General features: G+C 72.4%; 173 protein-coding genes, 4 pseudogenes and 1 riboswitch (1 of these 178 cut by a window edge). Of the genes and pseudogenes, 85 read left to right on the top strand and 92 right to left on the bottom strand.

What is annotated here, in order from left to right; all coding sequences use genetic code 11:
- Positions 1 to 943 precede the first annotated feature (943 nt).
- The 8 genes from NF681_21580 to NF681_21545 all read right to left on the bottom strand — a co-directional run bounded on the left by NF681_21580 (position 944) and on the right by NF681_21545 (position 9,601).
- The gene (locus NF681_21580) at positions 944 to 1,459 is read right to left on the bottom strand and encodes a MarR family transcriptional regulator (GenBank protein UST56195.1); all 516 of its coding nucleotides are present in this window, start codon (positions 1,457 to 1,459) and stop codon (positions 944 to 946) included.
- A 38-nt stretch (positions 1,460 to 1,497) separates the two neighbouring features.
- Positions 1,498 to 2,625, bottom strand: coding sequence for a Gfo/Idh/MocA family oxidoreductase (locus NF681_21575; protein ID UST56393.1), 1,128 nt, complete (start codon positions 2,623 to 2,625; stop codon positions 1,498 to 1,500).
- Between the two features lie 68 nt (positions 2,626 to 2,693).
- Positions 2,694 to 3,665, bottom strand: a complete 972-nt coding sequence (locus tag NF681_21570; protein ID UST56194.1) for a PDR/VanB family oxidoreductase — start codon at positions 3,663 to 3,665, stop codon at positions 2,694 to 2,696.
- Positions 3,666 to 3,675: 10 nt separating this feature from the next.
- The gene (locus NF681_21565; GenBank protein UST56193.1) at positions 3,676 to 4,653 is read right to left on the bottom strand and encodes a tripartite tricarboxylate transporter substrate-binding protein; all 978 of its coding nucleotides are present in this window, start codon (positions 4,651 to 4,653) and stop codon (positions 3,676 to 3,678) included.
- Positions 4,654 to 4,688: 35 nt separating this feature from the next.
- Positions 4,689 to 5,678: an ABC transporter substrate-binding protein gene (locus NF681_21560; protein UST56192.1), complete on the bottom strand. Its 990-nt coding sequence runs from the start codon at positions 5,676 to 5,678 to the stop codon at positions 4,689 to 4,691.
- A gap of 4 nt (positions 5,679 to 5,682) precedes the next feature.
- The gene (locus NF681_21555) at positions 5,683 to 7,002 is read right to left on the bottom strand and encodes a Rieske 2Fe-2S domain-containing protein (GenBank protein ID UST56191.1); all 1,320 of its coding nucleotides are present in this window, start codon (positions 7,000 to 7,002) and stop codon (positions 5,683 to 5,685) included.
- A gap of 36 nt (positions 7,003 to 7,038) precedes the next feature.
- Entirely contained in the window at positions 7,039 to 7,515 is a 477-nt protein-coding gene (locus NF681_21550; GenBank protein ID UST56190.1) for a hemerythrin domain-containing protein, read from the bottom strand.
- A gap of 691 nt (positions 7,516 to 8,206) precedes the next feature.
- Positions 8,207 to 9,601: a replication initiation protein gene (locus tag NF681_21545; protein UST56189.1), complete on the bottom strand. Its 1,395-nt coding sequence runs from the start codon at positions 9,599 to 9,601 to the stop codon at positions 8,207 to 8,209.
- 597 nt (positions 9,602 to 10,198) lie between these two features.
- Between NF681_21545 and NF681_21540 the strand changes: the two genes are divergently transcribed.
- The 6 genes and pseudogenes from NF681_21540 (at position 10,199) to NF681_21515 (ending at position 18,126) form a co-directional block, all read left to right on the top strand.
- A complete protein-coding gene (locus tag NF681_21540) occupies positions 10,199 to 11,416 on the top strand; it encodes an AAA family ATPase (GenBank protein UST56188.1) in 1,218 nt (405 codons plus the stop codon).
- A complete protein-coding gene (locus NF681_21535; protein ID UST56187.1) occupies positions 11,416 to 12,477 on the top strand; it encodes a ParB/RepB/Spo0J family partition protein in 1,062 nt (353 codons plus the stop codon). The genes NF681_21540 and NF681_21535 overlap by 1 nt, the downstream gene beginning before the upstream one ends.
- An 844-nt stretch (positions 12,478 to 13,321) precedes the next feature.
- Positions 13,322 to 14,680, top strand: coding sequence for a hypothetical protein (locus tag NF681_21530; protein ID UST56186.1), 1,359 nt, complete (start codon positions 13,322 to 13,324; stop codon positions 14,678 to 14,680).
- 32 nt (positions 14,681 to 14,712) lie between these two features.
- Positions 14,713 to 15,129, top strand: coding sequence for a hypothetical protein (locus NF681_21525; GenBank protein ID UST56185.1), 417 nt, complete (start codon positions 14,713 to 14,715; stop codon positions 15,127 to 15,129).
- Between the two features lie 719 nt (positions 15,130 to 15,848).
- Positions 15,849 to 17,039 (top strand): annotated as a pseudogene (locus NF681_21520) (diguanylate cyclase).
- 292 nt (positions 17,040 to 17,331) lie between these two features.
- A complete protein-coding gene (locus NF681_21515; GenBank protein UST56392.1) occupies positions 17,332 to 18,126 on the top strand; it encodes an EAL domain-containing protein in 795 nt (264 codons plus the stop codon).
- A 19-nt stretch (positions 18,127 to 18,145) separates the two neighbouring features.
- Here the strand turns inward: NF681_21515 and NF681_21510 are convergent, their stop codons facing one another.
- A complete protein-coding gene (locus tag NF681_21510; protein UST56184.1) occupies positions 18,146 to 18,790 on the bottom strand; it encodes a hypothetical protein in 645 nt (214 codons plus the stop codon).
- Positions 18,791 to 19,074: 284 nt separating this feature from the next.
- Here NF681_21510 and NF681_21505 point away from each other — a divergent pair, with 284 nt between their 5' ends.
- The 3 genes from NF681_21505 (at position 19,075) to NF681_21495 (ending at position 21,663) form a co-directional block, all read left to right on the top strand.
- A complete protein-coding gene (locus NF681_21505) occupies positions 19,075 to 20,301 on the top strand; it encodes a CoA transferase (protein UST56183.1) in 1,227 nt (408 codons plus the stop codon).
- A 44-nt stretch (positions 20,302 to 20,345) separates the two neighbouring features.
- The gene (locus tag NF681_21500) at positions 20,346 to 21,353 is read left to right on the top strand and encodes a tripartite tricarboxylate transporter substrate binding protein (GenBank protein ID UST56391.1); all 1,008 of its coding nucleotides are present in this window, start codon (positions 20,346 to 20,348) and stop codon (positions 21,351 to 21,353) included.
- Between the two features lie 100 nt (positions 21,354 to 21,453).
- On the top strand, positions 21,454 to 21,663 hold the full coding sequence (locus NF681_21495) for a hypothetical protein (GenBank protein UST56182.1): 210 nt from the start codon (positions 21,454 to 21,456) through the stop codon (positions 21,661 to 21,663).
- A gap of 17 nt (positions 21,664 to 21,680) precedes the next feature.
- On the opposite strand, the gene NF681_21490 is transcribed toward NF681_21495, so the two are convergent.
- The 14 genes from NF681_21490 to NF681_21425 form a co-directional block, all read right to left on the bottom strand.
- The gene (locus tag NF681_21490; protein ID UST56181.1) at positions 21,681 to 22,595 is read right to left on the bottom strand and encodes an acyltransferase domain-containing protein; all 915 of its coding nucleotides are present in this window, start codon (positions 22,593 to 22,595) and stop codon (positions 21,681 to 21,683) included.
- A 22-nt stretch (positions 22,596 to 22,617) separates the two neighbouring features.
- A complete protein-coding gene (gene mdcB, locus NF681_21485; GenBank protein ID UST56180.1) occupies positions 22,618 to 23,481 on the bottom strand; it encodes a triphosphoribosyl-dephospho-CoA synthase MdcB in 864 nt (287 codons plus the stop codon).
- Entirely contained in the window at positions 23,478 to 24,191 is a 714-nt protein-coding gene (mdcG, locus tag NF681_21480; GenBank protein UST56179.1) for a malonate decarboxylase holo-[acyl-carrier-protein] synthase, read from the bottom strand. Before mdcG ends, mdcB begins: the two co-directional genes overlap by 4 nt.
- Before the next feature lie 8 nt (positions 24,192 to 24,199).
- On the bottom strand, positions 24,200 to 24,901 hold the full coding sequence (locus NF681_21475; GenBank protein UST56178.1) for a biotin-independent malonate decarboxylase subunit gamma: 702 nt from the start codon (positions 24,899 to 24,901) through the stop codon (positions 24,200 to 24,202).
- A 17-nt stretch (positions 24,902 to 24,918) separates the two neighbouring features.
- On the bottom strand, positions 24,919 to 25,821 hold the full coding sequence (locus NF681_21470; GenBank protein UST56177.1) for a biotin-independent malonate decarboxylase subunit beta: 903 nt from the start codon (positions 25,819 to 25,821) through the stop codon (positions 24,919 to 24,921).
- The gene (mdcC, locus tag NF681_21465) at positions 25,818 to 26,183 is read right to left on the bottom strand and encodes a malonate decarboxylase acyl carrier protein (protein ID UST56176.1); all 366 of its coding nucleotides are present in this window, start codon (positions 26,181 to 26,183) and stop codon (positions 25,818 to 25,820) included. Before mdcC ends, NF681_21470 begins: the two co-directional genes overlap by 4 nt.
- A gap of 23 nt (positions 26,184 to 26,206) precedes the next feature.
- Positions 26,207 to 27,889 (bottom strand): malonate decarboxylase subunit alpha, encoded by a 1,683-nt coding sequence (gene mdcA / locus NF681_21460; GenBank protein UST56175.1) that lies wholly within the window; start codon positions 27,887 to 27,889, stop codon positions 26,207 to 26,209.
- Positions 27,890 to 27,972: 83 nt separating this feature from the next.
- A complete protein-coding gene (locus NF681_21455; protein ID UST56174.1) occupies positions 27,973 to 29,355 on the bottom strand; it encodes an SLC13 family permease in 1,383 nt (460 codons plus the stop codon).
- Positions 29,356 to 29,464: 109 nt separating this feature from the next.
- Entirely contained in the window at positions 29,465 to 30,421 is a 957-nt protein-coding gene (locus NF681_21450; protein UST56173.1) for a LysR family transcriptional regulator, read from the bottom strand.
- A 73-nt stretch (positions 30,422 to 30,494) separates the two neighbouring features.
- Entirely contained in the window at positions 30,495 to 31,283 is a 789-nt protein-coding gene (locus tag NF681_21445) for a sel1 repeat family protein (GenBank protein UST56172.1), read from the bottom strand.
- Between the two features lie 110 nt (positions 31,284 to 31,393).
- Positions 31,394 to 33,310, bottom strand: coding sequence for an ATP-binding protein (locus NF681_21440; protein ID UST56171.1), 1,917 nt, complete (start codon positions 33,308 to 33,310; stop codon positions 31,394 to 31,396).
- Positions 33,311 to 33,405: 95 nt separating this feature from the next.
- Positions 33,406 to 33,819, bottom strand: coding sequence for a response regulator (locus NF681_21435; protein ID UST56170.1), 414 nt, complete (start codon positions 33,817 to 33,819; stop codon positions 33,406 to 33,408).
- A gap of 70 nt (positions 33,820 to 33,889) precedes the next feature.
- A complete protein-coding gene (locus NF681_21430) occupies positions 33,890 to 34,777 on the bottom strand; it encodes a DUF6279 family lipoprotein (protein ID UST56169.1) in 888 nt (295 codons plus the stop codon).
- A gap of 133 nt (positions 34,778 to 34,910) precedes the next feature.
- The gene (locus tag NF681_21425) at positions 34,911 to 35,582 is read right to left on the bottom strand and encodes an SOS response-associated peptidase (GenBank protein ID UST56168.1); all 672 of its coding nucleotides are present in this window, start codon (positions 35,580 to 35,582) and stop codon (positions 34,911 to 34,913) included.
- A gap of 212 nt (positions 35,583 to 35,794) precedes the next feature.
- On the opposite strand from NF681_21425, the gene NF681_21420 reads away from it, so the two are divergent.
- Entirely contained in the window at positions 35,795 to 36,931 is a 1,137-nt protein-coding gene (locus NF681_21420; protein UST56167.1) for a DUF2252 domain-containing protein, read from the top strand.
- Here the strand turns inward: NF681_21420 and NF681_21415 are convergent.
- The gene (locus NF681_21415) at positions 36,913 to 39,396 is read right to left on the bottom strand and encodes a pyrroloquinoline quinone-dependent dehydrogenase (GenBank protein ID UST56166.1); all 2,484 of its coding nucleotides are present in this window, start codon (positions 39,394 to 39,396) and stop codon (positions 36,913 to 36,915) included. The genes NF681_21420 and NF681_21415 overlap by 19 nt on opposite strands.
- Positions 39,397 to 39,753: 357 nt before the next feature.
- Complete coding sequence (locus NF681_21410) at positions 39,754 to 41,865, bottom strand: TonB-dependent siderophore receptor (GenBank protein ID UST56165.1); 2,112 nt, start codon at positions 41,863 to 41,865, stop codon at positions 39,754 to 39,756.
- 274 nt (positions 41,866 to 42,139) lie between these two features.
- Here NF681_21410 and NF681_21405 point away from each other — a divergent pair, with 274 nt between their 5' ends.
- The 14 genes from NF681_21405 to NF681_21340 all read left to right on the top strand — a co-directional run bounded on the left by NF681_21405 (position 42,140) and on the right by NF681_21340 (position 56,575).
- Positions 42,140 to 43,339 (top strand): ABC transporter substrate-binding protein, encoded by a 1,200-nt coding sequence (locus tag NF681_21405; protein UST56164.1) that lies wholly within the window; start codon positions 42,140 to 42,142, stop codon positions 43,337 to 43,339.
- Entirely contained in the window at positions 43,336 to 44,262 is a 927-nt protein-coding gene (locus NF681_21400) for a branched-chain amino acid ABC transporter permease (GenBank protein ID UST56163.1), read from the top strand. The genes NF681_21405 and NF681_21400 overlap by 4 nt, the downstream gene beginning before the upstream one ends.
- A 19-nt stretch (positions 44,263 to 44,281) precedes the next feature.
- Positions 44,282 to 45,259, top strand: coding sequence for a branched-chain amino acid ABC transporter permease (locus NF681_21395; protein ID UST56162.1), 978 nt, complete (start codon positions 44,282 to 44,284; stop codon positions 45,257 to 45,259).
- A complete protein-coding gene (locus NF681_21390) occupies positions 45,256 to 46,026 on the top strand; it encodes an ABC transporter ATP-binding protein (GenBank protein ID UST56161.1) in 771 nt (256 codons plus the stop codon). The genes NF681_21395 and NF681_21390 overlap by 4 nt, the downstream gene beginning before the upstream one ends.
- The gene (locus NF681_21385) at positions 46,023 to 46,763 is read left to right on the top strand and encodes an ABC transporter ATP-binding protein (protein ID UST56160.1); all 741 of its coding nucleotides are present in this window, start codon (positions 46,023 to 46,025) and stop codon (positions 46,761 to 46,763) included. Before NF681_21390 ends, NF681_21385 begins: the two co-directional genes overlap by 4 nt.
- 37 nt (positions 46,764 to 46,800) lie before the next feature.
- A complete protein-coding gene (locus tag NF681_21380) occupies positions 46,801 to 47,688 on the top strand; it encodes an alpha/beta hydrolase (protein ID UST56159.1) in 888 nt (295 codons plus the stop codon).
- A 276-nt stretch (positions 47,689 to 47,964) separates the two neighbouring features.
- The gene (kdpF, locus tag NF681_21375) at positions 47,965 to 48,063 is read left to right on the top strand and encodes a K(+)-transporting ATPase subunit F (GenBank protein UST56158.1); all 99 of its coding nucleotides are present in this window, start codon (positions 47,965 to 47,967) and stop codon (positions 48,061 to 48,063) included.
- A 1-nt stretch (position 48,064) separates the two neighbouring features.
- Positions 48,065 to 49,846, top strand: a complete 1,782-nt coding sequence (gene kdpA, locus NF681_21370) for a potassium-transporting ATPase subunit KdpA (protein ID UST56157.1) — start codon at positions 48,065 to 48,067, stop codon at positions 49,844 to 49,846.
- Positions 49,847 to 49,857: 11 nt separating this feature from the next.
- Positions 49,858 to 51,966, top strand: coding sequence for a potassium-transporting ATPase subunit KdpB (kdpB, locus tag NF681_21365; protein ID UST56156.1), 2,109 nt, complete (start codon positions 49,858 to 49,860; stop codon positions 51,964 to 51,966).
- 37 nt (positions 51,967 to 52,003) lie between these two features.
- Positions 52,004 to 52,576 (top strand): potassium-transporting ATPase subunit KdpC, encoded by a 573-nt coding sequence (kdpC, locus tag NF681_21360; protein UST56155.1) that lies wholly within the window; start codon positions 52,004 to 52,006, stop codon positions 52,574 to 52,576.
- A 12-nt stretch (positions 52,577 to 52,588) separates the two neighbouring features.
- Positions 52,589 to 52,741, top strand: a complete 153-nt coding sequence (locus tag NF681_21355; GenBank protein UST56154.1) for a hypothetical protein — start codon at positions 52,589 to 52,591, stop codon at positions 52,739 to 52,741.
- 15 nt (positions 52,742 to 52,756) lie between these two features.
- On the top strand, positions 52,757 to 55,609 hold the full coding sequence (locus NF681_21350; GenBank protein ID UST56153.1) for a DUF4118 domain-containing protein: 2,853 nt from the start codon (positions 52,757 to 52,759) through the stop codon (positions 55,607 to 55,609).
- A complete protein-coding gene (kdpE, locus tag NF681_21345) occupies positions 55,606 to 56,310 on the top strand; it encodes a two-component system response regulator KdpE (GenBank protein UST56152.1) in 705 nt (234 codons plus the stop codon). The genes NF681_21350 and kdpE overlap by 4 nt, the downstream gene beginning before the upstream one ends.
- A 25-nt stretch (positions 56,311 to 56,335) precedes the next feature.
- Entirely contained in the window at positions 56,336 to 56,575 is a 240-nt protein-coding gene (locus NF681_21340; GenBank protein ID UST56151.1) for a hypothetical protein, read from the top strand.
- A 25-nt stretch (positions 56,576 to 56,600) separates the two neighbouring features.
- Here NF681_21340 and NF681_21335 read toward each other — a convergent pair whose 3' ends face one another.
- Both NF681_21335 and NF681_21330 read right to left on the bottom strand, forming a co-directional pair.
- Positions 56,601 to 57,530 carry an aldose 1-epimerase gene (locus tag NF681_21335; GenBank protein UST56150.1) on the bottom strand — a complete coding sequence of 310 codons (930 nt, stop codon included), beginning with the start codon at positions 57,528 to 57,530 and terminating at the stop codon, positions 56,601 to 56,603.
- Positions 57,527 to 58,489 (bottom strand): SMP-30/gluconolactonase/LRE family protein, encoded by a 963-nt coding sequence (locus tag NF681_21330; GenBank protein UST56149.1) that lies wholly within the window; start codon positions 58,487 to 58,489, stop codon positions 57,527 to 57,529. The genes NF681_21335 and NF681_21330 overlap by 4 nt, the downstream gene beginning before the upstream one ends.
- A 111-nt stretch (positions 58,490 to 58,600) precedes the next feature.
- On the opposite strand from NF681_21330, the gene NF681_21325 reads away from it, so the two are divergent.
- Complete coding sequence (locus tag NF681_21325; GenBank protein UST56148.1) at positions 58,601 to 59,419, top strand: SDR family oxidoreductase; 819 nt, start codon at positions 58,601 to 58,603, stop codon at positions 59,417 to 59,419.
- Between the two features lie 21 nt (positions 59,420 to 59,440).
- Here NF681_21325 and NF681_21320 read toward each other — a convergent pair whose 3' ends face one another.
- The gene (locus tag NF681_21320; protein UST56147.1) at positions 59,441 to 60,409 is read right to left on the bottom strand and encodes a LysR family transcriptional regulator; all 969 of its coding nucleotides are present in this window, start codon (positions 60,407 to 60,409) and stop codon (positions 59,441 to 59,443) included.
- Positions 60,410 to 60,547: 138 nt separating this feature from the next.
- Between NF681_21320 and NF681_21315 the strand changes: the two genes are divergently transcribed.
- The 6 genes from NF681_21315 (at position 60,548) to NF681_21290 (ending at position 68,182) form a co-directional block, all read left to right on the top strand.
- The gene (locus NF681_21315) at positions 60,548 to 61,516 is read left to right on the top strand and encodes an ABC transporter substrate-binding protein (protein UST56146.1); all 969 of its coding nucleotides are present in this window, start codon (positions 60,548 to 60,550) and stop codon (positions 61,514 to 61,516) included.
- Between the two features lie 124 nt (positions 61,517 to 61,640).
- Entirely contained in the window at positions 61,641 to 63,242 is a 1,602-nt protein-coding gene (locus NF681_21310) for a sugar ABC transporter ATP-binding protein (GenBank protein ID UST56145.1), read from the top strand.
- Between the two features lie 34 nt (positions 63,243 to 63,276).
- Positions 63,277 to 64,317, top strand: coding sequence for an ABC transporter permease (locus NF681_21305; GenBank protein UST56144.1), 1,041 nt, complete (start codon positions 63,277 to 63,279; stop codon positions 64,315 to 64,317).
- Entirely contained in the window at positions 64,314 to 65,351 is a 1,038-nt protein-coding gene (gene yjfF, locus NF681_21300) for a sugar ABC transporter permease YjfF (GenBank protein UST56143.1), read from the top strand. Before NF681_21305 ends, yjfF begins: the two co-directional genes overlap by 4 nt.
- A gap of 80 nt (positions 65,352 to 65,431) precedes the next feature.
- Complete coding sequence (locus tag NF681_21295; GenBank protein UST56142.1) at positions 65,432 to 67,171, top strand: dihydroxy-acid dehydratase; 1,740 nt, start codon at positions 65,432 to 65,434, stop codon at positions 67,169 to 67,171.
- Positions 67,172 to 67,234: 63 nt separating this feature from the next.
- On the top strand, positions 67,235 to 68,182 hold the full coding sequence (locus NF681_21290) for a dihydrodipicolinate synthase family protein (protein ID UST56141.1): 948 nt from the start codon (positions 67,235 to 67,237) through the stop codon (positions 68,180 to 68,182).
- 59 nt (positions 68,183 to 68,241) lie between these two features.
- Here NF681_21290 and NF681_21285 read toward each other — a convergent pair whose 3' ends face one another.
- The gene (locus tag NF681_21285; protein UST56140.1) at positions 68,242 to 68,679 is read right to left on the bottom strand and encodes a hypothetical protein; all 438 of its coding nucleotides are present in this window, start codon (positions 68,677 to 68,679) and stop codon (positions 68,242 to 68,244) included.
- A gap of 273 nt (positions 68,680 to 68,952) precedes the next feature.
- Between NF681_21285 and NF681_21280 the strand changes: the two genes are divergently transcribed.
- The 11 genes from NF681_21280 (at position 68,953) to NF681_21230 (ending at position 79,591) form a co-directional block, all read left to right on the top strand.
- Positions 68,953 to 69,870, top strand: a complete 918-nt coding sequence (locus NF681_21280; protein ID UST56139.1) for a LysR family transcriptional regulator — start codon at positions 68,953 to 68,955, stop codon at positions 69,868 to 69,870.
- 113 nt (positions 69,871 to 69,983) lie between these two features.
- Positions 69,984 to 70,994 (top strand): tripartite tricarboxylate transporter substrate binding protein, encoded by a 1,011-nt coding sequence (locus tag NF681_21275; GenBank protein UST56138.1) that lies wholly within the window; start codon positions 69,984 to 69,986, stop codon positions 70,992 to 70,994.
- 49 nt (positions 70,995 to 71,043) lie between these two features.
- A complete protein-coding gene (locus tag NF681_21270) occupies positions 71,044 to 71,952 on the top strand; it encodes an amidohydrolase family protein (GenBank protein ID UST56137.1) in 909 nt (302 codons plus the stop codon).
- Positions 71,949 to 72,944, top strand: coding sequence for a tripartite tricarboxylate transporter substrate binding protein (locus NF681_21265; protein UST56136.1), 996 nt, complete (start codon positions 71,949 to 71,951; stop codon positions 72,942 to 72,944). The genes NF681_21270 and NF681_21265 overlap by 4 nt, the downstream gene beginning before the upstream one ends.
- 81 nt (positions 72,945 to 73,025) lie before the next feature.
- Positions 73,026 to 73,718 (top strand): RraA family protein, encoded by a 693-nt coding sequence (locus NF681_21260; protein ID UST56135.1) that lies wholly within the window; start codon positions 73,026 to 73,028, stop codon positions 73,716 to 73,718.
- Positions 73,715 to 74,653 (top strand): 3-phosphoglycerate dehydrogenase, encoded by a 939-nt coding sequence (locus NF681_21255; GenBank protein ID UST56134.1) that lies wholly within the window; start codon positions 73,715 to 73,717, stop codon positions 74,651 to 74,653. The genes NF681_21260 and NF681_21255 overlap by 4 nt, the downstream gene beginning before the upstream one ends.
- A gap of 94 nt (positions 74,654 to 74,747) precedes the next feature.
- Positions 74,748 to 75,728, top strand: coding sequence for a tripartite tricarboxylate transporter substrate binding protein (locus NF681_21250; GenBank protein UST56133.1), 981 nt, complete (start codon positions 74,748 to 74,750; stop codon positions 75,726 to 75,728).
- 53 nt (positions 75,729 to 75,781) lie between these two features.
- The gene (locus NF681_21245; GenBank protein UST56132.1) at positions 75,782 to 76,738 is read left to right on the top strand and encodes a tripartite tricarboxylate transporter substrate binding protein; all 957 of its coding nucleotides are present in this window, start codon (positions 75,782 to 75,784) and stop codon (positions 76,736 to 76,738) included.
- A 52-nt stretch (positions 76,739 to 76,790) separates the two neighbouring features.
- Positions 76,791 to 77,705 (top strand): amidohydrolase family protein, encoded by a 915-nt coding sequence (locus NF681_21240; GenBank protein UST56131.1) that lies wholly within the window; start codon positions 76,791 to 76,793, stop codon positions 77,703 to 77,705.
- A 21-nt stretch (positions 77,706 to 77,726) separates the two neighbouring features.
- A complete protein-coding gene (locus tag NF681_21235; GenBank protein ID UST56130.1) occupies positions 77,727 to 78,668 on the top strand; it encodes an SMP-30/gluconolactonase/LRE family protein in 942 nt (313 codons plus the stop codon).
- Positions 78,665 to 79,591, top strand: a complete 927-nt coding sequence (locus NF681_21230) for a hydroxyacid dehydrogenase (protein UST56129.1) — start codon at positions 78,665 to 78,667, stop codon at positions 79,589 to 79,591. The genes NF681_21235 and NF681_21230 overlap by 4 nt, the downstream gene beginning before the upstream one ends.
- 30 nt (positions 79,592 to 79,621) lie before the next feature.
- Here NF681_21230 and NF681_21225 read toward each other — a convergent pair whose 3' ends face one another.
- Together NF681_21225 and NF681_21220 are read right to left on the bottom strand one after the other, a co-directional pair.
- Entirely contained in the window at positions 79,622 to 80,599 is a 978-nt protein-coding gene (locus tag NF681_21225) for a tripartite tricarboxylate transporter substrate binding protein (protein UST56128.1), read from the bottom strand.
- Positions 80,600 to 80,687: 88 nt separating this feature from the next.
- Positions 80,688 to 81,785 carry a tartrate dehydrogenase gene (locus tag NF681_21220; protein UST56127.1) on the bottom strand — a complete coding sequence of 366 codons (1,098 nt, stop codon included), beginning with the start codon at positions 81,783 to 81,785 and terminating at the stop codon, positions 80,688 to 80,690.
- Between the two features lie 140 nt (positions 81,786 to 81,925).
- On the opposite strand from NF681_21220, the gene NF681_21215 reads away from it, so the two are divergent.
- From NF681_21215 to NF681_21200, 4 genes are all read left to right on the top strand, one after another.
- A complete protein-coding gene (locus NF681_21215; GenBank protein ID UST56126.1) occupies positions 81,926 to 82,846 on the top strand; it encodes a LysR family transcriptional regulator in 921 nt (306 codons plus the stop codon).
- Between the two features lie 310 nt (positions 82,847 to 83,156).
- Positions 83,157 to 83,489 carry a hypothetical protein gene (locus NF681_21210; protein UST56125.1) on the top strand — a complete coding sequence of 111 codons (333 nt, stop codon included), beginning with the start codon at positions 83,157 to 83,159 and terminating at the stop codon, positions 83,487 to 83,489.
- Positions 83,490 to 83,601: 112 nt separating this feature from the next.
- A complete protein-coding gene (locus NF681_21205) occupies positions 83,602 to 83,901 on the top strand; it encodes a hypothetical protein (GenBank protein ID UST56124.1) in 300 nt (99 codons plus the stop codon).
- Between the two features lie 26 nt (positions 83,902 to 83,927).
- Positions 83,928 to 85,169, top strand: coding sequence for a Gfo/Idh/MocA family oxidoreductase (locus NF681_21200; GenBank protein ID UST56123.1), 1,242 nt, complete (start codon positions 83,928 to 83,930; stop codon positions 85,167 to 85,169).
- Positions 85,170 to 85,214: 45 nt separating this feature from the next.
- On the opposite strand, the gene NF681_21195 is transcribed toward NF681_21200, so the two are convergent.
- The 3 genes from NF681_21195 to NF681_21185 all read right to left on the bottom strand — a co-directional run bounded on the left by NF681_21195 (position 85,215) and on the right by NF681_21185 (position 87,496).
- Entirely contained in the window at positions 85,215 to 85,586 is a 372-nt protein-coding gene (locus NF681_21195; GenBank protein ID UST56122.1) for a hypothetical protein, read from the bottom strand.
- 179 nt (positions 85,587 to 85,765) lie between these two features.
- On the bottom strand, positions 85,766 to 86,740 hold the full coding sequence (locus NF681_21190) for a ferritin-like domain-containing protein (GenBank protein ID UST56121.1): 975 nt from the start codon (positions 86,738 to 86,740) through the stop codon (positions 85,766 to 85,768).
- A gap of 513 nt (positions 86,741 to 87,253) precedes the next feature.
- Positions 87,254 to 87,496: a hypothetical protein gene (locus NF681_21185; protein UST56120.1), complete on the bottom strand. Its 243-nt coding sequence runs from the start codon at positions 87,494 to 87,496 to the stop codon at positions 87,254 to 87,256.
- Positions 87,497 to 87,808: 312 nt separating this feature from the next.
- Between NF681_21185 and NF681_21180 the strand changes: the two genes are divergently transcribed.
- Complete coding sequence (locus tag NF681_21180) at positions 87,809 to 89,083, top strand: tetratricopeptide repeat protein (GenBank protein ID UST56119.1); 1,275 nt, start codon at positions 87,809 to 87,811, stop codon at positions 89,081 to 89,083.
- Here NF681_21180 and NF681_21175 read toward each other — a convergent pair.
- The 3 genes from NF681_21175 to NF681_21165 are packed head-to-tail and all read right to left on the bottom strand — an operon-like array spanning position 89,063 to position 95,031.
- Positions 89,063 to 90,583: an efflux transporter outer membrane subunit gene (locus NF681_21175; GenBank protein ID UST56118.1), complete on the bottom strand. Its 1,521-nt coding sequence runs from the start codon at positions 90,581 to 90,583 to the stop codon at positions 89,063 to 89,065. The two genes, NF681_21180 and NF681_21175, sit on opposite strands and share 21 nt — an antisense overlap.
- Positions 90,583 to 93,768 carry an efflux RND transporter permease subunit gene (locus NF681_21170; GenBank protein UST56117.1) on the bottom strand — a complete coding sequence of 1,062 codons (3,186 nt, stop codon included), beginning with the start codon at positions 93,766 to 93,768 and terminating at the stop codon, positions 90,583 to 90,585. Before NF681_21170 ends, NF681_21175 begins: the two co-directional genes overlap by 1 nt.
- Before the next feature lie 12 nt (positions 93,769 to 93,780).
- Positions 93,781 to 95,031 (bottom strand): efflux RND transporter periplasmic adaptor subunit, encoded by a 1,251-nt coding sequence (locus NF681_21165; protein ID UST56116.1) that lies wholly within the window; start codon positions 95,029 to 95,031, stop codon positions 93,781 to 93,783.
- A 529-nt stretch (positions 95,032 to 95,560) separates the two neighbouring features.
- On the opposite strand from NF681_21165, the gene NF681_21160 reads away from it, so the two are divergent.
- From NF681_21160 to NF681_21150, 3 genes are all read left to right on the top strand, one after another.
- Positions 95,561 to 96,211, top strand: a complete 651-nt coding sequence (locus NF681_21160) for a nucleoside/nucleotide kinase family protein (protein UST56115.1) — start codon at positions 95,561 to 95,563, stop codon at positions 96,209 to 96,211.
- A 286-nt stretch (positions 96,212 to 96,497) separates the two neighbouring features.
- A complete protein-coding gene (locus tag NF681_21155) occupies positions 96,498 to 98,513 on the top strand; it encodes an ATP-binding protein (GenBank protein ID UST56114.1) in 2,016 nt (671 codons plus the stop codon).
- A 15-nt stretch (positions 98,514 to 98,528) separates the two neighbouring features.
- Positions 98,529 to 98,744 (top strand): hypothetical protein, encoded by a 216-nt coding sequence (locus NF681_21150; protein UST56113.1) that lies wholly within the window; start codon positions 98,529 to 98,531, stop codon positions 98,742 to 98,744.
- Between the two features lie 79 nt (positions 98,745 to 98,823).
- Here NF681_21150 and NF681_21145 read toward each other — a convergent pair whose 3' ends face one another.
- From NF681_21145 to NF681_21135, 3 genes are all read right to left on the bottom strand, one after another.
- Positions 98,824 to 99,111: a hypothetical protein gene (locus NF681_21145; protein ID UST56112.1), complete on the bottom strand. Its 288-nt coding sequence runs from the start codon at positions 99,109 to 99,111 to the stop codon at positions 98,824 to 98,826.
- Between the two features lie 58 nt (positions 99,112 to 99,169).
- Positions 99,170 to 100,156 (bottom strand): CvpA family protein, encoded by a 987-nt coding sequence (locus NF681_21140; GenBank protein UST56111.1) that lies wholly within the window; start codon positions 100,154 to 100,156, stop codon positions 99,170 to 99,172.
- 133 nt (positions 100,157 to 100,289) lie between these two features.
- A complete protein-coding gene (locus NF681_21135) occupies positions 100,290 to 101,207 on the bottom strand; it encodes a hypothetical protein (protein UST56110.1) in 918 nt (305 codons plus the stop codon).
- 143 nt (positions 101,208 to 101,350) lie between these two features.
- Between NF681_21135 and NF681_21130 the strand changes: the two genes are divergently transcribed.
- Positions 101,351 to 101,683 carry a hypothetical protein gene (locus tag NF681_21130; GenBank protein UST56109.1) on the top strand — a complete coding sequence of 111 codons (333 nt, stop codon included), beginning with the start codon at positions 101,351 to 101,353 and terminating at the stop codon, positions 101,681 to 101,683.
- 33 nt (positions 101,684 to 101,716) lie between these two features.
- Here NF681_21130 and NF681_21125 read toward each other — a convergent pair whose 3' ends face one another.
- Positions 101,717 to 102,643, bottom strand: a complete 927-nt coding sequence (locus NF681_21125; GenBank protein ID UST56108.1) for a LysR substrate-binding domain-containing protein — start codon at positions 102,641 to 102,643, stop codon at positions 101,717 to 101,719.
- 70 nt (positions 102,644 to 102,713) lie between these two features.
- Between NF681_21125 and metE the strand changes: the two genes are divergently transcribed.
- Together metE and NF681_21115 are read left to right on the top strand one after the other, a co-directional pair.
- On the top strand, positions 102,714 to 105,080 hold the full coding sequence (metE, locus tag NF681_21120) for a 5-methyltetrahydropteroyltriglutamate--homocysteine S-methyltransferase (GenBank protein UST56107.1): 2,367 nt from the start codon (positions 102,714 to 102,716) through the stop codon (positions 105,078 to 105,080).
- A gap of 119 nt (positions 105,081 to 105,199) precedes the next feature.
- On the top strand, positions 105,200 to 107,110 hold the full coding sequence (locus NF681_21115) for a site-specific integrase (GenBank protein UST56106.1): 1,911 nt from the start codon (positions 105,200 to 105,202) through the stop codon (positions 107,108 to 107,110).
- A 21-nt stretch (positions 107,111 to 107,131) separates the two neighbouring features.
- On the opposite strand, the gene NF681_21110 is transcribed toward NF681_21115, so the two are convergent.
- From NF681_21110 to NF681_21095, 4 genes are all read right to left on the bottom strand, one after another.
- Complete coding sequence (locus NF681_21110; GenBank protein UST56105.1) at positions 107,132 to 107,341, bottom strand: dodecin family protein; 210 nt, start codon at positions 107,339 to 107,341, stop codon at positions 107,132 to 107,134.
- A 128-nt stretch (positions 107,342 to 107,469) separates the two neighbouring features.
- Positions 107,470 to 108,405 carry an alpha/beta hydrolase gene (locus tag NF681_21105; GenBank protein UST56104.1) on the bottom strand — a complete coding sequence of 312 codons (936 nt, stop codon included), beginning with the start codon at positions 108,403 to 108,405 and terminating at the stop codon, positions 107,470 to 107,472.
- 57 nt (positions 108,406 to 108,462) lie between these two features.
- Positions 108,463 to 109,272, bottom strand: coding sequence for a hypothetical protein (locus NF681_21100; protein ID UST56103.1), 810 nt, complete (start codon positions 109,270 to 109,272; stop codon positions 108,463 to 108,465).
- 137 nt (positions 109,273 to 109,409) lie between these two features.
- Positions 109,410 to 110,714: an MFS transporter gene (locus NF681_21095; GenBank protein ID UST56102.1), complete on the bottom strand. Its 1,305-nt coding sequence runs from the start codon at positions 110,712 to 110,714 to the stop codon at positions 109,410 to 109,412.
- 146 nt (positions 110,715 to 110,860) lie between these two features.
- Here NF681_21095 and argE point away from each other — a divergent pair, with 146 nt between their 5' ends.
- Together argE and NF681_21085 are read left to right on the top strand one after the other, a co-directional pair.
- Positions 110,861 to 112,018: an acetylornithine deacetylase gene (argE, locus tag NF681_21090; GenBank protein ID UST56101.1), complete on the top strand. Its 1,158-nt coding sequence runs from the start codon at positions 110,861 to 110,863 to the stop codon at positions 112,016 to 112,018.
- 42 nt (positions 112,019 to 112,060) lie between these two features.
- The gene (locus NF681_21085; protein ID UST56100.1) at positions 112,061 to 112,852 is read left to right on the top strand and encodes a DUF3750 domain-containing protein; all 792 of its coding nucleotides are present in this window, start codon (positions 112,061 to 112,063) and stop codon (positions 112,850 to 112,852) included.
- 79 nt (positions 112,853 to 112,931) lie between these two features.
- On the opposite strand, the gene NF681_21080 is transcribed toward NF681_21085, so the two are convergent.
- Positions 112,932 to 113,996 carry an alpha/beta hydrolase gene (locus tag NF681_21080; protein ID UST56099.1) on the bottom strand — a complete coding sequence of 355 codons (1,065 nt, stop codon included), beginning with the start codon at positions 113,994 to 113,996 and terminating at the stop codon, positions 112,932 to 112,934.
- Positions 113,997 to 114,227: 231 nt separating this feature from the next.
- Entirely contained in the window at positions 114,228 to 115,478 is a 1,251-nt protein-coding gene (locus tag NF681_21075; protein UST56098.1) for a flavin-dependent oxidoreductase, read from the bottom strand.
- A 192-nt stretch (positions 115,479 to 115,670) separates the two neighbouring features.
- Between NF681_21075 and NF681_21070 the strand changes: the two genes are divergently transcribed.
- From NF681_21070 to NF681_21060, 3 genes are all read left to right on the top strand, one after another.
- Positions 115,671 to 116,162 carry a DUF3237 domain-containing protein gene (locus tag NF681_21070; GenBank protein ID UST56097.1) on the top strand — a complete coding sequence of 164 codons (492 nt, stop codon included), beginning with the start codon at positions 115,671 to 115,673 and terminating at the stop codon, positions 116,160 to 116,162.
- Between the two features lie 102 nt (positions 116,163 to 116,264).
- Positions 116,265 to 117,104, top strand: a complete 840-nt coding sequence (locus NF681_21065) for a LuxR C-terminal-related transcriptional regulator (protein ID UST56096.1) — start codon at positions 116,265 to 116,267, stop codon at positions 117,102 to 117,104.
- The gene (locus tag NF681_21060) at positions 117,101 to 118,123 is read left to right on the top strand and encodes a tripartite tricarboxylate transporter substrate binding protein (GenBank protein UST56095.1); all 1,023 of its coding nucleotides are present in this window, start codon (positions 117,101 to 117,103) and stop codon (positions 118,121 to 118,123) included. The genes NF681_21065 and NF681_21060 overlap by 4 nt, the downstream gene beginning before the upstream one ends.
- A gap of 48 nt (positions 118,124 to 118,171) precedes the next feature.
- Here NF681_21060 and NF681_21055 read toward each other — a convergent pair whose 3' ends face one another.
- On the bottom strand, positions 118,172 to 119,155 hold the full coding sequence (locus NF681_21055; protein UST56094.1) for a tripartite tricarboxylate transporter substrate binding protein: 984 nt from the start codon (positions 119,153 to 119,155) through the stop codon (positions 118,172 to 118,174).
- Between the two features lie 205 nt (positions 119,156 to 119,360).
- On the opposite strand from NF681_21055, the gene NF681_21050 reads away from it, so the two are divergent.
- A complete protein-coding gene (locus NF681_21050; protein ID UST56093.1) occupies positions 119,361 to 121,025 on the top strand; it encodes a tannase/feruloyl esterase family alpha/beta hydrolase in 1,665 nt (554 codons plus the stop codon).
- 168 nt (positions 121,026 to 121,193) lie between these two features.
- Positions 121,194 to 122,756 carry a HAMP domain-containing histidine kinase gene (locus NF681_21045; GenBank protein ID UST56092.1) on the top strand — a complete coding sequence of 521 codons (1,563 nt, stop codon included), beginning with the start codon at positions 121,194 to 121,196 and terminating at the stop codon, positions 122,754 to 122,756.
- Positions 122,757 to 122,771: 15 nt separating this feature from the next.
- Here the strand turns inward: NF681_21045 and NF681_21040 are convergent.
- The 11 genes and pseudogenes from NF681_21040 to nirB all read right to left on the bottom strand — a co-directional run bounded on the left by NF681_21040 (position 122,772) and on the right by nirB (position 137,724).
- Positions 122,772 to 123,791, bottom strand: a pseudogene (locus NF681_21040) (ornithine cyclodeaminase).
- 88 nt (positions 123,792 to 123,879) lie between these two features.
- Positions 123,880 to 124,806 carry a carbohydrate kinase gene (locus NF681_21035; GenBank protein UST56091.1) on the bottom strand — a complete coding sequence of 309 codons (927 nt, stop codon included), beginning with the start codon at positions 124,804 to 124,806 and terminating at the stop codon, positions 123,880 to 123,882.
- 56 nt (positions 124,807 to 124,862) lie between these two features.
- On the bottom strand, positions 124,863 to 125,801 hold the full coding sequence (locus tag NF681_21030) for an ABC transporter substrate-binding protein (GenBank protein ID UST56090.1): 939 nt from the start codon (positions 125,799 to 125,801) through the stop codon (positions 124,863 to 124,865).
- Between the two features lie 79 nt (positions 125,802 to 125,880).
- Positions 125,881 to 126,837, bottom strand: coding sequence for a ribose ABC transporter permease (locus tag NF681_21025; GenBank protein ID UST56390.1), 957 nt, complete (start codon positions 126,835 to 126,837; stop codon positions 125,881 to 125,883).
- A 154-nt stretch (positions 126,838 to 126,991) separates the two neighbouring features.
- Positions 126,992 to 128,539 carry a sugar ABC transporter ATP-binding protein gene (locus NF681_21020; protein ID UST56089.1) on the bottom strand — a complete coding sequence of 516 codons (1,548 nt, stop codon included), beginning with the start codon at positions 128,537 to 128,539 and terminating at the stop codon, positions 126,992 to 126,994.
- Complete coding sequence (locus NF681_21015) at positions 128,532 to 129,776, bottom strand: ROK family protein (protein ID UST56088.1); 1,245 nt, start codon at positions 129,774 to 129,776, stop codon at positions 128,532 to 128,534. Before NF681_21015 ends, NF681_21020 begins: the two co-directional genes overlap by 8 nt.
- Before the next feature lie 304 nt (positions 129,777 to 130,080).
- A complete protein-coding gene (locus tag NF681_21010) occupies positions 130,081 to 131,001 on the bottom strand; it encodes a hypothetical protein (GenBank protein UST56087.1) in 921 nt (306 codons plus the stop codon).
- 29 nt (positions 131,002 to 131,030) lie between these two features.
- A complete protein-coding gene (gene cobA / locus NF681_21005) occupies positions 131,031 to 131,840 on the bottom strand; it encodes a uroporphyrinogen-III C-methyltransferase (GenBank protein UST56086.1) in 810 nt (269 codons plus the stop codon).
- Between the two features lie 41 nt (positions 131,841 to 131,881).
- Positions 131,882 to 134,791, bottom strand: a complete 2,910-nt coding sequence (locus tag NF681_21000; protein UST56085.1) for a molybdopterin-dependent oxidoreductase — start codon at positions 134,789 to 134,791, stop codon at positions 131,882 to 131,884.
- A gap of 9 nt (positions 134,792 to 134,800) precedes the next feature.
- Positions 134,801 to 135,226 carry a nitrite reductase small subunit NirD gene (gene nirD / locus NF681_20995; protein UST56084.1) on the bottom strand — a complete coding sequence of 142 codons (426 nt, stop codon included), beginning with the start codon at positions 135,224 to 135,226 and terminating at the stop codon, positions 134,801 to 134,803.
- A 44-nt stretch (positions 135,227 to 135,270) separates the two neighbouring features.
- On the bottom strand, positions 135,271 to 137,724 hold the full coding sequence (nirB, locus tag NF681_20990) for a nitrite reductase large subunit NirB (GenBank protein ID UST56083.1): 2,454 nt from the start codon (positions 137,722 to 137,724) through the stop codon (positions 135,271 to 135,273).
- A 65-nt stretch (positions 137,725 to 137,789) separates the two neighbouring features.
- On the opposite strand from nirB, the gene NF681_20985 reads away from it, so the two are divergent.
- On the top strand, positions 137,790 to 139,508 hold the full coding sequence (locus NF681_20985; protein UST56082.1) for a bifunctional protein-serine/threonine kinase/phosphatase: 1,719 nt from the start codon (positions 137,790 to 137,792) through the stop codon (positions 139,506 to 139,508).
- 140 nt (positions 139,509 to 139,648) lie between these two features.
- Here the strand turns inward: NF681_20985 and NF681_20980 are convergent, their stop codons facing one another.
- Entirely contained in the window at positions 139,649 to 140,938 is a 1,290-nt protein-coding gene (locus NF681_20980) for an MFS transporter (protein ID UST56081.1), read from the bottom strand.
- A 339-nt stretch (positions 140,939 to 141,277) separates the two neighbouring features.
- Between NF681_20980 and NF681_20975 the strand changes: the two genes are divergently transcribed.
- On the top strand, positions 141,278 to 142,627 hold the full coding sequence (locus NF681_20975; protein UST56080.1) for a type IV pili methyl-accepting chemotaxis transducer N-terminal domain-containing protein: 1,350 nt from the start codon (positions 141,278 to 141,280) through the stop codon (positions 142,625 to 142,627).
- 9 nt (positions 142,628 to 142,636) lie between these two features.
- Here NF681_20975 and NF681_20970 read toward each other — a convergent pair whose 3' ends face one another.
- Together NF681_20970 and NF681_20965 are read right to left on the bottom strand one after the other, a co-directional pair.
- On the bottom strand, positions 142,637 to 144,397 hold the full coding sequence (locus tag NF681_20970) for a tannase/feruloyl esterase family alpha/beta hydrolase (protein ID UST56079.1): 1,761 nt from the start codon (positions 144,395 to 144,397) through the stop codon (positions 142,637 to 142,639).
- A gap of 141 nt (positions 144,398 to 144,538) precedes the next feature.
- Positions 144,539 to 144,850, bottom strand: a complete 312-nt coding sequence (locus tag NF681_20965) for a hypothetical protein (protein ID UST56078.1) — start codon at positions 144,848 to 144,850, stop codon at positions 144,539 to 144,541.
- 145 nt (positions 144,851 to 144,995) lie between these two features.
- Positions 144,996 to 145,245: riboswitch (cobalamin riboswitch) on the top strand.
- An 88-nt stretch (positions 145,246 to 145,333) separates the two neighbouring features.
- Here NF681_20965 and NF681_20960 point away from each other — a divergent pair.
- From NF681_20960 to cobN, 3 genes are read left to right on the top strand one after another with little or no spacing between them, the layout of a single operon-like run.
- On the top strand, positions 145,334 to 145,807 hold the full coding sequence (locus NF681_20960) for a MotA/TolQ/ExbB proton channel family protein (GenBank protein ID UST56077.1): 474 nt from the start codon (positions 145,334 to 145,336) through the stop codon (positions 145,805 to 145,807).
- Positions 145,804 to 146,160, top strand: coding sequence for a DUF2149 domain-containing protein (locus tag NF681_20955; GenBank protein UST56076.1), 357 nt, complete (start codon positions 145,804 to 145,806; stop codon positions 146,158 to 146,160). The genes NF681_20960 and NF681_20955 overlap by 4 nt, the downstream gene beginning before the upstream one ends.
- Positions 146,157 to 150,407 carry a cobaltochelatase subunit CobN gene (gene cobN / locus NF681_20950; protein ID UST56075.1) on the top strand — a complete coding sequence of 1,417 codons (4,251 nt, stop codon included), beginning with the start codon at positions 146,157 to 146,159 and terminating at the stop codon, positions 150,405 to 150,407. Before NF681_20955 ends, cobN begins: the two co-directional genes overlap by 4 nt.
- A 30-nt stretch (positions 150,408 to 150,437) precedes the next feature.
- On the opposite strand, the gene NF681_20945 is transcribed toward cobN, so the two are convergent.
- Positions 150,438 to 150,782 carry a hypothetical protein gene (locus NF681_20945; protein UST56074.1) on the bottom strand — a complete coding sequence of 115 codons (345 nt, stop codon included), beginning with the start codon at positions 150,780 to 150,782 and terminating at the stop codon, positions 150,438 to 150,440.
- A gap of 326 nt (positions 150,783 to 151,108) precedes the next feature.
- Here NF681_20945 and NF681_20940 point away from each other — a divergent pair, with 326 nt between their 5' ends.
- Positions 151,109 to 151,837, top strand: a complete 729-nt coding sequence (locus tag NF681_20940) for a Crp/Fnr family transcriptional regulator (GenBank protein ID UST56073.1) — start codon at positions 151,109 to 151,111, stop codon at positions 151,835 to 151,837.
- Here the strand turns inward: NF681_20940 and NF681_20935 are convergent.
- The 14 genes from NF681_20935 to NF681_20870 form a co-directional block, all read right to left on the bottom strand.
- Positions 151,834 to 153,828: a pilus assembly protein TadG-related protein gene (locus tag NF681_20935; GenBank protein ID UST56072.1), complete on the bottom strand. Its 1,995-nt coding sequence runs from the start codon at positions 153,826 to 153,828 to the stop codon at positions 151,834 to 151,836. The genes NF681_20940 and NF681_20935 overlap by 4 nt on opposite strands.
- A gap of 5 nt (positions 153,829 to 153,833) precedes the next feature.
- Positions 153,834 to 154,280, bottom strand: a complete 447-nt coding sequence (locus NF681_20930; protein UST56071.1) for a pilus assembly protein — start codon at positions 154,278 to 154,280, stop codon at positions 153,834 to 153,836.
- Complete coding sequence (locus NF681_20925) at positions 154,277 to 154,795, bottom strand: pilus assembly protein (GenBank protein UST56070.1); 519 nt, start codon at positions 154,793 to 154,795, stop codon at positions 154,277 to 154,279. The genes NF681_20930 and NF681_20925 overlap by 4 nt, the downstream gene beginning before the upstream one ends.
- Before the next feature lie 6 nt (positions 154,796 to 154,801).
- On the bottom strand, positions 154,802 to 155,158 hold the full coding sequence (locus NF681_20920; GenBank protein ID UST56069.1) for a DUF3613 domain-containing protein: 357 nt from the start codon (positions 155,156 to 155,158) through the stop codon (positions 154,802 to 154,804).
- The gene (locus NF681_20915; GenBank protein ID UST56068.1) at positions 155,155 to 155,973 is read right to left on the bottom strand and encodes a tetratricopeptide repeat protein; all 819 of its coding nucleotides are present in this window, start codon (positions 155,971 to 155,973) and stop codon (positions 155,155 to 155,157) included. Before NF681_20915 ends, NF681_20920 begins: the two co-directional genes overlap by 4 nt.
- Positions 155,974 to 155,981: 8 nt before the next feature.
- Complete coding sequence (locus NF681_20910; GenBank protein UST56067.1) at positions 155,982 to 156,980, bottom strand: type II secretion system F family protein; 999 nt, start codon at positions 156,978 to 156,980, stop codon at positions 155,982 to 155,984.
- 5 nt (positions 156,981 to 156,985) lie between these two features.
- Positions 156,986 to 158,047 (bottom strand): type II secretion system F family protein, encoded by a 1,062-nt coding sequence (locus tag NF681_20905; protein ID UST56066.1) that lies wholly within the window; start codon positions 158,045 to 158,047, stop codon positions 156,986 to 156,988.
- The gene (locus NF681_20900) at positions 158,040 to 159,368 is read right to left on the bottom strand and encodes a CpaF family protein (GenBank protein ID UST56065.1); all 1,329 of its coding nucleotides are present in this window, start codon (positions 159,366 to 159,368) and stop codon (positions 158,040 to 158,042) included. Before NF681_20900 ends, NF681_20905 begins: the two co-directional genes overlap by 8 nt.
- A gap of 15 nt (positions 159,369 to 159,383) precedes the next feature.
- Positions 159,384 to 160,757, bottom strand: a complete 1,374-nt coding sequence (locus tag NF681_20895) for a histidine kinase (GenBank protein UST56064.1) — start codon at positions 160,755 to 160,757, stop codon at positions 159,384 to 159,386.
- Positions 160,754 to 162,088: a type II and III secretion system protein family protein gene (locus tag NF681_20890; GenBank protein UST56063.1), complete on the bottom strand. Its 1,335-nt coding sequence runs from the start codon at positions 162,086 to 162,088 to the stop codon at positions 160,754 to 160,756. The genes NF681_20895 and NF681_20890 overlap by 4 nt, the downstream gene beginning before the upstream one ends.
- 74 nt (positions 162,089 to 162,162) lie before the next feature.
- Entirely contained in the window at positions 162,163 to 163,188 is a 1,026-nt protein-coding gene (cpaB, locus tag NF681_20885; GenBank protein UST56062.1) for a Flp pilus assembly protein CpaB, read from the bottom strand.
- 67 nt (positions 163,189 to 163,255) lie between these two features.
- Positions 163,256 to 163,777, bottom strand: coding sequence for a prepilin peptidase (locus NF681_20880; GenBank protein ID UST56061.1), 522 nt, complete (start codon positions 163,775 to 163,777; stop codon positions 163,256 to 163,258).
- A 45-nt stretch (positions 163,778 to 163,822) separates the two neighbouring features.
- The gene (locus tag NF681_20875; protein ID UST56060.1) at positions 163,823 to 164,008 is read right to left on the bottom strand and encodes a Flp family type IVb pilin; all 186 of its coding nucleotides are present in this window, start codon (positions 164,006 to 164,008) and stop codon (positions 163,823 to 163,825) included.
- A gap of 459 nt (positions 164,009 to 164,467) precedes the next feature.
- The gene (locus NF681_20870) at positions 164,468 to 165,382 is read right to left on the bottom strand and encodes a hypothetical protein (GenBank protein UST56059.1); all 915 of its coding nucleotides are present in this window, start codon (positions 165,380 to 165,382) and stop codon (positions 164,468 to 164,470) included.
- Between the two features lie 603 nt (positions 165,383 to 165,985).
- Between NF681_20870 and NF681_20865 the strand changes: the two genes are divergently transcribed.
- Both NF681_20865 and NF681_20860 read left to right on the top strand, forming a co-directional pair.
- Entirely contained in the window at positions 165,986 to 167,380 is a 1,395-nt protein-coding gene (locus tag NF681_20865) for a DUF1446 domain-containing protein (protein ID UST56058.1), read from the top strand.
- A pseudogene (locus tag NF681_20860) lies at positions 167,373 to 167,678 on the top strand (DUF4387 domain-containing protein). Before NF681_20865 ends, NF681_20860 begins: the two are co-directional and overlap by 8 nt.
- 62 nt (positions 167,679 to 167,740) lie before the next feature.
- On the opposite strand, the gene NF681_20855 reads toward NF681_20860, so the two are convergent.
- Positions 167,741 to 168,718 (bottom strand): tripartite tricarboxylate transporter substrate binding protein, encoded by a 978-nt coding sequence (locus tag NF681_20855; GenBank protein ID UST56057.1) that lies wholly within the window; start codon positions 168,716 to 168,718, stop codon positions 167,741 to 167,743.
- 313 nt (positions 168,719 to 169,031) lie between these two features.
- Positions 169,032 to 170,693 (bottom strand): annotated as a pseudogene (locus NF681_20850) (FAD-dependent monooxygenase).
- A 252-nt stretch (positions 170,694 to 170,945) separates the two neighbouring features.
- On the opposite strand from NF681_20850, the gene NF681_20845 reads away from it, so the two are divergent.
- A complete protein-coding gene (locus NF681_20845; GenBank protein ID UST56056.1) occupies positions 170,946 to 171,737 on the top strand; it encodes a helix-turn-helix transcriptional regulator in 792 nt (263 codons plus the stop codon).
- Between the two features lie 21 nt (positions 171,738 to 171,758).
- Here NF681_20845 and NF681_20840 read toward each other — a convergent pair whose 3' ends face one another.
- The 6 genes from NF681_20840 to NF681_20815 form a co-directional block, all read right to left on the bottom strand.
- Complete coding sequence (locus NF681_20840) at positions 171,759 to 172,073, bottom strand: DUF3325 domain-containing protein (GenBank protein UST56055.1); 315 nt, start codon at positions 172,071 to 172,073, stop codon at positions 171,759 to 171,761.
- Complete coding sequence (locus NF681_20835) at positions 172,070 to 173,650, bottom strand: PepSY domain-containing protein (protein UST56407.1); 1,581 nt, start codon at positions 173,648 to 173,650, stop codon at positions 172,070 to 172,072. Before NF681_20835 ends, NF681_20840 begins: the two co-directional genes overlap by 4 nt.
- Positions 173,651 to 173,763: 113 nt before the next feature.
- Positions 173,764 to 174,066: a DUF3649 domain-containing protein gene (locus tag NF681_20830; protein UST56054.1), complete on the bottom strand. Its 303-nt coding sequence runs from the start codon at positions 174,064 to 174,066 to the stop codon at positions 173,764 to 173,766.
- On the bottom strand, positions 174,063 to 174,821 hold the full coding sequence (locus NF681_20825) for a DUF4198 domain-containing protein (GenBank protein ID UST56053.1): 759 nt from the start codon (positions 174,819 to 174,821) through the stop codon (positions 174,063 to 174,065). The genes NF681_20830 and NF681_20825 overlap by 4 nt, the downstream gene beginning before the upstream one ends.
- A 32-nt stretch (positions 174,822 to 174,853) precedes the next feature.
- Positions 174,854 to 177,049, bottom strand: coding sequence for a TonB-dependent siderophore receptor (locus NF681_20820; GenBank protein ID UST56052.1), 2,196 nt, complete (start codon positions 177,047 to 177,049; stop codon positions 174,854 to 174,856).
- A gap of 274 nt (positions 177,050 to 177,323) precedes the next feature.
- Positions 177,324 to 178,403 carry a LacI family DNA-binding transcriptional regulator gene (locus tag NF681_20815; GenBank protein ID UST56051.1) on the bottom strand — a complete coding sequence of 360 codons (1,080 nt, stop codon included), beginning with the start codon at positions 178,401 to 178,403 and terminating at the stop codon, positions 177,324 to 177,326.
- A 124-nt stretch (positions 178,404 to 178,527) separates the two neighbouring features.
- Here NF681_20815 and NF681_20810 point away from each other — a divergent pair, with 124 nt between their 5' ends.
- From NF681_20810 to NF681_20790, 5 genes are all read left to right on the top strand, one after another.
- Entirely contained in the window at positions 178,528 to 179,547 is a 1,020-nt protein-coding gene (locus tag NF681_20810) for a TRAP transporter substrate-binding protein (GenBank protein ID UST56050.1), read from the top strand.
- A gap of 10 nt (positions 179,548 to 179,557) precedes the next feature.
- Positions 179,558 to 181,450, top strand: a complete 1,893-nt coding sequence (locus NF681_20805) for a TRAP transporter large permease subunit (GenBank protein UST56049.1) — start codon at positions 179,558 to 179,560, stop codon at positions 181,448 to 181,450.
- Between the two features lie 99 nt (positions 181,451 to 181,549).
- On the top strand, positions 181,550 to 182,092 hold the full coding sequence (locus NF681_20800) for a VOC family protein (GenBank protein UST56048.1): 543 nt from the start codon (positions 181,550 to 181,552) through the stop codon (positions 182,090 to 182,092).
- An 11-nt stretch (positions 182,093 to 182,103) separates the two neighbouring features.
- The gene (locus NF681_20795; GenBank protein ID UST56047.1) at positions 182,104 to 183,366 is read left to right on the top strand and encodes a ribulose-bisphosphate carboxylase large subunit family protein; all 1,263 of its coding nucleotides are present in this window, start codon (positions 182,104 to 182,106) and stop codon (positions 183,364 to 183,366) included.
- Positions 183,363 to 184,673: a four-carbon acid sugar kinase family protein gene (locus NF681_20790; protein ID UST56046.1), complete on the top strand. Its 1,311-nt coding sequence runs from the start codon at positions 183,363 to 183,365 to the stop codon at positions 184,671 to 184,673. Before NF681_20795 ends, NF681_20790 begins: the two co-directional genes overlap by 4 nt.
- 24 nt (positions 184,674 to 184,697) lie before the next feature.
- On the opposite strand, the gene NF681_20785 is transcribed toward NF681_20790, so the two are convergent.
- The 4 genes from NF681_20785 to NF681_20770 form a co-directional block, all read right to left on the bottom strand.
- Positions 184,698 to 184,949 (bottom strand): hypothetical protein, encoded by a 252-nt coding sequence (locus NF681_20785; protein ID UST56045.1) that lies wholly within the window; start codon positions 184,947 to 184,949, stop codon positions 184,698 to 184,700.
- A 10-nt stretch (positions 184,950 to 184,959) separates the two neighbouring features.
- The gene (locus NF681_20780; GenBank protein ID UST56044.1) at positions 184,960 to 185,211 is read right to left on the bottom strand and encodes a hypothetical protein; all 252 of its coding nucleotides are present in this window, start codon (positions 185,209 to 185,211) and stop codon (positions 184,960 to 184,962) included.
- A gap of 140 nt (positions 185,212 to 185,351) precedes the next feature.
- Complete coding sequence (locus NF681_20775) at positions 185,352 to 185,570, bottom strand: hypothetical protein (protein ID UST56043.1); 219 nt, start codon at positions 185,568 to 185,570, stop codon at positions 185,352 to 185,354.
- A 104-nt stretch (positions 185,571 to 185,674) separates the two neighbouring features.
- On the bottom strand, positions 185,675 to 186,364 hold the full coding sequence (locus NF681_20770) for a GntR family transcriptional regulator (protein UST56042.1): 690 nt from the start codon (positions 186,362 to 186,364) through the stop codon (positions 185,675 to 185,677).
- Between the two features lie 258 nt (positions 186,365 to 186,622).
- Here NF681_20770 and NF681_20765 point away from each other — a divergent pair, with 258 nt between their 5' ends.
- Genes NF681_20765 through NF681_20735 form a run of 7 tightly spaced genes read left to right on the top strand, consistent with a single transcriptional unit; the run spans position 186,623 to position 193,931 of the window.
- Positions 186,623 to 187,411, top strand: coding sequence for a DUF969 domain-containing protein (locus NF681_20765; protein UST56041.1), 789 nt, complete (start codon positions 186,623 to 186,625; stop codon positions 187,409 to 187,411).
- 1 nt (position 187,412) lies between these two features.
- Positions 187,413 to 188,369: a DUF979 domain-containing protein gene (locus NF681_20760; GenBank protein ID UST56040.1), complete on the top strand. Its 957-nt coding sequence runs from the start codon at positions 187,413 to 187,415 to the stop codon at positions 188,367 to 188,369.
- Positions 188,370 to 188,381: 12 nt separating this feature from the next.
- Complete coding sequence (gene pcp / locus NF681_20755; protein ID UST56039.1) at positions 188,382 to 189,062, top strand: pyroglutamyl-peptidase I; 681 nt, start codon at positions 188,382 to 188,384, stop codon at positions 189,060 to 189,062.
- 47 nt (positions 189,063 to 189,109) lie between these two features.
- A complete protein-coding gene (locus NF681_20750) occupies positions 189,110 to 189,925 on the top strand; it encodes a LamB/YcsF family protein (GenBank protein UST56038.1) in 816 nt (271 codons plus the stop codon).
- Positions 189,925 to 191,547: a 5-oxoprolinase/urea amidolyase family protein gene (locus tag NF681_20745; GenBank protein ID UST56037.1), complete on the top strand. Its 1,623-nt coding sequence runs from the start codon at positions 189,925 to 189,927 to the stop codon at positions 191,545 to 191,547. Before NF681_20750 ends, NF681_20745 begins: the two co-directional genes overlap by 1 nt.
- Positions 191,544 to 193,289 carry an ATP-grasp domain-containing protein gene (locus NF681_20740; GenBank protein ID UST56036.1) on the top strand — a complete coding sequence of 582 codons (1,746 nt, stop codon included), beginning with the start codon at positions 191,544 to 191,546 and terminating at the stop codon, positions 193,287 to 193,289. The genes NF681_20745 and NF681_20740 overlap by 4 nt, the downstream gene beginning before the upstream one ends.
- Before the next feature lie 36 nt (positions 193,290 to 193,325).
- Positions 193,326 to 193,931: a class I SAM-dependent methyltransferase gene (locus NF681_20735; GenBank protein ID UST56035.1), complete on the top strand. Its 606-nt coding sequence runs from the start codon at positions 193,326 to 193,328 to the stop codon at positions 193,929 to 193,931.
- Positions 193,932 to 193,992: 61 nt separating this feature from the next.
- On the opposite strand, the gene NF681_20730 is transcribed toward NF681_20735, so the two are convergent.
- Positions 193,993 to 195,354: an SAF domain-containing protein gene (locus NF681_20730; GenBank protein UST56034.1), complete on the bottom strand. Its 1,362-nt coding sequence runs from the start codon at positions 195,352 to 195,354 to the stop codon at positions 193,993 to 193,995.
- 202 nt (positions 195,355 to 195,556) lie between these two features.
- Here NF681_20730 and NF681_20725 point away from each other — a divergent pair, with 202 nt between their 5' ends.
- Positions 195,557 to 195,757 carry a DUF3606 domain-containing protein gene (locus NF681_20725; GenBank protein ID UST56033.1) on the top strand — a complete coding sequence of 67 codons (201 nt, stop codon included), beginning with the start codon at positions 195,557 to 195,559 and terminating at the stop codon, positions 195,755 to 195,757.
- Positions 195,754 to 196,317 carry a hypothetical protein gene (locus tag NF681_20720; protein UST56032.1) on the top strand — a complete coding sequence of 188 codons (564 nt, stop codon included), beginning with the start codon at positions 195,754 to 195,756 and terminating at the stop codon, positions 196,315 to 196,317. The genes NF681_20725 and NF681_20720 overlap by 4 nt, the downstream gene beginning before the upstream one ends.
- Here the strand turns inward: NF681_20720 and NF681_20715 are convergent.
- Complete coding sequence (locus tag NF681_20715; protein UST56031.1) at positions 196,314 to 197,135, bottom strand: MetQ/NlpA family ABC transporter substrate-binding protein; 822 nt, start codon at positions 197,133 to 197,135, stop codon at positions 196,314 to 196,316. The two genes, NF681_20720 and NF681_20715, sit on opposite strands and share 4 nt — an antisense overlap.
- Before the next feature lie 138 nt (positions 197,136 to 197,273).
- Positions 197,274 to 198,428, bottom strand: coding sequence for an ATP-binding protein (locus NF681_20710; protein UST56030.1), 1,155 nt, complete (start codon positions 198,426 to 198,428; stop codon positions 197,274 to 197,276).
- Positions 198,429 to 198,644: 216 nt separating this feature from the next.
- On the opposite strand from NF681_20710, the gene NF681_20705 reads away from it, so the two are divergent.
- Together NF681_20705 and NF681_20700 are read left to right on the top strand one after the other, a co-directional pair.
- Positions 198,645 to 199,517 (top strand): ATP-binding cassette domain-containing protein, encoded by an 873-nt coding sequence (locus NF681_20705; protein ID UST56029.1) that lies wholly within the window; start codon positions 198,645 to 198,647, stop codon positions 199,515 to 199,517.
- Positions 199,510 to 200,093: the 5' portion of an ABC transporter permease gene (locus NF681_20700; GenBank protein ID UST56028.1), read on the top strand. Its footprint extends 79 nt past the window's final position; the window shows 584 of its 663 coding nt (coding positions 1–584); its start codon is at positions 199,510 to 199,512; its stop codon lies off the right edge, out of view. The genes NF681_20705 and NF681_20700 overlap by 8 nt, the downstream gene beginning before the upstream one ends.

Raw genomic sequence — 200,093 nt, 5'->3', positions numbered from 1 at the left:
TTGCCCAACGACGCAATGACACCACTGTGCGAGCTTGAACATAACACGCCCCTTACTGTTCATAGATCACAGCATCAACTAAGCTTCAGTTTTACGCCATGCCCTAAGATTACCCTGATTAAGTGAGCATCTTGCACAAAGGCTTTTTGCAATCGCCATCGTCTCTCTGTCGTGTTGTTGTGCAGGCATGTTGTCTGAGAAACTGGCGTTTCCCGATCGAAGAGCCGGCCTGTTTTCACCGCTCCTGTGCCTTCGCCTCGCGGCGCCGCGGTGCCTTCAGCCAGCGCGTCCCGCCAGCTTCGCCGCCCCATAGGCAACCGCCTTACCTTTCCTCTGTGCCGCTATCGTTTTGGCTGCGTCTGCGCCGCAGGCCTCGGTCAGCTGTTGCCGCTGCGCTTGAGTCTGCTGCGGATCGGGAAAGCGCAGTTCCGAAAAGATGCCTTCCGCCCACGCCGGCCATTGCGCCGACTGAACCAGAAGGGCGCGGTACAACAAGGCCGGCGTAACTGGCAGCAAGCGCTACAGCTGCGCGGCGATGCGTGCTACTTTCGGCATCGCAAAGGACGTGCTGGTTACATCGCGATCGACAGCCGGTCCCGGCGGGAACATCGTCGAACGAACTAATTCGGGACAGGCCGGCGGAATAGCGCCGCCGTACTGCACCACTTCTAGCTTGATGACATTTCAAATGCCAGGACTAGAACGGAAGAACGCTGACGGAAGATCTGGCTCGGTTGCGAAGCTGCGTTAATTACCCAATTGAAATTCGTCGTAAGCAATTGAACCAACAGTCAAAGCTTGGAGGCTTTGACCCGGGTTAGCGACGCGCCGGCACGGCATCGAGGGCGCTTGAGTGGCGCCAGCCGCAACCATTTAAAAGAGTGTCAGAGGAGCCATTTGACCAGCGCTAATTTCATTCGATAACGGATGTCGACCATCCGATTCATCTAGTGAAGTCCGAATTAGTCTGATCGCGCGCGAGGTTATCAATCATGATGAGAAGTGCGCGGCGTACTGTAGCGATCTCACGATCGCTGATGCCTTCGAGTGCCAATGTATTGACTTCCTGCGCCAGCGGCACCAGTTCGTCCTGCAGCCTGCGTCCGTAAGGTGTCAGTTGGACGTAGATGTTTTTGCGGTTCTCGGGGCGTTGTTCCAGACTGACGTACCCGAGCGATTCCATGGCCCGCAAGGCGATAACGGTGGTGGGCTCCATGACGCCGGCCTCGACGCTCAGTTCGCGTTTGGTGATGCCGTCGCGTTCCCACAGGATGCGCAAGAAGGTCCAATGGCCCGGCAGCACCTGATGCTCGGCCAGGCGCGACTGGAGTGAACGCATGAACCCGCGCGTGGCGTCCTTCACCAGATGCGCCATCCGGTCGTTGGGAACGGCGTCGTGCCAGCGGCGGAGGACTCGTGCGGCGACTTCGGCTTCGTGCTTCTCGGCTGATTTGGACAAGGGCGCAGGAGAGGGAGTGGAGGATCGTCCCTATTGTGTCAGCTGACTCGTGGCGCAAGCTCCACGTCTTGGTCCGCGCCCGCCGAGGCCAGCAGCGCCAGGCAGACGGCGAGAGTCGAGCGGGCCCACGCGCCGTCGTGCAGCGGTGCCCGGCCCAGCACGATGGCTTCGAACAACTCGTCGATCACCTCGAAGCGCGCAACGGGAGGCGCAGTCAGTGGCCGCTTCGCCTTCTTGCGATCGCCATAGACCCAGGTGCCGTCGGGCATCGGTCGCACGTCGCCCCGCTCGCACGACACCACCACGGGCCCGAAGTGCTGGTGCCAGCGCCCGCCGGCATCCGGCGGCTGCGGCACGTAATCCGCGCCGCCGTAGGTGCCGGCGGCCTTGAGGCGCGCTTCGTCCTGCGCGGAATTCACCGCCGCCAGTCGCCGACGCGCCGCGCCATGGGCGTCGGGCGACTTGGCCGCCCCCATCTCGCCGATCCATCCGCACCATTCGTCGGAATCGAAATGCCCGTAGCCGCTGTAGCTCAGGCTGGCGAAGGCGCCGTCGTCGAACCACATCAGGGCCGAATAGGCCCCCTGCGTCGAGCGCGTCGGGTCCCAGTCGCCCGTGACGGCGCGCACCCGCGTGACCGCCGATCCGGCGAGCAGCCGCACCACGTCGACCTGGTGCGCCGCCTGGCTGAAGACCACGCCGCCGCCCTCCTCGGTCCGCAGCTCCTCGGGTCGTCGCGGCCGATAGAGGAAGTCGGTGTAGTTCAATGCCTGGATCATGCGCACCCGCCCGACTTCACCGCTGGCGATGATGTCGCGTGCCTGCAGGTACGGGGAATCGAAGCTGTGGCAATGGCCGACGATCAGCCGCACGCCGGCCGCGCGGCAGTCCTCGATCATGGCGTCGCACTCGGCCAGCGACAGCGCCATCGGCTTCTCGACCAGGACGTGCTTGCCGTGACGCGAGGCGATCCGGGTCTGCGCCGCGTGGAACTGGTGCGGACTGGCGATGTAGATCGCCTCGACCTCGGGATCGCTGGCGAGGCCTTCTATGCCGGTGTAGACCGGCGCATCGAAATCGCGCGCGAAGCGGGCGCGGGCCTCTTCGCGCGGATCGCAGGCGGCCACCAGCCGCACCCGGCTGTCTCTCAGCAGCGTCGGCAGCATCAGCGTGAAGGCCCGGCCCAGACCGGCGACACCCAGGCGGATCTGCCGATGCTCGGTCGTGGGCGCGGTCACAGATCGAGCACCAGTTCAGGCGATCTGGCGCGCGAGACGCAGATCATGATCTGGTGCTCCATCTCCTCGGGCATCAGCACCATGTCGCGGTGATCGGCCTCGCCGCCGAGCAATCCCGTGCGGCAGGTGCCGCAGGTGCCGCTCTCGCAAGACGACGCCGCGTCGCACCCGTGCTCGCGCAGCACCGAGAGGATCGACTGGCCCACCGGCACGTTGTATTCGCCGCCGCTGCGCGCCAGCTTGACCTTGAACGGCTGGTCCTCCGGACGCACGCCGCCGCCCTCGTTGAAACTCTCGAAATGCACGTTGGCCGGCGACCAGTGACCGGTCATGTCACGCACGGCCTCCATCAGCGGTCTCGGGCCGCAGCAGTAGACGTGCGCCGTGTTCGGCTTCTCGAGCGCTGGCCACAGATCGAAGGTGCGCGCCGGGTCGCCCTGGTCGTGATGGATGCGCACCTGCTTCTTCAGCTCCGGCTGGCTCAGATCGTCCAGGAACGCAGTACTGGCCGGCGACCGGGTCAGGTAGAAAAGCTTCCACGGCGCCGGCGGCAACTCGCCGAACGAACGGATCATCGACAGGATCGGCGTGATGCCGATGCCGCCGGCGATGAACAGGTAGCCCTTCGCCTTCTCGACCAGGGGGAAGGCGTTGTCGGGCACGGAGGTCGGCAGGGTGTCGCCCTCCTTCACGTCGTCGTGCATGCTGACCGAACCGCCCTGTCCAGCGGCGTCGCGCTTGACGGTGATGACGTAGCGATCGCGCTCGGCCGGATCGTTGGACAGCGAATACTTGCGCATCGCGCCGCTGGGCGTCTGCACCTTCACGTGCGAGCCGGGCGTGAACGGCGGCAGTTCGCTGCCGTCGGGCTGCACCAGCTCGAAGCTGCGGATGCCTTCGGCGACGTCGTAGGCGCGGGCGACGCGCAGCGGCATCTTGGTGTCGGCATGGGTCTGGATGTCGGTCATGACCACGCTCTCACTCGGCCTTCAGGTTGGCGCGGCCGGCGGCATCGGTGACGCGCGCGGTCTCGCTCTTCAACGCCTGCGCGAGCTGCTCAGGCGAGCCGCCGACCGGGTCGACACCCGCCAGACGCAGCTGCTCGATCACGTCGGGCCGCTTCACGATCCGGGCGATCTCGCTGCTCACGCGCGCGATGGCCCCGGCCGGCGTGCCCGTCTTGGCGAGCACAGCGACATTGAAAGCGAAGTCGAAGCCCGGGATCTTCTCGACCAGCGCAGGCATCTGCGGCGCCAAGGGCGAACGGGCCGCGCCGTTGGTGGCCAGCAGTTTGGCCTGGCCGGCCTTGACGAAGCCCATGAGCGAGGGCGGCGAGGCGAACACCATGTCGACCTGCCCGCCGATCATGGCCGGCACCGAATTGGCGCTGCCCCGGAACGGCACGTGCGTCATGACGATCCCGAGCCTCGAATTCATGGCCTCGGTGGTCAGGTGGTGGATGCTGCCGGTGCCCGAGGACCCGTAGTTCAGCGCGCCGGGCTTGGCCTTGGCCAGCGCGATGAGCTCGTCGAGGGTGTCGGCCTTGACGCTCGGATTGACGGCCAGGAACAGCGGCGCCTTGCCGACCAGCGAGACCGGCATGAAATCGGCGGTGGCGTCGTAGCTCATCTTCTTGATCAGCAGCGGCGTGATCGACAGCATCGGGCCATCGGTGACCAGCAATGTGTAGCCATCCGCCGGCGACTGAGTCAGCGTGGAAGCGGCACCGGCGCCGCCGGCGCCCGGCTTGTTCTCGACGAACACCGACTGGCCCAGCGCCTCGCCGAGCGGGCGCGACAGGATCCGCGCCACGGTATCGGGCAGGCCGCCCGGCGAGTAGGGCACGACCAGCTTCACCGGACGCGATGGGAACGTGTCGGCCCGCGCCGGCGCGGTGAGGATCAGGCAGGCCATGGCGGCCGAGGCGGCCAGCCAGCCCAGCATTGTTTGTTTCATAGGAATGTGTCTCCGTTGTTTTCTGGATGGCAGCGTCAGATGCTGTAGGACTCGTAGGTCGCGGGATGGAACAGCTCCTCGACGGGGACCTCGCGCGACGACAGGCCCTGGGCGTGGTGCGTGCGCACGAAGGCCTCAAGCGTCCGGCGTGCCGGAGCGACGCCGTAGGACCAGAAGTCCTCGCCCATGGTCTCGCGCGCGGCCTGCAGCTGCTCCTCGACGAAGGGCAGCGTCACCTTGGTCGCAGAGGTGTCCGACAGCAGCTGCAGCGCCGCCGCCTTCGACTGCGTGAAGGCCTTGACGAGGGCACCTGGCAGCCACGGATGCCGTTCGGCCAGCTCCTTGCGGATGGCGGCGACGTGCATGATCGGGAACACGCCCGTGCGGCGGAAATAGTCCTTGGCGACGGCAGTCGGATCGTCGAACAGCCACCCGATGTTCGGGTTGGCCAGCGCGGCCCGGCTGGGGGGCCGGGGGGCCATGAAGCCGTCGATGTCGCCCCGGTCGAGCAGCTCCGAGATCGTCGTGTCCGCCGGTGCCTGTTCGATGCGGACATCACCGGGCAGCTGCAGCTTGACCTTCTCAGGCCGGCCGGGCGTCTCGATGCCGCCGCGCACCCAGGTCACGTCCGAGGGACGCACGCCGAAGTCGTCTTCCAGGATCGCGCGCGCCCAGACGTTGGCGGTGAGCTGGTATTCGGGCAGGCCGATGCGCTTTCCCTTCAGGTCGGCCGGCTGGTCGATGCGGTCCTTGCGCACGTAGATCGACGTGTGGCGAAAGGCCCGCGACAGGAACACCGGCAGCGCGATGTAGGGGCACTCGCCGCGCGAATGCTTGACCAGGTAGCTGGAGAACGAGAGTTCGGTGACGTCGAAATCGACGCTGCGCATGGCGCGGAAGAACATCTCTTCCGGATTGAGCAGCATGTAGACCGGATCGACGCCGTCGATCTGCACCAGGCCGTCGAACAGCGCCCGCGTGCGGTCGTAGTTGCCCATGGCGACGGAGAGCTGGAGTTTGCTCATGGGATCAGGCCTTCACGGAATAGGAGTCTTCGAATTCGGGGTGACCCACGCCTTCGTGCCAGATGAAGCGGGTCTCGTGGACCCGCCAGTCCGTGGTCTTGGGCACGATCGCCTGGAACGCGCAGACCGCCGGCGTGGCAGCCTCGGCGCCCGTGCCGATGGCCGGCGCACCCTGTGCGAAGGCCTGCACGGCCTCGAGCATCTGCTTGCGGAACTCCACGATCGCCAGGTCGCTGGCACCCAGGCGGTCGTGCGTCCGGTCGGCGATTGGACCCATGGTCAGCCACATCGCTACGTCCTGATTGGGGAAACCGGTGATGCCGGTGAAGTTGCCGGCCTTCATGGCGTTGCGGTCCTGCCAGAACATGTTGTCCATCGTGCGCAGCGGGCGATACCGGGCGTCCAGATCGACGCCCACGGTCTGCCGCAGGAAGCGCCGCCAGGTCTCGGTCTCCGGCGTCTGCGCGGGATGGCCCCAGGCGATGAAATAGAACGCGGTGTTTGTGTCGTCCATCGGCACGTTGATGTTGGCCACGTTGTAGAGGTTGTTGGGCGGAATCAATGCGGTGGCCGGCGCCACGAAGACGGTCGAGCGCACGTAGTCGTTCACGGCGGCGTTGGTCAGCGGCCGGCGCAGCGCGGCGTAGCGGAAGCCGTAGCCGGTGCGCTGCACCTGCATGCGCGGCGCCTTGTCGGTGGAGGGGCGCAGCCAGGTGTTGGCGGTCGCCTGGGCGCCGTCCACGCGGGCGGGCACCATGTCCGACGAATGCAGGCTGGAGCTGTGCGCCGAATCGATGGCGCCCTCCAGAATCTGCGCCCAGTTGCACGGCAGCAGCACCTTGGCGATGCTCACGCGCGTCTCGGCCGTGGGTGCCCAGGCCGGCGGCCTAAACGCCGGTACGTCGTCCTTTGGACCCATGTAGGCCCAGACCAGGCCACCCCACTCGCTCGTCGGGTAGGCCGTGTGCTTGACCTTCTCGGCCATGCCGCTGGCAGACGGCTCCGAAGCCATCTCAAGCACGTTGCCATCGACGTCCATCTTCCAGCCGTGATAGAGGCAGCGCAGGCCCCCTTCCTCGTTGCGCCCGTAGACCAGCGAGGCACGGCGGTGCGGGCAGTACTCGTCCATCACGCCGACCCGGCCGTCGGTGTCGCGAAACACCACCAGGTCCTCGCCGAAGACGCGCGCCTTCACGGGCGCGCCGTCGGGCTCGCTCACCTCCTCCAGCAGGCAGACGGGCGTCCAGTGGCGCCGCATCAGTTGGCCCATCGGCGCCGTGCCTTCAACGCGGCAGAGCAGATCGTTTTCTTCCGAAGTCATCATGGAGTTTTCTCGTGGTGTGTTGTTGTCGAATCGAAATCAGGCGCTGGCCGTCACGACGTCGCGACGGCCCGGACTTGCACGGCCCCTGTCGCCGCTGAGACGGAGAACGACAGGTTTGGCGCCGTGCTGCAACTTGCACAGCCAATGGGACAGCGCCGAATCGAGGTGCTGCACATGCGCCGGGAACCATGCTGCAAGTTCCGCCGACAGTCGCCTCGCGACCGCGTGTTCGCCCCGCGCCAGACGCTCGGCGACGCCGCGCAGCGTGCCGAGCACGGCCTCGTGCTCCTTAATGTGGCATTCGCGGGGTGGAAAGCCGGTTGCCGTCATGAGGTCGTTCTCGACCGCGAAATGCGCCGCGGCCTCTTCAAGCACCGCCTTTAGCGCAGCGTGGAGGTCGTCGTCGAGCGCTTTTTGAAGTTGAGCGATCAGTGCGGCAAGGCGCTGGTGCTCGTCGTCCAAGCGCGGGTGTCCGAGCGACATCGAGTCGGACCAAGCGAGCAGTTCGGGCATCGTGGCGTTCATGAGGGTTGACGGAGTCTGTTTGAATCCGGCCATTTAGTTAGCTTGCTAAGTATATTAATTGGAACGTGTGCACGTCGCAATACTTTGGAATCGGTGTTTCCCCAGGGGTCGGTTGCTCTCACCGCTCCGCCGGGTTGATGGGACAGCACATTGCCTTTGGCTGTCCGTTGCTGTGGCATCGAGCCTGAAACCCTCACGCGTCAAGACGACCCTGGCCGTGGAAAAAATCGGTGCGGGACGTTCTACGTCACTTCAGTGCGCCCTGCCCAGTGACGCTGGCGCGCCTGACGAATGCGATCGAAAGAGTCCAAGGCTGCCAGGGCCCTCGACCGAACTTCAAACAGAATGCGGCCGCATGGCCAACATGGCAGCGCTTCAGGCAGCACCTGAAGCCGTTATGCGTTGGAGTCGACCACGAAGCCGCGCTCACGCCATCGCCCCGTTGCGGGACTTGCTTGGACGCCCTCAGGCCAACTTACAGCGAGAGGCGAGTTGAAAGCCTTGATTGTGGTGAGAACCTTCATGACTTCGAGTGGGGGCCCGACGCCGATCGCGCTTTGAATGCGTACACCATCTGACGTGTCTTAAGCCAACTTCCATGTTGATAAATCACATAATCAACCATTTTGGATTTTCAGCGTTAACGATGTGTCTCGTGTTGTCGAATGACACTTTCGATTCACCCTGAGACACCGCCGGCCCGCGAAGCGATGTCCAGCAGGTCGCGATCGGTGGGTTGGTCCCATGCCGGACCATGGGTGGCTTGCGCGTAGTAGCGGACCATGTCCTGCACGACGATTTGGTGTTCCCAGCCGCTCGACTGCAGGCGCTTGCGGATCGATGGATGGACATTGCGCTGTTCCATGTCCTGCAGCAACGCGCGCTCCAGGTCGTTCTGCGCGTCCTGGGAGAGTTGCTGGATCTCCTCGATCACCTGCGTGCGCCGCTCCCTCAGCCATTGCTCGGCCCACTTCGCGTGGCGCATCGCCTGTGCGGCGCGGACGACCGGGCTTGCGGGGTCGATCCTGGCCGCTTGCGCGACCTGCTCGGTCTGGACGCGTTTGGCTTCTCCCGGCATGAGCGACTTCAGGTAGCGGTAGGGATCACGCAAGGGCTCCGGAAACCCCGAGGCGACGCGTCGTTCGAGCGCGTCCAGGCCCGCCGCCAGTGACGCTTCGCCGAACTCTTCCAGCAGCGATTCCGCGCGATCGCTGTCGATGCCCTGGCGCCCGGCGCGTTCGATCACGGCGATGTCCACGGGTCGGGTCGATGCGATCAGGGGAAGGTCCTGCTGCGACTTCGGCTTGACGAGGAACTGCAGGTCCGAGATGAAGCGACCGGCCTTGTACTCGACCAGTTCGATCTCGATGTCGGTGACCGCGGAGATCTCGGCGATGGCGAGGCGCAGGCAGTCGCGCTTGAAGACGCGGTATTCCATGCGGGCCGTCTTCTCGTTGTCCGGCCGTCCCGTGAGCACCGGCCGCCACCAATGCCAGGATTGGCGGGCCGTGCGCCCGATGTCCTTGTAACGTGTGCAGATCTCGTAGAGGGCCAAGCCCGCGTGCGTGCGCAACTGCGAGAGGATCGGCAATTGCAGACGCGCGAAAACGCGCGGCTCCAGCAGCTCCTGACGCATGTTCACGGCGTAGGACCATTCGACCCAGATCTCACCGCGCACCTTCGTGAGCTTCGCATGCGAGAGCAGGCCGCAAACGGTCCAGTATCCGCCCTCCCCTGACGTGGGCGACTGCCACTCGACCGTCGTGGAGACCATGCCGCGCAGGTGCTTCTTGATCAGTTCCAGGTCGTTGGAGCCGTAGTCGATGCTCTTGACGACCCGCGACAGCGTGGCGGTGAAGACTTCCTTGTCCAGTCCCTGGTTCTGGGCCAGATGCAGGAGGACGTTCCAGCTCTTGCGCGCAAGAATGGTGATCTTCTTTTCCTTGGGCGTCCAACCGAGCGTGTTGACCGGCTTGAGCAGAGGTTGCTGGAACAGGGCGATCTGCGCATCGCCGGACAAAGCAGCCCGTCTGCGGGGCCGAGGAAGGGGCGGGGCTTCGGTCGGGAGATCCATTGGGGCACTCTACCGCAGCGTCGCTTCAGGAGAAACCGCGACTCACATCAAGACACGTCGAGGAAAACGACTTTCAACTCCTGAAAACCCTCACGTGTGCGAAGCCATGAGCGAGGAAGTGACTCCTGAAAACCCTCACCTCTGCGCTCGCTGTGGCATTGCGTTGCCGCGTCACAGGCTCTCTCCGATGCCTGATGGGACCCGATTCCGGGGGAAGCAGATGAAAACCTGCAGCACTTGCCCACCACTCGACCGGACTCACGAAGACCCTCACGTCAGGTCCTGCCGCCCTGCATGCGTGTTCCTGTAGATGCATACGGACGCTCCTGAAAAGTCGCCGGATGCTCCTGTATCCACCTGCAAAATATGAGTTAACCCATTGATCCGTATGAACTTTTTTTTCTCTAAATGTATTAAAGGAACTAAAGGGTTGATACTTTATAAATCCTCAGGGTGTCTGATATGTGCAAAAGAAGACCTGAGCATCTCTCTAAAACGAGTTCCAACCTTCTCTGCAGGGACCTTAGTTGACACAATGTACGGTGAACCGCCGCTTTCCGTAAAAGGTCCGGCATCCGTTTCATCAGGAGCATTGTGTTGAACAAATTGAATTTGACTCGTCCGCGTCGGATCACGCTCGCGAACATCGCCGATCAGGCCGAGCGGGCGATCGCGATGATGGGAGAGATCAGGGTGGCCATGCTGGCGCCGTCGGCACGCAAGTCACCGCCGGTCTTCAACCTCAGCCAGCTTGCAGCGATGTGCTCGGCCGAGAAGGGTTCCGTCAGTCACCGGATCGCCAAGGGCGACCTGCCGGCTGGGCAACTGAACAGTTCCGGCAGCCGGCGGGAATTCACGCTGCAGGAGTCACGGTCGTGGGTCAAGGAGTACCGCAAGGAGTTTCTCCGGCCAGTGGGTGCGGAAGCGGTGACGATCAGCATCGGCAATTTCAAGGGGGGGGTGTCGAAGACCACCACGGCGGTCACCCTGGCCCAGGGACTGTCGCTGCTCGGACATCGGGTGCTGGTGATCGACACCGATCCGCAGGGGTCCTTGACGACGTTGTTCGGCATCCTTCCGGACACCGAGGTCAATGAAGAGGAGACCATCCTTCCGCTGGCGATGGGGTCCGAGACGTCCATCCGTTACGCGATCCGGTCGACGTACTGGGACGGCATCGATCTGGTCGCGGCGGCGCCGCTCTTGTTCGGTGCCGAGTTCGCCCTCCCCGCTCGCCAGTCCCAGGAGCCGGGCTTCGAATTCTGGCGTGTGCTCGATCTGGGAATCGACGACGTCCGTTCCGACTACGACGTGATCGTGATCGACACGCCACCTTCCCTTTCCTACGTGACGATCAATGCGTTCATGGCGTCGAACGGGATCGTGATGCCCCTTCCGCCCAGTGCGCTGGACTTCGCGTCGGCCGCGCAGTTCTGGAGCATGTTCTCGGAATTGACGAATTCGCTGTTGACCGAGCGGGGATTGACCAAAGAGTTCGATTTCATCAACGTCCTGTTGTCGCGGGTCGATTCCTCGGACGCGGCGAGCGGCGTGGTGCGCCAGTGGATCGGGTCGACGTACGCGGAAAAGGTGCTGCCGATCGAGATCCCCAAGACGGCGGTGACGGCCACGGCCAGCGCCGAGTTCGGGACGGTGTACGACGTGTCGCGCTACGACGGGAACGCACGGACGTTCAAGCGTGCCAGAGACGCCTACGACCAGTTCGTCTCGCTGGTCGAGGGCTCGATCCGGACGGTATGGGACCGGCAGCTCGACGAGTCGGTGCGAGCGACTGCAAAGAAAGGAGTCAAGTGATGGCGCGCAATCTGTTGGCGAAGGCGGGGCGGGTGATGATCCCGCCGCCCAAGGTCGAAGTCTCCGGCGACGCCGCATCCCGGCCGGTCGCGCCGGCGGCGCCCGAGAGAGGCAGCCTGGCGGTCAAGCCCAAGACGGCGCCCGGTACGCTGATGGGTTTCATGGCCAACCAGTCGGAGGCGATGAAGGAGAACGAGCTGCTGCGCACGCAGGCGGCCCGTTTCGAGGGTGCCGAGCCCACCCGGCTGCTCGATGCGACCAAGGTTGTGCCGTCGCGGTGGGCCAACCGGCACAGTTCGTCTTTCGAATCCGCGGACTTCGCCGCCCTGAAGGACGAGATCGGACGTGCCGGGGGTAACGTGCAGCCGATCAAGGTGCGGCCGATCCCGGAGGGCGCCCCCGGGGGGGTAGGACCGTCCTACCCCCCCGGGGGGCCGTCGTACGAAATCGTCTTTGGTCACCGGCGCCATCGCGCTTGCCTCGAACTCGGCCTGCCGGTCCTCGCGCTGATCGAATCGGCCAGCGAGCAGGAGTTGTTCGTGCAGATGGAGCGGGAGAACCGTAACCGCGCCGATCTCTCCGCCTGGGAACAGGGCGTGATGTACACGCGCGCACTCGACCATGGGCTGTACGCTTCCAATCGCCAGCTCGCGTCGGCCATCGGGCGGGACGTCGCGGACGTCGGCAAGGCGATCTCCCTGGCGCGCCTTCCACAAGCGGTGATCGATGCATTCCATTCTCCGCTCGACCTGCAATTCCGTTGGGCGAAACCCCTGAACGATGTCCAGCAGAGCGATCCGGAAGGCCTGCTGCGTCGGGCCAAGTCGATCAACGGCAAGGGCATGAATGCCAAGGAAGTCCTGGCCGTCCTGACGGGCGCGGTGCAGGGCACGCCGGCGGCCTACGCGCCGCCCAACAGGATCGACATCGAACGCGACGGCACCGTCGTCGCGACGATCTCCACGTCCGCCATCGGCCAGGTGAACGTGAAGATCAATCAGAAGCTCGACGAGAGCCGCAGACAGAAACTTGCGGCGTTGATCGAATCGTTCCTCAAATAGGAGCGCGTTCGCGTTGGCGGTCGGGGGGGTAGGACGGTCCTACCCCCCCCTTTTTTTTCTTTGCGAGGGCGTGACGGCCGAGTTTGCTCGCTCATCCCAGCGACTGTCACGTGTCGAATGATGTCCTGCGTCGTTGCGAAGGCCATCTGGCCCGTCTGACGACGTATGGATCTCAATCGAGAAATGGACCATGCCGGCTTTTGAGACGTGGAACCCACACCGGTGATTTGGATCGACTCACGCCGCGCGAACTCGCCGGATTGTTCGTGACTCCCCTCCTCAGGATCGCGCCTCATCGACCTGGCGCAGCCAGTGACCGGCACCCCTGGGCATCGATCGGACACCAAGAGCGCGCCGGTTGGCCACCGCCGGAGTTTCTGGCGCATGTCCTGTCAAGGGGTCAGCGCTTGTCTTCAGACGCCGGCGTGTCAGCGATCGAGCCGAATTCATCGCCATGCGGGCACACACGTCAGTCGGTGAGCCACTCTTCGATTGGTACTTCAGGACCAAAGGCAACGAATACTCGATAAATGAAGTTAGTGAACACAAACACTTTGGCGCGGCGAAGAGTGGACCCAAAGCATCGTCGGCAGCCGGCGAACTCACGCGGGCTGCCACGTGAGAGCTGCGCACCCCTGCCGCTTCCTTTCACGGCATTCGCACTCGCACTCGCACTCGCACCGGCACCCGCATCGGCGCCGGCATCGAAACACTGGAAGCGACGAATCTCGCCGCCGCAGCCCACGTCCGAAATATTTCTTCTCGATGTGCGGGTTTTCTCTCAATTTCTCCCACCGCGTGTCGATCACTGAGGACACAGCGAATGCGCAGCCTCCGAACCGACATGCACTCTCCCAGGGCCTTCCCCACACTCCCGCACGCGCCGCGACGACGGCGGCCGTGGGCGGCCGCGCTGGTGCTCGTGCTGGCGACATCGACCCAGGCGCAAACGCAGACGCAGACGCAGACCCCGGCACCGACGGAGCCGATGTTCGACTCGCCCTGGAAGCTCAGTGGCTTCGGCACGCTGGGCGTGGTCGGTCAGTCCGGAGGCAACGACTGGGGCTTCGTGCGCAACAGCACCCAGCTCGGCGCGGGGTCGCGGCTCAGCGCGACGCCCGACAGCCGGCTGGGCGTCCAGCTGAACTGGAACCCGGGCACGCAGTGGGAGGCCGGGGTCCAGGGCGTCGTCCTGTCCAAGCCGTCCGGTACCCCCCGGGCCGAGAACATCGACTGGGCCTACGTCGGCTACCGCGTCCTGCCCGACACGCGGCTGCGCGTCGGCCGCACCAGCCCCGACATCTTCCTGTTCGCGGACAGCCGCAACGTCGGCTTCGCGCTGCCGTGGGCGCGTCCTCCGGTGGACTTCTACGGCTTCGCGCCGCTGGTGTCGATCGACGGCGCCGACCTGGAACAGCGATGGTCGGGCGACGACACGTCCTGGCGCGCCCGGCTCACGGCCGGTTCGGTGCGCACCGGCGTGACCGATGTCGAAGGCCGACGGTTGCCGGTCAAGGGCCGCGACGCCCTGGCGCTGGGGCTGTCGCGGGAGGAGGGCGGTCTGCTGCTCAAGGCCAGCTACCTGCGCAGCCGGTTCCGGGTCGACGTCGGCGACGGCCCCTCGCAGTTGCGCGAGGGCCTCGGCCAGCTGGGCCAGCTGCCGGTGCCGGGACTCGCCGGCGCGCTCGACACCCTGAGCCAGAACCTGTGGAGCGGCGGGCCTTCGAGCTACATGGCCCTGGCGGCGCAGTACGACACGGGACCGTGGACCTTCATCGCCGAGGGCAGTCAGCTGCGGATCGCGCGCAGCCCGCTGAACGCGAAGCGTGCCTACGTCAGCGCGGGCTATCGCCAGGGCTCGCTCACCTACTACGGCATCGCGAGCCGCGTCAGGCCCGACCAGGCCCCCTTCGCCGCGCCCGACGCGGCCGGTTCACTGACGCCGCTGATCGGCGCCGAGGGCGCCCAGGAAGCCCAGGGGCTGATCGGCCTCGCCGCCGCGGCCGGCCACAACTACCGCTACGACCAGACCACGCTGGGCGTCGGCCTGCGCTGGGACTTCACGCCCACCGCCGCACTGAAGCTGCAGGTCGATCGCTTCGACGTGCGCACCGACGGCGCGGCCGGATGGCGTTTCGCCGACGGGCGCAGCGGCCGGGGCACCCTGGTGTCCGTGCTGGTCGACTTCGTGTGGGGACAATGATGCGCACGCCTTCACGCCGTCGCCGGCCTTCGATGGCACTCCTGCTGCTGATGCTCGCGGGCCCGTTCGCCCCGGCCCGGGCGGTCGAGCCGCTCTACGTGGTGGTGTCGGCGCAGAGCCCCGTGCGTGCGCTGGCCCAGAAGGACGTGCTCGCGCTCTACACCGGACGCACCCGGACCCTGCCCGGGGGCGAGGTCGCCACCCCGCTCGACCAGCAGCGCGACGGCGCGGCGCGCGCGGACTTCTATCTGGCGCTGACCGGCATGGACATCGCCCGGATCAACAGCTACTGGGCCCGGCTCCACTTCACGGGCCAGGTGCAGCCCCCGCGCACCGTCGAGGACGATCCGGCCATGCTCCAGCGCCTGCGCGCCGATCCCACGGCCATCGGCTACCTCACGCGCGAGCCGCAGGACAGCTCGGTGCGGGTCGTCCTTCGGCTGCCCTGAACGCCACGAACCGCCGCTCCACGATGCCCAGCCGCAGCCTCCACGCCCGTTTCAGGACCGTCGTCTTCGGCATCGCCGCCGTGCTGGCGGCGCTGGTCGCGACCGTGGTCTACGTCAGCGCCCGCGCGCACTACATGGAAGCCGGGGAGACGTCCGCGCGCGCCATCGTCGCGGCCGTCCAGCAGACCGTGGCCGTCGGCGCCTACGCGCGCGACGACGTGCTGCTGGGCGAACTGATCGGCGGGGTGGCCCATCACCCCTCGGTCTCGCGGGTCCGGGTGCTGGACGCCCAGGGCGGCGTGATGGCCACGGCCGACGGCGCGACCGCCAGCGCCGACCGTGGCGCCGCCGCGGCGCGCGCGCCGTCCTTCGAGTCCACGTTGTCCTCGCCTTTCAATCCCGCCGAGGAGGTGGGGCGGTTGTGCGTCTGGCTGGACACGACCCGGCTCGCGGCCGAGGCGCGCCGTCAGGCCGCCATCCTGGTCGCGGCGCTGATCGTGATGCTCGCGGGCGTGCTGATGGTCTTCAACGCCCTGGCGAGCCGGCTGCTGTCGCGTCCGATGCACCGGCTGGCCGAAGCCCTGGAACGCCTGCGGCCGGGTTCGTCCGAGCGCCTGACCACCGCGCCGCGCCACGCGAACGACGAGGTCGGCGTCGTGACCGCCGCGGCCAACCGGCTGCTCGACCTCCAGCAGCAGGCGCTGGAGCGCGAGCGCGCCATGCGCGGCGAGATCGCCGCCCTGGAAGCGCGCTATCGCGGCATCTTCGACTCCACCAGCGCCGGCATCTTCATCCTCTCGGCGGCCGGCGAACTGCTGCAGGCCAACCCCGCGCTCAGCCGACTGCTGGGGCGACAGGCCGAGGACGTCGACGCCGCCTCCCTGCCGGATTTCGCCGCGAGCGTGTTCGTGCTGCCCACGCGCCTGTGGCGGCTCGTCGAACAGGCCCGGTCCTCGGCGCAGCCCGAGGCGGGGGACCTGGAACTGGTGCGCGACGACGGCAGCACGCTGTGGGCGCACTGCATGGTGTCGGTCCTGGCGGACGCGGCCTCGGGACTGCAGCGCATCGAGGGGGTGCTCTACGACATCACGCAGCGCAAGGTGCAGGAGCACGCCGCGCAGCACCGCGCCGAGCACGACGCGCTGACCGGACTCAAGAGCCGCGCGTACATCGAATCGTCGCTCGGCCAGCACCTCTACACCGCGCGCCGCGACGAGGGCGCGGTCACGCTCATGTTCATCGACCTCGACGGCTTCAAGGGCGTCAACGACCGCTGGGGCCACGCGGCGGGCGACGCGGTGCTGGTGGAGGCGGCGCAGCGCCTGCGCACGCTGTTCCATCGGCCGTGCGACATCGTCGGGCGCCTGGGGGGCGACGAACTGGTGGTGATGATCGTCGGCGTCGAGGCCACCGACCCGAGCATCGGCGAACTCGCCCGGCAGCTCATCGAGCGTTTCGGCGCCGCCTTCGTGCTGCCCAACGGCGAGCGCGCGCGCGTCGGCGCGAGCGTCGGCGTGGCCAGCTACCCGCTGCACGCCGCCAATTCCAAGACGCTGATCCATGCCGCCGACGCCGCCATGTACGCGGTCAAGCAGTCGGGCAAGGGCGGCTTCGTGATCGCCGACACCGGCCCGGCGACCTCGCACGCCGCGCGCGCCGACATGCCGGCGATGCCGGTGGCGTCCGATTTCGCCGCCGGGCATCGCGACGCGCTCACCGGCCTGTGCGACCGCCGCGCGCTGGTCGACCGGCTCGCGGCCGCGCAGGCGCGCGTGATCGCGGGGGAAGCGCCCATGGCCGTGGTCTGCCTGGACATCGACCGCTTCAAGCTGCTCAACGTGGCGCACGGTGCCCACATCGGCGACGAGGTGCTGTGCGAGGTGGCCCGCCGCTTCCAGGGCGTGCTGCGCCGCGGCGACCTGATCGCGCGCACGGGCAGCGACGAGTTCGTCGCGCTCGTCGCCTCGGAAGGCGGTGGCGGCGCGGCGCACGACCGAGGTCGTGGCGCGCAAGCTGCTCGACAGCCTGCACGAGCCGTTCCGCATGAGCACCTGCACGCTCGCCATCCACGCCAGCGCGGGCGCCAGCCTGATCGACGCGCACACCGTCGACGGCCTGGTCGTGCTGCGCGAGGCGCAGCTCGCACTGCGCCGCTCGAAGACCGCCGGGCGTGGCGGCCTGATCGTCTTCGAGCACGCCATGATGGCCGGCTTCCACGAACGGCTCGCGCTGGAGGAGGACCTGCGCGCGGCCATCGGCTCGCCCCAATTGTTCCTGCACGTGCAGCCGCAGGTCGACCGGTGGGGGACGGTGGGCGGGGGCGAGGCGCTGCTGCGCTGGCGTCACCCCGAGCGTGGACTGGTGCCGCCCGACCAGTTCATCCCGCTGGCCGAGTCGTGCGGCGCCATCGTGGAGCTGGGCCTGTGGGTGCTGCACGCGGGGTGCCGCATCCTGGTCGAACTGCGCCGTGGGCACGGCCACCAGACGCTCGCCATCAACATCAGCCCGGTTCAGTTCAACCACCCGGATTTCGTCGCGCAGGTGCGCGAAGCGCTGCACGTGAACCATGCACCCGCCGACGGCCTGATCCTGGAAATCACCGAGGGGCTCCTGATCACCGACGTCGCCCAGGTCACCGAGCGCCTGCGTGAACTGGTCGCGCTGGGCGTGCGGTTCTCGATCGACGACTTCGGCACCGGCTTCTCCAGCCTGGGCTACCTGCGCCAGCTGCCGTTGCACGAGATCAAGATCGATCGCAGCTTCATCGTCGGACTGCCCAACGACGTGGCGAGCGCCGGCATCGTGTGCTCGATCCTGTCGATGGGTTCGCACCTGGGCCTGCACGTGGTGGCCGAGGGCGTCGAGACGCCCGAGCAGGCGCTGTTCCTCACCCAGCACGGCTGCCCCTCGCAGCAGGGCTGGCTGCATGGCCGGCCGATGCCGCCGGACGCTTTCCTGCTGGCGTGCCGGTCGGACGAGCGGGCCGTGGCCGCGTGACGCGACGCCAGCCCCGCCTTCAGCGGCGGCGCAGCAGGACGATCGCCGCGGCGGTCAGCACGGCCGTGCCGAGCGCCGTGTAGGCGACCGCGCGCACCGGGTCTTCGTGGATGTAGTCGCTGGCGGTCTGCCGGGCGGCTTCGAAGCGGTCTTGCGCCTCGCGCACCTTCTGTCCCGTGGCGTCCACGGCGTGGCTGGCATAGGTGCGGGTGGCCTCGACGGCCTTCGCGCCCGAGCGCTGGACCTTGTCGGCCACGCGGGACACGGTCTCCTTGGCATCGCCGGCGACCTGGGCGGCCTTTTCCTTGACGTCCTGTACGCCGTCGACGATCTCACCCTTGACTTCCTCGACCTTGTCGGCTGCCTGGTCCTTGACCTCCTCGGCCTTGTCCGCGATCTGGTCCTTCGCGTCGACGGCCTGGTCCTTGACGTCCTTCGCCTTGTCGACGACCTGGTCCTTCACGTCCCTGGCCTTGTCGACCGCCTGATCCTTGGCGTCCCTGGTGGTGTCCGCGACCTTGCCTGTGGCACGTTCGACGTCCTTGCGGATCTCGGCCGACGACGCGGTGGCGGGCGTCTTCTGGTCCTTCGACGCGTCGTTGAAGGCGTTGGCGGTGTTGTTCGAAGCGGCTGGGAAATTGGCGATGGGCTTGTTGTTTTCCATGGCGGGTCCGGAAAAATGGAGGGGAAAAGGGTTCTGGGCGAACCGGCGAAGGCACTCATCTTGGGCGGTCCGGCAGGCACGTCCATGGATTTTCACGCCCTGGACGTGTCAGGAATTGACCCGACGGCCCGGACGAACACGCGCCGGCGTCGGCCGTCGCGCGCGGCGCCCGCGGGCCGTGCCTGGACGAAGGCGACTGGCGCGCGCCGCCCTCGGCGGCACACTACGGTGGCAACCCGGCCACGGCCGTGCCATCCCAAACCCATTGCAAGGAGACAAGACCGATGACAGCCTCGAACGACATGGACCTGCCGCTGGAAGGCGTGCGCGTGCTGGACCTCTCGCGCGTGTTCGCGGGGCCGCTGTGCGGCCAGGTGCTGGCCGACTTCGGCGCCGAGGTGATCAAGGTGGAGCACCCGGGCCGCGGCGACGACACGCGCGACTGGGGCCTGCGCATCGGCAAGACCGAGACCACCTACTACAACAGCATGAACCGCAACAAGCGGTCCGTGACCATCGACCTGCAGAGCCCCGAGGGGCTGGAGATCGTGCGCGGGCTGCTGCCGCTGTGCGACGTGGTGATCCACAACTTCAAGACCGGCGGCGCCGAGAAGCTGGGCCTGGGCTACGAGCAGCTCAAGGCGCTCAGGCCCGGCCTCATCTACTGCGCCGTGGCCGGCTACGACGCCAGCGGCCCCGAGGCGAAGCGCCCCGGCTACGACCTGGTGATCCAGGGCGAGGCGGGTCTGATGGCGCTCAACGGCGTGGCCGGCACGCCGCCGCTGAAGTTCGGCGTCGCGGTGGTGGACCTGATGACCGGCATGTACGCCGCGCAGGCCGTGCTGGCCGCGCTCTATCGGCGCGAGAAGACCGGGCAGGGCCGGCTCATCGAGATGGCGCTCTACGACTGCGGCGTGATGATCACCGGCTACTACGGGCTCGACGCGCTCGAGCTCGGCCGCGATCCCGAGCGCTACGGCAACGCCCACCCGTCCATCGTGCCCTACGGGATGTACGAGGCGGCGGACGGTCCGCTCATCATCGCCGTGGGCAACAACGCGCAGTTCGACAAGTTCTGCCGCCAGGTCGTCGAGCGGCCCGACATCGTGGAGGACCCGCGCTTCGCCACCAACGTCCAGCGCGCCGCCAACCGCGTCGCGCTCGGCCCGATGCTGGCGGCGCTGATCCGCACCTTCCCGCGCGACCTGCTGCTCCAGCGCCTGACGGCCGCCGGCATCCCGTGCGGCCGCGTGGCGGGCCTGCACGAGGCCCTGACCTCCGAGCGCACGCGGCGCGGCCGACTGGTCCAGGACATGCCCCATCCGGTGGTGGGCACCACGCCGGTGTTCGCGCCGCCCTACCGGCTCGACGGCCAGCGTCTGCCGATCCGCAACGCGCCGCCGACGCTCGGCGAGGGCACGCGCGAGGTGCTGCAGCAACTGCTGTCGATGAGCGACGCGCAACTGGAGGCGCTGCGGGCCCAGGGCGTGCTGACGCTGCCGCCGGCCTGATGCCGGACCACGGATCGACCCTCATGACCAACGGAGACACCGACATGGAAATCACGCACATCAACCGCCGCGCGATGCTGCAGGGCCTGGCCGCGCTGGGCGGCGGCGGGCTGCTGGCCACGGCGCACGCCCAGGGCGCCAGGACGCCCTGGCCGACCCGGCCGATCCGGCTGGTGGTGCCCTTCAACGCGGGCGGCGCCACGGACATCATCGCGCGCACCGTCGGCGAGGCGCTGTCCCAGCGCATCGGCCAGCCGGTCGTGGTGGACAACAAGGGCGGGGCGGCGGGCATCCTGGGCACCGACGCCGTGGCCAAGGCCGCGCCGGACGGCCACACGCTGCTGCTCTCGCTGAGCACGTCGATGCTGATCAACCAGTTCCTCTACGCGAAGCTGCCCTACGACCCGCAGAAGGACCTGGCGCTGGTCTCCCAGATCGCGGCGGCGCCGGTGACGCTGGTGGTCCATCCGTCGGTCCCGGCCAACGACATGAAGGAACTCCTCGCCCACGCCCGCGCCAACCGGGGCAAGCTGTCCTATGGCTCCTGGGGGACGGGCTCGTACGCGCACCTCGCGGGTGCCTACATGAGCAAGACCACCGGCTCGGACATGACCCACTCGCCCTACAAGGGCGAGGCGCCCATGATCCAGGACCTGATCGGCGGGCAGCTGCAGTTCTGCTTCTCCAGCGCGCTCAACACCAAGCCCTTCATCGAGGCGGGGCGCCTGAAGGCGATCGGCGTCACGGGACGCGAGCGCATGCAGATCCTGCCGCAGCTCCCCACCATCCACGAGCAGGGCGTGACCGACGACGCCTATTCGATCTTCGGCTGGGTCGCCATGGGCGCGCCGGCGGGCACGCCGCGCGACATCGTGGAGGCGCTCCACGGCCACCTGCGCGAGGTCGCGCGCGACCCCAAGGTGCTCGAACGCGTCGCGGGCGCCGGCTTCATGCCGCTGTTCAACAGCCCGCAGGAATTCCAGCGCAACTACCGCCACGACATGCCGATCTGGAAGGCGCTGGTCGAGGCGGCGGACGCCAGGCTCGAGTGAACGGCAGGCGCCGGGGATTCCTCTCCGGCGCGCAGGGACATGGGGTAAACCCTTAAAGTTTCTGTCGCGGCGCCCGGTCCGCGGCCTTCGAGGAACTTCCATGACCCGACCTTCCACGCTTTCCCGCGCTGGCGTCCACGCCGGCGAGCGCCCCGCGCGCTCGGCGTTCTGGCGCGCGGCCGAACGCCTCGCCCGTCGCTGCACGTCCGGCGAACTGGCCACCCTGGCCGATCACCATCAGCTCGGCCAGCCCGCCCTGGCCGCCCGCTTCCGGGCCGCCGGCCGCGCGATGGACGGCCACCGCGCCTGACACGCCCCGGGCGGCGCTCACGCGCCGTCGTGACGCGCCACCCAGGCCGCGACGGCCGCGGCGCTGCGGAACTCGTCGCAGGCGCGCGCCGGCACGGCGGGATGGCGCGCGTTCCACAGGCGCGCGAGCCCCTGTCCGGGGCCGATCTCCAGCACGCAGTCGACCTGCCGCGCCATGACGTCGTCCATGCAGGCGTCCCAGTGCACGGTGGTGGCGATCTGCGCGGCCAGCGCCCGCCGGGCGGACGCCGCGTCGTGGACCCGGTCGCCGGTGTTGGCGAACAGGAGCACGCGCGGCGCGGCGAAGGGCACCTGCGCGATCTCCCGCGCGAACCGCTCGGCCGCCACGCGCATCCAGGGCGTGTGCGAGGCCACGCCGACGGGCAGGCGCCGGCACTGCGCGCCGGCCTGCGTGCCCAGCTCGGACGCGGCCTCCAGGGCCGCGACCGGCCCGCCCAGGATCACGCCGTCCTCGGCGTTGCGGATGGCCAGGGCGAGGCCGGTGGCGGCGCGCAGGCGTTCCAGCCGCTCGCCCGACAGGCCGCTGACGGCCAGCAGCCCGCCGGGCTCGCGCGCGGCGGCCGCGTCCATGGCGGCGGCGCGCCGCGACGCCAGCGCGAGCGCCGTCCCGGGCGCCAGCACGCCGGCGGCGGCGAAGGCCGCCAGCTCGCCCACGCTGTAGCCCGCGATCGCGGCCGGTGCCGCCGCGACCAGGGGCGCGAGCCGGGCCCAGGCCGCGAGCCCGAGCCCCGTCAGCAGGACCTGCGCATGATCGTTGCGCGCGGCCCAGTGCGCATCGGCCAGCGCGGCGCGCCAGTCGTCGACGCCCAGCCGCGCGCGCACGTCCCGCACCAGCGCGTCGTCGTCGGCCAGCCAGGGCAGCATGGCCGGATGCTGGGCACCCTGGCCCGAGAAGAGCAGGGCGAAGCTCACCGGCGCACCCGCGCCACGGTCGTCACGCGCCGCCTCCCACCCGCAGCAGCCAGCACGCGGCGGCGAGCGTGTCGGCGGCGCCACCGGGCGACAGGCGCCGCGCCACGCAGTGCTCGGCGATGGCCTGCGCCTCGCGCGGGCCGTCGGGTCGGGCGATGCCGCCGCGCGCGACGAAGCGCCGCGCCAGCGCCTGCACCTCGCGCAGGCCGGCGAGGCCGCCACGGTGCGCGAGGTTGCTGTCGTCGAGCACCGCCATGACGTGGAACAGGGCGTCGAGGCGGGCGCGCCGCGCGTCCAGCCCACGCGCCAGCCCCGACGCCAGGGCAGGCAGGGCGGTGTCGAACACCACCGGGAACCCCAGGGCCGCTTCCTGCGAGGCCCCGCGCAGGCCCAGGCGCCGCGCCGCGATGCCACCGGGCAGGGTCGGCGCGCGCGCGCCGCGCCGCGCCAGCGCCGCGCCCCAGTGCTGGCGCAGCGCCTCGCGCAGCAGGCCGGGTTGCGCGACCGTCCCGTGCGCGCGCACCACCGCGCCGGCCGCCGCGCACAGCAGCCCGAGCATGAAGATCGCGCCACGGTGCGTGTTGACGCCACCCGTCGCGGCCAGCATGCGCGCCTCCGCCGCGATGCCCAGGCGCTCCAGGGTGTCGAACGCCGCCCCGTCGAAGCCGGCGCCGGCGATCTCCACGAAGTAGTGGCGCAGCGCGAACAGGCTGCGCATGAAGGTGTGGGCGTCCATGTCGTCGTGGCTGCCACGGTCCAGCGGCGTCACCAGGCCGGGCTTGGGCGCGAGCGACAGTTCGTCGTGCAGCGCCAGCACGGCCGCGCGGCCGAGGTCGGCCGGCGTCGGACCGGGGCGCGCCGCCCGGCGGCGTGCCGGCGCGCTCATGCGCCGCGCTCCGCCGCCGGGGCCGCGCACCACCCGGTGTCGTGCCGCAGCGCGATGCCCTCGAGGTGTCTGACCAGCACGGCGCGCGCGCGGCCGGCGCGCCATTCGATCCACTCGCGCCACGCCACCGCCGCGCCGTCGGCGAAGACGAGTTCGCCGTCCAGGCGCGGTCGCGATCCCTCGAACGCCGCCAGCGCCGCCGCGACGCCGTCCGCGTGCGCGGCGCCGTCGACGGCGATCCACAGGTCGAGGTCGGACGTGGGCCGCACGTGATCGAGCCCGGTGATCGCCCGCCAGCCGTGGCTGCCGAAGACATGCGCCACGGCCTGCCGGGCGCCCAGCGCGGCGCCGACCTCGGCGGCAAGCGCGCGCACGGACGCGGAAGGCGCTCCGTCCGGGGCCCACGCGCCGTCCAGGCACGGGAACTCCTCGAAGCCGTCGATCGCCGAGGACGGCACGCGCAGCGCCAGCCGGCGGCGGTCCCAGCACCCGGGCGCGCTCAGGCCCAGCGCGACCCGGCCTCCGGCCACCGCCTCGGCCGGCTGGCGCGCGATCACCAGCGGCAGGCGTCGCGCCGCCCAGAGCGTCAGGCAGGCCCGCGCCTGCGCGTCCCAGGCCCTGGCCAGCACGTCGGCCCAGCCGGCGTCGGTGAGGCGGGCGAGCCGGTGGCGGCGCAGCGGGGGCGGGGTGGCGGCGAGCCCGGGTCGCACGGCGGGCCTCAGGCGGCGTCGAGCACGCGTCGGGCGACGTCGGCGGCGAGCCGGCGGCCGCCGCGCGCCGCGCCGTCGCGCGCGCGCAGGTCCTCGGTGGGCGTGTGGGCCAGCGCGTCGCGCAGCGCGGCGGGCAGGTCGCCCTCCCAGGTCGCGCGCACCCCGCCCATCGCCACGTAGTTGCCCACGCCGGGCGCGAACACCGGGTTGGACGCCGACAGCGCGGTCAGCAGGTCCTCGCTCAGCTTGGTGACGCGCGCCATGGCGGGAATCCGCATGACCCGGATCTCGGCCTCCGGCAGCGCGTAGCAGGCGTCGGCGATCAGGCCGGAGGTGATGAAGCCGCCCGACAGCGCCTGGTCGTACACCAGGCCGATCACCGGATGGCCCCGGCGGCGGGCCAGGTCGATGCAGGTGCCCAGGTGCGCCATGGCGCGGTTGATGCCCAGCAGTTCGTCGCGCCGGCGCAGCTGCTGGCCCTGCGTGTCGATCAGCAGCAGGATCGGTCGGCCCGGATGGCGTGCCATCGTGTCGAGCACGCCGCGCGCCTGCGCCAGGGCCAGCCGCACGCCGATCGGCGCGTGGTTCGTGGTGCCGACGACCGCGAGCGTCGCGCCGTCGAAGGCGACGTCGCCGCGGATGAAATCGCCCTCGGCGACCAGGCCGTGGCCGGTGCCGAAGAGGCGGGTGACGAGTTCGTTCCAGTGCATGAAGTGCTCCGTGTTCCTCAGGGCCGGCGCAGCGCGCGCACGGCGTCCACCGGCAGGTCGGGCACGCGGGCGGGGTCAGCGATGCCCAGGGCGCTCCACAGCGCGAAGGCGTCGTCGCGGCCGGTGCCGTCGTCCCCGGCCGGCAGGGCGTCCAGGACGCGCAGGCGCCGCTCGAGCAGCGCGTGCTCGGCCTCCAGCGTGGCCGGGGTCGGGGGCGTGGAGCGGTCCGGGGCCGCCAGCAGGGCGACGGTGGCGGCGCGGAAGGCGTCCACGTCGTCCTCCACCAGCGCGTCGCAGTCGCCGGTGAGCCAGCGGTGGGTTCCTCCGGTGGTGCGCCAGACCAGCGCGCGGTCGCGCGCGTCGAACTCCTCGACCCCGTGCGAGGCCTCGATGACCTCCGGCCCGGACATCGCCAGGCGGCCGATGTCGCTCATCACGACGCGGTCGGCGCAGCGCGCCACGATGCCCATGCCGCCGAAGCAGCCGTTGGCCCCACCGATCAGCACCACCACCGGCACGCCGGCGGCGCGCACGTCGAGCAGGGCGCGCATCACCTCCGACACCGCGATCAGCCCGGCGTTGGCCTCGTGCAGCCGCACGCCGCCCGACTCGGCCAGCAGCAGCACGGCGTGCGGCCGGTCGCGCAGTGCGCGGCGCAGCAGGCCCACCAGCTTCGCGCCGTGCACCTCGCCGACGCCGCCGCCCATGAACTCGCCCTCCTGGGCGGCCACGAAGACGGCGTGGCCGTCGAGCGTCGCGCGGCCCACCGCCACGCCGTCGTCGAAGGCCGACGGCACGCCCAGCTGCGCCAGGTGCGGACTCGTCACGCGCTCGCACGGCGGCAGCCATTCGTGGAAGCTGCCGGCGTCCAGCAGCAGCGCCAGGCGCTCGCGCGCCGAGCATTCGGCGTAGCTGGTCATGGCCGGTCCCCTCCACCGGTCGCGCCGGGCGCGCGCGCGGCGATCTCGGCCACGGCCTGGTCCAGCCGCAGGCTCACCACGGCGGGCGTGGCGCCCATGTCGTTGATCGACACGCGCAGGCCGCCCAGCGGGTGGCGCGCGTGGAAGTCGTCCATCACGGCCCGCCAGATCGCGCCGAAGCCGCGCGCCGAAGTCGCCACGCTCACCTCGCAGCCGTCGCGGCCGGGCTCGGCCGCCTCCAGCATGACTTCCAGGTTGCCGGAGCCGACCACGCCGACCAGCACCGGGGCGAACGACCCGGCGGGCGTGCCGCCGGGGTAGGTGAAGCGCAGGGTTTCGAGTCCCGCCGGTACATCGCTCATCGTCGCATCTCCTCCAAAGGGATTTACCAGTTTCTGAAACGCCGCGGCGGCTGGTACAGCCCGCCGGAGGCGCGCACCAGGTCGCGCATGCTGCGCGCGGCCAGCAGGTTGCGCGTGGCCTGGCGCGGGTCGATGCCCAGGTCCTGCGGCCGGCGGATCACGCCGCGGTCGCGCAGGTTCTCCACCGCGCGCCGGTCGCGCCCCAGGCCCACGGCGGTGTAGCCCGCCACGCCCCGGATGGCCTGCTCGCGCTCCGCGTCGCTGCGGCACAGCAGCAGGTTGGCGATGCCTTCCTCGGTCAGGACGTGGGTCACGTCGTCGCCGTAGATCATGATCGGCGGCAGGTCCATGCCGGCCTGTTCCTGCAGGGTCCAGGCATCGAGCCGGTCGACGAAGGCGGGCTGCATGTGCTCGCGGAAGGTCTCCACCATCTGCACCACCAGCTTCTGGCCGCGCGGCGTGCCGGCCGCGCCGGTGCGCCCGGCGCGCGCCTCGCGCCCGGCCTTGAGCCAGGCCGGGCTCGAATGCCGGCGCCCGCGCGCGTCGGCGCCCATGTTGGGGGCGCCGCCGAAGCCGGCGATGCGCCCCAGCGTGGCGGTCGAGCTGTTGCCGTCGAGGTCGATCTGCAGGGTCGAGCCGATGAACATGTCGCAGGCGTAGTGCCCGGCGGCCTGGCAGAAGGCCCGGTTGCTGCGCAGGCTGCCGTCCGGGCCGGTGAAGAAGACGTCGGAGCGCGCGCGGATGTAGTCCTCCATGCCCAGCTCCGAGCCGAAGGAGTGCACCGACTCGACCCAGCCCGCCTCGATCGCCGGAATCAGCGCCGGGTGCGGGTTGAGCGCCCAGTGCCTGCCGATCTTCCCCTTCAGGCCCAGCGATTCGGCGTACGTCGGCAGCAGCAGCTCGATGGCGGCGGTGTCGAAGCCGATGCCGTGGTTCAGGCGCTGCACGCCGTACTCGGCGTAGATGCCCTTGATGGCCATCATCGCCATCAGCACCTGGATCTCGCTGATCTGCGCCGGGTCGCGCGTGAACAGCGGCTCGATGAAGTTGGGCTTGGGCGCCTTCACCACGAAGCTCACCCAGTCGGCCGGCACGTCGATGCGCGGCAGCGTGGTGGTGGTGCCGTCGACCAGCTCGTTGACCTGGGCGATCACGATGCCCCCGGAGAACGCCGTCGCCTCGACGATGACGGGCGTGTCCTCGGTGTTGGGGCCGGTGTAGAGGTTGCCCTCGGCGTCCGCCGCGTGGGCCGCCACCAGCGCCACCTGCGGCGTGAGGTCGATGAAGTAGCGCGCGAACAGCTCCAGGTAGGTGTGGATGGCCCCGATCCGGATGCGTCCGCCCGACACCAGCCGGGCCAGCCGCGCGCCTTGCGGCCCGGAGAAGCTGAAGTCCAGGCGCGAGGCGATGCCGTTCGCGAACACGTCCAGGTGCTCCGGCAGGGCCAGCACCGACTGCACCATATGCAGGTCGTGCACCTTCTGCGGATCGAGCCGCACCAGCGCGCGCGCGAGGAAGTCGGCCTGCTTCTGGTTGTTGCCCTCGAGGCAGACGCGGTCGCCGGGCACGAGCACGGCCTCGAGCAGCGCGCCGATGGCGTCGGTGTCGACGCGCCGGCCGGCGAGCCGGGGGCCGAGCGCGGCGGCCGCGCGCGCCAGGCGCGCGGCCCGGTCGTCGGCCTTGGTGGTCCAGGATCTGGGGTTCATGGTGGCGTTGGAAGAAGAAGTGCGGTGGGGCGGGGCGGTCGATGGCGCGCGGGCGGGTGGCACGGGCGGGGCGGGCAGTGCGCTCAGAGCACCACGAAGAGCAGCCACACCACCACCGGCGCCACCACCGTGACGATGGCGCCGTACACCATCAGCTGGCGGAAGAAGACGTCGCGGTCGATGCCCCGGGCGTTGGCCAGCACGAGCGCGCCGTTGGTGGAGAACGGACTCACGTCGACGATGGTGGAGGACACCGCCATCGCCGCGATGAAGCCGACCGCGCCGACGCCGGCGTCGCCCTGCAGGAAGGGCACGGCCAGCGGGATCAGCGAGCCGAGCACCGCCGTCGAGGAGGCGAAGGCCGACACCACCGCGCCGACGAAGCACAGCAGCAAGGCCGCCACCAGGGGCGAGGTCAGACCGGCGACGCTGTGTCCCACGAAATCGATCGTGCCCATCTTGTCCATCACGCCGACGTAGGTGCTGACGCCGACGATCAGCATGATCTCCGGCCACGACACCTGGCCGAGCGCGCGTTTCTGCAGGTTGGGCGACATCAGCGTGAGGACCAGGCCGATGGTGATCGAGACGAAGCCGATGTCCTGCTTGAAGAACAGCGTCAGCACGGCCAGGGCGACCAGGCCGACGACCGTGGCCATGCGCTCCAGGGGCGAGCCCGTGGCGGCGGGGCCGGCGCCCGGGGCGTCCAGGAGCGAGTCGGCGCCGGGCGCGGCGGCGCGGCGTTCCTCGGCGAAGGACTCGCCCTCGGCGTCGCCGTAGACCTGCGCGCCGCCCTGGCCGTGCGCGACGCGGGGCACCGCGGGCACCGCGTCCACGGCGCCGTCGGCGCCGGCGCGCTGGCGCATCAGCTTCGCGCCGCCGAAGACCAGGAACAGCAGCAGCGCCACGCTCAGGTTGACGCCCAGGCTGGCCAGCATGGTGACCGTCTCGTTCAGGGGCAGGCCGGCCTTGGCGACGATCTTGTTGGTGATGCCGCCGTAGATGCTGATCGGCGAGAAGCCGCCGCCCTGGGCGCCGTGCACCACCATCAGGCCCATCATCAGCGGGTTGATGCCGTACCTGGCGGCGAAGCCCAGGGCGATGGGCGCGATGATCGCCACCGCCGCCGGGCTGACCGCGCCGACCGCCGTCAGCAGCGCGGCGATGAGGAACATGATCCACGGGATGGCGGCGATGCGCCCGCGCACCGCGCGCACCGCCAGCCGGACCAGCCAGTCGATGGTGCCGTTGTTCTGCGCCAGCGCGAACAGGTAGGTGATCCCCACCAGCGTGAGGAACAGGTCGGCCGGGAAGCCGCCCATGATCGCCTTGGCGTTCATGCCCGCGACCAGCGTGCCCACCAGGAAGGCGCCAACGAAGGCGATCACGCCCATGTTGATGGGCAGGGCGGTGGCCAGCACGAACATGGCGATCAGGGCGCAGATCGAGATCCAGTGGGGGGTCATCGGGAAGTCTCCGGGAGTTCTTGTTCTTGGCGGCGCGCTCGGCGGCGCATCCGGAAGCGGACGTTACGCAGCCCGCCCGCCCCGATCAATGAAGCCCGCGCCCGGACCCTTACGCGCCGCGAAACGATCGAGGGTTAACCCCCGAGGCCGCGTCGCCCGATCCGGCGCGCGCGGTGCGGCACACCGCCAGCAGGGCCAGCAGGTTGGGGTCGCGCTCGCGCGTGCGCAGGAAGCTCAGGGCGATGGTCTGGCGCATCGGGTAGCGCGCCTGCAGCGGGATGAGCTGCACCTTCTGCGGCATCGCGTCGCGCACCCGCCCGGGCAGCAGGCTGCAGCCCACGCCGCCGCCCACGAGGTTCATGAGCGAGAAGATGTCGCCGGTGCGCATCACCACGTCGGGGGTGAAGCCGGCGATGCGGAACGCCTCGACGAAGCCGCCGTAGGTGACGAAGCCGTCGGTGAGGGTGACGAAGCGCTCCTGCGCGCACTGCGCCAGATCGACCTCGGCCAGCCCCGCGTAGCGCGAGCCCACGGGCGCGGCGAAATGGATGTCGTCCTCGAACAGCGGCTCGGACTCGACGTCCGGCGCGCCTTCCGGGCGGCCCATCAGCGCGGCGTCGATCGCACCGTCGCGCAGCTTCTGCAGCAGGTCGGCGTTCGAGCCCAGCACGAGTTCGGTCTGCACGTCGGGCTTGCGCAGCTTCATGCCCATCACCAGCGTCGGCACGGTGCGGTCGGTCAGCGAGTAGAGCGAGCCGATGCGGATGCGGTCGGCCGAATAGCCGGCCAGCTCGCGCGTGGAGCGCACGCCCTCGGCCATGGTGTGGAGCACCTCGCGCGCGACCTCGGCCAGCGCCTGCGCGGCGTCGGTCGGGTGCAGGTTGCGGCCCTCGTGGCGGAACAGCGTGCAGCGCAGGCCGGTCTCCAGCGCGTGCAGGGCGCGGTGCACGCTGACCGGGCTGATCTGCAGCAGCTCGGCCGCGCGCGTGAGGTTGCCGGTCTCCATGAAGGCCAGCAGCACCTCCAGCCTGCGGAAGGTGATCGCTTCGTCGATGTGGAGGTGCATGGGACGGCCCGGGTGTCGTGCGATCGTAGTACGGAGCCGCCCGGCGGCCCGCGCCGCCGGCGACCCGGGGCGCTCAGCGCGACGCCGGGGCCGCGCTCGCGGCGCGCTCGCGCATGCCGATGCCGACCGCCCGGAAGCGCGGGTCGGGCGACGCCGACAGCAGGCGGCCCACCTCGTCGAGGAAGCCCGGGGTGGCCGTCGCCGGCACGCGCCCGAGCCAGGCCAGGGCCTCGTCGACGCGGCCGCGCGCCGCCAGCAGGCGCGCGACGTGGTACTGGCCCCGGAAGTCGCCGCCCTCGGCACCCTGGCGGTAGCGCGCGAAGGCGGCCTCGGCATCGACCGGCACGCCGCGTCCCTCCTCGTGATGGCGCCCGGCCTTGGTCGCCGACTTGGCATGGCCCATCGCGGCGGCCCGCTCGTACAGCGCCAGCGCGGCGGCATCGTCGCGCGGCAGGCCTTCGCCGGAGGCGAGCTGGTTGGCCAGGTTGTAGAGGCCGGCGTCGAGGTTCCGGTCCGCCGCGCGCCGGTACCAGCGGACCGCCGCGACCAGGTCGCGCGCCGTGCCCCAGCCGTTCTCGTAGCAGCGCCCGGCCATGTTCATGCCCATCGCGTCGCCCTGCTGCGCGGCCTTGAGGAACCACGCGAAGGCGTCGCGGGGCCGTGGCGCGGTGCCCCGGCCGTCGAGCAGCCACTGACCCAGCAGCGCCTGCGCGCCGGCATGACCCGCGCGCGCGGCGTCGGTCATCCAGGCCAGGGCGTCCGGCGCGGGCGCGTCGAGCACCGCCCGCCATCGCGCGGCCGTCATGCGGCGCAGGGTCGGCGGGTCGGTGGGGAGGGCGGACAGGGTGGAGGGTGCGGTCACGGGCGGCGGGGGAGGTCGGAACCTTGGCGGGGCGGTCGATTATCGGGACGCGGCGGCGCGTGCCGCCGCCCTCCACCCGGGCCGTTCGCGCGGCCGTCCGCCGACGGGGGTCAGCGCCGGGCCTCGAGCCGCATCGCGCTGGCCAGCGCCCTCAGGTCCACCGGCTTGACCAGGTGCGCATCGAACCCCGCGGCCATGACCCGCGCCCGGTCCTCCGGCTGGCCCCACCCGGTCAGCGCGACGAGCCGGACCTGCCGGCCCGACGCGGCGCGCCGGATGTGCCGCGCGACCTGGTAGCCGTCGACGTCGGGCATGCCGATGTCCAGCATCACCAGCCCCGGGTTCGACCGCTCGAAGGCCTCGATCGCCGCCTGGCCGCCGTAGGCCACGTCGACCGTGTAGCCCTCCAGCCGCAGGCAGGTCACCAGCGTGTCGGCCGCGTCCTGGTTGTCGTCCACCACCAGCACGCGCGGCAGGTCCGCGGCGTCCGCGCCGAACGGTTCGTCGGCCTCGACCGGGTCCGGCGCGGGCGGCGCGGACGGCGCGAGGGGCAGGCGCACGGTGAACGCGCTGCCCCGGTCCCTGCCCTCGCTGCGCGCCGTGATGCGGCCCTGGTGGAGCTCGACCAGCTGCTTCACCAGCGCGAGACCGATGCCCAGGCTGCCGCTCATCTGGTGCGAGGGGCCCTGCGCGAAAAGGTCGAACACCGTCTCCAGCGAGGCGGCGTCGATGCCCTGGCCCTCGTCCTCCACGACCACCACGGCCTCGGCGTCCTCGCGGTGCATGCGCAGCGTGATGGTCGAGCCGGGCGGACTGAACTTCACCGCGTTGCCCAGCAGGTTGGCGAACACCTGCGTCAGCCGGTCGTGGTCGCCGTGGACCGTCAGCGTCTCCCCGAACAGCTGTCGCAGCCGCAGCGATTTCGCCTCGATCGCGGGCCACACCGATTCGACGGCGGTCGACAGGACCGAGCCCAGCAGCAGCGGCCGGGGGCGCAGCACCACCTTGCCGCGGCTGATGCGGCTGACCTCCATCAGGTCGTCGATCAGCCGCACGAGGTGGGTCATCTGGCGCTCCATGACCGACCGGGTGCGGTTGATCCGCTCGTCGTCGGGCGCAAGGCGCTTGAGGATCTGCAGGCCGCTGCGGATCGGCGCCAGGGGATTGCGCAGCTCGTGCGACAGGGTCGCGAGGAAGTCGTTCTTGCGCTGGTCGGCCAGCTGCAACTCGAACTCGGCCTGCTTGCGCGCGCTGATGTCCCAGACCAGGCCCGTGACGATGGCGTGCCCGGTGGCGGCATCGCGGCACGAGGAGGCGCGCTCCTCCAGCCACACGTCGTGGCCGTCCGGGTGGAGGGCGCGGTACTGCATGTGCCAGGACGTGTCCGACGCCACGGCCGCGCGCACCGTCTCGGCCCGCGTGGCCCGGTCGTCCGGGTGCAGGAACGCCCGCGCTCCGCGGCCGGTGGTGAACAGCGGCTGGGCCTGTCCGAACAGCTCCAGCCAGGCGCCGCGGCTCGTCAGCGCGTCCGTGCGGACGTCCCACTCCCAGGCGATCATGCGGCCGGCCGACAGGGCGTCGGTCAGGCGCTGGAAGGACAATCGCTCGGCCTCCTCGGCGCGCCGACGCGACAGGACGTTCTCCGTGACGTCGGTTCCATGGCCCAGGACGCGCGTGCAGCGCCCGTCCGGATCGATCAGCGGCACGTAGACCAGGTCGATCAGGCGCTCCTCCGGCGCCGCATCGGCCGTCCGCGCCAGCATCACCGGGATGCCGTGACCGTGGAACGGCTCCCGCGTGGCCATGACGCGCGCGATCAGGGCCGGAAAGTCGCCGGCGGCCTCGGGCATGGCCTCGAACGCGGGCCGCCCGATCAGGTCGCGCTGGCCGACCATCCGGTAGTAGGCGTCGTTCGCGTACTCGAAGATGAAATCGGGTCCGCGCAGGACGTGCAGGAACGATGGGGACGCCTCGAACACCTTGCGAAGCATCGAGTCTTCCGATGGGGTGGGTGCTGGGTCGTTCATGTCGTCGTCGTTTTCTCGTCGCCGTCGGTGCGCGCGACGAAGGGGTCTCCAAATCCGGGTGGTGGCGCCTGCGCGCCGGGACACGTCCGCGGGTCTCAGGCCGGGCGCGCCGGGCGCGTCGCGTCGGCGCTGCAGAAGCGGATCAGCGCCTCGAGGTCGGTCGTCTTGTCGAACACGGCATCGGCGCCGAGCAGTTCGCACGAGGCGCGCGCCTGCGGGGTGGCGAAGCCCGTGAAGATGGCGATGCGCCGGCCTTCGGGCCGGTGGCGGTGCGCCCCGAGCAGCCGGATGCCGTTGCCCGCCTGGATGAAGACATCGACGATGGCCACGTCCCAGGCGTCGTAGTGCGCGCCGAGCCAGTGGTCGGCCTCGGCCTCGACGCCGGTGGTCAGCACGATGTCGACGTCCGGGCATTCGCGCAGCAGGGCGGCGAGCGTCTCGCGCAGGGCGGCGTCGTCCTCCACGATGGCGATGCGACGGCGGGCGGCCGGGGCGGGGGTCTCGGTCATGGGTTCTCCCTGGTCGGGTCCTCGGGTTCGATGGGATGGTGAAGGCGGGTGGCCGCGACGTCCGCCGCGCTCAGGGCGTGGCGGCCAGCTCGCGCAGGTCCTGCGCGTAGCCCTGGAGCCGGCGCGCCGCGCGCTCGCGCTGCTCGGGCCGCGTGGTGCCGTGCAGCGCGGCGATCTTGCGGCAGTTCTCCTGGCGCAGCGCCTGCCGGTAGGTGCCCCAGGCACCGGTCTCCGGCTGGATGCCGCGCCGCGCGTAGGCGTCGACGGCGGCGCGCACCTCGCCCTCGGACCACGTCCGGTGCGCCGGGTCGCGCAGCCAGGTCAGCACCTCCTGCTGCTGGCGGCGACGCTCGGCGTCGGTGCGCTGCGGGTCGGACACCGAGCGCTCGGCGAACTCGCGCAGCACGTCGCGCTGGGACGCGTCCAGGCGGCCGTAGAAGTCCTCGAAGCGCTCCACGTCCTTGTCGTAGCGCTTGCGGCGCTGGCCCTCGGGTCCGGGCGCGAGCCATTCCTTGGCGTAGTCGGCGTTGCTCTTCGCGAACTTCTCCTCCAGCCGCCGCACCTGCGCCGCGTCCAGCCCCGCCACCAGGGTGGCGGCCGATGCCGAGGCCTGGCGGGCGGTCGCCAGGATGCGCTGGCGCACCGCGTCGTCGACCGCGCAGACCTCGGCCGGCGCCAGGGCGTCCGGGGCCCGGCGGGCGGCGTCCTCCAGCAGGCCGGCCAGTTCGGGCAGTTCGTTGGCGCGGTGCCAGGCGAGCAGCTCGGCCAGCCGCGCGCGCGCCGCCGGCGTCTGGTCGTCGCGGAAGTCCACGTGGTTGTCGAGCCACCAGTAGCCCATCTCGGGGGCGTTGTTGTAGCTCAGCTTGACGGCGCTGCAGCCACCCAGGGCCGCGCCCAGGGCCAGCGCGGCGACCAGGCGCGTCGCGCCAATGCGCCAGGTGCGGGGGCGGCCGGGCACGCGGGGAGGATGGAATCCACGAGGGGCCGTCGGGGAGGGAGCGGGCGGGTGCATGGCGGTCCGGTTCGGAAGTGGACCTTCACCCTGGCCCGGGCGCCGGGCCCGGGACATCGCCCGGCGCTGCCTTCGGCTGTCAGCCAACGCCTTCCAGCGGCCCGGCGTCGAACACCCCCGCGGGTGGGATCCGGAGCAGTTCCTGCGCCTGCGCCGTCGTTCCTTCGAGCCACGTGTCGAAATCCGCCGGCTCGAGGGGAACGACGGAACGCTTGTCCGGACGGTCCGCCGGCGCCTTCGGATCGGGCTTGTGCATGCGCCGCATCAGCGGGTGGTCGTCGGCGTTGAGGGTGAGCATGGTGTAGCTCTCGTGCACCTCGCCGGTGGCCTTGTCGGTCCAGGTGTTCCACAGGCCGGCCAGGCCCCAGGGATCGCCGTCGGCGCGGCGGAAGCGCCACCAGACGTTCTTCCCCGTTTCCCAGTTGGGCTCGTCGAAGGTGGCCGCCGGGATGATGCAGCGCTGGCCGCGCCGCCACGGGTCCTTGTAACTGGCCTTCTGCGCCAGTTCCTCGGCGCGGGCGTTGTTGGTCGGGAACCTGAGCCTGGGTTCCTTCGCGAACCAGGGGATGAGGCCCCACTGGCCGACCACCAGTTCGCGCGCGTAGCCCGTCACGTCGCGCGCCCGCCGCACGAAGGGCCCGGGCGAGCGCGGGAAGACGCCGTGCGGCCAGGGCGCGGCCGGCGCCGGTGCCTCGACGCGCCAGTAGCGCCGCACCTCGGCCTCGGACGGGGATTCGTAGCGATTGCACATCGTCCGATGCTGGGCCCGGGCGGACGCCACGGGCCGTCGGACGCGTCGTCGCGATGCCGTGGGTCGCCCGGTCGCTCCGCCGTCGGCGACGGCGCGCGGAGAATGCGCCCGTGCGCCGCCTCGTCCGGCGCCCCGCCTCGTCCGCCGGCCCCGAACCTCCGCGCCTCCGCGCCTGCGGCGCCTTCCGATCCCCCGCATCCTCTCCGACCCCCATGAACATCGACCAGTCCACCACCGCCTACGAAGCCTGGCTGCACCGCCAACTCCCCGACGGGGTGGTCGAGGCCGACCTGTCGAAGAAGCACGCCCGCATGCGCTCGGGCCGGTTCGTCTTCCTGCGCGCCACCTACTGGCGCTGGGCCGAGGTGATGCCGGCGGTCGCGCCCGAACTGGCCGAGGCGCCCGCGGTGCTCGCCGTGGGCGACGTCCACGTGGAGAACTTCGGCACCTGGCGCGACGCCGACGGCCGCCTGGTCTGGGGCCTCAACGACTTCGACGAGGCTTTCGGGATGCCCTACGCCTTCGACCTGCTGCGCCTGGCGGTGAGCGCCTTCCTGGGCATGGCCGACCTGGGCGAGCCGGCGCCGGCCTCGCTGGCGTCGATCTGCGACGACGTGGAGCGGGGCTATCGCGCCGGGCTGGCGGACCCCCGGCCCTACGTGCTCGACCGCGACCACCCGCGCATGCGCGCGCGGTTCATCGCCAGCGAGGAGGACCGGGCCGCCTTCTGGCGGAAGATGGAGAAGAACGCCTCGGCCGCGCGCGGCGACGTGCCGGCGCGCTTTCGCGCCGCCCTCGACCGGGCGCTGCCCGAGGGCGCCGAAGCGGTGCGGCACTGGCCGCGCACGGCCGGGGTCGGCAGCCTGGGGCGGCCGCGCTGGGTGGCCTCGGCCGAGTGGCGCGGCGGGCCAGTGGTGCGCGAGGCCAAGGCGGCCGTGCCGTCGGGCTGGGCCTACGCCCACGGTCTGGCGCCATCGGCGCCGCGCATCGAGGCCATCGCCCGGGGCCGCCACCGCGCGCCGGACCCGGGCTACCGGCTCGACGCCGGCGGCGTGCTGGTGCGCCGGCTGTCGCCCAACAACCACAAGATCGAGATGGACGTCATGGGCCGCTGGATCTTCGAGCACGACCTGCTGGCCGCCATGGGCCACGAGCTCGCCAACGTGCACGCCGGCGACGAGGGCGCGGCCGCCGCCGTCGGCGCGGACCTGGCGCGCCGCGACCGCCACTGGCTGGCCGATGCCGCCGCACGGGCCGTGGCGTGCGTCGAGGCCGACTTCGCCGACTGGGCGCGCCGGCGTCCGGGGCCGGCCAAGGGCCGGGGCGCCGCTCAGGGCGGCAGCGCGTAGACCACCAGCGCGTCGCCCGCCCGGGTCTTGAGCTGCTTGTGGCCGGTGGCCCCGATGGCGACGTACTGGCGGCCCCGGTGCATGTACGTCATGGCCGAGGCCTGCCCGCCCGCCGGCAGCCGGCCGGACCACAGCAGGCGCCCGGTGGCGGTCTCGAAGGCGCGCAGGTAGTCGTCCTGGGCGGCGGCGATGAAGGTCAGGCCGCTGGCGGTGGTCACCGCCCCGCCGAGGTTGGGCGTGCCCAGCGGGATGCGCAGGCGCATCGGGACCTCCAGCGGGCCGGCGTCGAAACCGGTGCCCAGCGGCCGGCTCCAGGCCAGCGCGCCGGTGGCCAGGTCGGTCGCCGCCAGGAAGCCCCAGGGCGGCGTGTTGCACGGCACGCCCAGCGGCGACAGCCAGATCGGCCGGTCGACGCCCCACGGCGCGCCCTTCTGCGGCGCGACCGTCTGGTCGGGCCGCCGCCCGCCGTCGCCGATGGCCGGGTCCGCGACGTCCGCGCGCGGAACCAGCCGCACCCGGTTGGCCAGCCGGCTGTGGTTGGTCACGACCAGCCCGCGCGCCGGGTCGATGGCCAAGCCGCCCCAGTTGAGCCCGCCGATCGTGCCCGGGTAGAGCAGCGTGCCCAGGCCCTGGTAGGTGGGCGGGGTGTACATGCCTTCGTAGCGCATGCGGTGGAACTGGATGCGGCACAGCGCCGCGTCGACCGGCGTGAGGCCGAAGGCGTGGCGCGCGTCGAGGCGCTCCGGCTCGCGCCCGGGCAGGCCGGCGAAGTTCGGATAGAAGACCGATTGCGGCTGCGTCGGCGACAGCGTCTCGCCCTGCATGCCGCCGCGGGGCGCCGCCACCCGCGCCACCGGGCGCACCGGCTGGCCGGTCTGCGCGTCCAGCACGAACAGCGAACCGGTCTTGGTGCCCTGAATCACCACGCGCCGCGCGCGGCCGTCGATGGTCAGGTCCGTGACCACCGGCTGCGCGCCGATGTCGTAGTCGAAGCGGTCGCGCTCGACGGTGCGGAACACCCAGCGCACCGCGCCGCTGGCCGCGTCGAGCGCGACCACGGCGGCGCCGAAGCGGTCGTCCTCGGGCGCGCGGTCGCCGCCGAAGTGGTCGTTGCCGGCGTTGCCCGTGCCCAGGAACACCAGCCCCAGGCCCTCGTCGGCGGAGATCACGTTCCAGACGTTGGGCGTGCCCCGGGGCCACAGCTCGCCCGGCGCCAGCGGCTCGCCGGGCCGGTCGGCGCGCCGGGCGTCCCAGGCCCAGCGCAACGCGCCGGTGGTCGCGTCGTAGGCGCGCACCACGCCCGAGGGCGCATCGCGGCGCTGGTTGTCGCTGACCTGCTGGCCGACCAGCACCAGGTCGCCGACCACCGCCGGGCCCGAGTTGCTCGACGCGTGGCCGGGCTCGGTCTGGCCCAGCCCGGCGGTCAGGTCGACCGTGCCGTCCTGCCCGAAGCCGGTGCAGGGCGTGCCGCGCGCGGCGTCCAGCGCGAGGAGGCGGCCGTCGGCGGCGGCGACGAAGACGCGGCGCGCGCACGCCAGCGGCGGCGTCAGGGCGTCCGCGTCGGGGCGGGCGTGGTGGCCCACCGCGCGACAGGCCGCGCTGAACATCGACTCCATCGCGCGCGGCGCGACGTGGGGGTCGAAGCGCCAGCGTTCCGCGCCCGTGGCCGGGTCGAGCGCGAAGACCCGGTTGCCCGGCGAGCACACGAACAGCGCGTCGCCGACCTTCAGGGGCGTGTTCTGCGCGGCGTAGGAGACGCGGTCGCTGGGCGCGGTGTCGCCGGTGTGGAAACGCCACGCCTCCCCGAGCGTCGCGACGTTGGCCGGCGTGATCTGCGCGGCGGGGGAGAAGCGCCGGCCGGCGTTGGTGCCGCCGAAGGCGGTCCAGTCGGTGTCGGCGGGGGGCGCGGAAGGTGAGGGCGGGGCGGATGCCATCGTCGCCGGTGGCGGACCGGCGGTCCCGGACGCGCCGGCGGGCGCCATCGGCCGTTCCCAGGCGAACGCCACGGCGCCGGCCAGCGCTCCCGCCGTCGCCCACGCGCCGGCATGCACGGTCCGGCGACGCGATCGTGCCAGGGGCCGACCCAGCAGCCACGCCAGCAGCGTCACCGCGAACAGGCCGGCGATCACGCCCACGCGTGCCGCCAGGTCGATCGCCCAGACGGGCTGCCAGCCCTTGCCCGCGATCTCCCAGAAAGCCCAGCCGATGCTCGACACCAGCGCAACCGCGAGCAGTCCGACGCCCAGCCCCGGCCGGCCGCGCCAGGCCGCGAGCGCGCCGCCCGCCAGCACGGCGCCGCACAGCGCGTAGTAGGCGCTGCCGCCAAGCGTCGCCAGCCAGAGGCCCAGGCCCAGCATCGCCAGCCCCAGCAGTCCCGCCAGCGTCTGCGCCCCCAGCCCTGCGAGGCGCCAGCCACCGGCCGAGCGGACGGGGAAGCGGGGCGGAAGGGCGGGAGGCGTCTTCATGGCACGGGCTTTCGCGGCGCCGCCTGGGCGCGGGCGCCCGTGAGCGGCAGGGATGATCGGGTTGCGAGGACCGACGATGGCGTCGTGGGCGCTGGAACGAATGGCGTTGGAGGCCCGGGGGTTCGACGGTCCGCCCGAAGATCTTCCCCCACGAAGACTTCCTGCCCATGTCGTCCGATGTCGGAACCCGCGCGTCGCCGGGGCCGGCGCGCTGCCCTTGACGTCGCCGGGAACCACTGCCGGACCACCCACACCACCGGACCGAGTCCATGCGTGGGCGCCGTGCACCGTCTCGCCGTGGATGCGGTGCGCCGGACGCAGGGTACGACGCCAGGCGTCAGCGGATGGCCGTCGGCCTCAGAACTTCACCTGCACGCTCGCCACCAGCTGGCGGCCGAGGCCCGGGATCACCGTCAGCGCGCCCCAGGAGGCCAGCGCGTAGTGCCTGTCGAAGGCGTTGTGCAGCTCCAGGCCGAGCCGCGTGCGGGGATCGACCTGCCAGTAGCTCGTCAGGCGCACGGTGGTGTAGGCCGGCAGGCGGTAGGTGTCGGTGGCGGTGCCGGTGCGTTCGCCCACGTGCACCACGCCGCCGCCCACGCCGTAGCGCCCGCCGCCGGGCAGGCGGTCCTCGCGGATGGCGAACAGGCCGGCGCTCACGCGCGGGATGTTGGCCAGGCGCTTGCCGACCAGGGCGGGGTTGTTGTCGCGCGTGACCTCGGCGTCGGTGAAGGCGACGTTGGCCGTCATGCGCCAGTTCGCGTCGAGCTGGCCGGCCACGTCGGCTTCCACGCCGCGGCTGCGCACCTCCCCGGCGGCGATGTTGAAGTTGACGTTGGTCGGGCTGCGCGTGAGCACGTTGGTCTTCTGGATGTCGAAGGCCGCCAGTGCCGCGTTCATGCGCTGGTCGCTCGACTGCCACTTGGCGCCGACCTCGAACGCCTGGCCCTTCTGCGGCGCGAAGGCGGTGCCGGTCTCGTCGGCGCCGGCGTTGGGACGCAACGAGCGGCCGGCAGAGACGTAGAGCGAGGTGTCGGGCGTCGGCAGGTAGGTCAGGCCGACGCGCGGCGTGGCCGCCGCGTGGTCCTGCACCTGCCGCGTGCCGGCCAGGAAGTCCTTGAAGTCCTGGTGGAAGCGGTCGACGCGCACGCCGGCGAGCAGTTTCCAGCGCGCGCCCAGGTCGACCTGGTCCTGCACGAAGACGCCGGTGGCGCGCTGGCGGTCGTCGGTCGAGAACCCCGGCCGCAGGACCCCCCGGGGCTGGCCGTAGACGGGGTCGAGGATGTCGATGGCGAAGGGCTGCGTCGCCAGGGTGGAGTAGTCGATGCCCTGTCCCATCGCCAGCCGCCACGACTCGACCCCCGCCAGCAGCGTGTGTCCCAGGCCGGCGGTGCGGAACCTGCCTTCCACCTCGGCCTGCAGCGAGACATCGCGCGCGGGCAGCGTGCGCCAGCTGTCGCGCCGCGTCAGCGTGCGGCCGTCGGCGCGCAGGGTGCCGTTGAGGTCGACGGCGTCGCCCTCCAGCTCGGTCTCTCGATAGGAGGCGCCCACGCGCGCGCGCCAGCCGCCGCCCAGTTCGCGGTCCAGCGCCAGCTGGTGCGTGTCGCCGGCCACGCGCAGGTTGTCGCGCGCGGGCTCGCCCAGGTAGCGGTCGCGCGGCAGGGCCAGGGCGTTGCCGCCGACCTGTACCAGACCCCGGTCGAGCGGCGTGCGGATGCGGATGAATTCGGCCTCGTAATGCAGCACGGTGTCGGCGTCGATGACCCAGGTCAGCGCCGGGGCGACCACGACCTTGCGGCTGTCCACCAGGCTGGTGCGGCTCGCGCCGTCCTCGGCCGCGACGTTCAGGCGATAGGCCACGTTGCCGCCCAGGGGGCCGGTGGTGTCGAGCGTGGCGCGCCGGAAGCCCAGGCCGCCGACCTGCAGGCCGGCCGCGTGCGAGGGCGTGAACTGCGGCTTCTTGGTGACGACGTTGAGCGTGCCGCCGGGCTCGCTGCTGCCGTAGAGCGCGGCGGCCGGGCCCTTGAGGAACTCGATGCGCTCGACGCTGGCCACGTCGCGCTGCGGCCCGTAGCCGCGCCCCGAGGCGAAGCCGTTGAGCAGCGAGCCGCTATCGGTGTTGCTGAAGCCGCGGATGGCGTAGTTGTCCCAGGTGCCGCCGAAGTCGTTGAGGCGGGCGATGCCGCTGACGTAGTCGATCGTGTCGGACAGGCGCGTGGCGCCCAGGTCGTCCATCAGCTGGCGCGGCACGACGCGCACCGACTGCGGGGTCTCGATGAGCGGCGTGTCGGTGCGGGTCGCGGCGGTGTTGCGCCGGGTGCCGTCGTAGCCGGTGGCGCCGGTGGTGTCACGGACCTCGATCTCCTCGAGCGTGGGAGCGGTCTGGGCCTGGGCGGTGGCGGCGCACAGCGCCAGGACGGCGGCGCGCAGCGGAACGGCGCGAAGCGGGAATGGGGAGAAAGGAGCGGGCATCGGCACGGAATGGTGAAGGGAAGGCGATCGCGCGCACGCACACGGCGATGCGTGGAGCGAGAGGACAGGGAAGGTCGGCGGCCGTCGGGGAACGGGACGCGATGCCCGCGTGCCGATGGGTGGCGGGGCGCGCGATTCTAGGTCTCGATGAGAATTGTTTGCAATTGGGATCGGCTCTGGCGCTGTGGCGGGTCCGCCGGCCGGCCGGCGCACGCCGGAACTGCTACGCTGCGCCGCCCGTTCCGGCTCCACCGACAAAAGAAAGGTCATCTCCATGCAGACCGCTCCCGCCTCCCCGTTCCGTCCGCTGGCACTGGCCGCGCTCGCCGCGCTGACGCTCGCCGCGTCGCCCGCCCGGGCCGCCGACGCGGTCAGGATCGGCCTGCTCAGCACCCTGTCGGGCCCCGGTGCCGGCCTGGGCGTGGACATCCGCGACGGCTTCCAGCTGGCGGTGCAGCAGGGCGGCGGCAAGCTCGGCGGGCTGCCGGCCGAGGTGGTGGTGGCCGACGACCAGCAGAGTCCCGACGTGGCCCGCCAGACCGCCGACCGCCTGATCAAGCGCGACAGGGTCGACTTCATGACCGGCATCGTGTTCTCCAACGTGATGCTGGCCGTGGGCGCGCCGACCTTCCAGTCGAAGACCTTCTACGTCAGCGCCAACGCCGGGCCGTCGCAGTACGCCGGCGAGCAGTGCAACCCGTACTTCTTCAGCGCCAGCTACCAGAACGACAACCTGCACGAGGCGGTGGGCAAGACGGTGGCCGACAAGGGCTTCAGGCGGGTCGCCCTGCTCGCGCCCAACTACCCCGCCGGCAAGGACGCCCTGGCCGGCTTCAAGCGCTTCTACAAGGGCGAGGTCGCGCTGGAGAGCTACACCCCGCTCAACCAGCTCGACTACGGCGCCGAGATCGCGAAGATGCGCGCGGCGAAGCCCGACGCCGTCTACATCTTCCTGCCCGGCGGCCTGGGCATCAACTTCATCAAGCAGTTCGTCGGCGCGGGCCTGTCCAAGGACATGACGCTGTTCGGGCCCGGCTTCTCGGCCGACGAGGACGTGATCAAGGCGGTCGGCGAGCCGATGCTGGGCATGTTCAACAGCTCGCTGTGGGCGCACGACCTCGACAACGCGGCCAACCGGCGCTTCGTCGCCGACTTCCAGAAGGCGTACGGCCGCCTGCCCACGCTCTACGCGGCGCAGGGCTACGACGCCGCGCGGCTGATCGACGGGGCGGTGCGCGACGTCAAGGGCCGGCTCGACGACAAGGCCGCCGTGCGCAAGGCGCTGGAGGCGGCGCGCTTCGAATCGGTGCGCGGCGCCTTCCGCTTCAACACCAACCACTTCCCGATCCAGGACTACGTCCTGCGCGTGGTCACCAAGGACGCCCAGGGCCGCGTGACCAACCGCACCCTAAGCACCGTCTTCAAGAACCACGCCGACGCCTACGTCGGCGCCTGCAAGATGCCGGCGGCATGACCGGGGCCGGGGTGCTGGTCCTGGAGCAGGCGCTCAACGGCCTGCAGTTCGGGCTGATGCTGTTCCTGCTGGCCGCTGGCCTGACGCTGGTCTTCGGCATCATGGACATGATCAACCTGGCCCACGGCTCGCTCTACATGGTGGGCGCCTACCTGATCGCCACCGCCGCGGCGGCCACCGGCTCGTTCTGGATCGGCCTGCTCGCCGGCGTGGCGGGCACCGCCGTCGTCGGCATGCTGCTGGAGGTGACGGTGCTGCGCCGGCTCTACCGGCGCGACCACCTTTCCCAGGTGCTGGGCACCTTCGCGATCCTGCTGATGGCCAACGAGGGCGTGCGCATGCTGTGGGGCTCCCAGCCGATCGCGCTGAACCCGCCGGCGTTCCTGGCGGGACCGGTCGAGCTGCTGCCGGGCTTCTCCTACCCGGCCTACCGGCTGCTGATCATCGGCGTCGGGCTGGCGGTGGCGGCCTTGCTCTACGTGGGGGTCGCGCGCACGCGGCTGGGCATGCAGGTGCGCGCCGGCGCGTCCAACCGCGAGATGGCGCGCGCCATGGGCGTGGACGTGCGGCGCCTGTTCACGGCCGTCTTCGGCGTGGGCGCGGCGCTGTGCGCGGTCGCCGGCGGCATGCTGGGGCCGCTGCTGGCGGTGCAGGTCGGCATGGGCGAGAGCATCCTGATCCTGGCCTTCGTGGTGATCGTCATCGGCGGCATCGGCTCGATCCGGGGCGCGCTCTTCGGCGCGCTGCTGGTCGGCGTGGTCGACACCGCCGGGCGCGCCCTGATCCCGCTGGCCTTCGACCGCTGGCTGGGCGCGGAGGCGGCCGCGAGCGCCGGCCCGGCGCTCGCGTCGATCCTGATCTACCTGCTGATGGCCGCCGTGCTGTTCTGGAAACCGCGCGGGCTGTTCCCGGCGCACGGCTGAGGCCGATGGACCCGCGCCGATGACGACGAACCCATCCACCCCATCCCCCGGCGTGCTCGACCACCCGCTGCGCGCGCGCGGCGGCCTCGCCGTGCTGGTGCTGCTGGCCGCGCTGCCGCCCGCCGCCTCGGCCCTGGGCGAGGACTTCTACATCGGCCTGGCGACCCGCATCCTGATCTTCGCGCTGGCCGCGACCAGCCTGAACCTGGTCGTGGGCTTCGGCGGACTGGTGAGCTTCGGTCATGCCGCGTTCGTCGGCCTGGGCGCCTACGCGGTGGGCATCCTGATGCAGCAGGGCGTGGCCTCGGCGTGGGTCGCCTGGCCGGCGGCGGTCGCGGCCGGCGCGCTGTTCGCCCTGGCGGTGGGCGCGGTCAGCCTGCGCACGCGGGGCGTCTACTTCATCATGATCACGCTGGCGTTCGCGCAGATGCTGTACTACCTGGCGGTGTCGGTGAAGGCCTGGGGCGGCGACGACGGCCTGACGCTGCCGGGCCGCTCGGTGGTGGCCGCGGGCTTCGACCTCGCGAGCGACACGCGCTTCTACTACGTCGTGCTGGCGCTCTTCGCGCTCGCCTTCATGGGCATCCAGCGCCTGCTGGCCGCGCGCTTCGGCCACGTGCTGCAGGCCGCGCGCGAGAACGAGACGCGCATGGCCGCCATCGGCTTCCCGGTCTACCGCTACCGCCTCGTCGCCTTCACCCTGGCCGGCGGACTCGCCGGGCTGGCCGGGGCGCTGCTGGCCAACCAGTCGGGCTTCGTCAGCCCGGCGCTGCTGCAGTGGAACCAGTCGGGCCTGCTGCTGGTGATGATCATCCTGGGCGGGGTCGGCCACCTCTGGGGCGGTTTCGTCGGCGCGGCGGCGTTCCTGCTGCTGGAGGAGGTGCTGTCGGCCCACACGATCCACTGGCAGTTCGCGCTCGGCGCGGTGCTGCTGGCGGTGGTGCTGGCCGCGCCGCGCGGGCTCGCGGGCTGGACGCGGCGGGGGGAGGGCGCATGAGCGCGGCGCCGCTGCTGCACGTCGAGGGCCTGGTGAAGCGTTTCGGCGGCCTGGTCGCCACCGACCACGCCGAGCTGCGCGTCATGCCGGGCGAGCTGCACGCGCTCATCGGCCCCAACGGCGCGGGCAAGACGACGCTGATCCACCAGCTCTCCGGCGCGCTGGCGCCCGACGCCGGGCGCATCGTCTTCGGCGGCGAGGACGTCACGCGGTCGTCGATGCCGCGCCGCGTGCTGGGCGGGCTGGCCCGCTCCTACCAGATCACCAGCGTCTTCCGCCGCCTGTCGGTGCGCGACAACCTGGCGCTGGCGGTGCAGGCGCGCCAGGGCTCGAGCCTGCGCTTCTGGCGTCCGGCGCGCGCGGAGACCGCCCGCTACGCCGAGGCCGACGCGGTCGCCGCGCGCGTCGGCCTGGGCGGGCGGGAGCGGGCGATTGCCGGCGCCCTGGCCCACGGCGAGCAGCGCCAGCTCGAGGTCGGCCTGGCGCTGGCGACGTCGCCGCGCCTGCTGCTGCTCGACGAGCCGATGGCCGGCATGGGGCCGGACGAGTCCGAGCGCATGCTGGCGCTGCTCGAGTCGCTGCGCGGCACGACCACGATGCTGCTGGTGGAGCACGACATGGACGCGGTGTTCCGGCTGGCCGACCGCATCTCGGTGCTGGTGTCGGGGCGCGTGATCGCCGAGGGCGCGCCGGCGCACATCCGCGCCCATCCGGCGGTGCGGCGCGCCTACCTGGGCGACGCGTCGCCGGCGGAGGCCGTCTCGTGAGCGCGGCCGAGGGGTCGGGCACCGCGCGGCCGGCGCTGCTGGAGGTCGACGACCTGCAGGCGTCCTACGGCAGCAGCCAGGTGCTGTTCGGCGTCGGCCTGCGCATCGGCGCGGGCGACGTCGCCACGCTGCTGGGGCGCAACGGCATGGGCAAGACCACCACCGTGCGCGCGCTGCTCGGCCTGCTGCGCCCGGCCGGCGGCACGGTGCGTTTCCTGGGCGAGCGCATCGAGCGCCTGGAGCCCGACCGCATCGCCCGCATGGGCCTGGCGGTGGTGCCCGAGGGCCGGCAGATCTTCCCCAACCTGTCGGTGACGGAGAACCTGCGCGCCTTCGCCGCCAACCGCAACCGCTCGGCCGATCCGTGGACGCTCGATCGCGTGCACGACCTGTTCCCCCGGCTGGCCGAGCGCGCGCGCAACCGGGGCGACCAGCTCTCCGGCGGCGAGCAGCAGATGCTCGCCATCGGCCGGGCGCTGATGACCAACCCGCACCTGCTGGTGCTCGACGAGGCCACCGAGGGCCTGGCGCCGCTGGTGCGCGAGGAGATCTGGCGCTGCCTCGCGCGGCTGCGCGCCGGGGGCCAGAGCATCCTGGTGATCGACAAGTACGTGCAGCGCCTGATCGCGCTGGCCGACACCCACACCATCGTGCAGCGCGGGCGCGTCGTCTGGCAGGGCGATTCGGCCGCCCTGGCGGCGCAGCCCGACCTCTGGCAGACCTACATCGGGGTCTGACGCCCGCTTCACCGTCCCTTCTTCGAGGAACCGTCCCATGCCCCGCCTCTACCGCGACTTCCAGACCCAGGAACAGATCGACGCCCAGTACGACCCCGCCCTGCCGGTGGCCGACCGGGCGGCGGAGATCCGCCACTATGCCGAGCGCAGCGCGCACGCCCGCGCGACGCTGGCCTGCCGCACGGGCGTGCCCTACGGCCCGACGCGCGCCGAGACGCTGGACATCTTCCCGGCCGACCGGCCGGACGCGCCGGTGTTCGTCTTCATCCACGGCGGCTACTGGCGCGCGCTGTCGGCGGCGGATTTCGGCTGCGTCGCGCTGGGCCTGCAGCGGCGCGGCATCACGGTGGTGGTGCCCGACTACGCGCTGTGCCCCACGGTCACGCTCGACGAGATCGTGCGCCAGGCGCGCGCGGCCTGCGCCTGGGTGCTGCGCCACATCGGCGCGCACGGCGGCGACCCGGCGCGGGTGGCGGTGGGCGGCAGTTCGGCCGGCGGCCACCTCGCGGCGATGTGCCTGCAGACCGAGTGGGCGCGCGACTACGGCCTGCCGGCCGACCCGTTCGCCGGCGCGGTGCTCGCCAGCGGGCTGTACGACCTCGCGCCGCTGCGCTTCAGCTACCTGCAGCCCAAGATCCAGCTGACCGAGGAGATCGTGCGGCGCTGCTCGCCGGCCCTGCTGGCGATGCGCGCGTGCCCCACGCCCGTGCTCGTGACCTGGGGCGGCCGGGAGCAGGCCGAGTTCGCGCGCCAGTCGCTCGCCTGGCGCGACGCGTGGCGGGCGGCGGGCAACCGGGTCGAGCTGCTCGACCAGCCCGACGCGCAGCACTTCTCGGCCATCCACGGCTTCGAGGACCCGGACAGCGCGCTGTGCGACTGGCTGGCGCGCGCGCTGTCGGCGGACGGCCCCGGCGCGAGCGCCTGACGGGGCCGCGCCCCACGCCCGGGCCGGCGCCGTCACGGCCGGGTTTTTACGCTTTCTTTACGCCGCCGCCCGCCATCTCTTCCCCGTTTTTACGGACGTCTCGCGAGACTTCCGCCTGCGCCGCAAACAGGCGCGGGAACGAGAGATGGACATCGCATGGATCGCGGCCGGGGCCGCTTTGTGGGCCGGGGTCGCCGGCATGGTGGTCGGGCTCGACCGGCTCGCCGGGGTGGGACGGACGGCGGGCGCGGCGCCCTCGGCGACGGGAGCGCGCGAATGATCGCCATGGACGTGCTCTACGGCGTCGGCGGCCTGGTCGCCCTGCTGCTGTTCGCCTACCTGGTCGTCGCGCTGATCCGCGCGGAGGCGTTCTGACATGGACGCCACCGCCTGGGGCCTGACGACGGCGCTGCTCGCCCTGCTGGTCGTGCTGGGCTGGCCGCTCGGGCGCTTCGTCGCGGCGCTGTGCGAGGGCCGGCTGCCGCGCTGGACGGCGCGCGTGGAGGCGCCGCTCTACCGGCTGGCCGGGGTCGTGCCCGGACGCCCGATGCACTGGCGCGACTACGCCTTCTCGCTGCTGGCCTTCAACGCGCTGGGCGTGGCGGCCGTGTACGCCCTGCAGCGCGGCCAGGCGCTGCTGCCGCTCAATCCGGCGGGCCTGGGGCCGGTGTCGGCGGATTCGGCCTTCGACACCGCCGTGAGCTTCGTCTCCAACACCAACTGGCAGGGCTACGCGGGGGAGGCGACGATGAGCCACCTCACGCAGATGCTCGGCCTGGCGGTGCAGAACTTCCTGTCGGCGGCCACCGGCATCGCGGTCGCCTTCGCGCTGGCCCGGGGCTTCGCCGCGCGCGGCGCCGGCAAGGGCACCGGGACCGAGGCCGGGGGCGGCGACGCGGCGCCGCGCGGCGCCATCGGCAACTTCTGGGTCGACGTCACGCGCATCACGCTCTGGCTGCTGCTGCCGCTGGCCTTCGTGTTCGCGCTGTTCCTGGCCGGCCAGGGCGTGGTCCAGAACTTCGACGCGCCGCGCGCGGCGACCCCGCTGGCGGCCACCGCGACGGCCACCGGCACGTTCGCGACGCAGGCCATCGCCATGGGGCCGGTGGCCTCGCAGGAGGCGATCAAGGTGCTGGGCACCAACGGCGGCGGCTTCTTCAACGCCAACTCGGCCCATCCCTTCGAGAACCCGACGGCGCTGACCAACTTCGCGCAGATGCTGGCGATGTTCCTGATCCCGACCGCCCTGTGCTTCGCGTTCGGCCGGGTGGTGGGCGACCGGCGCCAGGGCTGGGCGCTGCTGGCGGCCATGACGGTGCTGTTCGTCGCCGCCGTGGCGGTCATCGTGCCGGCCGAGCAGGCGGGCAATCCGCTGCTGACGCCCCTGGGCGTGGACCAGGCGGCGGGCGCGCTGCAGGCCGGCGGCAACATGGAAGGCAAGGAGACGCGCTTCGGCATCGCGGGCACGGCGCTGTTCGCGACCGTGACGACGGCGGCCTCCGTGGGCGCGGTCAACGGCATGCACGACGCCTTCACGCCGCTGGGCGGCATGGTGCCGATGGTGCTGATGCAGCTGGGGGAGGTGGTCTTCGGCGGCGTCGGCAGCGGGCTCTACGGCATGCTGGTCTTCGCCATCCTGGCGGTCTTCATCGCCGGCCTGATGATCGGCCGCACGCCGGAGTACCTCGGCAAGAAGATCGAGGTGCACGAGATGAAGCTGACCTCCGTGGCCATCCTGGTCACGCCGATGCTGGTGCTCGCGGGCACCGCGCTCGCGGTGAGCCTGGGGGCGGGCCGCGCGGGCATCGCCAATCCGGGGCCGCACGGGTTCTCGGAAATCCTCTACGCGCTGACCTCGGCGGCCAACAACAACGGCAGCGCGTTCGCCGGGCTCTCGGCCAACACGCCGTTCTACAACGCGCTGCTGGCGGTGGCGATGTGGCTGGGCCGCTTCGGGATGATCGTGCCGGTGCTGGCCATCGCGGGGGCGCTGGCGGCCAAGCCGCGCCTGCCCGCCACGGCCGGCACCATGCCCACGCACGGGCCGCTGTTCGTCGCGCTGCTGGTGGGCACGGTGGTGCTGGTGGGCCTGCTGAACTACGTGCCGGCGCTCGCCCTCGGCCCGGTCGTCGAACAACTCATGGCATCGCGCCACTGAAGGATCTCCCCATGTCAGGCAGTTCGTCCCTTTCCCTGTTCGACGCGGCCCTGGTCGTCCCGGCGCTGCGCGGCGCGGTGGCCAAGCTCGATCCGCGCGTGCAGTGGCGCAATCCGGTCATGTTCATCGTCTACGTCGGCAGCGTGCTGACCACGCTGCTGTGGGTGCACGCGCTGACCCACCCGGAGGACGGCGGCATGCCGCCGTCCTTCGCCGGCGCCACCGCGGTGTGGCTGTGGTTCACGGTGCTGTTCGCCAATTTCGCCGAGGCGCTGGCCGAGGGGCGCGGCAAGGCGCAGGCGGCGTCGCTGCGCGGCCTGCGCCAGGACACCTGGGCGCGCAAGCTGAAGACGCCGCGCCGCGACGGCGGCTTCCTGCCGGTGCGCGCGAGCGAACTGCGCCGCGACGACGTCGTGTGGGTCGAGGCCGGCGACGTGATCCCGCTCGACGGCGAGGTGATCGAGGGCGTGGCCGCGGTCGACGAGAGCGCCATCACGGGCGAGTCGGCGCCGGTGGTGCGCGAGTCGGGCGGCGACTTCAGCGCCGTCACCGGCGGCACCCGCGTGCTGTCGGACTGGCTGGTGGTGCGCGTGGGCGTGAACCCGGGCGAATCGTTCCTCGACCGCATGATCGGCATGGTCGAGACCGCCCGGCGCCAGCGCACGCCCAACGAGGTCGCGCTGACCGTTCTGCTGGTGGCGCTGACGCTGGTGTTCCTGATGGTCACCGTCACGCTGCTGCCGTTCTCGGTCTTCGCCGTCGGCGCGATGGGCGCGGGCACGGTGGTGTCGCTGACCGCGCTGGTCGCGCTGCTGGTCTGCCTGATCCCCACGACCATCGGCGGGCTGCTGGCGGCCGTGGGCGTGGCCGGCATGAGCCGGATGATGCAGGCCAACGTGATCGCGACCTCGGGCCGCGCGGTCGAGGCGGCGGGCGACGTCGACGTGCTGCTGCTGGACAAGACCGGCACCATCACGCACGGCCACCGCCAGGCCGACGCCTTCCTGCCGGCCCCGGGCGTCGAGCCCGCGCGGCTGGCGCGCGTGGCGTTGCTGGCCTCGCTGGCCGACGAGACGCCCGAGGGCCGCAGCATCGTCGAGCTGGCGCGGCGCCAGGGCGTGTCGGACGCCGCGGTCGAGGGCGCGCGCCCGGTGGCCTTCACGGCCCACACGCGCATGAGCGGCGCCGACCTGCCGGCCGCGTCCGGCGCGCCCGGCGCGCCGGCGGGCGACGGCGGCACGGGGGCGTTGCGCAAGGGCGCGGTGGCGGCGGTGCGCCGGCACGTCGAGGCGCTCGGCGGCACGATGGCCCCCGAGGTCCTGCGCGCCGCCGAGGACGTCGCGCGGCGTGGCGGCACGCCGCTGGCCGTGGCCGAGGGCGCGCGCGCGCTGGGCGTCGTCGAGCTCAAGGACATCGTCAAGGCCGGCATCCGCGAGCGCTTCGCCGAACTGCGCGCGATGGGCATCCGCACCATCATGATCACCGGCGACAACCCGCTCACCGCCGCCGCCATCGCGGCGGAGGCCGGCGTCGACGACTTCCTGGCCGAGGCCACGCCCGAGGACAAGCTCGCGCTGATCCGCCGCTACCAGGCCGAGGGCCGCCTGGTCGCCATGACCGGCGACGGCACCAACGACGCCCCCGCGCTGGCCCAGGCCGACGTGGCGGTGGCCATGGGCAGCGGCACGCAGGCCGCCAAGGAGGCCGGCAACATGGTCGACCTCGACTCCAACCCGACCAAGCTGCTGGAGGTGGTGGAGACCGGCAAGGCGCTGCTGATGACGCGCGGCTCGCTCACCACCTTCTCCATCGCCAACGACGTGGCCAAGTACTTCGCCATCATCCCGGCGATCTTCGTGGGCACCTACCCGCAGCTCGGCGCGCTCGACGTGATGCGCCTGGGCAGCCCGTCGTCGGCCATCCTGAGCGCGGTGATCTTCAACGCGCTGGTGATCGTCTTCCTGATCCCGCTGGCGCTGAAGGGCGTGCGCTACCGGCCGGTGGGCGCGGCCGCGCTGCTGCGCCGCAACCTCGCCATCTACGGCCTGGGCGGCCTGGTGGTGCCCTTCGCCGGCATCAAGCTCATCGACCTCCTGCTGGTCGCGCTCGGCCTGGCCTAGGCCCGCGACCCGCCCCTCCCACCGGAACCTCCACGCCATGACCTCCATCCTCCGTCCCGCGCTCGTGCTGCTCGCGCTGTTCAGCGCGCTCACCGGCCTGCTCTATCCGCTGGCCGTCGCGGGTGTCGCGCGCGCCGCCTTCCCCGCCCAGGCCGCCGGCAGCCTGATCGAGCGCGACGGCCGCGTCGTCGGCTCGCGCCTGATCGGCCAGTCGTTCACCGAGCCCCGGCACTTCTGGGGCCGGCCCTCGGCGACGGCGCCGGCGCCCTACGACGCGAACGCGTCCGGCGGCGCCAACCTGGGGCCGCTCAACCCGGCGCTGGTGGAGGCCGTGCGAGGCCGCGTCGCGGCGCTGCGTGCGGCCGATCCGGGCAACACGGCGCCGGTGCCGGTGGACCTGGTGACGACCTCGGCGAGCGGGCTGGACCCGGACATCAGCCCGGCCGCCGCGCGCTACCAGATCGCCCGCGTCGCCCGTGCGCGGGGCCTGCCGGTGGAGCGGGTCGCGGCGCTGGTCGAGCGCGGGACCGAGCCGCGCTGGGCCGGCGTGCTGGGCGAGCCCCGCGTCAACGTGCTGGCGCTGAACCTGGCGCTCGACGCCCTGCGCTGAGGGACCGGGCGCATGGACCGCCTCGACCTGCTCCGCGTGCTCTGCGCGTGCGCGACCTTCTGCCTGCCGTTGGGCTTCGCGTGGTTCGTGCTGCGGCGCACGGTGCGCCGGCATCGGCACGGCGCGGTACGCTCGGCCGGCGCGCGCCGCCCGCGCGCGCCCTGACCGTCCGTCCGTCCCATGCCCGAACCCCTCCGCCCCGACCCCGACGCGCTGCTCGCCCAGTGGCGCGGCGAGACGGCGCGCGCCGCGCGGGGCCGCCTGCGCATCTACTTCGGCGCCAACGCCGGTGTCGGCAAGACCTGGGCGATGCTCGTCGCCGCCCGCCGCGAGCACGCCGCCGGCCGCGACGTGCTGATCGGGGTGGTCGAGACGCACGGCCGCGCCGAGACCGCCGCCCTGCTCGAGGGCCTGGCGCGGCTGCCGCTGCGGGAGGTCGCGCGGCGCGGCCACGCGCTGGGCGAGTTCGACCTCGACGCCGCGCTGGCGCGCCGGCCCGAGGTGCTGCTGGTCGACGAGCTGGCGCATTCGAATGCGCCGGGCTCGCGCCATGCCAAGCGCTGGCAGGACGTGCGCGAGCTGCTCGACGCCGGCATCGAGGTATGGTCGGCGCTCAACGTGCAGCACCTGGAGGGCCTGAACGGCACCATCGGCGCCATCACCGGCGTGCGCGTCCAGGAGACGGTGCCCGACCGCGTGCTCGACGAGGCCGACGAGGTGGTGCTGGTCGACGTCACGCCCGACGAGCTCACTGCGAGGCTGGCGGCCGGCAAGGTCTACCTGCCGGCGCAGGCCGAGCGGGCGGCGCGCAACTTCTTCCGCAAGGGCAACCTGATCGCGCTGCGCGAGATCGCCCTGCGGCGTACCGCCGAGCACGTGGAGGACGACATGCGCGGCTGGCGCGTGGCGCAGTCCGGCAGCGCGTCCGGGGACGGGGCCGGCGAGGGCGGCCTGCAGGCCTGGGACACCTCCGGCGCGATCCTGGCGTGCGTCGGCCCGCGCGAGGACGCGGCGCAGACCGTGCGCGCGGCCGCCCGCCTGGCCGCGCGGCTCAACGTGCGCTGGCACGCGGCCTACGTGGAGACGCCCGCCCTGCAGCGCCTGCCGGCGTGGCGGCGCGACCGCATCCTGGCGGTGCTCGAACTCGCGGGCGAGCTGGGCGCGGCGACGGCGGTGCTGACCGGGGCCGACGTGGCCCGCGCCCTGGCCGCCGAGGCCCGGCGCCTGAACTGCGCCACGCTGGTGATCGGACGGCCCGGCGCGGCGACCGGCTGGCGCCGCGCCTGGCCCCGGGCGTCGCTCGCCCGCGCGCTGGCGCGCCGCGCGCCGTCGCTCGACATCGTGGAGGCCGCCACGGCGCCGGACGCGCGCCGGCTCGCCGGCCGCCGCACGGGCGCGCCGGAGGACGCGCCCGACGCGCCCGGAGGGGACACGGACGGCGCCGACGCCGCCGACGGCGCGTCCGGGCGCAGGCACGGCCACGTCTGGGCGGTGGTCGCCGCCGTCGCCGTGACGCTGGTCGCCACGCCGCTGTCGGGCGTGCTGGAGGAGGTCAACATCGTCATGCTGTTCCTGCTGGGCGTGGTCGGCATCGCGATGCGCTTCGGGCGCGGGCCGGCGGCGCTGGCGGCGCTGCTCGACGTGGCCGCCTTCGACTTCTTCTTCGTCACGCCGCGCTGGTCCTTCGCCATCAGCGACGTGCAGTACCTCGTGACCTTCGCCGTCATGCTCGCCGTCGGGCTGCTGGTGGGCCAGCTCACCGCCGGCTTGCGCTTCACCGCGCGCGTGTCGGCGAGCCGCGAGCGGCGCGCGCAGTCGCTGTTCGAGCTGACGCGCGAACTGTCCGGCGCGCTGGAACACGCGCAGGTGGCGGCGCTGGGCGCGGCGGCCGTGCAGCGCCACTTCGGCGGCGCGGCGCGGGTGCTGGTGGCCGACGCGGCCGATCGCCTCGTGCCACCCGAGCCGCTGCCCGAGGGCTTCGACATGGGCGTGGCCGAATGGGCCTTCGCCCAGGGCCGCAGCGCCGGCCTGGGCACCGCCACGCTCGCCGCGCAGCCGTGGCACTGCGTGCCGCTCGCCGCGCCGATGCGGGTGCGCGGCGTGCTGGCGCTGCGCCCGGCGCGGCCGCGCTGGCTGCGCATCCCGGAGCAGGCGCGGCAGCTGGAGACGCTCGCGCGCCAGATCGCCATCGCGCTGGAACGCGTCCACTACGTCGAGGTGGCGCAGCGGGCGGTGGTGGAGATGGAATCGGAGTCGCTGCGCAACACGCTGCTCGCGGCGATCTCGCACGACGTGCGCACGCCGCTGACCGCGCTCGTCGGGCTGGCCGACTCGCTGCAGGCACCGGAAACGGAGACGGCCGGGTCGCCGGCCGACCGCGCGCGCGCGGAGACGGCGCGCGCCATCGTGGCGCAGGCGCGCGCCCTGCATGCGCTGGTGGGCAACCTGCTGGACATGGCGCGCCTGGAGGCCGGCGGCGGCGCCGCCGTGGCGCTCCGGCGCGAATGGCAGTCGGTGGAGGAGGTGGTCGGCGCGGCGATCCGCGTGGCGCGTCCCGCGCTCGGCGAGCGCGTGGTGGCGACCGACCTCGCGCCCGACCTGCCGCTGGTGGAGTTCGACGCCGTGCTGATGGAGCGCGTGCTGGTCAACCTGCTGGAGAACGCCGCGAAGTACGGCGCGCCGCCGATCGTGATCGCGGCGCACGCCACCGACGCCGCCCTGGTGGTCGCGGTGCGCGACCACGGCCCCGGACTGCCGCCGTCGATGCGCGGCCGCGCGCACGCCCTGTTCGACAAGTTCACGCGCGGCCAGGCCGAATCGGCCACGCCGGGCGTCGGCCTCGGCCTGGCCATCTGCAAGGCGATCGTCCAGGCGCACGGCGGCACGATCGCGGCGGCCGACGGCGCGCACGGCGGCGCGGAATTCACCCTCGTCCTGCCGCGCCGCGCGCCGCCCGGCGTCCCGGAGCCGGCCGAGACGGCCGAGCCGTCCGGGGCGGCGGTGACGGCCCGGCCCCCTGGAGCGGCCCCGTGAACCCGCCCGTCGCCATCGTCGTCGAGGACGAACCGCAGATCCGCCGTTTCGTGCGCGGCGCCCTGGAGGCCGAGGGCTGGCAGGTGCACGAGGCGGGGTCGCTGCGCGAGGGCACGGCGGCCGTCGGCACGCGCTCGCCCGACCTGGTGGTGCTGGACCTGGGCCTGCCCGACGGCGACGGCATCGACCTGATCCGCGACGTCCGCGGCTGGTCGGCGGTGCCGATCATCGTGCTGTCGGCGCGCATCGACGAGGCCGACAAGATCGCCGCCCTGGACGCGGGCGCCGACGACTACCTGACCAAGCCCTTCGGCACCGGCGAGCTGCTGGCGCGCGTGCGGGCCAACCTGCGCCGCCGGCAGGGCGCCGCCGGCGGCGCATCGGCCGAGGCCGGCGGCGACGTCGTGTTCCGCTTCGGCGAGGTCGAGGTCGACCGCCTCGCCCGGGTGGTGCGCCGCCGGGGCGCCGAGGTCCACCTGACCCCGACCGAGTACCGGCTGCTGACCGCGCTGGTGGCCAACCCGGGCCGGGTGCTCACCCAGCGCCAGCTGCTGCGCGACGTGTGGGGCCCCTCCCACGTCGACCAGGGCCATTACCTGCGCGTCTACATGGGCCACCTGCGGCAGAAGCTGGAGGCCGACCCGGCCCAGCCACGGCACCTGCTCACGGAGACCGCCGTGGGCTACCGCCTCGTCGTCTGAGCGTCCCCGCACCACCCCCGCGTCCATGAACCGACCCACCCGCACCGCCGCCGAACTACAGGCCCTGCTGATCGAACGCATCGAGGCCATCCCCGAACTGCGGGGCCGGTCCACCGACGTGCACGCGGGCGGCGTCGTGGGCATCGAGGCCGAGGAGGGCGGCCCGAACTGGACCGTGCGCGTCGTGAGCGACCCCGGGCGCTACCGCACCGACATCGCGCGCATCGTGCGGCAGCTGCAGATGCGCTTCGACCTGGAGGACTGAGGGCGGGCGGCCCGGCGCGGCCCGCCTAGAGCGCCTCGAAGCGCCAGGCGACGTCCAGCCGCATCGACTCGCCCGTGGCCAGCACGCGCAGGCCGGGCCGTCCCGGCAGGTGGAAGGCGTCGATGGGATGGGTGATCGGTTCGAAGCAGAAGGCCGGTCCCTCCGGTGGCCGGTAGACCAGGCAGAAACCTTCGGTGGCGACGGCGCCGCCGCCGAGGGCCGGCGCGCGCTGCGCGACGCGCAGCCGCAGCCGGTGCTCGGGCCAGTCGACGTGCGCGTGGCCGTCCCAGCCGGTGAAGCCGTTGTCGATCAGCCCGCCCCAGGCCGACATGCCGGCGTCCAGCGTCCAGCCCTCGGGCAGCTCGCGCGTGTGCCCGGTCGGCATCGGGTCGGCGCCGCATCGCCAGACGCCGCGCACCGGCGCCCGCACGCGCGTGGCCGCGGTGCGCGGGAACCAGGGGTGCAGGCCCAGGCCGTAGGGCAGCGGGTCGGCGCCCCGGTGGGTGACTTCCACGCGCTGGTCGAGCCCGCCCTCGACCAGGCGGAAGGTCTGCACCGCGTCGTAGTCGTGGGGGTTGCCGTCGAAGCGGCGCGAGGCCAGCGCCATGACCATCGTGTCGTCGTCCGGCTGCGCGAGCGTCCACGGCTGCAGCCAGCCGTCGCCGTGGATCGGGTAGGGCTCGCCCGCGCGGTTCGGGCGCATGGGATGGAACGCGCCGTCGTGCGCGAAGCCGCCGCCGCCGATGCGGTTGGACCACGGCACCATCGCGAACGAGGCCAGCCGGTAGCGGTCGGGCGTGACGCCGTCCCAGGGCCGCCAGAGGTCCAGCGGCGCGCCGCCGTCGGCCGCCTCGCGGACCCAGGCGGCGACCCCGCCGCCGAGCGTGGGCACGAGGCCGAGCCGCTGGCCGGCGTGCCGCAGCCAGGTGACAGGATGGGTCGTCGGGGAGGTCATGGGGCGTGGGGTCCGAAGCGGTGGGCCGGCCGGCCGGGGCCGTCGAGCTCGATGGCGAAGAGGCCGCCCGCGAGCGGTTGCGCCGCGCGGTCGGCGGCGTCCAGCCCGGTGGCGGCGCTGGTGACGTAGAGCGTGCGCAGGTCGGGGCCGCCGAAGGCGCAACTGGTGATCTGGCGTGCCGGCAGCGCGATGCGGCCCAGCTCGGAGGCGCTGACCGGGTCGTGGCAGCTCACGCAGCCGGCGCCCCAGCGCGCGATCCACACGCGGCCGGCCGCGTCGGTCGTCATGCCGTCGGGCAGGCCGTCGCCGCGCGGCAGGCGCAGCCAGGGCCGGCGGTTCGACAGGGTGCCGGCGACGGCGTCGAAGTCGTAGGCCAGCACGGTGCCGCGCACCGTGTCGTTGAAGTACATCGTGGCGCCGTCGGCCGACCACGTCGGGCCGTTGGTGACGGCGAAGCCGGCGTCGTGGCGGGTGGTGGCGCCGTCGGGGTCGTGGCGGTAGAGCGCGCCGGCGGGCGCCACGCAGTCGAAGTCCATGGTGCCGCCCCAGAAGCGGCCGCGCGCGTCGCACCTGCCGTCGTTGAAGCGGTTGGTGGCGGGCTCGTCCGGCCGGTGGCGGTAGCGCGTCTCGCCGGTCGCCGGGTCGAAGGTGGCGAAGCCGCGCCGCAGCGTGACCAGCAGCAGGCCCGGCGCGGCCGCGCGGCCGTCCCGCCCCGCCCCCGCCGCGTCGTCGGCGAACTCGGCCACCGCCGAGATCTCCTCGTCGAAGGTCCAGCTGGCGCGGTCCCCGTCGGCCGGCCGCAGGCGATGCAGCCGCCGGCCGAGGATGTCGACCCACCACAGCGCCTGCAGCCGGGGCGACCACAGGGCGCCTTCACCGAGCAGGGCGCCGGCGTCCCACACGCAGCGCGGCGGGCCGAGGGGGAGGGGAGCGGGCGGCGCGGCGCGGTCTGTGTTCACGGGGCGTGTCGGCGGGGGGCGCCGGAGGAGTCGCTTGACGCGTCGGATCGTATCAAGGCATATTGATAATGAAAAGAAGCGTTTTCAATATATATCAATACAAGGTTTGCAATGAACGAAGAGACAACGCCCGGAGCCACCGGCGCCGGCGCGGGCGACGCGCCTTCCCCTTCCGCCACCCATCCGAGCCTGCGCGGCCGCGCGGTCTTCGTCACCGGCGGGGGCAGCGGCATCGGCGCGGCGATCGTGCGGGCGTTCGCCGCGCAGGGCGCGCGGGTCGCCTTCGTCGACATCGCCGAGGCGCCCAGCCGCGCGCTCGCCGCCGCCGTCGAGGCCGCCGGCGACCCCGCGCCGTGGTGGCGCGCGTGCGACGTGCGCGACGTCGCGGCGCTGCAGGCCGCGATCGCGGAGGCGGCCGAGGCGCTCGGCGACTTCGCCGTGCTGGTCAACAACGTGGCGAGCGACGACCGCCACACGCTCGAATCGGTCACGCCCGGCTACTACGACGACCGCATGGCCATCAACGAGCGGCCGGCCTTCTTCGCCATCCAGGCGGTGGTGGCGGGCATGCGCCGGCGGGGCGCGGGGTCGGTGATCAACCTGGGCTCGACCGGCTGGCAGGGCAAGGGCGCGGGCTACCCGTGCTACGCCATCGCCAAGTCGTCGGTCAACGGCCTCACGCGCGGGCTGGCGCGCACGCTGGGACGCGACCGCATCCGCATCAACACGGTCTCGCCCGGCTGGGTCATGACCGAGCGCCAGATCGCGTTGTGGCTCGACGAGGAGGGCGAGCGCGAACTGCAGCGCAACCAGTGCCTGCCCGACAAGCTGCAGCCGCACGACATCGCGCGCATGGTGCTGTTCCTGGCCTCCGACGACGCGGCGATGTGCACGGCGCAGGAGTTCACGGTCGACGCCGGCTGGGTCTAGGCGCCGGGCGCCGGCCGGGATTCAGGCCGGCTCGGGCCGCCGGCCGTAGACCGGCAGGCTGGCCGTCCGGAGCGCCTGCAGCAGCAGCGCCGCGCCGGGCGACAGCACCCGGTCGGTGCGGGTGATGAAGCCGAAGTCGTCCATGTGGCAGGGCATGGCGAGCGGCAGGATCTCCAGGATGCCGTGCGAGGCGTAGTAGCGCGCGACCTCGGCGGCCATCACGCACAGCATGTCGCTCTGCTGGAGCATGCGCGTGATGAACAGCAGCGCGGCGGACTCCACGACGTTGAACGGCGGCGTGAGGGCCGCCTCCTGGAACATCAGGTCGAAGCGGTGGCGCAGCACGCTGCCCGCCGGCGGCACGATCCAGCTCGCGCCGACGACGTCGCGCAGCGCCAGCCCGCTCTGGCCGGCGAGCGGATGGCCCGGGCGCGCCACCGCGCACACCGGCTCGCCCGTGAGCGGCTCGTAGCGCAGGTTGGCCTTGTCCTCCTCGCCCAGGAAGCGCGCGACCAGGATGTCCAGGCGTCCCTGGCGCAGCCGCTCGATCAGCACCGGGCTGGTCTCGATCTCCAGCACCACGCGCAGGCTCGGCTGCTCGCGCTTGACCAGGGCGACGGCCGGCGGCAGCAGGGCCAGCGCCGGCGAGGTGATGGCCCCCACCCCCACCTGGCCGAAGCGCCCGGACTTGAGCGCGGTCAGTTCCTCGTGCGCCATGTTCAGGCTGGCGAGCGCCTCGCGCGCGTGGCGGATCATGGTCTCGCCGTACCAGGTCGGGCGCATGCCGCGCGGCAGGCGCTCGAACAGCGGCACCTCCAGCGCGTCCTCGAGGTCCTTGAGCAGCTTGGAGGCGGCGGGCTGCGTCATGTGCAGCACCCGGGCGGCGCCGTGGATGTTGCCCTCGTCGGCCAGGGCCGAGAGCAGCAGCAGCTGGCGCGTCTTCAGGCGCGCCCGGAGGAACCAGTGAATGTTGTCGGTTGGTGCGGACATGGGGTTTGCGTGGATGCGTGGATCGATATCTGTTTTGATCAAAAAGATATTTGATCAATGCCAATTCCATTCTTACACTGCCCACCGAGTTCCGCCGACAACAACAGCGCCGCCGACGCGGCCACAGGAGACCGACCCATGGACACCCATCGCAGACACCTCATCGCCGCGGCCGCCACGACGCTGGGCGCGTCGGCCCTCCTGCCGGGCTTCGCCTTCGCGCAGAAGAAGATCGTGCTCGGCTTCAGCCAGGTCGGCGCGGAGAGCGAATGGCGCACCGCCAACACGGAGTCGATCAAGTCGGCGGCGAAGGACGCGGGCATCGAGCTGAAGTTCTCCGACGCCCAGCAGAAGCAGGAGAACCAGATCAAGGCGCTGCGCGCCTTCATCGCGCAGAAGGTCGACGTGATCGCCTTCTCGCCGGTCGTGGAGTCGGGCTGGGACAACGTGCTGCGCGAGGCCCAGGCGGCGAAGATCCCGGTGGTGCTGACCGACCGCGCCGTCAACGCCAAGGACACCTCGCTCTACGTCACGTTCATGGGCTCGGACTTCGTCGAGGAGGGCCGCAAGGCCGGGCGCTGGCTGGTCGAGCGCATGAAGGGCAAGACCGGCGAGGTACGCATCGTCGAACTGCAGGGCACGGTGGGCTCGGCGCCGGCCATCGACCGCAAGAAGGGCTTCGAGGAGATCGTCAAGGCCGATCCGAAATTCAAGATCGTGCGATCGCAGACCGGGGATTTCACGCGCGCCAAGGGCAAGGAGGTGATGGAAGCCTTCCTGAAGGCCGAGGGGAAGAACATCAACGTCCTCTACGCGCACAACGACGACATGGCCATCGGCGCCATCCAGGCCATCGAGGAGGCCGGGCTCAAGCCGGCGCAGGACATCACCATCGTCTCGATCGACGGCGTCAAGGGCGCCTTCCAGGCCATGATGGCCGGCAAGCTCAACGTGTCGGTCGAATGCAGCCCGCTGCTCGGCCCGCAGCTGATGACCGCCGTCAAGGACATCCTGGCGGGCAAGCCGGTGCCCAAGCGCATCCTGACCGAGGAAGGCATCTTCCCGATGGAGACGGCGGCGGCCGAGTTCCCGAAGCGGAAGTACTGAGTCCCGGGCCTCGCGCCGGCCCCCGCGACCACCGCGACGCCCCCGAACGATGGCTTCCCCCACCACGCACCTTTCCCGGGACGATCGCCGCCACGGCGACGTCCGGACCCCCGGGCCGACGGCGATGAACCTCCCTCCCACGACCGAGGCGTCCGCGACGGCGGACGGTTTCGTCTCGATCGACACGTCGGAACCCGCCGCGCGGGCCGCGCCGGCCACGCCGGTGCTGGAGCTGGCCGGCATCGGCAAGCGCTTCGGCGCCATCGACGTGCTGCGCGACGTGCGCCTGCGCCTGTACCCCGGCGAGATCCACGCGCTGATGGGGCAGAACGGGGCGGGCAAGTCGACCCTCATCAAGGTGCTCACGGGCGTCTTCCCCGCCAGCGCGGGCGAGGTGCGGCTCGACGGCCGGGTGATCCGGCCCGCCACGCCGGTGGACGCGCAGCGCCTGGGCATCAGCACGGTCTACCAGGAGGTGAACCTGTGCCCGAACCTCTCGGTCGCCGAGAACGTCTTCGCCGGGCGCTACCCGCGCCGGGGCTGGGCGCAGGCCCGGCGCATCGACTGGACGCGGGTCGAGGACCAGGCGCGCGCGCTGCTCGCGCGCATCGGCCTGGACATCGACGTCACCCGGCTGCTGTCGAGCTACCCCGTGGCGGTGCAGCAGATGGTGGCCATCGCGCGCGCGCTGGGCCTGCGCTCGAAGGTGCTGATCCTCGACGAGCCGACCTCCAGCCTGGACGACGACGAGGTGCGGAAGCTCTTCGCCGTGCTGCGCCGGCTGCGCGGCGAGGGCCTGGCGATCGTCTTCGTCACGCACTTCATGGCCCAGGTCTACGCGGTGTCCGACCGCATCACGGTGCTGCGCAACGGCGGCTGGGTCGGCGAATGGCCGGTGGCCGAGCTGCCCGCGCCGGCGCTGATCGCCGCCATGCTCGGGCGCGAACTCGCCGCGCAGCAGGCGCGGCGGGCGCCGCCGGAGGTGGCCGACGACGACGGCGCCGCGCTGCTGGAGGCGCGCGGCCTGGCGCAGGCCGGCCAGCTCCAGCCGATCGACCTCAGGCTGCGCGCCGGGGAGGTGGTCGGCCTGGCCGGGCTGCTGGGCGCCGGCCGCACGGAACTCGCGCGCCTGCTTTTCGGGCTGGAGGCGCCCGACGCCGGGGTGCTGCGCATCGACGGGCGCGAGGTGCGCTTCGCCAGCCCGGCCGACGCCATCGCCGCCGGGCTCGCGCTGTGTCCGGAGGAGCGCAAGACCGATGGCATCGTCGCGGAGCTGTCGGTGCGCGAGAACATCGCGCTGGCCCTGCAGGCGCGCATGGGCGCCGGCCGCTTCCTGCCGCTCGCCGAGCAGGCCAGGCTGGCCGAGCACTTCGTCGCGCTGCTGGGCATCCGCACCGCGAGCATCGAGACGCCGATCGGCCTGCTGTCGGGCGGCAACCAGCAGAAGGCGGTGATCGCGCGCTGGCTGGCCACCGGGCCGCGCCTGCTGATCCTGGACGAGCCCACGCGGGGCATCGACGTCGCCGCCAAGCAGGACATCATGGAACAGATCCTGAAGCTGGCCCAGGGCGGCATGGCGGTGCTCTTCATCTCCTCGGAGATCGCCGAGGTGGTGCGCGTGGCGCACCGCATCGTGGTGCTGCGTGACCGCGTGAAGGTCGGGGAGCTGCCCGGCGGCTGCACCGAGGACGCGGTCTACGAACTCATCGCGGCCCAGCCGGCCTGACCGCCGGGCCCTCATTCCTCCCCCGCCATCCCCGATGTCCGACGCCTCCTCCCCCCTGCTGCGTGCGCTGCGCCATTCCCTGGCCTGGCCCCTGGTCACGCTGGCGCTGCTGCTGGCCGTCAACGCGGCCTTCAATCCGAGTTTCCTGCGCCTCGAATGGCGCGACGGCCATCTCTACGGCAGCCTGATCGACATCCTCAACCGCGCCGCGCCGCTGATGCTGGTGTCGCTGGGCATGACGCTGGTGATCGCCACGCGCGGCATCGACATCTCGGTGGGCGCGGTGGTGGCGATCTCGGCGGCCGTGGCGGCCTGGATGATCGGCGGCGCGGCCGACGGCACGAGCCGCTTCGGCCTGCCGCTGGCCATGGGCGCGGCGCTGGGCGTCGCGCTGCTGTGCGGGCTGTGGAACGGCGCGCTGGTGGCCGGCGCGGGCATGCAGCCCATCATCGCCACGCTCATCCTGATGGTGGCCGGCCGGGGCGTCGCGCAGCTCGTCACGGACGGCCAGATCCTCACCATCTACCACCCGCCGTTCTTCTTCATCGGCGGGGGCCACCTGCTGGGCCTGCCGTTCTCGATCTTCGTCGTGGCGGGCGTCTTCTGCGCGCTGCACCTCGCGGCCACGCGCAGCGCGCTCGGGCTGTTCCTGCAGGCCGTGGGCATCAACCCGACGGCGGCGCGCGTGGCCGGCGTGAACGCCCGGCGCCTGGTCGTCGGCGCCTACGCGGTGTGCGGGCTGTGCGCGGGGCTGGCCGGCCTGCTGATCAGCTCCAACGTCAAGAGCGCCGACGGCAACAACGCCGGCGCGCTGCTCGAGCTCGACGCCATCCTGGCCGTGACGCTGGGCGGCACGCTGCTGACCGGCGGGCGCTTCAGCCTGGTGGGCAGCATGATCGGCGCGCTCATCATCCAGACGCTGACCTACGCCATCTACTCGCTGGGCGTGCCGCCGGAGATCAACCTGGTGGTCAAGGCGGTGGTGGTCTTCGCGGTGATGCTGCTGCAGTCGGCCGAGTTCCGCGACGCGCTGCGCGTGCTGGCGGTACGGGCGCCATCGGGGGCGGCGCGATGACCGCGCTCGCCGACCGCCCCGTCGCGCCGCGGGCGCGTCCGGCCGCGCACGGCCGCGCCGTCGCGCCGGCGCGGCGCCTCGACCCGAAGTACCTGCCGCTGGCCGCGACGGTGTCGCTCTTCGCGGCCATGGCGCTGCTGGGATCGCTGCGCTACGACGGCTTCTTCTCGGCCCAGGTGTTCCTCAACCTGCTGATCGACAACGCCTTCCTGGTGGTGGTGGCGGTGGGCATGACCTTCGTCATCCTCGCCGGCGGCATCGACCTGTCGGTCGGCTCGGTCGTGGCGCTGACGACGATGGTGTCGGCCTCGCTGGTCGAGCACCACGGCTGGAGTCCGCTGGCCACCATCCCGCTGGTGCTGGCGATGGGCACGGTCTTCGGCGGCGCGATGGGTTTCCTCATCGAGCGCTTCCGCCTGCAGCCCTTCATCGTCACGCTCGCGGGCATGTTCCTCGCGCGTGGGCTGTGCTATCTCATCAGCATCGACTCGGTCAGCATCACCAGCGAGGCCTACGCCGGCCTGGCGCAGTTGCGCGTGCCGCTGGGCGGCGGCGCCTCACTCTCGCTGGGGGCGGTGATCGCCCTGGCCGTGCTGGCCGTGGCGGTGTTCGTGGCGCACGGCACGCCGTTCGGCCGCGCGGTCTACGCCATCGGCGGCAGCGAGGCCTCGGCGCGGCTGATGGGCCTGCCGGTGCGCCGCACGCTGATCGGCGTGTACGCGCTGTCGGGGCTGTGCTCGGCGCTGGCGGGCGTGCTGTTCACGTTCTACATGCTCTCGGGCTACGGGCTGCACGCGGTCGGCCTGGAGCTCGACGCCATCGCGGCGGTGGTGATCGGCGGCACGCTGCTCAGCGGCGGCGTCGGTTACGTGGCGGGCACGCTGTTCGGCGTGCTGATGCTGGGCATCATCCAGACGCTGATCGCCTTCGACGGCACGCTGAGTTCCTGGTGGACGCGCATCGTCGTGGGCGCGCTCCTGTTCGTGTTCTGCCTGCTGCAGCGCTTCTTCACCGCCGGGCGGCGGGCGCCCTGACGGGCCGCCCGGCCGGCCCGGTCCGTCCCTTTCCTTGCCGACCGCGATCCCGCGTCCCTCCAACCAGGCCCCGTCCGTCCATGTCCGAGCGTCCCACCCCCAAGAAACTCCGCTCCACCGAGTGGTTCGGCACCGCCGACAAGAACGGCTTCATGTACCGCAGCTGGATGAAGAACCAGGGCATTCCCGACCATGAGTTCGACGGCCGGCCGGTGATCGGCATCTGCAACACCTGGTCGGAACTCACGCCCTGCAACGCCCACTTCCGCAAGATCGCCGAGCACGTCAAGCGCGGCGTCTACGAGGCCGGCGGCTTCCCGGTCGAGTTCCCGGTGTTCTCCAGCGGCGAGTCGAACCTGAGGCCCACCGCCATGCTCACGCGCAACCTGGCGAGCATGGACGTCGAGGAGGCCATTCGCGGCAACCCGATCGACGCCGTGGTGCTGCTGACGGGGTGCGACAAGACCACGCCCGCATTGCTGATGGGCGCGGCGAGCTGCGACGTGCCGGCCATCGTCGTCACCGGCGGGCCGATGCTCAACGGCAAGCTGAACGGGCGCGACATCGGCTCGGGCACGGCGGTGTGGCAGCTGCACGAGTCGCTCAAGGCCGGCGAGATCGACCTGCACCAGTTCCTCTCGGCCGAGGGCGGCATGTCGCGCTCGGCCGGCACCTGCAACACGATGGGCACGGCCTCGACCATGGCCTGCATGGCCGAGGCGCTGGGCACCTCGCTGCCGCACAACGCGGCCATCCCGGCGGTCGACGCGCGGCGCTACGTGCTGGCGCACCTGTCGGGCAGCCGCATCGTCGAGATGGCGCGCGAGGGCCTGACGCTGTCGAGAATCCTGACGCGCGAGGCCTTTGAGAACGCCATCCGCGCCAATGCCGCCATCGGCGGCTCGACCAACGCCGTCATCCACCTCAAGGCGATCGCCGGGCGCATGGGCGTGCCCCTGGAACTGGAGGACTGGACCCGCATCGGACGCGGCATGCCCACGCTGGTCGACCTGATGCCCTCGGGCCGCTTCCTGATGGAGGAGTTCTACTACGCCGGCGGCCTGCCGGCGGTGCTGCGGCGCATGGGCGAGGCCGGCCTGCTGCCGCACCCGGACGCGCTCACGGTCAACGGCCGCAGCCTGTGGGAGAACGTCAAGGACGCGCCGCAGACCAACGACGAGGTCATCCGGCCGCTGGACAGGCCGCTGCTCGCCGACGGCGGCATCTGCGTGCTGCGCGGCAACCTGGCGCCGCGCGGCGCGGTGCTCAAGCCCTCGGCCGCCACCCCGGCGCTGCTGCAGCACCGCGGCCGCGCGGTGGTGTTCGAGAACCTGGAGCACTACAAGGCGCGCATCGTCGACGAGTCGCTCGACATCGACGCCGACTCGGTGATGGTGCTGAAGAACTGCGGGCCGCGCGGCTACCCCGGCATGGCCGAGGTCGGCAACATGGGCCTGCCGCCCAAGCTGCTGCGCGCCGGCGTCAAGGACATGGTGCGCATCTCCGACGCCCGCATGAGCGGCACGGCCTACGGCACGGTGGTGCTGCACGTGGCGCCCGAGGCGGCGGCCGGCGGGCCGCTGGCGGCGGTGCGCGACGGCGACTGGATCGAGCTGGACTGCGCGGGCGGGCGCCTGCACCTGGACGTCTCCGAGGCGGAACTGGCCGAGCGCCTGGCCGCCATCGCGCCCGAACCCGGCCCCGCCGACGGCGGCTACCGGCGGCTCTACGTCGAGCACGTGCTGCAGGCCGACGAGGGCTGCGACCTCGACTTCCTGGTCGGCTGCCGGGGCAACGAGGTGCCGCGCCACTCGCACTGAGCGCACCGCACCGCACCACATCGAATCGATTCCGAATTCCCGAAAGAGAGAAAGAAGCCCTCCATGCCGTCCTTCAGCCCGTCGCCCTCGCGCAGCCAGCCCCGCTTCAAGGGCGTGTTCCCGGTCGTGCCGACCACCTTCGACGAAGCCGGCGGGCTCGACCTGGCGAGCCAGAGGCGCTGCCTGGACTTCATGATCGACGCCGGCTCGACCGGCCTGTGCATCCTGGCGAACTTCTCCGAGCAGTTCCTGCTGTCGGACGAGGACCGCGAGGTGCTGACCCGCGTGGCCCTCGAGCACGTCGCCGGCCGCGTGCCGGTGATCGTCACCACCACGCACTTCAGCACCCGGGTGTGCGCCGAGCGCAGCCGCCGCGCGCAGGACCTGGGCGCGGCCATGGTGATGGTGATGCCGCCCTACCACGGCGCCACCTTCCGGGTGAGCGAGGCCAAGGTCTTCGAGTTCTACGCCGGCGTCTCCGACGCCATCGGCATCCCGGTCATGGTGCAGGACGCGCCGGCCGCGGGCACGCCGCTGTCGGCGGCCTTCCTCGCCCGCATGGCGCGCGAGATCGAGCAGGTGCGCTACTTCAAGATCGAGACGGCGGGCGCCGCCTCCAAGCTGCGCGAGCTGATCGAGGCGGGCGGCGAGGCCATCGAGGGGCCGTGGGACGGCGAGGAAGCCATCACGCTGCTGGCCGACCTGGACGCGGGCGCGACCGGCGCCATGACCGGTGGCGGTTTTCCCGACGGCATCCGCCGGATCATGGACGCCTACGCGGGCGGGGACCGCGAGGAAGCCGTGGCGCAGTACACGCGCTGGCTGCCGCTGATCAATTACGAGAACCGGCAGGCCGGCTTCCTGGCCGCCAAGGCGCTGATGAAGGAGGGCGGCGTGATCGACTGCGAGCTGCCCCGCGCGCCCTGGCCCGCGCTGCGCCCCGAGGTCCGCGCCGGCCTGCTGGACGCGGCCCGGCGGCTCGATCCGCTGGTGCTGCGCTGGGCTCGCTGAGGCGCGGTGGTCGAAGCGCCCGGCGGTCCCGCCCGGCGAAGACAGGGTCCGCGCGGCCTTCAGGCGGCGCGGCGCCGGTGCCGGTCGAGTTCCCGTCCGACCAGCACCGCCACGCAGCGCAGCGCGTCGGCCGGGCGGCTGCCCACGGGCGTGCGCCGGTCGTCGCTCACGCAGCGCAGCGTGCCGTAGACCTGGCCGTCGCGCAGCACCACCGGCATGTCGAAGCGGCCCGTGCCCGTGCCCGTGCCTGTGGGCGCCGGTGCCGGCGACGCGTCCGCGCCCGGCGCGCCGGCCTCGAAGGTGATCTCCAGCGTCAGGACCGTGCGCGCGATCTGCAGCAGTTCGCTCACGACGGCCTGCTCGGCCTGGACGGCGGCGCCGGGGTCGGCCAGCGTGGGGACGGCCGCGCGCCCGGGCACGGCCGCCGCGTTCGGCGCGGCCGCGACGGGGCTTTCCTGGGCCAGCCAGCCGGCGTTGAAGTTGGACGTCTGGGCCACCGTCAGCTCCCGATGCCGCGCCCGCCCGGCGCCCGCGGGAGGAGGCGGTGCCCCGGATGGGAGGCGGCCGGCGGCGTCGGTGCGGGGTAGGAGGTCATGGCGTTCGAGGTGAAAAAGGAAATTCTCCGCATGGCGCATCGCCCGTTCAAGGCAGCATTTCACGCTCCGCGGGCCGCTCGGCAACGCGGCGGGGGAAGCGTGCAGGAGTGCCGCCGCGCGCCGTCTGGAAAAATGCGCCACCGGGCGGTTCGCCCGACCACGAGGACCTGAACCTTGGACCTGCGCGACCTCCAGTATTTCGAAGTGATCGCCGAGCTGGAGCACCTGGGCCGTGCCTCGGAGCGGCTGCATCGCACCCAGCCGGCCCTGACGAGCTGCGTGCACCGGCTGGAGGCCGCCTGCGGCGCCGCGCTGTTCGAGAAGAGCGGGCGCGGCATCCGCCTGACGGCCGCCGGCCACGCCCTGCTCAAGTGGGCGCAGCGCACGCGCTTCGACATCGAGAGCGCTCGGCGCGAGATCGGCGACATCGGTCGCGGGCTGTCGGGGCTGCTCAAGGTGGGCATCGTGCCGACGGCCGCGCAGTTCCTGCTGCCGCCGGCCGCGCGCGACCTGATCGGCGAGGCGCCCGGCGTGACGCTGCGCACCACCGTCGCGCTGGTCGATGTCCTGAAGCCCCTGTTGCGCGCCGGCGAGATCGACCTGATGGTGGGCACCGAGGGCACGCCCGAAGCCGGCTTCGTCTCGCACTACCTGGCCGAGGACCTGATCGTCGTGGCGGCGGCCGAGACGCACGAGGTGTTCGGACGGCCCGCGCCGACGCTGGCGGACCTGGCGACGTACCGCTGGGTGCTGCAGCCCGCCGGCGCGCCGACGCGCGACTGGCTCGACCAGACCTTCGACCGCCAGCACCTGCCGCGCCCGGTGGTGCAGGTGGAGAGCTCGATGCTGATCATGCTGCCGGAGCTGATCGGGGAGACCGGGCTGCTCAGCTTCATCTCGCGCCTGCACCTGCAGGCCGGGCGGTCCGGCGCCGTGCTGCGCGAGGTGCCCATCGAGGGCATCGCCATGCGGCGGCGCATGGTGGTCACCCACCGCGACAACGGCTACGTGCCACCGGCGGCGCGGCGCCTGATCGAACTGCTGGCGCGCCACGCGGCGTCGCAGGCCGTCGGAAACCCCAAGCCGGATTGATGGATTGCGAAAAATAATCGATTGGACCCGGGGTGTGGTCCTGTGAATACTTGCCATTCACCGAACGCATCGTCCCCTCCGTGGACGGGCGCCACGAACTGGAGACAAGTGAGATGACATCCTTCCGCACCACCGGCGGCGCTTCGCGTCGCTTCGCCCTGGCCGCCCTCGGCCTGATCGCCACCGGGTCGCTCCTGGGCACCGCGCCGGCCCTGGCGCAGGCGAACTACCCCTCGCGGCCGATCCGGCTGGTCGTGCCGTTCCCCGCCGGCGGCGGCACCGACCTGATCGCCCGCGAGGTGGCCAACAAGGTCGCCACCAGCAACGGCTGGTCGATCGTCATCGACAACAAGCCGGGCTCCGGCGGCAACCTGGGCGTCGACGCGGCGGCCAAGGCGGCGGCCGACGGCTACACGCTGGTGCTGGGACAGACCAGCAACCTGGCGATCAACCCGACGCTCTACCCCAAGCTGCCCTACGACCCGCAGAAGGACCTGTCGCCGGTGACGCTGGTGGCCACCGCCCCGCTGGTGCTGGTGGTCGCGGCCGACTCGCCCTACAAGACGCTGGCCGACGTCATCGCCGCCGCCAAGGCCAAGCCCGAGACGCTGAACTACGCCAGCTCGGGCAGCGGCACCGTCGCCCACCTGGCCACCGAGCTGCTGCAGAAGACCGCCGGCGTGAAGTTCACGCACGTGCCCTACAAGGGCGCCGCGCAGGGTTCGACCGACCTCATCGGCGGCCAGATCCAGATGTACATGTCCTCGGTGCCCACGCTCATCGGCTACATCCGCAGCGGCAAGATGCGCCCGATCGCCGTCACCTCGGCCCAGCGCACGACCGACCTGCCGGCCGTGCCGACGGTGGCCGAGTCGGGCTACAAGGGTTTCGAGGCGGTGACCTGGTTCGGCATCGCCGGCCCGGACGGCTTGCCCCCGGACGTGGTGTCCAAGCTGAACGCCGCCTTCAACCAGGCCGTGCAGGACCCCGAGGTGAAGAAGAAGCTGGCCAGCCAGGGCGCCGAGTCCCTGGGCGGCACGCCCGAGCGCTTCGCCACCCTGATCCGCGACGACATCGTGCGCTGGGGCAAGGTCGTGAAGGAATCGGGCGCGAAGGTCGACTGAGCGCGGCCGTCACTCCGACATCCCGACACCCGACGCCCGGAAACGCGCGATGACGACGACAGACGACGAAACGGCCACGGCGCCGTTCTCGGCGGGGCAGGGCCGCGCCCGGGTGGACGTGCCGGGCCTGGCCTGCGACTGCCACGTGCATGTCTACGACGCGCGCTTTCCCGCCGTGCCCGGGGCGCGCCTGACGCCGCCCGACGCGACCGTGGCCGATTACCGCCGGCTGCAGCGGCGTACCGGGACCGGACGCGTCGTCTTCGTGACGCCCTCGACCTACGGCACCGACAACCGGCCGATGCGCGCGGCGCTGGCGGACTTCGGCGGCGCTGCACGCGGCGTCGCCGTGATCGGCCCAGACATCGACGACGCCGAACTCCAGGCGCTGCATGCCGGAGGCGTGCGCGGCGTCCGCTTGAACCTCTCGCTGGGAACGACAGGGTCGGTCGCGCAGCTCGACACCCTGGCCGCGCGCATCGCCCCGCTGGGTTGGCACCTGCAGTTGCTGGCGCCGCCGGACGTGCTGGCCGACCTGGCGCCACGCCTGTCGCTCCTGCCGGTGGACGTGGTGTTCGACCATTTCGGTCGCATCGCGCCTTCGCTGGCGTACCGGCATCCGGCGCACCGGCTGGTCCTGCGGCTGCTCGACGCGGGCCGCGCCTGGGTCAAGCTCTCGGGCGCCTACATCGTGAGCGAGGCGGGACCCCCCGACTACGGCGACGTGGGCTCGCTGGCGCGCGACTACCTCGCTGCGGCGCCCGAACGCACCGTCTGGGGCAGCGACTGGCCGCACGCCTCGGCCACCGCGGGCCACCAGGTCCTGCCCGACGACGCCCGGCTGATGGCGCTGCTGGCCGAATGGACGGCCGACGCGGCCGGACTGCGGCGCGTGCTGGTCGACAACCCCGCCGTGCTCTACGGCTTCGAATCCACTTCTCTCGAGGAACGCGCATGAACACGTCGCGCCGCCGCATCGCCGGCCTCCTGGCCCTCTCGCTGTTCGCCACGACCGGACTGACCGGCGTGCCCGCCGCCGCGCAGGGCGCCTGGCCGGGCGACCGGCCCATCACCTGGGTCGTTCCCTATCCGCCGGGTGGCACCACCGACATCCTCGGCCGCGCGATCGCGTTGCGCCTGGGCACGTCGCTGGGCGCCACGGTGATCGTCGACAACAAGGCCGGCGCCACCGGCGTCATCGGCTCGGCGTTCGTCGCCAAGGCCGCGCCGGACGGCCATACCTTGCTGGGCACCTCGATCGGGCCCCAGGCCATCGTGCCGAGCCTGCTGGCGAAGATGCCCTACGACCCGGTCAAGGCGTTCGAGCCGATCGTCCTGATCGGCACCATCCCCCACGTGCTGATCGTCGGCAACGCGCAGCCTTTCAAGACCGTCGCCGATCTGGTGGGCGCCGCCAAGGCCGAGCCCGGTGCGATCTCGTTCGCTTCCGGCGGCAGCGGCACCATCCTGCAGATGCAGGGCGAACTGCTGCGCCTGCAGACCGGCACCCGCATGACCCACGTGCCCTACAAGGGCGACACCCCGGCCATCCAGGACGTGCTCGCCGGCCACGCCACCTTCATGTTCGCTCCCGTGGCGGCGGCGTTGCCGCACATCCAGAGCGGCCGGCTGCGCGCGCTGGCCGTGACGTCGGCATCCCGCCTGAAGTCCATGGCCGCCACGCCCACGATGGGGGAGGCCGGCTTCAAGGACTTCGTCGTCGAGCAATGGCAGGCGGCCTATGCGCCGGCCGGCACGCCCGCCGCCGTGGTGCAGCGTCTGAACACCGACATCGTGCGCATCCTGAAGGACGCCGAAGTGGTCGCCATGGCCGACAAGCTGGGCGTCTCGCTGGTCGGTGGCACGCCCGCGCAGCTCGCCGACACCCAGAAGTCCGACCTGGCCAAGTGGGCCCGCGTCATCAAGGACGCCGACATCAAGGCGGACTGAGCGCGCCACGTGCCTGCGCCACCACCCGACCTCCGTTCTTTCCTTCTCTTCTTCCTTCCCTCATCGACCGAAAGCCATCCCATGTCCGCCTCCCAACTCCCCGACATCGTCCGTGACTTCGAACGCGTGCCCGCCGCCCTCGTGGCGCAGGCCGCGCAGCTGCAACCCGCCATCCTGGCCGACGTCGCCGGCCGGCGCGGCGCGATGCACGGGCGCATCCAGGCGCTGCGTCCGCGCATGAAGCTCGCCGGCACCGCCTTCACGGTCGAGGTGCGCCCGGGCGACAACCTGATGATCCACGCGGCCATCGCGCTGGCCAAGCCGGGCGACGTGCTGGTCATCGACGGCAAGGGCGACCAGACCTCCGCGCTGATGGGCACCATCATGATGACGGCCTGCCAGAAGCTCGGCATCGCCGGCGTGGTGATGGACGGCGCCTGCCGCGACAGCCTGGAGATCGACGAGATGGACTACCCGGTCTTCTCCGTGGGCACCAACCCCAACGGCCCGACCAAGAACGTCGGCGGGCGCATCGGCCATCCGGTGACGGTCGGCGGCGTGACGGTGCACCCGGGCGATTTCGTCATCGCCGACGGCGACGGCGTGGTGGTGGTCGAGCGCGAGAAGCTCGCCGCGCTGCTGCCCCTGGCCGAGAAGAAGGTCAAGGACGAGGCCGCGCGCATCGCCGCCATCAAGGAAGGCGACACCGCCGCCAAGTGGCTCGGCGCCGCCCTGCGCTCGGCCGGCGTGCTCAAGGAAGGGGAGACGCTGTGAGCGGCGGCACCGTCCTGGTCACCGGCGCCGACCTCGCGCCGCAGGCCCTGGCCCTGCTCGAAGGCTTCGAGATGGTCTATGCCGGCAGGACGCCGAGCACGGACGACATCGTCGACCTGTGCCGCCGGCACGACCCGGTCGCGATCATCGTGCGCTACAGCGGCGTCGGCGCCGCCGCCATGGACGCGGCGCCGTCGCTCAGGGTGATCGCCAAGCACGGCAGCGGCACCGACACCATCGACAAGGTCGCCGCCAGGGAACGCGGCATCGCGGTGCTCGCCGCCGTGGGCGCCAACGCCGCAGCCGTCGCCGAACAGGCGCTGGCGCTGCTGCTGGCCTGCGCCAAGTCGGTGGTGGCGCTGGACGCGCGCATGCACGCCGGCCACTGGGACAAGGCCACCCACAAGAGCGTCGAGCTCGGCGGCCGCACGGTCGGCCTGGTGGGCCTGGGCGCCATCGGCCTGAAGTTCGCGCGCATGGCCGATGCCCTGGGCATGCGCGTGATCGGCTTCGATCCGTTCGCGAAGGACCTGCCGGAGTACGTGCACGGCGTCGACCTGGAGACCATCTGGCGCGAGGCCGACGCGATCTCGCTGCACTGCCCGCTGACCGAGGAGAACCGCCGGCTGCTCGACGCCGGCACGCTGGCGAAATGCAGGCGCGGCGTGATCGTGGTGAACACCGCGCGCGGCGGCCTGATCGACGAGGACGCGCTGCTCGCGGCGGTGCGTTCGGGCCAGGTGATGAGCGCCGGGCTCGACAGCTTCGCGGTCGAGCCGCTGGCGGCGGACAACGTCTTCAAGGGCCAGCCGGGCTTCGTCCTGAGCCCGCACATCGGCGGCGTGACGGGCGACGCCTACGTGAACATGGGCGTCGCCGCCGCGCGCAACGTGCGCTCGGTGCTCCAGGGCGCGACGTCCAGCGCCGCCGCCTGACACCCCGCGCCGCCACGCTTCCACGCCTCCGGTCCGCCCCGAGCCTGCCGCAGAGCGGCACGGGCGGCCTTCCGCCTTTCCCAGGAGACAAGCCATGCATATCCGCCATCGGATCCGACCCGCGCTGATCGCCGCCGGCACGGCCGTGATCGCCACCCTCGCGTCCGCCCAGCCGGCGGCGTCGACCCAGCCCATCCGCCTGGTGGTGGGCTTCTCCGCCGGCGGACCCACCGACGTGGTGGCGCGCGCCTTCGCGGACTTCGCCGGACGCGCGCTCGGGCAGCCGGTGATCGTCGACAACAAGCCCGGCGCCAACACCATCCTGGCGGCCGAGGCGGTGGCCGCGGCGCCGGCCGACGGCCGCACGCTGCTGCTGGGCGCCACCAACCACACCATGATCCCGGCGCTCTACGCCGCGCGCGTCAAGTTCGACGCGCTGCGTTCCTTCGCGCCGATCTGCACGCTGGCGATCAGCCCGACGGTGCTGGTGGTCGGGCCGTCGATGCCGGCGAAGACCCTGGACGAGTTCCTGCGCGACGTGCGCGCGCGTCCCGGGGAGCGCACCTACGCGACGCCCGGCAGCGGGAGCAGCGGCCACTTCGCCAGCGAGCAGTTCACCCGGCTGACCGGCACGCGGATGAACCACATCCCCTACAAGGGCGCCGCCCAGGCGGTGACCGACCTGATGGGCGGTCAGGTCGACGCCTCCTTCGCCACGCTGGGCTCGGTGCTGCCGCAGGTGCAGACCGGCAAGCTGCGCGCGCTGGCGGTGGCCGCGCCGCGGCGCTCGGCCCTGCTGCCACAGGTGCCGACCTTCGAGGAGTCGGGCGTCAAGGGCTATTCGGCCGATGCCTGGTACGGCCTGCTGGCGCCGGCGGGCACGCCGGCCGACGTGGTCGAGCGTCTGACACGCGTGGCGAAGGACTTCGCCGCCGCCCCGGCGACCGCCGAGAAGCTGCGCGGCCTGGGCATGCAGGCGAGCGGCACGTGCGGTGACGCCTTCGCCCGCCAGCTCGACACCGAGGTCAAGGGCGCCACGCGCACCGCGCGGGAACTCGACCTCAAGGTCGAGTGAACGCCGCCGCCACCCCGAACCCATCCGCCTTCCAACCTGTTCCGGGACACCCCATGAAAAAGCTCCTCAAGACCCTGCTGCTGGCCTGCGCCGTGGCCGCCGGCGCCGCCCAGGCGGCGTTCCCCGAACGCACCGTCACCCTGGTCGTGCCCTACGCCCCCGGCGGCGCGGCCGACGCCATCGCCCGCCAGCTGGCGGTGCGCATGGGCGCCCGGCTGGGCACCAGCGTGATCGTCGACAACAAGCCCGGGGCCAGCGGCACCATCGGCGAGGCCTTCGTGGCGCGCGCCCCGGCCGACGGCTACACCGTGCTCTACGACGCCACGCCGTTCTCCATCAACCCGGCGCTCTACGCCAGGCTGCCGTTCAACGACAAGAGCTTCCAGCCGCTGGCGCTGGTCTCGCTCTCGCCCAACGTGCTGATCGTGCGCAAGGACTCGCCGATCCGCGACCAGCAGGACCTGATCGCGCGCGCCAAGGCCCAACCCGGCAAGCTCACCTTCGCCTCCGGCGGCAGCGGCACGGTGCAGCGCCTGGCCGCCGAGCTCTACCGCCAGGGCCTGGGGCTGGACCTGCTGCACGTGCCCTACAAGAGCGGCGGTCCGGCGATCTCCGACGTGATGGGCGGACAGGTCGACTTCATGTTCGGCACCCTGGCGGCGAGCAACCCGCTGGTGGCCTCGGGCAAGCTGCGCGCGTTGGCGATCTCCTCGCCCAAGCGCTCGCCCCTGCTGGCGGAGGTGCCCACCGTCGCGGAGACCGTGCTGCCCGGCTACGAGGCCTACGAGTGGAACGGCCTGCTGCTGCCGGCCGGCACCCCCGAGCCGGTGGTGCGGCGTCTGCACCAGGCGGTGGTCGAATCGCTGCGCGACGACGAACTCAGAACGCGCCTGGGCGAGATGGGCGCGCAGCCCGTGGGCAGCACGCCGGCCGAGTTCGCAGCGTTCCTGCAGAAGGAGGCCGCCAAGTGGTCGGACGTGGTCCGCAAGGGCGACATCAAGGTCGACTGAGCGCGGCGGCCGCGATCCCGCCGTGCCCAGGACCGACACCACGACCGACGCCATGACCCACGCCGCGACCCATCCCGCGCCCGATGCCGCGCCCGTCCCGCACTCCGCCGGCGTCCGGCGGCCGTCGCGCGCGTTGCCGGCGGACGCCTGCGACTGCCACATGCACGTCTTCGACCCGCGCTTCGCGCCGTCCGCGCACTGGCCGCGCACGCCGCCGCTGGCCGACGTGGCCGCCTACCGCCTGCTGCAGCGGCGCCTGGGCACCGGCCGGGCGGTGGTGGTGACGCCCTCGACCTACGGCACCGACAACCGCTGCACGCTCGACGCCCTGGCCGCCCTGGGCCCGCGGGCGCGCGGCGTCGCGGTGGTCGCGCACGACGTGGACGCGGCCGAGCTGACGCGGCTGGCGGGGCGGGGCGTGCGCGGCCTGCGGGTCAACTTCGTCTCGCCGCAGTCCTGGGGCACCACCACGCCGGCGATGCTGCGGACCCTGGCGGCCAAGGCGGCGCCGCTGGGCTGGCACCTCCAGGTGTTCGCGTCGGCGGCGCAGCTGGTCGCGCTCGAACCCGTGCTGGCACGCCTGCCGCTGCCGCTGGTGGTCGACCACCTGGGGCGCATCGACCCCCGGCCGGGCATCGACGGCGAGGCCTTCGCCACGCTGCGCCGGCTGCTGGACGCCGGCCGCACCTGGGTCAAGCTCTCGGGCGCCTACATGGGCTCGGCCGAGGGCGCGCCCGCCTACGGCGACCGGGCCCCGCTCGGCCGCGCCCTGCTGCGCGCGGCGCCGCAGCGCCTGGTCTGGGGCAGCGACTGGCCGCACACCACCGAGCCGGCCGGCAGCGTCGACGACGCCGACCTGGTCGACCTGCTGCGCGACTGGTGCGGCGACGATCGGCGGATGGACGCGATCCTGGTCGACAACCCCGCCGTGCTCTACGGTTTCGACATGCTTCCCACCTCATCCTGACGCCTCCGGGCGACCGTTCCCATGTTCCTGACGAACCCCCCGCGCGTGGTCGATCTGCAACCCTTCGCCCGCCTGCCGGACCGCTTCCGCCAGCGCCAGCACAGCGACTGGAGCCGCGCCAACCGGGGCGGCCACCCCACCGATTCGTTCCTCGAAGGACCGGTGGCCGACGACCACGGCAACCTCTACGTGAGCGACATCCCCTTCGGCCGCGTCTTCCGCATCGATGCCGCCGGCGACTGGTCGCAGGTGGCCGAGTACGACGGCGAGCCCAACGGCATGAAGCTGCTCGACGACGCCACGCTGCTGATCACCGACTACCGCCACGGGCTGATGCGGCTGGACATCGCCAGCGGCCGCGTCGAGCCGTTCCTGGAGCGCCGCAACAGCGAGCGCTTCAAGGGCGTCAACGACCTGGTCTTCGACGCCGCGGGCAACCTCTACTTCACCGACCAGGGCCAGACCGGACTGCACGACCCGACCGGCCGCCTCTACCGCCTGCGTCCCTCCGGCCAGCTCGACCTGCTGCTGGCCAACGTGCCCAGTCCCAACGGCGTGGCGCTGTCGCCGGACCAGAAGGTGCTGTATCTGGCGGTGACGCGCGGCAACTGCGTCTGGCGCGTGCCGCTGCTGGCCGACGGCAGCGTCGCCAAGGTGAGCCAGTTCTTCACCTCGCACGGTCCGAGCGGGCCGGACGGTCTGGCGGTCGACCGCGACGGCCGCCTGCTGGTGGCCAACCCCGGACTGGGCTGCGTCTGGGTGCTGAACGCGCGCGCCGAGCCCGAACTGGTGCTGCGCGGCGCGCCCGGCGCCTCCCTCACCAACCTGGCCTTCGGCGGCGCCGGACGCGAGGTCCTCCACGTCACCGATTCCACCCACGGCACGGTGCTGCGCGCCGAGCCCGGTGTCGCCGGCCTGCCGCTGGACCGCGCCGCCGCGCGCACCGCCCCGACCTCGCCATGACCTCCGACACCATCCTCGTCACCGAAGCCCGGCTGCATCCCGACGCCGTCGAACTCCTGCGCGCGCACCGCCTGGTCTACACCGGCGCCAAATTCACCCAGGACGCGCTGGTGGCGCTGTGCGAGCGCGAGCGGCCCGTCGCCATCCTGGCGCGCTACGGGCGCATCGACCGCCGCGTGCTCGCGGCCTCGCCCCGGCTGCGGGTGGTCTCGCGCCACGGCGTCGGGCTGGACGCGATCGATCAGGTGGCCGCGCGCGCGCTGGGCATCGCGGTGCGGGCGGCGCTCGGCTCCAACAGCCAGGCCGTCGCCGAGCACGCGCTGGGCCTGATGCTGGCCTGCGCCCGCCGCATCGCCTGGCTGGACCGGCGCATGCACGACGGCCACTGGGACAAGCCGGGCTACCTGGGCCTGGAACTCGCCGGGGCGACGCTGGGCGTGGTGGGCTGCGGCGCGATCGGCGCGCGCGTGGCGCGCTTCGCGCGGGCGATCGGCATGCGGGTGCTGGTGGCCGATCCCTTCGTGCCGGCGTCCGAATTGCCCGAGGGCGCGATCGCCACCGGACTGGACGACCTGCTGGCCGCCAGCGACATCGTCTCGCTGCACTGCCCGCTGGACGACGCCACCCGGGGCCTGCTGGACGCGCGGCGCCTGGGCCTGCTGCGCCGGGGCGCCATCGTCGTCAACACCGCGCGCGCCGGCCTGTTCGACGAGGCCGACATGCACCGGCGCCTGCGCGCGGACGAACTTCAACTCGGCCTCGACTGCTTCGCCGACGAGCCGCTGGCGGCGGACTCGCCCTGGCTGGCGATGCCCAACGTCGTGCTGACGCCGCACGTGGGCGGCACCACCGACGGCGGCCTGCGCGGCATGGCCGTGGGCGCGGCGCGCAACCTCCTCGAGGCGCTCGCGGGCCCGGCGTGACGGAGGGGGGCGGGCGGGCCCCGCGCCCGCTCAGTCGATCGCGACCTTCGCCTCCTTGACCAGCCTGGCGTAGCGGGCGGTGTCGTCCCGGATGCGCTCGGCCATCAGCGCCGGCGTGTCGGCCACCGGCTCGGCGCCGATCTCCTCCATGCGCTTCCTGAAATCCGGCGACTGGATGACCGCGACCATCTCGGCGTTGAGCTTCCCGACGATGTCGCGGGGCGTCGCCGCCGGGGCGAGGATGCCGAACCACGTGCCCTGGTCGAAGCCGGCCAGCCCGGACTCGGCCAGCGTCGGCACGTCGGGCAGGGCGCCGGAGCGTTTGGCGGTGGTGACGGCCAGGGCGCGCAGCTTGCCGCCCGCGAGGTGGGGCACCAGCGGCGTGAGGGTGTCGAAGGACATGTCGACCTGACCGCCGAGCAGGTCGGTGGTCAGCGGCGCGCTGCCCTTGTAGGGCACGTGCAGCAGCGCGACGCCGGCCTGCTGCGCGAACCGCGTGCCGATCAGGTGCTGCACCGTGCCGTTGCCGTTGGAGCCGTAGGACAGCCGGCCCGGCGACGCCTTGGCCAGTGCGATCAGGCCCTGCACGTCGGTGGCCGGCGACTTCGCGTTGACCACCAGCACGTTGGGCACCAGCGCCACGGTGGTGATTGGCGCGAAGCTCGTCTCGAAGTCGTAGGGCAGCTTCCTGTACACGCTGGTGGCGATGGTGTGATGCACCGCGCCCATGAGCAGGGTGTGGCCGTCGGGCCGGGCCTTGGCGACGAAGTCGGCGCCGAGCGTGGCGCCGGCGCCGGGCCGGCTCTCCACGATCACCGGCTGGCCCAGGCGCTGCGACAGGGCGGTGCCGAGCGAGCGGGCCAGCACGTCGGAACTACCGCCCGGCGGGAACGGCACGACCAGCGTGATGGGCTTGGAGGGAAACGCCTGGGCGGCGGCCAGCGTGGTGGCGAACGTCAGGGCGAGCGCGCTCAGCGCCCGGCGCAGGCGCGGGGTCGATGTCTTCATGGTGTGTCTCCGGAAGGGACGGTGCGGGAGCGCCCGGCGGCACGCGGGGCCGCCTCGATGGGCGCGTGGGTGCGGCGGACCGCGTCGATCAGGCGGCCTGGCGCTGCCCGGTGCGGCCGTCGTCGGCGAGCCGGGCGCACACGGCGCGGGTGACCTGCGCGGTGGTGGCGGTGCCGCCGAGGTCGCCGGTGTGCAGCGCGGGGTCGGCCGTCACGCGCTCGATGGCGGCCATGACCTGCCTTGCGGCCTCGGTCTCGCCCAGGTGCTCCAGCAGCATCACCACCGACCAGAAGGTGCCCACCGGGTTGGCCAGGCCCTTGCCCATGATGTCGAAGGCCGAGCCGTGGATCGGCTCGAACATGCTCGGGTAGCGGCGCTGCGGATCGATGTTGCCCGTGGGCGCGATGCCCAGGCTGCCGGCCAGCGCGGCGGCCAGGTCCGAGAGGATGTCCGCGTGCAGGTTGGTCGCGACGATGGTGTCGAGCGTGGCGGGCTTGTTGACCATGCGCGCGGTGGCCGCGTCGACCAGCTCCTTGTCCCAGGCGACGTCGGGGAAGTCCCTGGCGACCTCGCCGGCGATCTGGTCCCACATCACCATCGCGTGGCGCTGGGCGTTGCTCTTGGTGACGACGGTCAGCAGCTTGCGGGGCCGCGACTGTGCCAGCTCGAAGGCGTAGCGGAGGATGCGCTCGACACCGACGCGGGTCATCATGGAGACGTCGCAGGCGGCCTCGATCGGGTGGCCCTGGTGGACGCGGCCGCCCACGCCGGAGTACTCGCCTTCCGAGTTCTCTCGCACGATGACCCAGTTCAGGTCGTCGGGGCCGCAGCGCTTGAGCGGGCCGTCGATGCCCGGCAGGATGCGCGTGGGACGCACGTTGGCGTACTGGTCGAAGCCCTGGCAGATCTTCAGGCGCAGGCCCCAGAGGGTGACGTGGTCGGGGATGTGGGGGTCGCCGGCCGAGCCGAAGAGGATGGCGTCCTTGTCGCGCAGGGCGTCCAGGCCGTCGGCGGGCATCATCTCGCCGTGGGCGCGGAACCAGTCGCCGCCCCAGGCGAAGTCCTCGAAGTCGAACTCGAACGTGCTGCTGCCGGCGGCCAGCGCCTCGAGCACCTCGCGTCCGGCGGGCACGACCTCCTTGCCGATGCCGTCGCCGGGGATGGTCGCGATCCTGTAGGTCTTCATGGCTTGTCTCTCTTTCGGGTCCGGTGGTGGATGGGGGTGGAACGGATGTGACTGTAGGAACGCGAAGGCCTGCAGAATCGCCTCCGGATTCAATCCATCGTTAACCCACGTTCAACAATCGACCGACGATCGGACCTCGCATGACCACGGGCATCCAGCCGGGCGAACTCGGCTTCTTCTCGACCCTGGCGGCCTGCGGCAGCCTGAGCGCGGCGGGGCGCGAGCTCGGCATCTCGACGGCGGCGGTGAGCAAGCGGCTCTCGCAGATGGAGGCCCGCGCGGGCGTGTCGCTGGTCACGCGCAGCACCCGCCGCATGGGCCTCACGCCCGAGGGCGAGGTGTTCGTGGCGCACGCCCGGCGCATCCTGGCGGAGATCGACGACCTCAACGAACTGCTGGGCCAGTCGCGCCGCGCGCCGCAGGGGCTGCTGCGCGTCAACGCGACGCTGGGTTTCGGGCGCACGCACGTCGCGCCGATCATCTCGCGCTTCGCGCGGCTGCATCCGGAGGTGGACGTGCAGCTGCAGCTGTCGGTGAATCCACCGGCGCCGACCGACGACGCCTACGACGTCTGCGTGCGCTTCGGCGAGCCGCCCGACGGCCGCGTGGTCGCCCGCCGGGTGGCCGGCAACCGGCGCCTGCTGTGCGCCGCGCCGGCCTACCTGGCGCGGCACGGCACGCCCCGGGTGCCCAACGACCTCGTCCGCCACAACTGCATCGGCATCCGGCAGGGCGACGAGGCCTACGGCCTGTGGCGCCTGACCACCGGCACCGGGAGCAAGGCGCGCACCGAGGCGGTCAAGACGCGCGGCAGCCTGACCACCAACGACGGCGAGATCGCCGTGGCCTGGGCCCTCGACGGCCACGGCATCCTGATGCGCGCCGAGTGGGACATCGAACGCCACCTGCGCAGCGGCCGGCTGGTGGCGGTGCTGGAAAACCACCGCTCGCCCGAAGCCGACATCTATGCCGTCTACCCGCAGCGCCACCAGCTGTCGGCGCGCGTGCGCGCCTTCGTCGACGCGCTCGCCGCCGGACTGGCGCGCCCGGCGCCACGCTAACGGCGCGGGGCGGAACCTCCGGCTGGCGCCCGAGCGGGGTCCGTGTCGGACCAGCGCGGAGGCCCGGCGCGTCGGGCGCCGCATCGGCATGCAGGACATGGCCGCAACTTTCGCCCGTCCGGTCGCCGGCGCCTGCGGCTGTGGCAAATTGCACCGACCGCGCCGATGGTCCGCTCCGACGGACGACGGCGCGGCCGTCACACCGCACGCGAAGAACTCCAGGAACAAGTGCAGCCGGCCGCCGGGCCGCGTCGCGCACCGGCTTGCCGCCGGCCGGCGAAACCACCGTCCAACCTCAGGAGTCTTTCCAATGACCACGTCCTTCAGCAGCACCTCCCCCGCCGCCGGCGCCCTGCGCGCCCTGTCGTCCGACCGCGAGCAGCACCGCAGCGTCTTCGCGTCGCGGGGCGACGAGACCGAGCGCCAGCGTTTCGCGTTGCCCGATCCCGCGAGCCCCGACTACGAGGCCCGCCTGGCGGCGCTGGAGGGCGACATCGACCGCGCCATCGCCTCGATGGACCGCCAGGACGAGGCGCAGGACCAGGTCCGGGCCGAGCGCGAAGCGGCGGCGTCCGAGGACGATCCGGCACCGCTGTCGAACTACAAGCGCGCCGAGGCCATCAAGCACGACGCGCCGACCTGAGCGCGCGCGCCGGGGGTCGCGATGGAGCCGCCCGTCTCGGCCCGCTTTCCTACAGGCGTGCGGGGCCGCACCGTCTTAGCTTGAGCGCTTCCATCACACGGAGGCCATCCACATGAGCAATTACAACCAGGTCACGACCAGCGGCGAGGGCACCCGCCCCAGCACCAGCGGCGGCGTCGACAACATGGGCGCGGGCGAGAAGCTGAGTACCAAGCGCACCGCGGCCGGCGACAACGTCGGCGGTCCGGCGCCGGACGAACGCATGAACGCGAAGCGCGCCGACGTCGAATCCACGGAGCACGACGATTCGGCAGCCTTCGAACTCCACGAGGACCTGAGTTCGGCGCCCAACACCGAGCCCCGCGATCGCTCGCCGGACGAACACACGCCCCTCAATTCGCCCAAGGACTGACGTCCGTCCCCGCCATGCCGTCTTCCATGAATTCCGCCCTCCAGCGGCGCGCCATGCTCAAGCTGGGTGCTTCCACGACCACCGGACTGGTGCTTTCGGCCGGTGCCGTCGCGGCGCAGGGCCTGCCCGGGCCGACGCCCGTCGACACCGGGCGCGTCCAGGACGGCAAGGTCGTGTTCCCGCCCTGGCGCGGGGAGGCCGACAGCCCCGGTTCACCGCCGCCGGCGCCGCTGCCGCCCGCGCAGCGCATCGGCTTCGCCATCGTCGGGCTCGGGCGCTTGTCGCTGGAAGAACTGATGCCCGCTTTCGCCGAGAGCGGACAGGCGCGGGTGACGGCCCTGGTGTCGGGCTCGCCCGAGAAGATGGCCGCCGTGGCGCGCCAGTACGGCATCGCGCCGGGGTCGTGCTACAGCTATGCGGATTTCGACAAGGTGCGCGACAACCCCGAGGTGCAGGCGGTCTACGTCGTCCTGCCCAATGCCATGCACCGCGAGTACGTGGAGCGCGCGGCGGCCGCGGGCAAGCACGTGCTGTGCGAGAAGCCGCTGGCCACCAGCGCCGCCGATGCGCGCGCGATGGTCGCGGCCTGCGCCAGGGCCGGGGTCCGGCTCATGGTGGCCTACCGCATCCAGTACCAGCCGCACCACCTGCGGGTGCGTGAATTCGTCAAGGACGCGACGTTCGGACGCATCGTCGCCTTCACCGCCGGCAACGTGCAGACCGTCGCGGCGGACGCGACGCTGCAGTGGCGCCACAAACGCGCGCAGGCCGGCGGCGGCGCACTGCCCGACATCGGGCTCTACTGCCTGAACACCGCGCGTTTCATCACCGGGCAGGAACCGGTGGAGGTCTTCGCCCACACCTACAGCCCTCCGGGCGACCCGCGCTACGCCGATGTCGAGGAGACCGTCAACTTCATGTTGCGCTTTCCCTCCGGCCTGGTGGCGCAATGCCTCGCGAGCTACGGCGCGCGCGAGGACAAGTGGCAGCGGCTGCAGATGGAGAAGGCCACGCTCGACATGCCCAACGCCTACGACTACCAGGGCCAGCGCCTGCTCGTCGGCCAGCGTCAGGGCGACGCGAAGGCCATCGAGGAAGTGATCCTGCCGCGTAAGAACCAGTTCACCGCCGAGATCGATCACTTCGCCCAGTGCCTGCGCACCGGGCAGGCGCCACGGACGCCCGGCGAGGAGGGCGTGCGCGACCACGTGATCATGGAGGCCATCTACCGGTCGGCGGCTTCCGGTCAGCCCGTGCGGCTCGGCTGAGGCGGGCGACGCCACCGGCGGTGCCGGGCCGTGGCCGGCCCGGCCTCAGATCGGCCAGCGGGCGGCCAGCTCGAAGAACCGCGCCTTGAAGCGCTCCGCCTGCGTCTGGCCCGGCAGTTGCCGGTCCCTGAAGCGGCGCGCGGTGCGCGTGTGCCATTGCCGCGTGGCCCGTGCGAAGGCCGCGTCCGGACCTTCCCGGGGCAGCGTGGCCAAGATGTCGAGCGCCGCGCCGACCTGCTCGCCGGCGCCCGGAATGTCGCCGTCGGCGAGCACCACCGCGCAGTCGGCGCCTTCCTCGCGTTCGCGGGCGGCCGACAGGCTCGGGTACTTGGTCATGATGAGCACGGCGATGACGACGGGGTGGCCGGGATGGTGGGCACCCTCGAAGCCACAGACCTGCTGTTCCAGGGACGGCATGGTGAAACTCTCGTTGGAAATCGGACGACGCGACCCGGACGGGTGCGTTTGCGATGGCATCCTGCGCGCGAACGCCTCAACGAGATAGGAACTATTTAGTTACTTCAGCCACCATGGCCGGTCCGATCGCGCGATCGGCTGGCCAATGTGACTTATTGCCCGCGACGGGCGGTGGCCGATCAGGCGAAGGCGCTGCTCATCACCAGCGCGCCGTTCACGCCCGCCGGGAAGAAGCCGCCCCGCGACACCGCGCCCGGGTTGAGGTAGACGATGTTCAGCACGTCGCCGGGCGTGCGGCTGTAGGCGATGCCGTCCTTGTCCAGCGGCACGATGTTGGACGCGCCGTTGGTGCCGGTGATGCCCTGGTCGACATCGGTCGAGCCGTCGAGCGTGTCGCGCGCGTTGGAGATGGCGTCGGCCGAGGTGCGGAGGGCCGGCGTTGCCAGACCCTTCGAGTACAGGACCGTGCGCACCAGGCCGGCGTGATAGGCCTCGGCCGCCAGGATGCCGGCGGCGGCCTCCAGGTAGGTCTTGTTGGTGATCAGCGGCGCGGCGCCCTTGTACGCCGTCACGCCCACGTCCTCGAACACGAAGGCGCCCAGCAGGAAGTTCTCGTCGCTCGCGTAGGGGTCGAAGGCGACGCCCGGGCCGACGAGACCGGCCGCGCGGGCCGCCACCGAGAACGCGCCGTTGGGGTCCGTGCCGCCGATGTCGATCTGCGGCTGGGCCACGGCCGCGCTGCCGAGCGCGGCACGCAGGAACGCGACGTGCGCGATCTCGTCCTCGGCGATCTCCTTGGCGTACTGCGCCACGACCGGGTCGCGGAAGGCCACGGCCCGGCCGCCGATCACGCTGCCCTGCGTGCCGGTGCCCGTGAGCAGGCTGGCCGACAGGCCGGTGCCGAAGACGGCGTACTGATAGAACTGCGATTCGAGGTATTCGAGGTTCAGCGCGAAATTCAGGATCTCCACGTCGGTGGGTCCGGGCGCGGGCTGTGCAATGGCGTCGTCGCCACCGCCGCCGCAGGCCGAGAGGATCATTCCGCCCACGACCCCGGCGCCGACGGCGCTGGTCTTGCGGAAGAATTGACGCCGGTCTTCCAGTTTCCTGGCGCGGGTCTGCAGAACATCGATCAGCTTGGATTCGGTGGACATCGGAAATTCCTTTGTGTCGCGGCTGGCGCGAGCGGTGGCGATCCTGTCGAACAAGGAGCGGGTGGCGCCGGCCTTCAGGCCTGCGTCCCGTTCCACGACCGCGTGTTCGGGATCGAACAGCGCGTGATGCCTGTACGACGCCTGGACCGCGCCGGATGCAGCGCCGGCGCATTCAGGTGTAAGCGATTGTCAGGATTCGCCAATGCACGGCGATGGCGGGCCGATGCTGGGCCGATGCCAGGCCGAGTGCGACTGCCATGACGGCGCCGACGGCGCGCGGTGCGCTTCAAATGAAAAAGGAAAAATGGGGGGGGCTGGTAAACCCGAATGACTCGCGTAATTGTCGCGAATCGTTTCAATTGCAATTGCGTGTCGCCGCGCAATAAAGAAAAAGGCAATTGATGGGTGGAAACCCGGAGCCGGGAAATCGATTCTCAATTCTTCTGCGACGCCAATTCCAATCGGCGTATTTCGGCCCGGGCGCGCCGACGGCGGCGCACCCGGGCCGCGACCTCAGAGGCTGCCCTGGGGGGTGGAGCTGGCGTCGAAGAAACCGTCCTGGCGAAGGCGGGCGGGGACCGGCGCGTCGTCTTCGGCGGCGCCGCAGGACAACACCAGGCTGCCGAGGGCGAGACCGAAGCAGACGACGATGGAGATCCATCCGAAAGTCGCCACCAGGCCCCAGGTCATTGCGATGCTTGCGAGAAGGATAAGAAATTTCATGGTGCCGCAATGATGCAGCGATCTCGAATTCATGTCTGTGCAGCATTTCACAAATTGGATTCGACAAAAGGGACTTTCGAATTGCATCCGGACCGGAAATTCTCTAACTGAGTACTAAGGTTTAACTTTAAATCGTCTCCTAAATAAAAAGTATTACTACGCTTTGGAGGCGCCGTGGCCGGCGCGGCCGGACGCCCTGCCACGGGCCGCCGTGACATGCCGTGACCTGCCGTGCCCCGCCACGGCCCACCGTCCCGACCATGCGATAACCTGTTCCAGGCCACCGCCGGCCGCGTCTGGCCCGGTGACCGGCACCGGTTTCCCTTTCACGACGACGTCCCCTCCATGCACCCCTCCGTCTCCTCCACCACGCTCGACGCGGCCCGCCAGTGCTTCATGGACGGGTTGGCCCACCTGGCGGCGCAACGTCCGGCCGAGGCCGAGGCGCAGTTCGAGGCCAGCCTGCGGCTGGTGCCGGGCCGGGTCTCGACGTTGCTCAACCTCGCGGCGGCGCGGCTCGCGCTCGGCCGGGCCGACGCGGCGCAGGACGCGGCGTCGCAGGTGCTGTCGGCCGAACCCGACAACGCCGAGGCCTGGTTCCATCGCGCCAATGCCGAGGCGATGCGCCAGCGGACCGACGCGGCGCTCCGGGCCTTCGAGCGTGCCGCCGCGCTGGCACCGGGGTCGGCCCATCCATGGTTCCGCCACGGCCAGGTGCTGCAGGGACTGGGGCGCGACGCGCAGGCCCTGCCGTCCTACGAGCGGGCCGTGGTCGCCGATCCGGCCTTCGCGCCCGCGTGGACCAACCTGGGCACGCTGCTGCGGGAGCAGGGCCGTGCGGCCGACGCCGCGCACGCCTTCCGCCAGGCCCGCGCGCACGGGGCCGACGACGAACTCCACGGCTACTACCTGGCCGCCGTCGGCGTCGGCGCAGCGCCCCCGGCGGCGCCGGCGCTGTACGTGGAGACCCTGTTCGACGACTACGCCGAGGGCTTCGCCGGCCACGTCGTCGACGTGCTCGATTACCGCGCGCACCGCGTGCTGGCGCGGGCGCTGAGCGCCGTGGCCCCCGGACGCACCTTCGCGCGCGCGCTCGACCTGGGCTGCGGCACGGGACTGTGCGGCGCGCTGCTGCGGCCGGTGGTCGGACACCTGAGCGGCGTCGACCTGTCGGGCCGGATGCTGGCGCAGGCCGAGGCGGGCGGCGCCTACGACGCGCTGGCGCGCCAGGACGTCGTCGAGTTCCTGCGGGCCGCGCCGCCGTCGAGTCTCGACCTGGTCACGGCGGCCGACGTCTTCATCTACGTGGGCGACCTGTCGGCCGCCTTCGAGGCCGTCTCGCGGGTGCTCGCCGAGGCCGGCGTCTTCGCCTTCTCGGTCGAACTGGCGGCGCGCGGGACGGTGTCGTTCGCGCTGCAGGCGAGCCTGCGCTACGCGCACTCGGAGGCGTACCTGCGCGAGCTGGCGCGGCGGCACGGCCTGGACGTCCGGCACGTCGAGCGCGGGGCGGTGCGTCGCGACCAGGGCCGGCCCGTCGAGGGGCTGTTCATGCTGCTGACGGTGGCCGGGTCGGCGCCGGCCGCCGACGCCGCGTCCGGTTCAGCCGCCGGGGGTGCCTGAGGTCACGACGCCCGGCGCCGCGGTCCGGGTCTCGTCGACCCAGCCGCCGCCCAGCACGCGGTAGAGCGTCAGCCGGTTGGCCTGCTCCACCAGCTGCAGCGCCAGCAGCGACTGCTGCGCGGTGTAGAGCGACCGCTGGGCGTCGAGCACGACGAAGAAATCGCCGCCGCCGGCGCGGAACAGCGCGTCGGACAGTTCGAAGGCGCGCGTCGTCGCCGCCAGCAGCGAGCGCTGCGCGGCCAGGCGCTCGTCGAGCGTGCGCCGCGCCGCCAGGGCATCGGCCACTTCGCGGAAGGCGGTCTGCAGGGTCTTCTCGTAGGTGGCGAGCTGGATGCGCTGCTGCACCTCCGCCACGCGCAGGTTCGCGCGGTTGATGCCGCCGTCGAAGATCGGCACGCTGATCGACGGGGTGAAGCTCCAGATGGCGCTGCCGTCCTTGAACAGGCCCGACAGGCTGCTGCTGGCCGTGCCGCCCGAGCCGATCAGCGCGATGCGCGGGTAGAAGGCCGCGCGAGCGGCGCCGATGTTGGCGTCGCTCGCGCGCAGCGCGTGCTCGGCGGCCTGCACGTCGGGGCGCTGCTGCAGGATGTCGGAGGCCAGCCCCTCCGGCGGCGCCAGCAGGCGGGCCGCCGGGGTCGCCGCCAGCGGCCCGTCGGGCGTCGCGGGCAGCAGTTCGGCCGGCGGCGTGGCGCCCACCAGCAGCGCCAGCGCGTTGCGGTCCTGCTCGACCTGGCTGTCGAAGGCGGCGGCATCGGCGCGCGCGGTGTCGACGGTGCTGCGCGCCTGCGCCAGCGCCAGACCCGACTGCGCGCCGAGCTGGTAGCCGCGCTCGATCAGGTCGAAGGACTTCTGCCGGCTCGCCAGCGTGTCGCGCGCGAGCCGCAGGCGCTGCTGGTCGGTCGCCAGCGTCAGCCAGGCGCCGGCGACGTCGGCCACCAGGCTGATGCGCGTGGTGCGCGCCGCGTCCTCGGTGGCGAAGAAGCCCTCGAGCGCGGCCTCGCCCAGGTTGCGCACGCGGCCGAAGAGGTCGATCTCGTAGCTGGCCAGGCCGACGGTGGCGCTGTACTGGGTCGCGAAGCGCGTCGCTCCGTTGGCCGACACGCTGCCCGGCGTGCGCGAGCGGCTGCCGGAGGCGCCGCCGCTGAGCGTCGGGTAGACCGCCGCCTGGACGATGTCGTACTGCGCGCGCGCGCGCTCGATGTTGAGCGCCGCGACGCGCAGGTCGCGGTTGTTCGCCAGCGCCAGCGCGACCGTGCCGCGCAGGCGCTCGTCGACGAGGACGTCGCGCCAGCCCAGGTCGTGCGGCGCCGCGCCGGGCTCGTCCACGGCGGCGCGCGCGCGCTCGGCCGTGGCGGCCGCCGTGGCCGCCGGCGCGGACGCCCAGGCCGGCGGCACGGGAGCGGCGGGCGTCGCGTGGGGCGGGGCCAGGTTGACGCAGCCCGCGAGCAGCAGGGCCGGCAGGCCCAGGGCCGGGCGCGGAAAGACGAACGGGCGACGCATCAGCGGCCTCCCGTCGCGGCGGCGGGGATCATCGCCTCGCCGTCGCCCCCGGCGCGCCGCCCGGCCTGGCGGCGCTCGATGAAGCCCCGGATCAGCACGAAGAACAGCGGCACGAAGAAGATGCCCAGCGCCGTGCCCACCACCATGCCCCCGAGCACCGCCGTGCCGATCGACTGGCGACCGCCGGCGCCCGCGCCGGTGCCGATGGCCAGCGGCAGCACGCCGAAGCCGAACGCCAGCGAGGTCATCAGGATGGGTCGCAGGCGCAGGCGCACCGCCTCGAGCGTGGCGTCCAGCACGCTCTTGCCCTGCTCCTGGAGCTGCTTGGCGAACTCGACGATCAGGATCGCGTTCTTCGAGGACAGGCCCACGGTGGTCAGCAGCCCGACCTGGAAGTAGACGTCGTTGGTCAGCCCGCGCAGGCCCGTGAACAGCAGCGCGCCGACGATGCCCAGCGGCACGACCAGGATGACCGAGAACGGCACCGACCAGCTCTCGTAGAGCGCGGCCAGGCACAGGAACACGAACAGGATCGAGATCGCGTAGAGCATCGGCGCCTGCGCGCCCGACAGGCGTTCCTGGAACGAGGCGCCGGTGAACTCGTAGCCGATGCCCTGGGGCATCTGCTTCATGGTCTCCTCGACCGCCGCCATGGCCGCGCCGGAGCTGATGCCGGCGGCGGCGTCGCCGACGAACTCGTAGCTCGGCGCGCCGTTGTAGCGCACCAGCTGGGGCGAGCCGTAGCTCCAGCGCGAGGCCGAGAAGGCGCCGAAGGGCACCATCTGGCCGAGCGTGTTGCGCACGCTCCAGCGCCCGATGTCCGCCGGCAGCATGCGGAACGCCGTGTCGCCCTGCATGTAGACGCGCTTGACGCGGCCGTTGTTGAGGAAGTCGTTGACGTAGGTGCCGCCCATGGCGGAGGACAGCGTGCTGTCGATGGCGCTGGTCGAGAGGCTGAGCGCGCCGGCGCGCGCGTCGTCGATGTCGACCGCGAACTCCGGCGTGTCCTCGAGGTTGTTGCTGCGCACGTTGACCATCTCCGGGCGCTGGCCGAGCAGCTGCAGCGCCTGGTCGCGTGCCTTCACCAGGGCCTCGTGGCCCAGGCCGTTCTGGTCCTTGAGGAAGAAGTTGAAGCCCGCGTTGGCGCCCAGCCCGCGCACGGCCGGCGGCAGCACGACGAAGATGCGCGCGTCGCGGACCGTCGCGAGGTCCCTGCTGCCGCGCCGCGCGATGGCCGCGGCGGAATGCTCGGCGCCCTTGCGCTCGGCCCACGGCTTGAGCAGCACGAAGGCGCGCGCCGAGCTCTGGTCGCCGTTCTGGCCGGTCAGCAGGTTCACGCTCACGACGTCGGGCTGGCTGGCGAAGTAGGTCTGCACCTGGCTGAGGATCGGCTGCAGCCGCGCGTTCGACGAGCCCGGCGGCAGCGTGATCTGCACCTGCACGAAGCCCTGGTCCTCGTCGGGCAGGAACGAGGTCGGCAGGCGCAGGAACATCACCGCCATCGCCGCGCAGATCGCCAGGTAGACCAGCAGGCTGCGCTTGCCGCGCCGCACGATGGCGCCCACGAAGCCCTGGTAGCGGTCGGCCGTGCGGTCGAAGCGGCGGTTGAAGCCCGCGAAGAAGCGGTCGACCCAGCCCAGCGGGCCCTTGCGCGGCGCGCCGTGGGGCGCGTGCGCGCCCTTCCCGACCGGCTTGAGCAGCGTCGCGCACAGCGCCGGGGTGAGCGTCAGCGCGACCAGCACCGACAGCACCATGGCCGAGACGATGGTGATGGAGAACTGGCGGTAGATGACGCCGGTCGAGCCGCCGAAGAACGCCATCGGGATGAACACCGCCGACAGCACCAGCGCGATGCCCACCAGCGCGGGCGTGATCTCGTCCATCGACTTGCGGGTCGCCTCCTTGGGCGAGAGGCCTTCCTCGCTCATCACGCGCTCGACGTTCTCCACCACCACGATGGCGTCGTCCACGAGCAGGCCGATGGCCAGCACCATGCCGAACATGGTGAGCGTGTTGATGGAGTAGCCGAACACCGACAGCACGCCGAACGTGCCCAGCAGCACCACCGGCACCGCGATGGCCGGGATCAGCGTGGCGCGGAAGTTCTGCAGGAACACGTACATCACCACCACCACCAGCAGCATCGCCTCCAGCAGCGCCTTGATCACCTCGTCGATCGACGCGCTCACGAAGGGCGTGGTGTCGTAGCTGACGAAGCTCTCCATCTGGTTGGGGAACAGCGGCTTGAGCTCGGCGATCTTGGCGTTGACCGCCTCGGCCACCCGCACCGCGTTGGCGCCGTCGGCCAGCACCACGCCCATGCCGGCGCCGGGGCGGCCGTTGAGCAGCGAGCGCACCGTCAGGTTCTCGGCGCCGAGCTCGACGCGCGCCACGTCCTGCAGCCGCACCACCGCGCCGTCGGCCGTGGCGCGCAGCACCACGGCCTTGAACTGGTCGACGGTGCGCAGCTTGCTGCGCGCGGTGATGGTCGCGTTGAGCTGCTGCTGCTGCACGGCGGGCAGGGCGCCGAGCTGGCCGGCGGAGACCTGGGCGTTCTGCGCGAGCAGCGCCGTGTTCACGTCCGAGGGCATCAGCGCGTACTTGCGCAGCCGGTCGGGGTCCAGCCAGATGCGCATGGCGTAGCCGGTGCCCAGCGTCTGCACCTCGCCCACGCCGTCGATGCGGCTGACGACGTCGACCAGGTTGCTGGTGATGTAGTCGCCGACGTCGACCGCGTCGGCGCTGCCGTCGCCCGAGTAGAGCGAGACGATCATCAGGAAGTCGTTGCCACCCTTGGTGACCGTGACCCCGCGGCTCTGCACCGCCTGCGGCAGCCGCGACATCGCCTGCTGGAGCTTGTTCTGCACCTGCATCTGCGCCACGTCGATGTCGGTGCCGGCGTTGAAGGTGAGCTGCGTGCGCGAGATGCCCGAGGCGTTGCTGGTGCCCTGCAGGTAGAGCAGGTTGTCCAGCCCGGTCATCTGCTGCTCGATCACCTGCGTGACCGAGTCCTCCACCGTCTTGGCCGAGGCGCCGGTGTAGGTGGCGTTGATGGAGACGCGCGGCGGGGCGATGTCGGGGTACTGCTCCAGCGGCAGCGAGCGGATCGACATCAGCCCGGCGAGCATCACGATGATGGACAGGACCCAGGCGAAGATGGGTCGGTCGATGAAGAAGCGTGCCATGGCGCCGGGTCCTCAGCGCATGGCCACCGGGCCGGGCGCCTGGGCGGCCGAGGCGGCCGGCGCGGCCGGTTTCGCCGCGCCCGGATTGGCGGCGACCTCGGTGGCCCGCACGGTGTCGCCGACGCGGGCACGCTGCGAGCCCTCGACCAGCACGCGGTCGCCCGCCGCCAGGCCGTCGAGCAGCTGCCAGCGGTTGCCCACCGCGCGGCCGACCTTGATCGGCCGGCGCGCCACCTTGTCGTCCGCGCCGACCACCAGCGTGGAGGCGCTGCCGTCGGGCGCGCGCGTCACGGCCTGCTGCGGCACCAGCAGCGCGGCCTCGTTCACGCCCTCCTGCAGCACGGCGCGCACGTACATGCCGGGCATCAGCAGGCGATCGGGGTTGGGCACCACCGCGCGCAGCGTCACGCTGCCGGTGTTGGCGTCCACGGTGACGCCGGCGAAGGTCAGCCGGCCGGGGTGCGGGTAGGTGGTGCCGTCCTCCAGCAGCAGGCGGATCGGCGCGTCGTCGGCGTCGCCGCGCTGCAGCCGGCCCTCGGCGAGGTCGCGCTTCAGGCGCAGCAGCTCGGCGCTGGATTGCGTGACGTGCACGTACACCGGGTCGAGCTGCTGCACGGTGGTCAGCGCGGTCGTCTGGTTGGCCGTGACCAGCGCGCCGGGCGTCACGGTGGAGAGTTCGACCCAGCCGGTGATGGGCGAGTTGATCCGCGTGTAGCCCAGGTTGATGCGCGCGGTCTGCTCGGCCGCCCGCGCCACGGCCACGTCCGCCGCGGCCTGCTGCGCCGCCGCCAGGGTCGACTCGTTGACCTGCTGGCTGATGGCGTCGATCTTCACCAGTTCGGCGTTGCGCTGGGCCACCGTGCGCGCCGTCGCGGCCGTGGACTCGGCCTTGCGCACGTTGGCCTGCGCGCTGGCGTAGCTGGCCTGGAACGGCGCCGGGTCGAGCTGGTAGAGCGCCTGGCCGGCCTTGACCAGCGAGCCTTCGCTGAACAGCCGCTTCTGCACGATGCCGCCCACCTGCGGCCGGATCTCGGCGATGACCGGCGCCACCGTGCGGCCGGAGAGTTCGGTGTTGAACGACAGGCGTTCCGGCTTCAGGGTGACCACGCCGACCTCCCGGGGGGCCGGCGCGGCGGCGGTCTTGCCGCTGTCGCCACGGGAGCATCCCGTCGCGGCGAGCCCGGCGATCAGGCAGGCGGCGATCCCGCACCGGGCGCCCCGGGAGAACGGTCGCAGCAATGCGGAGCGGACGGAGTGGGGCATGGGCATCGCGGTGAGCGGATGGGGAGGAAAGAGGCCGAAGTGTCGGACGGCATTGTCGCGACGGGTCCGGACGACGCCACGGGCGGCGCCATCTTTACCGAACTTCACATTTTCTCAACGATCCCGCGCGGCCGCTCCCGGCGCTGCCAAGGCCCCGTGGGGGCGAGGGATCGGCGGTCCGCCCGTCGCCATCGCAAGGCGGCGCGACAGCCAGAGCGCCGGCGGCGGCTCTGCCGCCATCGGCTCGCTCGCTTCGGCCCGGGCCTTCGACGGCGCTCGGGCGGTGTTCACGGCCCTGCGCGGCGGCCCGATCGACGCGGCCGTGGAGATCCCGGGGCCGGCGACGCCGCAGGCGACATCCGGCGCGCTGCGGGTGGCGGCCGTGATCGGCGAACGTCGTCCGGGAACCCTTCGCCCCTGTACGGGCCGGAGCCGGGGGGTGGTGATGTCGAGTGGCGGCGCTTGGTCAGGTCCGTCCGGGGAACGAGGATCGAGAATCGGCCCGATCCCCCGACCGAGAACCCGCCTCATGACCACGCCCCGACCTTCCCTCGCGCCGACTCTCGCGCCGGCCCACCTCGCGCGCGTGCGCGACCTCCTGCGGGACGGGCGGCGCAAGCTGCTGGGCCTGGTGGGCGCGCCGGGCGCCGGCAAGTCGACCCTGGCCCTGGCCCTGCAGCAGGCCTTTCCCGGGGTCGCGCAGGTCGTGCCGATGGACGGCTTCCACCTGGCGAACGTCGAACTCCAGCGCCTGGGCCGCGCGGGCCGCAAGGGCGCTCCCGACACCTTCGACAGCGCCGGCTATGTCGCGCTGCTGGCGCGACTGCGCGACGCGTCGCCGCCGGGCATCGTCTACGCGCCCGAGTTCCGGCGCGAGATCGAGGAACCCGTGGCCGGCGCGATCGCCGTGCTGCCGCAGACGCGGCTGGTGATCACCGAGGGCAATTACCTGCTGCTCGACGGCGGCGGCTGGGAGGGCGTCGCGCCCCTGCTCGACGACGTCTGGTATGTCGACGTCGACGACACCCTGCGCGCGGACCGGCTCGCGCGGCGCCACGAGCAGTTCGGCCGCAGCCGCCAGCAGGCGCTCGACTGGGTGGCCTCGACCGACGAGCCCAACGCGCGGCTCGTCGCGTCGACCCGCTTCCGCGCGCGGTTCGTGTTCGGCTGGAACGACTGAGACCCCGTCCGCTCCCGCGCCGGCCGTCGCCATCGAGCGCCCCGGCGGCGGCATCACGGCGGGTGTCGGGCGTGCGACAAGACCCGTCATCGTTAAGGAACTATTAAGTATTAGCTAAAGAAATCACGCTTTGAATTGAGACCATTGGTTCAATCGAAATTGCGGAAATCGATCATTTCAGACGATAGGATGACCTCCATCGGGGTCGCCTCGGCACGATGGGTGCGGCGATTGGCAATTGAGTTTGATCTTTAGTTTTAATTTACAAAGCCGTTTGTTTGCGTCTATGAAATTCGTTCATGCCTTTTCAGGCATTGCATTGGTCATCGGCGTGCTGGCATTCGCCGGCCATGTGTTCGACGTGCCGGTGCTGGTCGCCCTCCGGCCGGGCGATCCGGCGATCTCGGCCATCGCCACCCTGGGCATCGTCCTGCTCGCCACGTCGCTGCTGGCCAGCGGCACCGGCCGCCGTCCGTCGGGGGTGACGCTGGCGGCCCTGGTGGGGGTGCTGGCGGTGCTGGTGCTGGCGAGCCACGTCCTGTACGACCGGGACCGGCTGGGCGCAATGATCGCGGCGCACGTCTCCCACCTCTCCGTGCCCACGGCGGGCATGTCGAGCGCGACCGCGCTCGCCATGCTCGGCATCGCGGTGTCGGTGCTGTTCAGCGGCCGCTCGGTCGTCGCCGACCTGAGCGCGGGCGTGGGCGTGGTGCTCTCGGCCATGGCGCTGCTCGGCCATGCCTATGGCGTCCAGGAGTTCTCCGCGCTGAAGGGGTTCAGCCACATGGCGGTGCAGACGGCCGTGGCGATCTTCGTGCTGTCGATCGCGTCGCTGGTGCTGCGCCCCGAACTGGGCTGGTCGGCGGTGGTGGCGTCGTCCTATGCGGCCGGCGGCGCGGCGCGGCGACAGCTGGGCTTCATGCTCGTGCCGCCGGTCGTGGGCTGGGTGCTGGTGCGGGCCGTCCACCTCGACCGGCTGGACGTCGACGCGGCCATGGCGCTGTTCGTGATCGTCACGGTCATCCCGATGGCCCTGCTGGTGCTCAAGGACGGCCGGGGCCAGATCGCATTGGACGACGAGCGCAAGTCGAGCACCGAAGCCCTGGCGGCGGTGATGCACCTCGCCCAGCAGCAATTGCTCGACCAGTCGCGCCAGCTCCAGGCCGAGAGCACCGAGCGCGCCCGCGCCGAGGCCGCGATGTACCGGGCGCAGCGCATGGAGGCCGTCGGTCACCTCACCGGCGGCATCGCGCACGACTTCAACAACCTGCTGATGACCATCAGCGGCAACGTGCAGCTGCTCAAGCGCAAGATGCCGCCGGAAGATCCGCTGGCCAAGTACACGCTCAACCTGTCCAACGCGGTGGCCAAGGGCGCCAAGGTGACCCAGCAGCTGCTGGCCTTCTCGCGCAGCCAGAAGCTGTCCATCCGGCCGACCGCCATGGGGCCGGTGCTGGCGGGCGCCCGCGAACTCATCGGCAGCTCGCTCGGCCCGGCCGTCACCCTGCGCCTTCAGCTCGACGCGCCCGACGCCTGGGCCCTGTGCGACGCCGACCAGCTCGAACTCTCGCTGCTCAACCTGGCGCTGAATTCGAAGGACGCCATGCCCGACGGAGGCGTGATCGGCATCCGTTGCGAGCGCTCGCAGATGACCTCGAACGGCGAGTCCTGCGTGCGCGTGCGCGTGTCCGATGGCGGTCGCGGCATGACCCCGGACGTCCTGGCGCGCGCCGCCGAGCCGTTCTTCACCACCAAGGAAAAAGGCAAGGGCACCGGCCTGGGCCTGGCCCAGGTCTACGGCTTCGTCGTCCAGTGCGGTGGCGAATTCACGATCCAGAGCGAGGTGGGCGTCGGCACGACCATCGACATGCGGTTTCCGTCGACCGCGCCCGTGACCGAGGCGGCCGCCGATTCCCACGGCACGTCGGTGGCGCGACCGGTCTGCGCGCAGCGGCGCATCGTGGTGATCGACGACGACGACGGTGTGCGCGACGTGATCGTCCAGGGACTGCGCGACGCGGGCTACCTCGTGAGCGAAGCCGCCGACGGCGAGTCCGGCCTGCAGCGCATCGAGGATTTCGTGCCGTCGCTCGCCGTGATCGACTTCCTGATGCCCGGGCTCAACGGGGCCGAGGTCGCGCGCATCGCGCAGGCGCGCCATCCCGGACTGCCGATCGTGTTCGTGAGCGGCTATTCCGACACCCTCGCGCTCGACGGGGTGTCCGGGGCGATCGTGCTGCGCAAGCCGTTCGACATCCAGATGCTCAGCCGCACCGTGGAAGCCGTGATGGACGCGTCCTAACCATCCATCGACCCGTTGGCCGAAGACGCGGTCTCGGCTGACATCATTCTGAAAGATTTGAAACTAAATTGTTTCAAACTTCACGTTTTGGAACGTTATGTATCAGTACCCGAATTTGACCCGCCGTTCGCTTCGCAGTTGCCTCGCATGGGGTCGTTCGCTGCTCAAGCCTTCGCCGCTGGACTGCGCCATCGCGCAGCGCCTGAAGCATTCGCGCCGCCTGGTGCGTGAAGCCAGCACGTGGCAACCGCTCGAATCCCGCCAGCCCCTGCCGATGCGTTGAGCGGTCGACCGTGCGGACCCGCCCGGTTCAATGGTCGAGCACTTCGCTGATTTCCGCGGATTGTCGCTGCTCCGCCGTGAATTCCGAAAGTGCCTCGTCCCATTCGGGCTGCGCGGCGGGCTTTTCTTCCGGCGGAATCAATTTGAGCGCCGGCTTGGCGTCCGGATCTTCCGCATCGTGCGGGAACGCCGGCGCCGATTGGCGCGCCGCGTCGAAATAGAGCAATTGACCGGAAATCGACACCACGTACTGGACCGTCATTGAAGCGCCTTTCGAATGAAAAGGTGAATCTCGCGCAGCCTCGCGCAGCGCCATGTCGGCGGACAGCCCAGGATGAACCGGGTCCGATGATGACGCGCCCCGGCCAGCGTCATCAGTTGCGGAAGGTCTGCGTGACCATCAGCCCGCGTCGTCCACCGTCCAGGACGCCGATCGCGAGGCGCCCGAAAGCCGGCTGAAGGATGTTCGCCCGGTGCCCCGGCGAATCCATGAGCCCCTGATGGGCCATCGGCAGGGTCGGCGCGAGGGCGAGGTTCTCGCCCGCCGTCCGGAAGCGCAGGCCGTTCGCGCGCATCCGGTCGAAAGGGCTCGCACCTTCGGGCGTGGCGTGCGAGAAATAGCCCCGGGCGAACATGTCCTGCGAATGCGCCCGCGCCGTCTCCAGGGCCTGCGGATCGGCCTGCAGCGCCGGCAACCCCGCCTTCGCGCGTTCCGCGTTCACCAGCACCAGCATCGCCGCCTCGAGGTCGGGACGCGGCCGGGCGGTGGCCACCGAGAACGGCAGCTTCACCGATTCCTGCGAACCCGGCGCGACCGTCAGGCCGCGCATCGTGCGCTGCACGGCCGGCTCGAAGATCGGACGGAGTCGGGCTTCGAGCATTTCGGCCGGCTGGGCGAGCCGCTCGGCGAGCGTGCTGGCGCGCACCTCCGCGTCGATGCGCTCGGACAGCGGCCAGGCCTGGAGCACGACCGCGACCACCGCCGCGTGGATCGCACCGGTCACGGCGCCGGGCAGCACGCCCAGCCACCGGTTCACCGCGTGGGTGTGGATGCGGTAGGGCAAGTGCCGCATCACCGCCCGGGCCAGGGCGCCGAGCACGAGCGACGCCGCCAGCAGCACGATGCCGAAGGCCGCGGGCGCGGCCCACGGGTCGTGGACGAACGCCCGTCCGGCCAGCCAGCCGGCCAGCGGCGCATGGAACGCCAGCGCCAGCACCAGGCCCGCCGCCAGGGTCGCCAGCGAGAGCAGGCCCGACACGAAGCCGTCGCGGCGTCCGGAGGCGATGCCCAGGAGGACGATCACCGCGAGCAGGACGTCGATGAAGTTCAGGGAATCGGGGAACCAGTTCGAAAAGTCCATGCGGACGATGGTCCGCCGGCCGCGCGGGCGGGCGCGTGGTCCCCGGGAGGCAGCCGGCGTCGGCGGGAAACGGTGCCGGGGCGGCGAGGCGCGCCGACGGACCCGCCCGCCGTCCCGTGGACCCGGCCCCGGCTCAGGTCTGGATGAACGCGTCGGCCGCGGTGCCCGGTGCGACGGGCAGCGGCGGCAGCCCCGTCATCTCCCGCAGCGTGCCTTCGATCATGGCCGACATGGCATCGAGCGCGAGGTCGTTGGGCTGCAGCCCGAACGGCTCCTCGATCTCCGCGCCCAGCGCCTCCAGCGCGAAGAAGGTGTAGGCGATGAAGGCCACGATCACCGGCGTCGTCACGCCGATGGCATCGACCAGCCCGAAGGGCAGCAGCACGCAGTAGAGGTAGATCGTGCGGTGGATGATGACCGCGTAGGTGAACGGGATGGGCGTGCCGGCGATGCGTTCGCAGCCGCCCAGGGCGTCGGTCAGCCGGCCCAGCGGCAGTTCCATGGCCTGCACCAGCGGCGGCGCGAGCCGGCCCGCGCGGCACTGCCCGCCCAGCCACTCGCCCGCCATGAGCAGCAGCACGGCCGGCTTCCATCGCGCCGGCTTCAGCCGGGCGCACTCCGCCGGCGTCAGCAGGCGCGCGAAGTCGGCGGACGGATCGGTGCGGCGCAACTGGTGGCGCAAGGCATGGACGAACGCGGTCAGGCGCGCGGCGAGCACGGCGGCATCGTCCGGCGAATCCGTCAGCGTGAGCGCCTGGCGCACCAGCGTGCGCGTGTCGTTGAGCACGCCGCCCCACAGCACGCGCGCCTCCCAGTAGCGTGCGTAGCTGGTGTTGTTGCGAAAGCCCAGGAAGATCGCCAGCGTCAGCCCGATCAGCGAGAACGGCACGAAGTTCAGCGGGATCTTCCACTCGAACAGGCGGCCGTGCAGCGCGGTCACGACGACGGCGAACGCGGTCATGCCCAGCAGCTGGGGCGCGATGTCGCGCAGGATCGAGCCGCGCCAGACGAACAGCATGCGCAGCCAGTGGGGACGGGGTCGGACGATCATGGGTGGAGCGGTCGGCGTGGGGTCCGGCGAGTCTATGCATGGCGTGGCGCGTGGCGCACGGGCGTGGCCCAGGTGTGGAACTGGGGCCTTCGCACGGTGTTGTTCCGGGTTCGCCGACGCGCCGGACGCGCCATGATCGCCGCATGTCGTCCCAGGTCATCCTCATCCATCCCGACGCGCCCCCGAAGCCTGCGGAGGGCCGGCCGTGCAACGGCTGCGGCGTGTGCTGCGCGAGCGAGCCGTGCCCGGTGGGCGTGCTGGCGAGCCGGCGCCGCCATGGCGCCTGCGCGGCGCTCGCGTGGTCGCCGGTCGATGGGCGCTACCGCTGCGGGCTGATCAGCGCGCCGGCGGACTGGCTGCCGCATGCGCTGCGTGGCGCGGCGCCGCTGCTGGCGCGGCTGGCCATGCGCTTCGTCGCGGCCGGACGGGGCTGCGACTCGAGCGTGACCGTGGAGCCCGGGACGTCCGGCGGTTGAGCGCCGCGTTCCCATCAGCCGGCCGGGGCCGGGTCACAGCAGGTCGATGCCCGGCAGCCCCCGGATGCAGGTCTCGCGCGTGATCTGCACGAAGTCGCGCAGCCAGGGCTGCGCCGACGTCGCCGCCGAACAGGCCATGTGCAGCTCGCCCGCGAGGCCCGCGCCGCCGACCGGCCGCGCCGTCACGTAGCCGCGCTGCAGGTAGCCCTGCACCGCCCACAGCGGCAGCGTGGCGATGCCGCGCCCGCTCGCCACCAGCTGCAGCATGCCGACCGTCAGCTCGGTCGTGCGCCGGTGCGCGGGCGCCACGTTGGCGGGCTGCAGCACCTGCCGCACGATGTCTAGCATGTCGTCGGGCACGGGATAGGTGATGAGCGTCTGGTCGGCGAAGTCGCGGGCCTCCAGGTGCGACCGCGCCGCCAGCGGATGGTCGTTGGCAAGCAGCGCCACGATCTCGAACCGGAACAGGGCATGGTGGTCGACCGGCTCGGCCGCATCCCGTTCCGAGACGATGGCGACCTCGGCGCGGTCCTGCAGCACCAGCGCGATCGGGTCGGGGTGGAAGCCCGAGACGATGTCCAGTTCGATCTCCGGCCAGCGCTGGCGGAAGGCGTCCATCGCCGGCATCAGCCAGTCGAAGCAGGTGTGGCACTCGACCACGATGCGCAGCTGGCCGGCACGCATGGCCGACAGGCGCGCGAGGTCGCGCCCGGCCTCGCCCACCAGCGGCAGGACGGCGTCGGCGAGCGCGAGCAGCCGCGATCCCGCGACGCTGAAGCGCGGCGGCACGGACTTGCGCTCGAACAGCGCCGTGGCGAAGTGGTCCTCCAGCAGCTTGATCTGGTGCGACAGCGCGGATTGCGTGAGGTGCAGCAGCTGCGCCGCGCGCACCAGGCTGCCGGTGTCGCGCAAGGCGGCGAGGGTGCGCAGGTGGCGCACTTCGATGATCGACGAGTCCATGAAAAATATTCAGGTTGAGCGGCAAAAGGTTTCGTTTGAATAATAGATGAGGCGACGGGATGATCGCCGCATGACACGCATCCACACCCTCGGTTTCCCGCGCATGGGCGCCCACCGCGAACTGAAGTTCGCCCTCGAGGCGCACTGGCGCGGCGAACTCGACGCCGCCGGACTCGAGGCCGTCGGCGCCAGCTTGCGCGCGGCCCATTGGCGCGTCCAGCGCGATGCCGGCCTGGACTGCGTGACGGTGGGCGATTTCGCCTTCTATGACCACGTGGTCGACCACATCCAGCTGCTGGGCTGCGAGCCGGCGCGCTTCGACTTCGCGGCCGAGCCGGCGCTCGCGCGCTGTTTCACGATGGCGCGCGGCGTGACCGGCGAGGCCCCGGCGTTCGCGCCGGGCCACGAAGGCTGCGCGCACGGCGGCGCCGGCACGCCGGCGCTGGAGATGACCAAGTGGTTCGACACCAACTACCACTACCTGGTGCCGGAGTTCACGGCGCACACGCGTTTCGGCCTCGCCTCGACGCGGCTGTTCGACGAGGTCGCGCAGGCGCAGGCGCTCGGCCATCCCGTCAAGGCGGTGCTGACCGGGCCGCTCACCTTCCTGTGGCTGGGCAAGGAGAAGGCGCCGGGCTTCGATCGCTTCTCGCTCCTCGACGCGCTGCTGCCGGTGTACGAGCAGGTGCTCGCGCGCCTGAAGTCGATGGGCGTGGAATGGGTGCAGATCGACGAGCCGATCCTCGGCCTGGACCTGCCCGATGCCTGGCGCAACGCGTTCGAGCGCAGCTACTGGCAGCTCGCCCGCAGCGCGCCGAAGCTGCTGCTGGCCACGTATTTCTCGCCGCTGGCCGACAACATCCGCCTGGCCTGCCAGCTGCCCGTGGCCGGCCTGCACGTGGACGCGGTGCGCGCGCCCGAGGATCTGGTCGGCGTGGCGGACTGGCTGTCGGGCTACAAGGTGCTTTCGGTGGGCATCGTCGACGGCCGCAACGTCTGGCGCACCGACCCCGACGCCGCCCTGGCGCGCCTGGCGCCGGTGGTGGCGAAGCACCGGGGCGAACTGTGGCTGGCGCCGTCGTGCTCGCTGCTGCACGTGCCCTTCGGCCTGGCGGCGGAGACCACGCTGGACGCCGACGTGCGCTCGTGGCTGGCCTTCGCGCAGGAGAAGCTCGACGAGCTGCGCGTGTTGCGTGCCGTGCTCGACGGCGCCGGCGACACGGTGGCCGACGCGCTGGCGGCCGCCCGCGCGGCCGTCGTGGCGCGGCGCGCGAGCCCGCGCGTGCACCGCGCCGATGTCGCCCTGCGCCTGGCGCGCCGGGTGGCGGGAGACGACCGGCGCGGCGCCGCCTTCGCGCGGCGGCGGACGCTGCAACGCGCGCGCTTCGCGCTGCCGCCGCTGCCCACCACCACCATCGGCTCGTTCCCTCAGACCTTCGCCATCCGCGCCGCGCGCGCCGCCCACCGGCGCGGCGAACTCGACGCCGACGCCTACCGCTGCGCGATGCGCGCCGAGATCGAGCGCGTCGTGCGCCGCCAGGAAGCCCTCGGCCTGGACGTGCTGGTGCACGGCGAGGCGGAGCGCAACGACATGGTCGAGTACTTCGGCGAGCGGCTCGACGGCTTCGCCTTCACGCGCCACGGATGGGTGCAGTCGTATGGCTCGCGTTGCGTCAAGCCGCCGGTGATCTTCGGCGACGTGGCGCGCCCGGCGGCCATGACGGTGGCGTGGGCCGCCTACGCCCAGAGCCTCACGCCATTGCCCGTGAAAGGCATGCTGACCGGGCCGGTGACGATCCTGCAGTGGTCCTTCGTGCGCGACGACCAGCCGCGCGCCGTCACCACCGAGCAGATCGCCTGGGCGATCCGCGACGAGGTCGTCGACCTCGAGGCGGCGGGGATCGGCATCGTGCAGATCGACGAGCCGGCGCTGCGCGAGGGCCTGCCGCTGCGCCGCGCCGGCTGGCGCGACCACCTGGCGGGCGCGACGCGCGCCTTCCGCATCAGCGCCTCGGGCGTGGGCGACGCGACGCAGATCCATACGCACATGTGCTACTCGGAGTTCAACGACATCCTGCCGGAGATCGCCGCCATGGACGCCGACGTCATCACCATCGAGACCAGCCGTTCGGACATGGCGCTGCTGCGCGGCTTCGGCGACTTCGCCTATCCCAACGAGATCGGCCCGGGCGTCTACGACATCCATTCGCCGCGCGTGCCCACGATCGAGGCCATGGTGCGCCTGATGCGCAAGGCCGCCGCCGTGGTGCCAATCGAGCGGCTGTGGGTCAATCCCGATTGCGGCCTGAAGACGCGCGGCTGGCCCGAGACCGAGGCGGCGCTCGGGCGCATGGTGGCCGCGGCGCGGCTGCTGCGCGAGGAACTCGCCGGCGCCGCACCGGTGGTCCGGGCGCCGGACGGCCCGTCCGTGGGCTGATCGCCCTGCCGGCGCCGGGCGCCCGGCGGGCCGCGGCCACGCGCGCGGCGCGGGCGCGCGAGAATGGACGTCGGCCCGGGTCCGCCCGGGTCCGCCGACCGCATCGACCGCCCGAGCCCATGAAGAAACGTCCCCCGCGCAAGCTCCACAACGCCCACTTCGCCTTCATGCGCGCGCTCGCGCAGGGACTCGACGAGCGCGCGAGCTGGAACCGCTACCTGCGCCTGGAAGGCGAGCACACCGACCTGCGCAACGTGCGCCGCACGATCGCCTGGATCCGCGACGAGTTCGCCGCCGCCGCGCGCCGCGAGCAGAAGCCCGGGACGGCGCGCCTGATCCTGCTCGACGCGGACCGCTTCGGCGCCACGACCGCGCTGCCGAGCCTCGAGGAATTCGCCGCCGCGCGGGGCCTGGAGGATTTTCCAGAGGCCGAGCAGATCGCGGCGTACCAGGCCGCCCATGTGGCGCCGGGCGGTTCGGCGCCGTCGCGGCGCGCGCGCGTCATCGAGCGGCAGCTGGAAGCCCTGCGCTGGCTGCAGGCCCTGGTCGCCCAGGACCCGCGCCCGGGCGACGGCGTCGGCGCCTGGCTGAACCCGTCCCTGGCCGGTCGGCTGGAGCGCGCCGGCGTGCCCACGCTGTTCGCGCTGGTCGAGCGCATCAACGGCATCGGCGCACGCTGGTGGGTGCAGGTGCCGGGCGTGGGCGAGCTCAAGGCCGCGCGCATCCTCGACTGGCTGCACGCCAACGAGGAGGTGCTGGGCCTGCGCGTGGGTTCGCACGTCGGCCAGCGGCGCAGCCAGCTCAGCCCGGCGGCGCTGGCGGCGGTGGTGCCGGCGGCGACCTCGATCGTCCCGTACGAGAAGTTCGTGCTGCCCGCCGCGCTCGACGGCAGCCAGGGCAAATACCGCGCGCCGCACGACAAGTGCCTGCTGATGGCTGGCAACGACCACGAGGCCATCGGCGCCTGGCTGGCGTCCAAGCGCGCCGGCGACGTCGAGGGCGATGGCCTGTCGTCGACCCAGCGCTCCTACCGCAAGGAGGCCGAGCGCCTGCTGCTGTGGGCGATCCTGGAGCGCGGCAAGGCGATGTCGTCGCTGTCGGTGGAGGACGCGACGGCGTACCGCGCCTTCCTGGCCGCGCCGCCCGCGGCCTGGTGCGGGCCGCGCCACCGCCAGCGCTGGTCGTCGATGTGGCGGCCCCTCGAGGGCCCGCTCACGGCCACCGCGCTGCGCCAGGCCATCACCATCCTGCGCAGCCTCTACGCCTTCCTGATGAGCCAGAGCTACGTGATGGGCAACCCGTTCGCGGCCGTCGCGCTGCCGCCCAACCCGCAGCGTCCGCTGGGTTCCAACCGCACGCTGAGCTTCGCGCAGTGGGACCACCTCGACGCGCTGCTGCAGGACCACGCCGACACCGAGGTCGGGCGCCGCCTGCGCCGCGCCATGCGCTGGCTCTACGCCACCGGGCTGCGGCTGGCGGAGATCACCCGCGTGACCTGCGGCGACCTGGAGCAGGTCGAGTACCGCGCCGCCGACGGCGCGCTGGCGCGCGACTGGCTGCTGTCGGTGATCGGCAAGGGCGGGCGCAGCCGGCAGGTGCCGGTGCCGGCGGAACTGGTCGACGAACTGTGCGACGAACTCGCGCGGCATGGGTTCGACCGGCAGGTCGACGCCGTGAGCAATCAGGCCATCCAGGTGCTGGCGCGCTTCGATCCGGCGCTGGAGGCGCCGCAGCCATGGTCGGCGTCGGGGCTCTACCAGGCGATCAAGGTCTTCGTGACCCGCGCCGCCGACGGGCTCGACGGCGCCGACGCGCAGCAGCTGCGCCGCGCCAGCACGCACTGGCTGCGCCATTCGCACGGCTCGCACGCGCTGCAGGGGCGCGAGGGCCAGACGCCGGTGCCGATCCAGGTGGTGCAGAACAACCTGGGCCATGCCTCGGTGGGAACCACGTCGATGTACCTGACCACCGAGCGCGATTCCCGGCTGGCGGCGATGCGGGGGTTCTGGAAACCGCGCGAGCCGGGTTGACGCGCCGGGCGGCGCCCGGCCTCAGTCCTCCAGCGTGAAGCCGGCCTTGATCGTGACCTGCCAGTGCGCGACCTTGCCGTCCTCGACGTGTCCGCGCGTCTCGACCACCTCGAACCAGTGGATGTTGCGCACCGATTCGCTGGCCTTGGCCAGCGCGGTCTGGACCGCGTCCTCGATGCCGGTGGGCGAGGACCCGGTGAGTTCGAGCAGCTTGTAGACGTGGTTGGACATGGCGGTTCTCCTGGGGCGCGGGCGCACCGGTTGATGGGCGGGAATGCCGTTTCATTGTGCGCACCGGCGCGGCGCGCCCGCTGCCGGACGGCGCCGTCAGATCGGCGGTGCGCCCGGGTCGCCCGGCGTCAGTCGAGCGGGCGGTCCAGGAAGGGCATGACGCGCGCGAGCAGGACGTCGGGCGCCTCCTCGGCGATGTAGTGGCCGCAGGGCAGCGCCTCGCCCTCGACCGATTCGGCCACCCGGCGCCATTCGTCGAGCGGGCGGAAGCATCGGTGCACCACGCCCTGTTCGCCCCACAGGGCCAGCAGCGGCACCGTCAGGCGCCGGCCGGCGTCGCGGTCGGCCCGGTCGTGGTCCAGGTCGATGCCGGCGGCGGCGCGGTAGTCCTCGCAGACGCCGTGCGCCGCGCCCGGCAGGGCCAGGCAGCGCGCGTACTCGGCCAGCGCACGCGGGTCGAAGGGCGCCAGTCCGGCGCTGCGCCGGCCCATCACGTCGCGCAGGTAGGCCGCCGGGTCGGCCTCGATCAGTCGCTCGGGCAGCGGCGACGGCTGGATCAGGAAGAACCAGTGCCAGTAGGCGCGCGCGAAGGCGTCGGTGGTCTGCTCGTACATCGCCAGCGTGGGCGCGATGTCCAGCAGCACCAGGCGCCGCACGGCGGCCACGTGGTCGAGCGCCAGCCGGTGCGCGACGCGCGCGCCGCGATCGTGCGCGAGCACGTCGAAGCGCGCGAAGCCCAGGTGCCGCATCAGCGCGACCTGGTCGACGGCCAGGGCCCGCTTCGCGTAGTTGGCGTGATCCCCGGCGCCGGCCGGCTTGGAGGAATCGCCGTAGCCGCGCAAGTCGGCGGCCACCAGCGTGAAGCGCCGGGCCAGCGCGGGCGCCACCTTGTGCCAGATGGCGTGGGTCTGCGGATGGCCGTGCAGCAGCAGCAGGGGCGGTCCGTTGCCGCCGACCACCGCCGCGATGCGGACGTCCGCCTCGACCTCGACGAGGTGGCGGGAGAAACCGGGGAACAGGACCGCGTCGCCGGTGGGCGCCTCGGTCGTCGTGGAGATCGTCATGGGAAGGGCTCGTGCTCGGGATGGAAGGGACGTTCCATCGTAGCCACGGCCGCGCCGTCAGATCAGGTGACCGAAGCGCCGGATCACCGGCTTCCAGTAGTCCTGCTGGAACTGGATCCAGCCGTGGATGCCGAAGGGCATGCTCTCCTGCGCGCGGGCGGCGAAGGGCAGCTTCGATTCGTCGTAGTCCACGTACTCGGCGCCGAAGCGCACCGCCTCCGCGCGTGGCGCCAGCTTGAAGCTGCGCGACAGGCGCGGCAGGTGGCGGATGACGAAGATGTCCTCCAGGAAGCCGCGACCGCGCACGCGGGCCAGCGTCCGGTAGAACTGGACGTAGCGGTGGAAGCGCCGGGTCAGCTGGTGGAAGCTGGCGATGCGCTTCAGGGCGAAGCCGCCGTTGGCGAAGTATTCGGTCCGCTGGACGCCGGCGACCCGGCGCAGCAGGCCGTTGACCAGCTTCTTGCGCGGCGACACCGGCAGCCCGTCGTCCCAGCCCTTGTCGTAGATCACCGCGCCGATGTAGTCGTGGCCGCGCGCGCACCAGGCCTCGAGGTCGTCGCGGAAGACGAAGGCGTCGAGGTGGCAGATCAGCATGTACTCGTAGGCCAGGAAGCGCTCGTAGAACCGCGAACTGAGCATCATCCGGCTGAATTCCCGGTGGCCCTGCCACTCGAAGCGCTCGAAGCGGATTTCGGCCTTGCCGCGGCAGAAGGCCTCGTACCAGCGCGTGTCCAGCCCGACCGGCACGACGAACGTGATGACGTGCCGCTTGAGGACTTCGAGGGTCTGCGACAGCGAGATCTTGCCCAGGGCCGTGGGTTCGGGCAGGTGCGTCGGCACGACGACGGTGACCAGCTTCTTTTCCACGATGCGCCCTTCGACCAGGTTGTTCGGTTTCGTGACGAATTTAACCTAGTAATGCAAAAGTTGTCATAGCTGCAGGCTATCGGCGGGCCCGGCGGGTCCGGCGGGCGATGGCGGGGCGCCGCCGCCCGCCGGGATCGTCACTGCACCGAGACGTCGTGCGTGCGGTCGCGGATGAAGCAGGCCGCCACCAGACCGACCACCACGCCGAACATCACGTAGTAGGCCGGCGCCATCGGCGAGCCGGTCGCGCGGATCAGCCAGGTCACGATGAACTGCGCGAAGCCGCCGAAGATCATCACGGCGATGTTGTAGGCCAGGGACATGCCCAGCGAGCGCACGTTGGCCGGGAAGAGTTCGGCGATCACGGTGCTGAAGACGCCGAAGTAGACCGAGACGAACACGCAGATCGACAGCTGCGCCACCAGCAGCCGCATGATCGACGGTTCGGAGGTGAGCCACGAATACGCCGGGTAGAGCACGAGCAGGTAGCCGATGAGCGAGCCGATCATCAGCGGGCGGCGGCCGACCCGGTCGGACAGCGCGCCCCACAGCGGCATCAGCACGATCATGAAGGCGGCGCTGGTCATCTGCACCAGGAAGGTGTCGCGCAGCGGCAGCTTGAGCGTGACGGTGGAGAACGTGGTGAGGTAGGTGAAGGTGATGTAGATCGACACCGTGAGCGTCACCACCAGGCCCATGCCGACCAGCGTCTCGCGCAGGTGGTTCTTCAGCATCTCCCCGAGCGTGGCCTGGCGCACCGTGCCGGCGGCCTGCGCGGCCTTCATCCGGACGAAGGCCTCGGGCTCCTCGACGTTGCGGCGGATGTAGATCGCCACCGGCACGATCAGCAGGCCGAAGGCGAACGGCAGGCGCCAGGCCCAGGCCATGATCTGCGCCTGCGTGAAGACCTCCGTGATCAGCGTGCCGGCCGCGGCACCCAGCAGCAGGGCGATCATCTGGCCGGTCATCTGCCAAGAGCCGTAGAAGCCGCGCCGGCCCGGCGGCGCCATCTCGATGAGCAGCGCGGTGGAGGTGCCGAACTCGCCGCCCGCGGCGAACCCCTGCAGCAGCCGCGCCAGCACGATGAACAGCGGCGCGGCGATGCCGACCGCCGCGTAGGTGGGCGCGAAGGTGATCAGCGCGATCGCCACCGCCATCAGCCCGGTGACCATCACCATCGCGGCCTTGCGACCCTTGCGGTCGCCGTAGAGGCCCAGCACGATCCCGCCCACCGGCCGCATGAAGAAGCCCACGCCGAAGACGGCGGTGGTCAGCAGGATCTGGTTGATGTTGTTGTCGGGGTCGGCCGGGTTGTTGGGAAAGAACAGTTTCGCCACGATGGGCGTCATGAAGGCGAAGGCGAGGAAGTCGTACCACTCCAGCGCGTTGCCGATGACGGCGGCGAGGATGCTCTTCTTCTTGGAGACGGCGTTGGTTTGCATGGGATTCGTCGAAGTTGGGGAAGACACGGTCGAGGGCGGGACGCGTGCAAGAACGAGGCCGCCGATCATGCGCGCGGACGAATGCCGAAGCGTCGCGCTGCGGCATCGGGGGCGGCCTAGACTCCTTCGCTTTGAGCGCGCCAACCATGAACACCCGTCAATGGCTCGAACGCCTGGTCGCCTTCGACACCACCAGCCGCAATTCCAACCTGGACCTGATCGAGTCCGTGCGCGAGGGCCTGGCCGGCCACGGCGTGCGCGCCGACGTGATCGCGTCGCCCGACGGCCGCAAGGCCAACCTGTTCGCCACGCTGCCGTCGGCCGACGGGCGCACCGACGGCGGGATCGTGCTGTCCGGACACACCGACGTGGTGCCGGTCGACGGCCAGGACTGGGCGAGCGACCCGTTTCGCATCGACGAGCGCGAGGGCAGGCTGTATGCGCGCGGCTCGGCCGACATGAAGGGTTTCATCGCCACCTCGCTCGCCCTGGTGCCGGAGTTCCTGGCCATGCCCCGCGCGAAGCCGATCCATCTGGCGTTCTCCTACGACGAGGAGGTCGGTTGCGTGGGCGCGCCGGTGATGCTGGCCGAACTCAAGCAGCGCGGCCTGCGCGCCGAGGGCTGCGTGGTCGGCGAGCCCACCGGCATGCGGGTGGTGGTGGCCCACAAGGGCATCAACCTGTTCCGCTGCCGGGTCCACGGCAAGGCGGCGCACTCGTCGCTCACGCCGCAGGGCTGCAACGCCATCGAGTACGCGGCCCGCCTGATCTGCCGCATCCGCGACATCGCCGACCACTACCGCGCCCACGGTCCGTACGACGAGTGCTTCGACGTGCCCTTCACCACGCTCACGACCAACCAGATCCAGGGCGGCATCGCGGTCAACACGATTCCCGAGCTGTGCGAGTTCCAGTACGAGTTCCGCAACCTGCCGGGGATGTCGGTCGACGCCATCCGCGCCCAGGTGGAGCAGTACGTGCGCGACGACCTGCTGCCCCGGATGCGCAGGGAATACGCCGAGGCCGACATCGACATCACCAACACCGCCGCCGCGCCCGGCATGGAGACGGCCGAGCAGGAGGCCATCACCCAGCTGGTGCGCGCGCTGACCGACGACCGCGAGACGCGCAAGGTGGCCTACGGCACCGAGGGCGGCCTGTTCCAGCAGGCGGGCATTCCAACGGTCATCTGCGGGCCGGGGCACATCGAGCACGCGCACAAGCCCGACGAGTTCGTGGCGCTGGATCAGCTGGAGGCCTGCGAGGGGTTCCTGCGCAAGCTGGGCGGCTCGCTGGGCAAATGAGGACGACCGGCGCAAAGCCCTTGCCGGGGCCCCACTGACGCGATGGCCGACGCACCGTCACCGCCTCCGGTTCGCCAGCGCGCGTCGCGCCGGGCGCGCTGGTCGATCCGGTTCCTGGGCCTGGTCGCGCTGCTGCTGCTGGGCCCGGCCGGCGTGCTGATCTTCGGCGACCTGGACCTGAGCACGCCCTGGCACCTGACGCGTCAGGAGCGCACCGGACAGGCACCCGATCCGGGGCTCGAGCGCGGCGCGGTGGTGCAGGTCTACGGCGCGCGGATCGTGCGCTGGCGCGGGGCCTTCGGCATCCATCCCTGGATCGCCGTCAAGCGCGCCGGCGCCCCGCGCTACACCACCTATCACATCGTCGGCTGGCGGGCCCGCCGCGGCGGCGACGCCATGGTCACCAGCGACGTGGAAGCCCCCGACATGCTCTGGTACGGCGCCTATCCGCAGCTGCTGGCCGACCACCGGGGGGCGCGGGCGGAAGCCATGATCGGGCAGATCGAGGCGGCCGTGGCGGCCTATCCCTGGCGCGAGTCCTACCGCCTCTGGCCCGGCCCGAACAGCAACACCTTCGTGGCCTGGGTCGCGCGGCAGGTGCCCGCGCTGCGGCTGGACCTGCCGCCCACGGCGATCGGCAAGGACTACCTGGGCGCGACCACCTTCGTCGACCACGCGCCCAGCGGCACCGGTTGGCAGCTGTCGGCGTTGGGGCTGGCCGGCGTGACGGTGGCGCGCGACGAGGGTGTGGAATTCAACCTGCTGGGACTCGGTTTCGGCCTCGACGTCGACGACCGGGCCCTGCGATGGCCGGGATTCGGCCGGCTGCCGTGAGGTCGTCCGGCGTCGTCTTGACCAAGCGCCTCGCGGCATCGGGCGGCCCGCCATCGCCCCTCGGGCCGGCGAGCACGCATCACTGCTTCAAATGCGCATTCATGAACGTCCCGATCTCGCTGAACGCTTCGCGGACCTCGGGAATGCGGTCGTCGCGTCCGTACTGCGCGTGCGATTGGCCTTCGTAGACCTGCAGGAACGAATCGATGCCGAGGTTGCGCAACTTGCGGTGCACGCGCACCGTGTTGCTCAGCAGCAGGTCGCGCGTTCCGGAAGTGAGGATCGTCGGCGGGAAGCCGCTCATGTCGCCGTAGATCGGCGAGATCAGCGGGTCCTTCAGGTCGTGGCCGTTGGCGTAGAAGGCGGCGGCCGCGTCGCAGAAGCCTTCGGTCGACACCAGCACGTTGTCGAGCATGGCATTGGTCTGGAAGGTGTCGCCCGTCTTGGTGCTGTCCGACATGGGCGTGCCGGAGGCGATCGCGCCCGGCAGGGCGATGCCCATCTGTTTCGCGCGCAGGCCCATTTCGAGCACCAGTGCGCCGCCTGCCGACGTGCCGATGAGGCCCACGCGCCTGGGATCGGTCCTGGCGATCACCGCCCTGTACACGGCCATCGAATCGTCGAGCGCGGCCGGAAAATAGGCCTCGGGCGGCATGCGGTAGTCGACCGCGATGACGCGGTAGCCGCCGATGGCGGCGATCAGCATCGCCTCCGGCAGCGCCGCCTCCGCCGGGTTCAGCACGTAGCAGCCGCCGTGGATCTGCACCAGAACGCGATCGCGGTTCTGCGGCAGGATCCGCTCCGGCGTGACCGTGTAGACCTTCACGCCGGCCATCGTGCCGGGCTCGACACGCACCTTCAGCCGCTCGCGCATGGCCTGGACGTTGGGCAGGGCGTTCACCCGCGTGCTCTCCGCCAGTTGCTTCCAGCCCTCCGCCGTCGTCGGTGGCGTGTTCCAGCCCGCGCGCAGGGGCTGCGCGATGATCTGCCGCATGGCCGGACTCACGGTGTCCGGCACGGGAATCGTCTTCGCGGGCACGTCCCGTGGCGCGAGCGGGGCGGGCTGGGCCAGGAGGGAAGCGCTGGCGGCCACGAGGCAGAGGGCGACGAACGCGCTGCTCGGGCGATGGGATGTGAATGGCATGTCGTTCCGTCTTCGGTAGGTCGATCCAGCCGACGTTTCCGTCGACCTGTCTCCCGTCGGAGCCGGATCGGTTGATCAAATCAGATTAACGTTCGCCATCGCTTCGACCTTCGGGGAATTACCCTCGGCCGACGCCATCGCGCGTGGACATCATCGGGTTCGAAGCGACACGTCTTCGATGCGCGAGGCAACGCGGCGAGCGCGGACTTCCGATCCGGCGCGACCGGCAGTTCAGACCGTGCGCAACCGCTCCACGTCGAAGCCCGCCACCCGCTTGTAGCGCGCCGCGATCTCCTCCAGCTCCGCCTGCGGGATGACCTCCTGGACTTGGCCGGCGAAGCCCTCCGGCGCCCGCTCCTCCGCCACCTGCATCACCTGCTCCGGCCCGTTCAGGCGGTTGCGCAGCACGATGCCGGTGGTCTTCGGCAGCCGGTCGGCCTCGTACTCCAGCAAGGCGTGTTCGATGGAACTCAGTCGCTTCTCGCGCAGCAGGCCCAGGCATTCCGCGAAATAGGCCGCGTCGACGATGGCCTGCGCGCTGCCGTTGGAGCCGATCGGGTACATCGCGTGGGCGGCGTCGCCCATCAGCGTGACGCGGCCGAAGGTCCAGCGGGGGAGGGTGTCGCGGTCCACCAGCGGGAATTCGTAGACCGCCTCGGCGCCTTCGATCACCGCCGGGATGTCGATCCAGTCCCACCGCCAGTCGGTGAAGGCACCGGAGAAGACGGACTTGTCGACCTTCTTGTTCCAGTCGGTGCGCGGCGGGGTGTCGCCCGGCACGCGCAGCTCGGCGATCCAGTTGATGCGCGAGCGGCCCGCGCGACGCAGGGGCTCGGAGATCGGGTAGCAGACGAACTTCTGGTCCTGGTGGCCGGCCATGAACATGGTGCGGCCGTCGAGGAAGGGCGTGGTCTCGGTCACGCCGCGCCAGAGCATGCGGCCGGCGAAGCGCGTGGGCGCGTCGTCCGGATAGAGCGCCTTGCGCACCGCCGAGTGGATGCCGTCGGCGCCCACCAGCACGTCGCCGCGCGCCTCGACCGTGCTGCCGTCCTCGCGGCGCAGGGTGGCGGTCACGCCGCCGGCGTCCTGCGTGAAGCCGGCGAAGGCATGGCCCAGCCGGATCGCGCCGGCGCCCAGGCGCGCCACGGCGGTCTGGTAGAGCAGCACCTGGAACTCGCCCCGGTGCACCGAGAACTGCGGCACCGGGTAGCCCGCGGCCAGCCCGCGCGGCTCGCTCCACACCGGCTGGCCGAACTTGTTGAAATACCGGAGCGACGAGGTCTCGATGGCGCGCTCGGCCACCGCGTCGCGCAGCCCGATCGATTCGAGCACCGCCACCGCGTGGGGCAGCAGGTTGATGCCCACGCCCAGCGGGCGGATCTCGCGCGAGGTCTCGAACACCTCGACCTCGACCCCCATGCGCTGCAGCTTCAGTGCCAGCACCAGTCCGGCGATGCCGGCTCCCGCGATCAATACCTTCATGCGTCGTCTCCTGCCGTGATTCCTGGAAACGGAGTGTGACGCGCCGCGCGGCGTGACGTGTCATCCCAGAAGCTGACAGGGCGGTCGTGCCGCCTTGTCATCCTCTGGGGGGACGCCGCCCGGCGACCGGGCGCCTTATCGTGGCCGTTCCGCCACCGCGCGTCCCCGCACCGCCCCCTTTTCCTTTTCGCCATGAACGACCGAGCCGATCCCGACGCCTTCTCCCTTCCCGCGCCCGCGCTGGTGCCCATGACACGCATCGTCTGCGAGGTCGGCGCGCTGACGAGCCTGGGCGCGTCGCCGCGCGGCGAGCGCCGCTACGTGCCCCTGGGCGGGGGCACCGTGCGCGGGGCCGAGCTCAACGGCCGCCTGGTCGAGGGCGGCGTCGACTGGCAGCTCAACCGGGCCGACGGCGTGCTGGAGATCGAGGCCCACTACGTGCTGCGGCTGGACGACGGCGCGCTGGTGGAGGTCCGCAGCAGCGGCCTGCGCCACGGTCCGGCCGAGGTGATGGCGCGGCTCGGGCGCGGCGAGGCGGTCGCCGGCGACGCCTATTTCTTCCGCACGCTGATCCGCTTCACCACCGGCGCGGCGCGCTGGGCGCACCTCAACGCGACCATGGCCATCGCCCGGGGCACGCGCGAGGCGAGCCGCGTGCTGCTCGACGTCTACCGCCTGACCTGAGCCCGGACCGCCGGCTTCAGGGTAAGCGCCAGTCGGCGGCCGGCGGCCGGCGGCTTAAGCTCGACCGAGGGGCGCCGGCGCGCGCGCCGGAGACACACGCACATGAATTCCTGGGGCCTGGAGCACGCCGACCGCACCGGCACGCACGCGGCGATGGCCGACGTCGTCGACGCCATCGGGCGGGAGCGCTTCGCCACCCGCGCGCTCGCCAGCCTGTCGCCCGTGCTGGGCATCGGCTCGTGGTCGGTGTACCGGCTGTGGCGCGACCGCCCGCCGGTGATGCACCTGTCGGCCAGCCACGGCGTGGCCGACACCACCGGCGAATGCTTCTCCATCTACCGCGACCGGCAGCTCTACCTGCGCGATTCGAGCTTCGAGGCGGTGCGGCGCGACGGCGTCGCCGGACGCGCGGTGATGCTGCAGATGCGCGCCGACGAAGCGCCCAACGTCGAGCATCGCGACGCCATCTACCGCCGCCACGGCATGGTCGAGCGCGTCTCGGTCGCGCGCGCCGAGCCCGACGGCTCGCTGCTGGCGGTCAACGCCTACCGCCACGACGCGGCGCGCGGCGCCGACGGCTCGCTGGCCGGGCGCTTCGGCGACATCGCCGCGACGCTCATCGCGGCCGTGGCGCGGCACGTCGAATGGACGCAGCCGCCGGTGCCGCCACCGGGGCCGCGCGAGGCCTTGCGCGCGCGCTGCCCGGCGCTGACCGACCGCGAACTCGACGTGCTCGAACGGCTGCTGCGCGGCATCACCTACGACGGCATCGCCGCCGACATGGGCCTGGGCGTGTGCACCGTGAAGACCTACCGCGCCCGTGCCTTCGACCGGCTGGGCATCCATTTCAAGAGCGAGCTGTTCGCGCTGTTCGTGGCGGCGCCGGCCGGCCGGCGCGTCGCGGCGACGGCGGTCGGTCTGAACGCGCGAGGGTGCCGATGAAACGTTTCTTTCCAGGGCGCGCCCCGGCCATGCCGGCCGCGCCGACGTCCCGGCGCCGCTGGCTGGGTGCCGCCGTGGCGGCCTCGGCGGTCGCCGCGCTGCCCGCCCGGGGCCAGACACGCCAGGCGACGGTCCGCCTCGTCGTGCCGTTCGCCCCCGGCGGCGGCAACGACGCCTTCGCGCGCCAGATGGCCGACGGCCTCGACCGGACCTTCGGCCGGGCCGTCGTGGTGGAGAACCGGCCCGGGGCCGGCGGCAACCTGGGCACCGAGGCCGTCCTGCGGGCGGCGCCCGACGGCGGCACGTGGCTGCTGGGCCACACCGGCACGGTGTCGATCAATCCGGTGCTCTACAAGGACCTGAAGTTCAACGCCGCGACGGACCTGCAGCCGGTCGCGATGTTCGCTTCGTCCGCCCTGCTGCTGGTGGTGCCGGCGACCTCGCCGATCCAGGACGTCGGCCAGCTCGCGCAGGCGCTGCGCCGGTCCGGCGGCGGGTTGAACTACGCCTCCAGCGGCGCCGGCACGGGCGGCCACCTGACGGGCGAGATGTTCATCCACATGCTGGGAGTCAGGGCGACGCACGTGCCGTACAAGGGCACGGCGCCGTCGCTCACCGACCTGGCCGGCGGGCAGGTGGACTTCAGCTTCAGCGTGATCCCGGCCGCGCTGGCGCTGGTCAGGGCGGGCAAGCTGCGGGCGCTGGCCGTGACCAGCGCGGATCGCCTCGCGCTGCTGCCCGACGTCCCGACGGTGGCCGCGTCGCGCATCGCGCCGCTGGCCGGCTTCGAGAGTTCGCTGACCTACGGCATCCTGGCGCCCAAGGGGGTCCCGGCGGCCGAGATCGACAGGTTCGGCGCGCAGATCCTCCAGGTGGCCGCGACGCCCGCGTTCCAGTCGAAACTGGGCATCGAGGGCGCCGAACCGATGCTGGGCGACGCGGCCGCCTACGCGCAGCGGATCCGGCGGGAAAGCGAGAAATGGGGCGCCGTGGTGCGCAGTTCCGGCGCGACGGTCTGAGGGACCGCCGGCGCGGCCGGCACGGCCGGTCCCGGCGCGGCGGTTCGCTCAATCGGCCTTGAAGCCGGTCGCCTTCACCACGCCCGCCCAGCGCGTGGCCTCGCTCCTCACCATCCGCTCGCTGTCGGCGCGGCCCGTGCCGGCCAGGGTGAAGCCGGCTTCCTGCAGCACGCGCCGCACCTCCGGTGCCTGCAGGGTCGCGACCGCCGCCTGACCCAGCGCGTCGAGCGTGGCCGTGGGCGTGCCGGCCGGCGCCATCAGCGCGAACCAGGCGGAGAAGTCGACCTTGGGGAAACCGGCTTCGGCCATGGTCGCCACCTCCGGCAGCAGTGCCGAGCGCGCCGCCCCGGTGGTCGCCAGGGCGCGCAGCTTGCCCCCCTTGATCTGCGGCGCCGCCAGCGCGGTGGTCACGAAGGCGGCCTGCACGTCCCCGGCCACCAGCGCGGTGATGGCGTCGCCGGTGGCGCGGTAGTGCACCGGCTCGATCTTCAGGCCGGCCTCGGCGGCGAACACCTCGGCGCCGAAGTGCCCCGGCGTGCCGGCGCCGAAGGTGCCGAAGTTCACGCGCTCGCCCTTGGCCCGGGCGCCGGCGACGAGTTCCTTCACGCTGCGGTAGGGCGAGTCGGGCGGCACCACCAGGATGAAGTCCGAGCGCACCAGCTCCGACACCGCGACCAGCTCGCGCGCCGGGTCGTAGGAGAGCTTGGTGTACGAGGCCGGGGCGATGCTGATCGATCCCACCTCGCCCAGCAGCAGCGTGTGGCCGTCCGGCGCGGCCTTGGCCACCGCCTGCGCGCCGATCTGCCCGCCGGCGCCGGCGCGGTTGTCCACCACCACCGGCTGCCTGAGCAGTTCGCCGAGCTTCTGCCCGACGGTGCGGGCGACGACGTCGGGTCCGGTGCCGGCCGGGAAGCCGACGATCAGGCGCACCTGGCGGTCCGGGTAGGGCGCCGCCTGGGCGAGCGCCGCCACGGGCAGGGCGGCGGCCGTGGCCGAGGCGAGGGTGAGGGCGAGCAGGTGTCGGCGCAGCATCGGTGGTGTCTCCAGGGCGGGTCGGGACCTCCGGGGTCCCGTGGTTCTTCGAGTGGTTCCGAGTCTCCGGCACCCGGGGCCCCGGCGTTGTCATCCCTGAGGACGACACCGGCGCGCGGCCGGGCGCGCTGTCATCTTCTGGGATGACCGCCCCGCCGGTCCCGCGCCGTAACGTCCGCCGACGACGAACCCCGGAGACACACCCATGACCTTCCCGACGATCCGATCCTCCGCCGCGGCGCTGGCCGCCGCGGCGCTGTGCGCCTGCGGCGGCGGTGGCGACGACGCGCCCCGCCCGGCGCCGCTGCCCACCACCTCCAGCCTGGTGGGCGAGTGCGAGGCCCTCGCCGGCGCGCGCCTGCCCGAGACCACGCTGACCGGCGTCGCGGTGGCGCAGGGCACGGTCGTCAACGGCGTCACGCTGCCGGCGCACTGCGTCGTCCAGGGCCGCATGAACCCGCGCACCGGCGTCGACGGCAAGGCCTACCACACCGGTTTCGAACTGCGGCTGCCCAGGACCTGGAACGGGCGCTTCGCCTTCCAGGGCGGCGGCGGCAACGACGGCGTGGTGCGCCTGGCGATCGGCGCGCTGGCGGGCAACGACGCCTCGTCGGCGGCGCTGCAGACCAGCGCGCTCGCCAAGGGCTACGCCGTCGTCACCACCGATGCCGGCCACCAGGTGACCGACGCCAGCTTCGGGCTCGACCCGCAGGCGCGCATCGACCATGCCTACGCCGCCTACGACCGCGTGACGCTGGCGGCCAAGGCCCTCATCGGCCAGGCCTACGGTCGCGGCCCGGACCGCTCCTATTTCGTCGGCTGCTCGGGCGGCGGCCGGCAGGCCCTGCTGTTCCCGCAGCGCTTTCCGGCCTACTTCGACGGCGTGGCGGCCAACGCGCCGGCCATCAAGGTCGCCAAGGAAGCCTCGGTCGCGTCGACGTGGAGCGTGCTCACGTACGACGCCGTCGCGCCCACCGACCCCGCCAGCGGCCGGCGCATCCTGAGCCGTGCTTTGTCCTCCCAGGACCTGGCGCTGGTCTCGGACGCCGTCGTCAGGCAGTGCGACGCGCAGGACGGCCTGGCCGACGGCATCGTCGGCGTCAACCCGTCGGCCTGCAGCTTCGACCCCGCCGTGCTGCAGTGCACCGGCGCGAAGACGGACGCCTGCCTGTCGGCCGCGCAGGTCGGCGCGCTGAAGCGGGACTTCGCCGGTCCCAAGGACTCGACCGGACGTTCGCTCTACGCGAGCTGGCCGTGGGACAGCGGCATCAAGGGCGCCGACTGGCGCAACTGGCGCCTGGGCACGTCCACCACGCCCACGCCCAACGCGCGCAACCACACGCTCATCGCCACCGACGCGATGCTCAAGGAGTTCTTCACCCCGCCCGCGCCGGCCTTCGACGTCTACACCTTCAACTTCGACACCGATCCCGCGCGCATGGACGCCTACGCGGCGATCTACAACACCACCTCGACCGACGTCGGCGCGTTCCGCGAGCGCGGCGGCAAGATGCTGATCGTCCACGGCACCAGCGATCCGATCTTCTCGGCCAACGACTCGATCGACTACGTGCGCAAGCTCTCCGACGCCAACGGCGGCGACGCGGCGACGCGCGACTTCGCGCGGCTGTTCCTGGTGCCCGGCATGAACCACTGCTCGGCCTCGGGCGGTCCCTCGACCGACGTCTACGACGCGCTGACACCGCTGGCCGACTGGGTCGAACGCGGCATCGCGCCCGACCGCATCGTCGCCAGGGCCGCCGCCACGGCACCCTGGCCCGGCCGCACGCGGCCGCTGTGCCCCTACCCCCAGGTCGCGACCTATGCCGGCGGCAATGTGGAGGACGCCGCGAGCTTCGCCTGTCGCTGAGCCCCGCACGTGGGGAAACCCCCACCTCGCCCGGGGCCGAAGTGCGCGAAATGAACGCTGGGACGCATTATTTTGAGAGGATGACCGACGGCGCGGCGTTGCGGCATTTGACGCATTGACAATGTGGTCGCGGCCGGTGATGCACTGGCGTCAACACTCCTTCTCCACGTGCGCTTCCGCCTTCCATCGACCCGCCAGTCCTTCGGACTCCTCCGACTGCAGCACCGGTTCACATCGGACTCGGGACTGCAGCCGATCGAGCCGCTGTCGCCGGACGACCGGGCGGCGTGCACCGCCGGGCCCGCGGCGCCGGCCGACGATCCGGTCCTGGGGCCGCTCCTGGCGCCGATGCCGGCCATGGCGCCACCCGCCCCTGCGCTCGACGAGCGCGCCCGTTCGATCCAGACCGGTCTGCTGACCATCTTCCTGCGCGGCAGCCGCTTCCGCCAGAACGTCGGCGGCACCCTGATGGTGATCTTCGTGGTCTGCTGCTGGGGGTACGCGAGCACGCCCGGGCTGCTGCTGTGGCTGATCGCCGGGCTGTCGGTGCTGGCGCTGCGCCAGCGCGCGGAAGCGCGCTACCTGCGCAGCGGCGCGTTCGAGGACGGGGAGGCCCCGGTGGCGTTCGTGCGAACGATGCGCCCGATCTACGGCCTGCACGGGGCGATCTGGGGGGTCTCGCTGGTCTTCAGTTTCGACCGCATCCCGGTCTACAACCAGCTCGGCTGCTGGCTGGTGCTGGCCTGCGCCGCCTCCGCGCCGCTCACCAGCGTGGCCCTGGTGCCACGGCTGCAGCACGCCTACACGAACACGCTGTTCTCGATCGTCGTGGGCGTGATCCTGGTCATGACGGCCACGCGCGAGTCCAGCACCGACGTGCCCCACTACCTGCTGCTGGGCATCTCGGTGTTCTATTGGTGGCTGCTGGGCCACTACGGGCTGGGCATCCACCAGAACCAGACCGAGCAGTTCGGACTGCAGTACGACGTCCAGCAGAAGGCGCGGGAAGCCCGCGCGGCGGTCGAGACCAAGGACCGCTTCCTCGCCGCCGCGGCGCACGACATGCGCCAGCCGGTCATGGCCCTGTCGCTCTACGCCGAGCACCTGCTGGCCTACCCGGAGATGCAGCCGGAACTGGCCCCCAAGATCGCGGCCGCCAGCCTGGCGGTCAAGCACATGTTCGAGTCCCTGTTCGACCTGGCCAACCTCGACAGCGGCCAGGTGATCCTGCAGGTGGAGAAGGTGCGCACCGCCGAGGTGCTCGACAGCCTGGGTGTCCAGTTCGGCCCGCTGGCCGCCGCCAAGGGGATCGAACTGCGCGTGCGCGGCGTCGCCGCCGTCATCCGCAGCGACTCGGTGCGGCTGCAGCGCATGATCGGCAACGTGCTGGGCAACGCCATCAAGTACAGCCCGCCCGGACGCCGCATCCTGCTGGTCGCGCGTCCCCACGGCGACGGCGTGCGCGTGCAGGTCTGGGACCAGGGACTGGGCATTCCGGCCGGGGACATCGACCGGATCTTCCAGGAGTTCTACCGGGTCGACCGCGCCGACGCGCCAACGGTCGACGGCATGGGGCTGGGCCTGTCGATCGTCGCGCGCCTGTCAAAGGTGCTCAACGCCCGCATCCACGTGCGCTCGACCGTGGGGCGGGGCACCTGCTTCACGATCGACCTCGGCGACGTCGACGACGGCGACGCGTCCCTGCACACCACCACGCTCGACGTCGGCTGAACCCGCGTCAGTGGCCGCGCCGGCCCGGGCGTGGCGGAACAGGTCCTTCGGATCGTCGGTCGTCGGCACCAGCGCGATCGTCGTGCCGAGCCCGTGCCGCTCGGCCTGCGCCAGCACGTAGCGCAGCGTCGCGTGGTCCTCCAGCGCGAAGCCGACCGAGTCGAACACCGTGACCTCGCGCTCGTCCCGCCGGCCCGGCGCGGTGCCGGCGAGCACGCGCCAGAGCTCGACCACCGGGAAGTCCGCCGGCAACTGCTGGATGTCGCCCTCGACGCGCGTCTGCGGCTCGTACTCGACGAACACGCTGGCGCCGCGCAGCACGTCGGCGTGCAGCTCGGTCTTGCCGGGGCAGTCCCCGCCGACGGCGTTGACGTGCATGCCCGGCTCGATCATCTCCGGCACGAGGATGGTGGCGCGCGACTTGTCGGCGGTGGCGGTGGTCACGATGTCGGCGCCGCGCACGGCCGCCGCGACCGAGCCGCAGCGCACCACGCGCAGGCCCGGCCACGGCGCGAGGTTGCGCGCGAGCCGGTCGGTGGCGCGCGGGTCGACGTCGAACACCGCGAGTTCCTCGATGCCCAGGTGGAGATGGAAGGCCAGCGCCTGGAATTCGGCCTGCGCGCCGTTGCCGATCAGCGCCATGCGCCGCGACCCGGGCCGCGCCAGCGCGCGCGCGGCGACCAGCGAGGTCGCGCAGGTGCGCAGCGCGGTGGCGATGGTGAGTTCGGACAGCAGCACCGGCCGGCCGGTGGCGACCTCGGCCAGCACGCCGAAGGCCATCACCGTGTAGAGGCCCCGCGCGGTGTTGCGCGGGTGGCCGTTGACGTACTTGAAGGCGTAGGTGAGAGAGCCGGCGACGGGCATCAGCTCGATCACGCCGACCTCCGAGTGGGCGGCCGTGCGCGGCGACTTGTCGAAGTCGTTCCAGCGCAGGAAGTCCGCCCGGATGGCGTCGGCGAGCTCGCCGATGAAGGTGCGCAGGCCGATCGATTCGATCAGCCGCGACATGGTGGGGACGTCGACGAAGCGGGTCATGGGGATCCTCCGGGTGCGAGGCCCATTGTGGGCCCGCTGCCGAGGGGCCTCGCCGTGGCGCGCGCGGCGCCCGCGGTCCGGGCCGGGTCTAGTCCAGTTCGGCGCGCCGGGGCATGTCCGCGCCGCGCCGCGAGCAGGTGATCGCGGCCGCGCGCGCGGCGAACCGCAGCATGGCCTCGAGCTGGGCGGCGTCGAGCGCCGCGACGGCGGGGGCCGTCAGCAGGTCGCGCTCGTCCAGCCAGGTCAGGAAGGCGGCCTGGAAGGTGTCGCCCGCGCCGACCGTGTCGACCACCGCCACGCGCGGCGACGGCGCCGTGACGCGGGTCGCGCGCGTCCAGGCGGTCGCGCCGTGCGGGCCGCGCGTCACGATCACGAGCGCGGCGCCCTGTTCGAGCCAGCGCGCGGCGACGGCCTCGGGCGTCTCGTCCGGGTAGAGCAGGTCCAGGTCCTCGTCGCTCGTCTTGAGCACGTGGGCGAACTGCACCATGTATTCCACGACGCCGCGCCAGTGCGCGATGTCGGGCTCGACGTTCAGGCGCACGTTCAGGTCGTAGGCCACGAGGCGCCGGTCGCGCTCGCGCGCCGCCAGGGCGCGCAGGGCGCTGCCCACCGGCTCGACCGCGAGCGCGTAGGAGCCGAACTGCAGCGCGCGCGTGTCGGCGGGCAGCCGGGGCAGGGTCTCGTTGGTGATCTGCCGGTCGGCCGCGCCGTCGCCGTGGAAGGCATAGCGCGGCACGCCCAGCGCGTCGACCAGCACCATGCTGATCGTGCTGGGCGCGTCGTTGCGCAGCACCAGCGACGTGTCCACGCCCTCGGCGGCGAGCGAGGCCATCAGGCGCTCGCCGATGGCGTCGCTCGACAGCCCGGTGAGAAAGGCGACCGGCCGGCCGAGCCGGGCCAGTCCCTGCGCCACGTTGAGCGGCGAGCCGCCGATGCGCGCATCGAGGCTCAGGCCGGTGGGCGTCTGGGCGCCCGTGTAGACATCCATCAGTGCTTCACCGCAGACCACGAACATGGCGCTTCTCCCCGGGTTGTGTGTAGGTGCGAACGATCGACGAGGGCGGGGGCCGCTCAGCGCGGTGCCGACCAGCCCTTGTAGTCCTTCACGTTGTCGCGCGTGATCAGGGTCGAGGGCAGCAGCGTCATCGGCGCGGCCGGCTTCTTGCCGTTGATCAGGTCCTGGCCGATCTCCACCGCCTTCTGCGCGATGGCGTAGGGGTCCTGGCTGGCGGAGGCCTGCACCTGGGTGTCGCCCTTGAGCGCGGTCTCGATGTCGGGGGCGCCGTCGACCGAGGCGATGACGATGCCCTTGCGCTTGAGCTGGCGCGCGGCCAGGTCGATGCCCACGGCCTGCGGGTCGTTGATGGCGAACACGGCGTCGATCTTGGGGAAGCGCGTGAGGTGGTTCTGCATCACGTTCAGGCCACCCTCGCGCGAGCCCTTGGCGTCCTGGTCGTCCGACAGCACCTTGATGTCCGGGTTCTTCTTGAACACCGACTTGCAGCCGTTGACGCGGTCGATCACGGCAGAGACCTGCGGACCGTTCTGGATGATGACGTTGCCCTTGCCGCCGAGCTTCTCGACGATGAACTGGCAGGCGATCTCGCCGGCCTGCACGTTGTTGGTCTGCACGGTCGCGTCGGCGCCGTTGGCCGCCACGTCCACGCCCACCACCACGATGCCGGCCTTCTTGGCCTTCACCAGCGCCGGCTCGATGGCCTTGGCGTCCACGGCGTTGACCAGGATCAGGTCGGTGCCCGCGGCGATGAAGCCGTCGATCTGCGAGAACTGCTTGTTGAGCTCGTAGTCGGCCGACAGCATCGTGACCTTGGCGGCCGGGTTGAGCTGCTTGACCTTGGCCTCGGCGCCCTTGGCCAGCGAGACGAAGAACGGATTGCCCAGCGAGCCGAGCGTGATGCCGACGTTCTTGATCGGCTTGTTCTGGGCCTGGACGGCGGGGGCCGCGAGGGCGGCGGCGATCACGGTCAGGGCGAGGATGGTGTTGCGCATGGATGTCTCCTGGGAAAGGCGGGGAACGGGAATCGGGGAAAACAGAAACAGAAACAGAAAGAGGACGGGGACGCGGTGCTCAGGTGCGGGCGGAGCCGCGGCGGCGGTAGCTGTCCAGCGCCACGGCGCCGATGATCACCAGGCCCTTGACGATGTACTGCCAGATGTCGGAGACGCCCATCAGGATCAGGCCGTTGGTCAGCACCGCGATGATCAGCGCGCCGATCAGCGTGCCCAGGATGGAGCCGGTGCCGCCGACGAAGCTGGTGCCGCCCAGGATGACCGCCGCGATGGCGTCGAGTTCGTAGGACGCGCCCAGCTGCAGGCCGTTGGCCGACTGGAGGCGGGCCGAGGCCATCACGCCGCCCAGGCCGGAGAGCAGGCCCGAGGTGCAGTAGGCGAACAGCAGCACCGCCCACACCTTGATGCCGGCCAGGCGCGCCGCCTCGGGGTTGCCGCCCACCGAGTAGATGTTCAGGCCCAGCACCGTGCGGCGCAGGATGAACCACGACACCGCCACCACCACGAACGCGATGATCACCAGCGACGGGATGCCCAGCACCTCGCCGTCGCCCATGAAGGCGAAGGGCAGGTTCGGGTTGGAGATGGTGGCGTCGTTGCCGATCAGCCGCGCGATGCCGCGCACCGCCGTCAGCGAGCCCAGCGTGACGATGAACGAAGGCAGCTTCACGAAGGCGATCAGCACGCCGTTGATGAGGCCGAAGAGCAGGCCGCAGGCCAGGCCCGCGGCGATGCCCAGCATCCCGAACTCGGGGATGTTGGACACCAGCATCGCCACCACCGCCGAGGCCGCCAGGATCGAGCCCACCGACAGGTCGATGCCGCCGGTCAGGATGACGAAGGTCATGCCCGCGGCCAGCACGATGTTGATGGAGGCCTGCTGCGTCATGATCGACAGGTTCTGCAGGCTGAAGAAGGCTTCGCTGGCCAGGCTGAAGCCGATGCACAGCAGCACCAGCACCGGCAGCATGCCCAGCGCGCGGATCAGGTCCTTGCCGGTGGTGGCGCTGCTCATGCGCGGGGCGCTCGGCGTCGAGGGCGTGGTGGAGGCGTCCACCCCGGTGAGGGCGTTGGAGGTCGGTTCGGTCATGGGAATCTCCGGGTCTGTCTTCGTTGTCGGATGGGGAGCGGGGTCGATCGGAATTGGATTCGGCTTCGGATGGCGGGCGTCAGTGCACGACGGGGGCCTGGAGCACGTCGGCGCCGGTGGCCAGCGCGACGATGTTCTCCTGGCTGATCGCGTGGCCGCTCGCGCCGCCGACCTCGCCCACGAGGTGGCCCTCGCGCATCACGACGACGCGGTCGCAGATGCCCACGACCTCGGCCAGCTCGCTGGAGATGACCAGCACCGCGACGCCGCGGCGCGCCAGCTCGTCGATCAGGCGGTAGATCTCGCTCTTCGCGCCGATGTCCACGCCGCGCGTGGGCTCGTCCAGGATCAGCACGCGCGGGCCCAGTTCCAGCAGCCGCGCGAGCAGCACCTTCTGCTGGTTGCCCCCCGACAGCGAGCCGACGTTGACCTTGGAGGAGGGCACGCGGATGGAAAGCTGGCCGATGGCGTCGTTGGCGCGCTGGAGGGCGCGCTTGCCGTCCATCACGCCGCCGGCGCCGGCGTCGCCGGGGCACACCATCACGTTGATGTTGTCGCGTACCGAGAGGTCCAGGAACAGGCCCTGGCCCTTGCGGTCCTCGGTGAGGTAGAGGATGCCCGAGCGGATCGCGTCGATCGGCTGGCGGATGTCGAGCACCGTGCCGCTGTCGTCGAGCGCCACCTGGCCGGCGGTGCGCGGGTCGGCGCCGAAGATCAGGCGGGCGAGTTCGGTGCGCCCGGCGCCCACCAGGCCGGCCAGGCCCAGCACCTCGCCGGCGTGCAGCTCGAAGCTGCAGCCGTGCACGCGCCGGCCGTCGGCCAGGCCGGTCACGCTCAGGGCCTTCCGGCCGGTGTGGTGGCCCGTGCCCTCCTTGCGGTAGAAGCCCGAGAGGTCGCGCCCGACCATCATCTTCACCAGCTTGTCGCGCGTCAGCTCGGCGCGCTCGAGGGTGCCGACGTAGGTGCCGTCGCGCAGCACCGTGACCTCGTCGGCCAGCTCGTCGATCTCGTCCATGCGGTGGCTGATGTAGAGGATGGCCAGGCCCTCGTCGCGCAGGCGGCGGATCAGCACGAACAGGCGGTCGGTCTCGTGGGTGGACAGCGGCGTGGTCGGCTCGTCCATCACCAGGATGCGGCAGTCGAAATGCACCGCGCGGGCGATCTCCACCAGCTGGCGCTGCGCGATCGACAGCGTCTCCACCCGCGTGGTGGGGCCGAAATCCGCGCCCAGGCGGGTGAGCGTGGCCTCGCAGGCGCGTGTCATGCCGGCGCGGTCGACCAGGCCGGCGCGGCGCAGCGGCCGGCCCATGTAGATGTTCTCGGCCACCGTGAGGTTGGGCGCGAGGCTGAGTTCCTGGTAGATCACCGAGACGCCCAGGTTCTTGGCCGCGAGCGGCCCGTCGATGTCCACCCGCTGGCCGTCGATCAGGATCTCGGCGCCGGCATCGGGCATGTAGGCCCCCGAGAGCACCTTCATCAGCGTCGACTTGCCCGCGCCGTTCTCGCCCATGAGGGCGTGGATGTGGCCGGCGCGCGCCTTCAGCCGCACGTCGCGCAGCGCCTTCACGCCGGGGAAGGTCTTGGAGATCTTGCGCAGTTCCAGCAGGATGGGCGTGGTCTCAGACATGAATCGTCTCCATTTGATGGCGGTGCGAGCGTCCGCGCAGGACGTCGGCGCGGGGCGAGAAGTTGAAGAACATCGGCAGGCTCGCCGCCCCGATGGCGCCGGCGTCGGCGCGGAAGCTGCCGCGCAGCAGGCGCGGCGTCTGCCGCGCTTCCGGGGCGATCAGGCGCAGGCCGGCGTCGACGCGCCGCATCAGCTCGCCCACCAGGCCGCCGTCGATGTCGCAGTCGAGCACCACCACCGGCAGGTCCAGCACCGCCAGCGTGGCGCGGATCGAGGGCACGAGGGCGTCGACGCAGTCGTCGAGCCATTCGCCGAGTTCGGCGCGCCCGGCGCGCACGCAGGCCTCGAGGTCGGCGTTGCCGCGCACCGCGACGCCGTGGTGGCGCAGGTGGCGCGACAGCGAATTGAGCGAGGCGCGCGACAGCAGGATGTCCCAGCGCCGTTCCGCCGGCGGGGCCGAGTCCAGCCGGCTCGCGGGCACCGGCATCAGGCCGAGGTCGGCCGCGTTGCCGGTGGCCCCGCGCAGGCTTTCCCCGCCCATCACCGCGCCGGCGCCCAGCGCCGGGCCGATGAAGACGTAGAGGAAGTCGTTCTCCTCGCGCCCGACGCCGAAGAACAGCTCGGCGATGGCCGCGGCGTTGCCGTCGTTCTCGCGGAACACCGGGTGGTGCACCGCCTGCGCCAGCATGGCGCCGAAGTCGACCTCGTCCCAGACCCGGAAGTCGGCCTTCAGGTCGAGCTCGCGCAGCCAGCTCCCCAGGTTGTAGGGCTGCGCCAGGCCCACGCCCATGAAGCGGCGGCGCTGGCCGGCGTCCAGCACGGTGAGCAGGCGCGCCACGTCCTTGCGCACCAGCGCCAGGGCGCGGTCGGGGTGGGGCAGCAGCAGGTCGTGCGACTCGCGCGCCAGGATGTTGCCGCCCAGGTCGATCAGCACGCTCTCGATGCTGGTGCGGTCCAGGCGCACGCCGATGCCGTAGGCGCCCTCGTGGTTGATGCGGTAGAGCCCGGCGGGCTGGCCGCGCTGGCCGTCCTGGCGGCGCCCGGCGGGCTCGATGAGCTGCGCTTCCTCCAGCGACTGCACGATGCTGCCGACGGCGGTGTTGGTGAGCTTGGCCCAGCGCGCCAGGTCCGCCTTCGAGGCTTCGCCCGCGCGGCGCAGCCGCTGCAGCAGCGTGCGCTCGTTGTAGAGGCGCAGGCTGTTCGAGTTCGCGCCTCGACCGGGGCCTTCGGAAGTCACGGGGTTCGTCTCCTGGTGCGCATCAGCGTACCGACGGCACGCAAGCGCTATTAATTAATTCAACTTGAATAAATTTTAGGAAGACTTTCGTGTGCAAACCGCAGGGTTTACCCTGTGAAATCGAAACACGACGTAACGGCACCGCCAGCCAGGGCGGTGGAAATGGCGTTCCCTCGGGGAACGGGAGGAGGGTGGGCGGACACTTGCATGCGGCCCATCCTAGGAACGTCGCGTGCGAAAAGCGTGCTTATTTCACACGGACATACCCCCACAGACGCCACGCGGCGTCTCTGTCAGGCGCGGCTCAGAGCGAGAACGCGACCACCTCGGCCACCAGGGTGTCGATGACGATCGGCAGCGCCAGCACGCCGTGGTGACCCGGTCCGGGCGCGGCCTCGACCTGCGGCAGGGCCGTGGCCAGCGCGCGCGCCACGGCAGCGCCCGGCGTTTCGCCCGCCGCGCCCGCCGCGCCCGTGGCGGCGTTTGCGTCGTCGGCTCCGTCCAGCCCGGCGTCGAAGCGGTAGGCCAGGGTCGGTGGGTGGCCGGCCGCGGCGACGGTCCAGCTCTCCACGCGCCGGGCCACCGGCACGTCGGCCGGCCACAGGAAGCTCAGCGCGTAGTTCTCGCGTCCCGGCACCGGACAGGGAATGGCCATGCCGCTGCGGATGCCCGCCGACGCGGCGGCGGCGGCGCGCGGGAAGCCCGCGGCGCGCGACAGGTCGGGGAAGTACACCGACGCCTCGTGCTGCCACGCCAGCCCCGGCAGCCCGGTGCCGCGTTCCAGGTAGGTCTCGCCCGAGGCCGTCTCGAAACCGCCCGGGGTGGCGCCGTAGTAGCCGTCGGCCAGCGTCATGTCGGGCGTCACGCGCGGGTCGTTGCGCCACAGCTCGAGGGCGCCGACCTCGGCCTGCACGTCGCCGCAGAACAGCAGCACCACGGCCTTGCAGGTCTGCTCGACGAACACCGGATGCGCGACCGCGCAGCTCAGGCCGGCGGCGCGCGCCGCCTCGGCGCGACGGAACGGACCCGACTGCAGGTCCTTCAGCAGGATCGGCCGGCGTTCCTCCCAGGCCTTGCCCGGCAGGCCTTCGCCCCGGCCGAAGCACATGCCCCGGCTGAGGAAGCCGAAGGCGCCGGCGGCGCCGTAGAGGCCGGCCGACAGTTCGAGGATCTGGCCGTCCGCGTCGGGGATCCAGAGTTCGGCGGCTTTGATGAGCGTGGTCATGGCGTTCCTCGTGCGGTGGGTGTCGTTCTTCAGGTGCCGAAGCGGGTGGCCGGCTGGGCGGCGGCGGCCAGGCCGTGGAGGACGTCGCCCACGACGATGACCGAGGGGCTGCCCAGGCCGGCCTGCACGATGGCCACGCCCAGGCGCGCGAGGGTGGTGGCGACGTGGCGCTGGTGCGGCAGGCTCGCGTGCTGGATCACCGCCACGGGCGTGTCCCCGGGCAGGCCGTGGAGCAGCTCGGCCTGGATGTGCGCCGCCCCGGCCACGCCCATGTAGATCACCAGCGTGAGGCGCGCCTCGCGCACCGTCGCGGCCAGCGCGCGCCAGTCGGTGGGGTCCTGGGGGGCGGCCGCGCCGGTCTTGGCGTGGCCGGTGACGAACACCACGCCCTGGGCGTGGTCGCGGTGGGTCAGCGGCACGCCCAGGGAGGTGACCGCGGCGAGCCCGGCGGTGATGCCGTTGACCACCGCGCAGGCGATGCCCGCCTGCCTCAGGTGCTCGACCTCCTCGCCCCCGCGCCCGAAGATGAAGGGGTCGCCGCCCTTCAGGCGCACCACCGTCTCGCCCTCGCGCACGGCGGTGATCATGAGGCGCTCGATGAAGGCCTGGGGCGTGCTCTTGCAGCCGCCGCGCTTGCCCACGTGGACGATGCGCGCGCCCGGGCGCGCGTGGGCCGCGACGACGGCCTCGTCGACCAGGTCGTCGACGAACAGCACGGTGGCCGCGGCGATGGCGCGCGCGGCCTTGATCGTCAGCAGCTCCGGGTCGCCCGGGCCGGCCCCCACCAGCGTGCAGCTGCCGGCGGCGGCGGGGGAGGAGAAGGGGGTGGAAGCGGTCATCGTGGAAGTGGTCGTGTGGAATTCATGCAGGGGGCGGCGCTTCAGCCCGACACCGGAAGCGCGGCCGGCGCGCCCGCCGTCGCGGCGGGCGCGGTGGCGCGCACCATGCGCTGGAGTTCGGGGATGCAGGAGCCGCAGTTGGTGCCGCACCGGAGCGCGCCCTGCAACGCGGCCAGGCGCTCCTTGTCCGATCCCGCGCACCCGGTCAGGGTGGCGGCGATGGCCGTCTCCGTCACGCCGAAGCAGCTGCAGACGGTCTTGCCGCGCGCGGCGACGCCGGCCGGCGCGGTCGCCCCCGGGCGCAGAAGCAGCCGGCCGAAGGTCTGCGCCGGCAGCCGTTCCTGCAGCAGCGTGCGGATCCAGGCCTCGGCGCGGACGTCGCCGCCCAGCAGGAAGCCCTCGAGGTGCGCCGACTGGCCATCCTCGGCGCGCACCAGCCGCGCGGCGCGGCGCTGGCCGTGGCGCGCGTCGACATAGCGCAGCGTGTCCGCGCCGGCCAGGCCGAGCAGGTGCTCGACCTGGCCGAGCAGCGCGTCGTCCGGCGCCGCGTGCGCGGCGGCGCGCAGCAGCACGCCCGTGCGCTCGACGGCGGCGTCGCCCCCGGCGACCAGCGCGCCGCCCGTGCCGAAGGGCACGCAGCTCGCGAACTCGAAGCGCGGCATCAGCGCCCGCAGCGCGCCTTCCACCGCCAGCGCCCGGTCGGCCGGCAGCCAGGCCATCGCCAGCAGGCCCCAGGGCAGTTCGGCCTTCAGGATCTTCACCGCCGCGTGCTTGAGTTCGGGCTGCTTGGAATCGGGGCAGTACGCCGGCGTGGTGAGCGCGTTCACGCCGGCGATCGGCTCGCCCGCGCCCGAGCGGCCGCTGAGGTATTCGGCTCCCCAGTGCATGGCGATGAAGGCCTGGCTCAGGCCGACCTCCGGGCTCGCCTGCACCGGCACCACCACCGAGCCCCGGCGCGAGGTCACGTGCACCAGGTCGCCGTCCTTGAGCTGGCGGCGCGCCAGGTCCTGCGGGTTCATCTGCACGACCGGCTCCGGCGCGTGGCCGAACAGCCGCCCGAGCGTGCCGGTGCGGCTCATGCCGTGCCACTGGTCGCGCAGCCGGCCGGTGTTCAGCGAGAACGGATAGCGCGCCTCGCGCGCCTCGGCCACGGGCCTGTAGGGCGCGACGTGGAAGCGCGCGCGGCCGTCCGGCGTCGGGAAGACGCCGTCCTCGTAGAGCCGCTCGCGCCCGCGCGCGGCGCCCTCGGGCAGCGGCCACTGCTGCGGGCCGAGCGCGTCGAGCATCGCCCACGACAGCCCGGTGATGTCCAGGTCGCGCCCGCGCGTGGATTCGCGGTGCTCGCGCCAGATCGCCTCGGCGCCGGCCGCGTCGTCCAGCGCGTAGGGGAACAGGGTGGCCGGCGCCACCGCCGGCAGCCGCCGCTCCAGGCGCCGCGCGAAATCGGCCACGGCCGACCAGTCGTGGCGTGCCGCGCCCGGGGCGGCCACGGCCGGCCGCACGCGCGAGATGCGCCGCTCGCTGTTGGTGACCGTGCCGACCTTCTCGCCCCAGGTCGTCGCCGGCAGCAGCAGGTCGGCGTGGGCGCAGGTGGCGGTGGTGGCGAAGGCTTCCTGCACCACCACGAACTCGCAGCGTTCCAGCGCGCGGCGCACCGTGGCCTGGTCGGGCATCGACTGGGCCGGGTTGGTGCAGGAGATCCACAGCGCCTTGATCTGCCCGTCGGCGGCGGCCTCGAACATCTCCACCGCCGTCTTGCCCGGCGCGGCCGGCACGTCGGCCACGCCCCACAGCGCGGCGACCTCGGCGCGGTGCGCGGCATCGGCCATGTCGCGGTGGCCGCCCAGCAGGTTGGCCATGCCGCCGACCTCGCGCCCGCCCATCGCGTTGGGCTGGCCGGTGAGCGAGAACGGTCCCGCCCCCGGGCGGCCGATCTGCGCCGTCGCCAGGTGCAGGTTGACCAGCGCGGCGTTCTTGGCCGTGCCGGCGGACGACTGGTTCAGGCCCTGGCAGTACAGGCTCAGCGTCGCGGACGAGGTGGCGAACAGCCGCGCCGCCTCCAGCAGGTCGGCCGCCGCGATGCCGCAGACCTGCGCCACGCGCTCGGGCGTGCAGTCGCGCACCAGCGCGCGCAGGGCCTCGAAACCCGTGGTGTGGGCGGCGATGTAGTCGGGCTTCGTCCAGCCCTCCCACAGCATCAGGTGCAGCATGCCGTGCATCAGCATCACGTCGGTGCCGGGCTGGATGGCCAGGTGCAGGTCGGCGATCTCGCAGGTGTCGGTGCGCCGCGGGTCGACCACCACGATCTTCATCGCCGGGTCGGCGCGCTTGGCGTCCTCGATCCGGCGGAACAGGATCGGGTGCGCCCAGGCCGTGTTGCTGCCGGTGATGAACAGGCAGCCGGCGTGGTTGAAGTCGTCGTAGCACGCCGGCGGCGCGTCGGCCCCCAGGGTCTTCTTGTAGCCCGCCACCGCGCTGCTCATGCACAGGCGCGAGTTGGTGTCGAGGTTGTTGGTGCCGATCAGCCCCTTCACCAGCTTGTTGAAGACGTAGTAGTCCTCGGTCAGCAGCTGGCCGGAGATGTAGAAGCCGACCGCGTCGCGTCCATGGGCGTCGATCACGCGGGCGAACGCGTCCGCCGCGCCGTCGAGCGCGTCGTCCCAGCCGATCGCCACCGGCGCCGCGCCACGCGCCGTGCGCCGCATCGGCTGCAGCAGGCGCGTCTGCCGCGTCACCTCAGCGGCGGCCGTCAGGTGCAGCGTCGAGCCCTTGGTGCAGAGCCGCCCGAAATTGGCGGGATGGTCCGGGTCGCCGCGCACGCCGGTGATCTGCGCGCCCACCGATTCGATGATTACGCCGCAGCCCACGCCGCAGTACGGGCAGGTCGAGCGCGTCTCGCGCGGCGAGACGTGGAGGTCCAGGGCGGGCGCCAGGGGCTGGAGGAGGGACATCACGATGCGTCAGCCTCCGTGCGGCGCCTGCACGCCGAAGCTCTCGTCGCCCAGGGCGCCGGCCGTGGCCGCGCCCGGGCCGGCGCGCGGCGCGGCCAGGTCGAGCGCGTGCGTCGCCAGTTCGAGGGCGTCGAGCTGCACCGCGCCGGCCTCGACCTGGCAGGCGAAGCGCGGCACGCAGCCCTCGTCGGGCGCGCGGGCGCAGCCGTCGTCCAGCGCGATGGTCCAGTTGTGCAGCGGGCAGGCCACGCTGGCGCCGAACACGATGCCCTGCGAGAGCGGCCCGCCCTTGTGCGGGCAGCGGTCGAGCAGCGCGAACACCTCGTCCGTGGCGGTGCGGAACACCGCCACCGCCACGCCCGCGGGCCGCGCCACGCGGCGCGCGCCCAGCACCGGGATGTCCTCCAGGCGGCAGATCGTCGTCCAGTCGGTCATGGGAATTTCCTTCTTCTGTCGTGGGGTCTCGTCTGGGCGGAAGCTCAGGCCGTCGCGCCGGCCACCGGCACGAACTGGCGCACGTCCACCTGCGCCTGCACCGACTGGAACCACGGGTCCGGCTCGCCGTCGAGCGCGAACTGCAGCCGCTCCCACAGCGCCCGGCGCCCCTCGGCGTCCTCCAGGATGCGTTGCTTCACGTGGTCCAGGCCGACGCGGCCGATGTAGTGCACCGTGCGTTCCAGGTACCAGGCCTCGGTGCGGTAGAGCTCCAGGAAGGCGCCCGTGTACTCCATCACCTCCTCGGGCGTCTTGAGCTTGACCAGGAAATGCGCGACCTCGGTCTTGATGCCGCCGTTGCCCCCGACGTAGATCTCCCAGCCCGAATCCACGCCGATCACGCCGACGTCCTTGATGCCGGCCTCCGCGCAGTTGCGCGGGCAGCCGCTGACGGCGATCTTGACCTTGTGCGGGGAATACATCGCCCACAGCGCGTGCTCGATGTCCTTGCCCATCTGCGTCGAGTCCTGGGTGCCGAAGCGGCACCACTCGCTGCCCACGCAGGTCTTCACCGTGCGCAGCGACTTGCCGTAGGCGAAGCCCGAGGGCATGCCGATGTCCTTCCAGACGCCCGGCAGGTCCTCCTTCCTCACGCCCAGCAGGTCGATGCGCTGGCCGCCGGTGACCTTCACCGTCGGGATCCTGTACTTGTCGGCCGCGTCGGCGATGCGGCGCAGCTCGTCGGGGGTGGTGTGGCCGCCCCACATGCGCGGGATCACCGAGTACGTGCCGTCCTTCTGGATGTTGGCGTGGCTGCGCTCGTTGACGAAGCGGCTCTGCGGATCGTCCTTCGCCTCCTTCGGCCAGGTGCTGATGAGGTAGTAGTTGACCGCCGGGCGGCAGCTCGCGCAGCCGTCGGGCGTGCGCCAGCCCAGGCCGGCGTAGACCTGCGCGTGGGTCAGGTACTTCTGGCCGCGGATGGCCTCGCGCACGTCCTGGTGGCTGGCGTCGGTGCAGCCGCACATCGCCTTCTTGCCGGGCGCGGCCGAGTAGTCGCCGCCGGCCGTGAACATCAGGATCTGCTCGACCAGGCCGGTGCACGAGCCGCACGAGGCGCTGGCCTTGGTGTGCTTCTTGACCTCGTCGAGCGTGAACAGGCCCTTCTCGCGGATCGCCTTGCAGATGGCCCCCTTGCTCACGCCGTTGCAGCCGCAGACCTCGGCCTCGTCGGGCATGGTCGCGGCCTTGCTGTGGCCCTCGTGGCCGGTGTCGCCGATGTTGGATTCGCCGAACATCAGCTTCTCGCGGATATCGCCGATGCTGCGGCCGTCGCGCAGCAGCTTGAAGTACCAGCTGCCGTCGGAGGTGTCGCCGTACAGGCAGGCGCCCACGAGCTTGTCGTCCTTGAGCACCAGCTTCTTGTAGACGCCGCCGAAGGGGTCGCTCATGACGATCTCCTCGGTGCCCTCGCCGCCCTGGAAGTTGCCGGCGCTGAACAGGTCGATGCCCGTGACCTTGAGCTTGGTCGAGGTCAGCGAGCCCTGGTAGCGCCCGATGCCCCATTGCGCGAGGTGGTTGGCCGCCACCTTGGCCTGCTCGAACAGCGGCGCCACCAGGCCGTAGGCGATGCCGCGGTGCGCCGCGCACTCGCCCACCGAATAGACGCGCGGGTCGGTCACGGTCTGCAGGGTGTCGTTGACCACGACGCCCCGGTTGCAGTGCAGGCGCATCGACTCGGCCAGCGCCGTGTTGGGGCGGATGCCCACGGCCATCACCACCAGGTCGGCCGGCACCTCGGGGCCTTCCTTGAAGCGCACCGCCCTGACGCGCCCGGCGCCGTCGTCCACCAGCTCCTGCGTCTGCGCGGCGAGCCGGAACGACAGCCCGCGCCCTTCCAGCGACTGGCGCAGCAGCCCGCCGGCGACGGTGTCGAGCTGGCGGTCCATCAGGCAGGCGCTGTTGTGCACCACCGTCACGCTCATGCCGCGCAGCATCAGGCCGTTGGCGGCCTCAAGGCCCAGCAGGCCGCCGCCGATGACCACCGCGTGCCTGTGCGTCTTCGTGGTCTCGATCATGTAGTCGGTGTCGGCGATGTCGCGGTAGCCGATCACGCCCTTGAGGTCCTTGCCCGGCACCGGGAGGATGAAGGGGTTGGAGCCGGTGCACAGCAGCAGGCGGTCGTAGGTGGTCTCGACCACCTCGCCGTCGGCGCCGACCGCGCGCACGCGGCGGGCGATGCGGTCGATCTCGGTGACCTTCTTGCCGGCATGCAGCGTGATGCCGTGGTCGGTGTACCAGTCCCAGCCGTTGAGCACGATCTCCTCGATGGTCTGCTCGCCCGCGAGCACCGGCGACAGCAGGATGCGGTTGTAGTTCGGATGCGGCTCGGCGCCGAACACCGTGATGTCGTACATGTCGGGCGCGAGCTTGAGCAGCTCCTCGAGCGTGCGCACGCCCGCCATGCCATTGCCCACCAGCACCAGTTTGAGTCGTTTCATCGGGAGGGATCCTTTCGGGGGTTCGAAGCAAGTGCGATGCCCGGGGCGTGAACAACAATCGCGCCATGAGCTTCGACGTCGAGATCGGCTACAGCAGCCACCGTGGACCGCGTGACCTGAACGAGGATTTCGCGGGCGCCGTGCGGGCGCCCCGGGACGAGGCGGCGCGCGGCCTGATCGCCGCCATCGCCGATGGCGTGTCCACCGGCGGGGGCGGGCTGGAGGCGGCCCAGACCACGGTGATGGGCCTGCTGGCGGACTACTTCGCCACGCCCGACACCTGGGAGGCGACGGTGGCGCTCGACCGCCTGATCGGCGCCCAGAACGACTGGCTGGCCAGCCACAACGCGCGTCGCCAGGACGGGCGCACCGGCCTGACCACGCTGACCGCGCTGGCGCTGCAGGGCCACCGCTACACGCTCGCCCACGTCGGCGACACGCGCGCCTGGCACGTGCGCGCCGACGGCGCGGACGGCGCGCCCGAGGTCGCGCGCCTGACGCAGGACCACGCCTTCGAGCAGCGCGACCTGGCGTCGCGGCTCACGCGCGCGGTCGGCCTGGACGACCAGGTGCGCGTGGACTACGCGCAGGGCGACGTGCGGGTGGGCGACTGTTTCGTGCTGACCACCGACGGCGTGCACGGCGTGCTGCGGGACGCGCGCATCGGCGAGCTGGCGCTCGCCGGCGAGGTCGCCGCCGCGAGCGAGGCGCTGGTGCAGGCGGCGCGCGCGGCCGGCACGCGCGACAACGCCACCGCGCTGGTGCTGCGCGTGACCGGCCTGGACGCGAGATCGCTCGACGACGAGCAGGTCGACGCCCGCCGGCTGCCCACCCCGCCGCTGCTCAGGATCGGCGACGTCATCGACGGCTACACCGTGACCGCGCGCGTGGCCGACACCGGCGTGCACCTGATCTACCAGGCGCGCGAGCGCGCCACGCGCGCGCTGGTCGCGCTCAAGGTGCTGCATCCGAGCCGCGCCAGCGACCCGCAGGAACGCGCCATGCTCGCGCACGAGGCCTGGCTCGGCCTGCGGGTGAGCGCGCGCGGCGACGCCGGCTTCGTGCGCGTCCATCCGCGCGACCCGCGCGCGAGCGCCTTCTACACGGTGTTCGACTGGCACGCCGGGCGCACGCTGGCGCAGCGCCAGGGCGACGGCCCGGCGCCCGTGGCCGAGGTGGTGGAGGCGGCCGTCCAGTGGGCGCGCGCGCTCGGCCGGCTGCACCGCCACGGCGTGGTGCACCGCGACATCAAGCCGGACAACCTGCACCGGGGCGACGACGGCCGCTGGCGCCTGCTCGACCTGGGCGTGGCGCTGTCGGGCCGCGAGGACCCGGCCACGCGCGCGCTGCACGCCGGCACGCCCAGCTACATCAATCCCGAGCAGTGGGAGGGCGCCACCGCCGATGCCGCGAGCGACCTGTTCGCCCTGGGCGTCACGCTCTACCAGTGGCTCGCCGGCCGGCTGCCCTACGGCGAGATCGAGCCCTACCAGACCGGGCGCTACCGGCGCGACGCGGCCGCGCTCTCGGGCATCCGCCCGGACGTGCCGCTGTGGCTCGACCACCTGGTGCGCCGCGCCGTCGCGCGCGACCCGCGCGAGCGCTTCGAGACCGCCGAGGAGCTGCTGCTCGCGCTGGAGCGCGGCGCCTCCCGGCCGGTCGCCGCGCCGGGGCCGATCCCCCTGATCCATCGCGACCGCGTGCTGCTGCTGCGCATCGGCCTGGCGATCTCGCTGCTGTTCAACGTCGTGCTGCTGGTCTGGCTGCTCTTCCTGCCGCGCTGAGACGCTGCGAACCGGTGCGCTGCGCGTCCCCGACGCGCGGCCGCGGTCCTCACCGCACGGGCGCATGGTTCCGGTCCCCGACGCGGCTTCGGGCCCGCTCGACGACGATGGCTTCACGGCTGCTTCCACCGGTGGGCGTCTCAGGAACGCACCGGGCGGCGGGCCGTGGGCGATTTCTTCGGACCGGTGACGGGCGCGGCCGACGCGGCGACGCCGGGCGTCGCGCGGGCGCGTCCGCCCTTCTCGGCCCAGGTGCGCGTCCAGCGGATCTGCATGACGCGCATCACGCCCAGCATGACGAGCGACAGCGCGGCGAAGAACACGAAGCCCCAGACGTAGCTGCCCAGGTACTGCTTGGACAGGCCCATGGCGTTGGGCACCAGGCCGCCGCCGAGGGCGCCGATCTCGCCGATCATCGAGCCGGCCACGGCCGTGCTGGCCGGCCAGCGCAGCGGCACCAGCTGGAACAGGGCGCCGTTGCCCGCGCCCAGGGCCGCGAAGCACACGATCAGCAGCAGCGTGGTGAGCACCAGCGAGGCCGAGCTCACGCCCACCAGCGCCAGGCCCACGGCCACCACGACCAGCACCACCGTGAGGGTGTTGACGCCGCCCCAGCGGTCGGAGAGCCAGCCGCCCACCACCCGCACCGCCGCGCCCATGAAGGCCGCGAGCATGGTCAGCTGGCCGGCCTGCACCTTGGAGACGCCGAACTGGTCGTAGTAGTAGGAGGGCAGGAAGGTGATGAGGCCGATGAAGCCGCCGAAGGTCACGCCGTAGATCAGGCTGAAGACCCAGCCGTCCTTCTCGAACAGGCAGGCCACGTGCTCGCGGAAGCTGGCGTGGCTGTCGACGTCCGGCGGCTCCTGGGCGAACAGGATCATGACGACCATCGGGATCAGGATCGCCACGGCCGCGACGCCGTAGACCGCCTGCCAGCCGAGCCACTGGGCCAGCGGCGGCGCCACCAGCACCGACACGGCGGTGCCGATGTTGCCGGCCCCCACCAGGCCCATCGCCAGGCCCTTGTGCTGCGGCGGGAACGAGCCCGAACCCAGCGACAGCGCGACGCCGAAGCTGGCGCCGGCGATGCCCAGCAGCACCCCCATGGCCAGCAGCTCGTTGAAGCTGTGCACGAAGAAGAAGCCGAACAGCATCGCCACCGCGATCAGCGCCATCTCCACCAGCGTGGCGTTCTTGCGGCCGATGTACTGCGACAGGATGCCCAGCGGAAAGCGCATCAGCGCCCCCGCGATGATCGGCACCGACAGCATCAGGCCCTTCTGCGCCGGCGTGAGGTTGAAGGTCTCGCCGATGAAGGGCGCCATGGCGCCGTTGAGCACCCAGATGCAGCACGAGAACGCGAAGTAGAAGAACGCGGCGAACAGGGTGGGGGAGTGGCCCGATCGCAGGAAGGTCTTGAAGGTCGACATGGCAGCTTCGTTCGATGCAATGCCTGGACACGGCCCCGGGGGAGGGCGCGGATCGTCGGCGGGTTTGGGGGAGGATCGCGCGGCGGCTTCGCCGGCGGTAAGGTGCCGGGAGGCGTGCGCCACCGGGATCCGCGGAACCGCGGAGTAATCACCAGAACGGTGCTTCGTTGCACCGTGAACCCCGTTCGACGCAAGCTCCGTGCCCGGTGCGATCCGGTTAGCCTCGGGTTTCGCCATGCGCCCCGGCGCCGCGCCGCGCCGCGCCGCCCGCCATCCGGCCGGGTGGCCGCCCCGCCCGCCACCCGCGCCGCCGCCCACCCGCCCACCCCGCCGACGCCGATGACCTCGCTGCACCTCGTCCTGATCGATCCTTCCGACGGGCCCGCCGCACCGCCCGCCGCGCTGCGCCGCGCCCTGGACGCGGGCGTGCCCGGACGCGCGGCGACCCTGCATGCTGGCGGCGCCGCCTTCCTGCGTGCGCTGGCCAGTCCGCCCGGTGCGGCGCCGGCCGTCGAGGCGGTCGATCTGGCCGAGAAAGGCGGGCCGCCGGTGGTGTTCTGCGCCGGCCAGGGCATCGGCGGGGTGCTCGACGTCCTGCGCGAAATCGCCACGGCCGGAGGCGCGGCGGACGGTCCGCCCTGGCCGGTCGCCGTGCTCGGCCCGCCGCTGGACGCCGACGCCCACGCCGCGCTGGTCGAGGCCGGCGTCCAGGCCTGGGCCGACCTGGGCGCCATCGACGCGCCGGGGCTGGCCGCGCTGGCCGACCGCGCCGCGGCGCGCTGGCGCCGCGAGCGGGCGCTGCGGGTCGAGCTGGCGCAGCTGCGCCTCCGGCTGGACGAGCGCAAGTGGGTCGACAAGGCCAAGGGCCTGCTGATGGTGGCGCGGCGCATGGACGAGGACGCGGCCTTCGCGCTGCTGCGCGGCACCGCCATGCACGCCAACCTGCGCCTGGGCGAAGTCTCGCGCGCGGTGGTCGATGCGGCGCAATGGGCCGAGGCGGTGAACCGCGCCGGTCAGCTGCGCATGCTGTCGCAGCGCCTCGCGCGCCTGGCCGCGCAGCAGATCGCCAACGTCGAGACGGCGCACGGCCCCGGGCGGCGGCGCGCGGTGGCCGAGCGCATCGACGACACCCTCGCCCACCTGGGGCGGCTGCCGGCCCGGCCCGAATGCGCCGCGGCGCTGGCGCGGGTCGGCGCGGCGTGGGCGTCCTTCGCGGCCGTCTGGCCCGCGCGCGCGGCGCCCCGCGACATCGTGCGCATCGACGCCGCCGCCGACGTGCTGCTCGAGGCCGCCGAGGCCCTGGCCGAGGCGCTGCAGGCGGCCAGCGGACGGCGCGCGCTGCGCATCGTCAACCTGTGCGGGCGCCAGCGCATGCTGGCGGAGCGCATCGCCAAGACCGCGCTGCTCGCCACCCTGGGCGCCCGCGTCGACCCCGCGCTGCTGCCGGCCACGGCGGCGGCCTTCGAGGCGGCGCTGGTCGAGCTGGAGCGGGCGCCGCTGAGTTCACCGGAGGTGCGCGCCGCGCTGGGCGCCGCGCGCGCGGAATGGCTGCGCCTCGCGCTCAGCCTGCAGCGCCTGGGCCGGCCGGAGGGCGCCGCCGCCCTGGCACGCTCGACCGAGGCGCTGGTCGAGAGCTTCGACCAGCTCGCCGCGCAATACGAGCACAGCCTGCAGGTGATCCTGTCGTGACGCGCCCGGCTACGGGTTCACGCAGTTGAAGCTGGTCGCGGCGTTGACATTGCCGCCGACGAAGCGCGCGTAGCGCGGGTAGTCGCACAGCGGCCGGGTGCGGCCCGGCACGCCGGCGGTGTCGGCCACCACCTGGGCCGGTGGCGCCACGCCGGACTCCGCCCAGTTCTCCAGCGTGGTGAGCGAGTCCCAGGCGGCGTTGAACACGCTGCTGGCGGCGTGGCCGTAGCCGGGGATCTCGTAGTAGCGCACGAAGCTGTCGACCTGCGCGGTGCCCATCGCCTCGCGCAGCCGCGCGTAGTAGCGCGCCGTGGCGCGGGTGCTGACCAGCGCGTCGTGCGAGCCGTGCGCCATCAGGATCTTGCCGCCGCGCGCGCGGAACGCCGAGAGGTCGGCGCTGGTGACGTCCTGCAGCCCGGAGAGTTCGACGATGCGCGACTGCAGCGCGCCCGGGTTCTGCGGATCGACCGCCAGGGAATCGGCGTTCGCGTTGCGCGTCACGAAGAAGCGGATCCACTGGTCCCAGAAGGTGCTGCCGTAGGGCGGTGAAGCCGTCGCCGTGACCGCCGGCATCGGGTTGGCGGGCGCCAGGGTGCCCAGCGACAGCGTGACCACCGTGGGCTGCAGCGGGCTGGTGCCGGTGGCGCCGAAATCGGTGCCCCAGACATTGAAGCCGGGGTAGCCGGTCTCCCCGCTGGCCAGCCGGTAGGGCAGCACGAGGGGCGTGTTGGTGACCTCCAGGGCGGTGAGCTGCGCGTCCGACAGGCAGGCGTCGCCCGTGTCCGCGCCGCCCGGGCAGCGCAGCGGCGCGCCGTTGAAGGTCGCGGTGCGCGGATCGAAGCCGGCGTTGCAGGCGGCGACGTTGCTCACCAGGCCGTCGGCGACGCCGTCCAGCGCGTCGCAGGCGGCGGTCGAGGCGTCCAGCAGCAACCGGCGCTTGGCGCGGTTGGGGTAGGCGTTGGGCTGCGCCAGGGCGCGCGTGATGCGGCCGAACTGCAGGTCCAGCGCCACCGCGTCCCAGGCCGGGTACAGCACGATGGCGCCGTCGAAATCGGCCGGCCAGCGGGTGACGGCGGCCAGCGCCTCGCGCCCGCCGGTGGAGCCGCCGGCGAAGTAGGTCTGGCGCGCGCGCGTGGCGTAGCGCGACTCGATCAGCGCCGCCGCGACGTCGCGCGTCTTCTTGATGGCGTCGCCGGCGAAATTGCGCAGCATCTCGTCGTTGGCGCCGAAGCTGCCGTCGCGGCTGGTGGTGAGCGGGTCGGCCTGGTGGCCCGAGTCGCTGCCGAAGGTGGCGTAGCCCCGGCCGAGCGGGGTCGCCTTGTCGGTCGGCCCGGCCGGCACGTTGCCCGCGCCGGTGGCGAGCGTGCCGTTGTAGCCGCCGCCGCCGAACATCATCGCCTTGCCGTTCCAGGCGGTGGGCAGGTTGAGCTGGAACTTGACGCTCTGCGCGGTGGCGTCCACCGGGCGGATGTCGCCCAGCACCCGGCAGTGTTCGCCCACCGCCGTGGGGCCGCTGCCGGTGGCGGCCACGACGGTGGCGCTGGTGACGACGGCGCCGGTGGTGGGCAGGCCGATGGCGCCGGCGGCGACCGTCATGCCGCCGAGCTGGGCGCAGGTCATGGCCTGGCGCGGCGGCGCGTCGTCGTCGTCGTCGCCGCCGCTGCCGCCGCAGCCCGCGACGCACAGCGCGGCCGCCAGGACGGTGCCGAGGGCCACCGGGCGGCGGGGGAACGAAAAGGAGAGGGCCTGGGCCTTGGAAGGCAGCTTCATGTCGTGTCTCTTTCTGATCGCGATGCGGCCGTGGTTCCTTTCCGTCGGGATGGCGGGGGCACGGCGCAGCCAGCTTAGTGGGCCGCGCGCCGCGCCGTATCGGTGATTAGCCGGATGCCCGGGGGCACTGGCGCGCCGCGCTCAGCGGCGGTACGGGTTGCCCGGGAAGCGGTCGTGGCGGTCGGGCACGCCGTCGCGGTCGCGATCGCGGCGATGGGCGCGCCGGTCGCGGCGGTGGTCGAACCGGTGGTCGTACCGGTCGTCGTACCGGTGGTCGTAGCGGGGGCCGTGCACGGGGTGCGCGTGGTAGCGCGGCGGCGGTGGCTGAACCACGATGACCTGGGGCCGGTCGTAGCGGCCGCCCGGGCCGTGGGGCTGGGCCTGCGCCGGGGCCGAGAGGCCGCCCAGCGCCAGCAGGAGGGTGGTGCCGGCGGCGAGGATCATCTGCTTCATAACGACTCCTTCGAAGACTGCGTGATTGCGAGGGATTCATCGTGGCGCGGCCACGTGAACGGCGTGTAAGGCTGGCGCGAAGTCCGGTGAACGTGTGAAAGGCGGCGGCAAAGCGGGCGCTGCGGTGTGACTTTCATCACGTCTTTGTAGAATCGGCCGGGTTGGTGCTCGCGGCGCGGTTCACGTGGCGCAGTTCAACGGGAAGCAGGAGTGGCGGTGTTCCCTCGCGGAACGCCGGCGCCGCCTGCGCTGCCCCCGCAACGGTCAAGCAGACGGCGCCCCCGGGCGCCACCCCCGGCGACGCAAGCCACTGGACGCCCTGAAACAGGTGTCCGGGAAGGCCGCCGGGGGCCGCGCTGTCAGCCCGGATACCGGCCAACGAGGCGGCCGCCGCGCCCGCGCCACGCGGGTGCGGCGGCCATGACACCCAAGCACCGGCGGGGAGGCCGGTGACGGGCATCGCATCGTCGGGTCATCATCTCCATGTTCGCTTTCGAAGCCGTTCTGTTCGAACTGGCACGCCTGTTCCTGTGGCCGGTCACCCTGGGTGTCCTGCTGTCCTTCCTCTACGCGGTCTACGGGCTGGGCGCCTTCGGCATCGAGTACCTGCAGCGGCGGCGCGAGCCGACGCGCGCGCTGCTGCTCGGGACGCTGGCCGACCGTGGCCAGGAGCAGATGGAGCTGGCCGTGCTCAAGGCGCTGGAGGGCGTGCGCCTGTGCAGCCGCGTGGCGCCCATGCTCGGGCTGATCGCCACCATGATCCCGATGGGCCCCGCGCTGGTCGCGGTGGCCTCGGGCGAGTCGCAGGGCGTGGCGCAGAGCCTGGCGCCGGCCTTCGCCAGCGTGATCGTCGCGCTGGCCTCGGCCTCGATCACCTTCGTCGTCTACACGGTGCGCCGGCGCTGGCTGATGAACGAGCTGGTGATGGTGCTCGACGCCCGGGAGCGCGCGTCGTGAGCGGGCGCCAGGGCCGGCGTTTCTCCATCCTCGACGGCCTGGACGCCGAGGACGACGATCCGGTGCTCTCCACCATCAACCTGATCGACGTCTTCATGGTGGTGATCGGCATGCTGATGATCGCGGTCATCAACAACCCCATGAACCCGTTCGCCCAGGACAAGGTCACCGTCATCCGCAACGAGGGCCGGCCCGACATGGAGATCCTCACCAAGGAGGGCCGCAAGGTGACGCGCTTCAAGGCGAGCGGCGCCTCGGGCGAGGGCGACGGCGAGAAGGCCGGCACCGCCTACCGCATGAAGGACGGCACGATGGTCTACGTTCCGGCCGACGCGACGCCGGTCGGGCCGTGAGGCGCGGCGCGCGACCGGGCGCGGGCGCCCTGGCGGCCTGGGTCGCGACCCGGCTGCCGATGCTCGCCCTGGCGCTCGCCGTGGCTTTGGCGCTCGCCCTGGCCGGCGCGGGCCGCCCGGCGCGCGCCGCGGAGCCGGTGGACGGCGCGGCCGGGGATGCCGGACGCATCGTCCTGCTGGCCACCTACCTCGTCTCGCCCGCGCGGCTGGCGAAGCTGCAGTCGGCGGCGCGCGCGGCCGGCGTGCCGCTGCGCACGCTGTCGGCCGAGCGCGACACGCCCGACGCCCTGGCCGATGCCGTCGCGGGCGCCGCGCTGCTGGTGATCGACGCCCCGCACGCGGGCGTCGGCGAGGCGGCGGCGGCGCGCTTCGGCACGGCGATCGAGCGCAGCGGCGTGCCCTACGTGCTGGTCGGCGAGGCCGCCGCCGTGGCGCGCGACGAAGCCGTCGCCGCCGCCCCGCTGGCCACCGAGCGCGGCGTCGATGCGGCCTGGGCGCAGCGCCTGCGCGGCTACTGGCGCAACGCCCGCGCCGCCAACCTCGCGGCGTCGATGGCGGCCCTGCGCCAGGTCGGGCGCCTGGACGGCCTGCCGGCGCCCGAGCGCCTGCCCGCGGCCGGTCTCTACCACCCGGGCTGGCCCGGCATCGAGTCCGATCCCGGGGCGCTGGATCGCCTGCCGGGCCCGGCGGCCGGCGCGCCGACGGTGGCGATCGCCATCAACAACGCCGTCCTGACGAGCGACGACACCGGCTGGGTCGACGCGCTCGTGGGCGCCCTCGAGCGGCGCGGCCTGCGGGCCTACGCGTTCTACGGTCCGCGCCAGCGCAAGGACCTGTTCTTCGCCATGACGCACGCCGCCGGCCCCGGCCCGGACGCCGCCCCGCGCCGCGTGGCCGACCTGATCGTCAACGCCGCGCTGGTCTTCAACCCGACCGAGCGCAAGGCCGAGCTCGAGCGCATCGGCGTGCCGGTGCTCCAGACCATGCCGGCCCTGGCCATGGACGCCGCGCAATGGGCGCGGAGCACGTCCGGGCTGGCGCAGGCCGACGTCGCCTACTACTACACGCCCAGCGAACTCGCCGGCATGGTCGATCCGATGCTGATCACCGCGCGCGACGCGGCGAGCGGCGCGCTGGCGCCGATCGCGGCGCAGGTCGATGCGGTCGCCGACAAGGCCGCCGCCCTGACGCGCCTGCGCGCCACGCCGCCGGCCGAGCGCCGGGTGGCGATGCTGGTCTACAACTACCCGCAGGGCGAGGGCAACTTCGGCGCCTCGTTCCTGAACGTGCCCAGGAGCCTGCACAACATGCTCGCCGCCCTGCGCGACGCCGGCTACCGCACCGACGCCCCGGAGGCCGAGCGCATCACCCCGCAGGTGCAGGCGACGATGGCGGCGTTCCACCGGCCCGAGACCCTGGGCCCGCTGCTCGAGCGCGATCTGGCCGAGGCGCTGCCGCTCGCGCGCTACCTGGCGTGGTTCCGCGCGCTGCCGGCGGCCACGCAGGCGCGCATCGAGGCGCACTGGGGCCCGCCCGAACGCTCGAGCCTGCTGCGCGACGTCGGCGGCGAGCGCGCCTTCGTCATCCCGCGCGTGCGCATGGGCGGCGCGGACGGCCACGTCGTGGTGCTGCCGCAGCCGCCGCGCCAGGAGCCCAGCGACGATCCGGCGCAGAAGGCCCGGACGATCTACCACCGCTCGGCGACGCCGCTGAGTCACGGCTACCTGGCCACCTACCTGTGGCTGCGCACGCGGTTCGGCGCCGGGGCGGTGGTGCACGTGGGCACGCACGGCACGCTCGAATGGGCGCCGGGCAAGGAGCGCGCGCTGGCGGTGGACGACGACCCCCTGCTGGCGCTGGGCGACCTGCCCAACGTCTACCCCTACATCATGGACAACCTCGGCGAGGCCGTGACCGCCAAGCGGCGCGGCCGTGCCGTGCTGGTGAGCCATTCGACGCCCATGTTCGCGCCGGCGGGCTTCCGGCCCCGCGTGCAGGAGATGCACGAGTTGATGCACGACTGGGAGAACGTGTCGCCCGGGCCGGTGAAGGTCGAGCTGGAGGCGCGCCTCGCGGCCCAGTTCGTCGAGCACCAGTACCACCGCGACCTGAAATGGACCCGCGAGCAGATCCTGGCCGACTTCGCCGGCTTCATGGAGCGGCTGCACCCGCACCTCGACGAGCTGGCGATGACGGCGCAGCCGCTCGGGCTGGCGGCCTTCGGCGAGGTGCCCGACGCGCGGCGGCGCCACGGCACGATCCTGCAGATCCTGAAGAAGCCGCTGATCGAGGCGCTGGGCGAGGACATCGACGAGGTGTTCCTGCTGGACGCGAAGAACGTCGCCCTGTCGCGCCCGGCGCGCTGGCTGGAGGCGGCGCTGGTCGACGCGCGGGCGGCCAGCACGCTCGACCTGCGCGCGGTCGACGCCGCGCGGCCGCCGCCGCAGGGCGCCAGCGCGGTGCCCAACCGGGCGCAGGGCAAGCCGCTGGACAGCGCGGTGCTGCTGGCGCTGGCCGAGCGGGCACAGCGTCTGGACGCGACGCTCGCGGGCAACCAGGAGATCGAGGGCTTCCTCGCCGCGCTCGACGGCCGCCACCTCGCGTCGAGCTATGGTGGCGACCCGGTGCGCAACCCCGACAGCCTGCCCACCGGGCGCAACCTCTACGGGTTCGACCCCGGCCGCGTGCCCACCCGGGAAGCCTGGGGCATCGCCGTCGCGGCCATGGACGCCTGGATCGCGGCGCACGCGAAGGCCCACGGCGGCCGCCCGCCCGAGAAGATCGCCTTCACGCTGTGGGCCGGCGAGACCCTGCGCCACCAGGGCGTGATGGAGAGCCAGGCGCTCTACGCCATGGGGGTGAAGCCGCGCTGGGACGAGGCCGGCCGCGTGGTCGGCCTGGAGACCATCCCCGCGGCCGAACTCAAGCGGCCGCGCCTGGACGTGCTGGTCAGCGTCACGGGGTCCTACCGCGACCAGTTCCCCGGCGTCATGCGCTGGCTCGACGCCGGGGTGCGGCAGGTGGCGGACCTGCGCGAGGCGGGCACCGACAACTTCGTCGCCCGCCACAGCGAGGCGCTCGCGCAACGCCTGCGCGCCGAGGGCGCGACGCCCGCGCAGGCGCAGCGCTGGTCGACCGTGCGCGTGTTCTCCAACGAGGCCGGCAGCTACGGCAGCGGCCTGGCCGACGCCACCACCGCCAGCGACACCTGGGCCGCGCAGGGCCGGGGCGGCGGCGATGCGCGCATGGCCGGCCTCTACGTCGACCGGATGGGCCACGCCCAGGGCGACGGCCTGGAAGGCTTGGCGCGCCACGGCGCCCATGCCGCCAACCTGGCGCAGGTCGACGCGGCGCTGCTCTCGCGCACCTCCAACACCTACGGCATGCTGACCAGCGACGACCCGTTCCAGTACCTCGGCGGGCTGGCCCTGGCCGTGCGCCAGCTCACCGGGCGCGATCCCGCGCTCTACGTGCAGAACCTGCGCGACGGCGCGGAGGTGCGCACCGAGGGCGCCGACGACGCGATCGCCAAGGAGATGCAGACGCGCTACCTGCACCCGCAGTGGATCGAGGCGCAGAAGGCCGAGGGCTACAGCGGCACGCTGCAGGTGCTCAAGACGGCGCAGTTCCTGTGGGGCTGGCAGGTGACGGCGCCGCGGTCGGTGCGCCAGGACCACTGGCAGTCGCTGCACGACGTCTACGTGCGCGACCGCTACCGGCTGGGCACGCGCGAATGGCTGGAAGGCGACAACCGCGCCGCCTTCGCGCAGACGCTGGAGCGCATGCTCGACGCCGTGCGGCTGGACTACTGGCGGCCCGACGCCGAGACCCGGCGCGAGTTGGCCCGGGCCTACGAGGCGGCGGTCGGCGCGACCGGACAGCGCGACCTGAACCCGCTGGTGCGTCGCTTCGCCGCGCGCGAGGCCGACGCCCCGGCCGCCCCGGCCACGGACCGCGCCGACGCCGCGCGGCCGGCGACGCCCCGCACGGCGCCGCGTCCCCTGGAAGTGGCGCGGGCGGCGCCGCCGACCCGCGCGGCCCCGGCCGCCGTGCCGCCCGCCGCGCCGGCGTCGACGCGGGTGGAAGGACTGCGGTTGCTGCCGCAGCCCGAGCGGGTGCCGCCGTCGGCGACGGACGTCCCGGCGTCGGTCGTCGACCGGCTGGCGGCGCTGTTCATCGCCGCGCTGGTGCTGCTCGCCGGCGCCTGGCGGCAGACGCGGCGGGCGCCGCCGCCGCGGCCGGCCTGAGCGCCGGAGCGGCCCGCGCGGGGACGACGCTCAGCGCCATTCCTTGGGCATCAGCATGAGCGCGCTCTGGTCGCTCATCGCGTAGTGGCGCACGATCGGCTCCCGGTCGAACAGCTTCTTGCGGTCCTCCGCGTCGATCGACGGCTGCAGGGGCTCGGTGCCCACGTAGCCCCGGATCGCGTCCATCGATTCCCAGACCGACACCACCGCCACCTCGGTGGTGCCGTCGCCCAGGTCGCGGAACAGCGCGGCGGCGCGTTCGTTGCCCGGTGCCGCGTTCATCTCCTTGAGCTTGACGGTGTCCAGGTAGTGTTGGCATTCCTCGCGCAGCGCCGTGCGGATCCAGAAGGTCCATGCGCGAAAGATCTTGTCCATGGCGGTCGTTCGGGTCGGGGAAGGGATGGTGGCGGCACCGAGGGGCTGCGTCGCGGGGGTGCATTCACCCGGGTGCCGTGGGATAAACATTGGAGTTGAATTCTTTCAGGCTACAAGCCGATGGATCGTTCGGTTTTCTGGTGAACGAAAGTCGGCCTTGATTTTGCGGGCGTTCGCGCCGTAGCAAACACTCACCGAAACGCATATTGTTACTTTTATGTGGCATTTGGAGGACGATTTGACGGTTCGTGTAGGTCTTTCGCCGGACGACGGATTGAATCGATGAGGTCGAAAATACTCAACATGACCGACCCTCGCCGCGCGCCATGACCGCCACCCTGCTGGACCACCGCGCCAATCAGTTGCTCGCGACGCTGGGGCCCGAGGACGTCGATCGCTGGCTGCCGCACCTCGACCTCGTCGACCTGCCGATGGGCTGCGTGATCTGCGAGCCCAACGAGCGGCGCACCTACGCCTACTTCCCGACGACCGCCGTGGTGTCGCTGATCTACCTGATGGACGACGGCGCCTCGGCCGAGGTGGCCGTGGTGGGGCGCGAGGGCTTCATCGGCCTGCCGGTGCTGCTGGGCGGCGGCTCCACGCTCAACCGCGCGGTGGTGCAGGGCGCGGGCCAGCTGCTGCGCCTGCCGGCGCGCGTGCTCCAGGCCAGCGTCGACCGGGGCGACCGCGTGCTGCGCCACCTGCTGCGCTACACGCAGGCGCTGCTGACGCAGGTCTCGCAGACGGCGGTGTGCAACCGCCACCATTCGCTCGACCAGCAGCTGTGCCGCTGGCTGCTGCTGATGCTCGACCGCATCGACGCCGACCGCCTGGAGATGACCCAGGAGATGATCGCCAACATGCTGGGGGTGCGTCGCGAGAGCGTGACCGAGGCGGCGCTCAAGCTGCAGGGCGCCGGCGTCATCAGCTACCGGCGCGGGCGCATCGACGTCATCGACCGCCCCGGCCTGGAGCGGCGGGTGTGCGAGTGCTACACCGTGGTGCGGGCCGAGTACCAGCGCCTGTTGCCGGCGCCCGTCCGCCCGACCGACTAGAAGACCAGTTCCTCGCCGTCGGCGCAGCCCAGCCGGCCGCCGACCTCGGTCTTGGCGAGGTCGAGCCCCAGGAGGTCGCGCACCACCGTGGCGATCAGCGGGTCGACCAGGGGCGAGAGCACGTTCGAGACCACCGTGGCGAGCGCCGTGGTGACGCCGGAGAGGGCGCTCGCCACGTTCTGCAGCATGGTGGACGAGCTGTTCGCGCCGGTGGTCGAGGGCGCGGTCGGCGCGATGGGTTGCAGCAGGGTGGCGGGAATGCGCAGCGTCTGGCCGATCGCATCGGCGACGCTCACCGTCGAGATCGCCAGCCAGGCGGGGTCGGCGCGCACGTCGGGCGGGTTGGCGAAGGTCTGGTCGGCGGTGGTGGCGCCGAAGGCGAGGTCCGCCTTGAGGCCCAGGCCACCGCCGTAAAACGGCACGCGCGCCTCGCAGGTCTTCAGCACGCCGGCCAGCAGCTTGGTGCATCGTGCCGCGCCCACGTCGAGCAGGGGCAGTGGCGCGACCACGGGCACGGTGGCGGCGCCGAACACCTGCGCCTTCGCCTGCGCGACCGTCCCGCCGAAGGTGCCGATGCGCAGGGCGGCGGCGGTGGTGGTGGTGCGCGCCGTGAGCGAGGTCGCCGCGGGATTGGCGCAGGCGAAGTTGGTCACGCGCGAGGTGCCGCCACCGGCGTCGAGGTTGATGTCGATGCGCGCGACCGGCGCGAGGAAGGCCGCGTCCACCACCCACTGGTTGGTGCAGACGACGGCGCAGGCCAGCACGTTGCCGAGGTCGAGCTTGAGCACGCTGTTGAGCGTCGAGAGCAGCGGCGCGAGCGCGCTCGACAGGGCGTTGGTGAGCGCGGTGATGCCCGTGAGCAGCGGCAGCTCGACCGTGATCAGCGTGCGGACCTGGGCGGTGCGCACGGCGATGGCGTTGGGCCCGGTCGGATCGAGCTTGGCGAATGCCGGATCGCCGATGGCCGAGAGCTGGGGCGGCTCGATGACCCGCGCGCTGGCCGTCAGGTTCAGCAGCCCCGGCACGCCCAGCGGCACGCTGGCGACCAGCCCGTTGCGCCCGTTGGCCAGCTGCACCAGCGCCTCGGCGAGCTGCAGGACCTGCAGGTCCACCATCAGGGCCGCCGCCGGGGTGCCGCTCTGCACCTTGATCAGGCTGCCGAGCTTGACCAGCGGCTGCGGGGCCGGCGCGCCGGCCGCGAGGCGGAAGGCGTCGAGCGCGGTGACGGTGGCCTGGGCGGTGTCGCCCTGGCGCGTCAGGGCCGTGACGGCGCCCTGCAGCAGCGTGCCCACCGGCACCGCCGTGTCGAGCACCCGGTCGTAGTCGCCGGCCGCCACGCCCATCGACAGGGCGAGCTGGTCGAGGTAGCCCAGCAGCTTCAGCCGCCCGGTGGCCAGCCCGTTGTAGGCCACCGTGTCGAGCGCCAGCGAACCCCCGAGCATGCCGCCGAGCACCGCGTTGAGCAGCGGCGCCTGCGCGGCGTCGACGCTCGCGAGGGTGCTGCGGATGGTCAGCGCGGCGCGCGGCTGGCGCCGGGTCGCGAGCGCCTGGACCGCGATGGTGCGCGCCTGGGCGCCGGGCAGGTTGGGCATCAGCAGCGACGGCGTGCGGCGCATGACGACCTTCACCGCGTTGGGCGCCTGGCCGGTGGCGGGCGTCCCGTAGTAGGTGGGCGCGGCGTAGGTCGCGGGGTCCCAGCGGCCGCACTCGACGTCGGCCGTGGTGAGCGGCAGGCCGGCGGGCAGGTTGAGCGCGCCGTTGGCCACGGCGGCGGCGCGCGCCCCGGCGCAATCGGTGGTTGCCAGGGCCTGCGCGCCGGCCATCGCGGCGAGGTCGACCGCCTTCTGCATCTCGCGCTTGAGGTAGAACAGCCAGCCCAGCTCGGTTCCCACCAGCACGCCCACCAGCATGCTCAGCGCCAGCGCGGCCTGCACCAGCACCGAGCCGGCGCACCGCGCGGGCGCTGTCGTGGCGGCGCGCCGACGGGTCATCGCGCTCACGCCGCCGGCCGCGCCATGGTGGCCTGACGCGTCAGCACGTCGGGCACCCACGGCAGCGCGCCGGTCATGGGCATCAGGGGGTTGTCGCCGTAGCGGTGGCTGACGGTGACCGTGACGCGCCCGGCCGAGGTGGCGACGGCGACCTGGACGTGCGTCGCCAGCCAGGTGCGGCGGGTGGCGGGCGTGGTCGCACCGGCCGGCGCCACCAGCGAACCGGCCAGGGAGTCGAGGACGACGTCTCGCACGCGCTGCAGGTCCGGCGCGGCGCCGTTGGGCATCAGCGCGACCGCGCGCACGCCGTCCTCCGCCGCCCGCGCGATCGCCTGCTGCGTGTAGAAGATCGAGCCGAAGGTCGCGATGCCGTGGAACAGCGCGAGCAGTCCCGTCAGCACGAAGGCGAACTCGACCGCCGCGACGCCGCGCTGGCGGGACCGCGTCGTCATGGCAGGCGCCCGTCGAGCAGCATGCTGGCCTGCCCGGTCAGGGTGGCGGGCATGGCGAAGGTCATCATCGGCAGCATGCGGTCGATGCCCGACGCGGTGACCGTCACCCGGATCTGGCAGCGCTGGGCCCAGTCGGGGCCGCAGGCCGGCGCGGCGCACTCGCCGCTGGCGCTCTGGCAGATCTGCGCGACCACCGCGGGCGGCGTCGCGAACCAGCCCTCCACCCGCGACGCGGCGACCACCGCCGCCTGCGCGCGGCGCAGCGGCAGCGGGTCGGCCGTGCCGGCGACCTTCTGGTAGCGCAGCGCGGCGCGCGCGCCTTCCTCGGCCGCGTGCTGCAGGCCCATGCGCAGGGTCAGCGCGATGCCGTAGCACAGCGTCGCGTAGACCAGGCCGAAGAACATCAGGAAGACGAAGGCGAACTCGATCGCGTAGACCCCGCGCTGCCGGACGGCCGCCGGGCCGTCGCGGCGCGTCGGCGCGTGGCGTGGGCGGGGCAGGGGCGGGCGGGCCATGGTCGCTCAGCGCCCCGCGCCGCCCGCCGACGATCCGCCGCCGATGGTGGCGCCCAGGCGCTCGGGGATCGGATGTTCGAAGCTCTTGAGGTAGCGCTGGTGGCTGCGCGTGGCGACCTCCCCGGCGATGGGCCGCGGCACCGTGGAGGCGGCGCGGCCCTCGCGCTGCAGGGCCAGCAGGCCGGCGGTGGCGTCGCCCACGCGCGCCGGCGCCGCCGGAGCGGCGTGCGCCGGCGGCGATGGCGCCTCGGCATCGGCGGCGCGGGCGTCCTGGCCGACGGCCAGCCACATCGCCGGACCGGAGGCCAGGCTCAGGAGGAGGGCGGCGACGCGCTGCCGCAGCGGGGGGTGGACGACGTTCATGGCGATGGGCTTTCGTCGAAGGCGCGCGTGGCCCCGGCGCGGGCGGCGGGCGGGGCGGTGGTCGTGGCGGCGGCGGGCAGGTCGCGCGCGGCCTGGCGGATGGCGTGGCGGGTGCCGGGCGGCAGGTTGCGCGCGGCCATGAGTTGCTCGGCGTCGTTCGAGCGCCGGGTCGCGAACAGGTAGAGCGCCAGGTTGGCCTGGACCTGCGGCTGCCCGGGCTGGAGCTGGCCGGCCTGCATCAGCGGCACGCGCGCCTGCGCCGTGCGGCCGGCGCGCAGCAGGGCGTAGCCCAGGTCGCTCAGCACCAGCGCGTCGGTCGGGTCGAGCCGCCGGGCCTGCGAAAGCATCTCGACGGCCTGCGGGAAGTCGCCGTCGGCGCCGGCGAGGAGGCCCAGGCCGTGGTAGGCCGGACCCGCCAGCGGCGTGTCCAGCAGGCGCAGGTACTGCTGGCGGCTCTCGGCGATCTGGCCGGTGCGGCGCAGCGCGTCGGCGCGCAGGCGCAGCGTCTCGGCCGTGGCCGGCGTCCGGCGCTCCAGCGCGTCCAGGTGCGCCAGCGAGGCGAACCACAGGCCGTCGCGCTGCATCTGCTCGATCAGCCGGAGGTGGATCGCCGGGGTCTGCAGCGCCCCGTCGGCCGGTGCCAGGGCGTCGTCGGCGGCGGCGCGGTCGGCCGCCGCGCGGGCACCGGGGTAGGTGGCGGGACCGGTCGCGCCGCAGCCGGCGAGCGCCAGCAGGCACGCCAGGACGAGCGGGCGGGCGCCCGGGAAGACCGGGCGAAGCGCCGGCACTGGACGGGGGCGGATTTCGGTGTTCATTCGCGTGCTCATCGGGACAGGGCGCCGAGCGACCGGGTGATGGCGAGGAAGCCCGGCCCGGCCGTGACGATGACCAGCGCCGGCAGCAGGGTGACGACCATGATCCCGGTCATCTTCACCGTGATGCGGCCGATGCGCGCCTTGAGTTCGGCGCGGCGGTGCTCGCGCAGCCGCTCGCCGAACTGGGTCAGCGGTTCCTGCACGGCGCCGCCGTGGCGGTCGATCTGCACCAGCAGCGCGACCAGCTCGCCCAGGTGGTCGTTGCCGTGCAGCGTGGCCATGCGCTGGAGCGAGTGCTCGCGCGGGCGCCCCTGGCCGTACTGGCGGTTGGCGATCGCGAGTTCGCCGGCGAGCACCGGCAGGGTGGCGGTGAAGTCGGTGGCCAGCACGTGCAGGCTCTGGTCGAGGCTCAGGCCCACGCCCTGCAGCAGCCGCAGCAACTCGACGAACATCGGCAGCTCCTGCGCCACCCGCGCGCGCCGCCCGGCCGCGATGCGCCCCAGGACCCATTTGGGGGCCATGAAACCCAGCACGAAGGCCGCGGCCGTGACGATCGTCGGGTCGCCGCCCAGCAGCCCCGCGCCGCGCAGCACGATCGCCGCGACGGGGAGCGCCACGGCCAGCGCCGCGCGCGCGCCCAGCAGCCACAGCTGGCCGCGCAGCGGCCGGGCGCCGCACTGGTCGATCAGGCGGCGGTCCTCCTCGGCCACCAGCAGGCGGCCCCAGCGGGTGCGCAGCCAGTGCGCGGGCAGTCCGGCGCCGGGGCGTCCGGTGCCGGCGGCGTCCCCGGGGCCGGGCTCGGCGTCGCCGGCGGCCGGAACCGGGGCCGGCGCGCCCACCGCGCCGGTGGCGCCCCGCACGGCGCGGCCGAACACGCGGCGGCTGCGCGCGACGCGCCATTCGCGCTGCGCCACCAGGCCGGCGGCCAGCACCAGCGCGGCGGCCAGCAGCGCGAGGCTCAGGGCCGTCAGCCGGGTCGGGTCGAGGGTGGCGAGGAACGTCGGCATGGCGCTCACCGCAGCCGCGCGAGGCGGTAGAGCAGCAGCACGCCCAGCGTCTGCAGCCCGAGCGCGCCGAACAGCATCAGCCGCCCCGAGGCGTCGAGCCACATGCGCACCACGTAGTCGGCGTTGGTCACCATGATGGCGGCGCCCACGCCCACCGGCAGCAGCCCCAGGATCCAGGCCGACAGGCGTGTCTCGGCCGACATCGCCGCCAGCTCCTGGCCGGCCTGTTCGCTGTCGCGCAGGGACGTGGCGACGCGCTCGAGCAGCAGGTCGGCGCGCCCGCCGTAGCGCACGCCCAGCCCCAGGATGGCGCCCAGCAGGTGCAGCTCGTCCACGCGCAGGTGGTCGGCCGTCTGGTCGAGCGCGGCGTCGAGGTCGACCCCGGCGCGCGCCAGCGCGGCGGCGTGCTCCATCGACTCGCGCAGCGGCGTCTTCAGGTTGGCGGTCGACAGCTGGAAGGCCGCCTGGGGCGAATTGCCGATGCGGATCGAGCGCACCATGCCGTCGATGAAGCCCGGCAGCTGCAGCACCAGCCGGCGGCGGAAGCGCTGCACGCGCAGCCAGACCGCGAAGGCACCGCCGGTGGCGGCGAGCAGGAGCAGGCCGCCGGCGGCCACCGGGCCGAGCACCGCGCCCGCCAGCAGCGCCAGCGTGGCGGTCGCCCCGGTGGCCAGCCCCAGCTGGCGCGGCGTGGCGACGGCGCGCAGCCAGCCGGGCAGGCGGCGCGCGAGGGTGGAGGCGCCTGCGCCTGCGCCCGCGCCCGGCGCGCCGGCGTCCGGGCGCGGCGTCGCCGCCAGGCCCGCCGGCCCCGCGTCCACGGCGCCGGGCGCGGCGCCGGCCAGGGGCGCGGTCGCCCACGGATCGCGCGCCAGGCCGGCGGTCCAGGCGCCGCGTCGCGTGTCGGGCGCGGGCGCCGCCGGCGCCGCCAGGGCGGCGGCCAGGCGCGCGGCCAGGTGGCGCGACGTGGCCCGGCGCAGCTGGCGGCGCGCCGCCCACTGCCACAGCACGAGGCCCAGGCCGGCGAGCAGCAGCACGCCGGCGGCCAGCGCCCACGGCGCGCTACCCACGGGCGCCTTCCTGCGCGCGCCGCAGCATCTGGCGGTAGCGCGTGACCTTGGGCGAATGCGGCGCGATGCCGAGCGAGGCCCACTGGTCGCGCTCGCCGCCGTCGGGCGTGGCGACGGGGTCGTGGCGGTGCAGCTCCTGCATCGCCACCACCTCGTCGTTCACGCCGGTGACCTCCGAGACCGACAGCACGCGCCGCTGGCCGCCGGGCAGCCGGCCGATCTGGACGATGAAGTCGACCGCGTTGGCGATCTGTCGGCGCAGGCTCGACTCGCTGCCCTGGTAGCCCGCGAAGCCCGCCAGCATCTCCAGCCGGTAGAGGCACTCGCGCGGCGAACTCGCGTGGATGGTGCCCATCGAGCCGTCGTGGCCGGTGTTCATGGCCTGCAGCATCTCCATCACCTCGGCCCCGCGCACCTCGCCCACGATGATGCGGTCGGGGCGCATGCGCAGGCTGTTGCGCAGCAGGTCGCGGATCGACACGTGGCCGGTGCCGTCGAAGCCGCCCTGGCGGCTCTCCAGGCGCACCACGTGGGCGTGGCCGAGCGAGAGTTCGGCCGTGTCCTCGATCGTCACGACGCGCTCGTGCTCCGGGATGAAGGTGGCCAGCGCGTTGAGCAGCGAGGTCTTGCCCGAGCTGGTGCCGCCGCTGACCAGGATGTTGCAGCGCGCGCGCACCGCGATCTCCAGCAGCTGCGCGATGGCGGCGTCGAAGGTGCCCAGGTCCACCAGCTCGGCCGGCGTGAGCGGGTCCTTCCTGAACTTGCGGATCGACACCGACAGGCCGTCGATGGCCAGCGGCTCGCTGATGACGTTGATGCGCCCGCCGTCGGGCAGCCGGGCGTCGACCATCGGGTGCGACTCGTCCAGGCGCCTGCCGATCGGTGCGAGGATGCGCCGCACGATGCGCAGCACGTGCTCGCGGTCGGCGAAGTGCACCGTCTCGCGCTCCAGCCGGCCGTGGCGCGAGACGTACACGTTGCGGTGGCCGTTGATCAGGATGTCCTCCACCGCCGGGTCGGCCAGCAGGTCCTCCAGCGGGCCGAGGCCGGCGAGTTCCTTGGTCAGGGCGTCGGCCACCAGCGCGATCTCGCGGTCGTTGAGCGGCACGCGCTGGGCGCGCATGAAGCTGTCGAGTTCGAAGGTGACGAAGCGCGCGATCGCCGCGCGCGACCAGCGCCCGAACTCGGCGCCCATCGCCTCGACGCGGCCGAGCAGGTGGTCGTGGGTCCAGGCCTTGATGTCCTGGTACTGCTGCGACTGGACGAAGGCCTCGTCGTCGGCGCGGGAGTGGAGCGGGCCGGTGGCCGGAAGGGCGGTCATGGCGTTCGCGCGGCCTCAGCGTTCCCGGGCCCGGCGGCCGCGCCGCGACAGGGGCGCCACCAGCGCGGCCCACGACGAGGGCGTGCGTCCCGGCAGGCGCGACGCGCCGTCGGCCGCCGTCGCGCCGGCCTCGCCGCGCAGCTCCCGCACCATGGCCTGCACGGCGTTCACGTAGGGATCGTGGCGCGCCACGCGCGCGAGCATCTGGCCGCGCGCCCCGGCCGCGAGCAGCGCGGCGCGGCGCTGCGGCAGCACGTGCGCGAGCGGCAGCTCCAGGCGCTGGGCCATGTCGCGCGCCGTGACGGCCAGCGCCGGATCGAACAGGTTGACCACCAGCCCGATGCGTTCGCGCCCGATGCCGTGGCCCTCCAGCTCGCGCAGCAGCTGGGCCGTGGAGACCAGCCCGCCGATGCTCTGGTCGCACACGATCCAGGCCCGGTCGGCCTCGCGCACGCACTGGGCCATGAAGGCCGGCCGGGTGCAGCCGCCGAGGTCGGCGACCTGGTGGTCGAAGAAGTCGGGCAGGCGCTGCAGCAGGGCGGCGTCGTCCTCCGAGGCGGTCGCGCGCCACTGGAGCGGATCGCACGACAGCGGCAGCACGGCCAGGCCGTCGGCGTGGTGCGCCAGCGCGGTCTGCGCCAGCGTCTGGTCGAGGCGGCGCAGCTGGCTCACGCCGTCGAAGAAGCTGAAGTCGCTGGCGGTGTCGAGGTAGAGCAGGCCGTCGCGCGCGGGCAGGCCCAGGTCGAGCAGCGCGACGCCGCGCGCGGGCGGACCGCCCGCGGGGGTGGCGGCCACGCGCCCGACCGCGTCCTGCAGCAGCAGCGCGAGGTGGGTCGCCAGGGTCGTCACGCCCAGGCCGGGACGCGCGCCCAGCAGCACCACCCCGTGCCCGCGCGCGCCGCTCTGGCGCGCCGGGGCCGGCGCGCCGGTCGACGTCGCGCCGCGCTGGCGCAGCAGCAGGGCGACCAGCGTCGCGTTGAGGTCGTGCAGCGAGCCGGCCGTGTCGACGAAGTCGGCGACGCCCGCGCGCAGCGCCGCCAGCAGCGCGGCGGGCTCGGTCGAGGCGCCGGTGCCCAGCACGGGCAGGTCGGGACGGGCCTTGCGCAACTGGTGGTGCAGCTCGGCGGCGGTGGCCGCGCGCGGGCCGGAGAAATCCAGGAACACCGCCTGCGGGCGCAGGGTGGCGACGGCCTCGTCGATGGCCCGCAAGCCGCAGGCCACCGGCACCACCCGGCCGCGCCGGTGCAGGCCGTGGGCCAGCCAGTCGAGCGTCGCGGCGTCGTCGGTGGCGCACAGGTAGGTCTCGCCACCGGCGGGGATGGCGGGGATGGCGGGCGCGGCGGGCGCGGCGGCCGGCGGGAACGCCGGGGAGGACAGGAACGGTTTCATCTCGAGAACCCCGGCAGGGCGTCGCGCGCGGTGATGTCGCCCAGCAGGATGCGGTTCCAGCCGGCGCCCTCGCGCTGTTCGGCGCCGCCGGGCAGGCGCGCCGAGAGGTCGGTGCCGCGCGCGATCGGCCGCACCAGGTGGGGGGTGACCATGATCACGAGTTCCTTTTCGGTCATCCGGTAGCTGCCCTGGCGGAACAGCAGGCCGATCACCGGCAGGTCGCCCAGCAGCGGCACCTTGCTGGCGTTGGACAGCGTGGTGCGGCTGACCAGCCCGCCGATGATGAAGCTCTCGCCGTCGCCCAGCTCGACGCTCGTGTCGGCGCGGCGCGTGGTGATGGAGGGCACGGGCGTGCCGTTGATGCTCAGCGCGTTGGTGTAGTCGAGGTCGCTCGCCTCCGGCGCCACCTTGAGCGCGATGCGCTCGTTGGACAGCACGGTCGGCGTCACCGTCAGGCCGATGCCGAAGGGCTTGTACTGGATGGTGGTGGTGCCCAGGGCCTGGGGCACGGGCACGGGCAGCTCGCCGCCGGACAGGAAGCTCGCGCTCTGGCCCGACGTGGCCACCAGCGTCGGCTCGGCCAGCACCCGCGCCAGGCCGTTGCCCTGCAGCAGGCGCAGCGTCAGGTCCAGGCCGCGCCCCTGGTTCGCGTTGCCGAAGCCCAGCACCAGGTTGAACGCCTGGCTGAGCGACGACGCGGAGGTGTTCAGGAAGCTGAAGCCCCGGCTGTTGGGGCCGTAGCTCGACAGGCTGATGCCGGCTTCCTTCAACACGTTGCGGCTGAACTCGACGATCCGCACTTCGACCTGCACGGTCTGGCTGCGCACGTCGACGACCGAGCGGTCGGCCGTCGGGGCGTCCGCGCCGGTGGCGGAGCGCGCGTCCTGCAGCCGCTGCGCGTGCGCCTCCATGCTGGGCGAGGCGCCGTCCAGCGCGGTCTGGCGGCGCCGCACCGCGACCTCGTAGGTGGTGGCGGTGTCGCTGTCGCGCCGCCACACCATGAGCGTGGTGCGCCCGGGCGCCTTGCCCGTGACGATCAGCCGGGCGCCGTCGACGCCCCGGCCGCGCCGCGTCACCAGCACGCTGGCGACCGCCTCGTCGGCGACCGCCACCCGCTCGATGGCGCGGTCGATCAGCAGCTCGCGCTGGGTGCCCGTCACGAGCGTGAACTCGCGCGCGTCCGTCGCGGCGACGGCGGCGGTGCCGCCGGCGGCCAGCAGCGCGAGCGTCGCGCATCCCGCGCGCACGGCACGCACGGCGCTGGCGGGCCGTGCGCGATGGCGCTCGCGGGCCGGCACGGCGACGAGGCGGGCGGGAAGGAGAGGTGGCATGGTGCGTCGGGTGATGGGAAACGGGGGGTGGAGATGGGGGTGGGCGTGGGCGTGGGCGTGGTGGGCCGGCGGCCTCAGTAGCTGACGGTCTCGCGCCGGTCGCCGCGGATCGACTCGATCTCGATGCCCGCGCGCGCCGGGGCCGCGCCGCCCGTCGCGCGCGGCCGGACCCCCATCGCCGTGGCGCCGCCCGGTGAACCCACGGCGACGGCGAGCGGCGGCGGAAGCAACGCGGCCAGGGCCGACGGCGCGCCGCCGCCCTCGGCCAGATCGGCCATCGCGACGCCGGCCTGCGCCCGGTCGATGGGCCGCAGCGTGCCGCCGGACGGCGCGCCGGCGACCGGGCGCAGCGCCGCCGGCAGGGTCGCGAACAGCGACGCGTCGGGCCGCGCGGTGTCGCCGGGATGGCGCAGGGCCAGCAGCAGCCGGCCGTTCGCCTCACCCAGGGCGAGGCGCGCGACGTCCTCCACCGGCACCGCCAGCACCGCCGTGCGCGCTGCCTCCAGCGGGCGGTTCGCGGCGGGCGCGCCGGGGGCGCCGCCTTCCGTCGCCGGCGTGCCGTCGACCGACGCGCCGCCGTAGGCGAGCACGCGCTGGCGCGACAGCAGCAGGCGCGCCTGGCTGCGCGCCACCTCGCGGCCGTCGGTCTTGAGCATCAGGAACACGTCGACGAAATCGCCCGGCTGCACCCGGTTGGCGACGCCCAGCACCTCGTCGGCCCGGATCGCCACGGCGCGCTCGCCCTCGGCCAGACGCAGCGCGAAACCGGCGGCGAGGCCGCCCTCCATCACCAGGGCGCCGCTGGCGAGTTCCGTGGTCGGCACCCGGCCGATGGCGGCGGCCGTCTCGCGCAGGACCCCGGGCGGATCGATGGGCAGGCGCACCACCGCCACCGCGTCGGCGGTCAGCGCCTCGCCCGCGGCCACCCGGCGGCGTGTGACCACGACCGGGAAGGTGGCCGCCACGGGCGCGGCCGGCGCCGCGAGGGCGGCGTCCGGCGGGGTGGCCGCCGACCGCCCACCCAGCTGCCACGCGTACACCCCCAGCAGCACGGCGAGAAGCAGCAGCGCGGCGGCGAGGAACTGGGTCAGGCGGAACATGGCGGGGCGGACGGGAACCGGGTGAGCAAGGAGCGCGGGTGAAGGGCAGGGGGGTGCAAGAACGACCTCAAGGCGGCGCCAGGCTCAGCGCGATCCACAGCAGCGCCATCAGCGCGAGGTAGCCGGCATAGGGGATGGCCCCGTCCAGCGCGGGCGCGTTCGCCGATGCGTGCCCCGCGATCGGTGCACTGGCGGGCATCGCTCCGGCCGCTTGCCGCTGGCGTCGAAGCAGCGCGGGTCCGTGCCGGCGCGCGAGGCAGACGAGCGCATGCCCGCCGGCCAATAGACCGGCGCCGACGGCGATCGGCACCAGCGGCGGCCCGCCCAGCCACAGGCCCAGCACCGCCGCGAACTTGACGTCGCCCGCGCCCATCATTCCCAGCGCGTAGAACCCCAGCAGGACGACGAAGGCGACGCCGCCTCCGGTCAGTGCGTCCTGCCAGGTGACGGCCAGTGGTGAGGCGTTCCAGGTCAGCGCGACGAAGGCGAGTCCGGCGCCGACGACCAGCCAGCGGTTGGGAACACGGCGCTTGACGAAGTCGGTGAGGACGATTCCGGTCAGCCAGAGCACGAGTGCGACGAACAGCACACGCTTACCGATTACAGATCCAGACGCCGATTGGAACCGTCGGCCTCAAAGAATGGTCGCGAGATGAGTGGCGATGTTGGCGAACGCGGTTGTCAGCCGCGACGAAATCGAGTTGGCTGCCGGTCCGAATGCGGCAATCAAAACCACGGCGATCAGGCCGGCGATGATCCCGTATTCGATGGCGGTGGCGCCACGTTCGTCACGGATGAATTTAAGAAATGCGGCTTTCATGATGGTCCTTCGGCAATTGGTAGCAAGGGGTTGAATCGATATGGAACCAAAAATGTAGCTTTTGTAATTTCTTGAATCAATACTCAGAAAGTATTCGTTGAATTGGCAATGGTTTTCCCTGGGGTCCCGCGAAAGGCGAAATCGGGCGCCGGATCATCGAGCGCGAAAAAAGAGGCTTCTAAAACCATCGATTTAAGCGTTGCGATCCTAGGCAGGGAAAACCAGCATCAAAACCCCCCAATTCGCGAATCACGCGCGCGCCTTCCCGCGATGCGAATTCCCGATTCACCGTTCGTCGCGAGCAGGCGCGTCTTTCGGGCCTCGAATCGGACGGTGGAACCGGACGGAAATTTTTGGGGAAAATTGCAACTGCGTTGCAAAAAGGGCGCGTCGCCGGCGGTCGGAGCGCCTCGCGACGGCCCCCAAGGGCCTCCGCCACGCCACGAGGGGGCCCCTCGATCAGTGCTGGTGCGCTTCCGCGACCATGGAGCGCGGGTCGTAGCCCGCGACGAACAGCGCGCCGATGAACGCCGCCATGCGTGCCTCGGTCGTGCGCGAGGTGAGGCGCAGCGGCCAGGCCACGAAGAGGTGGCGCGGGCCGCGGCGCAGGGTCTCCTGCATCAGCAGTCCCAGGCGCACGGCGGCGCTGGCCCAGCGCCCGGCGGTCGCGATCTCCGAGCCGATGTTGTAGCTGAGCACGCCCGGATCGACCGCGTCCGGGAAGGCCCGCCGCACGCGCCGCTGCAGCTGGTTGCCGACGGCGGGAAAGCGCAGCATCGGCGGCAGCGGCAGCATCGCCCGGTCGGTCTGCCGGCGCCACAGCTCGACCAGCGTGCCGATGGAGGCCGCCACGCGCGACTCGTAGATCGGCAGGCCGTCGGCGGCGTAGAGCGCGTGGACCTTGCAGAGTGTCGAATTCATGCGCGGAATGCCGCGGAAGTTGCCCGACGGGTCCGGCCGGGCGAGGCGGAGGGCCTCCGCGGTCGTCGCCAGGTAGGTCGGCAGCCGGTCGCCCAGTCCCACGAAGTAGGCGCTGGCACCCACGCGGCTGTTGCGGTCGGCGCCCCACTCGACGATGGCGTTGCACGCGGCGTGGGTGGCCGGCGCGTCGTGCCGGGCCACGGCGGTGCGCAGGCCGTGCGCGAGTTCCTGCATGCGCAGGATCGTCTCGCGCCAGTCGCCCGTCGCCATGCCCGTGAAGCGCCACCGGTAATGGTCCGGAACGAGGCGGTCGAAGGTCGTGACGGCGTTCATGCCCTCGGGCATGTAGGGCGACACGCTCATGTTGAGCTGCACGTCCAGCCGGCCCAGATGGCGCGCGAGCCATTCGGTGAATTCGCGCACGTCGGGGTCTTCCAGAAATTCCTGGCGCATCGTCAGCCTTTCTTTTTTTGCGGCGCGCCGGTGGGGCGGCGCGGGGATCGATCAAATGGCCGGAAGCACGGGCTAATACAAAGCAATTCGACTCCATGGCGTCCGGGCGCGTCTTTCCATCGCCTCGGCGATGGCGGCCCGAATTGGCGCCGGACCCAGCCGAATTGACGGCCGATGCCCGGGTCGCGCGCAGGGTGGCGCGACGCCCGCGGCGTCCGCCTGAAAAAACGGAAAAAAGAATCCGGGTCGCGGGAAATCGATCCGCACCCATGATCCGTGCCGCGACGGTGCGTGCGTGGAACGTCTTTGATTGACTGACTCGATGACCGATGCGGGTTCTTGAAATCTCCTTCGTACCTGAACACGAACTGAATCAACACCGGGATGCGGCGGTTGTACGCAATGCGTGACAGGGTGTCGGTGCGCTAGCGCACACAGCCGGGTCTGGGAGAGGCCATGGACCCTCGCGGCGTGGATCCGGCCACGGGCCTGTTCCGTTCGCGTCGCCGAACCCGCCGGCATCGCGCGCGCCTCGCCCGGCCGGGACCCCGGCGCGGGCCCGGAATAATCTCCGTCTTTCCTCGCCTTCACGATCGCCGATCCATGACCTCCGACCCCGACCCCCACACCACCGCCATCCTCGTTCCCATCGGCGCCCTGGGCATGGGCGTGCGGGCGAGCGACGTCGCCGCGGGCCTCGCCGCCGGCGCGCACGCCATCGCCTGCGACGCCGGCTCCACCGACAGCGGCCCGGCCTACCTGGCCACCGGGCTGGCCAAGTACTCGCGCGACGCGGTCAAGACCGACCTGGCGATCCTGATGCGGGCGCAGGCCTCGGCCGGCATCCCGCTGCTGATCGGCTCGTGCGGCACCTCCGGCAGCGACGCGGCGCTCGACTGGACGCACGACATCGCGCGCGAGATCGCGGCCGAGGAGGGGCTCGCCCCGCGCATCGCGCTGCTCTACAGCGAGCAGTCGCCCGCCGCGATGGCGCGGCGCGCGCGCGCCGGGAACGTGACGCCGCTGGCCCCCATGACCTCGGCCGAGCCGGCGCTGTTCGAGGCCTGCGACCACGTCGTCGCGCTGATGGGGCCGGAGCCCTACGTCGCCGCCCTGGCCGCCGGCGCCGACATCGTGCTGGGCGGGCGCACCACCGACACGGCCGTGCTCGCGGCGGTGCCGCTGATGCGCGGCGCCGGCGCCGGGCCGGCCTGGCACGCCGGCAAGATCGCCGAATGCGGCGGCCTGTGCACCGAGCGGCCGCGCAACGGCGGCGTGCTGATCCGCGTGGGCGCCGACCACTTCGACGTCGAGCCGCTGTCCGAGGGCAACCGCTGCACCGTCGACACCGTCTCGGCCCACATGCTCTACGAGAACAGCGACCCGTTCCTGCTGCACGAGCCTGGCGGCATCCTGGACGTGACGCGGGCGCGCTATACGGCGCTCGACGCGCGCTCGGTGCGCGTCACGGGTTCGCGCTTCCTGCCCCGGCCCTACACCATGAAGCTCGAGGGCGCGGCCGGCGGCGCCTTCCAGACCCTGATGCTGGTCGGCATCCAGGACCGCAAGGTGCTCGCCGAGCCCGAGCGCTTCCTCGCGCGGCTGCACGGCGTGCTCACCACCCGGGTGCGCGAGGCCATGGGCGAGCGCGCCGGCGTCTTCGACCTCTCGCTGCGCCCTTACGGCTGGAACGCGGTCGACGGCGCGCCGGTGGCCGCCGGCACGGCCGCGCCGCGCGAGATCGGCCTGCTGTTCGTCGCCACCGCGTCGACCCAGGCCATCGCCACGCAGATCGCCAAGACCTGCAACCCGTGGCTGTTCCACCTGCCGCTGGAGGAGGGCGACCCGATGCCGAGCTACGCGTTCCCGTTCTCGCCGGCGGAGATCGAGCGCGGCCAGGTGTTCGAGTTCCGGCTGAACCACGTGGTCGCGGTGGACGACCCGGCCGAACTGGTGCGCACCGTGTTCGCCCCGCGCCGGGAGGTGGCCCATGGCTGAGACCGTCGACGACGTCTGCCGGCACGTGCGCTCGAAGAACGCCGGCCCGTTCTGGATCACGCTGGACCTGTCGTTCGCCGACCAGGCCGCGTTCGACCGCTACGCCTTCGCGCCGCAGCTGCGGCCGGCGGCGATCGGCGCGCTGTTCGACGTCGATCCGGCCCAGGTCAAGCACTTCGCCGTGCCGGAACTGCGGGTGGTGAAGATCTCCTACCCGCGCCGCCACGCCCAGGGCGGCGCGGTCGAGCGCGACATGCACGGCGGCCAGCAGTACATCCGCCTGCTCGACGTGGTGCTCGATCCGTCGGACGGGGACGGGGACGCGGACGGCCCGGCCGGCCGCCCCGACGGCGCGGCCGCCTAGTCCAGCTTCACGCCGGTGGCCTTGATCACCGGCCCCCAGCGCCGCGACTCCGCGCGCGCCAGGGCGAAGAACTGCTCGGGCGTGCCGGGCATGGCCTCCATGCCGATGTCCTCGAAGCGCTTCTGCACGGCGGCGGTGCCGAAGGACCGGTTGAGGTCGCCGTTGAGTTTGTCGACCACGGCCCGGGGCAGGCCGGCCGGGCCCAGCAGGCCCTGGAAGGCGAACACCTCGCTGTCGCGCACGCCGACCTCGGCCAGCGTCGGCACGTCCGGCAGCAGCCGGCTGCGCGCCCCGGAGCCGATCGCCAGCACGCGCACCTTGCCGCTCTTCATGATCTGCAGGCCCGAGGCCAGGTCCAGGAACATGCAGGGGACCTGGCCGCCCATCACGTCGGCCATGGCCGGCGCGGCGCCCCGGTAGGGGATGTGCGTGATGAAGGTGCCGGTGCGGTTCTTGAACATCTCCATCGACAGGTGGTGCGGCGAGCCGTTGCCCGGCGAGGCGTAGTTCACCTTGCCGGGGTTGGCCTTCACGTAGGCGAGGAATTCCCTGAAGTCGCGCGCCGGGAAGTCCGGGTTCACGACCAGCGCGAGCGGGAACTTGCCGATCGCGCCGATGTAGCTGAAGTCCTTCTGCGGATCGAACGGCAGGCGGCCGAACAGGTGCTCGTTGAAGGCCAGCACGGCGTTGTCGGCCGACATGATCGTGTAGCCGTCCGGCCGGCTCTTGGCGACCAGGTCGGCGCCGATGTTGGTGGCGGCGCCGGGGCGGTTGTCCACGACGATCTGCTGGCCGAGCGTGGCGCGCATGGCCTCGGCCAGCGTGCGCGCGATGACGTCGGTGCCGCCGCCGGCCGGGTAGGGGACGACCCATTTGACGAGCTGGTCGGGGTAGGCGGCCTGGGCCCGGGCGAAGGGCGCGGCGGCGAGCGCGGTGCCCGAGGCGAGCGCGCCCAGGAGGGTTCGACGGTGCATGGATTCAGTCTCCGTTGGTGGTTCGAATGGCGGAAAGCGATGGTACGGGGAGCTCGCGCAGCGCGTCGGCCAGCGCTTCGCGGCACGCGGCCTCGTCGCCGACCCGCTCGAACAGCAGCAGGGCCAGGCGCGCGAGGAACAGCGGTTCGCGCTCGGTGCCCGCCGCCGTGACGGCGTGCGCGAGTTCGGCGTAGAGGCGGTCGCGGGCTTCGGGGTCGAGGGTGTTCATGGGTGGTGCGCCCGGGGGCGGAGGTCGGCGGTGTCGGGGGCGGAGGTCGGCGGTGTCGGGGGTGGTGGTGGCGGTGGCGGTGACGCGCCGCAGGGCGGCGGCCAGGGCCTCGGCCGTGGCGCGGCGCCAGCGCGCCGCGACGTGGCCGTCGGGGCGCAGCAGGTAGACCGCGCCCTCGGTGGCGCCGAGCGCCGCGAGCAGGCCGGCGTCGGCGTCGCGCACGCGCCGCACGCTCAGCGCGAGGCCCGGGCCGGCGCTCCGACGGGCCCGCGCCACCAGCGCGTCGGCCGCCGGTTCCGGCACGCCGGGCGGCGCGAACACCCACAGCACGAAGGCGCCGCCGTCGCCCTGCGCCAGGTGGCCGCCGGCCAGCGCGAAGCCCGGCATCGCCTCGCCGGGCACGGGCCCGCCGGGCAGCGCGTCGCCCGTGCTCGACAGGGCCGAGTCGGCGTAGCGCACGGCCTCGGTCTGGCGCGGGTTGACCAGCCGCGCGATGGCCGGGTGCGCCCCGGCCAGCGACAGGGCCGCCTCGCGCATCAGCTCGAAGCCGCGCGAGGGCGGCGACATGAACTCGGTGCTGCGCATGGCGCTCTCGGCGTTGACGTGGAAGGCCGCGACGCGTTCTCGCGAGTAGCTGTCGAGCAGCGCGTCGCCGCCGAGGCCGCGCACGACGTGGGCCAGCTTCCAGGCCAGGTTGTCGGCGTCGTCGAAGCCGGAGTTCAGCCCGCGCACGCCGAAGATCGGCATCGCGTGCGCGGCGTTGCCGGCGAACAGGACGCGGCCGTGGCGATAGTCCGCCAGCGTCATCGCGCCGGCCCGATAGACCGAATTCCAGACGCAGCGCCATGGCAGGTGGCCCTCGCCGATGGCGTCGAGGTGGCGTCGCACGAAGGCCGCGACCGCCTCGGGCCGCATCGCGTCCTCGGTGCGCTCGCCGGCGCGCAGCTGGTAGTCGATGCGCCAGATGTCGTCGGGCTGGCGGTGCATCAGCACCGTGCCGCCCGGATACCACGGCGGGTCGAACCAGGCGCGGCGCTCGGTCGGGTAGGCGCTGGGCAGTTCGATGTCGACGATCAGGTAGCGGCCCTCGTAGGCCGCGCCCTCCAGGCCCAGGCCCAGCGACCGGCGCACGAAGCTCTGCCCGCCGTCGCACGCCGCGAGCCACGCGCCCCGCAGCGTGTAGGCGCCATGGGCGTTGCGCACCGCGAGCGTCACGCCGTCGTCGTCCTGCGCCAGCGCCGTCGCCTCCGTGCCCCAGCGCAGGTCGATCAGGCCGGGCTCGGCCGCGTTGCGCCGCTCGATGGCGTCGAGCAGGCACTGCTCGATGTCGTACTGCGCCAGGTTGACCATCGGCGGCAGGGTCTGGCGCGCATCGGCGGGCATCTCGAAGCGGAACACCTCGTCGGTCCGGTAGAAGCTGCGGCCGACCGACCACGGCAGGCCCTTGGCCAGGAAGCCCGGCAGCGCGCCGAGCCGCTCGACGATCTGCAGGCTGCGGCGCGACACGCAGATCGCGCGGCTGCCCACGCACACCGTGTCGTCGGCCTCCAGCAGCACGCTGCGCACGCCGTGGTCGGCCAGTCCCAGCGCCAGCGCCATGCCGACCGGGCCGGCGCCGGCGACGACCACCGGATGCCGGCCGGGCTCGCGGCCGCCTTCGAGCGGCGGCGTGCGGGGCGCGTGGCGCGTGTAGTGGAAGGTGCCCACGGACGGCGGCGGCGCGCCCGCGTCGGCCGGCGGCGGCAGGGGGCCCTCGGCCGCGCCGCCGGCGCGGGCCCCGGGGACGGTGATGGCGGTGGCGGTGGCCGCCCGGGCGGTGGTGTCGGCGGCGTTGCGGGCTTCGGTGTCGGTCGTCATGGGACGGGATTTTCCCGATGACCCGACCGCCGCGATGTCCTAACTTGGCAGGAGGTGCTTACCCGCATCCGGCGCTCCCACGGGCGTCCGTGCCTTCCGTTCCGCCTCCCTCGATTCCACCTTCCGGGCGCACCCCTTCCCATGAAACGCTGGCGCGTCGGCGCTGCCACCCAACCCCTGCCGGCGGACGTCGTGGCCGACGTGATGGCGGGCATCGGCACCCCGGCGCTGGCGGCCGGCTGCCTGCGCGCGATGCAGCGCGTGCTGCCGGTCACGTTCTGCACGGTGTTCTCGGTCGACGCGGCGGGCCGCCTGGAAACCGTGTCGGCCGCCAGCAGCTACGGCCGCGCGGCCGAGCAGACGGCGGCGCGCTACATCGCCGCGCGCTTCGACCGCCGCGACCCGCACATGGTCTGGCTGGGGGCCCGGGCGCTGCCCGCGTCGCCGCAGCGCTGGATCGGGCATCACCGGGGCGACGAACTCGCCGACGCCGCCTACCGGGTCGCCTGCTACGACGACGTGGGCATCCGCGAGCGGGCGTCGGTGCTGTCGCTGCTGCCCACGGGCGAACGCTCGGCGGTCGGGTTCTACCGCAGCCTCGCGCAGCCGGTGTTCGACGCCGCCGACTTCGAGCGCCTCGGCGCCCACGCCGCGCTGCTGGCCGACGCCGTCGCGGCCCACGGGCGCGCCGCCGCGCGCGCCCGCGAGGCCGTCGCGCCCGGGGCGGCGCTGCCCTTGTCCGCGCTCAGCCGGCGCGAGCGGGAGGTGGTCGCGCACCTGCTGGCCGGCCGCACCGCCAGGGAGACGGCACGGGCGCTGGACGTGGGCCTCTCGACGGTGCGCACCCACCAGTACCGCGCGTTCCGGCGGCTGGGCGTGGCGAACCTGAAGGCCCTGCTGCTGCACCGGGGCCCCGCCGGGCCCGGCGGCTGAGCGCGCCGGCGGGCGCCTGCGTCAGTCCGGGCGGCGGCCGGAGCCGCGCCGCGCGGCGTCCGAGCGCCGGCGCGCGCACGCCAGCGCGGCGGCGTACACCAGGCCGGCGGCCAGGCTGGTGTGGCCGCTGTACGCCACCAGGCCGAAGCCCCAGCCCCAGGCCCGCACGGCGATGGCGAGCGCGGCGACCAGCAGGCCCCAGCCGGCCGCGCGCAGGACCCGGGTCGCGCGGCCCGGCAGGGCCCGGCCGAGCAGTTCCTCCTGCTGGCGCCCGGTGGCGAGCGCCAGCGCCGCGAAGCCGGCCACGCCGGTCGCCAGCAGCAGCGCGTGCGTCATGCGGGGCGGCCTCCGGACCGCCCCGGCGCCGGCGCGGACGCCGGGGCGCGTCGGCCGGCCGGCACCACGGGACGGTGGCGGGCCGCGCGCAGCGCGAGCACGGCGTGCAGACCGGCGAACGCCCACGCCACCAGGGCGACGCCGACGAACACCCCATCGCCCTCGGCCACGCTGCGCCACGGTGGCCGGTGCGCGACCACCGCGTCGAGCACCGGCAGCAGCGCCAGCGCGGCGGCGGCGAACCCGAGCTGCTCGATCCAGGCGCGCCGGGCCGGCCGGCACGCGGCGTGCAGCAGGCAGGCGCCCCAGGCCAGGAAGAAGGCGTGGACCTCCCAGTCCGCGCGCCCGGCCAGCGACGCGGGCAGCAGCCGGTTGGCCCACAGGAACGCCGTCATGGCGATCGACAGCCCGGCGATGGCCGCGACGTTGAGCCGCTCCACCACCCGGAAGCCGACGTGCACGCGGTCCGGCCGCGCCAGCCTAGCGCGGCGCTTGACGGTCCACATCACCAGGCCCGTGCCCACCATCGCGGTGCCGGCCAGGCCGACGGCGAAGTAGAGCCAGCGCAGCGACAGGTCGCCGAAGCGCCCCATGTGCAGCGCCATCATCACGCCGCGCGTCTCGGCGGCCGGACCGACGCGGTCGTGCGTCTCCAGCAGGCGGCCGGTGGCGCCCTCGAACAGCAGGTACTGCGGGCTGGTCGAGACGCGGCCCGGGTCGCCGCGCGCGATCGCCACGCGCGCCGCCGCGTCGCCGGCGTGCGTGACGGTGACGCGGCCGACGTCGTCCGGCCCCCAGCGCCCCTGGGCCTGGCGCACCATGGCGTCCACCGGCGCCAGCGGCGCGGCCGTGCCGCTGGGCCGGCCGGGCTGGATGAAGGCGTTGAGTTCGCGCGTCATCTGCTGGCGCTCCGCCGGCGTCCTGAAGGCGGCCTGCTCGCCCCAGGGCATGTACATCGCCATCAGGGTGACCAGGCCGGTGTACGTGATCATCAGGTGGAACGGCAGCCCGAACACCGACACCGCGTTGTGCGCGTCGAGCCAGGAGCGCTGGCCCTTGCCCCAGCGGAAGGTGAAGAAGTCGATGAAGATCTTCTTGTGCGTGATCACGCCGCTGACGATGGCCACCAGCATGAACATCGCCGCCGCGCCGGCCAGCCAGCGGCCCCAGAGCACCGGCAGGTAGTGGAACTGGAAGTGGAAGCGGTAGAAGAACTCGCCGCCCAGCGTCTCGCGCCCGGCCACGCGCGCGCCCGTGGCCGCGTCGAAGCTGCCCTCGGCGAAGCTGCGCCGGGCGCCCGGCTGGCTCGGCGTGGTGCGCCAGAACGCGGCGACCGCGGGATTGCGCGCGTCGGGCATGCGCAGGCTCCACTGCGCGCTGCCTGGCGCCACGCGCGCGAGCTCGTCGGCCACGCGCTGCGCGGCCACGGCGGGGTCGGGCACGGCGGCCTGGTGAGGCACCTCGGGCCGCGCCCAGCGGGAGAGTTCGTCCTTGAAGTAGCTGACCGTGCCGGTCAGGAACATCGCGTAGAGCACCCAGCCCAGCAGCAGGCCGGTCCAGGTGTGCAGTTCGGACATCGTCTGGCGGATGCCGCGCGGCCTGGGCTGCGTCGACGCGCCGGGGGCGGGAGATGGGACGGAGGAAGGGGCGGGGGTGGGCTCGGGCATGGCGGTGAGGAGGTCGGGCGTCTTCATGGCGCCGGGACCGCGAACCACACCGAACAGGCCGCCGCCAGCAGCGGCGCGGCGGCCACGATCAGCCCGGTCCAGGCGCGGCGCGCGCTGCGCACGGCGAACACCCACACCACCGCCCCGGCGTAGACCGCGAAGCTCGCCAGCATGCCGGCGAGCACCGCCTGGGGGCGGCTCACGGGCAGTGCGAGCGGGGCGACGCTGGCCAGGGCGGCGAGGGCGTAGCCGCCCGCGACGGCGGCCACGATGCGCGAGACGAGCGGCCCGGCGGCGCGCGCGCGCCGGAAAAGCCGGCCGGTCACGGGTGCGGCGTCGCGGGCGCTCCGGCGGGGATCGGCGCCACGCCGGTGGCCTTGACGTAGGTCAGCGTTGTCACGTAGCTCGTGCCCTCGAACGCCTCGGGGCCGTTGGCGCCGGGACGCTCGCCGGCCGCGCGGTCGTTCACGCTCACCTCGGCCACGTAGGTGCCCTTCCAGGGCAGGTCGAACCGCACCTGGCCCTGCGCGTCGGTCTGGGCCTCCTTGGCCCAGCCCGACTGCGTGACCAGCGTCACCTTGGTCTTGGGCCGGGGTTCGCCCTTGAAGTAGAGCCGGAAGCCGCCGGTGGCGTCGATGGGCACCAGGTCGAGTGCCAGGCGCGGGGGCTGCGGCGCGAGCCGCGTGACCAGGCGGGCGGCCGGGTGGTAGCGGTTCTGCGTCTCCCGGTCGCCCTGCTTCCAGGCGTAGAGCGGGTAGTCGGGGTCCTCGGCGACGATGCCCTCGCCGTCGGCGGCGCCGAAGGGCAGCGCGAAGCCGTCGGCGGTCCGGCGCGCCGGCACCGCCCGTTCGCCGCGCGGGGACAGCAGGGTGGCCGTCGGCCGGACGAACTTGTCGAGCGAGCCGGGCGACGTCTCGCGCAGGTTCTCGCCGAATTCGCCGAAGCGCACGACGGCGGTCCTGCCGCCGGCGGGCTGCTCGATCCAGATCTGGTGCGCCTGGGCGCTGCCGAGGACGGCGAGCAGGGAGAGGACGCCGAGGACGCCGAAGGCGCGCGAGGCGGGTCGTTGGATGGCATTCATGAGGGGTTGATCCTTGGCGCGGCGGGGCGCGCTCAGAAGTCGACCGAGGCCGAGAGCATCAGCGTGCGCGGCGCGCCGACGGTGACGTAGGTGCTGGTGACCCAGTAGTTCTTGTTCTGCACGTTCTCCAGGTTGGCGCGCAGGACGACGGGCTTGTTGGCCACGCGCGTCACGTAGCGCGCGCCCAGGTCCAGGCGCGTCCAGGCCGGCACGCTCAGGCGGTTCTGCGCGTCGGCGTAGACCGAGGAGGTGTTGATCACCCGGCCGTTCAGGCTCAGCCCCGGCACCCAGGGCGTGTCCCAGTCCAGGCCCAGGTTGAAGGTGCGGTCGGGCACGCCGGCGGCGTCGTTGCCCTGGTTCACGCCGCCGGCGGTGCGGGTGAGCTTGGCGTCGTTGAAGGCGGCGCTGGCCATCACGCGCAGTCCGCGCTGCACCTCGCCGTAGGCCGTGAGTTCCAGGCCCCGGTTGCGCTGCTCGCCACCGAAGCTGTAGATGCGCGTGGCGGGGTCGATCAGGCTGTTGGGCCGCTTGATCTGGTAGAGCGCCGCCTGCGTGGTGAGGGTGCCCCAGTCGACCTTCACGCCGACCTCGTTCTGCTTGGACTTCTGCGGCGCGAAGGTCTCGCCGACGTTGGCGGTGTCGGCGCCGGCCGTGCCGCCGCGCACCAGGCCGGCGGTGTAGTTGGTGTAGAGCGAGACGTTGTTCGTCGCCTTGACGACCAGGCCGGCCAGCGGCGAGATGGCGCTGGACTTGTAGCGGCTGGTGGTCGCGCCGGTGGTCTGGGAGAACGATTCCTGCTCCAGCGTCTGGTCGCGCGCGCCCAGCGTCAGCAGCACGCGGTCGTCGGCGAACGCCATCGTGTCGGCCACCACCACGCTCGACTGCCGCAGCGCGCCGGCCTTGACCGGCGGCGTGCGCGCGGCCGTGACGGCCGGCAGCGCCGACGGGTTGTAGAGGCTGGACGGCACGCTGGCCGAGGGCGGCGTCGTCACGTACAGGAAGCCCGACTCCTGGTCGAGCAGGTTCACGCCCACGGCCAGCGTGTGGCGCACGCCGCCGGTGGAGAACCGCGTGCGCACGCCGGCGTCGGCGGCGGTGGTCTTGCTGAAGTAGTCGTAGTAGGCGTTGGAGACGGCGAAATTGCCCAGCGAGTTCGGCCGCCCGCTCGGGAAGGTCTGCTGGTAGTCGACGTCGGTGTAGCCGACGCTGCCGTAGACCGTGGTGGTGTCGCTGACGTCGTATTCCAGGCGCGAGATCGTGGTCTTGACGTTGTCCTTGAGCTGCGTGCCGGGATAGAAGTTCAGGCGCGCCGACGGCGGCTCGGGGATGCGCGTGATGCCCGCCGCGAACGAGGTCTGCGGGCGGAACTCGCGCGTGTCGCCCCGGCTGCTCAGCGCGTCGAGCGACCAGCGCAGCCGCGTGCCCAGGTAGTCCAGGCCCAGCGTGGCGAGGCCCAGCTTCTGGTTGCCCCCGTCGATGTTGCCCTCGCCGCCGCGCAGCACGCCGTTCACGCGCACGCCCCACTGGTTGTCCTCGCCGAAGCGGCGGCCCACGTCCACGTGCGCGCCGAACTGCGACTCGCCCATGTAGGTGGTGGTCAGGCGCGTGAGCGGGATGTCCCCCGCGCGCTTGGTCACCACGTTGATGCTGCCGCCGACGCTCGCGTTGGGCCCGACGCCGTTGGCCAGCGAGCCCGGGCCCTTGAGCACCTCGACGCGCTCGATCATCTCCACCGGGATGCGCGTGGTCGGCGACAGGCCGAACAGGCCGTTGATGCCGATGTCGCCGTTGGGCACGGTGAACCCGCGGATCTGGAAGTCGTCGCCGAAGCCGCCGCGCGAGGTCAGCGGGCGCACCGAGGCGTCGTTCATGACCACGTCGGCCACGCTGCGCGCCTGCTGGTTCTCGATCAGTTCGGCGGTGTAGTTGGTCGTGCTGAAGGGCACGTTCATCAGGTCGGTGATGCCCAGGATGCCCAGGCTGCCGCCGCGCGCGAACTGGCCGCCGGCGTAGGTCTTCTGCAGGCCGCCGATGGCCTCGGCCTGGTCGGTGACGACCACCTCCTTCAGGTTGGCGTCGGTGGTGATGCCGGTGGCCGCGGTCTGCGCGGCGGCGCCGGCCGCCGCGAGGGCGAGGCAGGCGCCCAGGCCCTGGCGCAGCCGGCGCGCGAGCGGTCGGGCGGCGAACGGGGGATGGGCGGGGAGCGGGGCGGGACGGGAGGAATGCATGGAAGCGATGGCGCGATGGCGGCGGCAGAAAAAAGGAAATTGACGCAATCCGGACAGGGTCCGACGAACTCGCGAAGGCGAAAGACCACGTAGGCAGTGCGATGCGCGGTCAGGAGGACGAAATACCTATAACGCTAATAGGAATGACAACCGTTCTCATTAGCAAGTGTACATGCGGATTTGCGCTAGGCGTCGAAAGTTCGCATTCGTCGTGGGGACGCGGCCGCATCGGCACCGCACGGCGAAGCGCCGCACGGACGGCGGCCGGCCCGGCCTAGGGCAGGTTCTCGCGGAAGATGACCTGGCTGCGCGTGTTCTCCACGCCGCCGAGCGCCTCGCGTCCGTCGCGCAGGTTGGTGAAGATGCGCACGCAGTTCATCAGCGCGGTATGCGGGCTCTGCGTGATGACGGCGTCCAGGCTGCCGTCGATCAGCAGGGCGCGCGTGTCGGGCGTGAGGCCGTGGCCGATGAAGACCACCTTCTGGTCGCGGCCGGCCTCCTTGAGGGCGCGCGCCACGCCGTCGGAGGCCCCGCCGATGTTGTAGATCCCGCCGAGTTCGGAGTGCTGCTCGAGCAGGGCGCGCGTCTGGCGGTAGTTCTGCTCGGCGTCGTCGTGGCCCTCGCGCAGCCCCAGCACGGACAGGTGCGGGAACAGCTCGTCGATGACGTGCAGGAAGCCGGCCTCGCGTTCCTCGTGCGCGCGGTAGCTCAGGCTGCCGGCGATGAGACCGACCTGGGCGCCGCGCCCGCCGAGGAAACGCCCGATGAGGTAGCCCGCCGTGCGCCCGGCGGCGCGGTTGTCCAGGCCGATGTAGGCCACGCGCGGCGAGTTGGAGAGGTCCGAGATCAGCGTGATCACCGGCACGCCCTGCGCCGCCAGTTCGGCCACCGCCTCGCGCACGGCCGGGTGTTCGAGCGCCATCACCGCGATGGCGTCGGCGCGCCGGCCGTGGCGCCGCAGCGCGGCGGCGAGCTCGTGCGGGTCGAAGCTGCGGATGAACTCGGCCCGGCAGCGCACGTTGAAGGGCGCCCAGTGCTCGTGCGAGTAGCCCACCATGTCCCCCAGCATGCGGATGAAGCGGTTGGTGCCGGCCGGCAGCAGCACGCTCAGGCGCAGCGGCGGCGGCGCCAGCGCCGCGTAGAGCGCCTGGCCCGGCAGGTAGTCGAGCGCGCCGGCGGCCTTGAGCACGCGCTGCACGGTGGCGTCGCGCACCCCCGGGCGGCGGTTGAGCACGCGGTCGACGGTGGCGGTGGACACGCCGGCGGCGCGCGCGATGTCGACCACGCGCGCCCGCCCCGGCGGTGTTTCGCCCGGGCGTTCGGTGTCGCCGGCGTCTTCGGGGTTAACCCTCATCGATCAAAAACCATCATTTCGTTTGTTTGACGGTGCGACGCGCTGTCTCTATCGTTCGCACACCTTTTCCTCATGATGCATCAAAAGGCATCAAGGGAAATCAATTTTCAAACGGAGACAGACCATGAGTTCGATCACCCGCCGCGGCGCGCTGCGCACGTTTTCCGCCCTGTCCGCCGCCGGCGTCGTCACGGCCGTGCCGCGCTTCGCCCGGGCGGCCGAGTTCTCCTACAAGTACGGCAACAACCTGCCCGTGACGCACCCGCTCAACGTGCGCGCGCAGGAGGCCGTCGAGCGCATCGCCCGCGAGACCAAGGGCCGCGTCGAGATCAAGATCTTCCCGAACAACCAGCTCGGCGGCGACACCGACATGCTGGCCCAGGTGCGCTCCGGCGGCATCGAGTTCTTCACGCCCTCGGCGCTGGTCATCGCCACCCTGGTGCCGGTCGCGGCCATCAACGCCATCGGCTTCGCCTTCTCCGACTACGACCAGGTCTGGTCGGCCATGGACGGCCGGCTCGGCGCCCACGTGCGCGCGGCCATCGCCAAGACGCGGCTCTACACGTTCGAGAAGATGTGGGACAACGGCTTCCGCCAGACCACCAGTTCCAAGGCGCCGGTGACCTCGGCGCGGGACCTCGACGGCCTGAAGATCCGCGTGCCGGTCAGCCCGCTGTCGATCTCGATGTTCAAGAGCCTGGGCGCCGCCCCGGCCAGCCTGCAGTTCAGCGAGGTGTATTCCTCGCTGCAGACGAAGATCGTCGACGCGCAGGAGAACCCGCTGCCCATCATCCAGGTGGCCAAGCTCTACGAGGTGCAGAAGTTCGCCTCCCTGACCAACCACATCTGGGACGGCTACTGGTTCGTGGCCAACGGCCGCGCCTGGGACGCGCTGCCGGCCGACCTCAAGCCGATCGTGGCGACGGCCATCAACGAGGCCGGCATGAAGCAGCGCGAGGACATCAAGAAGCTCAACGAGTCGGTCGTCGCCGACCTGGCGTCCAAGGGCCTGACGATCAACCGCCCGACGGCCGACAGCTTCCGCGCCAAGCTGCGCGAATCTGGCTTCTACGCCGAGTGGAAGGGCCGCTTCGGCGCCGAGGCCTGGGGCCTGCTCGAGCAGAGCGTGGGCAAGCTGGCCTGAGCCGTCCACGATGTCGCTCGCCCTCGCCTCCGACGCGCCCGCCGATGCCGGCGCCGCGCCCGCCAACCCCTTCGCCGGCGTCGCCGCGCGCATCGACCGGCCGCTGGGCACGCTGATCGAGTCCGTCGCCGCGGCGCTGGTGCTCGCCGAGATCGTCGTGCTGTTCGCCGGCGTGATGGCGCGCTACGTGTTCCACGCGCCGCTGGTCTGGTCCGACGAGCTGGCCTCGATCCTGTTCCTGTGGCTGTCGATGCTCGGCGCGGTGGTGGCGCTGCGGCGCGGCGAGCACATGCGCATGACGGCGGTGGTCGGCAAGGTCGCCGCGCCGACCCGGCGCCTGCTGGAGGCGCTGGCCATCGCCGCCTCGCTCGCCTTCCTCGCGCTGGTGATCTGGCCGGCCTACGAATACGCCGCCGACGAGGCCTTCATCGTCACGCCCGCGCTGGAGGTCAGCAACGCCTGGCGCGCGGCGGCCATCCCGGTCGGGGTGGGGCTGATGGTGGTGTTCGGCGCGTTGCGCCTGGCGCGGCTGTCCACCGGGCGCGAGATCGCGCTGACGCTCGGCGCGGTGGCCCTGGTGGTGCTGGCCTTCTGGCTGGCGCGCCCGGTGTTCGCCTCGCTCGGCAAGCTCAACCTGGTGGTGTTCTTCCTGGTGGTGGTGGCGGTGAACGTGTTCGCCGGCGTGCCCATCGCGTTCTCCTTCGCGCTGGCTACCTTCGGCTACCTGGCGCTGGCCACCACGACGCCGCTGGTGGTGATGGTCGGTCGCATGGACGAGGGCATGAGCCACCTGATCATGCTGGCGGTGCCGCTGTTCATCTTCCTGGGCGCGCTGATCGAGATGACCGGCATGGCCAAGGCCATGATCCAGTTCCTCGCCAGCCTGCTGGGCCACGTGCGCGGCGGCCTGTCGTACGTGCTGATCGGCGCGATGTACCTGGTCTCGGGCATCTCCGGCTCGAAGATCGCCGACATGGCGGCCATCGCGCCGGTGCTGTTCCCCGAGATGAAGGCGCGCGGCGCCAAGCCGGGCGACCTGGTGGCGCTGCTCGCGGCCACCGGCGCGCAGACCGAGACCATCCCGCCGTCGATCGTGCTGATCACCATCGGCTCGGTCACGGGCGTGTCGATCGCCGCGCTGTTCACCGGGGGCATGGTGCCCGCGCTGGTGCTGGGCCTGTGCCTGTGCAGCGTGGTGTGGTGGCGCTACCGCAAGGAGGACCTGAGCGCGGTGGCGCGCTTCTCCGGCGCGCAGATCGCGCGCTTCCTCGTCGTCGCGCTGCCGGCGGTGCTGCTGCCCTTCGTCATCCGCGCGGCGGTGGTCGAGGGCGTGGCCACGGCCACCGAGGTCTCGACCATCGGCATCGTGTATTCCGTGCTCGCGGGCCTGCTGATCTACCGCCAGTTCGACTGGCGCCGGCTGCGGCCGATGCTGGTGGAGACCGCGTCGCTCTCGGGCGCCATCATGTTCATCGTCGGCTGCGCCACCGCCATGGCCTGGGGCCTCACGCAGTCGGGCTTCTCCACCGACCTGGCGCGCTGGATGGGCGCCATCCCGGGCGGCGCCTACGGTTTCCTGGCGATCTCCATCGTCGCCTTCGTGGTGCTGGGCTGCGTGCTCGAGGGCATCCCGGCGATCGTGCTGTTCGGCCCGCTCCTGTTCCCGATCGCGCAGGCCGCCGGCGTGCACCCGGTGCACTACGCGATGGTCGTGATCTTCGCCATGGGCATCGGCCTGTTCGCCCCGCCCATCGGGGTGGGCTACTACGGCGCCTGCGCCGTCGCCAAGGTCGACCCCAACGAGGGCATCCGCTACATCGGCGGCTACATGGCCGCGCTGCTGGTCGGGCTGGTCCTGGTCGCGGCGATCCCGTGGCTGTCGATCGGCTTCCTCGCGAAGTAGGCCGGCCCGCGATCCACGCCCCGCCTTCACGCCTTCCCCCCGTCTTTCCCGCCTTCCCCGCCTTCGCGCACCCAACCACAACAACACCGGAAAACCACCATGAGCCGCCATTTCGGAGAGATCCGCCAGCTGGGCTACGTCGTGCACGACATCGAGGCCGCCATGGCCTACTGGAGCGAGACCCTGGGCGTCGGCCCGTGGTACTACAACCCGCGCGTGCCGATCGTCAACTACGAGTACGACGGCGCGTCCTACGAGCCGCACAACTCGGTCGCCCTGGCCAATTCGGGCTTCGTGCAGGTCGAGCTGATCCAGACCCGCAACGACGTGCCCTCGATGTACCGCGACTTCCTGCGCGCCGGGCGCACCGGGCTGCAGCACGTCGCCTACTGGACGCAGCACTACGACGCCGACGTGGCGCGCCTGCTCGCGCAGGGCTTCAAGCCGAAGATGAGCGGCGAGGTCGGCGAGCGCGGGCGCTTCATCTACTTCGACACCGAATACCACCCCGGCACGGTGATCGAGCTGTCGGAGGTCGCCGGACCCAAGGGCCGGATGTTCGACCTGATCCGCGAATCCGCCACCGGCTGGGACGGCACCACCGACCCGGTGCGTCCGTTCCCGGACCTGGCCACGCTGTGAGCGCCCCGACGATGGACCGCGTCCGCGCCAGCTACCTCATCGAGACGCCCGAGTCGCCCGCCAGGGTGGCCGAGGTCATGGCCGGCGAGCAGTCGTGCGGCACCTTCGCCCGCGTCGAGGGCGAGACCGACGCGCTGCGCGCGCGCGCCCGCGCCACGGTCGAGTCGATCGTCGAGCTGGAACCCGCGCCGGCGCCCAGCCTGTCCAACGCGCTGCTCGAGCGCAAGGGCGCGCGCGGGCCGTGGCGGCGCGCCCGCGTCGAGCTCTCGTTCCCGGTCGCCAACATCGGCGCCAACCTGCCCACGCTTGCGGCCACGGTCGCGGGCAACCTCTACGACCTGGGCGAGGTCAGCGGCCTGCGGCTGGAGACGGTGCACGTGCCGGCGGCCTACCGCGCGCGCTTCGAGTTGCCGCGCGCGGGCATCGCCGGCACGCGCGCCGCCACGGGCGTGGCGAGCGGCGCGCTGGTGGGCACCATCGTCAAGCCCAACGTCGGCTTCTCGGCGGCGGAGACGGCCGAGCTGGTCGGGCGCCTGTGCGCCGCCGGCGTCGATTTCATCAAGGACGACGAGATCTGCGCCGACCCCGACCACGCGCCCCTGGCCGAACGCGTGCCGGCGGTGATGGCCGTGGTGCGCGCGCACCGGGAGCGCACCGGCAAGCACGTCATGGTGGCGTTCAACATCACCGACGAGACCGACGCCATGAAGCGCCACGCCGACCTCGTCGAGCGCGAGGGCGGCTCCTGCGTGATGGCCAGCCTCAACTGGTGCGGCCACGCGGGCATCCAGACCCTGCGCCGGCACACCCCGCTGGCGCTGCACGGGCACCGCAACGGCTACGGCGCGCTGTCGCGCCATCCGCTGCTGGGCATCTCGTTCCAGGCCTACCAGACCCTGTGGCGCCTGGCCGGCGTCGACCACATGCACGTGCACGGACTGCAGGGCAAGTTCGCCCAGCCCGACGAGGAGGTCATCGCCTCGGCGCGCGACTGCTTCACGCCGCTGGCCGAGGGCCTCGACGACCGCGTCATGCCGGCGTTCTCGTCGGGGCAGTGGGCCGGCACCGTGCCCGCGACCTGGGCGGCGATCGCCAGCGACGACCTGCTGTTCATGTCCGGCGGCGGCATCCTCGCGCACCCGATGGGACCGGCGGCCGGCGTGGCGAGCATCCGCCAGGCCTGGGCCGCCGCGCGCGCCGGCACCGCGCTGGCCGACGCCGCCCGGGACGCGCCGGAACTCGCGGCGGCCCTGGCCTTCTTCGGCGCGCGATGAGCGCGTCGCCCGCCATCGTCTTCTACGGCGACGACTTCACCGGCGCCACCGACACGCTGGCCACGGCCGCGCGCGCCGGTCTGCGCACGCTGCTGTTCCTGCGCGCACCGACCCCGGCGCGGCTCGACGCGGCCGGCGCGCTCGACTGCCTGGGCATCGCCGGCGCGGCGCGATCGATGCCGCCCGAGGAGATGCGCGCCGAACTCGCGGGCGTCGCGGCGCTGTTCCGGCGGCTCGGCGCGCGCGTGCTGCATTACAAGACCTGCTCGACCTTCGACAGCGCGCCGGGCATCGGCAGCATCGGCGTCGCGGTGGACGTCCTGCGCGGCGCGGTCGACACGCCCTGGGCCGCCATCGTCGGCGGCCAGCCCGACCTCGCGCGCTACTGCGTCTTCGGCCACCTGTTCGCCGCCGCCGGCAGCGGCGGGGCGGTGCACCGCATCGACCGCCATCCGACCATGAGCCGCCACCCCGTCACGCCGATGCACGAGGCCGACCTGCGCCTGCACCTGGCCGCGCAAGGGCTGGCGGACGTGCGCTCGCTGCCCTTCACCAGCCATGCGCACGACGCGCCGGCGCGCCGGAACGGCTTCGATGCGCTGGTGTCGTGGGCGCCCGACGCGGTGCTGTTCGACGTCTGCGACAACGCCCATCTGGACGCCATCGGCGAGCTGCTGGCGCCCCGCATCGCGGCCGCCTCGCTGCTGGCGGTCGGCCCGAGCAGCGTGGTGCAGGCGCTCGCGCCCGGTTTCGCGCGCGCGCCCGCGCAGGTGGCCGACGTGCCGCCGGCCGAGGGACCCGTGCTGGCGTTCGCCGGCAGCCTGTCCCCGGTGACGGCGCGCCAGGTGGCCAACGCGCCCTCGTTCGACAAGGTGTGGCTGGACGCCCCGAGCCTGGTGTCGCGCGCGTCCGCCCGGGCCGACGCGATCGGCGCCATCGCCGGGGCGCTGGCGCGCGGCCGCCACGTGCTGGCCTGCACCGTGCCGCCCGGCGGCGCCGCGGCGGGCGACGCCGGCGTGTCGGCGCGGGCCCTGGCCGAGGCGGGGGGCGAGGTGCTGGCGGGCGTGATGGCCGCCGTGCGGCCGGGGCGCGTGGGCATCGCCGGCGGCGACACGTCCAGCCATGCCATGCGTGCCCTCGATGCCTGGGGCCTGTCCTACCGGGCGCAACTGGCGCCCGGCGTGGCGCTGTGCCGCCTGCACTGCGACGGTCCCCGGCTCGATGGCCTGGAGGTGGCCCTCAAGGGCGGGCAGATGGGCGGCGAGGATTTCTTCGAGCGGCTGGTGCACGGCCTCGCGGCATCCTGAGCCCGGACCCGGCACGCCGCCGGCTCAGGCGTCGCCGACGTTGACGGTGACGGTTCCGACGCCATCGCACACCGGGCACCGGTCGCCCGACTCCGCCCGGCCGGACCCGCCGCACTCCGGACACGGTCCCTTGGCGGTGCCGGGCGTTCCCGGCGGCGACTCGTCGCCCGGGCCCACGGGCTGCATCTCGTTGGCCGCGCCCGGGTCCTCCTCGCCGGCGGCGGACTCCTTGGCCAGGTCGGTCGCGGGTTGCTTGGAGGGGGTGTCGCTCGTCATGGAAGTCTCCTCATCGGTGGGTCGTTCGATCGCGGGAAGGGGTCTTGGCACCGCCCTGGGGCGTCGGCTGCGCGCCGGCCTTGCGTGCGGCGACGGCGGTGCCGGCGGTGCCGACGGTCGTGGCCGACGCGACGATGGCGCGGCCGGACGCGTTCGGCGCGGCATCGTCCGAGGCGGTCGACACCAGGGCCATCGTGAGCGGGATGAGGATGGCACCGCACACCGACGTCAGGCAGAGGCGGCGATAGACGCTCTCGTTCATGGGACCGTTTCCTTGGAAAAACTGCTGTCCGCAGGGTGTGGACGCGGCCCCGGGCCGCTTGTCAGGAATTGACGCCTCATCGCTAGCGCGCTTGGAGCAGCGCGCCGCAGGCGATGTGCAACCCCTCACGTCGCCGCCGTTCAGCGGCTGCGCCAGCGTCCCTTGTCCGCCAGCACCGCCAGCGGCCGCAGGTCCTTGAGCACGCCGGCCGTGGTGCGTTCGCCGAAGCGCCGCCGGTAGGCCGCCTCGTAGACGTGCGCCGGTCCGTGCGCCGTCCGGTCGCCGTGCAGGGCGCGCCGGCGCCAGTCGCACGCCAGGGACCACAGCTCTTCTCGGGACAAGGCGTCGGTATCGATCATGGGTGGGGCACTTCCAGGTCCTGAGCCGTCGCGGCGGCGTGAGACCGCGGCACGCGGGGCCGATGCGGTCGAACCCGGCGATGATACTGTTTCTTTATACAGCTTCAATCGCCCTTGCGGGCATCGCCCTCGACGCGCCGGGCATACACCGCCAGGACGATGCGTTCGGACTGCACGAGGTAGTCGTGCAGCGCCTGCGCGGCCTTCGCGAAATCACCGGCTTCCACCAGCGCGAGCAGGGTCGCGTTCATGTCGACGTAGGGCGCGTGCAGCAGTTCCGGGTCGCGCAGCAGGCCGAAGGCCAGGCGCAGTTCCGCCAGCACCGAGGCGAACAGCTGGTTCAGGCGCTCGCTGTCGGCGAGCTCGACGATGGCCCGGTGGAAGTCCATGTTGGCGGTGCCCACGCCCACCCAGTCGAGCGCCGCGCGGCAGCGCAGGGCGGCGTCCACCTGCGCGTGCATCTTCTTCTGCGCCGGATGGCACGGGTAGGCCCGCGCCAGCGCCTGGCATTCGATGAACCGGCGCACGCGGTAGATGTCCATGATCGCCGCGATGTCGGGCACCGAGACGAACACGCCCCGGTTGAGCGAATGCTTCACCAGGCCTTCCTGGGTCAGCATGCGGAACACCTCGCGCAGGGTGTTGCGCGAGATGCCGAGGCGGTCGCTCAGCGACTGCTCCGACAGGCGCTGTCCCGGCGCGAATTCCCCCTGCGTGATCTGCTGGCGCAGCTGCTCGGCGGTGCGCTCGGCCAGCGTCTGGGGTGCGGGGGCAGGGGGCGTGGGCAGGCTCATGCGGTGGAATCGGTCGGGCGGGAGGCGGAGGAAGGGCGGCGGCGCGGCGCCGGGGAGGTGCAGGGAAGGCGCAGGGGTTGTATCAGACCCGCAACGGCATCCGGCCGGCGACCCATCCCGTTGCGGGTTAGCACCTAGAAACTGGCATGCGAATTGCAGCCGGATTCTGATCCGATTGTTCAACAATCCAGACACGTTGATTCACCAGGATATCCGCTCGGTCGAATCAGTCAGCCAATCCAACCCGGAGTGCCGTTCGTGCCCACTGCCATCAACCTCTGGCCCCTGATCGGGGTCGCCGTCATCATCGCGGGCTTCGTGCTGCGCTTCAATCCGATGCTGGTCGTCATCGTCACGGCCATCGTCACCGCCCTCGCGGCGAACTTTCCGCCCGACAAGGTCCTCGCGGCCATCGGCACCGGCTTCATCAAGACGCGCAACCTGCCGCTGATCATCCTGCTGCCGCTGGCCGTCATCGGCCTGCTGGAGCGCCACGGGCTGCGCCAGCACGCACAGCGCTGGATCAGCGGCATCCGCTCGGCCACGGTCGGGCGGTTGCTGATCGTCTACCTGGGCGCGCGCCAGCTGACGGCGGCCATCGGCCTGACCAGCCTGGGCGGCCACCCGCAGATGGTGCGGCCGCTGCTCGCGCCGATGGCCGAGGGCGCGGCCGAGGCGAAGTACGGCCGCCTGACCGACCAGGTGCGCCACAAGCTGCGCGCCTACGCCGCGGCGACCGACAACGTCGGCCTGTTCTTCGGCGAGGACATCTTCGTGGCCTTCGGCGCCATCGTGCTGATGACCACCTTCCTGCGCGAGGCCGGCATCGACGTCGAGCCGATCCACGTCGCGCTGTGGGGCATCCCGACGGCGGTCTGCGCCTTCGCCATCCACGCCTGGCGGCTGTGGCGGCTCGACCGCTCGCTGGGCCGCCTGCTGGCCGAGGGCGGGCCGTCGACCCTGGGGACCGACGCCACGGCGCCCGACAGCGCCACGGCGACCGCCGCCACCGCCACCGCCACCGCCACCGCCAACAAGGGAGCCTGACATGACGCTGTCCATCGTCCACCTCTACTACCTCGTCGGCGCGATCCTCGCGATCACCGCCGTCATGACGCTGGCCGACCGCCAGCACACGCGGCGCTATTCCAGCGCCTTCTTCTGGGGCCTGTATTCGCTCGTGTTCCTGGTCGGCGACCTCGTGCCGCCGGTGTGGGTCGGCGTCGGCGTGATCGTCATGGCGCTCATCGCGGCCTTCGGCGGCGTGGGCATCGGCGCTCACCGCGCCCGCACGCCCCAGCAGTACCTCGACAGCGCCCGGCGGCTGGGCAACCGGCTGTTCATCCCGGCGCTGGCGATCCCCGTGGTGACCATGGTGGGCACCCTGTCGGCCAAGTACCTGGTCGTGGGCGGCACGCCGCTGCTCGATCCGCGCAACACCACGCTGGTGAGCCTGGGCATCGGCTGCGTGGTGGCGCTGGCGCTGGCCTGCCGCCTCACGCACGAGACGCCGGTGCAGGGCATCCGCGAATCGCGCCGCCTGACCGACGCGCTGGGCTGGGCGCTGGTGCTGCCGCAGATGCTGGGCATGCTGGGGCTGGTGTTCTCCGACGCCGGCGTGGGCAAGGCCGTGGCGCACATCACCACCAGCTACATCAACATGGACGTGCGCTTCTTCGCGGTCGCGGTCTACGTGATCGGCATGGCGCTGTTCACCGTCGTGATGGGCAACGGCTTCGCGGCCTTCCCGGTGATGACGGGCGGCGTGGGCGTGCCGGTGCTGGTGGGCATGTACCACGGCGACCCGGCCGTGATGGCGGCGATCGGCATGCTGTCGGGCTACTGCGGCACGCTGCTCACGCCGATGGCGGCGAACTTCAACATCGTGCCGGCCGCGCTGCTGGAGCTGCCGGACAAGAACGCGGTGATCCGCGCGCAGATCCCCACCGCCCTGACGCTGCTGCTGTGCAACGTCTTCCTCCTCAACTTCCTGATGTTCCGCTGAAGGAGACCGCGCATGACGACCAACGATCCCTCCGCCGCCACCCATCGCGTGCTGGTCACCGGCTTCGAGCCATTCGAGCAGGACGCCGTCAATCCCTCGTGGGAGGTGGCGCGCGCCCTGCACGGCTGGCACCACGCGGGCGCCGTGGTCCACGCGGTGCAGTTGCCCTGCGTCTTCGGGCGCGCCATCGAGGCGCTCGACGCCGCGCTGGCCGACGTGCGCCCGACGCTCGTGGTCGGCCTGGGGCTGGCCGGCGGCCGCGCCGACTGGACGCCCGAGCGCGTGGCCATCAACGTCGACGACGCCCGCATTCCCGACAACGCCGGCGGCCGGCCGATCGACGCGCCGGTGGTGGCGGGGGGGCCGGCGGGCTACTTCTCCACGCTGCCGATCAAGGCGATCGTGCACGCGCTGCGCGCGGCCGGCGTGCCGGCGTCGGTCTCGCAGACCGCCGGCACCTTCGTGTGCAACCACGTGTTCTACGCGCTGATGCACCGGCTCGCGACGGTGCCGGCGCTGGCCGGCGCGCGCGGCGGCTTCGTGCACGTGCCGCTGCTGCCGGCGCAGGCCGCGCAGCGCCCGGGCCAGCCGAGCATGGCGCTGGCGACCCAGGTCGAGGCCCTGCGCGTGCTGCTGCGCACCGCGCTCGCGGGCGGGGCCGACCTGCGCGAGAGCGGCGGCCAGCTGCACTGAGCGCCCCTGCCGATCCTTCCCACCCCCGCGAACCGGAGCACCCGACCATGAAGATGGACCTCAACAGCGACCTCGGCGAGAGCCTGGGCGCATGGCGCATGGGCGACGACGACGCCATGCTCGACATCGTCAGCAGCGCCAACGTGGCCTGCGGCTTCCACGCCGGCGACGCCGCCGGCATCCTGCGCACGCTGCGGAGCGCCGCGCGCAAGGGCGTCGCGGTCGGCGCCCACGTCGCCTATCCCGACCTCGCCGGCTTCGGCCGCCGCGCCATGGACGTCGCCAGCGCCGACCTGGTGGCCGACGTCGTCTACCAGATCGGCGCGCTGCAGGGCCTGGCCACGGCCGCCGGCACGCGGGTGCGCTACGTCAAGCCGCACGGGGCGCTCTACAACACCATCGCGCACGACGCGCGCCAGGCCGACGACGTGATCTCCGCCGTCCGCGCCGTCGATGCGGGGCTGGTGCTGGTCGGCCTGGCCGGCTCGCCGCTGCTGGCGCGGGCGCGCGCCGCCGGCCTGCGCGTGGTGGCCGAGGCCTTCGCCGACCGCGCCTACCGCGGCGACGGCACGCTCGTCCCGCGCGGCGAGGCCGGCGCCGTGCTGCACGACGCCGACGCGGTCGCCGCGCGCATGCTGCGCCTGGCGACCGAGGGCGTGGTCGCCACCGTCGACGGCGGCGACGTGCGCATCGAGGCCGATTCGATCTGCGTGCACGGCGACAGCCCGGGCGCGGTGGACATGGCGCGCCGCGTGCGCGCGCTGCTGGCGCGCGCGGGCGTCGAGGTGACGTCGTTCGTGCCCATGGCCGCACGCGCCGCCCCGGCGGATGCACGCCTGGCGGACGCCGGGGTGGCGGCGTGATGCGCTTCCTGAGCGTCAACCTGGACGCGCTGCTGGTCGAGCTCGACGACCTGCCGCAGACGCTGTCGCTGCTGGCCGCGCTGCGCGCCGACCCGATCGAGGGCATCGAGGAGATCGTGCCCGCCGCGCGCACGCTGCTGGTGCGCTTCCAGCCGGCGCGGGTGTCGCGCGACGCGCTGGCCGCGCGCATCGGCGAGCGCCGCGTGGACACGGTGGTCGAACGCGACGCGACGCGCATCGAGATCCCGGTCGACTACGACGGCGAGGACCTCGACGACGTCGCGCGCATGCTGGGCATTTCGCGCGAGGAGGTCGTGCGCCGCCACACCGGCACCGACTACACGGTCGCCTTCACCGGCTTCGCGCCCGGTTTCGCCTACCTCACCGGCGGCGACGCGACGCTGAGCGTGCCGCGCCGCACCACCCCGCGCACCCGCATCCCGGCCGGCGCCGTGGGGCTGGCCGGCGCCTTCAGCGGCGTCTATCCGCAGGCCAGCCCGGGCGGCTGGCAGATCATCGGCATCACCGCCGTGCCGATGTGGGACCTGGGCCGCGCGGTGCCGGCGCTGCTGCAGCCGGGCTTTCGCGTGCGCTTCGTCGACCGGGCCGCGCGGGGCGGCGGCGCGACCGGCGTCGCGGCCGGGGCGGAGGCGCCGGTCACGCCGGAGGCACCGGTCGCGCCGGTCGCGTCCGGTGCCGCGTCGGAGGGTCCCGCGCTGGTGGTCGCCGCCACCGGCGTGCAGGCGCTGTTCCAGGACACCGGCCGCCACGGGCAGGCCGGCCAGGGCGTGTCGGCCTCGGGTGCGATGGACCGGGGCGCGCTGCGCGCGGCCAACCGGCTGGTGGGCAACCCGCCCGACGCGGCCTGCGTCGAGATCGCCGACGGCGGCTTCGAACTGGTGTGCCGGGGCGACGCCGTGGTGGCGTTCACCGGCGCCGAGGCGCCGCTGCGCCTCACCACCGCCGGGGGCGCCGCCTGGCACCCGCCCGGCTGGGCGCCGATCGCGCTGGCCGAGGGCGACCGCCTGCGCCTGGGCGCGCCGCGCGCGGGCATCCGCTCCTACCTCGCAGTGCGCGGCGGCTTCGACGTCGCGCCGGTGCTGGGCAGCCGCGCCACCGACACCCTCGCGCGCGTCGGCCCGCCGGCCATCGCCGTGGGCGACGTGCTGCCCATCGGCGCGCCCGGGCGCGGCGTCGTCGGCGCGCCCGAGGAACCGCCGGCCGACCTGCCCCGCGCGAGCGAGGTGGTCGTGCTCGACGTCGTCATGGGCCCGCGCACCGACTGGTTCACGCCGGAGGCCGTGGCGCTGCTGGCCGGCCAGGTCTGGCGCGTGACCCCGCAGTCCAACCGCGTCGGCCTGCGGCTGGCGGGCGACGCGTCGCTCGCGCGCGCCATCGCGGGCGAACTGCCCAGCGAAGGCACGGCCCTGGGGGCGCTGCAGGTGCCGCCGAGCGGCCAGCCGGTGCTGTTCCTGGCCGACCACCCGCTGACCGGCGGCTATCCCGTGATCGCCTGCGTGGCGACGCACCACCTCGACCGCGCCGGCCAGATCCCGATCGGCGCCGGCGTGCGCTTCAACCCCATCCGTCCCTTCTCCGACACCACCCGGGAATCGCCATGAAGAAAGTCCTGATCGCCAACCGCGGCGAGATCGCCGTGCGCATCGCGCGCGCCTGCGCCGACTACGGCGTGCGTTGCGTCGCCGTGTACGCCGACGCCGACATCGACGCCCTGCACGCGCGCGTCGCCGACGAGGCCTACGGGCTCGACGGCGAGCGTCCGGCCGACACCTACCTGAACGCGGCCAAGCTGCTGGCCATCGCCGCGCGCTGCGGCGCCGACGCGGTGCACCCGGGCTACGGCTTCCTGTCGGAGAACGCCGGCTTCGCGCGCGCCGTGATCGGCGCCGGCCTGACCTGGATCGGCCCGCCGCCGGAGGCCATCGACGCGCTGGGCGACAAGGTGCAGGCGCGCCGGATCGCCCTGGCGGTGGGCGCGCCGCTGGTGGCCGGCACGCCGGGGCCGGTGAACGATGCGGACGAGGTCGTCGCCTTCGCCGAGCAGCACGGTCTGCCGATCGCCATCAAGGCGGCCTTCGGCGGCGGCGGACGCGGCCTGAAGGTGGCCTGGCGCCTGGACGAGGTGGCCGACCTCTACGCCTCGGCGGTGCGCGAGGCGGTCACCGCCTTCGGCCGGGGCGAATGCTTCGTCGAGCAGTTCCTCGACCGCCCGCGCCACGTCGAGGCCCAGGTCATCGCCGACACGCACGGCCGGGTGGTGGTGCTGGGCACGCGTGACTGCTCGCTGCAGCGGCGCAACCAGAAGCTGGTGGAGGAGGCGCCCGCGCCGTTCCTGAGCGACGCCCAGCGCGAGCGCATCCACCAGTCCGCGCGCGACATCTGCGCCGAGGCCGGCTACGTCGGCGCCGGCACGGTGGAGTTCCTGCTGAGTCCGTCCGGCGCGATCTCCTTCCTGGAGGTCAACACGCGGCTGCAGGTGGAGCATCCGGTGACCGAGGAGACCGCCGGCATCGACCTGGTGGTCGAGCAGCTGCGCGTGGCCGACGGCCTGCCGCTGTCGATCACCGAGACGCCCGCGCCGCGCGGCCACGCCTTCGAGTTCCGCATCAACGCCGAGGACGTGGGGCGCGGCTTCCTGCCGGCCCCGGGCCCGGTGCGGGTGTTCGACGCACCCTCGGGGCCGGGCGTGCGCGTGGACACCGGGGTGGTGGCGGGCTCGACGGTGCCGGGCACCTTCGACTCGCTGATGGCCAAGCTGATCGTCACCGGGCGCACGCGCGAGGAAGCTGTCGCGCGCGCGCGCCGGGCGCTGCGGGAATTCCGCATCGAGGGCGTGGCGTCGGTGCTGCCGTTCCACCGGGCGGTGATGGCGCATCCGGACTTCACGGGCGCGGCGGCCAGCGACTTCGCGGTGCACACGCGCTGGATCGAGACCGACTTCGCCAACACGCTGGCCGCCGCCGTGCGCGCCGAGCCGGCAGCGGACGCGGCGCTGGTGCGCACGGCCATCGAGATCGACGGGCGACGCCGCTCGATCGGGCTGCCCGCCGCGCTGCTGCGGGGACTGTCGGCCGCCGGGGGCGCCGACGCCGCGCCGGCGCCGGCCGAGGCGGACGTCGCCGCGGACCCGGCCGGCGTCGCCGCGCCGATCGCCGGCACGCTCCAGGCCTGGAAGGCGGCCGACGGCGACGTCGTGGCGCAGGGCGACGTCGTCGCGACGATGGAGGCGATGAAGATGGAGATGCAGGTGACGGCGCACCGCGCGGGGCGGCTGACGCACGCGGCGGCGCAGGGCGCCTACGTGGCGGCCGGCACGGCCATCGGGCGGATCGAGGCGGCCTGAGGGCGCCGGCGCCGGGGCGGGCGTTAGCATCCGGGCATGCAATCCGCTGACGCCGCCACCTTCGACGAGGCCTACTACGCGCGCTACTACTTCGACAAGAAGACCCGGACCGCCGACCGGCAGCACGTCGAGCGGCTGGGCGCCTTCGTGAGCGCCTACCTCAAGTACCTGCGCGTGCCCGTGCGGCGCGTGCTGGACGTGGGATGCGGGATCGGGCTGTGGCGCGACATCGTGGCGCGGCACTTCCCGCAGGCGAGCTACCACGGCGTCGAGGTCAGCGACTACCTGTGCGGGCGCTACGGCTGGGAGCGCGGCTCGGTCGTCGACCACGCGGCGGCGCAGCCCTACGACTTCGTCATCTGCCAGGGCGTCCTGGCCTACCTCAATCCGGTCGACCTCAAGCGGGCGCTGCGCAACCTCGCCACGCTCAGCCAGGGCGCGCTCTACGTCGAGGCCGTGACGCTGGAGGATTACGAGAACGACACCGTGGACGAGGCGCTGACCGACCCCCGGCTGTTCCGCCACCGCGACCACGCCTACCGCCAGGGCCTGTCGCGCGGCTTCAAGGACCTCGGCGGCGGGGTGTGGCTCAGCCGCCGCGCCGACGTGCCGCTGTTCTCGCTGGAGTGCGCGGGCGGCTGAACGCCCGGCACGCGGCGGTCGGCCGACGGGTCGAGGTCGAAGGCGCCGACGACCTCGTCACTCAATCGCCGGCCCCCGTCTCGGCCCGGAACACGCCTTCCATCTCGCGCCGGAACGCGATCGCCTGGTTCGAGGCGTCGAACGTCACGTCGTCCCAGCGCACCACCTGTCCCGACGCCACCGGGCGCGTGAGCACCACGCCGTGCGCCAGGCCGATGGGCAGCGCGCCGGCGCGCAGCGAGTCCGCCGCCGGCATCAGCCGGCCGTACACGCGATGTCCGCCCTCGCCGTCGAGCGTCTCGCCGGCCGACAGGTCGCGCTTGGCCGTCGCCGCGACGTCGCCGACGAAATCGCCGGTGGCGCCGGTCGCCTCGCCGCGCAGGGCGATGTTGGCCACCGAGATGCCCAGTTCCAGGCCGATCAGGTGGTAGGGCTTGTACATGGCGGCGTAGACCCCGCTGGCGTCGGTCTTCAGTCCGTACTGGGCGAAGCAGTCGCGCACGTAGCCCGTCGGCGCGCGGAAGGTCACGAAGACGCCCCAGCGCAGGTCGCGGAAGACCGGCCGGCCGTCGCGCTCCAGGGACGACACCACCTCCACCGTGCCGGTGCGCGCGAGGAGGCCACCGTCGCTCGCGGGCTTGAGCAGGGCGGGCAGGTCGTCCACGCCGCAGGGCGGGAAGGCCAGGCCGTCCGTGGCCGGGCGCAGGCCGGTGCCGTTGGCCACCGCCGCCATCTCCAGCGCCGATTTCGTGCCGTCGAGGAAGGAATTGAACATCTGGGCGTTGAAGTCGCCCTCGGCCACCTGCGCCTCGGTGAAGCCGTAGTGGTCCCAGACCGTGTCGGGCGTGGAGCGGTGGTAGGCCGGCAGGTACTTGGTGCCCTTGCCGGCGCACACCACCTCCAGGCCGGCGGTGCGCGCCCAGTCGACCAGCTCGGCGATCAGTGCCGGCTGGTCGCCGTAGGCCATCGAATACACGATGCCCGCTTCCCTGGCGCGGCGCGCGAGCAGCGGTCCGGCGAGGGTGTCGGCCTCGACGTTGACCATCACGACGTGCTTGCGGTGCTCGCAGCACAGGAGCGCGTGGCGGATGCCGGCCGACGGGCTGCCGGTGGCGTCGACGACGATGTCGAGCTCGGGCCGCGAGATCAGTGCCTGGGCGTCGTCCTGCACGAAGGTCGAACCCTCGCGCAGCGCCTCGGCCCACGAGCGGGCGCCGGACTGCGCCTCGCTCCAGCCGACGCGCCGCAGCGACGCCCGCGCCTGCGCGGGCGAGAGGTCGGCGATGCCCATCAGGTGGATGCCGGGCGTGCGCGGCACCTGGGACAGGAACATCGAGCCGAACTTGCCGGCGCCGACGAGGCCGACGCGCACCGGCCGGCCGGCTTCGGCGCGGCCCTTGAGTTGCTGGAACAGGGTGGACATGGGGGAGGCGTCTCTCTGGTCTCGTGGATGGAACGAGGCGCGGCGCCCGGGGCCCGCGCATCGCGCATGGATGCTGCCAGCCGCTCCGGCGCCGCGCAACCCGGGCACGGCCAACGGATGAGTCCGCGCGGCGCCCCGCACCTACAGGCACGGCGCGCGCGGGGCGATAACGTGGATGCTCGTCCAACCCGTTGAGTCCACCATGTCCGACCTCGATTCCGCCCCCGGCACCATCATCGATCCCGAACACCGCATCGATCCCCACACCAGCGCCTCCGTCACCGAATGGGCCGGCAAGCTCGGCGTCGGCGAGGACGAACTCATCGACGCCGTCACGGCCGTCGGCGACCGCGTCGTCGACGTGGAACGCCACCTGCGCGGGGGCAAGGGCACCGGCCGATGAGGATCGCTTGCCTGGCCTGGGGCTCGCTGCTCTGGAAGACCGGCCCGCTGCGCCTGGCCTCGGGCTGGAAGGACGACGGTCCGCTGCTGCCCATCGAGTTCGCCCGCGTGGGTGACAAGGGCGAGCTCTCGACCGCGATCCTGGAGGGGGCCGCCCTGCAGAAGACCTGGTGGGCGTTGCTGGAGGACGAGCGCCTGGCGACGGCGCGCGAGGCCCTGCGGGAGCGCGAGGCGATCGATCCGAAACACCGCGAATGGGTCGGCAGCCTGCCCGCCCTGGACGACTGCCCGTGCGCCGGGGTGATCGGCGCCTGGCTGGAACGCCAGGGGCTCGACGCCGTCGTCTGGACCGCGCTGCCGCCGCGCTACGCGGACACCGAGGGCCGCGTGCCGACGCTGGACGAGGCGGTCCACTACCTCGACCACCTGCGGGGCGAGGAGCGCGAGCACGCCGAGCACTACATCCGTCACGTCCCGCCCTCGCTGGCGACGGCCTACCGCGAGGGCATCGAGGCGCGGCTCGGCTGGACGCCGCGCGGCGTCCAGCACGGTGGCGCCTAGAACGCCGGGACCAGCGCGCCCTTGAACTTGGTCTCGATGAAAGCCTTCACTTCAGGCGACTGGTAGGCCTTCACGAGCTGCTGCGCCCAGGGCTTGTCCTTGTCGGCGCGGCGCACGGCGATGATGTTGGCGTAGGGCCCCTTGGGCGACTCCTTGATGATGGCGTCCCTGGCCAGCGTCAGGCCGGCCTTCTCGGCGAAGTCGTTGTTGATGGCGGCGATGGTCAGGTCGTCGAGCGAACGCGGCAGCTGGGCGGCATCGAGCGCCACCAGCTTGAGCTTCTTCGGATTGCCCGCCACGTCCAGCGGTGTCGCGGTGTTGTTCTTCACCGCCTCGGGCTTGAGCGTGACGAGTCCGGCCGCCTGCAGCAGCAGCAGGGCGCGGTTGCCGTTGGACGGGTCGTTCTGGACGCCGACCGTGGCGCCGTCGGGCAGCTCGGCGATCGACTTGAGCTTGCGCGAGTAGTAGCCCATCGGTGCCGTGAACGTGAGCCCGGCGGCCACGACGTCGAAGCCACGCGCCTTGTTCTGGTTGTCCAGGAAGGGCTGGTGCTGGAACGCGTTGGCGTCCAGGTCGCCGGCGGCCACCGCCGCGTTGGGCAGTTGGTAGTCGTTGAAGACCGTGATGTCGAGGGTCAGGCCGTCGCGCGCCGCGACCTGCTTGACGACCTTGAAGATCTCCTCCTGGCTGCCCACGACGATGCCGACCTTGACGGTCTTCTTGTCCTGGGCGTGGGCGGCGGCGGGCGCCAGCAGCGCGGCGGAGGCGAGGGAGAGCGCGGCGAGGAGGGCGGCGCGGCGGGGAGCGGAGGTCGACATGGTGGGGCGCGAACGCATCGCGGTTGGAGAAAAGAGGCGCGACTGTAGCGGCTCGGGCGGCGCGGTTCAACGAAGGAATCCGCATGTGTCCGCACGAGGCCTGCGCGCGGGTTTGTGTCCGGGCGGGCACCGGGCGGTTCAGGCCGCCCCGTCCAGCAGCCCCGCCCGCCGCATCACGGTCGCGGTGGCCGCTTCCTCCAGGGCGTACACGCCGCGCCGTTCCTTCCAGATCAGGGCCTTGTCCTGGAGGGCGGCGAGGGTCTGCTGGACGTTGGAGGTGTCGGGACGGACCTCCTCGTCGGGCGCGATGCGATGCAGGACGCGCCGGTAGAGGTCCATGGCGCGGGCGTCGAAGGGCGCGTAGCCGGCGCCCTGCGCCGCCAGCACCCGCAGCACGGCCGACTGCAGGGGCGTGAGGGCCTGCACGATGCGCAGCGTCTGCGCGTCGGCCGCCTCGATCTGTTCGGCGACCGCGCGTTCGAAAGCCTCGGGGGTCGCTTCGGGCGTCAGCGCGAAGTCCAGCCGCAGCCGGTCCGCCGCCGCCCCGAGGATCTCCGGCTGGTGGCTGGCGTCCTCGAACAGGCGCATGACGCGCTCGGGCGCCAGCGGCGCCTGCAGGTCGACGCCCTGGCAGAACCAGTCGACGTAGTCCGGCCCGAGCAGGGGAAAGGCCACCAGGGGCGCACCGAAGAACGCCTGGTCCTTGCTGTTGCGCAGCATCGCGAGCTTGTCGCGGTTGGAGCCGGTCGCGACGATGCGCAGGCCGTGGTGGCGCGAGCTGTTGAGCTCGTCGCGCGCCGCCTTCAGCGCGAACATCGCGTCGTAGCCGCCGTCGGTGGTGATGGCGTGCTGCGCCTCGTCGATGAGCAGCACGATCATCCGGCCGGTCTCCTCGGACAGCGCGGCCAGGGCGGCGCTCAGCGAGACCGCCTGGCCCAGGCCCACCCGGTCCAGGGAGAAGGAGACGCCGCCGACGCTCACCTTGTCCATGCCGGCCGACTTGGCCAGCCGCTTCACCAGGCCCTCGTGCGTGGCGAGCTCGGCGCGCACGGCCTCGACGATGACCGCGCCCGGGTCGGCCTTGCGGTTGGCCCAGAGGTCCACGTACATCACGGTGGCGCCCGTGGCCTGCAGCGCGGGGCGCAGGTCCTCCCGGACGAAGGTGGACTTGCCGGTGCGACGCGGGGCGGAGAGGAACAGCCCGGAGGACGAGGCCGAGCCCACGGCCTGCGTGGTGATTGCCGCCACCATGCGCCGGGCCAGTTCGGCCCTTGGAAAGAATTTCGTCGACATCGCCCACCTTCCGGTCCGGCGCGATGCGAGGGTCGCACCGCCGCGCCTATAGCCGATTATAGTGAACTATAGTTCTTGACGGCGACGCGTCGGGAGCGGTGCGCTTATTCGGGCCACGCATAAGGTCGTAGCGAATGTGTCGTTCGCCGGCGGGTCGTTTCTTCGCATACTCGCAGGCTTTGCCGGAAGCGGCCCGCCGGCCGTTCGTCCGCCTCCATGACCGCTGTGCCATCCTCTCCATCGACCGGCGACGCGCCGGTGATCCGCCTGCGCGACGTGCGCAAGTCCTTCTCCCTGCCCGACGGGGCGACCTTCGACGCCGTGCGCGCGCTGTCCCTGGACATCGCCCAGGGCGACGTCTTCGGCCTCATCGGCAAGAGCGGCGCGGGCAAGTCGACCCTGCTGCGCCTGATCAACCTGCTGGAGCGCCCCGACGCCGGCCAGGTGATCGTCGACGGGCGCGACCTGACGACGCTGTCGCGCCGCGAACTGCGCGAGACGCGCCAGACGCTGGGCATGATCTTCCAGCAGTTCAACCTGATCCAGAACGCGACGGTGGCCGACAACGTCGCCTTCCCGCTCCGGATCCACGGCCGCCATTCGCGCGCCGAGATCGCCGCGCGGGTGCGCGAATGCCTGGGGCTGGTCGGCCTGGAGGACAAGGCGGACGCCTATCCGGCCCGGCTCTCCGGCGGGCAGAAGCAGCGCGTGGCCATCGCGCGCGCGCTGGCGCCCCGGCCCCGGGTGCTGCTGTGCGACGAGCCCACGTCGGCGCTCGACAGCGAGACCACGCGCGAACTGCTGCAGACCCTGCGCGACATCAATCGCACCCTCGGGGTGACCGTGGTGATCGTGACGCACGAGCTGTCGGTGGTGGAGGCGCTGTGCCGCAACGTGGCGATCCTGGAGCGCGGCGAGCTGATCGAGCAGTTCGCGGTCGATGCCCCGGCGCCGGCCGCCGGTCGCCTGACCGTGCTGGGCCGCGAGATCGACGCGCTGGTGCGCCGGCGCGAACGCGACGCCCGCGAGGCGCTAGCCGGGGGCGCGCTTCGCGCCGAACGCGAAACGCAGGGAGCCCTCCATGCCTGAGAACATCGTCGCCATCCTGCCCGAACTGGGGGTGGCCATCGGCCAGACCTGCCTGATGCTGGCCATCGGCCTGAGCGCGGCGCTGCTGATCGGCGGGCCGCTGGGCATCCTGCTGTTCCTGCTCGGTCCCGGCCAGTCGCTGGCCAACCGCCCGGCGTTCCTGATCCTGAACTGGCTCGTGAACACGGTGCGCTCGTTCCCCTTCATCATCCTGCTGGTGGCGCTGGTGCCGTTCACGCGCATCGTGGCGGGCACCTCGATCGGGCCGCTGGCCGCCGCCGTGCCGCTGTCGGTGGCGGCCATCCCGTACCTCGCGCGGCTGGTCGACCAGTGCCTGCGCGAGGTGCCGCGCGGCGTCATCGAGGCCGCGCACGCCATGGGCGCGAGCGAGCTGCAGATCATCTGGCGCGTGCTCGTCGTCGAGGCCCGCTCGGGCCTGGTGCTGGCCTTCACGGTGCTGGCCGTGAGCTTCCTGTCCTATTCGGCCATCGCCGGGGTGGTGGGGGGCGGCGGCATCGGCGACCTCGCCATCCGCTACGGCTACTACCGCTTCCAGACCGACGTGATGGTGCTGAC

Source organism: Comamonadaceae bacterium OTU4NAUVB1 (assembly GCA_024372625.1).
Taxonomy (GTDB): Bacteria; Pseudomonadota; Gammaproteobacteria; order Burkholderiales; family Burkholderiaceae_C; genus Variovorax.
Note: the sequence above shows the minus strand (reverse complement) of the source record. Positions and strands in the feature narration are given on the sequence as shown.

Coding starts and splice junctions, on each gene's coding strand:
- NF681_21575 (UST56393.1), bottom strand. CDS start 2,625: ATGCTGCCGACGCTGCTGAGAGACAGCCGGGTGCGGCTGGTGGCCGCC.
- NF681_21570 (UST56194.1), bottom strand. CDS start 3,665: ATGACCGACATCCAGACCCATGCCGACACCAAGATGCCGCTGCGCGTC.
- NF681_21565 (UST56193.1), bottom strand. CDS start 4,653: ATGAAACAAACAATGCTGGGCTGGCTGGCCGCCTCGGCCGCCATGGCC.
- NF681_21560 (UST56192.1), bottom strand. CDS start 5,678: ATGAGCAAACTCCAGCTCTCCGTCGCCATGGGCAACTACGACCGCACG.
- NF681_21555 (UST56191.1), bottom strand. CDS start 7,002: ATGATGACTTCGGAAGAAAACGATCTGCTCTGCCGCGTTGAAGGCACG.
- NF681_21550 (UST56190.1), bottom strand. CDS start 7,515: ATGCCCGAACTGCTCGCTTGGTCCGACTCGATGTCGCTCGGACACCCG.
- NF681_21545 (UST56189.1), bottom strand. CDS start 9,601: ATGGATCTCCCGACCGAAGCCCCGCCCCTTCCTCGGCCCCGCAGACGG.
- NF681_21535 (UST56187.1), top strand. CDS start 11,416: ATGGCGCGCAATCTGTTGGCGAAGGCGGGGCGGGTGATGATCCCGCCG.
- NF681_21530 (UST56186.1), top strand. CDS start 13,322: ATGCACTCTCCCAGGGCCTTCCCCACACTCCCGCACGCGCCGCGACGA.
- NF681_21525 (UST56185.1), top strand. CDS start 14,713: ATGGCACTCCTGCTGCTGATGCTCGCGGGCCCGTTCGCCCCGGCCCGG.
- NF681_21515 (UST56392.1), top strand. CDS start 17,332: ATGGCCGGCTTCCACGAACGGCTCGCGCTGGAGGAGGACCTGCGCGCG.
- NF681_21510 (UST56184.1), bottom strand. CDS start 18,790: ATGGAAAACAACAAGCCCATCGCCAATTTCCCAGCCGCTTCGAACAAC.
- NF681_21505 (UST56183.1), top strand. CDS start 19,075: ATGACAGCCTCGAACGACATGGACCTGCCGCTGGAAGGCGTGCGCGTG.
- NF681_21500 (UST56391.1), top strand. CDS start 20,346: ATGGAAATCACGCACATCAACCGCCGCGCGATGCTGCAGGGCCTGGCC.
- NF681_21495 (UST56182.1), top strand. CDS start 21,454: ATGACCCGACCTTCCACGCTTTCCCGCGCTGGCGTCCACGCCGGCGAG.
- mdcB (UST56180.1), bottom strand. CDS start 23,481: ATGAGCGCGCCGGCACGCCGCCGGGCGGCGCGCCCCGGTCCGACGCCG.
- NF681_21475 (UST56178.1), bottom strand. CDS start 24,901: ATGCACTGGAACGAACTCGTCACCCGCCTCTTCGGCACCGGCCACGGC.
- NF681_21470 (UST56177.1), bottom strand. CDS start 25,821: ATGACCAGCTACGCCGAATGCTCGGCGCGCGAGCGCCTGGCGCTGCTG.
- mdcC (UST56176.1), bottom strand. CDS start 26,183: ATGAGCGATGTACCGGCGGGACTCGAAACCCTGCGCTTCACCTACCCC.
- mdcA (UST56175.1), bottom strand. CDS start 27,889: ATGAACCCCAGATCCTGGACCACCAAGGCCGACGACCGGGCCGCGCGC.
- NF681_21455 (UST56174.1), bottom strand. CDS start 29,355: ATGACCCCCCACTGGATCTCGATCTGCGCCCTGATCGCCATGTTCGTG.
- NF681_21450 (UST56173.1), bottom strand. CDS start 30,421: ATGCACCTCCACATCGACGAAGCGATCACCTTCCGCAGGCTGGAGGTG.
- NF681_21440 (UST56171.1), bottom strand. CDS start 33,310: ATGAACGACCCAGCACCCACCCCATCGGAAGACTCGATGCTTCGCAAG.
- NF681_21435 (UST56170.1), bottom strand. CDS start 33,819: ATGACCGAGACCCCCGCCCCGGCCGCCCGCCGTCGCATCGCCATCGTG.
- NF681_21425 (UST56168.1), bottom strand. CDS start 35,582: ATGTGCAATCGCTACGAATCCCCGTCCGAGGCCGAGGTGCGGCGCTAC.
- NF681_21420 (UST56167.1), top strand. CDS start 35,795: ATGAACATCGACCAGTCCACCACCGCCTACGAAGCCTGGCTGCACCGC.
- NF681_21415 (UST56166.1), bottom strand. CDS start 39,396: ATGAAGACGCCTCCCGCCCTTCCGCCCCGCTTCCCCGTCCGCTCGGCC.
- NF681_21410 (UST56165.1), bottom strand. CDS start 41,865: ATGCCCGCTCCTTTCTCCCCATTCCCGCTTCGCGCCGTTCCGCTGCGC.
- NF681_21405 (UST56164.1), top strand. CDS start 42,140: ATGCAGACCGCTCCCGCCTCCCCGTTCCGTCCGCTGGCACTGGCCGCG.
- NF681_21400 (UST56163.1), top strand. CDS start 43,336: ATGACCGGGGCCGGGGTGCTGGTCCTGGAGCAGGCGCTCAACGGCCTG.
- NF681_21395 (UST56162.1), top strand. CDS start 44,282: ATGACGACGAACCCATCCACCCCATCCCCCGGCGTGCTCGACCACCCG.
- NF681_21390 (UST56161.1), top strand. CDS start 45,256: ATGAGCGCGGCGCCGCTGCTGCACGTCGAGGGCCTGGTGAAGCGTTTC.
- NF681_21380 (UST56159.1), top strand. CDS start 46,801: ATGCCCCGCCTCTACCGCGACTTCCAGACCCAGGAACAGATCGACGCC.
- kdpF (UST56158.1), top strand. CDS start 47,965: ATGATCGCCATGGACGTGCTCTACGGCGTCGGCGGCCTGGTCGCCCTG.
- kdpA (UST56157.1), top strand. CDS start 48,065: ATGGACGCCACCGCCTGGGGCCTGACGACGGCGCTGCTCGCCCTGCTG.
- kdpB (UST56156.1), top strand. CDS start 49,858: ATGTCAGGCAGTTCGTCCCTTTCCCTGTTCGACGCGGCCCTGGTCGTC.
- kdpC (UST56155.1), top strand. CDS start 52,004: ATGACCTCCATCCTCCGTCCCGCGCTCGTGCTGCTCGCGCTGTTCAGC.
- NF681_21355 (UST56154.1), top strand. CDS start 52,589: ATGGACCGCCTCGACCTGCTCCGCGTGCTCTGCGCGTGCGCGACCTTC.
- NF681_21350 (UST56153.1), top strand. CDS start 52,757: ATGCCCGAACCCCTCCGCCCCGACCCCGACGCGCTGCTCGCCCAGTGG.
- NF681_21340 (UST56151.1), top strand. CDS start 56,336: ATGAACCGACCCACCCGCACCGCCGCCGAACTACAGGCCCTGCTGATC.
- NF681_21335 (UST56150.1), bottom strand. CDS start 57,530: ATGACCTCCCCGACGACCCATCCTGTCACCTGGCTGCGGCACGCCGGC.
- NF681_21325 (UST56148.1), top strand. CDS start 58,601: ATGAACGAAGAGACAACGCCCGGAGCCACCGGCGCCGGCGCGGGCGAC.
- NF681_21320 (UST56147.1), bottom strand. CDS start 60,409: ATGTCCGCACCAACCGACAACATTCACTGGTTCCTCCGGGCGCGCCTG.
- NF681_21315 (UST56146.1), top strand. CDS start 60,548: ATGGACACCCATCGCAGACACCTCATCGCCGCGGCCGCCACGACGCTG.
- NF681_21310 (UST56145.1), top strand. CDS start 61,641: ATGAACCTCCCTCCCACGACCGAGGCGTCCGCGACGGCGGACGGTTTC.
- NF681_21305 (UST56144.1), top strand. CDS start 63,277: ATGTCCGACGCCTCCTCCCCCCTGCTGCGTGCGCTGCGCCATTCCCTG.
- yjfF (UST56143.1), top strand. CDS start 64,314: ATGACCGCGCTCGCCGACCGCCCCGTCGCGCCGCGGGCGCGTCCGGCC.
- NF681_21295 (UST56142.1), top strand. CDS start 65,432: ATGTCCGAGCGTCCCACCCCCAAGAAACTCCGCTCCACCGAGTGGTTC.
- NF681_21290 (UST56141.1), top strand. CDS start 67,235: ATGCCGTCCTTCAGCCCGTCGCCCTCGCGCAGCCAGCCCCGCTTCAAG.
- NF681_21275 (UST56138.1), top strand. CDS start 69,984: ATGACATCCTTCCGCACCACCGGCGGCGCTTCGCGTCGCTTCGCCCTG.
- NF681_21270 (UST56137.1), top strand. CDS start 71,044: ATGACGACGACAGACGACGAAACGGCCACGGCGCCGTTCTCGGCGGGG.
- NF681_21265 (UST56136.1), top strand. CDS start 71,949: ATGAACACGTCGCGCCGCCGCATCGCCGGCCTCCTGGCCCTCTCGCTG.
- NF681_21260 (UST56135.1), top strand. CDS start 73,026: ATGTCCGCCTCCCAACTCCCCGACATCGTCCGTGACTTCGAACGCGTG.
- NF681_21250 (UST56133.1), top strand. CDS start 74,748: ATGCATATCCGCCATCGGATCCGACCCGCGCTGATCGCCGCCGGCACG.
- NF681_21245 (UST56132.1), top strand. CDS start 75,782: ATGAAAAAGCTCCTCAAGACCCTGCTGCTGGCCTGCGCCGTGGCCGCC.
- NF681_21240 (UST56131.1), top strand. CDS start 76,791: ATGACCCACGCCGCGACCCATCCCGCGCCCGATGCCGCGCCCGTCCCG.
- NF681_21235 (UST56130.1), top strand. CDS start 77,727: ATGTTCCTGACGAACCCCCCGCGCGTGGTCGATCTGCAACCCTTCGCC.
- NF681_21230 (UST56129.1), top strand. CDS start 78,665: ATGACCTCCGACACCATCCTCGTCACCGAAGCCCGGCTGCATCCCGAC.
- NF681_21225 (UST56128.1), bottom strand. CDS start 80,599: ATGAAGACATCGACCCCGCGCCTGCGCCGGGCGCTGAGCGCGCTCGCC.
- NF681_21220 (UST56127.1), bottom strand. CDS start 81,785: ATGAAGACCTACAGGATCGCGACCATCCCCGGCGACGGCATCGGCAAG.
- NF681_21215 (UST56126.1), top strand. CDS start 81,926: ATGACCACGGGCATCCAGCCGGGCGAACTCGGCTTCTTCTCGACCCTG.
- NF681_21210 (UST56125.1), top strand. CDS start 83,157: ATGACCACGTCCTTCAGCAGCACCTCCCCCGCCGCCGGCGCCCTGCGC.
- NF681_21205 (UST56124.1), top strand. CDS start 83,602: ATGAGCAATTACAACCAGGTCACGACCAGCGGCGAGGGCACCCGCCCC.
- NF681_21200 (UST56123.1), top strand. CDS start 83,928: ATGAATTCCGCCCTCCAGCGGCGCGCCATGCTCAAGCTGGGTGCTTCC.
- NF681_21195 (UST56122.1), bottom strand. CDS start 85,586: ATGCCGTCCCTGGAACAGCAGGTCTGTGGCTTCGAGGGTGCCCACCAT.
- NF681_21190 (UST56121.1), bottom strand. CDS start 86,740: ATGTCCACCGAATCCAAGCTGATCGATGTTCTGCAGACCCGCGCCAGG.
- NF681_21185 (UST56120.1), bottom strand. CDS start 87,496: ATGAATTCGAGATCGCTGCATCATTGCGGCACCATGAAATTTCTTATC.
- NF681_21180 (UST56119.1), top strand. CDS start 87,809: ATGCACCCCTCCGTCTCCTCCACCACGCTCGACGCGGCCCGCCAGTGC.
- NF681_21175 (UST56118.1), bottom strand. CDS start 90,583: ATGCGTCGCCCGTTCGTCTTTCCGCGCCCGGCCCTGGGCCTGCCGGCC.
- NF681_21170 (UST56117.1), bottom strand. CDS start 93,768: ATGGCACGCTTCTTCATCGACCGACCCATCTTCGCCTGGGTCCTGTCC.
- NF681_21165 (UST56116.1), bottom strand. CDS start 95,031: ATGCCCCACTCCGTCCGCTCCGCATTGCTGCGACCGTTCTCCCGGGGC.
- NF681_21160 (UST56115.1), top strand. CDS start 95,561: ATGACCACGCCCCGACCTTCCCTCGCGCCGACTCTCGCGCCGGCCCAC.
- NF681_21155 (UST56114.1), top strand. CDS start 96,498: ATGAAATTCGTTCATGCCTTTTCAGGCATTGCATTGGTCATCGGCGTG.
- NF681_21145 (UST56112.1), bottom strand. CDS start 99,111: ATGGCGCTGCGCGAGGCTGCGCGAGATTCACCTTTTCATTCGAAAGGC.
- NF681_21140 (UST56111.1), bottom strand. CDS start 100,156: ATGGACTTTTCGAACTGGTTCCCCGATTCCCTGAACTTCATCGACGTC.
- NF681_21135 (UST56110.1), bottom strand. CDS start 101,207: ATGATCGTCCGACCCCGTCCCCACTGGCTGCGCATGCTGTTCGTCTGG.
- NF681_21130 (UST56109.1), top strand. CDS start 101,351: ATGTCGTCCCAGGTCATCCTCATCCATCCCGACGCGCCCCCGAAGCCT.
- NF681_21125 (UST56108.1), bottom strand. CDS start 102,643: ATGGACTCGTCGATCATCGAAGTGCGCCACCTGCGCACCCTCGCCGCC.
- metE (UST56107.1), top strand. CDS start 102,714: ATGACACGCATCCACACCCTCGGTTTCCCGCGCATGGGCGCCCACCGC.
- NF681_21115 (UST56106.1), top strand. CDS start 105,200: ATGAAGAAACGTCCCCCGCGCAAGCTCCACAACGCCCACTTCGCCTTC.
- NF681_21110 (UST56105.1), bottom strand. CDS start 107,341: ATGTCCAACCACGTCTACAAGCTGCTCGAACTCACCGGGTCCTCGCCC.
- NF681_21105 (UST56104.1), bottom strand. CDS start 108,405: ATGACGATCTCCACGACGACCGAGGCGCCCACCGGCGACGCGGTCCTG.
- NF681_21095 (UST56102.1), bottom strand. CDS start 110,714: ATGCAAACCAACGCCGTCTCCAAGAAGAAGAGCATCCTCGCCGCCGTC.
- argE (UST56101.1), top strand. CDS start 110,861: ATGAACACCCGTCAATGGCTCGAACGCCTGGTCGCCTTCGACACCACC.
- NF681_21085 (UST56100.1), top strand. CDS start 112,061: ATGGCCGACGCACCGTCACCGCCTCCGGTTCGCCAGCGCGCGTCGCGC.
- NF681_21080 (UST56099.1), bottom strand. CDS start 113,996: ATGCCATTCACATCCCATCGCCCGAGCAGCGCGTTCGTCGCCCTCTGC.
- NF681_21075 (UST56098.1), bottom strand. CDS start 115,478: ATGAAGGTATTGATCGCGGGAGCCGGCATCGCCGGACTGGTGCTGGCA.
- NF681_21070 (UST56097.1), top strand. CDS start 115,671: ATGAACGACCGAGCCGATCCCGACGCCTTCTCCCTTCCCGCGCCCGCG.
- NF681_21065 (UST56096.1), top strand. CDS start 116,265: ATGAATTCCTGGGGCCTGGAGCACGCCGACCGCACCGGCACGCACGCG.
- NF681_21060 (UST56095.1), top strand. CDS start 117,101: ATGAAACGTTTCTTTCCAGGGCGCGCCCCGGCCATGCCGGCCGCGCCG.
- NF681_21055 (UST56094.1), bottom strand. CDS start 119,155: ATGCTGCGCCGACACCTGCTCGCCCTCACCCTCGCCTCGGCCACGGCC.
- NF681_21050 (UST56093.1), top strand. CDS start 119,361: ATGACCTTCCCGACGATCCGATCCTCCGCCGCGGCGCTGGCCGCCGCG.
- NF681_21035 (UST56091.1), bottom strand. CDS start 124,806: ATGTTCGTGGTCTGCGGTGAAGCACTGATGGATGTCTACACGGGCGCC.
- NF681_21030 (UST56090.1), bottom strand. CDS start 125,801: ATGCGCAACACCATCCTCGCCCTGACCGTGATCGCCGCCGCCCTCGCG.
- NF681_21025 (UST56390.1), bottom strand. CDS start 126,837: ATGAGCAGCGCCACCACCGGCAAGGACCTGATCCGCGCGCTGGGCATG.
- NF681_21020 (UST56089.1), bottom strand. CDS start 128,539: ATGTCTGAGACCACGCCCATCCTGCTGGAACTGCGCAAGATCTCCAAG.
- NF681_21010 (UST56087.1), bottom strand. CDS start 131,001: ATGACCACGCTCATCAAAGCCGCCGAACTCTGGATCCCCGACGCGGAC.
- cobA (UST56086.1), bottom strand. CDS start 131,840: ATGACCGCTTCCACCCCCTTCTCCTCCCCCGCCGCCGCCGGCAGCTGC.
- NF681_21000 (UST56085.1), bottom strand. CDS start 134,791: ATGTCCCTCCTCCAGCCCCTGGCGCCCGCCCTGGACCTCCACGTCTCG.
- nirD (UST56084.1), bottom strand. CDS start 135,226: ATGACCGACTGGACGACGATCTGCCGCCTGGAGGACATCCCGGTGCTG.
- nirB (UST56083.1), bottom strand. CDS start 137,724: ATGAAACGACTCAAACTGGTGCTGGTGGGCAATGGCATGGCGGGCGTG.
- NF681_20985 (UST56082.1), top strand. CDS start 137,790: ATGAGCTTCGACGTCGAGATCGGCTACAGCAGCCACCGTGGACCGCGT.
- NF681_20980 (UST56081.1), bottom strand. CDS start 140,938: ATGTCGACCTTCAAGACCTTCCTGCGATCGGGCCACTCCCCCACCCTG.
- NF681_20975 (UST56080.1), top strand. CDS start 141,278: ATGACCTCGCTGCACCTCGTCCTGATCGATCCTTCCGACGGGCCCGCC.
- NF681_20970 (UST56079.1), bottom strand. CDS start 144,397: ATGAAGCTGCCTTCCAAGGCCCAGGCCCTCTCCTTTTCGTTCCCCCGC.
- NF681_20965 (UST56078.1), bottom strand. CDS start 144,850: ATGAAGCAGATGATCCTCGCCGCCGGCACCACCCTCCTGCTGGCGCTG.
- NF681_20960 (UST56077.1), top strand. CDS start 145,334: ATGTTCGCTTTCGAAGCCGTTCTGTTCGAACTGGCACGCCTGTTCCTG.
- NF681_20945 (UST56074.1), bottom strand. CDS start 150,782: ATGGACAAGATCTTTCGCGCATGGACCTTCTGGATCCGCACGGCGCTG.
- NF681_20940 (UST56073.1), top strand. CDS start 151,109: ATGACCGCCACCCTGCTGGACCACCGCGCCAATCAGTTGCTCGCGACG.
- NF681_20935 (UST56072.1), bottom strand. CDS start 153,828: ATGACCCGTCGGCGCGCCGCCACGACAGCGCCCGCGCGGTGCGCCGGC.
- NF681_20930 (UST56071.1), bottom strand. CDS start 154,280: ATGACGACGCGGTCCCGCCAGCGCGGCGTCGCGGCGGTCGAGTTCGCC.
- NF681_20925 (UST56070.1), bottom strand. CDS start 154,795: ATGGCCCGCCCGCCCCTGCCCCGCCCACGCCACGCGCCGACGCGCCGC.
- NF681_20920 (UST56069.1), bottom strand. CDS start 155,158: ATGAACGTCGTCCACCCCCCGCTGCGGCAGCGCGTCGCCGCCCTCCTC.
- NF681_20915 (UST56068.1), bottom strand. CDS start 155,973: ATGAACACCGAAATCCGCCCCCGTCCAGTGCCGGCGCTTCGCCCGGTC.
- NF681_20910 (UST56067.1), bottom strand. CDS start 156,980: ATGCCGACGTTCCTCGCCACCCTCGACCCGACCCGGCTGACGGCCCTG.
- NF681_20900 (UST56065.1), bottom strand. CDS start 159,368: ATGACCGCCCTTCCGGCCACCGGCCCGCTCCACTCCCGCGCCGACGAC.
- NF681_20895 (UST56064.1), bottom strand. CDS start 160,757: ATGAAACCGTTCCTGTCCTCCCCGGCGTTCCCGCCGGCCGCCGCGCCC.
- NF681_20890 (UST56063.1), bottom strand. CDS start 162,088: ATGCCACCTCTCCTTCCCGCCCGCCTCGTCGCCGTGCCGGCCCGCGAG.
- cpaB (UST56062.1), bottom strand. CDS start 163,188: ATGTTCCGCCTGACCCAGTTCCTCGCCGCCGCGCTGCTGCTTCTCGCC.
- NF681_20875 (UST56060.1), bottom strand. CDS start 164,008: ATGAAAGCCGCATTTCTTAAATTCATCCGTGACGAACGTGGCGCCACC.
- NF681_20870 (UST56059.1), bottom strand. CDS start 165,382: ATGCGCCAGGAATTTCTGGAAGACCCCGACGTGCGCGAATTCACCGAA.
- NF681_20865 (UST56058.1), top strand. CDS start 165,986: ATGACCTCCGACCCCGACCCCCACACCACCGCCATCCTCGTTCCCATC.
- NF681_20855 (UST56057.1), bottom strand. CDS start 168,718: ATGCACCGTCGAACCCTCCTGGGCGCGCTCGCCTCGGGCACCGCGCTC.
- NF681_20845 (UST56056.1), top strand. CDS start 170,946: ATGAAACGCTGGCGCGTCGGCGCTGCCACCCAACCCCTGCCGGCGGAC.
- NF681_20840 (UST56055.1), bottom strand. CDS start 172,073: ATGACGCACGCGCTGCTGCTGGCGACCGGCGTGGCCGGCTTCGCGGCG.
- NF681_20835 (UST56407.1), bottom strand. CDS start 173,650: ATGTCCGAACTGCACACCTGGACCGGCCTGCTGCTGGGCTGGGTGCTC.
- NF681_20825 (UST56053.1), bottom strand. CDS start 174,821: ATGAATGCCATCCAACGACCCGCCTCGCGCGCCTTCGGCGTCCTCGGC.
- NF681_20820 (UST56052.1), bottom strand. CDS start 177,049: ATGCATTCCTCCCGTCCCGCCCCGCTCCCCGCCCATCCCCCGTTCGCC.
- NF681_20815 (UST56051.1), bottom strand. CDS start 178,403: ATGAGGGTTAACCCCGAAGACGCCGGCGACACCGAACGCCCGGGCGAA.
- NF681_20810 (UST56050.1), top strand. CDS start 178,528: ATGAGTTCGATCACCCGCCGCGGCGCGCTGCGCACGTTTTCCGCCCTG.
- NF681_20805 (UST56049.1), top strand. CDS start 179,558: ATGTCGCTCGCCCTCGCCTCCGACGCGCCCGCCGATGCCGGCGCCGCG.
- NF681_20800 (UST56048.1), top strand. CDS start 181,550: ATGAGCCGCCATTTCGGAGAGATCCGCCAGCTGGGCTACGTCGTGCAC.
- NF681_20795 (UST56047.1), top strand. CDS start 182,104: ATGGACCGCGTCCGCGCCAGCTACCTCATCGAGACGCCCGAGTCGCCC.
- NF681_20790 (UST56046.1), top strand. CDS start 183,363: ATGAGCGCGTCGCCCGCCATCGTCTTCTACGGCGACGACTTCACCGGC.
- NF681_20785 (UST56045.1), bottom strand. CDS start 184,949: ATGACGAGCGACACCCCCTCCAAGCAACCCGCGACCGACCTGGCCAAG.
- NF681_20780 (UST56044.1), bottom strand. CDS start 185,211: ATGAACGAGAGCGTCTATCGCCGCCTCTGCCTGACGTCGGTGTGCGGT.
- NF681_20775 (UST56043.1), bottom strand. CDS start 185,570: ATGATCGATACCGACGCCTTGTCCCGAGAAGAGCTGTGGTCCCTGGCG.
- NF681_20770 (UST56042.1), bottom strand. CDS start 186,364: ATGAGCCTGCCCACGCCCCCTGCCCCCGCACCCCAGACGCTGGCCGAG.
- NF681_20760 (UST56040.1), top strand. CDS start 187,413: ATGACGCTGTCCATCGTCCACCTCTACTACCTCGTCGGCGCGATCCTC.
- pcp (UST56039.1), top strand. CDS start 188,382: ATGACGACCAACGATCCCTCCGCCGCCACCCATCGCGTGCTGGTCACC.
- NF681_20750 (UST56038.1), top strand. CDS start 189,110: ATGAAGATGGACCTCAACAGCGACCTCGGCGAGAGCCTGGGCGCATGG.
- NF681_20745 (UST56037.1), top strand. CDS start 189,925: ATGCGCTTCCTGAGCGTCAACCTGGACGCGCTGCTGGTCGAGCTCGAC.
- NF681_20740 (UST56036.1), top strand. CDS start 191,544: ATGAAGAAAGTCCTGATCGCCAACCGCGGCGAGATCGCCGTGCGCATC.
- NF681_20735 (UST56035.1), top strand. CDS start 193,326: ATGCAATCCGCTGACGCCGCCACCTTCGACGAGGCCTACTACGCGCGC.
- NF681_20730 (UST56034.1), bottom strand. CDS start 195,354: ATGTCCACCCTGTTCCAGCAACTCAAGGGCCGCGCCGAAGCCGGCCGG.
- NF681_20725 (UST56033.1), top strand. CDS start 195,557: ATGTCCGACCTCGATTCCGCCCCCGGCACCATCATCGATCCCGAACAC.
- NF681_20720 (UST56032.1), top strand. CDS start 195,754: ATGAGGATCGCTTGCCTGGCCTGGGGCTCGCTGCTCTGGAAGACCGGC.
- NF681_20715 (UST56031.1), bottom strand. CDS start 197,135: ATGTCGACCTCCGCTCCCCGCCGCGCCGCCCTCCTCGCCGCGCTCTCC.
- NF681_20710 (UST56030.1), bottom strand. CDS start 198,428: ATGTCGACGAAATTCTTTCCAAGGGCCGAACTGGCCCGGCGCATGGTG.
- NF681_20705 (UST56029.1), top strand. CDS start 198,645: ATGACCGCTGTGCCATCCTCTCCATCGACCGGCGACGCGCCGGTGATC.